Raw genomic sequence first — 230,686 nt, forward strand, 5'->3', positions numbered from 1 at the left:
CGCATAGTCCATCCGCGTCGGGCCGAGCACGCCCACGGTCCCGGCGACGCGGCCGTTCTCCATGTACGGCGCGGCGACGAGGCTGAGCTGGCCTCCACCGAGGTCGCCCGCCTCGCTGCCGACGAACACGGTGACCTCACCCGCGCCGGCGGCGAGCGTCCGGTCGAGCAGATCGACGAGCTCCTCGCGCTCCTCAAGCGCCTTCATCAGCTTCTTGAGCCGGTCGACATCGGCGTACTCAGGCAGATCGATCAGGCGGTTCTGCCCCTCGATGACGACCTCGCTCCGCGGGGTCACGTCGGCCATCGCCTTGCTGCCGAGCTCGAAGGCGCGGCGCCTCAGCGCGTCGATCTGGAGGCGCTCGTCGGCGAGGCGGCGGGCGAACAGGTCCCGGATCTCGCCCAGGGTGCGCCCCTCGATGACGTCGGTGAGCAGGTTGTGGATCCGGGTGAGCTCGCCCTCGTTGATCGCCTCGTCGGCCGAGATGAAGCGGTTCGCGACCGAGCCGTCGGCGAAGACGAGCACCGCGAGCAGCTGCCCGGGCTTGGTCGGGATGAAGCGCAGCTGAGCGAGGGCGCGGAGCTCCGCCCGCGGCGCCGCGACGACCGCCGCGGCGCCGGACAGCTCCGAGAGGTAGCGCCCCGTCTCGCGGAGCGGATCGTTCGCCCCCGCGTAGATCTCGGTGAACCTCGCGCTCAGCTCGGCCTGCTGCTCGGGGGACAGCGACCGGAGCTCGACGAGCGCGTCGATGAACAGCCGGAGCGCGCGATCGGTCGGGATCCGCCCGGCAGAGGTGTGCGGCTGGTGGAGGTACCCGGCCTCCTCGAGGTCGGCGAGCACGTTGCGGATCGAAGCAGCCGAGAGATCCAGCCCGTATTTCCGGGCGAGCGTCCTGCTGCCAACTGGGTCGCCCGTTGCGATGAACTCGGTGACCGCGGCGAAAAGGATCTTTCGAGCTCGATTGGAAAGATCACCCATGTCAGTTGCATGCCGCGCACAAGCGCGCCGCCGTGGCTACCTGGACCAGGGACCGCCCAGCCCGGGAAGCCATGCGGGCCGGACCTTCGCTCCCGTACGTCAAGCTGCGCGTGCGGGCGCTCGACCCACGGACGCGCATGCGACCCATTTTGAGGGGATCGCGCGGCCCGGTCAAATGTCGCGGTAGGATCGGGCAGGTGCCGCCCCGCGCACGGGGCCCCGCCCCACCGGATGGCGGCGCGACCGGCCACGCAGCCACGCGGCCACGCGGCCACGCGGCCACGCGGCCACGCGGTTACGTGATTACGTGATCGCTCGGCCCCCGAGAGGGTCGGCCTGCCTTGCTTCGCACGAGGGATGTACCGCAACGATGCCGCCCGCACGCCACGCCGCCGCTGCCTGCGCGCTCGCCCTAGCGCTCGGCCCCCTCGCCGCCGCGCCGAGCGCGCAGGGCAAGCCGAAGGTCAGGTACCACCAGGACTGGGCGAAGCACCCGTCGGCGCGCTACGCGGCCATGAGCGCGGAGCAATGCCGTGCGGCGCTCACGCAGCGGAAGATCGCGTTCCAGCCGGTGCAGCGCGCGCCGGGCGTGCTCGCTCCGGTGCGGCTGCCGCACGAGGTCGGCGGGGTCGTCTACCGGACGGCGCTGCCGGCCCATCAACGCGCTGGAAACCCGTACGACGTCTTCGACTGCCGCCTCGCGCTCGCGCTCTCGGACTTCAGCCGGATCCTCCGCGCGCACGACATCGACGAGGTGCTGATGTTCTCGGCCTGGCGGCCTCCGGCCAGGATGTGGCCCGAGGGCAAGCTCGCCACGAGGCACCCCGGCGGGCTCGCGATCGACCCCTACAGGTTCGTCAAGGAGCGCGTCGGCGGCGGGTTCGCGGAGGATTGGCTCGAGGTGGAGCGCGACTTCGTCGGCAGGCGCGGCGCGCCGGTCTGCGGCGAGAGCGCCGGCCCGACCGGGCGGCGCCGCGGGGCCGGCAAGGGGGCGGGCAGCGGCCCTCCGGCGGACGCGGCGGCGCGAGAGCTGCGATCCATCGTGTGCGAGGCGGTGGACCAGCACATCTTCACGTCGATCCTCACGCCCAACTACGACCGGGCGCACAAAAATCACCTGCATCTCGAGGTGACCCCCGGCGTCCAATGGCATCTCGTGCGCTGATCCGGGAGGGGCCGTCCCCCCGCGCGCAAACCCGCTCTCCCTCCGAGGTCGACCCGCTATGTTAGCCCGCGTGCCCGCACGAAGACCCCCGCTCTCCCGCGCGTCCGCCGCGCTGGCGCTCGCCGCTGTCGCGCTGTCGTTCACGTTCGTCGGCTGCCCCTGCGTCAGCGGCCCCGTGAACGCGAGCCCTGGCCTCCGCTGGTTCCTGTTCTCGAACTTCGGCGCCAGCAAGATCTGCCCCGAGATGCTGAAGAGCGGGGTCTCGCTGCGCCTTCAGGACAGATCGGCGTCCATCGGGCGGTTCTTCCCGATGCAGTGCTCGTACGACGTCAACGACGCGGCCCAGACGATCACCGTCCACATCGCCGGCACCGGCTACGGCTACATGCAGCCGGCCAAGCGGGTGGGCTTCTCGCTCACGACGTCCGTCGAGTACCGACCCGACTTCCAGCTCGCGGACGACAACGTCTACGTGTGGGGACGGCTGAACCGGATCGTGCAAGGCCCGAGCTTCCAGCTGGGCTACGTCGAGAACCCCGTCATCGACGTGATGGCCAACGTCCCGCCGTTCGGAGGGCTCGCCAACGTGCTCGGCAACCAGATCGTCGCGGGTGAGCTGACCCGCGGGTTCACCGTCCTCTACAACGAGGAGACCGGGAAAGACTTCACGCTGGGGATCCTCATGCCACCCCAGCGACCGCACCACCCGTTCGAGGCCGAGGACGAGGAGCGGTACACCTTCGCGAACGAGACCGTCGAGGTGCACGCGCACCAGCGCGACTACCTCGGGCCGTTCGAGATCGCCGACTCGGACCAGGCGCTCTACCTCAAGGTCAGCGCGCAGGGCGCGCCCGTGGACCTCATGATCGTCGACAAGCCCACCGGCGACGCGTGGCGCGAGGCGTACCAGACCGGCAAGCCGCTCGGCCCCCCGCCAGGCCCGGTGCAGGCAGGCGGCCCTCTCCAGCCCGGGATCATCGAGACCCGCCGCTACGCGCTGCGCCCGGGCCTCTACTACGTCGTCATCGACAACACGGCGGCGGCCGGCCTGGTCGCGCCTCCCATCACGCTGCTCAGCCCCCTCGGGGGTTCGGCGGCTCAGATCAGCTACATGGCGCAGGTCGGCGAGTAGCGCCGACGAGCGGGGCCACAGGCAGCATCGGCGAGGTCGCGCCACGTGGCCTCGGTCACCGGCCTTGACGCGGTTCGCCGCGAACGGGATAAACTTGCCATGGCCGTCATGGAGAGAGAGGGGAGCGGCGCCAGCCACGTGGACAAGATTGCCCTCGACCGGCTCCGCGCTCGCCTCCAGGCGTACATGGCGAAGAAGGGGCTGAGATCGACGGCGCAGCGCCGGCTGATCGTCGACACGTTCTTCTCCGGCGCCCCGCACATGACCATCGAGGACCTGCTCGCGGAGGTGCGCGCGCACGACCGAGGCATCGGGTACGCGACGGTGTACCGCACGCTCAAGCTGCTCGCGGAGTGCGGCGTGGCCTCCGAGCGCCGGTTCGGGGACGGCCTTAGCCGCTACGAGCTGGCGGACGACGCCAGCGCGCACCACGACCACCTGATCTGCGTCAACTGCGGGAAGATCATCGAGTTCGAGGAGCCGCGGATCGAGGCGCTCCAGGAAGAGATCGCCGCGAAGTACGGCTTCGAGGTGACCTGGCACAAGCACGAGATGTACGGCGTCTGCGCGGACTGCCACGACGCCAAGGGCACCACGCCCGACGTCTCGTAGCCCGCCCCGGCGCGGCGAGGAGCCCCGCGCCGGCGAGCGCGCCCGGCGCTCAGCTCTTCGCGTCGAGCGCGCGGGCGTGGAAGACGGCCATGACGCCGCCGAGCAGCGAGGCGATGGGCGCGTAGGCCGGCGGGAGCACGAACGCGGCGATGACCGCGGCGCCGACGAGCGCCGGGGCGACGCTGAGCGCGAGCCCGACGCGCGCCTCGAGGCGCGTGCGGTGCGCGAGCGCGAGGGAGAGCGCGGCGTCGCGGACGTCGTCCGACGCGAGGACCGTGGAGAAGTCGGCGGGCGCCGAGCCGGCGGCGCCGAGCGCCACGGAGACGTCCGCGGCGCCGAGCGCGGCGTCGTCGACGCCCGCGTGGCCGAGGACGGCGACGCTCGTGCCCGCGTCGATCAGGCGACGCACCTCCGTGCCGCGATCCGCGGGGAGGATCTCGGGGCGGATGTGATCGATGTCGAGCGAGCGGCCGATCGCCTCGCACGTCTCGCGCGCGTCGCCCGACATCAGCACGGGCTCGATCTGCGCGTCGAGCAGGTGCTGGATGGCGGCCCGCGCCCCGGGGCGCAGCCCGTCCTGCAGGCCGATGATGCCGACGAGGCGAGCGCCGACAGCGACGAGGACCACCGTGCGCCCCAGCGCCTCGAGCTCGGCGACGCGGCTCTCGGCCGCGGCGATCGAGATCCGCTGCTCGAGCATGAGCGCGCGGTTGCCGACGCAGAGCTCCTCGCCGGACGAGGTGACGGCCGTCACGCCGAGGCCGGGGTGGAAGTTGGGGTTGCGCACGCCGTCGGGCCGCAAGCCGCGGGCGCGCGCGGCGCGGACGATCGCCGTCGCGACGGGGTGCTCCTCGGTGCGCTCCGCCCCGGCCGCGAGCGCGAGCACGTCGCTCGGCTTGAGCTTCTGGCCGGTCGCCTCCAGCTCCGCGAGCTCGGGCTCGCCGAGCAGCAGCGTGCCGCGGGCGCAGAACACGGCGACCGAGGTCTTCCCTGCGCGATCCCAGGCGTCGGCGCTCTTGTAGACGATGCCCCGGCGGAGCCCGAGCAAGATGCCCCGCGCGACGTGCACCGAGGCGATGGACGCCGTGATCGCCGTGGACAGCGCGGCGAGCACGGCGGCCGCGGTCATCGCGATCTCGACCGGAGCGCGCCCGGCGACGAAGGCGGAGAGCGCGCCGATCGCCGCGGCGCCGATCGCCCAGCGCTCGGTCAAGGCGCGGGAGGCCTGCGCGATGGGCGCGAGGGCGTCCGCGCGCCGGCGGGCGTCGAGCAGGACGCGCGCGACCGCGCGATCGCCGCCGGAGAAGGTGCACGCGCCGACGAGGCGACCCCGGACCACGGTGGCCCCGGCGACGACCGGGTCGCCGTCGCGGCGGCGGGTCGGCGTGGTCGCGCCGATCCAGGGGAGCACCTCGACGTCGCCGCCCGTGACGACGAGATCGACGGGGACGATCTCCCCCGCGTCGACCTGGACGCGCTCGCCCGGTCGCAGCTCGTAGAGCTCATCCCCGGCGCCCTCGACAGGACCGCCGTCGCCGCCGCGCTGAGGGGCGCGGTCGGCGGGCGCCTGGCCCTGCGCCCACGCGCCAGGCGGCCGGCGCGCCGGGGTCGAGAGCACGGATCCGATCCACGCCCGCTCCGCGAACACGCGATGTCGGGCGCTCTCGATGAGCCACGCGCTGATCGCGCTGGCGGTGGCGATCACGCCGGCGAGCGACGCGGCCTCGGCCGCGAGGGCGCGGTCCTGACCGAAGAGGGCCCAGACGGCGGCGACGAGCCCGCCCAGGACGGGGGCGAGCATCGGCGCAGGGTGCGGATCGGTGGCGTCGCGCGCGGTCGTGGCGGCGCGGCCAAGGAGCATCCCTGCGCTCACCGTGGCGAGCACGATCCGCGCGCCGATGACGAGCTTCGCGTCCCCGGCGAGGGTGAGCGCGACGGCGAGCGTCCCCGCGATGATCGCGAGCACGAGCAGGAGCGCGCCGATGTCCCGCGCGTCGACCGCGTCGTAGCGCTGCGGCTCCTCGCTCAGGATGGTGTTCCCGATGGGCTCGAGCAGCGCGCGATCGTCGTCGAGGACGGGCAGCTCGGGGAGCTTCTCGTCGAGCGACACGGGGGGGAACGCGTTTACGATCGGCGCGTCGAGCTCGGCGACGCGCGCCGCGCCCTCGTCGGCGCTCGCCCGCGCGGGCTCCGCGCGCGGGGTGCGCGGGGTGGTGGAGGCGTGGTGCCCGCCGGCGCCCGGCGGCGCGCCCGGCGGGAGCCCCCGGGGAGGAGCGCCGGCGAAGGGCGCGCCCGACGCCGCGAGGCCCGCAGGCCGGCCGTCCCCCGGCGCAGGCGGCGCTTCACCGAGGAAGGCGTGGCGGCACCGCGCGTTGCAGAAATAATGGAAGCGCTGATCGAAGATCGCCACCTGCCCCGCGCGCAGCGGATCGATCAGCTTGCTGCAGCCCGAGCACGGGACGGGTGCGACGTCGGGACCCGCGGCGCGCGAGGCGACCACCTCAACCTGCAGCCGGCGTCTCGGAGAGCGCGGCCTCGACCTCGGCCAGCGCCTCGTCGATCTGCGCCTCGCTCACGATCAGGGGCGGCGTGAACCGGAGCACGCTGCTCCCCGCGATCGTGAGCAGCACGCCCCGATCGCGCGCGCGGCCGAGGGCGGCCCGCGCGTCGACGGTCGGCGCGAGGATGAGCCCGCGGAGCAACCCGCGACCGCGCTCGCCGAGGCACACGCCCGGCAGCCGCGCGGCGATCGCGGCGAGGCCGCGGCCGAGGTGCTCGCCGCGCTTCACGGCGGCCTCGCACAGCTTCTCTTCCTCGATGACCGCGAGCACCGTGCGCGCCGTGGCCGAGGCGAGCGCGTTGCCGCCGTAGGTCGAGCCGTGCGAGCCCGGGGGCAGCGCGCCGTTGAGCCGCTCCCGCAGCACCAGCGCGCCGACCGGGAACCCACCGCCGAGCCCCTTCGCGAGCGCCGCGGCGTCGCCCTGGACGCCGTCGTACGTCGCGCCGAGCCAGTGCCCCGTGCGCCCGATGCCGGTCTGCACCTCGTCGATGAGCAGCAGCGCGCCGTGCTCGTCGGCGATGCGCCGCAGCTCGGCGAGGAACCCGGCCGGGGCCGGCAGCACGCCGCCCTCCCCTTGCACCGGCTCCACGAGGATCCCCGCGACGTCCGGGTCCATGGCCGCGCGCACCGCCGCCGCGTCTCCGTACGGCACGTGCGTGACGCCGTCGAGCGGCGGGCCGAAGCCCTCGCGGTACTTCGGCGTCCCGGTCAGGGCGACCGCGCCGAGGGTGCGGCCGTGAAACGCGTTGTCGAACGCGATGATGCGGTAGCGCCCCACCTCGCCCCGGTTGAAGAAATGGCGGCGCGCGAGCTTGAGCATCGCCTCGTTCGCCTCCGTGCCCGAGTTGCAGAAGAAGGCGCGGTCGAAGCCGGTCTTCGCGCAGAGCTCCTCGGCGAGGCGGAGGTTCTCGGCGTTGAAGAAATAGTTGGAGACGTGCATCAGGCGGCCCGCCTGCTCGGAGATGGTCGCCACGAGCCGCGGGTGAGCGTGCCCGAGCGAAGCCACCGCCACCCCCGCGCACATGTCAAGGTACCGGCGCCCCTCCGTGTCGAAGAGCTCGCAACCCCTGCCGCGGTCGAGGACGAACGGCGGCTGGCGGTAGTTGCCGAGCAGGTGCTTCTGCGCCGCGAGGAGCGGCGAGCTGGGCGTCGAGGCGTCCGCCGGAGGAGGTTCGGCGGCGGGGCTTGTGGCGATGCTCATGGGGGGCGATCTAACGCCGGGGGGGGCGTCAGAGCAAACGGTCGATGCAGCGCCCGCAGCGGATCGTGGAGACCCGGGCAATCTGCGCCTCTGGAGCGCCTCCGGAGCGCCTCTGGAGCGCGTCCGGAGCGCCTCCGGAGCGTGCCCGGAGCGCCCAGGAGCCAGGCTCCGCGGGCGTCCTGGACCGGCGCGGCGGCGAGCACCGGCGCGCTCGGACGCCGGCGCTCGCCTCCGGCCGACCATGGGCGTGACGATTGCCAGCGGATCGCGGCTGGTTATAGTGCCGCCGTCCTATGAGCGATTCGGAACAAAATGGGTCGAACCAGAACACGGGGGAGACGGCAGAGGCGCAGGCGGAGCGCGCAGAGGCCGCGGAGCAGCAGGCCCCCACCCCCGAAGACAAGCTAGGCGAGGCGCAGGCCGAAGCCGCGCGGATGCGCGAGCAGCTGCTGCGCACCGCCGCGGATTTCGACAACTTCCGTAAGCGCTCCCGGCGCGAGGTCGAAGAGGCGCAGCGCCGCGGCCGCGAGGCGATCCTGAAGGATCTGCTCCCGGTCTTCGACAACCTCGAGCGCGCCGCCAGCCACGCCGAGAGCGCGCCGGACGTGAAGTCGGTCGCCGAGGGCATCCGGATCGTGACGAAGCAGTTCGTCGACACGCTGGAGCGCATGGGCATCAAGCGCATCGCCGCGGTCGGCAAGCCCTTCGATCCCAGCGTGCACGAGGCCATCCAGCAGCTCGACTCGACCGAGCACCCCGCTGGCGTCGTGATCGCGGAGGTCCAGCCGGGATACATGCTGGGCGATTACCTGATCCGCGCGGCCATGGTCGTCGTCTCGAAGGGCTCGCCCGCCGAGCCGGCCGCGGCGAACTGAGCCTCCGCGCGGCGTCGCGCCGGCTCCCTCGGCGCACACCCCCGGCACGGTGCGCATCCTGGCGGTGATGGTGTCCGGGATCTGCCGTGCCCCGCTACCTCGCCGCACGATCTCCTCAAATATCGCGGGCGCCCAGGTCGTCTCCCCACCCGGCGAGCATCCAGGCCTGTAGTATCTTTCGCCGCATATGGGGAAGGTGATCGGCATCGATCTCGGGACGACGAACTCGTGCGTGGCTGTCGTCGAAGGGGCAGGCGTCGCCTCGGCGAACGATGTTCGGGTGATCCCGAACGCCGAGGGCGCGCGCACCACGCCGTCCGTGGTCGGCTTTCCCGCGAGCGGTGAGCGCCTGGTCGGGCAGGTCGCGCGCCGCCAGGCGGTCACGAACCCGCAGAACACCATCTATGCGGTGAAGCGGCTGATGGGCCGCAAGTTCACCGCGCCCGAGGTCAGCAAGCAGATCAGCCTCGCCCCCTACAAGATCGTCGAGGCGCCGAACAGCGACGCGTGGGTCGAGGTCAAGGGGCGCAACTACTCGCCGCCCGAGATCTCCGCGGTGATCCTCGGCCAGATGAAGCAGGTCGCCGAGCGGTTCCTCGGCGAGCCCGTGACGGAGGCGGTGGTCACCGTCCCCGCTTACTTCGACGACGCGCAGCGGCAGGCGACGAAGGACGCAGGGCGGATCGCCGGGCTGGACGTGCGCCGGATCATCAACGAGCCGACCGCCGCTGCGCTCGCCTACGGCCTCGACAAGGTGAAGGCCGAGACGATCGCGGTCTACGATCTCGGCGGAGGCACGTTCGATATCTCGATCCTCGAGATCGCGAGCGGGGTCTTCAGCGTCAAGGCGACCGGCGGCGACACGCACCTCGGCGGCGAGGACTTCGACCAGCGGATCATCGACCTGCTCGCCGACGAGTTCGAGGGGAAGAGCCGCATCGATCTGCGCCGGGACCGCATGGCGCTGCAGCGGCTCAAGGAGGCGGCCGAGAAGGCGAAGCACGAGCTCTCGTCGTCGCTCGAGACCGAGATCAACATCCCCTTCATCGCCGTCGGCCCGGGCGGCGGGCCGCTCCACCTCGAGCGGACCATGCGGCGCAACGAGCTCGAGATGCTCTGCGAGGGCCTCATCCGGCGGACCATCGACGTCTGTCGCGCCACGCTCGGGGACGCCAAGCTCCCCGTCTCCGCGGTCAACACGGTGGTCCTCGTCGGCGGCATGACCCGGATGCCCGCGGTGCAGGCGGCGGTGCGCGAGTTCTTCGGCCGCGAGCCGAACAAGGGCGTGAACCCCGACGAGGTCGTCGCGGTCGGGGCCGCGCTGCAGGGCGCCGCGCTCTCCGGACAGGTCGACGAGGTGCTGCTCCTCGACGTGACGCCGCTGTCGCTCGGCGTCGAGACCGGCGGCGGCGTGAGCTTCAAGCTCATCCCGCGGAACACGACCATCCCCACCGAGCGGAGCGAGATCTTCACGACGAGCGTCGACAACCAGAGCTTCGTCCCCGTGCACGTGCTCCAGGGCGAGCGCGAGATGGCCGCGGACTGCCGGAGCCTCGCCCGGTTCGAGCTCACCGGCATCCCTCCCGCGCCGCGCGGGCTGCCCAAGATCCAGGTCACCTTCCGCATCGACGAGAACGGGATCGTCCGCGTCGAGGCGCGGGATCTCGGGACGGGGCGGGTGCAGGAGATCCGGGTGACCCCCACGAGCGGCCTCACGCCGGACGAGGTCGAGCGGCTCGTCTCGGAGGGCGAGCGGTTCAAGGAGACCGACGCGCTCCGGCGCGATCTCGCCGAGCTCCGCAACCAGGCCGAGACCCTCGTCTACACGACCGAGCAGGCCCTCGAAGGCTACGGCGATCTGCTCGACGCCGAGCTCCTCGGCGAGGTCCACGCCGAGTGCGCGGCGCTGCGGAAGCTGCTCGAAGCCGGCGGCGACCTCGACGCGCTCCGGGACGCCTACGCGCGTCTCGAGGGGGCGGCGTTCCGGATCGCGGAGTCGATGTATGGAGGGGACGATGACGCCGGCGCGAACAAGGCCGTCGAGACATGACGCGCGGCTAGGCGACGCGGCCGGCGCGGCGGCGCCGGCTCGCGCGCCGACCGCGGGCCGCCCCCTCCGGAGCGCCGCGCGCGCTCAAGGCGCGAGGCTGCGCGGGGCGCAGGCGGGGCGATGCTGAGCGAGACCTTCGGGCGGTATCGCTTGCTCGAGCGCCTGGGCGAGGGCGGCATGGCCGAGGTCTTCAAGGCGAAGAGCTTCGGCGTCGAGGGGTTCGAGAAGGTCCTCGTCATCAAGCGCATCCTCCCCAAGCTGGCCGAGCAGGGGCGCTTCGTGGACATGTTCGTGCACGAGGCCAAGCTCGCCGTGCGCCTCTCGCACGCGAACATCGTGCAGGTCTTCGATCTCGGCCGCGTCGACCATCCGAACGGCGATCCGACCAGCTACTTCATCGCGATGGAGTACGTCCCCGGGCTCGACCTGGCGACGCTCCTCGCCCGCTGCCGGAGGGCGAAGAAGCCGATCCCCCTCGCCATGGCCGTCTTCATGACGGCCGAGATCGCGAAGGCGCTCGATCACGCGCACCGGCGGCGCGACGAGCAGTCGCGCCCCCTCGGCATCGTCCATCGCGACATCTCTCCGCAGAACATCCTGCTCTCCTGGGAGGGCGAGGTGAAGGTCACCGACTTCGGCATCGCGAAGGCGACGCAATCGATGACCGACGAGGAGGTCGGCGAGAACCGCGCAGGGAGGATCCGCGGGAAGCTCGCCTACATGAGCCCCGAGCAGTCGCGCGCCGGCGCGATCGACGGCAGGAGCGATCTCTTCTCGCTCGGCACGGTGCTCTACGAGATGCTCGCCGGGTCGAACCCGTTCGCGGCGCCGACGGCGTTCGAGATCATGCGGCGCCTGCAGGCGAGCGAGTATCCGCCGCTCGCGCTCGTGCGCCCCGACGTGCCCCGGTCGCTCGTCGACGTCGTGAGCACGATGCTCGCGAAGGACCCCGAGGATCGGTTCCCCGACGCCGGGCGGCTGCACGAGGCGCTCCTCGGCTTCTTCTACGCGACGGCCGAGCGGTTCGGGGCGAACGACCTCGCCGATTTCCTCGAGCCGTTCCACGAGGAGAAGAGCGCCGAGATCCAGGCGAGCGCCGTGCTCCAGGAGGAGCCGAACGCGGCCAACGAGCGCACGCCGGTCGAGGTGCCGCACACGACGAGCACGCACAGCCGCTCGGCGTCCGGGCTCCTCCAGCTGCTCGAGAAGGCCGACAGCGGCCCGGCCGCGCGTGGGCTCGGCGAGCGGCGCGAGGTCACGGCGCTCGTGCTCATCTTCACGGGATCCGAGGACGACGCGGCGAGGCGCATGGCGCGGGCCCGCGACGTGCTGGCGCGCTACGGCGCGCTGCTGCTCGAAGAGGAGGCGTCGCAGCTCGTCGCCGTCTTCGGGCTCGGCGACGCCGACGGCCGGGACACGGAGGCCGCGGTGCGCGCCGCCCTCGTGATCCTGCGCCCGCGCGGCGGGGGCGCCGCGGTCTCCGCCGGCGTCCACCTCGCCCGCATCCTTGTCGACAGCGCCGGCGCCCCGATCCGCGACGAGCGGCTCACCTCGCTCATCGCCTCCGCCCAGGCGCTCGCCCGCGCGACCGAGTCCCAGGTCGCCGTGTCGAACCTCACCGGGCGCGTCCTCCGCAACGCGTTCGCGACCGAGGAGCTGCCCGGCGCGGGCCGGACAGCGCCCGAGGGGGGGCGCGTCGTCACGTCCGCGCAGCCCCCGGACGGCGCGTCCGGCCGCTTCATCGGCCGCCGCGACGAGCTCAAGCAGCTCGGCGACATCCTGGCCGCCGCCACGAGGAAGCGCGCGCAAATCGCCGTCATCCAGGGCGAGCGCGGCATCGGCAAGACGCGGCTGCTCGCCGAGATGGAGCGGCGGCTCTCGAAGGGCGACTACAACGTCGGCGTCTACGTCGCCTCGTGCCCGCACAACGGCGCCGACGTCCCGTGGAGCGGCCTCACCGCGATGCTCCAGGTGCTCTGCGGCATCCAGGAGGGCGACGACGAGGAGCGCATCCGCGCGGTGCTGCCGCGGCTGCGGGCGCTCGGCCTGCGCGACGACGAGTCCGCGGCCGTGCTCGGCCAGCTCGGCGCGGCGCTCGCCGAGAGGCGGGCGCCGCAGGGGACGACCGCGATCCTGCGCACGGCGTTCCCGCGCATGGTGCAGAGCCTGTGCGAGGATCGCCTCCACTGCTTCGCCTGGGACGACGCGCAGGCGATGGACCAGCTCACCGCCGAGACCCTGCTCGCCACCGCGGGCCGCGCCGGCGGGCTCCGCGCCGTGCTGATGCTGGCGACGCGCAGCGACCCGCCGCCGCTGCTCGAGGCGCACCCCCACTTCTACCGGCTCAAGGTCGGGGAGCTCTCGGACAGCGACAGCGCGCGCCTCATGTCGGCGCGCATCGGCGCGAGCTTCCTGCCGCCCGACGTGGTCGCCTTCTGCCGCGAGCGCGCCGGCGGCCACCCGCTCTTCCTCGAGGAGCTCATCAAGGAGCTCCTCGACTCCGGCGCGCTCAGCGTCGTCGGCGGCGTCGTGAAGGCGCGGCTCGACGGCGCGTCGGCGGTGCCGCGCTCGCTGCGCACGCTCATCGCGACCCGGGTGCGGCGGCTCGATCCGAGCGACCGCGCCGTGCTCCAGGCGGCGGCCATCCTCGGCGATCCGGTGCCGACCGAGGTCCTCGCGGCGCTCCTCCAGCAGAAGCTCCCGGCCGTGAACCGCGCGATCTCCGGGCTCGCGACCCGCGACCTCTTGCGGCTCAAGGGCCCCGCGCAGGCGAGCTTCGCGTCGCCGATGCACGGGGAGATCGTCCTCGACGCGATCCCGCCGGAGCTCCGCCGGGAGCTGCACGCCGCGGCCGCGGCGGCGTACGTCGCGGTCGTCGGCGAGGACGGCGCCGAGCACGCCGAGCGCATCGGGCAGCACTTCTACCAGGCCGGCGATCGCGACCGCGCCGCCACGTTCTACGCGCGCGCGGCGCTCCACAAGATCCGCGCGAGCCAGCTCGATCCGGCGCTCCGGCTCATCTTCCAGGCGCTCGATCTCGGCGACCACGCCCACCGCTCGCCGGCGGAGCTCTCCGCGTGGCTCGGCGCGCTCGCCGACGTCGTCGTGCGCGTGCGCTCCGCGCCCGATCTCGTCGACGTCGCCGCCCGCGCGCTGCGGCGCATCGACGAGGCCGGCACGCCGGAGCAGAAGCTCTCGGCCCGCGTCGACCTGGCGCGCGCCCTCGGCGCGGTGGATCTCTTCGCGGAAGCGTACGGGAGGCTCGAGGAGGCCTACGCCCTCGCCGGCGATCGGGAGGACCTCCGCCGCAAGGCGCTCGCGTGCGAGACGGAGATCGGCGTCCGGACGGGCGACTTCGCGCGCGCCGAGCGCGCCGTCGAGCAGCTCGAGGCGACGGGCGCGATCGACGATCCGAGGCTCTTGCTCGCGATTTCCCAGACGCGCGCGGCGACGGGCGACATCGCGGCGGCGCTCCGCGCCCTCGATCGGGCGGAGGCGCTCGGCGATCCGGGCGACCTCGCGGCGGCGAGCGAGCGCGAGAAGCAGCGCGTCCTCGTGCACGTGTTCCTGCGCGATTTCGACGCGGCGGTGCAGAGCTCCGCCCGCGCCGTCGACCTCGCCCGGTCCGCGGGCCTGCGCTTCGAGACGGCCGCCGCGCTGCACAACCTCGGCGACGCGAGCCGGCGGCTCGGCGATCTGCCGCGCGCCTACGCGTCGCTCACCGAGTCGAAGGAGCTCGCCGAGGAGAGCGGCCACGAGCGCCTCGCCTCCATCAACCGCGCGCACCTCGCCTACCTGGACGGGCTGAGCGGCGCGGCCGGCGCCGGCGAGCTCCTGCGCGAGCTCGCGCGCTACGCCGACGCGCGCTCCTACCGCACCGACGCCCTCGAGAGCCGGTACCTGCTCGGCGCGCTCCTGAAGCAGCGGGGCCTGGTCAAGGAGGCGCGGCGCGAGCTCGCCGAGGTGCTCGATCTCGCGTCCGCGTACGGCAACAAGCTCGTCGCGGACGACGCGCGCTCCGCGCTGTCCGAGCTCTGACCTCGCGCGCGCGTCGCGCGGCGATCCACGCGACGCGCGGCGATCCACGCGACGATCGGCCCGCTAGCGCACCGAGGGCCCGGTGGCCGGCAAGCCGCTCTCGTGCCGCGCGCGCGCGCGCGACTCACTCGTCGGCGAGCTTCTTCTCGAGCGCCTCGAGGTGGGCGCGGACCTGCGGATCCGAGTCGCGCTGCGCCTCGATCTTGCGGACGGCGCTCATCACCGTCGTGTGATCGCGGTTGCCGAAGGCCCGCCCGATCTCCGGGAAGCTGCACTTCAGCCGCTGCTTGCAGAGGTACATCGCGACGTGCCGCGCGAAGGCCACGCTCTTGTGGCGGTCCTTCGAGGTGAGGTCGATCGAGCGCAGGTGGAAGTGGTGGCACACCGCGCGCTGGATGTCCTCGACGCTCATCATCTGCGCGCGCGGCGGCGACGTGGCCGTGATCTCGGCGCGCGCGAACGGGAGGTCGACGGGGCGGCCCGTGAGCGAGCTCTTCGCCGCCAGCCGGATCAGCGTCCCCTCGAGCTCGCGGACGTTGGAGCGGACCATCTGCGCGAGGTAGAGCGCCACGTCGTCCGTGAGCGCGATGCCCTCGAGCGCCGCCTTGTTCCGCACGATCGCGACGCGCGTCTCGAGCTCCGGCACCTGGATGTCGGCGACGAGCCCCCAGGAGAACCGCGAGACGAGCCGCTCTTCCATGCGCTCGAGGTTCTGGGGGTACTTGTCGCTCGTCACCACGATCTGCCGGTCGAGCGTGTGGAGCGCGTTGAAGGTGTGGAAGAACTCCTCCTGCGTCTGCTCGCGCCCGGCCAGGAACTGGATGTCGTCGACCAGCAGCACGTCGCAGCTCGACCTGTAGCGCGTGCGGAACTCGTCCATCCGGTGGTGCTGGATGGCCGTGATGAAGTCGTTCGTGAACTTCTCGGCCGAGACGTAGATGATCCGCGCGTCCGGCCTGCCCTCGAAGACGCGGTGCGCGATCGCGTGCATGAGGTGGGTCTTGCCGAGCCCCGTGCCGCCGCAGATGAAGAGCGGGTTGTAGCGGCGTCCCCCGCCGCCCGCGGCCGCGATCGCCGCCGCGTGCGCCAGCTGGTTCGAGGGGCCCACGACGAAGCTCGCGAAGGTGTGCTTCGGGTTGAGGTCGTCCGGCATCGACGGGACGCGCCGGAGCGCCGGCTCGGGGCGAGGCGCCGGCGCCGGCGCCGCGCTGGTCGGACGCACCACGAGCGCCCGCGGACGCACCGGGGTGAGCTCCACGCGCTGCGCAATGGGCGCGTCGAGGTTCTGATCCACCGTCCACGCGACCTGGACCGACCAGCCGGTGAGCTCTCGGATCTTGTCCGTGAGCGATGGCAGGAAATTGTCCCTGACCCACTCGAGGACGAACTCGTTCTGGACACGCAGCGTCAGGACGCCGTCGGTCAGATCATCGAACTGAACTCCGCCGAACCACTGATCGAAAGTGGCCGGGGAAAGCGTCCGCGTATGCTCGATCGCCCGATCGAAGACCTCGCGCGGCTCGTGTTTCGGAATCGTCATCGCTGCTCTGAAGTCCGCTCCACGAAAATAGGTTTCGGGGGCGACCGAAAGAACCGTCGCCCCCAACTTATCCACAGGTCTCACAGCGAGGACTCGCCTCTAACTCCTGGAGATCTCTATGTTATTCTGAATGTAATCGAAGGGCGTGTCGACTTTTCAACAGTCCGCCCACGGCCGCTTCGTCCTCGGGGAATCGTCCGCATGCTCCCGCCAGCTGCGGGTGAACAGTACAGCCCTCCTGTACCTGGGCCCGGCCCGGCTGCAGCCGAGCACGCCGATCGAGGTGGGGGTACAGCCGTCGCGTCGAGGTCCATCGCATTGAAAGACAGATCGGCACAGCCGTCCCCCATACCGCCTCACAGAGCTCGGTAACCCGCAGCGCCCCTTTCGAGGCCACCCTTTGGAGGACCCGGTGCGGCACGGAACCGCCCCGAGGACGAATCGGAGGTAGCACCGGGTGAGTCCGGGCGTCTATCCCCAACTGCGAAACTTGGCTCAAGTATCCGATAGTATTGTTATAAATTCAGTCCCTGACACACTGCGAAGCCGGCTTCGCGTCGACCGAGCTCTGGCTGCCGGACACGAGGCGCCAAAACTCCCGACGCGGGGCGGTGATTTTTACGACGCGCTCACGATTGCAGAGCAAAACCCGCTCATCTCGTCGTCAAGAGGCTCGACGTGGCGGGTTTTCCAGCTTTTTGAGGAAGACGGAGTTCGTCCAGCGCAGAGCGATCGAGGTTCACCGGTTTTCAGGAGCCGAGAATTTGCCCCCCGGGTCCAGGTGTGCGGTATGGCGAGGCGATGTCGTCGGGGATCCGGTTGACAAGGGGGGCACTCCTGGCGCAGCGGCCTTCGGGGGCGTCGCGCCGGGCGGCGGCCGCGTGGCGGGCCAGGGCCCTCTCGGCGGCAGGCGCGCTCGTGGCGGCGTCGGCCGCGGGGCCGGCGGCGGCGGCCGACGAGCTGCCGCCCCAGCTCGCCTACGCCTATGGGGAGAACGAGACGCCCCGCGCCGCGGCCTTCGGGGGCGCGCTGCGCGCCCTCGGGAACGGGACGTCGGCTGTCTTCCTCAACCCGTCCGCCATGGTGGAGACCCGGGTCTACCACTTCCAGGCGCTCTTCCAGGGGAGCCCCGAGGCCGGCCGGCACGCTTACGGCGGCGCCGTCGTCGACTCGGTCACCGGCAAGCTCGCCGGGGCGCTCTCCTTCGTGGGCGGCTTCGTCGACATGGACGACGGCGGCATCAAGCGCTCCTACCTCGACGCGCGGGCAGGCCTCGCCTACCCCCTCACCGAGCGTGTCTTCGTCGGGCTCACCGGCCGCTACGCCAAGATCACGCAGGACGGGACCCTGCTCGAGGGCGGCCTCGGCGACAGCTCCGTCTCGGGCGGGCTGCGCGCGTGGGAGAACGGGAAGCTCGTCGGCCGGCACGCCTTCGTCGACGAGTTCACGTTCGACGCCGCGCTCACCGTCAAGGCGACCGACAGCCTTCACATCGCGGTCGTCGGACAGAACCTCACCTACCCGGACAACGGGCTGCTCCCCACGACGGTCGGCGGCGGCATCGGGCTCGGCACCGCCGACTTCTCGATCGAGGTCGACGGGCTCGCCGACCTCAACTCTTACCGCGACACCACCTTCCGCTTCATGGCCGGCGGCGAGTACCTCGTCGCCGATCACTTCCCGCTCCGCGCCGGCTACCGCTTCGACCAGGGCGCCGACCAGCACGCGCTGTCGTTCGGCCTCGCCTATGTGGGGACCCAGTTCGCGGTCGAGGGCACCGTGCGGCGGGCGCTCGCCGGCGGAGGACCCACCACGTTCGTGGTCGGGCTCGCGTACCACCTCGAGTCGAGCGGGCTGACCCGCGGCTCGTCCGACACCTTCTAGAGCGGCGCGTCCAGAGCGAGCTTCGACGGCCGATCGTCGCGCCCGCGCCGGCCTCGGGGCGCGGCTCCCCCTTCTCGCCGCGCCGCGCCTGCTCTAGGTCGGCCCTGCGTGCTGTGCCTGACCCTACCGACCGACCCGCGCTGGGCTGACGTGGCGCTCGCCGATCTGCCGGCGCTCCTGACCGATCACGCGCACTGCGAGATGAAGGCGGCGTCGAACGCCCTGTCACTCGCCGCGCGCTGGCCGTCGCTCCCGCGCCTCGCGCGGGCGCTCGTCGACCTCGCCGAGGAGGAGCTCCGGCACTTCCGCGCGCTGCTCGACGTGATCGAGCAGCGCGGCCTCGCGCTCGGCAAGCCGGAGACCGACGTCTACGCGAGCGAGCTGCGCAAGGCGGCCTCGAGCACCTGCGCGCGCAACGCGAGGGCCGCGCTCATCGATCGGCTGCTCGTCGGCGCGATCATCGAGGCCCGCTCCTGCGAGCGCTTCAGGCTGCTCGCCGACGGGCTCGCGGCGCGCGAGCACGAGCTCGCGCCGCTCTATGAGGAGCTCTTCGCGTCGGAGGCCCGGCACTACCGGACCCTCGTCGACCTCGCCGTCGAGGTCGCCGGCGACGAGGGCGCCACCCGGGGCCGGCTGGCCGAGCTCGCGCGCGCCGAGGGCGAGATCGCCGGGCGGCTCGGGACGGCACCCGCGGTGCACGGGTAATGCACGGGTAAATGGCGTCATGAGCATGGAAATCGATCTGTTCCGCCTCGACCGGGACGTCGCCCGCGCGGAGCGCGCGTGGCGCGCGGCGCACGGCGACCTCGCCCGACGCGGTCCGGCCCCGCCCGCCGCAGACGAGGACGGCCCGAGCGCCGCCGAGGCGAGGGCCAGGCTCGAGAACCCGCTCGATCCCTTCCGGCGCGTCAGCTCGCGGACGACCTACCTCGAGCTCACCGGCAAGACCCCGGGCCTCGGCGCGGAGCTCGGGCTCGCGAGCCCGACGCCGCCCGCCGCGCCGGACCCGACCGGCCTCGCGGCCCCGCTCGCCGACTGGGTCTACGCGCTCACGCTGGAGCGCGTCGTCTGGGCCGACCGCGTCCGGCTCGCCGCGGCCTGGCACGCGCCGCTGCTCACGATCGACCTGCCCGAGCCGGCGCGGATGTCGCCCCACGAGGCGCGGCTCCGGTTGCTCGCCGACCCGACGAGCGCCGGACGGCAGATCTTCGCCGAGGCCCTGGCCCGAGGCGCCGGCGCGGTCGCCGATGCCGCCCGCGTCCTCGTCGAGCGGAGGCACGAGGCGGCGCGGCGGCTCGCGGAGGAGGGCCTCCGCGCGATCGAGATCCCCTGCGCCCCTCCCGGCGCGGCGATCGGCGCCGCGGAGGCGCTGCTGCGCCGGACCGAGTCGGTGATCGAGCCCGAGCCGACCTGGCACGCCGCGCTCGGGCGCGCCGTCGGCCGCGACGCGGCGTCGGGGTGGCCAGCGCGGCTCGGCCCACGGTGGCTCGAGGAGCTGTTCCGCGCGACGAAGCTGACCGAGGGCGTCGCGATCGATCTCGGACCGCTGCCGCGGCCGCTCGGCGCCGCGTCGTTCGCGCGCGCGCTCGCCCGCTTCGGCGCAGCGCTCGCGCGTGGTGGGGCGCGCGGGCCGTTCGCGCTCTCCCACGCGCCGTTCGATCTCCGGCAGGCGCGCCGCGCCGCGCTCTTCGGCGGCCTCGTCGCCGACCCCGTCTTCTGCGCCCGCGCGCTCGGGCTCGGCCGGGGCCGCGCGCTCGATCAGGCGCGCGCCACCGCGCGCAGCCTCCTCCTCTCGCTGCGCCTCGACGCCGCGACCGTGGCGCTCGTGTTCGGCGCCGGCCAGGACGGAGGCGGGCACGTGCTGCTCCGGGCCTCGCGCGATCGGAGCGACCGCTTCGAGGAGACCACCGCGCGCGCGCTCGGCGCGCCGATCCCGGGAGCGCTCGCCGGGGTCGTCCCGGCGCTCGATCCCGGCGCGGCGGTCCGGCTCGCCGGGGCGCTCCTGGCCGCGCGCGATCGGCGCGGCCTGATCGAGCGCTTCGACGAGGACTGGTTCCGCAATCCGCGCGCCGCCGAGGCCATCCGCGACGAGGACGGCGCACGCGCGCCGGCGCCGCGCGCCAGCGAGGGCGATCTCGAGGCGGGCCTCGGAGAGATGACGCGCTCGCTCGCGAGCCTGTAGCGCGGGCGCGTCGCCAGGAGACGTGAGGTCAAAGAGGGGCTCGTCCGCTCTGCGAGAACCCTTCCAGCTTTGACTGACACGTGCTAGTGCCGGCTCGCGAAATCGCCCCCCCGCGGGGGCGTGGGGCAGCGAGCGGCTCGCGCTGCGCCGCCCTCGTCGCCGAACAAGCACCCGTGAACCCGAACGCAATGCACCCACTCCTCGCGTCCGGCGCCAGCCCCATCGCCGTCGACTTCGATCTGACGTTCCTGGCGCAGGTCGTCCTGTTCTCGACGTTCGTCGTCGTGCTCAAGCCGCTCCTGTTCGATCCGCTGCTCCGCGTCTTCGAGGAGCGCGAGCGGCGCACCGACGGCGCCAAGCGGGAGGCGCGCGAGATGGACGAGCGCGCCGGCGAGCTGCTCACCCGCTACGAGGCCGAGATCGAGAAGGTCCGGCGCGAGGCCGGGATCGAGCGAGAGCGGCTCCGCGCCGAGACGGCGAAGATCGAGGCGCAGATCATGGCCGAGGCCCGGGCCGAGACGGCGCGCATCCTCGAGGACAGCAAGGCGAAGATCGCGGCCGAGGTCGCCCGCATGCGCGGCGAGCTCTCCGCCGCCCAGCCCGCGCTCGCCGCGGAGATCGCCGCCAGCATGCTCGGCCGCGAGGTGCGCCAGTGAAGAAGCCGCTCCGCCGCTCCTCGCTCGCGCTCGGCCTGGCCGCGGCGCTCGCCGCCGGCACGGCGCTGGCTCAGACGCAGCCGCCGGGCTCCGACCCGGCGCTGCCCCCCGGGCACCCGCCCATCCCGTCGCCTGCCCAGGCGCAGCCGGGCTCGCCGCAGGCGCCGCAGCGCCTGCGCGACGCGCAGCCCGGCCGGCCGCTCGGGCCGGGCGGCCGCCAGCTCCCGCCGGGGCACGGTCTCCGGCCGCCGGGCATGCAGCCCGGCCGCGCGCGCCCCACGCCGCCGCCCGCGCAGCCCGAGCACGCCTCCCACGGGGAGGGGCACTGCCCCGGGCACGGCCCGACGGATCCGCCGCCGCACGTCAACTGGTGGCACGGCCTCATCGGCGTGAACAACGAGGCGGCCGCGAAGGGCGGCGTCAACGCGCTGCTCTGGCGCTACAACAACGAGCAGAACCCCTGCGATCCGAAGAACGAGCCGCCGCCGTTCCTCGCGTCGGTCCTGAACTTCGGGCTGCTCGCGCTCATCGTCGTCCGCTTCGGGAGGAAGCCCATCGCGGAGGCGCTCAAGAAGCGCAAGCAGACGATCACGCAGGAGCTGGATAACGCGTCGCGCCTCAAGAAGGAGGCCGAGCAGCGGCTCGAGGAGTACGAGGACAAGCTCACGCGGCTCGAGGAGACGCTCGCCGAGCTCAAGGCCGAGCACGCGGCGCAGGCGGAGGTCGAGAAGGCCCACGTGCTCGCCGAGGCGGAGCAGCGGCGCGTCCGGATGCGGCGCGACGCCGAGTTCCGCGCCGAGCAGGAGCTCAAGGCGGCGCGCGCCATGCTCCTCCAGGAGGCGGTGCAGAACGCCGTCGTCGCGGCCGAGGAGCTGCTCCGGCAGCGCATCGGCCAGCAGGACCTCGACCGGGTCAACGAAGAGTACCTGAAGGCCATCCCCGCGGCCGTCTCCGCCGGCGCGCGCCGCGGAGCCCAGACCACCGGAGCAGCGACATGAGCTACGAGTCCGTCGCCCGACGCTACGGGCGCGCGATCTTCGAGATCGGCAAGGAGACCGGGACCCTCGCGGCCCTCGCCAGGGAGATCGGGGACGCCAGCGCGATGTACTCGGCGAGCGAGGAGCTCCGCCTCGTCCTCGACAACCCGCTCATCCCGGAGGCCTCGCGCGAGGAGCTGCTCCGCGAGATCGGCGGCCGCGCCGCCTTCTCGGACGTGACGAAGAACACCCTCCTCCTGCTGGCGCGGCGCCGGCGGCTCGCGGCGCTGCCCGAGATCGCGCGCCAGCTCGCGCTCCTCGTCGATCAGGACCAGAACGTCGCCCGGGCCGTGGTGACGAGCGCGGGCCCGCTGAGCGACAGCTACCTCGACCGGCTCCGGGCCGAGCTCGAGAAGGCGACCGGCAGGAAGATCTCGGTCACCCACAAGCAGGATCCCTCGCTCATCGCGGGCGTGGTGACCCAGATCGACGATCAGGTGATCGACGGCAGCCTCCGGACCCGGCTGTCGAGCTTCCGCGACAACCTGCTCAGGACCTGAGGGGACGCGAGCAAGCCCCCCTGTTTCATGACGGGTCGTGGCCCGGCGCTCAGCGCCCCCTCGACCTTGACGACGTTGACTCCGCAGCCCCAAGCGTCTCCCGACAGAGGACTCCGCATGCAGCTCCGCGCCGAAGAGATCTCCCAGATCATCAAGAAGCAAATCCAGAATATCGACAAGGCCGCTCAGGTCACCGAGACGGGCACCGTGCTCACGGTGGGCGACGGCATCGCCCGCGTGCACGGCCTGAGCCGCGCGATGGCCGGCGAGCTCGTCGAGTTCACCGGCTCGGAGGGCGGCAGCCTGATGGGGCTCGTGCTGAACCTCGAGCAGGACAACGTGGGCGCCGCCATCTTCGGCGACACGAGCCTCATCAAGGAGGGCGACGCCGTCAAGCGGACCGGGCGCATCATGGAGGTGCCCGTCGGCGAGGCGACCCTCGGGCGCGTCGTGAACGCGCTCGGCATGCCGATCGACGGCAAGGGGCCGCTCGAGACGAAGGAGCGCCGCCGCGTCGAGGTGAAGGCGCCCGGCATCATCCAGCGCCAGCCGGTCACCGAGCCGATGCAGACCGGCATCAAGGCGATCGACGCGATGATCCCGGTCGGCCGCGGCCAGCGTGAGCTCATCATCGGCGACCGGCAGACGGGCAAGACCGCCGTCGCCGTCGACGCGATCATCAACCAGAAGGGCAAGGGCGTCATCTGCGTCTACGTCGCGATCGGCCAGAAGCTGTCGACGGTCCGCCAGGTCGTGGACAAGCTCGATGCGCACGGCGCGCTGGAGTACACGATCATCGTCGCCGCGACGGCGAGCGAGACCGCGCCGCTCCAGTTCATCGCGCCGTACACCGGCGTGACGATCGGCGAGTACTTCCGTGACAGCGGGCGCCACGCGCTGTGCATCTACGACGATCTGTCGAAGCAGGCGGTCGCGTACCGCCAGCTCTCGCTCCTGCTCCGCCGCCCGCCGGGCCGCGAGGCGTACCCGGGCGACGTCTTCTACCTCCACTCCCGGCTCCTCGAGCGCGCCGCGAAGATGGCCGACATCTTCTACGTCGTGTCGAAGGGGACGAAGATCGAGGGCGGCGACGCCTCGTACCGCGGCGTCGACGGCAAGGCGCACGTCGGGGCGCACGGGATGCACTCGGCGAAGGACTCGCTCTGGAAGACGATCGACGGGGCCCTCTTCGAGAAGCTCGAGCAGGCGCGCAAGGACGAGAAGAAGGACGAGATCAAGAAGCTCGAGCAGCAGCTCTCGGACAAGGCGAAGGCGAGCGACTACGAGATCGTCCGCGATCCGAAGTCGGGCGGCTCGCTCACGGCGCTGCCGGTCATCGAGACGCAGGCGGGTGACGTGTCGGCGTACATCCCGACGAACGTCATCAGCATCACGGACGGGCAGATCTTCCTCGAGGCCGACCTCTTCTACTCCGGCGTCCGCCCGGCCATCAACGTCGGCATCTCGGTCAGCCGGGTCGGCGGCAACGCGCAGATCAAGGCGATGAAGTCGATCGCCGGCACGCTCCGCCTCGACCTCGCGCAGTACCGCGCCATGGCCGCGTTCTCCCAGTTCGCCTCGGACCTCGACGCGAAGACCCGCGCGCAGCTCGAGCGCGGCGCGCGCCTCACCGAGATCCTGAAGCAGGGCCAGTACGTGCCGCTGGCGGTCGAGAAGCAGATCCTCATCATCTACGCCGGCACGCAGGGCCTGCTCGACAGCCTGCCGGTGAGCTCGCTCGGGCGCTTCGAGGAAGAGCTCTACAAGTTCATCGAGGCGAAGCACCCCCAGATCTTCGTGGACATCCGCGAGAAGAAGGTCCTCGACGACGACCTCAAGTCCCGGATGACGAAGGCGATCGACACCTTCAAGAAGCGGTTCGCGGTGGAAGCGGCCGGCGCCTCGACCGCGGCCGACGAGGACGGCGCGGGCGACGACGAGGAGGAGGCGCCTGCGCCGAAGGCCAAGTCGAAGAACGGGAAGAGCGCCTCGAAGGCAAAGGAAAAGTAGGCAGCCGTGCCCAGCCTCAAGTCCATTCGCAAGCGGATCTCCAGCGTCAAATCGACGCAGAAGATCACCCGCGCCATGAAGATGGTCGCGGGCGCCAAGCTCAACAAGGCGCAGCAGCGCATCACCGAGCTGCGGCCCTACGCCGTGAAGGTGCAGGAGGTGCTCTCGGCGATCACGCGCGACGCGGCTCCCGCGGCCGAGGCGCTCGCGGCGGAGGGGATCGGGGCGGAGGGCGAGGCGGGCGCGCTCGCCGCTGGCGAGAGCGCGCTGCACCCGCTGCTCGTGACCCGTCCGGAGCGGCGCGTGCTGCTCGTGGTGCTCACGAGCGACCGCGGACTTTGTGGCGCCTTCAACACCAACATCAACAAGCGCGCCGAGCGCGAGTGGAAGAGCCGGACGGAGGCGGGCCAGGAGGTCCAGCTCGCGATCATCGGCCGCAAGGGTCGGGACTACTTCAACCGCCGCGGCGCCCCGATCCTCGAGTACCTGGCCGGGGTCTGGGACAAGCTCAACCTCGAGACGGCCCAGGCCGTGGGCGCGAAGCTCCTCGCCCCGTTCAACAAGGGCGAGATCGACGCGATCTACCTCGTCTACAACGAGTTCAAGAGCGCGATCACGCAGACGGTCGTCGTCGAGCGGCTCCTGCCGCCCGCCGGCGGTCCGGTGAACGAGCAGGAGCAGGGGGACGAGGGCGGCCACGGCGCGCCCTCCGCGGCGCCGAAGTTCCTCTACGAGCCGGACAAGGGCGCGCTCCTGGAGCGGCTCGTGCCGATGTACGTGGACATCTCGATCCTGCGCGCGCTCTACGAGTCGATGGCGAGCGAGCTCGGCGCGAAGCTCACGGCGATGGACGCCGCGAACAAGAACGCCAAGGAAGTGATCGACAACCTGACGCTCGAGTACAACAAGGCGCGTCAGGCGGCGATCACCAAGGAGCTCATGGAGATCATCGGCGGCAGCGAGGCGCTCAAGGAGTAGCGAGCCGCGCTGCGCGCCGGGATCTCCGGTCGCCGCATCGGGCCGGTCGTGCGAGCGATCGGCTCGAGCCTCGGGGCTTCGCCCCGCCTCTCTTCACCCTCAGCGCCGTCCTCCGGCTGCCCCACGCTGGCCGCGCATCCGAGCAGCCAGCACTGGCGAAGCCGACCGGGCGGCCCCATGGTTGCGTTCCCGTGCTCCAGCCCATCAACCCCGATCACCCGGAACCCCGCAAGATCGCGCGAGCGATCGATCTCATTCAGAAGGGGGAGGTCATCGGCTACCCGACCGATACCGTGTACGGGTTCGGGTGCGACCTGATGAACAAGGCGGCCATCGAGCGGGTGTACCAGATCAAGGGGATGCGCCAGAACAAGAACCTGGCGTTCATCTGCCCGGATCTGAGCGACATCGCGCGCTACGCGATCGTCGAGAACCAGGCGTACCGCATCCTGAAGCGCTTCCTGCCCGGGCCGTACACCTTCATCCTCCCCGCCACGCGCGAGGTGCCGAAGTACGTGCACCTCAAGCAGAAGACGGTCGGCATCCGCGTGCCGAACCACCCGGTCGCGCTCGCGCTGGTCCGAGCGCTCGGGCGGCCGCTCATCAGCACGACCGCGGCGCCTCCTGGGGAGGATCCGATCATCGATCCTGGGGAGATCGATGACCGGTTCCCGGGGCTCGCGCTCGTCCTCGACGCGGGGACCGGCGGGGCCGTGCCGACGACCGTGATCGACCTGAGCCAGGGCGATGTGCAGATCGTCCGCGAGGGCGCGGGGCCGACGGACGATCTGGTCTGAGCTCCACGCCGGCCCTCTCCGCGCCGCGCGACGAACACGCCCTCCCCGGGCCTCCTCGCTATCCAGGCAACCCTGGGCGACTCAGTTGCAACGTTTGATGCAAGCCTTGAAACGGCCTTCTCGGGCGTCGAGTGAGCCATTTCAAGCGTTGAAGTGTGCCACTCGGCGGCCGAGTGAGCCATTTCAAGCGTTGAAATGGGCCACTCGTCGGCCGAGGAGGCCTTCTCAAGCGTTGAAATGGGCCACTCGACGACCGAGAAGGCCTTCTCAAGCCTTGAAGCCGGCGTCTGCGCTTCCCAGCACGGCCTTTCAAGCGCGATGTCGTGAGGCTCGTCCAGCGAGGCGCTGAGGTCCGTTGCATACGGAACGATAGGCCGTACTCAACGCAGCAGGTCGCGCAGATCGCACGTCCCCCTCTTCACGCTCTTGACGAGCAAGGGGACCGAGGTGACGCGCTCGAACTCCGCGCGAACGCGGCCGTGCTCCCGCGGGGACGCCACCCCTGAGCAGACGATCACGGCGCGGAGCTGCTCCGCGCGCGGAGCGCCGTCACGCAGCGCCGCAGCGAGCTACCGCCTCACGGCCAGCAGCGTCTCGCGGAGCTGGGTGGCGCCGTCCGCGATCTCCTTCCCCTTGAGCTCGACAAAGAGGAGCAGAGGCGGCGCCGGGGGTCGTTTGTAGAAGAAGATCGCGTCGCAGACGTGCACCACGCCGAACCGCCGTCGAAACTCCGGCGTGTCCGCGTGGAAGACGAGCACCGTCTCGCCGACCTCGCGCTGCAGGCTGACCCGCTTGCCGGCTTCACCGTGGCCGGTGTCGCTCGTTCGAAGCGCGTTCCAGAGGAGGAAGTTGAGCGGCACGGCGTCACTTCCGCTCGGCCGTGAGGATGTGGCTGTAGAGGTTGCCCGCCTCGTCGGTCACCGCGCTGAAGGTGCGCCAGTCGATGCTCCGCTCCGCTGCGTCGTAGATGGACAGGACAGCGCCGCGGTCGTCGAACAGGTAGGCCGCCACCCGCTCAGGATCGAGGAACGCCGCCGCCGACCCGAGCTTGAGGCGCGCCGCGATCTCGCCCCGGCGGTCGGCGCCGACGCGGCTCGCCTCGATCAGATTGTTCACGTGATCCAGGACGTAGGGGCTGTGCGTGGTGAAGACGACGCGGATGCCCTTGTTCACGAGCAACGCGAGCAGCTCGGTGATGGCGAGCTGGGCGGCCGGGTGAGCGTTCATCTCCGGCTCGTCAATCACGAGCAGGTCGCCCGGCGAGGCGAGGTGCTTCAAATACACGTCGAGGCCGGCGAGCGCGCGCACCAGCGACGACGCCGCGTGGATCGGGAGCTCCGTGTCGGGAGAACCGCCGAAGAGGAACGAGGGCCCGGCGCCGTGAGGAAAGAAGTGGAGCGGAGCTCCCAGGATGCGCTCCTCGAGCAGCCCCCAGGCCTGGCGTCGCTCCTCGACCTGCGCCTCGGTCGGAGCGAGCCGCTCCGGCCGGCGGAGCAGCTCCGTGAAGGCCACCACGGGGGACGCCATGACCTCCTCGAACTCGGGCCTCAGCAGCTTGTATGTCGCGACGAGTGCCTTCCGCTCGGCCGGCAAGACGGCCACGTGATCGTGCAAGCACAGCCCGAAGGCCGAGATCGCCGCGTTCAGCAGGAGGATCCTGTCCCGATCGTCGCGCACCTCGAAGCGCTTGGGTTGGCCGGGAGGCTCGCCGCGCTCCGGGCGCTTGAGCGGTGTGAACGAGATGAAGCGCGCGAGGTCCTCGACGTCGATCCGCAGCTCCTCGATGGGGCCGCCGCGGAGCTCCGACGGCGAGACGTCGAGCATCGCCTCGGTCTCCTTCGGGGGCTCACGGTGGAGCCGGAGGAGATTCATGATGTCGAGCGCGTCCATCCGGAGCCGGACGTCTCCCGGCAGGCCCCCCAGGAGCTCGGCACGCGTGACGCGCATGCTCACGTCGGGCGTTCTGTGCGCTTCGCCCCGGTGGAACGAGGCCGCCCCGACCCGCTCCGCCGCCGCTCGGACGCGCGCAGCGAGCTCGGCGTGCTCGAACTCCGCGACGCGGGGCGCCGCTCGCTCGTGCAGCGCGTTCCACGAGGCCGCGGGGTCGAAGGTGAGCCTGCGCGCGAGCCCGTAGAGGCAGTAAGCCGCCCAGGTCTTGTTCGTGTTGTTCGGCCCAACGAAGATCGTGAGCGGCCGGATGTCGAGCTCGGCATATGCGATGCGCCCGAGGTTGCGGATGCTGAGCTTCATGCGCTCGCAGGGTACGCGGCCCGATGTGGGAGGAGCAACCGGCGCTCTCGCGCCGCTCGCCCGTTCGCGGCGCAGCCAGGGCTTCAGCGATCGCGCCAAGGACCGTCGACACGCGGATCTACGGCTCAGCCCCGTCGCCCTGCGCCGGCGGGACCTCCAGCGCCGCGTACGCGATCCCCTCGCGGTCGAGCCGCTCCCGCGCCGTCGCGAACGCGAGCGGGCTCCGGTCGCCGCCGACGAAGCGGCGGCCGAGGCGCGCGGCCGCGACGAGGGTGGTGCCGCTGCCGCACATGAGGTCGGCGACGGTCGCGCCGGGCGCGGAGGACGCGCGGACGATGCGCTCCAGCAGCCGCTCCGGCTTCTGCGTGGGGTAGCCGGTGGCCTCGCGGCGCAGCGGGGTGTTGGCGACCATCCCGGGAATGTCGCTCCACACGCTCCCGAGCCGGCGGCCCTCGTCGGCATAGTACCGGTACGCCTTGCCGCCGAGGATCCGCTCGCGGTACAGGCGGCCTTCCTCGTCGCGGTGCTTGAAATGCATCGCGAGGCTGGTCTCGGCGTACGGCTCGCGGAGCATCGGATCCGCGACGTTGTAGACCACCTGGCCGCGCTCGCCCGCGGCGCGCGCGTAAAGGAGGATCGTCTGGTGCGTGACGGAGAAGCCGCGCGCGCCCCGGCCGCCGTTGCCGGGCGCCCAGATGATCTCGCCGAGGAAGGCGCCGCGGCCGAACAGGCGATCACACGCGATCTTCGCGTCGTGGACCGCGCGGTGATCGAGGTGCAGGTACAGCGTCGCGCCCTCGGTCATGCGATCGCGGATGGCCGCGAGGCGCGGCGCGAGCATCGCGACGAGCGCGTCGGCGCTCGCGCGATCGTCGTACGCGTCGGGCCCGCTCTCCGGCCTGCGCCGCCCGCGGGCCTGGCCGCGCGCCGCCCGCGCGGTCATCGTCGTCCCGACGCCGAACGGAGGATCGAGGTAGACGAGATCGAACCGCACGTCCGCGGGGAGCGCCGCGCAGACGTCGGCCGCGTCGCCGTGCGCCAGGAGGTGGCTCACAGCGCGCTGTCGGGAGCCGCCACGCGAGAACCCGCGGCGGCGCTTCCAGGCAGGAGGTCGTCGAGCAACGCAGCGGCGAGGTCGCCGTCCGACGGCGCGACGAGCTGCGGCACCGCCGGGAGCCACGGCCACTGCGGGCCGCCGCCGAGGCAGCCGGAGAGGGATTCGTCCGGCGTACACGCGACGCGGAGGTGGATGTGATCGGCGTGCGCCGTGCTGTCGCGCGGCTGGAGCAGCACGCTCTCGGCATACCAGATGAGCTCCGGATCCTCGCCGAGCGCGCGGGCGTACTCGATGAGCAGCGCCTCGAGCCAGCGGGCCAGGAAGAGCCACTGGACGTGCGCGTCGGGCGAGCGGACGAGCGACTTCACGAGCAGCCACTCCCGCTCGACGTCGAAGCGGACGTACTGCGGCGCGCCGGCGCGCGGCGACGCGGGCTCCTCGGCGCCATCGCTGATCCGCCCGAGCCCGTCCGGCCCGAAGGCGACGAAGCCCGGCGAGCGCACAGGGCGGCCGTCCGGGGTCAGCGCGTAGAGCAAGAGGTCGGCGTCGCGCCCGGTGCGGTGGGACCGGTGCCCCCGCGTGGCGCCGCCGTAGCGCGCGGAGAGGTCGCCGACGACGAGCGGCTCGCTACCCGGCCGCGCCAGCGCCACCTCCGCCGCGGCGCGCTGGACCGCGGCGACCAGCCCCGCCGTCCCCCACCGGATGCCGTTGCTGCGGAGCAGGCGGTAGCCCGGGCCCTGCTTCGGGAGCTCGACGGCGTCGGTGATGACGCCGTGGTGCGGGACGCCGATCGAGCCGCGGAGCGCAGGGGCGAGCGGCGTGGGCGAGGAGCCTACGCAGGCCGCGCAGCAGAGCGCGACGAGCCCGAGGAGGAAGGTGGCGAGGAGAGGACGGCTGGGCATCACGACGACAGAGGAGGGCCACGGCGCCAGGCACCGGACGGACGAAGCTGACAGCCGCTCGTTAGCCTCGCAGGCGGCGGAGGGGAAGTTCTCGGCTCACCCGGGCGCCCGAAGCGCGGCGCGCGCCGCGATCGTGGGTCCAGCCGGCAGCGCAGATGAGCTCGCTTGCGCGCGCGCTCTCCATGGTCGTTCACGTCGTCGACTATCCATGGAGGGACCGTGTCGGGAGGCCCGTCGTGGACACGATCGGCCTGGTTCAAACGCACACCGGGGTCGGGAACAAGATGGCTGTTTCGGTGATCGCTCGTCCTCCTGGCGGAGGTGAACTCGCAGGGCCCTGCGCCCCGAAATGGTCCCTCGATGGTTGATATCGAGCATCGATGGATATCCGCGCCACTCGGCGCGTGCGAACCGGCGTCGCGTCGGGCCACGCAGAGGGGGTCAAACGGCCACACGGATCTGGCGCCGCAACAAGGCCCCTGGAAACGCCGCGCTGCGCGGCTCACGCTCCCCCTGCCCTCGCGGAGCGATCAGCGCTAACACCCACGCCCCATGGATCCCGACCAGCGCGCCACCCAGCGGAACACCAGCCAGGGGAGCACGGGCGCAGCTCGACAGCCGCCGCCAGCGGAGGAGCCGGAGGGCGTCGCCTGGAAGGGCGCGCTGGCCGTCGCCCTCGTCGTCGGCGGCCTCGTGGTGTGGCGCGCCTGCTCCACGCCGGGAGGCGCCACGAGCGACGCGCCCGCGCCGCCCAGCGCGACCCCCGCGGCGTCCGCGCCGAGCGACGCCGACGCGGCGCCGCGGCCGACGCCCCCGCGCTGCACGCCCGCGAGCCCGCCGCCGTTCGTCATCGGCGACGCACCGCCGGCCGCGCGCGGGGCCGAGGAAGGCGCGGGGGGCGGCGGCGCGGACAGCGTTGAAGACATCGCGCCGTTCGCCGTCGAGGTCGGCCGCGGGACGACGTTCTCCGGCGGGTTCGCCGTGGGCGCCCAGAGAGCAGCCGAGGGCGGGACCGTCGCGATGGTGGCCACGCTCTCGGCCGACGGCGCCCAGGGGAAGCTCGTCCGCCTCGCGCGATCGCGCGGGGACATGGATCCTCCGGTCGTCGCGGGCGCCGGGGGCGCGATCCTCGCCGCGATGCTCGAGCCGAACGCAGGCGGGCGCGCGATCAAGGTCGCCAGGGTCGAAGGGGACCACGTGACGTGGGGGGCCGAGCTCGCCGAAGGGCGGGACGAGTCGCTCGCGCTCGACATCGCCGCGTCCGGCGAGCGCGCGGTCATCGTGTGGGACGACGTGACCCGCGACGGCAAGCGATCGCGGATCATGCTCGCCTCCGCCGACGTGGGCACGCTGCGCTCCGTGACGTCGGCCCGCCCGGTCTCCCAGCCGAGCACCGACGCCGAGATGCCGCGCGTGCTCGGCCGGCCGGGCGGCTACTGGCTCGCGTACATCGCGCGCGCCGAGGAGCCGGCGCGAAAGGCCGCGGCGAAGAAGGACGACGGCGACGAGGACACCGCCGCGGCAGGCGAGACGATCACCCACCAGTGGATCGAGGTGGTCCCCCTCGACGAGGCGGGCGCGCTCACCGCGACGCCCCGCGCGGTCACCCCCAAGAACGGACACGTGCTCGCGTACGACCTGACGCTCGGCGACGACGACGGGCTCATCCTCGCCTTCCGGGACGACGACACCCCGAGCGGCTCGATCGGAGGGCGCATCAGCGCCGTGCTGGTGCGGCTCGGCGGCGCCGCCGAGCCGCGCGTGCTCGTCGGCGGCGATCGCGAGCAGGACGCCCCGCCCGAGGCCGCGCTGGGCCTGAGCGCCGGGGTGCCGGCGCTCCTCCCCGGCGCTCGAGGCCCGGGCGGGCAGGATCCGGCGAAGGCCGCGGGCGCAGCGGCATGGCTCGCGATCGCGAACGCGTCCGGCCCGACGCAGCTCGCGGCGCTCACCGCGAGGGGCGAGCTCGAAGGCGGGCTGCAAGCCGAGCCGGCCCTCGGGCGCGGCGAGCCGATCGCCGCCTCCGCCGAGGCGCTGCTCGTGGCGCACCCGGCCGGAAAAGCGATGAAGCTCGCCTTGCTGCGCTGCGCATCGACAGCACCGTTCAACAAGTAGGTCGCCCCTGTATCGGTAAGCGCGCGACGCCAGCGAGCAGGCGCATCGACTGTAGATTGAAGGCGCGTGGATGTGTAGCATCCGCGGCGGTGGCCCACGGGGACGATCCGCAACACGAAGCGTCGCGCCGGCCTGGTTTGCCGAGCCTGTCCGGATCGCCGGACGAAGGTGGCTGGGAAGCCAACGCCGACAACGCTCAAATGACGCGCGCGAGCGCGCAACCTCAGCCCGGCGCGAAGACGCTGCTCGTCGGCACGAGCACGTCGAGGCTCGGCGCGCCGTCGAGCGCGAGCGCGCCGACAGGCGGCGAACCGCTGCCGGCGGCAGCGAGCGCACCGACAGACGGCGAGCCGCCGCCGGCGGCAGCGAGCGCGCCGACAGGCGGCGAACCGCTGCCGGTGGCAGCGAGCGCGCCGACAGGCGGCGAACCGCTGCCGGCGGCCGCGAGCGCACCGGCAGACGGCGAGCCGCCGCCGGCGGCCGCGAGCCCGCTGCCGCCGCCGAACCCGCCGCCGATGCCGAGCCCGCCGCTGACCTCGATCCCGCCGCCGCTGCCGAGCCCGCCGCTGGCCTCGAGCCCGCCGCCGCTGCCGAGCACGCCGCCGCCAGGGCCGAACAAGACGCCGGCCCCGAGCGTACCGCCGCCAGTACCGAGCAGACCGCCGCCGCTGATCCGCCGCAAAGACGGTAGCGTCGCGAGCGGGCCGCCGCCGGCGCCGCCGTCGCTGGCGCCGCCGTCGAGGCCGCCGCCGCCGATGCCTCCAGGAGCGTCCAACAAGAGGACGGCGCCCCCTGGATCCAGCCCGGCCCGCCCTCCGGCGCGCGGCCCAGGCCAGCGCCCGCCGAGCCCGAACCGCGCCGCAACGCAGCCCGCTCCAGGCTCCGCCGCGAGCGCGGGCAAGCCGGCGCCTGGCTCCCAGCCGGGCGGCGCGGCCCAGGCGATCGCCGCCTTCGACGCAAGCACGACGCCGATGCCCATCTCGGTCGAGCCGACCGCGACGCCGCTGCCCATCTCGGTCGAGCCGACCGCGACGCCGCTGCCCATCTCGGTCGAGCCGAGCTCGTCTCCGACGCCCATCTCGGTCGAGTCGCTCGAACCGGCGCCCGCACAGAGCGCCGCGGCGGCGCCCGCACAGAGCGCCGCGGCGGCGCCCGCACAGAGCGCTGCGCCGGCGCCCGCACAGAGCGCCGCGCCGGCGCCCGTACAGAGCGCGACGCGCACGCCGTTGCCGGGAGGCGCGCCCGCGCCAAGCGCCACGCGCACGCCGTTGCCAGGCGGCGCGCACGCACCGAGCGCCACGCGCACGCCGTTGCCGGGCGGCGCGCCCACGCCGGGCGCCCCACGCGCGCCGCTGGCGGGCGGCGCGCCTACCCCGAGCGCCACGCGCACGCCGGTACCGGGCGTCACGCCGAACGCCGCGCATGCGCCGGGCGCCACGCCCGCGCAGAGCGCCGCGGCGCCCGCGCAGAGCGCCGCGCATGCGGCGACCGTCCTGCACGCGCCGAACGCCGCGCATGCGGCGACCGTCCTGCACGCGCCGAGCGCCGCGCATGCGCCCGCGCCGAGCGCCGCGCACGCGCCCGCCCAGCCACCTCCGGCGCCCCGCTCGCAGCCGAACGCGCCCGAGACGCCCGAGCAGAGCCCGCAGCTCGCCGCTCCGGACCTCGCCACCGAGCTCCAGCAGCGCGCCGAGCGGCTCAAGGGCAGCGATCCTGTCGGCGCGGCGCGCGCCCTCGTCGAGCTCGGCATCCATGAAGAGCGGGTGCTCAAGAACCCCGCCGCCGCGCGCCGCTCGTACGAGCGCGCTCGACAGCTGTCCCGCGCGCTCGAGCCGGCGCTCTCGCGGGTCCACCGCGTGCTCGACGCGCGCACCGAGCTCGCCCTCGCGCTCGAGGTCGTCGAGGACAAGCTCCGCGTCGCCGAGACCGACGCGCTCCGGGCCGACCTCCTCGCCGAGCGGGCCCGCCTGCTCCAGGCGCTCGGGCGGACGCCCGAGAGCTGCGAGGCCTTCACCGAGGCGCTGCGGCTCGTCCCGCTCCACGCCGCGTCGCTGCGCGGGCTCGAGATCGCCCTCCGGCGCGAGAGCGCCCGCGGGGCCGAGCAGGCGGCCAAGGACCTCGCCGCGCACCTCGACCGGCTCTCCGCCGCCTACGCCCCAGGGCGCGGGCGGCCGGACGGCGACGGCCAGCTCACCGCCTGGGTCCACGTCGAGCGCGCCGCCGTGCTCGATCGGAAGCTCTACAAGCCGGAGCTCGCCCTCGCGTCCCTCGAGGGCGCGATCGCGTTCGATCCAGGGCCTGGGCCCGTGCGGGAGGCGCTCCGCCGCCACCTCGTGCACCACGACGGCATCGTCGGCCTCGTCAGCGCGCTCTCCCTGGAGGCCGATCACGAGAGCGACGACGACCGCGCGGCGCGGCTGCTCTACACGGCGGCGCGGCTGCTCATCGACAAGATCCGCTCCCCGGCGGACGCGGTGCCCCTCCTCCGGCGCGCGTCGACGCGGGCCCCGGCCGGCTCGCCGACCGCGCGGCGCGTGGTCGGCGAGCTGATCCGCCTGCTCGAGGCAAACGGCATGCTCGAGCTCGCCGCCAACGTGCGCCAGAAGGAGCTCGCGCTCCTCACCGACAAAGAGGCGATCATCCACGAGCACGTCCGCCTCGCGGAGATCTACGACACCCTCGGGGACGCAGAGCAGGCCGCGCTCCACGCGACGCGCGCGCTCGACCTCGATCCCGAGGACAGCTCGACGCGGGAGCGGCTCGACCGCGCCCTCCAGCGCCTCGGCCACCACGCCGAGCGCGTGGAGGTGTGGACCGCCGTCGCCAACGCCGACCGGCCCGCGCCCGTCCGGGTCGCGGCGCTGCTCCGCGCCGCGGACATCTCCGAGCGCCACCTGAAGCGGCGCGACGAGGCGCTCGCCATCCTGCGCGCCGCGTGGGCGATCGAGCCGGGCAACAGCTCGGTCTTCGACGCGCTCTCCGCCCTGCTCACGCCGGACGCCCTGGCCGTCGAGGAAGATCCGCGCGGCGTGCAGGCGCGGCTCGATCTGTACACGCAGGCCGCGAGCGCGACGGAGGACCCCACGCGCAAGATCGGGCTGCTCGAGAAGCTCGTCTCCATCTGGGAGGACGAGCTCGCCCAGCCCGCCCGCGCCGTGGAGGAGATCGAGAAGATCCTCGCGATCGACCCGGAGCGGCGCGCCGCGATCCTCGCGCTCCAGCGCAACGCCGCGCGCGCGGGCGACGCGCAGCGGCTCGCGCGCGCGCTCTGCGCCGAGGCCGAGCTCACGGGCAGCCCGCGCGAGCAGCGCAGGCTCCTCCTGCGCGCCGCCGACGTCACCGAGCTCAGGCTCGGCGATCGCGACCGGGCCTCGTCGCTGGTCGATCGCGCGCTCGCGATCGATCCGGCCGACCCCGACGCGCTGCGCGCGCGGATCCGCCTCGACGAGCGCGCCGGCCGGTACGAGGAGGCGCGGCGCGCGCTGCTCAAGCTCATCCAGCGCGACCCCGCGGGAGACGCGGCGTTCAGCCTCTGGCTCGAGGTCGCGGGGCTCGACGAGCGGCGCCTCAAGCGGCCGCACAGCGCCGTGGAGTCGTACCGCGAGGCGGCGCGGAAGCGGCCCGCTCACCCGCTGCCCCGGATCGAGATCGCGCGGCTCCTCCGCGAGACCGGCAACTACGAGAAGCTCGTCGAGGTGCTCAGCTCGCTCGCCGACGAGGCGCAGCGGCCCGACGACCACGCGCGGCTGCTCTTCCAGGCGGCCGAGGTGCAGGAGCTCGCCCTCGGGCGCGATCAGGACGCCCTCCGCCTCCTCGCCCGCGCCGACGCGGCGCTCGCCCCGGGCCAGCACGATCCGGCGATCCTCGACGCGATGGAGCGCATCTACGTCCGCGCCGGCGGCGCAGGCGTCGGCGTCGGCCTCGGCGCGCCCGTCGCGCAGCGGCCCGCGACCGGCGCCCGCGCGCCCAGCCTGCCGGGGATGTCCGCCTCGATGATCGCGAGCGAGCTCGCGGGGCTGTACGCGCGCTGGCTCGAGCGCAAGCCGCCGGCGCTCGTCGATCACGCGCTCCGGATCTCCCTCGCGCTGGTCCTCGCGGACAGCAGCCCGCGCCAGGCCGTCGAGATCCTGGAGGGGCTCGTCGGGGTGGTGCCGAACCACGTCCCGGCGCTCCGCATGCTGGAGCAGCTCTACCGGCACCTCGAGGCGCCGACGTCGCTCGCGACCGTCCTGCGCGCGGAGGCCGACGTGTTCACCTCCGCCACCGCGCGCGGCGGCGCCCTCTGGGAGATCGCGTCGCTCGAGGAGCAGCTCGGGCCGAGCGCCGCGCTCGAGGCGCTCGCGCGCATCGTGAAGGAGGCGCCCGACGACGCGGCCGCCCACATGGCGATCCTCCGCATCGCCTCGAAGGCGAGCCCCGCGGATCCGATCGCGCCGCGGGCGCAGGCCCTCTTCGCCAGCGCCATCCACGACAGCCGGGAGCTGACGCCCGATCCCATCGCGCGCGCCCTCTACAGCGTCGAGGAGGCGCTCCTCGCGGAGGCGCAGGCCGACGCGGACCCCGCCGCCGCCCGCGCGGCGCTCGCCGGCTTCCGCAACGCCCTCGGGCTGTGGCCGGAGAGCGTCATCGCGGCGCGCGGGCTCGATCGGCTCGCGCAGCGCCTCGGCGACCGCGCGAGCGTGATCGCGGCCCAGCTGGCGCTCGCCGACCTCGTCCTCGGAGCGCCCGCGCGCGCGATGCACCTCGTGCGCGCGGCGGAGCTCACCGCCGAGGACGCGTCCCCCGAGGGCCGCGCGCGCGCGCTCGAGCTGTACGAGAGCGCGCTCCGCGCGGATCCGAGCTGCGTGGGCGCGGCGCGCGCGCTCGCCAGGGAGCTCGCGGGCGACCCCCAGCGGCTCACCGACCGGCTCGGCGAGGCGCTCGGCAAGGCCGCGAGCCGCGAGGCGATCTCGCTGCTCGGCACGGAGATCGCCCGGTCGGTGCTGCAGCACCACGGGCGCCCGGGCGCGATCGACGCCGGCGTGGGCATCGCGGCCGTCCGGCGGGTCATCGAGGCGATCCCGAACGACGCGGCCGCGCTGCTCCTGCTCGCGCGGCTGCTCACCGCGCAGCGCGTCTGGCTCGAGGCGCGCGACGCCCTGAAGCGCGCCGTGGCCGCGGCGACGGACGCCGAGACCAAGATCGCGGCGCAGTTCCTGATCGCCGACCTGTACGAGGGGCCGCTCGCGAACCCGGTGCTCGCCCAGGACGCGCTCCAGGCGGTCCTGTCGCTCGACGCGCAGAACCGGCCCGCGCTCGAGCGGCTGCACAAGCTCGGCGTCATGCGCGGCGACCACGCGCTCGCGCTGCGCGCGCTGGGGCGCCTCGTCGAGCTGTCGCCCGACCCGGGCTCCCGCGTCGAGGCCGCCCTGCGCCTCGCGGACGCCTACCGCGACGCCGGCGACACGGCCGGCATGGTCCGCACGCTGTGCGACGCGATCGTGAGCGCGCCCGGCGGCGACACGCGCGGGTGGGTGGCGCTCGCCCGCCTGTACCGCGTCGACACGAGCGAGGGCGCCGCGGCCTACGCCAGGGCGCTCGCGCAGCTGCTCGAGGTCGCCGAGTCGCGCCGCATCCCGGCCGATCCGCGCTGGCTGACCACGCTCGGCCTGCTCGAGTCGACCCTGCTCGTGCGGCCTCGCGACGGGCTCGCGCGCCTCCAGCAGGCCGTCGCGCTCCCGGGCGCGCCGCCCGAGTCGCGCACCGCGCTCGGCCGCGGGCTCGAGGCCGCGGGGCGCAACGCGGAGGCGGTCCAGGTGCTGCGGGACGTCCTGACGCCCGATCCGGAGGTCTTCACGCGGCTCCCGGACCTCGGCCCGGCGCTCGCCGCGCTCGAGGCCGCGCTCGCCAAGGACGGGCGCGCGGAGGAGCGGATCACCGTGGAGGAGGTCCGCGCCTGCCTCGGCGAGGTGTCGCTGGACCGCATGGCCCGGCTCAGGGGCCGGCGCGTCCCCTCGGAGGCGCCGTACGTCGGGGCCTTCGCGGGCCCCGAGATGGGCCGGCTGCTCCTCCCGGAGGCCCGGAGCCCCTGGATCGACGTGGCGCTCGCGATCGCGCCGATCGCCGCGAAGGCGATCCGCTTCGAGCTGAGCAACTTCGGCATCAGCTCGCGCGAGCGGATCAGCCCGCGCGACAACCACCCGACGCGGCATCTCGCCGAGCGGGTGGGCCGCGCGCTCGGCGTCGAGGCGTTCGAGCTCTACCTCGTGCCCTCGTGGCAAGGAGCCGCCCGCGTCTTCCCGGGTGATCCCCCTGCCCTCGTCGCGCCGACGTCGTTCATGGAGCTCCCGGAGCTCGAGCAGACGTTCGCGCTCGCCCGCCTCTTCGCGCGCATCGCGGTCGGCTTCACGTTCCTCGACGAGATCCCGGCCGAGGCCACCGATGGCCTGCTGCTGGCGTCGATCCGCACGATCGATCCCGGCTTCGGGTCGGGCGCCATCTCGCCCCCGCGCGAGCACGCCGCGCAGCAGATGCTCCCCGGCGTGCAGCGGGCGATCGGGCGCCGCCAGCGCAAGATGCTCGAGGAGCTCGCGTCGAACGTCGCGGTGTCGTACGACGCGCGCGCCTTCGTCCTCGGCCTGCGCCGGAGCGAGCACCGCACCGGCTACCTGCTCTGCGGCGACGCGCTCGCCGCGATCGACTACCTCCGCCGGTACGATCGCGACATGGCCCGCTCGACCGAGGAGCCGCGCCTGCTCCTTCAACACCCGGTGTCGAACGAGCTGCTGCGCTACGCGCTCTCGGCCGAGGCCTTCGCCGAGCGCCGGCGCGCCGGCTCCATCTGGCCCGCCGTCTGAGCTGAGCGGCACGCGCCCGCTGCGGATACGGGCCCATCTCGACGTTTTCGGTGCTCGGCGTATGGGAATACGCCTGCGCGCCGAAAACGCCGATCTGGGCCCGTCTCCTGTGCGGGCGCGCGCCGCTCGGCGAGGCGCGTTCCGGGGCGGATGAGCTCGGCGAGGCGCGTTCCGGGGCGGATGAGCGCGGTGACGTGGGGGCTTCATTAGGGATGAGCTCGGCGGGGGGCGCGCCACGATGGATGAACGAGCGGTGGTGACGCGGCTTGGCATGGTGTGTTTCATGACCTGTGAAGTTCGATGTCGAGAAGATATCGGTGCTTCTGCGGTAACAGGGACGTACAGGGGGCCGGTGATGTTATGTGGCTCCCGGGGGTCGCGGTGGGCAGCCGAACATCCGTGTTGAAAAGATCACCGCGCTTTTGCGGCGACAGGGACGTACACACGAGCACCTATGTCGCATGACGCGCCGGGGTGAGCGGTACTGCGTCGAACACGTAATTGTCCGACCGGAGCGGTGTTTGGGCGTCTGAGGCGCGCGGAGAAGGTCGGGAGGACGGCGCGTGGTATCCTGATCTCGCGTGAGCAATCCGCTGATGCCGGGCGCCCTGGTGGCAAGTCGCTATCGGGTCGATCGCCAGCTGGCCGAGGGAGGCATGGGGGTCATCTGGGCCGCCACCCACCTCGCGAACGGCGAACGTGTGGCGCTGAAGCTGCTGCGCCCCGGCGCGGCGGAGGACGCGTCGACCCGGCGGCGCCTCGTCCGGGAAGCGCGCGCGGCGGCGGCGGTCGATCACCCGAACGTGCCATCCATCCACGACGTGCTCGAGCTCGACAACGGGACGCCGTTCCTCGTCATGGATCTGCTCGAGGGGGAGTCGCTCCGCGACAAGCTGCTGCGCGAGGCGCAGATCCCGCTCCCCGAGCTGTCGCGCATCCTGCTGCCGGTCATCTCGGCCGTCGGCACCGCGCACGCGCTGGGGATCGTCCACCGCGACCTCAAGCCCGACAACATCTTCCTGCTCACGCCCGACGCGGCCTCGCCACGAGGCGCGCCCGGCGCAGCCGCTCACGCCGCCGCGGAGCCCCCGAGCGGCGCGCCGGCGCCCGGCTCCGCGGACCCCGCGGATGCGCCGGAGGCCGCGCAGCACGACGCCCGCGTCAGGGTGCTCGACTTCGGCATCGCCAAGGTCACCGCGGCGCCCGGCGAGACCAGCTGGTCCTGGGGACGCACCGGGAGCGGCGAGATGCTCGGGACCCCGTACTACATGTCGCCCGAGCAGATCCTCGGCGAGCACGACGTGGATCACCGCGCCGACATCTGGTCGCTCGGCGTCATCCTCTACGAGTGCCTCACCTCGGTGCGGCCCACCGAGGCCGAGAACATGGGCAAGGTGATGAAGCGCATCCTGACCGGCTCCATCCAGCCGATCGGGGAGAGCGCGCCGACGCTGCCCGCCGACGTCGCGGCCATGATCGATCGCATGCTCAGCCCGGACCGCGCGCAGCGCCCGGCCGATCTCCGCGAGGTCGGCGCGCTCCTCGAGCGCTACGCGGCCGTCGCCCTCCGCCCCTTCGGCCCCCCGGCGGCGCCCAGGGTTCCGGAGAGCGACTCGCTCGTGCCCAGCGCCCGCGCCAGCGACCCGCTCGTGCCCAGCGCCCGCGTCAGCGGCTCGCTCGCGCCCGACGGCCGCATCAGCGACGCGTTCCCGGCCAGCACCGCCGATCTGGACGGGGAGGCGTCGACCGCGACGCTGCGCGCAGGCAGCCTCCTGCCGGCGCCCCCCTCGAGCAACCGGCTGCGCGCGCGCGGCGCCGGAGCGGCCTCCCTGGAAGCGCCGCCCGACGCCGCGGCGCTCTCCTCGCCGGAGACGGCCGGCGCCGCCGCCGCGCTCGCCGGAGCGGAAGCGGTCGCCTCGTCGGCGCGGGCGCGCCACGCGAAGGGCGCAGGGATCAAGCTCGTCGCCGCCGGCGTGCTCATCGCCGCCGGAGCAGGCTTCTCCCTGCTTCGCTGCTCCGCCTCGTCAGCGCAAGAGTCGCCCCGCCACCCCGTCATCGCGCCAGCGACGCGCGCTCCATCGAACGAGGAGTGATCTGGTCGACTCCGGATCTGCCGGAGAGCCATTGAGGGAGCTGCCTGAACGGGCCAGTGTCGAGCTCGCCGTGATCCGGTTGTGACGCGACACGCCGGCGTTCTGCCGGGTCGGATTCCTGTTGCGCCGGGATCTTGAACGCGGCGACGCTCCCTCACCTCAGGAGAGCGTCATGCCCAGCGATGTCATCGTCCGGATCCGTTCGCCCCGAGGGTTCGTCGACCTGCCTGGCACCGTGGATGCCGTCGGGCCAGCCGCGTCGTCCGCCTTCGAAGAGCGAAAGTCCGCGCCAGGCATTCACCTGCTCGCGGTCGCGGTGAGCGACAGCGATTATGCCATCTCGCTCTCGGCGCCTGTCCCCGGGGACAGCATTGCGGCGCTCCGGGAGGGCGAGGGCAGGTCGGTGCTCATCGTGTTTCCCGGCCACTCGCCCGTGCGCCGGCGGCTGCGCGCCCTCGCCGTCTCCAACGTCGAGGTCGTTCCGGAGCCGGGCGTGGCGTCGCAGGCGGCGCCGATCGACCTGAACGCGGGGCGCGAGGGCGCCGCGCCGCTCTGGCTCCTGCCCGCCGGGGTGTTCAGCGCGAGCCCGACGCTCGGCCCCGACGGGCCCGCCGCCCGCGACGCCCTCGTCACCGCGGCCCGGTGGATCTCGTCGCGCCGGACGAGCACCCTCACGCAGCTCTTCCCGCCGAGCGCGTTCCACCCGGAGGAGCCGGCGCGCAAGGAGCGGCTCTCGGCGCGCCGGGGCGCGGCGCTGCTGGATCAGGCGCGCGCGGCGCTCGATGTCGCGGCCGTGGGCGGCGACGAGGCGAGGCGCGATCCGACCGCCGCGGCGACCCTCCGCTCGGCGGCGACGACGATCCTCTCGCACCTCATCGCGACGTCGCTGGACGACCGCGGCTTCGCGCCGGTCGCGGAGCGCGCCGCCGAGGAGATCCTCGCGCTCATCGAGAGGGAGGCGGGCGACGAGACGGCCCGGCCGGCGCTGCGCGCGCACGCGATCCACCTGCTCCAGCTGCGCGCCCCGGGGCTCACGGCGGCCCAGCAGGAGCGAGCGCGGGGGCTCGTCCGCGGGCTGCTCCGCGAGGCGCCGCCGTACGACGAGCTCACGGGACCGTGGAACCTCGCGATGTGCGGCGCCTCGGAGTTCCACGAGGGCGAGTGCAACATCCTCGTGTCGACCCACGGCTTCAAGGAGATCGCCCTCCCGCCCGAGGCGCCCCCGCCGCCGAACGGCTGGAGCCCTTACCGCGCCTTCGAGGCCCCCTTCAAGACGCCCGCCGGCGAGCCCATCCGCGTCTTCGCCCGCGCCGCGACCCCGCGCGACGAGAACCTCGAGATGGGGATGGCGTTCTTCATCGGGCTGCTCATCAACCGGCACGCCCAGCTCGGCGCCTTCGACCTCCGCGCGGCCGCGGTGCAGGTGAAGCAGGAAGGATACAAGCTGATGATGAACTCGCAGTGCGCGGGGCTCACCACGCGCTTTGCCGTCTCCCAGATGTTCCCGGACGCGGACATCTACTCTTCGTGGGGCTCGACGTACTTCAGGACCGGATCGGACGGGGTGGTCACCTCGTCCGAGGGGGTCGACTGCTTCGTCGCCGCGCTGCGCGGGATGAGCAAGCGCGCGTCGCACGCCGAGCTCGACGCGCGCCTCCGGAAGGCGCAATGGCCCCACCCGCAGGCGCAGATCGCCGGGTTCTCGCAGTTCGTCGGGCCCTCGCACCCGCTCGTCGTCGCCCGCTACTCCGACGTGAACCGGGACGGGCGCGCGGATTACTACGACGGCTTCCTCGACTTCCAGCTCGCGGACATCGCCGAGGACATCGAGGCCTCGATGACGCCGCGCGACCCGGGGGTGAGCGCGTCGCAGATCGGCGGCGACGGCGCGGCGGGCCTCAACTGGGCGGCGGGCAGCCTCAATCGCGTCGCGCAGTACTCGGACATCTGGGCGGGGCTCGCGGGCCAGAGCGAGCTTTATTATGCTTTCCAGTCGGGGGGCTTCTTCAGCCACCGCGAGCCGCCCCACGACGTGCCCACGGGCGGCGCCGTGCAGCAGCATCTCGGGCGGCTCCCGGCCGTCACCCGCTTTCAGCAGAGCAAGGAGGCGCTCGGCGGCCTCTCGGTCGATGTCATGTTCCACAGCCACCTGAGCCACGCGGCCAAGGAGCTGAAGCGCCTGCTCTGCGCGGCCGACGCCATGCGCCGCGCCTTCGATCTCGGCCACCTCGCGGGCGAAGAGGCGCTGTCCACGCCGAGGGGACAGCGCTGCGCGATGCTGCTCACCATGGCTGGACTGCTGGAGTTCCCGGCGGACCAGAACTTCATCGACGGGCTGTGGTCGATGGCGCTCAAGGCGCTGCGGCTCCCGGAGGTCTCGCGCAGCGCGGTGCGCGCCTGCATCACCGAGGAGGACCACGAGATGTCGAACTACTACGGATCGCGGCGCGGGCTGGGGCAGCTCCTGGCGGCGCTCGAGAGGAGCGATCCGGGTGCGTTTCAGCAGCTCGGGAGCGAGGATCCGCTCGTCGGCAGGCTTTCGGAGATCGAGCTTTCGGCCGAGGGGAAGCCGGAGGGCTGAGCTTGAGAGCGCAGGTCGGGGGCTGAGGCGGTCGTCGCACGCGTCGTTCTGGCGCAGCTCGTGACGGCCGGACGGAGGCAGGGCGAGGGCGAGAGCGAGAGCGCAGCGCTACCGAGCGCGGGCGAGCAGCGCCTCGAGCTCCCGGATGCGCCGCTCGGCAGCCTCGCGGGCCGCGCGCTCGGCCTCGGCGTCCCGCTGCGCGGCTTCGGCCTTGCGCTGCGCGGCTTCAGCCGTGCGCTGGGCGCGCGCCGCCTCCCGGCGGGCAGCTTCCTTGGCGGAGCGCTCTGCCTCTTCCGGGGTCAACCAGCGCTCCGCGCCGGCCTCGTCGGTGCTGAGGTCGAACGACACGCCGGCCGGCGTCCGCGCGGCGTGAAGCCAGCCCCGGAGGAGCTCCGACCATGCAGGCCCCTCGCCGGCATGCACCTGCGCGAACATGGCGTCGTCCACGCGGCGCCAGATCTGGATTCGGAACGGGCCGCCGTGGGTGCGTGGGCCCTCATGGAACGGGTCGAGGATCCACAGCTCCTCGACGCCGCAGGCCGCATATTTCTGCGGCGCGATGACGTAGTCCTTCGTCGGGTGCTGCGCGCTGACGATCTCCACGGCGAGCCGCGGCGCGACATGGCCCGTCTTCCAGAGCCTCAGGCTGCGCACCGCGTCCCCCTCCGGGGGCGGCGGCTCGACGACGTAGACGTCCGGGTCGACCCCGAGCTGCGGGTGCTTGCGGTCCCAGCGGACGGCGAGGTTGCGGCCTATCTTCACGGTGCGCTCGGCACGGGCTGCCCAGCCGAGCAACAAGCCGCGGATGCGCTCGCTCAACAGATCGTGGGGGCTCGACTCGGGCACCGTCTCCTCCGTCAGCACCCAGCGCTCGAGGTCCGGGACGACCTCGGAGCGGCGGATCACGCGGAGAGACGGCGGCATCGGCCCAGAAGGTAGCACGGGGCTGGGGACGCGCTGCGCGGCGGGCAAGGTCGGTGGAATCCTGGGTGCGGTCATGGCAACACCTCCCCCCGGCGCGGAAGGGGCCGCGCTGCGGGGTGTCTCTGTTAAGGAGTTCCGGGCATGCGGGGCGGGTGATTTCGGAAAATGCGTCGCCGCGTCGTGAGCGCCCGACCGACGCCATCCGGTCAACCGGCGAGCTGCAGGCAGGCTGGCCGCAAACGGCTGGACGACCTGTTGCCCGACACGTGGGCGCGGGCGTCGCTCGCGGCTCCGGCCGCCGGCGGCGCTGGCGCGTCCTGAACGACGCAAAGCTCGCCGCCGGCACCGAGGGGGCAGGGAGAGCACCTCGCCGACCCTCCCGCGATGGCGTCGGCCTCGGTCCTGGTGATCCTGAGAGGGTGCCGGTCGAGGTAGAGCTCGGCGGTGACGGTCTTCTTCCCGAGGTAGGGGGTGAGCTTGCCGATGAGGACATCGGGCAGGCCCAGCGTGCGCAGATCGCCCAGGCCGCGGGCGCCGAGGTCGAAGCCGGTGGCGATGGTGACGCCGCTCTGGCTGCTGCTCATCACAGGAACATAGCCGTCAAGGCGCTGCCCTCATTCAAGCTTGGCGATGAAGCTGAAATCGATCTCGTGCATGCCGAAGCTCCTATACAGCGACGAGCAGGCAGTCGTACGAGCCAGGGATGACATACTGGATACCGCCGCCGCGCGCGGTGTAGTGGCGATACACGCCGACGGGGAGGAGCTCGCTCCAGGTATCGACGACGGGGGCGGCATAGGACTCGAGGACCTCGACGAGCGCGCGCACCCGGAAGCGCTGGAATCGGCGATCGTGGGGGTTGACGCCGAGCGAGTGCAGGTTGGCCCCGACCTTGGTGTAGAAGAGCTTGAAGGGGCTCTCGGTGCTTCGACGGAAGGCCGCGATCTCGGAGTTGGGCTGGAGCAGGACGCGTTTCACGGGCCTGTGGAGATCCATGCCGCGGAGGAACGCGAGCATCGTGCGGCGGTCGAGCCCGGGCATGCGCTGGTGGAAGAAATCGAGCGCCTCGACGAGGCCCCGGCGGGTGAGCGGGGCGTCGGTGATGCGTAGGTCCCTGAACCACTGCTCGTATGCCTTACCTTGGAAATGGGCGCTCATGAACATCCTCCCGAGCCGATGAAGGCTTCCGTGTGGCCAGGCGCTGGGATTCGACACTCCCAAGGCGAGTCAGGCATCACATGCCCAGGAAGGACACCGTTCCTCACGGCATGCTGGCGATGGCGACGGAGCTGAAGCCCGTGCCGGCACCGACCCCGACGGCGGAGGTCCAGCTGCTGCATGCGCCGGAGGTCATCGCGGTGCACCGCGTGTGGCGAATGGCACCGGATGTGCCGGTGCCGCCGCCGGTCGAGTCGAGCACGTAGGCGAGCTCCACGGAGGCCGCCGCCGAGGTGCCGGCGCCGACGCCGCGGGCCAGCGCCGGAGAGCCCACGACGCGGATGCCGCTGACAGGCTCCGTCGGCCCCGACCAGCTGCCGCTGCCGCTCGGGTCGAAGAAGCTCGTGAACAACCTTCCCGCTGTCCCGCTGGAGCTCGACCGATAGGCCGCCACGGCACGCCCCCCATCGAGAGCGGCGAGCGCGACCTGATGCCCCGTCGTGTGCGAGCCAATCCGTGTCGGCGTGCTCCACGTCGTCCCCGTGCGTCTCGTCCAGTGGATCTGCCCGCCCGAGTTCACGAAGACCACCAGCAGATCAGCCCCGCTCCCACCGTGCAAGGTTGTGATCGAGGCCGGCACATCTGGTGAGATGCTTGTGCTGGGCAAGATTTCAGCGGTCCATACATTGACCGAATCCCTCTCCCTGACACGTAGCTGGCGCGTCTCATCGGTCGCGCTACCAGTCGTATAGACCACCGCCGGATGGCCCGATGGTAGCACCGCGATGTCAGGCGCCAACACGGACGCGGTTCCAGACATTTCCTCCCCCTCAGCAGAATTCCAGGCACCGCCGGAGAAATAGTTGTACCGGTACTTAAGGCCCATATCTCCGCTCACCAGGAACGCTGCATTGATAGAGTGCGGTTCGGAGCTGAGCGCCGGCCAGGCCAGGATGTTGAGGTCCCCGCCAACCCCCGCTGCGAAGTCGGTCCAGCTCCCGTCCGCGTAATCCCATCGCGTGTACCGCAGCTTGTTGAGGCTCGGACCCGAGCTGCCACGAACCAGCCCGATCCCTCCCTCCAGGTTCAGCGCCACAGCCACGCGGCTCGCCGTCTGCGCATCGGCGATCGTCGCAGTCTGCCAGCCTTCGCCGGGATGGAAGTGGGCGCCGAGGATCCCGTTCGCGCCGCCGAGCAGCACCACGGTGTGCGCCTGGCATGTGCCGGGGATCATCAGGTTCCCCGTGCAGAAGGCCCCAGCGACGCATTGCGAGTCGTCCGTGCAGCTCATCAGACACGCGTCACCCGCACAGGCGTAGAGGCCGCATGGCTCAGTGTCCGCCGGGCAGGCAGCTGACGTGCCGGTGCACCGCTCGTCCACGTCGCACTCGCCCGCCGCCGCGCGGCACACCGTTCCGTTCGCCCTCATCGCGTCGTTCGGGCACGCAGCGGCCGACCCGTTGCAGGTCTCCACCACATCGCAATCGCCCGCCGACGCGCGGCACACCGTCCCGCTCGGCACACGCGCGTCGTCCGGGCACGCAGCGGCCGTCCCGTTGCAGGTCTCCGCCACGTCGCAATCGCCCGCCGCCGCGCGGCACACCGTTCCGTTCGCCCTCATCGCGTCGTTCGGGCACGCAGCGGCCGTCCCGTTGCAGGTCTCCGCCACGTCGCAATCGCCCGCCGCCGCGCGGCACACCGTCCCGCTCGGCACACGCGCGTCGTTCGGGCACGCAGCAGCCGTCCCGTTGCAGATCTCCGCCACATCGCAATCGCCCGCCGCCGCGCGGCACACCGTCCCGCTCGGCACACGCGCGTCGTTCGGGCACGCAGCGGCCGTCCCGTTGCAGGTCTCCGCCACGTCGCAATCGCCCGCCGACGCGCGGCACACCGTCCCGCTCGGCACACGCGCGTCGATCGGGCACGCAGCGGCCGACCCATTGCAGGTCTCCGCCACGTCGCAATCGCCCGCCGACGCGCGGCACACCGTTCCGTTCGCCCTCATCGCGTCGTTCGGGCACGATACGGCCGACCCGTTGCAGGTCTCCGCCACATCGCACTCGCCCGCCGACGCGCGGCACACCGTCCCGCTCGGCACACGCGCGTCGATCGGGCACGCAGCGGCCGTCCCGTTGCAGGCCTCCGCCACGTCGCAATCGCCCGCCGCCGCGCGGCACACCGTGCCGCTCTGCACCCACGCATCGCTCGGGCACGCAGCGGTCGCCCCATCACACGTCTCCGCCACATCGCAATCGCCCGCCACCACGCGGCACACCGTTCCGGTCGGCCTCACCACATCGACAGGGCACACGGCGGTCGCCCCATCACACGTCTCCGCCACATCGCAACCGCCCGCCACCGCCCGACACGTCGTACCGGTCGGCCTCACCACATCGCTCGGGCACGCGGCCGTTGCCCCATCGCAGGTCTCCACCACGTCGCAGTCGCCCGCGACCGCGCGGCACACCGTTCCGCCGACCCTCATCGCATCGGCCGGGCACACGGTGCTCGACCCGTCACAGATCTCCGCGACATCGCAGCCGCCCGCCGCCGCGCGGCACACCGTGCCGCTCGGCGCACGCGCATCGCCCGGGCACGCAGTCCCCGCCCCATCGCAGGTCTCCGCCACATCGCAGCCGCCCGCCGCGGCGCGGCACACGGTCCCGCTCGCCCTCACCGCGTCGCCCGGACACACGGCGCTCGATCCATCACAGGCCTCCGCGAGATCGCACGCCCCCGCCGACGCACGGCACACCGCGCCGGACGGCCTCACCGCATCGCCCGGGCACGCTGGGCTCGTCCCGTTGCACCGCTCCTCCACGTCACAGCCGCCCGGCCCCGCCTCACGGCACACCGTCCCGCTGGGCCTCCTCTGATCGCTCGGACAAACCGCGCTCGTACCGCTGCACGTCTCCGCGATGTCACACTCGCCCTCCGCCTCGCGGCACACGGTGCCGCTGGGCAACCGCGTGTCGCCCGGGCACGCCGGGCTCAGGCCGCTGCACATCTCCGGCACGTCACACGCGCCGGCGGACGCACGGCACACGGTCGTGCTCGATCGGAACACATCGTCCGGGCACACCGCCCCCGTACCGGTGCACGTTTCCGGCACGTCGCAGTCGCCCGCCGCACCGCGGCACACCGTTCCGCTCGGCTTGAATGCCTCGGCGGGGCACGCCTTCGTCAGCCCGTTGCACGCCTCGGCGACATCGCAGTCCCCCGTGCTCGAACGGCACACGACGCCCGCGTCACGCACGCCGTCCGCAGGGCACACCGTGCTGGCGCCGTCACACAGCTCGGCGACGTCGCAAACATCCGTGGCCCCGCGGCAGATCGCCCCGGCAGGGCTCGGAGAGCAGGTGCCCAGGTGGCCGGCGACGTTGCACGCCTGGCAGTCGCCCGGACTGCCGTTTCCGCACGCCGTCTGGCAGCACACGCCGTCCACGCAGTAGCCGTCCGCGCACTCGGATGCCGACGTGCACGGCTCCCCAGGGCGAAGCTGGTCGGTGCACGCGTCGCCTCTGCAGCTGAAAGGAGCGCAGCTCTGGTTGCCCCGGTCCACGCACGACCCGCTCCCATTGCACGTGTCCGCGAGCTCCAGCGTGATGCCGTCGGCGCTGCAGGTCGCCTCCCTGCACGCCGTCGTCGCCGGGTGCTGCTGGCAGGCGCCAGCACCGTTGCAGAAGCCCGTGTTGCCACACGTCGCCGGTGCCTGGGAGTTGCACTCTTCATCCGGGTCCCGATCGGACGCGATCGGTCCGCAGACACCGTCCTGTCCGATGCCTCGCAGTGACGTCGTGCACGCATAGCAGAGGGCCGAGCACTCGGCGTCGCAGCACACACCGTCGACGCAGTGAGTACTCTCGCACTTCACGTCCGCGTCGCAGGGCTCACCGAGCCCCTTCTTCGGCTGGCACCTCGTCCCCGCGCAGATGGAGGTCTTGCAGTCGACGTCATCCCGGCACATCTCGCCGACCTCGCACTTCTCGAGGCACGAGCCGCCGCAGTCGATGTCGCTCTCGTTGCCGTCCAGCGCGTTGTCCGGGCAGCAAAAGGGGCCCTCGTCGACTTGCCCGTCGCAGTTGTCGTCCTCTCCGTTGCACGCCTCGGCGTCGCTCGTCGCCTTGGGCAGGCATCGGATGCTGCCGTCCTCGGCGTCGCACTGGGTGGTACCTGCGCTGCACCGGGCAGAGAGCCCCGTCTCGCAAGGCAACCCGACGCCGGGCAGGTCGTCGGTCACGCCATCGCAGTCGTTGTCCAGGTTGTCGCAGCGCTCCAGGCTGGGGAGGACATCATCCTTGCACTCGCCCCAGCGCCCCTCGTTGCAGTGCTGCCGGCCATAGTTGCACGGATCATGGCCGAGCGTGCCTTCCGGCCCTCTGTAGCAGAACTGCTCATCACCGTCGTTGCAAGGGCACCCCTCGTCGACCTCGCCGTCACAGTCGTTGTCCAGCTGATCGCAGAGCTCGGGCGTCGGCATGATGGCCCCCACGCACTGCCCCCAGACGCCGTTCTGGCAGGCCTGGGTCCCCTCGCGGCAGAGACCTCTCCCCTGGCCCAGGGTGTCCTGCGACGCGGGGTAGCACAGCTTCTCCGCCCCGTTCTGGCAGGCGCAATCATCCTCATCGATGGCGCCGTCACAGTCGTTGTCGAAATTGTCGTTGCACGTATCGCTGGGCTTCGGTTCGAGCGGTGGACAGGTGGCGGGTAGCCCGAGATCGTCGCACGCGTCGAGCAGCACCCAGCAGATCCCTCGGCCCTCATGGCACGAGACGGGAGGGAGCTCATCCGCGTTGGGATCGTTGCACGGATTGTGCTCGCTCTCCGTGTCGACGCCCAGGAGGTCGGCGCAGCTGGCGACCGTCGCGAGCACCCAGAACGCGAACAGGACGAGGCCCGCCGGCATGTTCGGCCCCCTGCCCGTGCGGCGCCGTGCCCCACCCGAGCTCGCTCCCCACCCAGACCCGCGCATCACCATACCCACCTCATCCCGGCGACAGCCTCGCGCGCGCTGCCCCCTGCCCATGGCTCCGGGTCCGCCGCGGCCCCCAGGCGACGCCGTGGTGCCTGACCCACGCGTGCAGGCACCGGCTCCGTCAGAAGCAACACCACCGCCACCCCGAGCGCGCCCAGGCCGACCCCGAAGCTCGCGGTGCTTATTGGGCTCGCGACCGCCGCCGTGTGGATCGCTTCCTCCCCCGTCTTGTTGCAGAAGCTGTCGCGGCAGTTCTCCGCGATGGTCTCCTTCTGGCTCAACGTCACCCAGCCTGCGATGGATCCGGCGACGACCCCTGCCAATCCCACGCCCCCCGCGATGTACATGCCGAGCCGGCGTCCTGACATCCCGTCGTCGATGGATGGAGGGAGCAACACCGGCACAGGCTCGAGCGGCCGGCTATATCGCACCGTCTTCGCCTCATCGCCGGGCTGCGCCACCGTCAGATCGATCGTCTGGCGCTCTCTCCGGTTCACGAAGAACCGCCTGTCCCGCGGCGGCCCCCCGGGCGGCTCGGTCCTCACCCACTGCTCTCCCGGATCGACCGGCACCGGGACCCCGAGCACCACCGGCACCGGGCTCGCCTTCGACGACCGCGTCACCTTCGTCCCCTTCGGCGCCGTCTCCGGCAGCCGGAACGTCACCCGGGGGATGTCGGCGTCGAGCCGCTCCCGCCTCTCGAGCGCGAGCTTCTGCCGCGCCGCCTCGTCCTGCTGCTCCGGAGGGGACAGGCGCTCGAGCGCGTCGAGGTATTCATCGTAGTGCAGCGCCGCCGTGGCGATGCGCCCCGCCCGCTCCTCGCACTCGGCAAGATGAAACAGCGTCCGCGGCCGCTTCTCCAGCCGATAGCTCTTGCGAAGCAGAGGACACGCCGCGTCGTGACGACCGGCCTGAAGGTCTGCCATCCCTTTCTCGAAGAGCTGCTCTGGATCGCTCGCGCTGGCCGGCGCCGTCGACCCCAGCAGCGCGCACCCCAGCAGGACCGCCGCCGCCCAGCTGCCAGACCGACGGTCGAGAGGACGACGCGGCGAAGAGGAGAGTTGGTCGGACCCTGCGCAGGTCGAAGCGGGCATCTCAGGTGCTCCATCAAGGTGGCAAGAAGGTCGTGGCGCCTCCGCGCCCGTCCTGCGCAGCCGGCATCTCCTCCACAACCAAGTCCCCGCTGCATCTTACGTGGGTGCCTAGCGCGGGCCAACGGAATAGTGCGCGGTCACGAGCCCCATGGCCGCCGGCTCGCGCGGCGCGAGACCGAGCCCGTCTCCTCTCGTGCGAGGCCCTCCGAGGTCGTTCCTTCCTCGGATTCCTCAGACCACGGCACACCGCGCCGGCCCTGCACACATGAACATCTCGACACGAAGAGGTATTTCGTGTGTCGGACTCGTTGCCAGTGCGCCTGAAGCATTCCGCGCGCACAGCACCGAATCAGCCGGCGCCGTGCCGTTCGACGCGGCGCTCACGCCTCGTTGCAGCAACCGGGCGAGCGCCTCGCCCGCATCGGCCGCTTCACCGGCCTCTGCAGTTTTTTTCCATGCGCCGCGCGCCCCCAGTTACCATCGCTTCCATGCCGTACCCGACCGGCGTCCGGGGGCGCCGGCTATCGTTCCGCCGCCCCCTCGGGGCCCTGCTGGCGGCCTGCGCGCTCATGGGTTGCGGGGGCGGGGTGGTCGCTACTCGCCTTCTTCTCGAGATCCGCATCGCCGCGCTGGCGAACCAGAACTCCCCGATCCCTGTCACGCTCCTGGCTGTCTATGACACGAAACTGTTCGAGCGCCTCGCCGAGATGTCGGCGAAGCAGTGGTACGAGCAAAGGGATCAGCTCCGGCGTGATTTCCCTGGCGGAGACGCGTTCACGGAGTGGGAATGGGAGTTCGTGCCGGGCTACACGCCGCCTCCGGTCGTGGTGGAGATCCCCCGAAACGCGAAGCCGCTCGTGTTCGCGAATTACCGCGCGCCCGGATCCCACCGCATCCGCCTCGGCTCCCAGCAGCGGATCCGGATCGAGCTGCAGGACGGGGACTTCGCCGTGACCACCCTCGAAGCCCTGGAGCAAAACCGATGACCGCGGGCAAACTCCCGACGCGCCACGCCACGGGCAGCCACGCTGCCGGGCAGCCACGCCTCGCCAGGAGAGCTCACGCATGAGGCGCGCCGCCGAGGTGCCCGCCGCCGTCCAGTGGCACGACGGCATGCTGCTCTCGCCGCAGCACTTCCAGGAGGCCGCAAGGCGCTCGGAGCGCCTCCTCGATTACCACCTCGGGCAGCTCCACCCGTTCCATTACGGGGTCCACCACCTCGAGATCGACGCCGGGCTCCTCGCGAGCGGCACGCTGCGCCTCCTCGAGGTCGAGGCCGTGCTCCCCGATCACCTCGTCGTCCATCACACCGCGCGTGATCCCGAGCTCCAGGTCGACCTCAAGCCCCACGCCGCCGAGCTCGCGTCAGGCCCCCTCACCGCGTACCTCGCCGTCCCCAAGGAGCACCTCGGCGGCGCCGCGACCGGGGGCGATCTCGCCCGCTATCGCTCGATTGAAGGAGCGCCGGTCCCGGACGACAACACGGGAGAGGAGCCGCTCCCGATCCCGCGCCTCGTCCCGGTGGCGCGCCTGCTCGTCGCAGCGGCGCCGCCGGCCCGCTTCGTGTGCCTGCCCATCGCGGAGGTGCGGCGCGAAGGCGAGGCGTTCGTGCGCACCGAATACCTGCCGCCGAGCATGTCCGTCCCGCTCACCTCCCCGCTCGGCGCGATGTGCGGCCAGATCACCGCGCGGCTGCGTGAAAAGGCGCTGCGGCTCGCCGACAGGCTCAGCGCGCATTCTCGCAGCAAGGAGCGAGACGTGCTCGAGGAGCTGCGCCGGCAAATCCACGCCCTCGTCACCGCGTTGCCCCCCTTCGAGGTCGTGCTCGGCACGGGCAGATCTCACCCCTACGCCCTCTACCTCGCGCTCTCCTCCCTCGTCGGCCACCTCGCTGCCCTCGCCCGCATGCCGGTCCCGCCCGTCCTGCCCGCTTACCAGCACGACGATCTGCGGGTCACCTTCGGCACCGCGCGCGACCACGTCTTCCGCCTCGTCGACGAGGGCATCCTGGAGTCGTTCACGGCTCACCCCTTCGACTTCGGCGACGGGCGCTACCAGGTGGAGTTCCAGCGGCGCTTCGCCGGGCGGCCCGTGCTCGTCGCCGTGCGCGGCCGCCGCGGGGCGCAGGAAAAAGACGTCGTGAGCTGGGTCGAGGGCGCGCTCATCGGCTCGGCGCGCCGCGCGCGCGAGATGCAGCAGAGCCGCGTGCTCGGCGCCGGACGGCGGCGCGTCGATCGCCACGGGGATCTGATCGCGCCCGCAGGGACCGTGCTCTTCGAGCTCGAGCCGTCGAGCCCTTACCTCGATCTCGGCGAGCCGCTCCTCATCTTCAACACGGGAGATCCCTCGGCGGCCGCCGGGCCTGCAGAGCTCGTCCTGTACGTGAAAGCGACCGACGAGCGAGCATGACCGCAGGAGCTACAGCCACCGTGGAGACGCCACGACGGGAGGCCCCGGCCCCTCTCCAGGGCAGCCCCGTGCAGGCGCTCGCGGGGAGCACGCTCCTGCTCGACGCCTTCCATGCGTTCTACGCCGAGGTCGTGCGGCAGCGACAGCTCGTCACCCTCGCGCACGGAGGGCTCGCGCCAGGCATCGAGACGGTGCGGCAGCGCCTCGTCGACTTCCTGGAGACCCAGGCCGTCTCGCTCGGCCGCAAGCTCACCAAGCACGAGCTCCGGGCCTACGACGACGCCCAGTACGTGATGGCCGCCATGGCCGATGAGCTCCTCCTCCAGGCCGAATGGGACGGGCGGTACGCGTGGGCGGAGCGCCCGCTGGAGGCGCACATCTTCCACACCTACGTCTCCGGCGAGCGCATCTTCCGCAAGCTCGACGACGTGCTCTCCGGGCACGACGCGGCCCCCTCCGCGCTGCTGCTCGTCTACCTCGCCGCCCTCGCGCTCGGCTTCCAGGGCAAATACCGCGCGCTCGGCCTGCGCGACAAGCCCGAGCGGTACCGGCAGGACCTGGCGCTCCACCTCCAGCGCGTCGATCCCACCCTGGCCACCGGGCTCACCGAGCTCTGCCCCCAGGCCCACGCGCACACCCTCGGGGGCTCGTCGCGGAGCCGGCTGCCGTCGCTGCGCGCCGGCGTCGTCCCGCTCGCCGTCGTCGCGGGCTTGCTGGCGCTCGCCGCGCAGGGCGTCTGGCTGTACCGCGTCGATCGCGTGGTCGAGGAGCTCGACCGGATCGAGGGCGCGCCGTGACGTGGCCCCTCGCGATCGCCCTCGCGCTGCTCGTCGCCGCGCTCGTCGGTCTGGCGCTGCTTCTCCGCGCGCGGCGCCGGCGCCGCGCGGCAGGCGCCGCGCCGACCGACGATCTCGAGCGCGAGATGGCGGGGCTCTTCACCGCAGCGCGCGCGGCGCTCAGGGCGTCGCCCGACGAGATCCCGTGCTTCCTCGTGCTCGGCGCCGCCGGCGCCGGCAAATCCACGCTGCTCGCCGGCGCCGGGCTCACGCCGCGCTCCGGGACGACCGCGCGCTCGCTGGGCGATCCGTCGACCTGCCAGGTGTGGCTCTTCGAGCGGGCGATGTTCGTCGAGCCGGCGGGGCGGCTGCTCGAGAGCGAGCCGCAGGGCGGCGGGGCGCCTCACGGGTCCGGCTTCCGCGCCGTCCTCGAGGCGATGCGGCGCGCGCGCTCCGAGCGGCCCGTCGACGGGATCCTCGTCGCGCTCTCCGCCCGCGACCTGCTCGACAGCGACGGCGCGGCGCCGGCCCAGCAACGGGAGATCGCCCACCTGCGCCTGCGGCTCGACGAGGCGCAGCAGCACCTCGGGATGCAGGTCCCCGTCCACCTCGCGATCACGCAGAGCGACCGGCTCGCCGGGTTCGACCGCTTCGCGCACGAGCTCGACGCCGATCTCCGCCAGGCGACGCTCGGCTGGGCGCAGCCGGGCGCCGCCTGGGTCGAGAGCACCGCGGGCCTCGTCGACGAGGCGCTCGGCAGCGTCGGCGCAGCGCTCTCCGCGATGCAAGCGCGCCGCCTCGCGGCGGACCGGCCGTTTGCGGCGGGCGTCGAGGCGTACTTCCTCTTTCCGGACGCGCTCCTCGCGCTGCGCGAGCCCCTGAGGCGGTCGCTGGAGGACCTCCTCCGCCCGAACGATGGCGGCGAGCCCGTCGCGGTCCGGAGCCTGTCCTGGGTCGGCCTGGAGCCGCCGGCGCAGCCCGAGCCCGCGCAGCCCGCGACGCCATCGGAGAGGCCGGCCGGGCGACGGGCGCTCTTCGCGCGGGATCTCCTCGAGAGGAAGGTGATCGCCGAGGCCTGCCTGGCGCGCCCGACCCGCCTCACGCTGCAGCGCCGGCAGCGCGTCGTGCGGGCGCTGAGGATCGCCACCGTCGCGCTCGCGCTCCTCTACAGCGTCTTCCTCGGCCTCGAGAGCAACCGCCTGGAGCGCCACGTCGCGTCGCTGCTCCCCTTCCTGAGCGACCTGGCGGCGAGCCTGCGCCACATGAAGCTCGAGGACCCCAGCGCCGACCCCTCGGGCGCGGTGCGCGCGGAGCGCTCCGTCCGCCTGCTCCAGGGGCTGAGCGCGATCGAGGGCACGCGGCTCCGCTCCGCGCTCGTGCCCGGATCGTGGCTGAGCGGCATCGACGCGCGGATCGAGCAGGCGATCGCGAGCGCCTACGAGCGGGTGATCCTCGACGCCTTCCGCGTCGGCCTCCACGCGAGGACGGGCCCGCTGTTCGGGGAGCCCCCCGCGCTGCTCCCCGCGGGCGCGGAGATCGCCGCGGCCACCTTGGAGCGCACGCCGGAGTACGTCGCGCTCGAGGCCTGGCTGCGCGAGGTGGCCGCGTTCGAGGGGCAGGTGGCGCGCTTCGAGACGCTCGTGGCCGGACCGCCGAAGGATCCCACGACCGAGGCCGGCGACGCGCGCGTCCAGAGCGTGGCCGATCTGGCCGAATCCGTCCTCCAGCACAGGCTCCCGCCCGCGCGCACGACGGCCTACCAGCGGCGCGCGCTCCTCGCCATCCCGCCCCTCGCGGCCTTCGGCCTCGACGCGTACCGCGATCCGGCGCGCGCCCGGTCCGATCGCCTCTTCAGCCAGCTCTACCAGCGCATCTCGCGGACGCTCGACGAGGCCGCGCTGCGCGCGGACGTCGACGCGCTCGTCCGGGGGCTGAAGGAGCTCGAGCGCGGCGGCCCCGAGTACCGGTCCGCGAGCCTCGCCGCCCTGCACGACGCGATCGCGCGCACCGAGGCGCGGCTCGGCGCGCCCACCCTCTCCTGGGTCGCGGCCGACAGGCTCCCGCCGAACGCCGCGCTCGATCGCCTGCTCGCGGCGGTCCGCACCTTGAAGCTGCTCGGCGATCCGGCCTACGGCCTGGTGAAAGACGACGGCGAGGGGCGGCTCTTGCTCCTGAAGAGCTACCTGGGCGGCGCAGAGACAGCGCTCTCGGGGCCGCTGCTCGTGCGCAAGGAGGGCGAGGTGCAGCTCCAGCTCTCGCCCTTCGTCGCCGCCCTCAAGGAGCCCTCGACCGCGCTCCTGCGCCAGCGCTTCATGGAGCCCGTCGACAACGTCGATCCGCTGCCGGCGACCCTCGACGACGCGCGCCTGAGCTGGAACGTCGAGGAGCTCAAGGAGGGCGCGAAGCGCCTCAAGGAGTACGAGGCGTTCGCGCAGGAGGAGGGGCTCAAGCGGTTCCCGGAGAAGGTGCGGGGCACGCTCGGGGAGCTCGCCCTGCGCAACCTGCGGGACAACGTCCTCGCCGCGGTCGGCAAGGCCGCGCGCCGGGAGATGGCCCCGCCTCCGAGCGAGTCGCGCCGCGTCGAGACGGTGCGCGCCGACGTCGGCACGCTCGCGCTCGCGAGCGAGCCGCTGCGGGAGATCCTGGCGGCCGCGGGGCGCCTCGGGCTGGAGGAGGTGCGCGATCGCGTCCGCGCGCTCGTGCGCGGCCAGGGCGCGTACCTGCTCACCCTCGCCAGCCGGACGCTCGAGGCCGACGGGCTCTACGAGGTCAAGAACGGGACGTTCCTCTGGTGGAACGGCGAGCGCAGCCCGGCGTTCGAGGCGTTCGGCCTCGCCGACGGCGACGGGGCGCAGCTCGCGGAGTACGCGGTGGCGCAGCGGGGCCGGGCCGACGCCTTGACCCGCGCGCTCGCCGAGCCCGTCCTCGGCTTGCTGGAGAGCGCCGAGGTCGCGGCCGATGCCCGGTCCGTCAACGGCATGGCGCCGTGGCAACACATCGTCGGGGCGCTCCGCGATTACGAGGGGAAGAAGGCCGGCAACAGCGTCGCCGCCCTGGAGCGCTTCCTCCTCAACGACCTGCCCACGGTCACGTTCGAGAACTGCATCGCGCAGATCGAGCGCGTGCCGGTCGACGTGCGCTCCGACGACTACTTCGCCAGGCGGCGCCGGCGCATCCTCGTCCTGCTCCGCGATCGGTGCGCCACGCTCGCCACGGAGGAGATCCGCACGAAATACCCGAGCCTTCGCCGCTCGTTCCACCGCTCGCTCGCGGACCGCTTCCCCTTCGCGCGGCTCGATCCGGGCGTCGAACGGGAGGACGCGAACCCCGACGACGTCCGGCTCTTCCTTCAGAGCGCGAGCGACTTCCGCAAGCGCTTCCGGCCCGTGCTGTCGCTGCGCGGCGGCGCCGCCGCCCGCGACGTCGTGCGCTTCCTCGACCGCATGGAGAAGGTGCGCGAGTTCCTCGCGCCGATGTGGGCGCAGGGGGACGCGACGATGGACGGCTCCTTCGACGTCACGACCGCCTTCCGCGTCAACCAGGCGCGCGAGGTGGCGGGCAACCAGATCGCCGAGTGGAGCCTGCGGATCGCCGAGGAGCGGCTGTTCCTGGGCGGGCCGAAGCCGACCGCCACCTGGCGGCTCGGCGACCCGGTCCAGCTCACGCTCCGGTGGGCGAAGAACAGCCCCGACATCCCGTCGGTCGAGCAGAACGCCGGCGCGGTCGCGAAGGAGCGGACGGCGACCTTCGAGGCGAGCGGCCCCTGGGCGCTCCTCCGGCTCATCGCGATGCACACGCACGCCGCGGAGGAGGCGGAGCTGAAGAAGGAGGACGCCGTCGCCAACATCCTCCAGCTCGTCGTGTTCACGATCCCCGATCCCGCCGGCGGCTGGCTGGAGCGGGCCGGTACGACCGGCGGCTCGGCCCGGGTGTTCGTGCGGCTCGGCCTCGTCGGCAAGGAGAAGGACAAGCAGCTCAAGTACCCCGATTTCCCGACGACCGCTCCGGTGCTCGACAGCGAGTAGCGCGGCAGCAGCGACGAACGAGGCACGCATGGCAGAACGCACCATCGCAATCGACATCGAGCGCCTCCTCGCGCCCATCTCGCAGGCAGCGCCCGCCGGGGCGCCGCTGCGCTACGAGGGCACCTACGATCGCGTCCGCGAGGCCCGGCGCGAGGACGATCCGACGCTGCCGCAGGGCGTGTGGGCGACGCGCCTCAAGGCGGCGGACTGGAAGCTCGTGGCGGAGCTCTGCGCCGAGGCGCTCGCGCGGCGCTCCAAGGACCTGCAGATCGCCGCCTGGCTCACGGACGCGTGGGCGCAGATCGGCGGGATCGGCGCGGCGGCGCCGGGGCTCCGGCTGATCGCGGAGCTCTGCGATCGCTACTGGGACGCGATGTTCCCGGCGCTCGACGACGACGGCCTCGAGGCGCGCGGCGACCTCGTCGGCTGGCTGGACGAGGCGCTCGCGCGGCGGCTCCGGATGGTCCCGCTCCTCGAAGGCAGCGACGACCGCCCCCCCTGCACGCTCGCCGACTGGGAGAGCGGCCGGATGGACGGCGGCGGCCCGGCCGAGGGCGCGCGCTCGGCCGAGCCCCTCGCGGCGCGGCTCTCCCTCGTCGATCGCTCGCGATGGACAGCGCTCCAGCGCGACGCGCGCGCCGCCCTGTCCGCGGCCGAGGCGCTGGAGCGGAGCCTCGCGGCGAGGATGGACCGCCCCCCGGTCCTCCACCGGACCCGCGGCGCGCTCCGCCTGCTCGGCGCCGCGACGGCGTCCGCCCTCGGCGAGCCCGCTGACGCTGACGACGCACCGGCGCCCGCCGCGGGAGAGCCCCCAGCGCAGAGCGCGGAGGACCCGGCGCCCGCGCGGGGTCCGGGCCCGGTGATCCAGAGTCGGGTGGAGGCGTATCGCCGGCTCAACGAGGCGGCCGACTACCTCCTTCGCACGGAGCCGCACAGCCCCGTCCCGTACCTCGTGAAGCGCGCGATCTCCTGGGGGAACATGTCGCTCGCGGAGCTGCTCGGCGAGTTCGTGTCGAGCGCCGACGACCTCGTCGCGATCTACCGGCTGCTCGGCATGCGCGGCCGGGAGGAGGGCGACGCCGGATGATCTCATGAGACCGCCGGCGCCGGCCCGATCCGACGATCGGCCCCCGGCCCGGCCGCGCGAGGGTGGATTGGCCCCGGGGAGAGCGTCCGCGCGAGATGCACGCTCGACCGAGGCCGCGGGAGAAAGGAACGACCATGGCAGAGAGCAAGCAACAATGGCTGAGCAGGAACCGCCCGCCTCGGGTGCAGATCACCTACGACGTCGAGACCGGCGGCGCGATCGAGAAGAAGGAGATCCCGTTCGTCGTCGGGATCATGACGGACCTGTCGGGCACCTCCGAGGCGCCGCGGCCCAAGCTCAAGGACCGCAAGTTCGTGGAGATCGATCGCGACAACTTCAATGAGGTCCTCGCCGCGGTGGCGCCCGAGGCCACGTGCCTCGTCGACAACAAGCTCACGGACGAGGGCGGCAAGCTGAAGGTCAGCCTCTCCTTCAAGAGCATGGATGACTTCCGGCCCGAGCAGCTCGTGGAGCAGGTCGAGCCGCTGCGCGCGCTGCTCCGCGCGCGGGAGCGGCTGAACGATCTGCTCGCGAAGCTCGAGGGCAACGACGATCTGAGCGGGATGCTCAAGCAGGTCGTCGAGGACACGAAGAAGCTCGAGACGCTCAAGCAGGAGCTCGAGAAGGGCCGGGGCGGCTGAGCCGCGATCTTAGGACGGGAAGGGAGAGAGCCATGGCGGAAGAGAGCACCCAAGCGGTCGGCTCGGCGGCGGCAACGCCGGCCGAGGAGATGAGCCTCATCGACCAGATCCTCGCGCAGGGGATGGTCCGCGGCGCGGCGGAGCCGCAACGAAAGCACGCGCGCGATCTCATCGATGAGTTCGTGAACCAGGTCCTCGACGAGAAGGTGAAGGTCGGGAGCGACACGGTGGCGGCCATCGAGGCGCGCATCGCCGAGATCGACGCGCGCATCAGCGCGCAGCTCGACGCCATCCTGCACCACAAGGAGTTCCAGCGGGTGGAGGCGCGCTGGCGGGGGCTGAACTACCTCGTCATGAACACCGAGACCTCGACGCGGCTGAAGCTGCGCGTGCTCAACGTGAAGAAGGACGAGCTGCGCAAGGACTTCGAGGCCGCGGCGGACTTCGACCGGAGCGCGGTCTTCAAGAAGGTCTACGAGGAGGAGTACGGCACCTTCGGGGGCGCGCCGTATGGCATGCTCGTCGGCGACTACGAGTTCGATGGCACGAACCCCGACGTCTCCCTCCTCACGGAGCTCTCCAAGGTGGCGGCCGCGGCGCACGCGCCGTTCATCGCGGCGGCGTCGCCCGAGCTCTTCGACATGCCGAGCTTCACCCAGATCGGCGTCCCCGGCGACCTCGCGAAAATATTCGAGAGCACGCAGCTCATCAAGTGGCGCGAGTTCCGCGAGTCGGAGGACTCGCGCTATGTCGGGCTGGTCCTACCGCACGTCCTCATGCGCCTGCCGTACGGGCCGAAGGGCGTCCCGGTCGAGGGGTTCAATTACGAGGAGCAGGTCGGCGAGGGTGACGGGAACTTCCTCTGGGGGAACGCGGCGTACGCGCTCACGCAGCGGATCACGAACGCCTTCGCGCTCTACGGCTGGTGCGCCGCGATCCGCGGCGTCGAGGGCGGCGGCCTCGTCGAGAACCTCCCGCTGCACACCTTCAAGACGAGCGAGGGCGATATCGTCGCCAAGATCCCGACCGAGGTCGCCATCACCGACCGGCGCGAGAACGAGCTGTCGGAGCTCGGCTTCATCGGGCTCTGCTACAAGAAGGGGAGCGCGCAGGCGGCCTTCTTCGGCGGCAGCACCACGAACAAGCCGAAGGCGTACAACCTGCCGCAGGCGAACGCGAACGCCCGGCTGAGCGCGCAGCTCCCTTACATCCTCGCTGCATCCCGGTTCGCGCACTACGTCAAGGTGCTCATGCGCGACAAGATCGGGAGCTTCGGCTCGCAGGAAGGCGTCTCCAACTACCTCAACAACTGGATCGCCGACTACGTGCTCCTCAACGACGGCGCAGGCCAGGAGACCAAGGCGCGGCTGCCGCTGCGCGAGGCGCGGGTCGACGTCTCCGAGGTCCCCGGCAAGCCCGGCGCGTACCGCGCGGTGGTGTTCCTGAAGCCGCATTTCCAGCTGAACGAGCTCACGGTCTCGATGCGGCTCGTCGCGGAGCTGCCGCCGCCTGCGGCGTGACGAGGAGCGGCGCGCGCCGCGTACGTGCGTGCGTAGAAGATGGCCGCGCTCGCGGAGGCGCCTCGCGATGGGGCCCGGCCGCGCGCGGGCTGCGCAATCGTGGATAGAGGAGGGATGAACCATGCAGAACGTCTATTGGGAAATCGATGGCATCAAGGGCGAGAGCACGTCGGCGCAGGGCAAGGACATGATCGAGCTCCTGTCCTTCAATCACGGCGTGTCCATGCCGCTCACGGCCGGGCCCTCGAACACGAGCCGCGCGAGCGGCCGGTGCGTTCACAACGACTTCACCGTCTCCAAGTACCTCGACATCGCCTCGCCGACGCTCAACCTGAAGTGCTGCGGCGGCGAGGACATCAAGTCGATGAAGGTGCACATCTGGAAGGCCGACGCCGCCGGGGCGCCGCACAAGTACATGACGTACACCTTCGATAGCTGCATCATCACCTCCGTCTCGGTGACGGGCGGCGGGGATCAGCCGATCGAGACCATCACCTTCGGCTACAAGAAGATCACCTGGGACTACGCGCAGCAGAAGCAGGAGGCGCCGGGCGGGGCCAAGGGCAAGAGCTCGGCGAGCTTCAGCCTCGAAGAGAACAAGGGCAAGTGATCTCGCGGGGCCGAGGGCGCGCCGCCGCCCCGGCCTCGTGACGAGGACGCGAGATGGACGAGAGCTGGGGCGCGGCGGACGCGGGGCGTGTACCGCTCTTCGACCGCCTGGTCGACGACAACCCATCGCAGCGCAGCGAGGCGCGGCCGAAGCGCAGCCACGACCTCGACGCGCTGCGCGCCTCGGTTCTCCGCGAGCTCGAGCGGCTGCTCGGCACGCGCTGCCCCGTGCCCGGAGACGTGGCCCTCGCGCGCCAGCGCACCGTGATCGACTACGGCCTTCCCGACCTGGAGCTCGGCGGCCGCGACGTCGTCAAGGAAGACCGGTTCCGCGTCGCGCGGCTCGTCCAGCAGACGATCGAGGCGTACGAGCCCCGCCTCGCGCGGGTCGAGGTCGAGCTGCTCCCTCCCGCGGACGGCGACGCGCGGTACCGCGTCGCCGTCCGCGCGCTGCTCGTCACCGAGCGGGTGCGCGAGCCGCTCAGCTTCACCCTGCCGCTGCCGGAGGTCGGGTGACGACGACCGACCACGACGCCGAGCTGCTCGATCTCTACGCCCGCGAGCTCGCCTACCTGCGGGAGCGCGGCGCCGAGTTCGCCGCGGCGTACCCCAAGATCGCCGCGCGCCTCGGCCTGGAGGGGCGCCACTCGGCGGATCCGCACGTCGAGCGCCTGCTCGAGTCGTTCGCGTTCCTGACGGCGCGCCTCCAGCGCCGCCTCGACAGCGATCTCCCCGAGCTCACCACGTCGCTGCTCGGCGTCCTCTATCCGCCGCTGCTCTCGCCCATCCCGTCGATGGCGATCGCGGCCTTCGAGGTGAGCCCCAGGGACAGCAAGCTCACCTCGGGCCACGTGATCGAGCGGGGCACGCCGCTCTTCGCCGAGGCGCACGGGGGCCCGACCTGCCGTTTCCGGACGTGCGCCCCGGTCACGCTCTGGCCGATCGAGATCGAGGCCGCCGGCTTCGGCGCGCCCGAGGCGCTGGATTTGCCGCCGGGCTCCGGCGGCGTGATGGCGGCGCTCCGCATCCGCCTGCGGAGCGGCGGCCCTCCGCTGCGCGCGCTCGGGGTGCGGCGGCTGCGCTTCTTCCTGAGCGGCGGTGGCCTGAGCGGCTATCGCCTGTACGAGCTGCTCTTCGGCCACACGCTGCGCGTCCTCTGCGCCGGCGAGGGCGGCAGCCGGGATCTCGCCGAGGCGCGGCTCCACCCGGTCGGCTTCGGGCCCGACGAGGAGGCGCTCCCCTACCCCGTGCACGCGTCCCCCGGGCACCGGCTGGTCCAGGAGTACTTCGCCTTTCCCGAGAAGTTTCTCTTCTTCGACGTCGAGCTCACGCACCTCCCCGAGGGCACGGCGTGCAGCCTGCTGTTCCTGCTCGATCAGCGCCCGCCCGCGAGCCTCGTGGTGCGGGCCGACACCTTCCGGCTCGGCTGCGCGCCGATCGTCAACCTGTTCTCCCGCACGACCGAGCCGATCCGGGTCGATCACCGCTTTCCGGAGTACCGCCTGGTCGCGGACGCGCGCCGCGAGCGCACGACCGAGATCCACTCGATCCACAAGGTCACGGCGACTGCGCCGGGCGAGGCGGAGCAGGTGGAGTACGCGCCGTTCTTCTCCTTCACGCACCACGCCGAGGGCGCGGGCCCGCGGGCGTTCTGGCAGGCCCGCCGCGTCGCGACGTCGCGCGAGGACGTGCCCGGCACGGACGTGACGCTTTCGTTCGTCGATCTCGACCTCTCGCCTCGGCGGCCGCCATCCCGGGTCGTGTACGCCTCGGTGCTGTGCACCAACCGCGACCTCCCCGAGGAGCTGTCCGCCGGCGTGTCGCTGTCCCTCGAGCGTGGGGCCGCCATGGGCCGGATCACCTGCCTCACCAAGCCGACCCCGCAGCGCGATCCTCCGCTCGGCGGACAGGCGCTCTGGCGGCTCGTATCGAACTTATCGCAGAACCACCTCGCGATCTCTGGGCCGGGCGGCATGGACGCGCTGAAGGAGATCCTGCGCGTCTATCTCTTCGCGTCGATCCCCGAGGCGGAGCGCCAGATCCAGGGCATCGTCGGCGTGTCGGCGCGCACCGTGACGCGGCGGATCGGCGCGGACGCGTGGCGCGGGTTCTGCCGCGGGACGGAGGTGACGCTGACGCTCGACGAGGAGCAGTTCGTCGGATCGAGCCCGCTCTTGTTCGCGGAGGTGCTGAGCCGATATCTCTCGCTGCATGCGCACATCAACTCGTTCACGGAGCTCGTGCTGAGGAGCACGGGGCGCGCGGAGGTCTGGAAGCGATGGCAACCGATGGCAGGCGCGAAGGCGCTTCTGTAGGCGAGGAGGACTGGCTCTTCGCCGAGGGCCGCCGCTTCGACTTCTTCCAGGCGGTGGCGCTGCTGGAGGCGCGGGCGGAGGGCTGCCGGAGCGTGGGCGAGAGCTCCGAGCCCGCGGCCGAGGCCGTGCGGCTGCGCGGCGCGATCGACCTCGCGTTTTCCGAGACCGACGTGGCCGGGATCGAGCGCCCCGCGCGCGAGGGGGAGCCGCCGGTGCTGACGGCGAGCTTCATGAGCCTCGCGGGCGCGCTCGGGCCGCTGCCGCCGCCGTTCGCGGAGCTCGTGTACCAGCGCGCGGCGCGGCGCGACCTCGCGCTGCGCGATTTCCTGGACATCTTCAACCACCGCCTGCTCTCGCTGGTCTACCGCATCCGCAAGCGGCACCGGATCGGGCTCGGCGTGGCGTCTCCGGAGCAGGACGACGCCGCGCGGTACCTTTATGCGTTGATCGGCCTCGGGTTGCCGTCGCTGCGCGGGAGGTTACCGGTGAGCGACCGCGCGCTGCTGGAGCCGGCGGCGCTGGTGGCGCGGGAGGTGCGGCCGATCGGGGGGCTCACGGCGCTGCTGCGGCACCACCTGCGGGTGCCGGTCGAGGCGGCGCCGCTGACGGGGGCGTACCACCCGATCGAGGAGAGCGATCGGACCGCGATCGGGCCCTCGGGGCGCAACCGGGGGCTCGGGCGAGGGGCGCTCCTGGGGCGGCGGGCGTGGGACCAGGAGGCGGGGTTCGAGCTCGTCGTGGGGCCGCTCTCGCTCCGGGATTACGTGCGCTGCTTGCCCGGGGGGGACCTGCTCGAGCCGCTGTGCGCGCTGACGCGGTTCTATGCGGGTGATGCGCTGAGCTTCACGGTGCTCCTGCGCCTGCGCGCCGGGGAGGCGCCGGCGGCGCGCCTCGGGAGGCGGCACGGGGCGCGCCTCGGGACGACGGCGTGCCTCGGCGGGGGCGCGCGGAGGCGGGAGCCGATCGAGAAGCGGCTGCGGGGGGCGGCGCTCCGGGGTACTGGCGATCCGGATGCGGGCCTGGGCGCCGCGCCGCGGTCTGGTTGAGGAGCTCGGTCGACTGGCGCTCTGGCCTTCCGCTCGCCACACCGACGCTCGCCACACCGACCCGACCCGCTCGCTCTTCACGCCGAACTCCCATGCTCCAGCTCAGGAACAACACCGCGTTCGAGGCGAACATCGCGCTCTTCCCGGACGCTCGCGGGGTGGACACGCTCTACGTCGCGGTCCGCGCGACCTTCGCTCTCCGGGGCGGAGCGCTGCGCATCGCCGAGGCGCAGGAGCCGCTGAAGCTCGCGGACGAGTACTGGGGCGAGCCCGGGCAGACCAGCCTGAAGCACGCCGCCGATCTCCACCTCGGCAAGCCGGCGACCGACGTGGTGCTGCTCGGCGAGGCGTGGGCGCCGCGCGGGCGCCCGGCGCCTTCGGTCGATGTGTCCCTCGCGGTCGGCCCGGTCGCCAAGGTGATCCGCGTCTTCGGCGATCGGGAATGGCGCGGCCCGCTGGATCTTCGCATCTCCCCGCCGGTCCCGTTCGAGCGGTTGCCGCTCGTCTACGAGCGCGCCTTCGGCGGCGTGCTGAAGTACGATCCCGAGAAGGGTCCCCTGGAGATCGACCAGCGCAATCCAGTGGGTATCGGCTTCGGCCTTCGGAGCGCGCCGCCCGAGAAGGCGGTGCGGCGGCTGCCCAACCTGGAGGACCCGGCGCACCTCGTCTCGGGCACGCGCGACCGCCCGCCGCCCGCGGGCTTCGGCTTCATCGCGCCCTCGTGGGAGCCGCGCAAGCGGTATGCGGGGACCTACGACGAGGCCTGGCAGGAGACGCGGGCGCCGTACCTGCCGAAGGACTTCGACGCGCGCTTCTTCAACGCGGCCTCGCCGGGGCTCGTCTGTCCGGGCCACCTGCGCGGGGGCGAGCCGGTCAAGGTGCAGAACGCCTCGCCAGATCCCTGGGATGTGCGGCTGCCGCTGTGCGATCTCGACGTGAAGGTCACGATCGAACCCGGCGTGGAGCGGCCGCCCATGCGGCTTCAGACCGTGATGCTCGAGCCTGGCGAGGGGCGGCTCGGGATCGTGTGGCTGGGCGAGGTGGGTTGCGACAAGCGAGCGCTCAAGGTGAAGCTGGTGGAGATCGACGCGAAGCGGATCGAGCTGAGCGGACGGAGGTCGTGATGGCGGCGCCGGGCGCGGACATCCTGCGGGTCGGCATGGTGAGCTCTGTCGGGCTGAGCGCCGAGGTGACGAGCGCGGCGGTCCGGGCGGGGATCGATCGGTTCCAGCAGAGCTCGGTCCTGGATCGCCGCTTCAATCCGCTGGTCATGGCGCTCGTGGCGACTCCGGATCTGCCGCCGCTCGCGCCTGCGCTCGAGGGGATCGCCGGGCTGACCGCGCGGCAGATCCGGATGCTGCGGCTGGCCGGCCCGGCGCTGCGCGCATGCCTCGAGGACGCTCCGCCCGGACCGGCGGCGGTGCTGCTCGCGGGGCCCGAGGCGTTCCCGGGAGGCCGTCCCGCGCCGATCGAGCCGGTTTTCCTGGAGCACCTCGCTGCGCAGGCGGGGGTGAAGCTCGATCTGGCGCGCAGCCGGGTGTTCCCGGCGGGGCGGGCGGGGGTCTTCCTGGCGCTCGCCGCGGCGCTGGAAGGGCTGTCCGCACGCCGGTATGATCGCGTCGTGGTGGGCAGCGTGGATACGCTCCTCGACCTGTACCTGCTCGGGACGCTGGACCTCGAGGAGCGCCTGCGCGCGGCGGGGATCTTCGACGGCTTCATCCCGGGGGAGGGCGCGGCGTTCCTGATGCTCGCGCGGCCGGGCTCGGGGCGCGCGCCGCTGTCGCGGCTCGTCTCGGTGGGCACGGCGGAGGAGGAAGGGCACCGCTACACGACGGCGGCGCCGTACCGCGGTGAGGGGCTGGATGCCGCGCTCAAGACCGCGTTCGCGGCGGCGCCGGGGGGGCCTGTACGGACGGTGTACGCCGGCTTCAACGGCGAGAGCTTCTTTGCCAAGGAGTGGGGGGTGGCGGTGGCGCGGCACAAGAAGAGGATCGCCGAAGACTTCGTGATCGAGCACCCGGCGGACTGCGTGGGTGACGCGGGGGCGGCGCTCGGGGCGATGCTCGTGGGGCTGGCGGCGATGTCGCTGGCAGAGGGCCGCCGTCCGTCACGCTGTCTGGTGTGGGCGCCGTCGGATCTGGCGGCGCGCGGCGCGGCGATCCTGGACAGGGAATGATTCGGTAGCGGAAGGGACTGGAGGAGCGAGCGATGGGAACGAAGGTGTTCGCCAACATGCGCGGGGTGGTCCACAAGCAGAGCGGCGGCATGAGCATGGTGTTCCCCGACGTCTGCAAGACGCCGACCCCCGGCGGCCCGGTACCGATCCCCTATCCGAACATCGGGCAGGCGTCGGACACGTCGGACGGGCCGAAGAAGGTCACGTGCGACGGGAAGATGCCGATGGTGAAGGGGGCGAAGTACTCGAAATCGAGCGGCGACGAGGCGGGGACGGCCGGCGGCGTGATGAGCTCGTGCAACCGGGGGGAGTGCGAGTTCATGCTGTACTCGTTCGACGTGAAGTTCGAGGGGAAGAACGTGTGCCGGCTGGGGGACCCGCTGTTCCATAACAAGAAAAACATGATGGGGTAGGCGATGACGCAAGTGGGCGAAGCTGTCGGGGTACCAGAGCTCGTAACAGAAGACGACTGTCCATTCGATCACTCGACCCCAAAACCGCCCACCGTCGAGAACGCGCTCATAGGCAAGGGAGGGACGCTCAAATCCAAGATGGAGAGCGGGACCAGCACCCACAAGTATGCCTATAACCCTTCGATCAAAGTCGGCCCCAACCCCAAGGAGAAGGTCCTCTCTCCACGAGACCGCGCAGAGCACCCTTTCAAAGGCGGGAAGAAGGCGCTCAGCATCACAGACGCAGACGGGAGAAAGCACCAACTTGCCGTCTCCTGCGCAGCGCACCACTGCATCCCTGCACAAGAGTCGCTCAAACGCTCTCCACTTCTTCAGTTCATGGTAAAGAAGGGCGAAACGGCGAAGCTCAAGGACGCATCGTTCACAGATGGCGTCGTATGGTCCAACATCGGATATGACACCAACGGACGCGAAAATGGTGTTTTCCTTCCCGGCAGCTACGCCGTGAGCAGCCATTGGAAGACATGGAATGATGGCACAGACGACGAAGAAGACGACGGCGTGGTCTCGATAGACCCGAACGCATCCGTACTTCAGGGGGCAACCAAGATCGATGAAGCGAACCCTCGCTGGCAATACGTGCGCCAAGCAGTCAATCTCACGCCGGGACAGTTCCATGATCGGCACGTCTTCTACAGCGACTTCGTCCTGACCATACTGAACAAGATTCACGAGCTCTTCATGAATCACAAAAAGGCGACGTTCGACGACGATACCGGTTGCCCCAAATGCAAGGAGAACCGCGACAAGATCGCAAACGATGGCATTCCAACCCCATTCACGCTCGTCGCGAGACTAAATTTCATTTCTGGCAAACTGGGCAACTGGCTCGACGGGAAGACTTGGCGCAGCAACATATACACGTCACGATGGGGCAAATTCTATATAGCGCACCTAAAGAAGCAACAATCCTAACGAGAACCGGGCCTCACACTCTTTTGGAGCGACAATGTACTGGATCATGGATTGCCCAAGCCCCGACGATGGCGACCACGCGCTCCTCGAGTACAAACCAGACGGCCAGTTCCGGACGTGGATGTCCGGTGCGATCTTTGGGATCCCCCCACCCGAACCCGTCATCGCGACGGTGATGCCTGGCTATTCGGGCATCATGGCCGAGCTGTGGCAGGCTCCAGTCCCGCTGATGACCGAGCGACTACTCGCCATTCTTCGTCGGGCCGGCGTTGACAACCTCGACACGTATCGCGCCGAGGTGCGTGATGCCGCGACCAAGGAGGCGCGCAGAGATTACGTCGCCTTCAACGTCATCGGCCTCGTGACCGCGGCAGATCTCGGCCGCGCCGTGTTTGACACAGGCCAGCCCGACCGAAAGATCAGCATGATCTTCGACGCCCTCGCCATCGACAACACTGCAGCGATGCATCTTCTGCTGTTCCGGCTCGGCGAGGCAGTCAACGCGCTGGTCGTGCACGATCGGGTCAAGCAAGCTGTGGAGGATGCGGGACTCACCATGATCGAGTTCTTCGCGCCCGAGGAATGGGCCGGGTAATCTTGGCTTGTACGCTTGGCGTCACGCCACACCACCGGCGAGGACAAGAAGCGTGGACCTCGCCGTAAAGGGCACTTCTTCGACAGATGTTCTACACCTTTTCTCTAAGGGACGAGCACCCACCTCGAACACCCCCAGCCGCGGCCTTAAAAGCACCGCTCGATCACCACCGCCACCCCCGCCGGCTGGTTCCCGCGCCGCAGCTCCTCGTTCAGCCCTTCCACCCTGGCCCTGGCCCGTCGCCCCCCACCCCTCACGCCCAGAGAAGCGTCACCCGCCTCCCCGACGGCGTCTTCGCCTCCTCGAACCGCGTGCGTGCGTCGATCTCGCCCGCCTCCTCGCGCCGGTCGAAGATCACGAGCACCCCCTCGTCGAGCCCGATCTGCGCGAGGTACCCGTCGAGCTGCGCCAGCCCCTTCGGCAGCGGGCTCTTCTCCCCCTCGCGCCAGACCTTGAGCTCCAGCGCCACGCGCTGCACGGCGCGACGCCCCTCGGCGTCGCGGTAGGGCCAGCGCACGAGCAGGTCGATCCGCCCCCGGCCGAGCCCGTACTCGCGATCGATCGTCCCGCCGCCGTTCACCACCCGCTGCAGGAAGGCCATGAGCACGATCTGCGGCGCGACCTCGTGGTAGGCGAGGCGCCCGGCGAGCGCCTCACCGTGCTCCTGCCAGAACGCAGCGAACTCCTGGAGCAGCCGCGCCACGTCGAGCCGGCCGTCCGGGAGCACGAAGGACTTCGGCTCCGCCAGCACGACCGGCTCGACATCGCCGGCGAGCACCCGCGCGATCACCTCGCGGTAAATGGGGTTCGCGACGCGCGCGGGGTTGTCCGAGGCGAGCAGCCCCAGATCGCGAGCGTACTGGAGATCGTCCTGGTACGTGTCGCCGCCGGCCGACAGCGCGCCCGCGAGGAGCGGCTCAATCACGCGCCGGATGCGCGGCTCGTGCAGCCGCGCCACGAGCGAGTCGAGGTGCGTCGCGCGCGCGAGGATGAGCCGCTCCTTCGCCTCCTCGACATGAGCCACGGTGATCGGCTCGTCCGGCGAGACGGCGAGCTTTTCCACGACCTCCCGGGCGAGCGCGTTCACCAGCCAGGGCTGGCCGGACGTCAACGCGAACGCGCGCTCGATCGCCTCCTCCGTGAACACCTGGCCGGTCTCGGCGGTGTGCTGGCCGTACAGATCGCGCACCTCATCGCGATCGAAGTCGCCGATCCTGAGGGACTCAATTTTGACGTTGAATGGGCTCGCCGTGCCGAGCCGGCTCGGATCCCCCCCGCTCGCGGACTTGTACTCGCGCACGTCGCGCAGGCCGCACAGCGCCACCGAGGCGGGAAAATCGGCAGGTCGCTCGGCGAACCCGGCCCGGAGCTGGCGCAGCACGCTGATCAGGCTCTGGCCTCGGAGCGCGTCGATCTCGTCGAAGAACAGCACCAGCGGCCGCGGGCATGCGCGCGCCCACGCCGCCAGCTTGAGACCGAGGAGTCCCTCATCCCCCTGCTCAGGGACGGACGGTGGTCTCAGCTCCGGCGACAGCTCGATTTCGGCCCGCCAGTCGATCTGCCGCACGATCGCCCGCTGCGCCGCGCCGTAATCATCGCCGGCAGCCTCCCCCTCCTCGCACGAGAAGAGCAGCGCCGCGAAACGCCCGGACGCCGTCAACCGCTGCGCCAGCGCCCGCAGCGCCGTCGTCTTTCCCGTCTGCCGCGGCGCGCGCACCACGAAGTACCCCATCTGCTCCACGAGGCCGGGCGCCTCAGGCAGACGTCGCTCCGCCGGAATCATGTAGTGCCAATCCGGGCGGCAGGGCCCGGCCGTGTTGAAACGGCGCGCCATGCCCCGAGCTTGCGTCGCGCCCCCTCCCGGCCGCAAGGCCCGGATGGACGCCCCCCGCACGCGCGACTGCCCCGGCGCTCATCCCCTACCCTCCGAGCTCCGCCCGCTGCGCCTCTCCCCGCGCACGCACCTCGAACACCCCCAGCCGCGGCCTCAAGAGGCACCGCTCGATCGCCGCCGCCGCCCTCGCCGGCTGGCTTCCGCGCCGCAGCACCTCGTTCAGCCCCTCCAGATCGATCCCTCTCCCCCAGAGATGCCTTTTCCCCGCCGCGAAGTCCCCTCGCCGCCGCGCCCACCACCGCCCCACGGCCGCCGCATCAGGCCACGGCAGCCCGTCGTCCGGATCGGGCCCCACGTCCTCGTCCTCCGGGTCGTCGCTCGGCCCAGCCTCCTCGAGCGCGGACCCCTCGAGCTCCTCTCTCACCAACTCCACGCCCGTGATCAACGACAGCGCCCCGCCCGCCAGGCGAGCCAGCCTGGGCGCGCTCATCTGCTCGATGAGCCACGGCACGTGCGCCGGATCCCCGAGCGCCCCGACCCCCGCGATCGCCGCCCGCGCCATCCCCGGCGATTCACCGAGCCCCCTCAGCCATCTCGCCCCCGCGTGCGGACCGAGCCGCCGCAACGCCACGCCCGCAGCCCGCTCCGCGAGCGCCCCACCGCCGGCAGCGATCTCGATCAGCACATCCACCCCGCGCTCCTCCCCGAGCAGCGCCGCCGACCATGCCGCCCAGAACCGCACCGCCTCGTCCTCGGCGCCGAACGCCCGCCGCGCATCGTCGAGCCCCTCCACGAACCCCAGCTCCCCCAGCGCCTTGAGCGCCCTGGCCCGCAGCCGCGCGTCCTCTGCGGAGAGCGCCTCCTTGAGCGCCGGCCCCGGATCCCGCCGCCGCACCGCGCTCGCGGCGATACCGATGGTCCGGAGCGCCGGCTCTGCCTTTGCGCCGAGCAGCGCTGGCAGCACGTCCTTCACGAGCTCCGGCGCCGCCCACCCCAGCGCCGACACCACCCCGCGCGCGATCGCCGGCGCCTCCACGCCCCGCGCGATCAACGCCGCGATCACCTCCTGATCCCGCCGCACGAGCGCGAGCGAGAGCGCCGCGAACACCTCGCCCGCCCCCCCTTCCTCGGCCGCGGCCACGCAGCCGTCCCACGCCGCGCGCCCGCCTCGCGCGAGCAGATCGAGCTGCGCCGCGAGCCGCCCGTCGACCTCTGCCAGGCCCTTCAGATCGTACCGCGGATCGCGCGCCGCGCTGTCGCGCTGGCTCCACAGGAACCCAGCGTTGTCCACCGCCTGCGCGAAAACCTCGGCCTCAGTGATCGACAAGGTCGCTCCTTCCGCGTCGCGACGCGCTCGCCCACGCCCGGGCGGACGTCAGTTGTTCTTCACCTCGCTGCCCTTGATCGCGACCTTCCCGTCGCCCTTCAACGTGAGATCCCCGCCGGCCTCGCCCTTCAGCGCCTTCCCAGCCTTGAGCGTCATCGCCTGCTCGCTCTTGATGGTCACCGTCTTGGCCTCGATGACCAGGTTCCCCTTCACCTTGAGGACGTGATTGCCCTTCACCTCGTGGGTGAAGTTGGCCTTGTTGGTGTGGGTCTCGTGCCCCTCGACCGTCAGGTCCCGTGTCCCCTTGACCGCGTGCGACTCATTGCCCTTCGACACGTCGATCGTGCGGTTGCCCTTCCCCACCGTCAGCAGGTCGTCCCCCTTGTCGATCGTCACCGTGCGGCTCTTCTCCACGCTGATGGTCTGGTCTCCGCCCACCGCCAGCGTCTGATCGTTATCGATGGTGATCGACTGGTCGTGCTTGACGCCGATCGTCCAGTCGTTCTCCACGTCGACAGCCATGTCCTTCTGGGCGTGCATGTAGAGCTCCTCGCTGTCCTTCCTGTCCTCGAAGCGGAGCTCGTTGCCCGCGCTGCCCCCCTTCGACGACCGGGACAGGAGGGTGCTCTTCGTCTGCTCGCCGGGAAGCGCGTAGGGGACCGTCTGGTCCGCGTTGTACACCGACCCGGTGCAGAGCGGCCGGTCGGGATCGCCGCCGAGGAAGCTGACCACGACCTCCTGGCCGACGCGCGGCAAGTACCAGCTCCCCCACCCCTTGCCGGCCCAGGACTGGGCGACGCGGATCCAGCAGGAGCTGTTCTCGTCGCGCTTGCCGTACCGGTCCCAGTGAAACTGCACCTTGATGCGGCCGAACTCGTCAGTCCATATCTCCTCGCCGCTCTTGCCGACGACGACGGCCGTCTGAGCCCCCGCGATGATGGGCCTCGGCGTCACGCGCGCGGGGCGAAAGGGGCTCTGCATGGGCATCGCCTCGAAGGAGTTCTGGTACTCGTCGTTGTCGGCCGAGTGCGTGACGGCGAGCAGCAGGTACTCGCCGTTCACGTCGGAGCGCTCGTGCTGGACGAGCTGGAACGCATGGCCGGCCGTGAACGCGCGGCAGAACGAGCTGCCGACGAGGCGCCGGGCCACGCCCTCCTCCGCCTCGATGCGACGCGTGGCGATCGCGTCGCCGGCGCTCTTGTCGGCGTAGCCGCCGGGATACTCGAAGAGCGCGAGCTTCGCCCCGCCGCCGCTCGCCTGGCTGAGCAGCGAGGTGCTGGGCGCCTTGAAGTTGTAGTCGGTCGCCGCATACGACCCCGCGACGACCTCTCCGATGAGCTCGCAGACGGCCATCGCGTCCTCATCGCGCGTCGAGCTCTCGACGGCGCCCACGTAGCGCACGTCGCCGAGCTCGGGGCAGCGCGGGTTGCCCGCGCTGTCGTCGCCGAGGATGAGGGTGTGCTTTCCGTCCTCGTGCTGGAAATAGTAATAGATGCCCTCCTCCTCCAGCAGCCGCGAGACGAACTGAAACGCGGTCTCCTGGTACTGGACACACACCTCGCGAGGAGCGTACGCGCCGGTCAGCTCGTCCTTGTAATCGGAGAAGCCGAGGTCATCGAAGATCTGCTTCACGATGTCGGGCACCGATCTGTCCTGGAAGATGCGGGAGTCCGTGGTCCTCGTCAGAAACCAGAGCCAGGGGTGGATCTCGGCGCGATAGGCGGTCCTCGGCTGGCCGCCGTCGACGTAGACACGGCCGGCCTGACGGAAGCGCGTGACGACACCGTGGATCATGCGCTCGGCCCCGCTGGAGAGGCGGATGACCGCGGTGATGCCCTGGCCGACGATGGAAGAAAAATCGATGGCCCGCTCCTCGGACAGGAGGTCGAGCTCGAACCGAAAAAGGCCGGACAGCCGCTCCTCGCCATGGATCCTGACGAGGGCGAGGGCGTCGGGGCCGAGGGGGCTATGGAGGGCGAGGATCGTCTTCGCCTGGGAGTAGGGCATCGCGCATCCTCTCGGTTCAGGGCCGGCGGTCGGGCCGAGACTACCACAGGGGCCCGCGGAGCCGCAGCGCGGCGACAGGCCCAGAGGCCATTGGCGTCCAGCGAGCGGTGTGCGACAAGGACACCGCTGCCCTCGAGAGGCGGCGCTGATTGTCTTCGCTGGCGCGGGTGCGTTGTGACCCCTTACGACGAGCTCCCCTCCCGTTTCCGTGGGCACATGACCGCGGAGCATCGCGCGTTCTTGCTCGCGAATCGCGGACGCTTGCTGGCGGACCGATGACGGCGGGGCTGACACTCCTGGCGCTGGCGGCGCTGCTCGTGGCGGCGCTCGTCGCCGAGCGGGGGCGACGGCAGCTACGGAGGGCTCTCGAGGACACGCGGCGCGCGCTCGCTGCAGGAGAGGCGGCTCATGCCGAGTCGGCGCGGGAGCGCGAGGCCGAGGCCGTGCGCCGCGGGGCGGAGGCCGCTCGCCACGCGGAGGATACGGCGCAGCGCGAGACCGAAGCAGCTCGCCAGGCGCAACACATGGCCCAGCGCGACGCCGAGGCGGCGTTGCGCGACGCCGAAGCGGCTCGGCAGGCGCAAAGCGCGGCCCTGCGCGACGCCGAAGCGGCTCGGCAGGCGCAAAGCGCGGCCCTGCGCGACGCCGAAGCGGCTCGGCAGGCGCAACACGCAGCCCTGCGCGACGCCGAAGCAGCTCGGCAGGCGCAACACGCAGCCCTGCGCGACGCCGAGGCAGCCCAGCGTGAGGCCGAAGCGACCCTGCAGGCGCAGCACGCGGCGCACGCCGCCCTGGAGTGCGCGAAGGCTATCGCAGAAACAGAGCGCCAGGCAGCGCTGGAGGAGGCCCGGCAGGCGCGCGCCGAGCGGGACTCGTTCGCGCTGGAGGTGCGGGTGCTGCGAGCGGAGCTCTCGACGACGCGCAAGCCAGCCGAGAAAGCGGCGGAAAAGCTCGCGGGAACCTCCGTGAAGCCGAGGACGCCGAAGACATCGGAGCAGCCGGGCAAAACGAGTTGGTGGTGTCAGCAATGCGGGCGAGGAGGAACGCGGCCCGAGCGGTGCTGCAGATAGGTGGCAGATAGGTGGCCGACAGGTGGCCGACAGGTGGCCGATAGGTGCCGGAGAGTACTGCCGGACGAGCGCGGTGCCGCGCGCAGGAGATCCGTCACCGCGCCGCGCGCGCCTTCACGAGGCCGCCGCGCAAGGCCGCCGCGCACGTCGGATCTTGCAAAAAATGGCGGCGGAACGGCTATCCCCGAGGACGGGACCTCATGCCGTGCCCTCGCAGCGCACGCCGGAGCGACCGACCCCTGTCAGTGAGCCCACATCTACCAGTGAGCCCACATGTACACCTCGACGACATCGCGTCCCCGAATGCTTGACCGCGGCTTGAGGCCGCCCTGCTCAACGTCGTACAATCGACCAGAATGAAGTTTTTCCAGGCCATCGCTCGGATGGGGCTGAAGTCGGGCGACGATCCGAAGGTGCGCCAGCACAAGAAGATCCTCACGCTCACCGCGGCGCTCAAGGCGTGCGCGTGCCCCATCTGGGTGATCGCCTATGGGGCAGCCGGGGACCACCGCTCGGCGGCGATCCCGCTCGGCTACATCGTGTGTACCGGCCTGAGCCTGGCCCACTTCGCCAGGACGAAGGAGTTTGCCGGGTTCCGCTTCCGCCAGGCGCTGCTCATCTTCGCCCTGCCGTTTCTCATGCACGCGAGCCGGGGAGGGTTCGTCGGCTCGAGCGGCGTCGTCCTGTGGGCGCTCCTCGCGCCGCTGACGTTGCTGCTGTTCCACGGATCGCGGGCGTCCATCCCCTGGTTCATCGCGTACACGCTGCTCGTGATGGCCGCCGGCGTTGCCGACCCGCTCCTCTCCGGGGTCGCGCCGGAGGCGCCTCCGAGCCTCCTCGCCGGCTTCTTCGCGATGAACCTCCTCACGGTGTCGGCCATCGCGTACGCAGCGGTGCAGTATTTCGCGCGCCAGCTCGCGGAGGAGCAGGAGAAGCTCGCGGAGCTCGTCGTCTCCTCGGCGCAGGCGCTCGACGACATCGCGAGGTGGTCGTCCGCCGCGGCGGCGCAGATCGCGGAGGCGATCGGCGCCAGCGAGGTCGCGGTGTGGAAGGCCGAGGAGCAGGCGATGGTCAGCCTCACCGCGACCACCACCGAGGCGCCGCACATCGACGCTCTGCGCCACGCCGCGCTGACCCAACACTCCTCTCCGAGATCCGCGGATGTCGTGGTCCCCGTCCTCGGCATGTCGGGCGACGTCCACGGCGCGCTGGTCATCGTCGGCAGCGGCGTCGTGTGGAGCGATACGACCCGGCGGCTCGTCCGCTCGTTCGCGCACCACCTCGGCAGCGCGCTCGAGCTCTCGCGGCTGCGCAAGGATCTCGCGAGCGCGGCGGAGCGGCGGGCAGCGACGCTCGACGACATGGTGCGCCGCGGAATCGATATCCTGCAGATATGCCCGAGCTGCCAGCGCTGTTACGATCAGCGTGTGGAGCGATGCCTCGATGACGGCGCCGCGCTGAAGGGGCCGCGGCCGTTCCCCTATCGCGTGGCGGGGCGGTATCGCCTGACCCGGGCCGTCGCGGAGGGCGGCATGGGCAGGGTGTTCAAGGCCCACGACGAGCGGCTCGGGCGCGAGGTCGCGCTCAAGACCATCAGGACAGAGCACTTCAACAACGAGGATGTGCGCGAGCGGTTCGCGAGAGAGGCGCGCCTCGTCGCGCGAATCCATCATTCGTCCGTCGTCGAGGTGTACGACTCGGGCGAGCTCGAGGACGGGACGCTCTTCATCGTGATGGAGTGGCTGGAGGGCTTCACGCTCGCTCACGCCATGAAGTCGCACGGGCCCGGAACGCCAGCCCAGGTGGCGGTGCTGCTGCGCGAGGGCGCCTCGGCGCTCGGCGCTGCGCACGCGGCGGGGCTCGTGCACCGCGACGTCAAGCCGGAGAACATCTTCCTGATCCCGTCGACGGGGCCGGGCGACTTTCACGTCAAGATCCTCGACTTCGGGATCGCCAAGGAGCTCTCCGCCGACGTGAGCGCGACCTCGACGGGCATCTTCCTGGGGACTCCGCTCTACATGGCCCCGGAACAGGCGCGCGGAAGGTCGGTGGACACGCGCAGCGATCTCTACTCCTTCGCGGCCGTCGCTTACCAGGCGCTCACCGGACGGCGCATCGCCGCCGGAGAGGACCTCGCCACCATCCTGGCGAGCCTCTCGCGCGCCCCTCCGCCGCCCGTCTCGTCGCTGCTCCCGGGGACGCCGCCGGACGTCGACCGCGCCTTCGCGCGGGCGCTCGCGCTGTCGCCCGACGAGCGGCCTCGGGACGTCGAGGAGTGGGCGAGCTCGTTCGCCGGCCTGCTCGACAGCCTGCCCAAGCGGAGCCCGGGCTGGCGCATGTCAGGCGACGCGCCCGACATGGAGGAGCTCTCCAGCGCCGAGACGGTCCTGATCCACGAGCCCAGAGCGCGGATGCCGTCGGACATGTCCCGCGCGTCGTGATCGCGCCGCGCGCGCCTTCGCGAGGCGCCATCACGACGCGCACGTCGGGTCTTGCAAAAGGGGCGGCGGAAGGGCTATCCCCGAGGACGGGACCTCATGCTGTGCCCTCGTTGCCACCGGCGGTACGCGGATGACCACCGCTTCTGCCCGCACGACGGAGAGAAGCTGGTCGCGAGCCACGACATCCGGCGGATCCGGTCCCAGCCCACCGAGCACGTGGGCGCGATCATCGCCGAGCGGTACCGGGTGCGGGGCCTCATCGGCAGCGGCGCCATGGCGCAGGTGTTCCTGGCGGAGGACACGAAGAGCGGCGCGCCCGTCGCGCTGAAGCTCCTGGAGGCGAGGCTCCGCCGCGAGCCCAAGGTGAAGGCGCGGTTCCTCCTGGAGGCCAAGGCCGCGGCCACGGTCGTTCACCCGAACATCGTCGAGGTCCTCGATATCGGCCTCCACGATGGGTCGCCTTACCTCGTGCTGGAGTTCCTCTTCGGCGAGTCGCTGAGCTCGCTGCTCCTGCGCGAGAAGCGGCTGTCCCCGGAGGCCGGCGTGCCCTTCCTCCTGCAGGCCGCGGCCGGGCTCGGCGCGGCCCACCGCGCGGGGATCGTCCACCGCGACGTGAAGCCCGCCAACGTGTTCCTCGTGGGGGAGAAGGGCGACGCCTGGGCGGCCAAGGTCGTCGATTTCGGGTTCGCCAAGCTGTACGAGCACTCGGGGCTCACGCAGGCCGGGGTGACCGTCGGCACCCTGGAGTACATGGCGCCGGAGCAGACCGTCAGCGACCCTCCCGACGGGCGCACGGACGTCTACGGCTTCGGCATGCTCATGTACCGGATGTTCACCGGCCGGCTCCCCTTCAGCGTCGCGCGGAGCTCCTCCCCCGCCCTGGCGCCCGCCATGGACGAGGCCGTGGTGCTGGCCAACCAGCTCGTCACGCCGCCCCCGCCGCCCAACCTGGGTGAGAGCCCGGCGTCGCGGGCGCTCGAGGCGGTGATCATGAAGTGCCTGCGCAAGCGGCCGGAGAACCGATATCCCTCGATGGAGGCGCTCGGCGAGGATCTCGCCCGGCTCGGGCGCTCAGGCGCGCTGGCGGCGCACGCGCCGATCGCCTCGCCCGACGTGTACGCGGCGCAGACGCCCTATGGAGAGCACGCGGCGCGGTTCCTCTACAAGCAGCTCGGCAGGGTGTACGGCGACGCGCCGTAGCCGCGGCATGCCCGGAGCGCGCTCCCTCGCGCGACGCCGCGCTCCCGCGCTGGCCGCCTCCGTCACCGCGCTCGGCTGGCTGCTCTGGCCGCTCGCCGCGGGCGCGTCGTCCGAGGCGCCGCGGCAGGCGGCGCCGGCGGCCGCCGCCACGGAGCCCGACATCCGCCCCACGCTGGCGTGGCTCTTCGTCCAGCTCGTGCCGAGCCCCGAGCTGTGGCTCGAGCCGGGCGGGGCGCGCTTCGGGTTCCGCTGGCAGGTGACGCCGCTGCTCTACTCGTTCGGGATCAACCGCAAGCTCTCGCCGTGGCGCGCCTTCATCGCGGAGCCGCTCACGCGTCACGCCGGCTCGATCGAGCTCTTCGGCTCGCCCGGGTACGTCGCCCGTCCGGGCGCGTTCGCCGATCGCTGGCTGATCCGGGGCGGCGTCCGCGCCTATTTCCCGCTCCTCGACGGCGGCGACTACCTGTCCTGCTCGCTCGGCGGATCCGCGATCCATGCTCGAGGGCAGGTGGCGGCCTCGTACGAGGCGGGGGTCTATACCCTGTTCGGCGCCCTGGGCGCGCAGGTGGCGGCCACGCCGACGGCCGCCTTGCGATCGACCACGTTCACGCTCAGCATCCGCTACTTCTGACGCCGCGCATGGCCACGCGCTCCTCCTCGTCGCCAGCTCGCCTGTCCGCCGCGGCGCTCCTCGCGCTCGCGGGCCTGTCGTGCGGCGTGCCCGCGCGCATCCTGGAGAGCAACGTGGCGAGGCTGTTCGCGAGCCCGCTGCCCGTGCCGGACAAGGTGCGTGCGCCGTACCGCCCCGAGGCGAGGCTCGCAGCGCTCTGGGTCGGGCACGCGACCGTGCTCGTGCAGATCGACGACCGATGGATCCTGACCGACCCCGTCTTCACGTCGACGGTGGGCCTCATGGTGAAGCGGCTCGTCGAGCCGGGGCTCGCCCCGGAGGATCTGCCGCCCATCGACGCCGTGCTGATCTCGCACATGCACCTCGACCACCTCTCGCTCGGCTCGCTGTCGATGATCGAGCCGAAGGTCCGCGCGCTGCTCGTGCCTCGAGGCGGGCTCGTCTACGTGCCCAACCATAGCTTCGCGTCGTTCGAGGTCCCGACCTGGACGACATGGCGGCAGGGCGATCTCAAGATCACGGCCGTCCCGGTGCGGCACTCCGGCTATCGCTACGGGCTGGACCGGGACTGGATGACGGAGAGCTTCACGGGTTATGTCGTCGAGTACCATGGAATCACGGTCTACTTCGGCGGCGATACGGCCTACGACCGCGACGATTTCGTGAAGACGCGCGCGCGATTCCCCTCGATCGATCTGGCCCTCTTGCCGATCGCGCCGGTGGGGCCGCGCGAGTTCATGGAGAGCAAGCACGTCGATCCGGCGGAGGCGGTGCAGGCCTTCCTCGACCTCGGGGCGCGTCGGATGATGGCTATCCATTTCGACACCTTCATCAACAGCACCGATACGTTCGGAGAGGCGCCCCGCGAGCTCCGGCGCGTCATGGCCGCGCGCGGGCTGGGGCCGGATCGGGTCTTCCTGCCCAGGCATGGCGAGCAGCGGGTGCTCATCGCGAGGGGCGAGCCCGGGGGCGCGGCGGCGGCGAGCAAGCCAGCGGCGCGCGGCAAATAACGGCTCAGTCGAGCTCGCGCAGCGCCGCCGCGTACTCCTCGGGCGTGTTCAGGTTGCGCAGCGATCGCAGCGCCGGATCCGCAGCGCAGAGCCGCGGATCCGCGAGCAGGAGCTCCGGATCCGCGACAAGGGTGCGCGCCCGATCGAACAGGGTGGAGAGCCGCAGCGTGCCCTCGGCGAGCAAGGCCGCCACCTCGCCGCGCACCGAGCAGGCGTACACCGCGGCGAGCGGGTGATGGTGCCCCTCCGCCCGCGGCACCGCGATGGCGTGGCCGCCCGCCTGGAGCTCCGCGAGGCGCCGCACGAAGGCGGGGTGCAGGAAGGGCGCGTCGGTCGAGGCAACGTAGGCCCGCTCGGCGAGCGGCGCGACCGCATCGAGCCCGGCCGCGATGCCCTGCAGCGGCCCCCGGCCCTCCACCGGATCGCGCACGAGCAGCACCCCCTCCGGCAACGACGGCAGCTCTTGCCCCGGCGCCGCGACCACCACGATCGGCCAGGCCGCCTCGCCGAGGCGTTGCACCACCCGCTGGAGCAGCGCCTCGCCCCCGAACGGCAGCCATGCCTTGGGGCGCCCCATCCGGCGGCTCTGCCCGCCGCACAGCACGACGCCCGCGAGCCCGGCCACGCGGCCCGCCCCGCCGCCGTCCTCCGAGGGCGCCGTCATGAGCTGCACCGCCGTCCTGCATACCACCCCGCCTCGGAACATGCGCTCGCTGCGCGCGCCAAGCGCCCCGGGGGCCTCCGGCAGCAAGCGGAGGCGACGAGCGGCGCCCGGCGCGCGGAGACGGCGGCGCGGGAGGTCAAGCCTCAAGGCGCCGGCAGGAGGACCCGCGCGCCGCGGGCGAGCGTCACGCCGTCCACGTGGCCCATCAGCGGTCGCTCCGGCAGGACGACGTGAAAGTGCGTGTTCGACCCCATGTGCGTGAAGACGCCGTGGTGGCGCTTCGAGAAGAAGCCCACCAGCACCCCCTCGGCGGCAGGCAGCGCTCCGTTCACCGACGCCCGGACATGGTCCGCGTGACCGCCGCCGGGGGCGAGCTTTCTCCCGTCGACGACGTGCCAGCGGAGATCGCGGAAGCCGCCGCGCACCTGGACCGGGACAGCGCCCTCCGTGTCGAGCCCGCGCTCCCGCAGCAAGGCCTCGATGCGCGCGTCGATCTGCCCGTCAGGCACGTCGGCGTCGAGCGTCGCCTCCTGCCAGCCCGCGACGTTCGCCACCACGAAGAGCGTCGCCTGCTCCTCCGCCCCGGCGGGGCGCACGTCGAGCGTCCCGTCGTCGCGCGCATAGGAGGTCCAGATCGCGTCGTCGACGACCGTCACCTCCCCGCGCAGCGCGCTGAGCGCCCCGATCCCGAACGCGCGCGGGCCCGGCACCACATCGCCGATGCGCACGGCGGGCCCCGTCTGCCCCTCGTGCATGATCGCGCGCAGCGCGCCGAACGAGCGGACCTGCACCGCCGCCGGCGGGCCCGGCGCGGGTCCCGCAGCGGCCTCGCTGGCAGGCGTGCAGGAGGCGATCGGGGACATCAGGAGAGCTCCGAGGAGCCCGAGAAGAACGCTAGGGAGAGTCGCTCGCATCGCTCGCATGGGGTTGCTCCTCTGTCGCGCGCGTCACGCGCGAGAGCGCGCGATTCAGGACGTGCAGCGCGCGCACCACGGCGGCGCGCTCCTCGCAGGGGATGGCGTCCACGATCGACTGGAACCGCAGCAGGCTTTGCCCCTCGAGTCGCCCCGCCACGCGGCGCCCGGCCGAGGTGAGCCGCAGGCGGCGGACCCGCGCGTCTTCCTCGCTGACGTCCTGTTCGACCCGGCCATCCTCGCGAAGGCGCTGTATCAGCCGGGTGACATTGCTCTTGTCGATGCCGAGCGCCCGCCGCAGGTCGCTCTGGGAGAGCTGCACGCCCGCCCGCTCGGCGTCCGCCAGGACCGTCAGGGCGTGGGCCTCGCGCGGCGCCACCCGGACGCCGCACGGCGTGCGCTCCTCGTCCAGGAGACCGAAGCCGCGCACGAAAGCGCGGACCTCCGAGCGCAGCTCTCTCGTGGTCACCCTCCGAGGAGACCACAGATGGTTGCGATGCGCAACCAGTTGCGAGGCAGGGACGTTCCGCGCCGCGGCCACCTCCGGCTCACGGCCGGCGACCGCCGAATTGTGATGTTTCTGCGGCATGAGGTCGTGCCGCTCGGCGGCTCTGGATAGCCGACGAGGCGTTCAACCACGAGGATCGATGCCATGGCGCTGCCCTCGACGGGGAGCACGACGCAGGGATCTCAGCGGCTGGCGCGGCGCTTCCAGCAGCGCCGCGCACTGCCGGCGGCCGCGCCGCCCAGGGTCAAGGCGAGGGCGCTCGCCCCTGCTCCTCCGCGCTCGAGAGCGCGACCTCGCCGAGCACGCCGTGGTTCGCCGCGCCGAACAGGTTGTCCGGATCGACGGCCTGCTTCACCTGCTGCATGAAGGCGCGCGCGCCGTCCGAGTAGATATCCTTCACGAAATCCTGCCGGATCTTGCCGATCCCGTGGTGGTGGGACAGCGACCCTCCGGCGGCGAGGATCTCCTCTCGCGCGGCGTGCTCCATCTCGGCGTAATGGCGCACGGGATCGTCGACGCCCTTGGCGTAGAAGCCGAGATAGAAATAGATGCAGACCCCCGTGGGGTAGACCTGGGTGATGCGGCCGGTGAAGAACGGCTTGCCAGGCAGGCGCCGCTGCTCGTGCTCGCGCAGGATGCGCTGGCGCACCCGGTCGTAGAGCTCGAGCGCCCGGCTCCACGGGACGCTCGTCTCGAAGCTCTCCGCGATCGCCCAGTGCTCGAACGTGAGATCGCGGATGTACGCGATGCCGAAGGTGAGCTGATAGCCGCGCTCGCCGTTCGCCGCGCCCGCCTTCATCCCGCCGTGCTGCGCCGCGATGCGGTAGAGCGTCTTCTCCTGGAAGTCGACCTCCTCCTTCGTCCCCTCGAACACGAGGGTGGCGACGGCGAGCTGGTGCGGATCGAAGCCCTTGATCCGGGTCACCACGAGCTTCTCCGCCTGGCTCTTCACCCGGGCGAGCAGCCCGGACTTCTTCGGCTTGAGCGCCTGACCGAAATGGAACTGCGTGTTGTCCATGACGCGCACGCTCGCGGGCAGCGCGCCGGCGCCCTGCAGGTCGTAGAGGAACGCGAGCCCGCGCGCGAGGTCGGGGAAGATGACGCTGCCGTAGCGCTGGACCTCGGGCAGGGGGAACAGCTTGACGACAGCGCTGGTGACGATTCCATAGTTGCCCTCGCTGCCGAACATGCAGTTCTTCGGGTTGGCGCCGACGCTCTCGCGCGGGGCCACGTGCGGCCGCTCGACCACGCCGCGCGCGGTCACGACCTGCATGTCGAGGACGAGATCCTCGATGTTGCCATACCGGTTCTTCTTCATCCCGCTCGCGTTCGTCGCGATCCACCCCCCGAGGGTCGAGAACTCGAGGCTGTCGGGCTCGTGCCCCATGGTGAGCCCGTGCTTCTCGAGCTCCGCGACGATGTGCCGCCCGGTCGCGCCCGCCTCGATGCAGGCCATGCGGTTCACCGGATCGAGCCAGAGGATCCTGTTCATGCGCCGCATGTCGACCGCGATCACGGTCCGCTCCTCGTGGATCGACAGGCGCAGGGCGTCCGTGACGTTGGTGCCGCCGCCGAACGGGACGAGGCACGCGCCGTGTTGCTTGGCGACCTCGGTGAGGCGCACGACGTCGTCGTGCGACGCGGGGAACACGACGAGATCCGGGACGCGCTCGAGGCGCTCGTAGCGGATCGCCCAGATCTCGGCGCCGGTGTGGCCGTGGCCGCGCCGGAGGCGCACGAGGGGGTCCTGCGAGATCTGATCGTCCGCCAGGAAGCCGCGGAGCGCGGCGAGCAGCTCGCTCGCGACCCTGGCGTCGGGGATCCGGGGCGGGTAGTGCGGCTCGTTGCGGTTCTCGTAGGAGAGCGGCGCGGCGAGCGTGGCCGACATCCACGGGAGCAGCGACGGCAGCTCGACGTTGCTGATGCTGTACCGCGCGCCGGTCAGCACGACGCTGCCGCTCGGCTTGACGACGAACCGGGTGTCGGCGAAGCCCCAGCCGTCCTTGCGCTCCTCGTCGCGCGCCTCGTCGCGCGCCGCGGGGCCCGGCACGATGCGCGTGCTCGACGGCGTCGCGCCGCGCGAAGAGAGCAGCGTCGCGCCCGAGGGAGTCTCACGTCTTCGATTCACCATGGAGATAAGGCCTTCCAAGCAACCCGCGCACGAGCGCGCGTCCAGTCCCGAGTAGGTCGCGCTGGAGCGGGCCGGACGTCCATCGAGAGGACGCGGCCGCCGATCGACGCCGCGGCTCCTCTGGGCCCGCTCAACGCGCGGCGATGGTGGCACGAACGTCTGCGGGCGTACCACCGGATACTTGGGCGCGGCCGCGGGCCCGTGGATAATGCGCGCCGAGACGCCGCTCGCGATGCGCCCTGCCCCTTTCTTCCTCGCGATGTGCGCAGCCGCCGCGCAGATCGGCTGCGAGCGGCCCACCAACGTGGGCGCCGGGCTCGCGCCTCCGCCCGCCGTCGCGCCTGCCGCGCCGCGCGACGTCGCGGAAGCGACCCGGGAAGCCCGCGCCGCGCCGGCCGCCACCGCCGCGCCGGCCGCCGCCGCCGCGCCGGCCGCCACCGCCGCGCCGGCCGCCACCGCCGCGCCGACCGCCACCGTCGCGCCGGCTGCCACCGCCGCGCCGGCTGCCACCGCCGCAACCGCCGCGCCGGCCGACGCGATCACGTTCCTCGCCGGCGGCGACGTCTGCCTCGGCAAGGCGCTCGGCCAGGAGCTGCTCCGCGATCCGGCGTACGATCCGTTCGCCTCCGTCGCGGCGCTGTTCGCGTCCGCCGACGTGCGCTTCGTCAACCTCGAGAACCAGCTCAGCGACCAGGGCGGAGAGACCCAGCACCCGCGCCAGCCGCTCGTGTTCGTAGGCCCGCCGGCCGGCGCGGGTGCGCTCGCGCGCGCCCGCATCGGCGTGGTGTCGCTCGCGAACAACCACATGTGGGACTACGGCAAGGGCGCGTTCCTCGAGACGCTCGGCCACCTGGAGCGCGCGGGCGTCGCCTACGTGGGCGCCGGCCGGACGCGGCTCCAGGCGTACGCGCCGGCCGTCATCGAGCACCGCGGCTTCCGCGTGGCGCTGCTGGCCGTGACCGGCATCTGGAACCAGGGCTCGCTCTGGCAGCACCCGGCGCGGGAGTTCGTTGCCGCCGCGGAGCGGGACGGGCTCGCCGCCGCGGTGCGCGCCGCGCGCAAGCAGCCTGGCGTCGACGCCGTCGTGGTGAGCTACCACGGCGGCACCGAGTACCTGGACACCCCGCTCCCGCAGGCGCGCGCGCTCGCCGGCGCCGCCATCGACGCGGGCGCCGACGCCTTCCTCGGCCACCACCCGCACGTGCTCCAGGGCATCGAGCTCCGCCGCGGCCGGCCCATCTTCTACAGCCTCGGCAACTTCCTCATGAAGGTGAAGAGGACCGGCCCCGCGGTCGAGCTCGCGATGCTCGCGCGCCTGCGCCTGCGGCGAGGCGCGCCGCCCCTCGCGGAGATCTGCCCCGTGCGCAGCGAGGGCCTCGGGACCGTCCCGCTCGCGGCCGACCCGCGGCGGGCCGAGACCGAGGCGGCGTTCGCCGAGCGGATGCGCCGCGTCTCGGCGTTCGTCAAGGGCGAGCCGGCGATCGGCCCCTTCGCCGCCGACGGCTGCGCGCCGCTCGAGCCCGCCGCGGAGGCGGCCCCCGCGTCGCCGCCGAGGGTCGCCAGCCCGATCCGCTGAACGCGGCCTGCTCATCGTGGGCAGACAGGCCGCCCGCGGTGTTGCTCCCGGCCCGCCAGCACCCACCCGAGATGGCACGCATCGCGCGTCACCCCGTCCGCCCAGCAATCTGTAGAGCGCCGCGGCGTCCAGCGCCCGTCGGCTCCTGCGCCCTGCTGGGCCGCATGGGGGTAGAATAGACCCCTCACTCCGTGAGCTTCAGCACCACGTTGCCCGTCTTCTGCCCGGACGCGACGTAGGCATAGGCCTCCTGGACCGCATCGAGGGCAACGGTACGGTCGATGACGGGCCGGAAATGGCGCTCGGCGACGAGCCGGCCCAGCACCCCCAGGAACGCCTTCCGATCGACGGGTATCGGGAACACGACCCGCTGTCCGCCGAGCACGGGCGTGGCGAGCGCCAGGAATGGATTCTGCCAGCCAGTTCCGGGTTCCGAGGAAACGTACACGCCCCTGGGCGTCAACAAGCGCTTGCAGGCGCCGAACGTGCTCTTTCCGACCGCATCGAATACGTGGTCATAGACCTGGTCGTCCCGGGTAAAGTCCGATTGCTCGTAGTTGATGACCCTGCTGGCCCCGAGTGACCTCAACAGCTCCAGGTTCCTGGTGTTCCCCACCGCGGTCACGGTGGCGCCCAGGTGGACGCAGATCTGCAGAAGCGCGGATCCGATCGCCCCGGTAGCCCCGTTGATCAGCACGCGCCGATCCTTCTCGAGGCCCGCGCGCTGGGTGATGCTGTAAGCATACCAGGCGCCCTCGATGCAGGCTGCAGCCTCCTCGAAGCTCAGGCCGGCGGGCATGCATCCTGCGTGAGCGAAAAGCGGCCCCTACCCATCATCTAACGGGAGCGTCGACACCTTGGCGCCGCGCGCCGCGCGCCGACGCCGTCGAGGCCGCCCGCGCAGCGGGTCGGAGCGAAGCGGAGGGCCTCGATGGCGTCGAGCACGGCGCCATCGAGGCATTCGGCGGGCGTTCGCGCCGTACCCCACGAAACGCTCAGGAGTGCCACATTCTCATTCGATCAGGGCGTCGCGTTCCAGACGCGACCAGCGGCAGTTCCATTGCTACCGGGGTTGAACACCTCGACGGCCAGGACCTGATAGGTGGGGTCGTCGCTCGCATCCAGGTTGTTCATGTTCGGGAGAGTCCAGCCGTTGTCGGCCCATGCCTTCACGTGATCGGCGAAGATGATCTTGTGGTCCTGGTTGAGGGCCTGCGGTTGAGCAGGCTTGCTCCAGTATTGGTAGAAGGTGGAGCGACCATTGATGGAGGGCTGCTGATTCCGCGTCGAGCGGTAAGTGGAATACTGGACCCCATCGCTCGTGAAGGTCTTGCCAGCGGTGGCACCCGCGCTGGGATCATAGCTCCATCGCTGCAGGATGTAATACTCCACCAGGTGCGCCGCGTTCGACGTGGGCATGCTCTTGTCGTACCCCCAGCCGTACAGAGCGATATAGCTCGCGCCGCTGTCGCTATTGAGGCGGTAGCCGATCACCCTCTTCTCATCTCCGTAATGCCACCCTGGACCACCGACATAGTTATAGCCGCCGCCCTGCCAGGTCACGCTGAACTCGCCGTTCGGGTCCACGGTCATCGATGTCGAGCCGCCATCTTTCCAGTGAGTAAAGAAGAAGTCACCGACGTGGCCCGTCGCGTGATTCGAATTGATCACAGTCTTCTCAGTGTATTGCTTAGTGTATGCTGAGTACTTGGAGAAATCGGGAAGGGGCGCGGCCGTCGTATCCAGCTCTCCATCGTTGGAGAAAATAGCAAACCCTGCGATGGTGGGGTTATCTACACCCTTGATCAGCTCAATGGTGACGCTGCCGTCATTCACCGCGACATCCGCGAAGGTCTCCGTGTGGCCCACGTCATGACCAACCTCGGCATAGATATCCAGATCACTGATAACGGTGTTACCCTCGATCGCAACGCCAAATTTGCGCGATCCAGCGCTGGTTTTATTGATCTCCGCGAAATGCAATTTCACGGTATATTTGCCATTGGCGGTGACCGGAATTTCATATTTGAATGCGCCATACCGCTCTGTTTGATAAAGCTGCCCACCGACAACAGAGTCTTGCGTGCTGTTGGGCGTACCACCGTTAGAGTATTTGTCCGCCTGGTACTCTACACCATCGACCGTCGCACTCGAATTGCTACCGGAGTTGATGGCGACCACCAATGCGAGATCGCCACCAGACGAGCTGGAGCTGCTCGAAGACGAGCTGGAGCTGCTCGAAGACGAGCTGGAGCTGCTCGAAGACGAGCTGGAGCTGCTCGAAGATGAGCTGGAGCTGCTCGAAGACGAGCTGGAGCTGGAGCTGGAGGATGACGAGCTGCTAGAAGACGATGAGCTGCCCGAGGGCTCTGTGGGATTGGCATCATCGCCGCAGCCTGCCAGCGCGACTGACGCGAACGCCAGGAGGAACCAACGAGAGAATTGATTCTGCTTTGACTTTGTCATAGGTATTTCCAATGTTTCCCGAAGATGCACACGAAGCGACTCGCCTGTCATGGACTCTCTGTCGCGCATTGAGACCAGGGGGACAATGACATTCGAAGCTGATCACACAGGAACACGCAGCGCCATTCGCAGAGTCCGAGATCTCGTCCGGACACCCACGTTTTTTCTGAAAGATTACGTGGTCCTTCGACTAAATTTATACGCCATGGATCGGCCGCGACACAACGCCATTTTGCACGGTTTGCTTGCTCGCATTTCTCACCCGACGCTGGCACAGAGGGGGCGGAAAATGCCAGCAGGACTGAGCCGGGCCGGACGAGGATCCTATGAGTGGATCGCGCAGAGAGGCGCGTTCCGGCTCCTGCCAACGGTCATGCGACTCAACAGGTCGAGGACGACGTACAGGCAGTAGTAGACCCCAGGCAGCGGCCCGCGCAGCTCGGTGATGTCCCACGTCCAGATCGGGTTGGGGGCCGCGGCGGTGAGCGCCGCCTGGCGCGCTTCATCGGCGCACGCTGGGCGCGCCGCTCTCGCCGGAGGCGGCGAGCAGCCGGTACATCGCGCGGAGGGCGGCGAGGCGGAAATCCTTCCTCCTCAGGCCCCCCGGCGCCGCGCGCCGTGCACCTCGTCGACCGCCTCGAGCGCGCTCTCGATCTCGCGGACGAGCTCGTCCGCCGCCTGCTGCTCCCTGTCGGCGCGCGCCTCCACGGCCGACGCGTCGAGGCGCAGCTCCACCCGCCGCAGCACCTCCGCGACCCGCTTGCCCTCGGCCGAGGCGGCGTCCACGCGCCGCCGCTTCAGCGCGCCCAGCGCGGCCTCCACGGCCGGCACGAGCGGCGCGGCCACGACGGGGTCGGCGGCCTTCAGCTTGGCCCGCGCGCGGTTCGCCAGCCCGATCAGCTGGCCGAACGGCGATCGGGCGCGCCGGCGCTGCACGACCCACCCGACCGAGGCGAGCACGCCGAGGCCGAGGAGCACCGCGGCGCCCTGCACATACGGCGCGACCGACGGCGGCACGGGAGGCACCAGCGCGTCCGGCACCTCGACCGTGATGCCCCCGTGAAGGCAGCTGCCCAGCTCCTGCGCCGTCTGGAGCCGCGAGCGCGCGAGCGGCAGGAGCCGGAGCGGGAGGCACGGGGCTTCCACGCCCGCGAGCGCGCACGCGGGGGCCGGATCCCCGGTCGCGATGGCGTGGACCTCGTGGGTCGCGGGGTCGCGGCTCGTCATGTGAAAGCCGCCCTGCTCGAGGTCGACGAGCCCGCCGCTGTCGACCGACGCGCCGCCCGGCGCGCCCGCGGGCCAGGTCGTCGTCGCCGCGTCGATGACCGAGGCGTCGGTCGAGCAGACCAGCTTGCCGCGGAGGACGATCTCGCCGCCCGGCGCGACGTCGACGTGCTGCGCCGCCACATCGCGCCGGAGTGTGAATGTCTGGGTCATGTCCGCCCCTCGGCTCCGCCGGTGGATCGCCGCTGCGCCATCGTGCCCCGTGCCCCGCCCTCAGTGAAGATGCGTCCGCGAGGCCGTCTCGAGCAGCATCGCCAGCACGAGCGGATCCCCCAGGCCGCCCGCGGCCCCCGCGTGGCCGCGGAGGCGCGCGAGGCGGGCCGCGTCCTTCAGGAAGAGCGGCTCCCCGAGCGCCTCGGCCGCGGCATGCAGGATCCCCTCCCGCTCGGAGAGCAGCGCGGCGGCGCGGGCGCGATCGCCGAGCGCGATCTGGCGGGCGGCCTCGGCCAGCGTCTCGCCGGCGGCGAAGCCCTGGATCGTGCGGGCGACCGACGGATCGACGCTCGCCGCGCTGTCCGCGTCGCCGGTCGCGTACGCGACCCGGAGCGGCGCCTCGTCCACGACGTTCTTCTTGGCGACGCGGTCCTTGTACTTGAGCTCGATCGCCGCGATGGCCCGCGTGTCGGCGCCCGCCGGGAGGCCCAGCTTGAAGAGCATCGCGTGGCTGTCGTCGCGCGAGAACGCCGGGATGAAGAACCGCATCCCGCCCTCGGCGTCGTCCTGCCGGTCCCGCTCGATGCCGTCTCGCTTCGCGGACTGCGCGTCCGCCGCGACCTCGATCGTCCGCACGCGCGCCGCCTCCACGTCGTTCAGCCGGCGCGACCCGTAGACCTGGAGCAGCTTCACGTCCGGCTTCAGCCGCACCCGCAGCTCGACCGCGGTCGCGACCGGATCGAGCCGCCTGTCGAGCTCCGTCGCGAGGGCCGGGGCGATTTGATCCGGATCGCGCAGGTAGTAGTACCCGCCCGCGCCGTCGCTCGCGATGGCGCTCATCAGCGCGCCGTCGTAGTCGGCGCCGAGCCCGAACGTGCTCGTCTGGACGCCGCCCTGGAAGGCGTCCAGCGCGAGCCGCGAGAGCCGCTCCGAGCTCGTGATCCCGGCGTTCGCGCGCCCGTCGGAGAGCAGCAGCACGACCTTCACCGCGCCCTCGGGGATGCCCGGCCGGGCGGCCTGCGCGTAGCCGAGCGCGAGGCCCTGGCCGATGTTGGTGCCGCCGCCCTCGCGGATGCCGTCGATCGTGGCCTTGATCGCCGCCCGCCGCGGCCCGACGGGCCCATCGTCGATCCTGACGTCGGCGCCGCTCGAGAAGGTGACGAGGGAGAAGTCGTCGTTCGCGTCGAGCCTGTCGACGAGCGCCCGGGCCGCGTCGCGCGCCCGCGCCATCGGCTCGCCCTGCATGGATCCGCTCACGTCGAGCACGAGGTGCACCGACAGGTGCGGCCGCGCCGCGGGCGCCTGCGCCGTCGAGCGGAGCGCGACGCGCACGTGCACCGGGCCGCCGCCGGGCGGGACCCGCGTGCGCTCGAGGTCCGTGCGCAGGGCGAGCGCCGCGCCCTTCGGGACGTCGATCGACGGGGCGTAGCGGGCGCCGACGTCGCTGACCAGCTCGCGCCCGTCGGGCGGGACGATGCCGCGCGCGACCGCGGACTCGAACGCGGCGAGGTGGCCGCCGCCGGGGCGGTACGTGGTGGCGAAGCGGCCGTTCGGGTCGAGGCCCGCGGCCTCGGGCGCCACGGCGCGGGCCGCGCCCTCGCCCGGCGCTGCGGTGGCCGCCGGGGCGGGGGCCAAAAGGCCGCCGGCGCCCGCGCGCCCCTTCCCGCCCGCCATGTCGCGCGTGGGGGCGGCGAGCTCACGCGCCGTCAGGGGTTCGGCGGCCGACGCCACGGCCTCGCGCTTCGCCCCGGCGGCGTTCCCCACCGGCATCGACGCCGGGGACGCCTCCGACGTCGCGGGGGCTTCCTTCGTGCTGCACGCGATCCCCGCCCCCGAGAGCCCCAGCACGAGCGCGCCGCCGAGGAGCGCTCGCCTCACCCACACGATTCCGAGTTCGTTCATGGTCTTCCCCTCCCGCGGACAGAGCGGGTGCTCGGTCTGACGGGTGAGCGCCGCGTCTGTTCTGTCGCTCCGCTCCGGAGCGACGGCGCCGGCCGCCGCCGGGCGCTCCAGCCAGAGACAGCGGCGATCGCAGATTGTTCGGCAGGGGTCGTCCGTGCGCCGGCGGACGGCCGCCGCGCCAGCCGCCGCCCGGTCGCCGCCACCCGCAGGTGCGACAAGGCCGGGGGGCGCCCGGCGCCGCTCCTGCACGGAGCGCGGCTGCCGGCCGGGCCCGCCTCCTCGCCTCAGCGGATGTTGACCCTGAGCCTCGTCGGGCGGCCGTCGCGCTCGACGACGACGGAAAGGCTCTTGTCGGAGCGCATGCGCGAGTAGGCCAGCATGGCCTTCTGTGGGTCCGTCAGGTCGATGCCGTTGATCGATTTCACGATATCGCCGCTCTGCACCCCGAACGACTCGAGCACCGAGCCTGGCTTGACCATCATCTTCAGCCCGATCACCTTGTTGTCCCGCATCTCCGGTATCGCCGCCGAGGTCTGCGTCACGAGCTCGGGCTGCGCGAAGATCTTCTCGGCCGCCGAGCGGTCGATGTCGATCTCCGTGTCGCTCACCCGCTGCATCCGCGAGGCGATCTCGGGCGGGACATCGCTCCTGCTGCTCGGGCGGTACGTCGCGCGGGACGGAGCCGGCGCTGCCGCCTGCGGCTCGGGCTCCTTCTTGCCGCCCTCTCCGCCCTTCTTGCCGAGCTGCATCTGGCAGCGCGCGCCCCCCGAGGTCGAGGTCATCCACACCCGATCCCAGGCGATGTCCTCGACCTTGCGGCCGCCGATCTCTCCGCCTCGCCGCCCGAGCGCCGTGTGTCCGCCGTCGCTCTCGACGGCGGCGAACGACCATTCGGGGTCCTCGGACATGGCGATCAGCACGACGCGGCCCGTATCGCAGGGTGGAGCGAGGTAGGGGTCGAGCTGCGAGAGATCCGCCGGGGCGGCGGGCGCGGCGCTCGGCGGGGGTACGAGCGGCCCTGTCGTCGAGTCGAACGGATTGCGCTCGAGGATCGGCGCGGCGCTCGGCGGGGGATCCTCCTCGGAGAGCGGCGCCTCGACAGGATCTGTGACGAGGGGGGCGGACGTCTCGCCGTCCCGCGTGATCTGGTGGGCGATGAGCTGAGATACCCCGGAGGCCTGAAAATACGCGGAGACCGCGACCAACCCTCCCAGGATGAATGCGAATCGGCGCTTGACGAACGCGTCCGGGTTCATGAGTAACGCTCCTCCTGGCCGGAGCGCGCCGGGGCTCGCTGCGCGAGTGTCCCTTGCCGCCGCGGCGTTCGCGGCAGTGCACGCCCTCGCCACCGGCAAGACCGCGCCTCAGGGCGAGCACCGAGCGTGCCTGCGCGAGAGCGAGCGCGACGCGCGTCCCCATGGGCCAGGGACTGCCGCTCTGACTGGACCGCTCAGCGCCGGTCGCGGCTCGTCCGATACGGACGCGGAGCGCGCCCCGCGGGCATCACGCGCGTCGCCCGGAGGAACAACCGGAAGATCCGTCGATCAGGGGAGAGCTGGTGGGCAACGGGGACGGCGCCACGAGCGAGCTCGCGCGCTCGCCCGGGAGAACGGGGCCGTGAAGGGCGCGCTCGGGGACCGAGGAGCGCCCTTCGCGCGGCTCAGCGGAGCGTGTACTCCAGGCCCCAGATGTCCACGGAGCTCCGCGCTGGGTAGTACACGGTGAGCTCGTCCGAGGTCTCGAGCCGAGCAGCGTCGATCAGAGGATCGGAGAAGAACCGGCCCGAGTCGGCGGCGTCGAGGAGCGTCCAGGTCGCGTAGCCGTCGCTCGGGGAGGCGCCGGCGATGCGGAGATCGGGGAGGAGCGCATAGACGTTCTCGGTGGAGGAGATCGCGAGCTTGCCCCGGAAGTTCTGGACCACCTTCAAGCCGATGCCGTGGCGCGCCCAGGTCCCGTCGGTGTCGCGGAGATAATGGAAGAACTCGCTGCGCGTCCGGGCGCTGGTGAAGTTCGAATTGTCGGCCTCGGCGTCGGGGAGGTGCGAGAGCAGCACATGGACACGGCCGCTCGCGTCGACCGTCATGTGTTCCTGGTTGATGAGCCCTCGGTTCTGGCCGATGGGCCACACCGAGAGGCCCGTCGTGCTCCGTGTCACGAAGGAGCCGCCGGTCGTCGCGACCGTGGCGCCCGCGTTGTTCTTCCAGGTGCGCCCGTGATCGTCGCTGTAGACGTACAGGAGATCGTGGTTGGTCGTCGCGTCGGGCGTGTCCCGCCAGCACCACGCCGCGTGCAGGCGCGAGCCGCCGCGCGTGTACGACAGGCCGTGCAGGTAGGCGTTCATGCTGGCGTCGGTGCCCTCGATGTACTCGCCGAGCGCGGTCCAGGCGTGCGCCGTGGCGTCGTACTCCCACAGGTGCTCGTCGCCGCTGCCGCTCTCGCCGATCCGGGCGCTCAGGAGCATCCTGTCCCCGCCGGGCTCGGTGACGAACCGCGGGTACGTCACGAGGGACACGCGGGTCGATCCGACGAGCGCGCTCGAGACGGCGCCGAAGCTCGAAGCGGCCCAGGCCGCGCCTTCCGGGTCCGTCAGGAGACCCGTGACCGAGCGGCGGTAGTGCAGGTTGCTGCCGTGGTGATCGAACGCGAGGTGCAGCGTGCCGTCGCCCGGCGCGATCCCGAGAGAGATCGTGTTGTGGGCGTCGTCGGCGCTCAGCCGGTAATCCTTGAAGTCGAACTTCTCCCAGGCGCCTGCCGCTCCGCCGGGGCTCGCCGGCAGCCGCCGTCGCGCGAGGACGACGTTGCGGTTGGTGTTCCAGAAGGCGGTGTACTGGAAGCCGCCGAACGACACGATCGCGTCCTGCTGGAACGACTCGCCGTTCAGGTAGCCGCCGTAGGACACCACGGTGAGCCCCGACTCCGCGAGCTTCCCCTCGCCGAGCTTGACGATCCCCGGCGCGACGGGCTCCGCCCCGCCGCCGCCGGTCGTCGTGCTGCTGACGGTCGTGCTGCCGACCGTCGCGCCGCTGGTCGTCGTGCCGCCCCCCGCGCCGGTGGCTTCGGAGGTCGTCGCGACCGCGCCGCCGCCGCCCGGGTTCGCGCCGCCTGAGCCTGAGGAGGTCGACGACTCGGACGTCGAGGGGCGCTCGCCATCGCCGCAGCTCGTCAGCCAGACGACCGGCGCAAGGACGGGCAGGATGGAGAAGATACGTCGGAGGGTCATGCGTTTGCGCGAGGATACTCGCCGTGCCGCGGCGGTACCAAGCGAGGCAAGCGGTGATCGTTGAAGGATTCGCGGCAGGTAGCTCTCCAGCAATCGCATTGCGCTGTCATCGCCCGCCGACCAGAGCGGTCCGAAGAGGGCGCTCCCCAGGGAGACCTGGCAGCGCGGCGTGGTGTTCGAGCCGGTGAGGGAGAAGTGAGCGGTCGTTCGGCGTAGATCATGGCTGGAGCTGGCGGTCGACCTCCGGGACACCCCCGTCAGACGAGAGCGTTCCGATGCGACCGGTTCCCCGGGAAGCCCATCAAGACGCCGGCGCGAGCGCCGTTCACATGAAAATTATCATGATTTCGATTACTTGGCCGCCACGCTCTGCGGCGCATCGCCCCGCGCCGGTCCTCGCTGAGCGGCCCCTCCGCGGCGCGGCGATGCGCTTCCTCCGGCGATCCACGGCAGCCGCAGCGCTGCTCGCGAGCGCGCTCGCGCCGCGCCTCGCCGCCGCCGCGCCCGACACGCCGCTGCCCCACGCAAAGCCGCCTGCGGAGCCGTCCGGCGATGCGCCGCCCGCGGAGCCGTCCGGCGGTGCGCCGCCCGCGGAGCCGTCCGGCGGTGCGCCGCCCGCGGAGCCGTCCGGCGATGCGCCGCCCGCGAAGCCGTCCGGCGACGCGCCGACGGCGGCGCCGCCCCCCGATGCGCCGCCGGCGGCGCTCGTCCCACCAGCGCCGCTCACGCCGCTCGGCGCCGACTACCCAGCTGGGGCGCATGGTGACGCGACGGTCCGCCTCGTCCTCACGGTCAACGCGGACGGGACCGTCCGCTCCGCGGTCGCCGAGGATGGCGTGGAGCCGTTCGCATCGGCCGCCGTGGCCGCCGCAACGTCGTTCCGCTTTGCGCCGGCCACCAGGAGCGGCGCGCCGGTCGCCGCCAGGATCCGCGTCGAGGTCCGCTTCACCGAAGCCGCATCGCCCGCGCCGCCCGACGCCTCCGCAGCCGCGCCGCCCGGCGCCTCCGCGACCGCGCCGGAGCGCCCGGCCACGGCAGCCGGGCCGGCGCCGAGCGCGCCGCGCGCGATCGAGGTCACCGTGCACGGCGAGCAGCCGGCGCCCGGCGTCTCCAGCTTGAGCCGCGGCGAGGTCAGGATCATTCCCGGCGCGTTCGGCGACCCCTTCCGCGCCCTCGAGGTGCTCCCCGGGGTGACCCCCATCGTCTCGGGGCTGCCGTTCTTCTACGTTCGCGGCTCACCGCCGGGCAACGTCGGCTATTTCCTCGACGGCATCCGCGTCCCCTACCTCTATCACCTCGGGCTCGGGCCCTCCGTGGTCCATCCCGGCATCGTCGATCGCGTCGACCTCTACCCTGGCGGCTACCCCGCGCGTCACGGTCGGTACGCCGGCGGCATCGTCGCGGGCGAGACGACGCCGCCGCTCCCGTACTGGCACGGTGAGGGCATGCTGCGGCTCGTCGACGTGGGCGGGCTCGTCGAGGGCCCCTTCGCCGGAAACCGAGGGGCCGCGCTCGTGGGCGGCCGCTACTCGTACACGGCGTTGCTCCTCTCGCTCGCCGCCCCCGAGGTCGCGCTCGATTACTGGGATTACCAGGCCCGGCTGTCCTACGAGGTCGTCCCGGAAGGCCGGGTGAGCCTCTTCGCGTTCGGCGCCCACGACTTCCTCGCGAGCGAGGAAGACGGCGAGGAGACGACCCTCTTCGACACGACATTTCACCGGCTCGATCTCCGGTACGACCAGGCCTATGGCCAGGGCAGCGCGCTGCGCGGCGCGCTGACGCTCGGCCACGACGAGACGGGGATCGAGGACGGCCAGAAAGCGCTGACGCGGAGCCTCGGCGCGCGCCTCTCGCTCGCTCACCGGCTGCGCGACGAGACGATGATCCGCGCCGGCATCGACGCCGTGGTCGACGACAACGAGCTCGATCTCGGGACCGGCGTCGACGCCCCTCCGGGCGGCGTCGCGCCGGACGGTGACGACGACGTCCCCGCCGACGATTTCCTCTTTGGCCGCAGCCGCGTCGACCTCACGGTGGGCGGCTACATCGAGTCCGACATCGCGATCACCCCGCGCCTGCGCATCACTCCCGGGCTCCGGCTCGATCTCTACCACTCGGACGGCACGGTCGCGCTCGCCGTCGATCCGCGGCTCTCGGCGCGGCTCTCGCTCGGGCGGGGGGTGACGTTCGTGCAGGCGCACGGCATCGCCTCCCAGCTGCCGAGCTTCGTCGTCCCGATCCCCGGCGTCCGCCCGCGCCTCCAGGACGGCCTCCAGCGGAGCTTCCAGTCGAGCGCCGGCGTCGAGCTCGCGCTGCCGGAGGACATCACGGCCACGGTCTCGGTGTTCCACAACGCGTTCTTCAACATGACCGACGCGCTCGGCGCGCTGGGCCTCGAGTCGGCCGAGGACGCCTTCACGCTCCGCGCGCTCGGCGCCGCGACCGGCGTGGAGCTGTCGGCCCACCGGCGGCTCACGCGGCGCGTCGGCGGGTTCGCGTCGTACACGCTGTCGCGCTCCACGCGCAGCATCGGCCGAAGCCGGCAAGTGAGCTCGTTCGACAGGACCCACGTGGCGAACGTCGCGCTGACCTACGACCTCGGTCGCGGGTACAGGGCTGGCGGGCGCTTCGTGTTCTACTCCGGGCTCCCCCAGAGGATCGACGGCGCGACGCTCCCGCCGATCAGCGGCGTCCCCGGAGGCTCCGGATCCCTCGCCGGCGGAGCGGCGCGGTGGGAGCGGCTGCCGCCGTTCTTCCGCCTGGATGTCCGCCTGGAGAAGCGCTGGTCGATCGGGAAGTCGGGCTGGCTGGCGGTCGTCCTCGACGTGCTCAACACCACGTTATCGAAGGAGACCTTGCCGGGGAGGTGCGATGCGTTCTCGCCGTGCGAGCCGACGACGTTCGGGCCTGTCACCGTCCCGAACTTCGGCCTGGAGGGCGGGTTCTGACGCCCCGGAGGCGGGGCGCCCCAGGCTGGCGGCGGCCCGCGCCCGCTCCGGCGGGAGGAGAGGATGCCTCAGGTCACCACTTCAAGGCTTCGATCATCTTCTCACCATAACGCGTGCCCATGAGGACGACGGACGCATGATCGAAGTGGTACTGATCCATGACCTTGGTCCCCTCCTGAGAGACCCAGTATCCATCAGGCAGCATGTCGGCCGCCTGGCGCACGAGGTTGTTATGCGAGCTGCAACATCCGCCCGCAGGCAGCTCCCCGAGGATGAAGGGAACGTCGTAATCGACGCCCCAGGCTGCCTTCATCTCGTTATAGAGCTGAACGACCTTGCCGGGCCATGAGCTCTGGCCGGTGTCGGTCTCACCCTGGTGGAAGATGATGCCCGCGAAGCGCGCATTCTCGGCCGTCTTCGCCTTGGCGATCTTGTTCAAGATCGTCTGGTGATGTGAGCCACCGGAGATGAACGTGTTGATCGACTCACCGCTCTCAGCGGTACCGATCAACCCGATCGTATCCCCCTCACGCAGCTTTCCAAGCAGGGTCTTGCCGAACCAGATGCCTGGGTCGACCGACGTCGACAGGTTGATTCGCGATTCACCAGGGCAATCGCTGAGCGGCGGATTGGCCAAGTTCCACTGTCCGGCCGGCTGGTTGCACCCGCCGAGGACCTTGAGCCGCTGGTCGGAGTTCTGGTCGCTGGCCTGTTTGGGCGCAACGCCAGCCATGTTCGACTGGCCCATGAGCATGAAGATGTGGAACGTCGGAGTCGAGCTCGGCGCGCCGCCGGTGCCCGCCCCGCTGCTGTCCGATCCAGTCCCCGCGGTCGTGCTGCTCGTGGCGCCGCCGCCGGTCCCCGCGGTCGTGCTGCCCGCGGCGCCGCCCCCGGTCCCCGCGGTCGTGCTGCTCGCGGCGCCGCCTCCGGTCCCCGCGGTCGTGCTGCTCGCGGCGCCGCCTCCGGTCCCCGGACCGGTCCCTCCGGTGTTGTCGGTATCACCGGTCGCGCCGGGCGAAGAGGACTCGCCACAACCCGACGCAGCGAGCATGGCGAGCAATGGGAGGAGCAGGAATCTGGCAGTGCCTCGGAGTGTGCGGTTCATCTGGGTCATGGTCATTACCTCGTCGCGCCCGGTCGCGATCAGAACACAAGAGCGGAATTGGGGGGGGCCGGCCGTGCGATGCCAACAGGACGAACGTCGCCCGCAAAGCGCTCAGCGCCGAGGCCTACCCTATCGCATCTTGGGTGCCTGGCATCCAGGATTCGGCCCGGGATGGCGCGCGGAGGAGACCGCTGTCGATGGATTCTTTCATCATCGGCGGCGTTCGCTCTCCCTGCCCCTCGAGCGCGGACCGGCCCTCTCGGAACGAAGCGGTTTCATGGTCCCGGATCCCGGAATTTTGAAACGGACGCGCCGCGCTGGCAACGCAGGTGACTCATCACGAGGCAACCGCGTTGCCCTCGCACTTCCCCGCGATCGCGGGGAAGTGCGCCAAGTGCTCATCGACGTCGTTCGGACCACGCTCAGCACCTTGGTGAAGCACGCCAGCTCGACTTGCACGCGGCTCCGCCCGGCGGCAGACCCCGCCTCCCCTCGCCTCACGCGTCGTAGAGCAGCACCTCGACCTCGGCGCCCTCGCCGATCACCGCCTCCTCGGCCTGCACGATGACCACGCCGTCCGCGCGCGTCGTCGACGACAGGATGGACGCGCCGCTCGTCGCGATCGGAGACACCCGATCTCCCTCGACACGCACCCTCACGTAATCGACGCGCCCGGGCTGGGAGACGATCGCGCTCGCCACCACGCACCGCCGCCGCCGGTGCGGCCACGCGCGCGGCAGGCCGCCGAGGGCGCGGATCGACGGGCCGGCGAAGAACTCGTAGGCGCAGAGGCACGACACCGGGTTGCCCGGCAGCAGGAACACCGCCCGCCCCCCGGGCAAGAAGCCGAACCCGGCGGGCTTCGCGGGGCGCATCGCGACGCCGTGGACCACCACCTCACCCAGCTCCGCGAGGACGAGCGGCGCATGGTCCTCCGAGCCGACCGACGACCCGCCGGAGACCAGCACCACGTCCCCGCCCGCTGCATCGAGGGCGCTGCGCACCGCCTCGCGCCGGTCGGGGACGTACGTGACGGCCACGTCCGCCGCGCCGTCACGGCGCGCGAGCGCCGAGAGCACCAGGCTGTTCGTGTCGACGATGCACGCCCCGCTCGGCGCGCTCCCCGGCGGCAGGAGCTCGTCGCCCGTGATCAGGATCCGCACCGACGGCCTGCGCACCACGCGCACCTCGGCGACCCCGGTCGAGGCGAGCACGCCGACGTCCTGCGGGCGCAGCCGGCGCCCCGCCGGCACGACCTCGGCGCCCTCCAGCACGTCCTCGCCGATCGCCGCGACGTGCTTGCCGGACGGCACCGGCTCGCGCGCCCGCACGACCGCCGCCCCGTCGCGGCCCGCGCCCTCCTCCGCGCGCTCCGCCACCAGCACCGCGTCCGCCCCCTCCGGCACCGGCGCGCCGGTCGTGATCCGCACCGCCTCGCCCCGGCGGATCGCGCCCGCGTGCGGGCGCCCGGGGAGCGACGCGCCCACGAGCGCGAGCTCCACCGGCGCGGAAGCCGCCGCGCCGGCGGTCGCCTCGCCGAGCAGCGCATAGCCGTCCATCGCCGCGCGGACGAAGTGCGGCACGCTGATCCGCGCGCGCACGGGCTCCGCCGCCACCCGCCCGGCCGCCTCGCCGATCGGGGCCAGCTCGTCGGCGAGCCGCTGGATCCGCAGCTCCAGGATCTCGAGCGCGCGCTCGACCGCCGTGTGCTCGCGAAAACCCCGCATCCGGACGTCACGCATCGGCTCTCCGTGGAACGACGGCCGCTCAGACCGCCGCGGAGGCCTCGAGCGCGCCCCGGTACACCTCGTCCACATCGAGCAGGGCGTCGATCGACGCGAGCCGCGCGCGCTCGCCGGGCCCGGCCTCGTAGAGCGTCCACGTGCCGTCCTCGTTGCGCCGGAAGACCTCGATCCTCCGGTGCGCCTGGGAGACCAGGACGTACTCCCGCAGCGAGGGGATCCGGCGGTAGTGCGCGAACTTCTCTCCCCGATCGTACGCCTCCGAGGCGTCCGACAGCACCTCGACCAGCACCAGCGGGTTGACCACCGCGTCCTTGTCCTCGGGATCACGCGCGATCGGGCCGCAGACGACGCTCACGTCGGGGTAGGTGGCGAGGCCCGTGGCGCGCACGCGCACGCGGAGGTCGGACGAGAACACCTCGCAGGGGCGCCGGCCGAGCTGCGCGCCGAGCGCCACGGTCACCCGCGCCGCGAGCCGCGCGTGCTCCGGCGTGCCGCCGGCCATGTCGAAGACCTCGCCGCCGAGGAACTCGTGCTTGGTCGGGCTCGCCCGCTCCTGCTCGAGGTACTCGGCGTAGGTGAAGGAGAGCCGGCGGGCGGGCGCGTTCACGTCATGACCTCGCCCGGGAGTATGCCACGGGAACCGCCCCCCCGGTGCGCCCCCCTCCCGGAGCGCCGCCGCGCGGCCTACCGCCCGCCGCGCCCGCCGCCCTTCCGCGGCCGGCTCGCGCGCCGGAGGGGCGCGATCAGCGCGAACATCCCGAGCGCCATCACCGACAGCTTCGGCCCGCGCTTCTTCCGGGCGCTCGACTTCCGCTCGCCCGCGATCGAGCAGTCCTCCGACTCGGCGGAGTCGTCGGTGTCCCCGCTGCAGCCGTCGTCCTCCGCGTAGTACTCGTCCTCGGACTCGCTCGTGTCCCCGCTGCAGCCGTCGTCCTCCTCCGCGTAGTACTCGTCCTCGGACTCGCTCGTGTCTCCGCTGCAGCCGTCGTCCTCCGCGTAGTACTCGTCCTCGGACTCGCTCGTGTCCCCGCTGCAGCCGTCGTCCTCCGCGTAGTACTCGTCGTCGTCGGCGTCCTGCGGATCGACGTCGTCCACGACCACCGTATCGGCGGTGCCGGAGCAGCCGCAGCCCACGTCGGCGGCCGGCTCGTCGTAGTCATCGTCCGGCGGCGGGTTCCCGACGCCCGACGAGCCGCTGGCCGGGCCAAATCCGCCGCTGCCCGGCCCGCCGCCCAGGCCGTCGGGCCCGCCCACGCCCGACGAGCCGCCCGCGCCGCCCTCGCCGGAGCACTCGTCCACGAGGACGCGCCCGGCCCGCACGACGGGCGAGATCGCGGCGCCCTCCCCGAAGGTCAGCGGCCAGTCGGCCCCGGGCTGCCCGGCCGCGAGCCGGAGCGAGACGCGGGTCAGCCACACGGACGACGGCGCGAGCCCGGAGAGCCCCACCGCGAGGTCGTCGGCGGCCGGACCGCAGCGCAGGAGATCGGGATCGGTCTCGTCCCTCCGGGGCGCCTCCGCGCAGTCCAGCGCGCCGTCGACCACGCCGTGCGCGGCGCGCGGGCAGCTCGCGGCGACCTGGAGGCTCGACTCCAGCGCGGCCGCGGCGACCGCGGCGCACGTGCCCGGCGCATCGCCGATGTCGCCGTACGCGCTCGCGCGCGCGAAATACGCCTCGATCACGCTGTCCACGCTGTCGCTGCCCAGGGAGATGCGGCGGCTCAGCGCCTCGTGGCCCGCGCCCTCGACGAGCGCCCCGTGGAGCCCCGCCTGGCCGAGGGCCCCGGCGCGGAGCTCCGCATAATCGCTGCGCTGCGCGCTCGCGTCCCAGCGCAACGAGGCCGGCGGGAGCGTCACCGGCGTCACGCCCGAGAGCGCGCCCCGGCCGTCGCCGAGCAGCCACGCCGTCACCTGCACGTCGCCTGCGCCGGCCCCGGCCAGCGACAGCGGGAGGATCGGCTCGCCGCCGCCCATGGCGATGCGCAGCGTCCTCGTGACCGCCGCGCCGCCGGGAGCGTCGAAGCGGGCCGCCGCGAACCGCATCCCTTGCAGACCCCCGAGCTGCGCGGCCGCCTCGGAGGACAGCGCGAGCCCGGCCGACGCCGCCCAGCGCGCGACGGCGTCGGCGTCCTCGAGCACCGTCACCTCGATTGGCTCGAGCGTGGCCTCGTGGGCGAGCCGCCCGACCGTCTCGAAGGGGTTCGGCGCGCCCGCCTCCCCCGGGCAGTACGGGTCGACGCCCTGGGGCGGGAGCACCCGGGGCGCCGTCGCCGCCTCGAGCGCCTCGAACCACGCGTCCGAGCTCGTGTCGAGCGCGGCGAGCGGCGGCACCGGAACGACGACGGCCACCGGCCCGCTCGCGCCCTGGAACCGCAGGCTCGTCCAGAGCGTCGTGCGCTCCGGCCCGGCCGCGACGGCGACGCGCTGCTCGACCGACGCCTGTCCGGCGCCGGGCAGCCACGCCCCCGCGGCGAGGGCGTCGCCGGAGAGCGAGAGAAGGACCGAGGAAGAAAGAGCGACCGCAAGCGACCGTCGGGGCATGCAAGGCCGATTGGCAAGCAGCATGCCCTGCAGAGTACGCCTTGTTCGAGGCCGACTTCCACGCGGCCGCGTCCGGATGAGAACGGTGGTTCACGACGCCCCGGCGCCACAGGGGCGCGACGGCGGGCCGGCGAGGATCACCCCTCGTGGACGATCACGATGTCGTCGGGGTGGAGGTGGCAGAACACCCGGTCTCCGACGTGCAGCGCCGCCTGGCCGGAGCTCTCGTTGGCGACCACCGCCGTGAGCGCGAGGCCGGCGTCGGTCCGGAGGCGCAGCTGGTCGGTGGCGCCCTTGAACAGCTCGTCCTCGACGCGCGCCTCGAAGCGGTTCTCCGGCGCGCCCTGCGGCTCCCTGCGGAGCGCGATCTTCTCCGGCCGGATGGAGACAAGGGTGCTCCCGGCCCCGCCCGCCAGGTGCTCGGCGTTGACGAGGAGCTCGAGCCCCCCGTCGAGCTGGACCCGCGCCCGCTCGCCGCTCCGCGAGAGGACGGTCGCGCGGAGGATGTTGGCCTGGCCGATGAAGCTCGCGACGAACGTCGTCTTGGGGCGGTGGTAGATCTGCGATGCGTCGCCGAGCTGCTCGATCCGGCCCTTGTTGATCACGGCGATGCGGTCGCTCATGGTGAGCGCCTCTTCCTGGTCGTGGGTCACGAACACGAAGGTGATCCCCAGCTGCTTTTGCAGCGCCTTGAGCTCCACCTGCATGGCGTGCCGGAGCTTCGCGTCCAGCGCCGAGAGGGGCTCGTCGAGCAGCAGGACCTTCGGGCGGCACACGATGGCCCGCGCGAGCGCGACCCGCTGCCGCTGCCCGCCGGACAGCTGCGACGGCCTGCGCTGCTCCATGCCCCCGAGCGACACCAGCGCGACCGCGGCCCGGACCCGCTCGTCGATCTCCGCCCGGGGCACCTTCTTCATGCGCAGCCCGAAGCCGATGTTCTCCTGCACGGTCATGTGAGGGAACAGCGCGTAGCTCTGGAACACCTGGTTCACGTCCCGGCGGTACGGCGGCTCGTGCGTGACGTCCTTCCCCTCCAGCAAGACGGCGCCGCTCGACGGCGTCTCGAAGCCCGAGATCATCCGGAGCAGCGTCGTCTTGCCGCACCCCGAGGGGCCGAGGAGGGTGATGAACTCGCCCGCCCTGATCTGGAGATCGACCTCGCTCACGGCGTGGAAGGCGCCGAATCGCTTGGTGACCGCGCGGAGCTCGACCATCACATCCATCGATTCACCTCGGAGGGCCGGCAAAGCGCGCGGGGGAGGCGGAAGCGGCGGAAGCGGCGGAAGCGGCGTAGACGAGCGGCGCTGCGCCACCCCGCGCGACGGCGCCGCATCAGGCCTCCGGCTCCTTGCGCAGGCCGAGCAGGAAGAAGAGCGAGAACAGGAGCAGGAGCGCCATGCCGAGCGCGGCGCCGAAGGGCCAGTCGCGCGCCTGACCGAACTGGTTCTGGATGACGTTGCCGATCATCGGCACGCGCGATCCCCCCATGAGATCCGTGATCGCGAACATCCCGAGCGCCGGGATGAACACGAGCAGGACACCCGCGAGGATGCCCGGGCGGGTGAGCGGAATGATGACGTGCGAGAACGCGGACACGGGCCCCGCGCCGAGATCGAACGCCGCCTCGATCAGGGCGTTGTCGAGCTTCTCGACGCTCCCGTAGATGGGCAGGATCATGAACGGCAAATACGAGTAGACGAGGCCGATGACCACCGCCGTCGGCGTGTACATGATGTCGAGGGGGGTCGAGATGATCCGCAGGTAGAGGAGCAGCCCGTTGAGGAGCCCCTCCGACTTGAGGATCGACATCCACGCATAGGTCCGGATGAGGAAGCTCGTCCAGAACGGCACCATCACCAGCATGAGCAGCCGGTTCCGGACGCCCTCCCCCGCCCGCCCGATGAAGTACGCCACCGGATAGCCCGCGACGAGGCAGATCGCGGTGGTGATGGCGGCGTACTTGATCGAGCTCAGCAGGATCTTGAGGTAGGTCGGGTCGAAGACCCGGGCGTAGCTCGACAGCGAGAGCTCGAAGACCACCTGCCCGAGCTCGTCCCGCTCGCAGAAGCTGTAGACGAGCATGATCGCGGTGGGCGCCACGACGAAGGCGAAGAGCCAGAGCAGGAGCGGGGCGAGCAGCAGCCACCCGCGGACGCCCGGCCTCCGCCGGGCGCCCTGGAGCTCGACGACCTGCCCGGTGGCCGTGTTCATGACGCCCCGCCGCTCACTGCGACGCCTTGAGGTCGGTCACCAGCTTGTCCACGTCCGCGGCCACCTTGCCGATGTCGTGGAACGTCTCCATCCCCGCGAGCGGCGGGTAGCTCGCCGGGTTCGCGAGCTGCTCCGGCGTGAGCAGCTTGCGCGCCTCCGCGTTCGGGTTCGTGTAAGGGAACTTGTCCGAGATGAGCTTGCTGACCTCGGGGCGGAGGATGTAGTTCATGAACATCTCCGCGCCGATCTTGTTCTGGGCGCTGTCGGGGATCACCAGGCTGTCGATCGCCTTGTGCGTCCCCTCGAGCGGCAGGACGAACTGGAACTTGTCCTTGTCCTCCTGGTAGAGCAGGGCCGCCTCCCCGCTCCAGACGACGCCGATGTCGACGTCGCCGTTGAGCAGCGCCGTCTTCGGGCTGTCGGAGTCGAACACCTTCACGAGCTTGATCCACTCCGCCAGGGTCGGCTTGATCTTCGCGAGGCTCTCCGGCGTCACGTCGTTGACGTTCATCCCCATCGTCACCATGACCCAGGAGACCATCTCCCGGTTGTCGTTCAGGGCCACGATGCGCCCCTTGTACTTCGGCTGGAACACGTCCTTGAAGCCCTTCACGGGCTCCTTCACCTTCTGGGTGTTGACGACGATGCCCACGACGGTGGCCATCCACGGGACCGAGTACTTGAGCTCCGGGTCGTGCGGCTGGTTCCTGAACGCGGGCGCGATGTTCTTCAGGTTCGGGATGCGCGATGGATCGAGCAGCTGCAGCTTCTTCTGCCGGATGAGCGCCTCGACCGCGTACTCCGACGGCTGGATGAGGTCGTACCGGGTGCTCCCCGCGAGGAGCTTCGACAGCATCTCCTCGTTCGAGGCGAAGGTCTCGTAGTTGACCTTGATCCCCGTCTCCTTCGTGAAGCCGTCCAGGACCTCCTGCGGGACATACTCGGACCACCCGAAGAGGTTGAGCTCGTCGCCGGGCTTCGGCTCGGGCGCCGGGGCGCTCCCCGAGCCAGCCGCCTGCTGCGGCGCCGGGCTCTCCTTCTTCCCGCAGCCGAGGAGGCAGAGGAGCGGGACGAACATCAGTATCAAGAGCGCTGAGATGCGTTTCATTGGCCTTTTCCTTGTCTCGCCTGCGCCGGCGCAGGCCCCCGCGTTCGCGCCGCGCGCCGCTCCCCTTCAGCTTCAGCTCTCGTCGGGGAGCCGCCTCGCGGTGCCCTTCAGCGACTCGGCGATCACGACGAGCATCGCAGTCGCTACGATGAACACCGTCGAGATCGTGTTCAGCATCGGGTTCAGACCGACCTTCGCCATGCCGAACACCTTGATCGGCAAGGTCTCGGACTTGGGCCCGCGGGTGAAGTAGGTGACGATGAGCTCGTCCATCGACAGCGTGAACGACATCAGCGCACCGGAGATGATCGCGGGCAGAAGGTAAGGCACCATGATCAGGAAGAACGCCTTGAGCGGCGTCGCCCCGAGGTCCAGGGCGGCCTCCTCGAGCGACGGATCGAGCCCCGCGAGCCGCGCCTGGACGGCGATCAGCACGAACGGGAAACAGAAGGTGACGTGCGAGATGACGACCGTCGTGAAGCCGAGATCGAGCTCCACCGTCTTGAAGAAGATGAGCAGGCTGATCCCCATGATGATCTCCGGGATGATCATGGGAATGAAGATGAGCGTCGTGATCGACCGGAGCGCGGGGAACCTGTACCGGTAGAGCAGGAAGGCGCCCGCCGTGCCGAGGGCGACCGAGAACGCCGTCGTGATCGCGGCGATGATCACGCTGTTGCTCAGCGACTCGATGAGCGGCGACCGCCGCTCGTCGCCCAGGTGGGCGACGAGCTCATCGAAGAGCTGCCGATACCATTTGAAGGTGAACCCCTCCCACACCACGCTCATCCGCGAGTCGTTGAACGAGTAAGCGACGAGGAGCAGGATCGGCAGATACAGGTAGAGGAGGACGAGCCCGCTCCAGCCGCCAAGGAGCCAATTCGACAGCTTGATGCCCGACATCGTCCGGAGTCGCATGCGGCGGCCTCGCGATCCGACAGGATCGCCGCGCGAGCTTATCGCTTGCAGAACGCCGCGCGCAACACATTGCCGAGTGGAGAGGAAGGGCGCGACGCACGTGATCGCGGCCACGCTGGCTGTCGTTCGTGAGGACGCGCCGGCGCCGGCCGCACGCCCGCACGCAGACCCCACGCCCCACCGAGCGCGCCCTCGCCGCGCGCTGCATGCGGAGCGCGCGCTGCATGCGGCGGGCGCGGCGGCTCCTTCCGTAGAAGCCCTTGACACCGCACTCTCCTCCGCTTACCGGCCCTGCATGACCGGGTCGTCGCGCCGCCCTTCAGGTGAGGTCCCGTGAGCACTTCCCGCATCTGGACGATCGAAGAAGCAAACGCGCTCGTCCCGCGGCTCTCGTCGATGATCGGCCGGCAGCTCGCCCTGGCGAGCGACGTCGAGCGCTGCTGGCAGGAGCTCGTGCAGGCCGTGCAGCGCCCGGCCGCGACGCCGGATCAGCTCATCGAGATGGCGCGCAACGGCAACGAGCAGGCGCGGGCCCGCGAGCGCGAGCTCTCGGAGAAGATCGCCGCGTACGAGTCCGGGTGGCAGGAGATCGAGGAGCTCGGGGTCGTCGTGAAGGACCAGCGGATCGGCCTCTGCGACTTCTACGGGCGCCTCGACGGCGCCCTCGTCTGGCTCTGCTGGCGCTACGGCGAGCCGGCCGTGGAGCACTACCACGGGCTCGAGGCCGGCTACGCCGGGCGCAGGCCGATCAGCGCCGAGAGGCGCCGGCAGCTGCTCAACTGACGAGGCCCGCGGTGATCGATCGGAAGAGAGCGGCATGGGCGATCGAGGAGTTCCTCCGCGCCCTCGGGCGCGACGTCGAGGGGGACCTCGCGGGCACGGGCGAGCGGGTCGCCGACGCGTGGGCCGACGACCTCATCGAAGGCGAGGCCATCGACGCGGCCGCGGTGCTCCGCGAGGGCGCCATGGAGACAGGCCCCTTCGAGCGCGGCCTCGTCGTCGCCCGCGACCTCGCCGTGACCACGATGTGCCCGCACCACCTGCTGCCGGGGCACGGCACCGGCACCATCATCTACCTGCCGGGCGCGCGGGTCGCCGGCATCGGCACGCTCGCGCACGTCCTCGACGCGCTCGCGCGGCGGCTGACCCTGCAGGAGCGCATCGGCGGGCAGCTCGTCGAGCTCCTGGTCCGCGAGCTCGGCGCGCGCGGCGCGCTGTGCAAGCTCACGCTGACGCACACGTGCCTCATCGCCCGCGGCGAGCGCAAGGCGGGCGCCCTCATCGAGACCCTCGCCGTCGCCGGCGAGCTCGCCGAGCCGGGCCCCGAGCGCGATCTCGCCCTCGCCGCGCTCTCCGGGGGGAGGGCGTGACCGACGTCGCGGTCGTCACCGGGCCGGGCCGCGGCATCGGCCGGGCGACGGCGCTCGCGCTCGCGCGCCGCGGCCTCTCCATCGCGCTGCTCGGCCCGCCGAGCCCGCGCCTCGACGAGGTCACCGACGAGGTCCGCCGCCTCGACGTCGCCGCGCTCCCGGTCCCCTGCGACGTCGCCTCCGAGGAGCAGGTGGCGCGCGCCTCCGCCGAGGTGGTGGCGTGGCTCGGCGCGCCCCGCGTCGTCGTGAACAACGCCGGCATCGTGAGCCGCGGCGCGAAGGTCCACGAGACCGCGCCCGCCGCCTGGGACGAGGTGATCGCGGTCAACCTCCGCGGCCCCTTCCTCATCTCGCGCGCGTTCCTCCCGGCCATGCTGAAGCAGGGGCGCGGCCGCCTCGTCCACGTCGGCAGCATCTCCTCGACCCTCGCGTGCCCCGGCAACGCCTCGTACGCCGCGTCCAAGTGGGGCCTCATCGGCCTCTCGAAGAGCCTGGCCGAGGAGCTGCGCGGGACGGGGCTCCAGTCCGTCGCGGTGCTCCCCGGCTCGGTCGACACCGACATGCTCGTCGGGAGCGGGTTCCCCGCGCAGATGAGCGCCGACGAGGTCGCGCGGCTCCTCGTGTACGCCGCGCTCGACGCCCCCGACGCCGTCACCGGCTCGGCCATCGAGATGTTCGGCTGACGGCGCGCCGCGCGCGCCTCCGCGAAACGCGGGAACGCGCGAAGGGGACGGCGGACCGCCGAGCCCGAGTGCATGTGCGTGGCGCCGCCACACCCGACCCCCCCGCGTGCTACCCTGCGGCCCGTGGACACGACGCCTCCGCGCCCGGGCGACCTCAGTGCGGCCTTGCCCGAGCTGCCGCTGTTCCCGCTGCCGCAGACGGTGCTCTTCCCCGGCGCCCTGCTGCCGCTCCACATCTTCGAGCCGCGCTACCGGGCGCTCGTGCGCGACGCCCTCGGGACGCACCGCATCCTCTCCGTCGTCCTCATCACGGACCCCCGCGCGATCGACGCGCACGGCCACCCGGCCATCGCGCAGGTGGCCGGCGCCGGCGAGATCATCGATCACGCCGAGCTGCCCGGGGGCCGCTACAACATCATGCTGCGGGGCCGCGCCCGGGTCCGCCTGGCGGAGCGCCCGTTCGTGCCGCCGTACCGCACGGCCGCGGCGACGGTCCTCGAGGACGAGCCCGGGGAGGTCTCGGCCCAGGATCACGCCGCGCTCATCTCCACCGCGGCCTCGTTCGCGGCGCTCGTCCGGGATCGGGACAGCAATTTCGAGTTCCGGCTGCCGCGCGACGCGGCCACGTCGCTCGTCGCGGATCTCTGCGCCCACCACCTCATCCTCGACGCGCGGGAGCGGCAGGCGGCGCTGGAGACCCTCGACGTCGTCGCGCGGGTGCGCCGCGTGACCGAGGCGCTCGCGCTCCAGCAGCTCGCGCTCGCCTCGGCGACGCGCGACGTCAACTGAGACCCGAAGCGCCGGCCTGCCCGCATGGGCCGGCGCGGCGCACCTGAACACGGGTCCAGAAGAGGCTCCGGGGCGGATGCGGTCGTCCCAAGATCGAGTAGGCTGCGCCGCCTATGGCGACCTCTCGTTCAACGGAACCCTCGGCCCCGATCATCGTCAAGCACCCGGGGTGTCCCCAATGGGGACTCGGATACCTCGTCGAGGAGCGCGACGAAAAGCGCTTCTACGATTTCGAGGATGGCCTCAATCACTCCATCGCCAAGGCTTTCTGGTCGAAGCTCGAGCCGGTGCAGCTCGGCGACGACGAGGCGAGCGCGCTCGAGGCCAGGATCCGCGGTCTCCGTGACCGGCCGTCGGCCGCCGCCAAGAAGCAGCGCGCCCGCGTCGTCGCGCCGCCGGTCACGAGCTTCGACGAGCAGGTCGCGAGCTTCGAGTCGCAGTTCGAGGGGGGGTTCGGGGGTCCGCAGTTCATCGCCGAGGAACGAGGCGCCGCCGGGGGCGAGGGGGCCGAGGGCCCGGCGAGCGGGGCGAAGAAGAAGAGCAAGGCCTTCAAGCAGGGCGCCATCGAGACCGCGCGCGCGCTCCTCGCCAAGGGCGAGCTCGAGGCGCTGCTCGCGGCGGGCAACCTGAACGATTTCATGGAGCGGATCACCAAGGTCCACAAGGCAGCGACCGGCCTCCTGCACCCCCTCGGCGATCTCATCCCCTTCAACAAGATGCCGGCCGAGCACCACCGCGCCTACGCCGAGGCGGTCGTGGATCTCCTCTATGGCCCGGGCGACTACGCCGCGCGCTTCGACCGGCTGGCCGGCGTGCTCGCCGCGGCCAAGGTCGTCACGTGGCCGCTCGTGACGATCCTCGGCGCGCTCGTCTACCCGGGCGAGCACGTCTTCGTGAAGCCCTCCTTCTACGAGAAGCAGGCCGCCGTGCTCGGCTTCGATCTCGCCTACGATCGCGCGCCGAGCGCCGAGGGGTATGCCCGGATGCAATCGCTGGCGCGCGAGCTCGAGCGGCGCCTGCGCGAGCGCGGCCTCGCCCCGCGCGATCTGATGGACGTCTACGCGTTCCTCTGGCGCACGATTTCCCCGTCCAAGCCGGCCACGAAGTCCTGACATCCCGCGTCAGGCCGCCCTGCGCGACGTCGTGCGACGCTGCGCGGGCGGTCCCCTGCGCCGCGAGGCGGCGCGGGGGCGGCCGGCGGCCCTCGACCCTCGACGCGCGGCGCTGGCCCGCTTATGCGACCTTCCCAAGGAGGGTCTCGCATGAAGGCTGCCGTGCTCGAAGCCGTGAAGAAGATCGCCGTTCGCCACGACGTCGCCCCGCCTCGGATCGGCCCGCGCGACGTCCTCGTCCGCGCGAAGGCGTGCGGCATCTGCGGGACCGACGTGCACATCTGGGAGGGCGATTTCTTCCCGACCTTCCCGCTGATCCCCGGGCACGAGCTCGCCGGCGAGGTGGCGGCGGTGGGCGACGAGGTCGAGGGCCTCCGGCCCGGCGATCGGGTGATGGTCGACCCGACGGTGACCTGCGAAGAGTGCCACTTCTGCATGATCAACCGGCAGAACCACTGCCTGAAGTGGAACGCGGTGGGCGTGACGCGCGACGGCGGCTTCGCCGAGCTCGTCCGGGTCCCCGCGAAGAACTGTTATCGCTTCGAGCGCGTCTCGTTCAGCGAGGCCGCCTTCTGCGAGCCGCTCGCGTGCGTCGTCTTCGGGCAGGATCGCGCGCGCATCGAGATCGGCTCGGAGGTCCTCGTCCTCGGCGCCGGCCCGATCGGCCAGCTCCACCTCCAGGCGAGCCTCGCGAACGGCGCCGCCGCGGTCACCGTGGTCGACGTCGTCGAGTCGAAGCTCGACCTCGCCCGCCAGCACGGCGCGACCGAGGTGGTGCTCGCCGACAACGCGCTCCAGGCGAAGCTCAAGAAGATCGCGCCCTACGGCTTCGACGTCGTCATCGACGCGACGGGCATCGCCCGGGTGCTCGGCGACTCGGTCCAGTACGTCAAGAACGGCGGCCGGTACCTCGTGTTCGGCGTGTGTGGGCCGCAGGACAAGGTCGAGATCTCGCCGTTCGAGATCTACCGGCGCGATCTCGAGATCATCGGCAGCTTCGCGATCAGGCGGACGTACGACCGGGCATTCAAGCTGATGGAGCGCGGCGCGATCGACGTGAGGAAGCTCCTCTCGGAGGCGATGCCGGTCGAGGAGCTCCCGCGCGGCCTCGAGATGATGAAGAAGGGCACCGCGCCCATGAAGCTCCAGGTCGTGTTCTAGCCGCGCGGCCTGCGCGCTTACAAATCTTAGGATTTTCTCGATTAGTTAAGAGTCGTTACGAAGATCACCGAAGTAGACGAAACTGCAAAAAGGACGCTTTCCATGGCCATCGTGATCGGAATCGACGTCGGGACCAGCGGCCTCAAGGCCATCGCAGTCGAAACGGAGCGCGGCGCGGCGGTCGCGTCGGCGCACCGCGAATACCCGCTCTCCACGCCGCACGCCGGGTGGGCCGAGCAGGATCCCGAGGACTTCGCCGCGGCGGCGCTGAGCGCCCTCGGCGAGCTCGCCCGCGCCCTCGGCCCGCGCCGCGACGACGTGCGCGCGATCGGGCTGACGGGGCAGATGCACTCGGCGGTCTTGCTGGACGAGGCGCAGGCGGTCATCCGGCCTGCGATCCTGTGGTGCGACACGCGCACCACGGCCGAGTGCGAGGCCATCCGCGCGAACCCGAAGGTCGGCGACGCGGGGCTCGCGCGCCTGGTCGGCAACCGCGCGCTCGAGGGGTTCACGCTGCCGAAGCTGCTCTGGCTGCGGGCGAACGAGCCCGAGGCGTTCGCCCGCGTCCGCGCGGTGCTCATGCCGAAGGATTTCGTGGGCTTGAAGCTGACGGGCGAGCTCGGGACGGACGACAGCGACGCGAGCGGCACGCTGGCGTTCTCGCCCGGGGATCGCTCGTTCAGCGCCGAGCTCCTCTCGGCGGTCGGCGTCCCGCGCGCGGTGTTCCCGCGGTCTGCGCCCTCGAACGCGCCGCTCGGCCAGCTGACGGCCGAGGTCGCGGCCGCGACGGGGCTGCCGGCGGGCATCCCCGTCGTGCGGGGCGCCGCGGACAACGCGGCGGGCGCGGTGGGGCTCGGCATCGTGCGCCCCGGCCGGGCGATGGCCTCGGTCGGCACGAGCGGCGTGATCCTGGCGCACACCGACTCGTGGATCGTGGAGCCCGAGATGCGGCTCCACAGCTTCTGTCACGCGGTCCCGGGCCGCTTCTACCTGATGGGGGTGATGCTCGCCGCCGGCGGCGCGCTCCGCTGGTACCGCGACGTCCTCGGCGACGGGGAGCGCATGGCGGCGGAGCTCCGCAAGGTCGATCCGTACGAGATCATCTCGGACACGGCGTCGACGGCGCGCCCGGGCGCGGGCGGCGTCGTCTTCCTGCCGTACCTGATGGGCGAGCGCACGCCGCACAACGACGCGGCGGCGCGCGGCGCGTTCGTGGGGCTGAGCGCCCGGACGACGAAGGCCGATCTCTCGCGCGCGGTGCTGGAGGGCATCACGTTCGGGCTCGCGGACTCGCTGGACCTGATGCGCGGCGTGGGCCAGACGAACGGCGCGTCGGCGGTCTCGATCGACGAGATCCGCCTGACCGGCGGCGGGGCGCGCAGCCCGTTCTGGCGCCAGCTGATGGCCGACGTCTTCGAGGCGCCGGTGGCGATCACGACGTCGACCGAGGGCCCGGCCTACGGCGCGGCGCTGCTCGGCGCGGCGGGCGCGGGGCTGTTCGCGTCGGTCGAGGAGGCCGCGGACGCGTTCGTCCATGTCGTGTCCCGGGTCGCGCCGGACGCGGCGCGCTCGGCGCGGTACCGGGAGATCCACGCGGTGTACCGGGGGCTCTACAACGATCTGCGCGGGCGGTTCCGGGAGCTCGGGAAGCTGGCGTGATGAGGTGAAGGGGTTCTCTCCGGGCCGGCGCGGGGCGACGCTTGTGGTGGGTTGTTCCTGAAGCATCCCCTCGAATTTTCCGGGAGAATTGACAGGGAGACAGGGAGACGGGGAGTGAGATCCCATTCATCTCCCTGCCTCCTCGCCTCCCTGTTCAATTTCCCGCTAAACATACCAACCTACGCCGCCCGCACCCAGCCCCGCGCCGTCTCCTCGAAATGCTCCGCGCGGGCGATCCCGAAGACGCTGCTGTCCGGCTGCCAGAGGTTCCGCTCGATATCGATCCTCCGCCCGTCGACGCGGATCACGTTGAACGCGTTCCGCTCCCCACGCCCCCGCGTCGAGGTCGCGGTCCCGGCCTGGATGATGAGCGACGAGTGACCGCCCGCGTCGAAGCGCTCCGCGGAGTGCCCCGTGTGGCTCATGTGCAGGTGGCCGGACAGGATGACGTCGACGCCGCAACCCGCGATCGCCGCCATCGCCTGCCTCGCGCGCCCGACGATCGCATGCGGAGAGCTCTCCGGCCGATCGAACGGGTGATGCGTCACCACGATCTTCGTGATCTCGGGCCCTAGATCGCACATCCTCGCCTTGATCCCCTCGACCTGCCGCGCGTTGATGCGCCCCTCCTTGATGGTCAGCGAGCGCGCGGTGTTGATGCCCAGGATGGCGATCTCCGCGTCGATGTGGAACGGCGAGAGGTCGTCCGTGATGTGCCTCCGGTACCTGTCGAGCGGGCGGAAGAACCGGTCGAACAGGTTGTAGAGCGGGACATCGTGGTTGCCAGGCACCACGATCCGCGGCGAGGGCAGCGCGTCGAGGAAGGCGCGCGCCTCGGCGAACTCGGCGTCGCGCGCCCGCTGGGTCAGATCACCGGAGATCACGACCGCGTGCGGATCGAGCCCCCTTATCCTGTCGATCAGCGGGCGGAGGATGGCCTTGTCGACGCGGCCGAAGTGCAGATCCGACAGGTGCACGAGCGTGCGCACGGCGCCTCATCCCCCCAGAGCGGCGACACGGCCCGATCGATCCTCCTGCCGCCGCGAGCCCGCGCGGAGCTCGGACGACAGCGGCACGATGACGCGGAGCGCTGCAGGCCGCACGCGATAGCAGAGCGGCGGCGTCATCCTGAGGACCTCGCCGTCCGCGGCCACGTGGAGGCGGCGGTGGGGCGCCTCCACCCGGAGCTCCGTCGTTCGCAGGATGCTGAAATCGTTCGATTGATGAACGCGCCCGACGGCCGCGCTGGCGATGAGCTTGATCGTGGAGAGGCGGCTCTCCGCGTGCGCCACGCAGACGCCGAGCTCGCCCGAGCACGGCGGGCGCTGGCGGCCGATGTCCACGTCGCCAAGCTTGAAATCGTTGTTCGCGACGAACACGAACGGCGTCTCCAGCTCGACCTCCTGCCCATCCAGGATGAGCCGGAGACGGACGCGCTCGTGCCGCCGGATCCCGGAGACGGTCGACAGCGCCAGGGCTATCCACTTGTTGAGCCCACGCCGCTTCCGGAGCGCCTCGCGGGCGCGCACGATGCCCGGGTAGATGCCCAGCGTCGAGTTGTTCACGAAGACCCGGCCGTTGACCTCACCGACATCGACCCGGACGCGCCGCCCCTCGACGAGCGCGCGCACGGCGCCCTCGAGGGCCAGCGGAACGCCGAGGTGCTTGGCGAAATGGTTCACCGTGCCGAGCGGAAGGACGCCCATCGTCTTGTCCGTGCCGGCGATCGCGGCAGCGACGGTGTTCACCGTCCCGTCGCCGCCGCCGGCCACGATGAGGTCATAAGGCCCCCGCGCCACACGACGGGCGAGCTCCCCGAGCTGCTGCCCCTTCTCGGCGCACAGCACCTCCGCGGCGAGGCCGCTCTCTTTCAGGAGCTCCCCGAGCCGCGCGCGCTGCGCCGCCGCCCGGTTCGACCGGGAGGAGCAGTTCAGGAGGACCGCCATGGATCGATGCTTCACCGTCGCGCTCCCGGCATGGGGCAAGGGCCCATGCCCACCCGACAGCGAGAAAGCAGATCGCGCGCCACCGCCCCGCGGCGAGCGGCCGCGGTGCTCCGGCTCCGCCACGCAGCGCGGGGCGTGGCGGATTGCCACGCTCGCCCCAGCTTCTCCGCCCGCTCGGTGAAGACACCCCGCCCGGAGTGCCCGCAGAACAGCCCGCCGAGGACATGCCCCGAACGGGAGACCTCCGGCACGGCAAGGTCGCTGACGACAGGCAAGTGGCCCTTCGGCATCCCGTGGCAAGGGGCGTTGTTCCCGTGGCGCGGGTCCTTCGTGACATCAGCCAGCGCTGCGATGCGGGCTCAGCAGCCAAGCGCGGCCGGTCGCCGCGTACGACCGCATCCCGCTGCGCGCCGGCGGCCGCCGGCTACCCGCCAGCGACGACGGGCCGGGCGAGACGGAAGCCCACGGCGCTGAAGCGATCCTCCGGGCGCGCAGCGAAGCGACCTGCTGCGCGGCACACAGCGGGGGGCCCGGAGCTCCACGCGCCCCCGCGGATCGAGCGGAGCCCCGGAGCCGCCGCGTCCGCCGGCTCTATGCGCGCGATGCGGTCGACCACGGTGGGGCCGTCGGGCATCCACAGCTCGGCGCACCAGTCGCGGATGTTGCCCGCGAGGCCCCGGGCGCCGTGGGGGCCCTCGTCCGTCGGATGGTCGTCCACCGGCGCCGGGCTCGCGGGGCCGGGGCGGCCGCCCACCATGCAGGCCCACGTCGGCTCGGGCTCGTCTCCCCAGGGGAAGAAGCGCCCGTCGACGCCGCGCGCGGCCTTCTCGCGCTCGAGCTCGCCGACGAGGCGCCACGGCGCGCCGGTGCGCGCCTCCAGCCAGGACGCGTAGGCGACGGCGCTGCGCCAGTCCACCGAGGCGACCGGGTGCCGCGCCTGCTCCGCGCGCGCCTGCGGGCCGAGCACGAAGCGCCCGTCCCCGTCGCGCGCGAACAGCGGGATGTCCACGTTGCCGGCGATCGCGCGGGCCGCGCGCGGGCACGCCACCGTGGCCTCCGCCTCGCGCCCGCGCGCGAGCAGATCGTTCAGGAAGGCGAGGTACTCGGCCTGCGTCACCGGGTGCCGCCGCACCACGAAGCCGTCGACCCAGATCCGGCACGCCGGCAAGCCGTCGCCGGCCTGCGGGTCTCCGCCGGCCGAGAAGAAGCCCGCCGGCACGTAGACGTCCTCTTCGCCGAGCGTCTCCGAGGGCAGGAGGGGCACCACGAACGGCGCTGCGCCGCCCGGACGCACGCTGTCCCAGTGCTCGCCGCGGCCGATCTTCACGGGGTACGACGCCTCGCGGTACCCGGGCGCGCGGATCGAGAGCAGGTAGCTGCCGCGCGCGAGCGGGACCTCGCAGAGCGGCGTGTGACCGAGGAGGCCCTGGGGCTCTGCGCGAAGCCGGCGCTCCTTCTCGACATAGCGGAGCAGCCAGACCTGCGCCCCCTCGGGGTCGGTCCGCAGCGAGAGGGCCCCGGTGCCGCGGAGCAAGACCGCGTGCCGCTCGCGCGCGTGCGCCCTGAGGAACGCCTCGGCGCGCGCCGCGGCCTCGGCGTCGCGGGCCTCCTCGGCGGCCCGCAGATCGGCCAGGTGGGCGTCGGCGAGCGCCGCGTGCGCTTCGTCGAAGTCCGGGGCCTCGTTGAGCGCGGCGCGGAGCTTCTGGTGCCACGTCGCCTCGTCCAGGGCGGCGGCGCGGTCGAGCGCGCGCGCCTCGTCCTCGAGCGCCCAGCCCTGCGCCTTCTCGGCGGCGGGCGCGAACGAGTCGAGGCGCCCGAGCACCGCCTTCGCCTCGGCCCGGAGGGCCCGGGCGCGCGCGCGCAGGCCCTCGATCTGCGGCGCCAGCGCGCGCGACTCCTCGACCAGGGCGCGCGCCCGCTCGCGACGGCGGGCGCCGTCGAGGAAGCCGCGGATCTCGGCGGCGAGCACCTCGGCGCTCGCGTAACGCGAAGACGGCTCGCGCGCCATCGCCCGCTCGCAGATCGCGATGAGGTCCCGAGGGATGTGGTCGCAGCACCGGACGGCGAGCCGCTCGGGCGATCGCTGGACCACCTGCGCCAGGACGGCCAGCGCCGTCCCCCGGAACGGGGGCTCGCCGCAGAGCAGCTCGTACAGGACGGCCCCGAGGGCGTACACGTCGCTGAGGGGCCCGAGCTGCTCGGCCTCGCCGCGCGCCTGCTCCGGCGGCATGTAGACCGGCGTCCCCAGGACCAGGCCCACGTGCGTGTGATGGCCGCTGTCCGGGAGCGCGTCCGCCAGCGCGCCGCGCGCGGTCGCGCGGGCGATGCCCCAGTCCATCACGAGGACCTCGCCGAACTCGCCGATCATGACGTTGTCCGGCTTGAGATCCCGGTGGAGGACGCCCTGGCCATGCGCGTACGCGACCGCCTCGCAGACGCGGACGAAGACGTCGAGCCCACGGCGCAGCGCCTCGGGCGAGGGGCCCGCCTCGCCCGAGGCGTGGAGCGCGCGGATCAGCGCGCTCAGCGTGCGGCCGCGGACCTCCTTCATCGTGAACCAGAGCTGGCCGGTCGGGAGCATCCCGCAGTCGTGGACGGGGACGATCCCTGGGTGCTGAAGGCACGCCGTGAGGCGCGCCTCGTCGAGGAAGCGCGCCCGGCCGTCCGCGTCGTCTTGCCCCTCGACGCGCAGCAGCTTCATGGCGAGCACGCGGCCCATCACGCGATCGCGCACGCGCCGCACCTCGCCCATGCCCCCGCGGCCGATCAGCCCGAGATCCTCGTAACGGTCCCAGGGCCACGCCGCGACCGGCGCGTGGACCGCCGGAGGCGCGGCGCTCGGGCAGCGCTCGGCCGCCGCCGGCGCGTCCCCGGTCAGCCCGGGCGCGCCCCCGGCCGCCGCCGGCGCCTCCCCGTTGGGCCCCGGCGCGCCCCTCGGCGCCGGCGGCGCGTCCCGGACCACGGTCGCCGGCAGCTCCTCCGTGAGGCCGCGCGCGGCGTGCTCGGCGAGCGCCCGCTGGATCTCCGCGCATGCCGAGGGAGACAGGTGCAGCTCACCCGCCAGCTTCCTGAGGAGTGCCGCGGGATCGCTCATGGGGGCCTCGCCTTCGACGCCGTTGATGTGGTCGGCGGCAGCATCTTACGCTGCATCCATGGCGGTCTTGAAGCATGAAGCCGACGGCCTTCGCGTGACGCTCCCGGCGCGCGCGCGGGTCGGCCGAGCGCGCGACTGCGCCGTGCGCCTCCGGGACCGCGGCGCTTCCGGCGAGCACGCCGTCCTGTTCTGGGACGGGGCGCGCTGGTGGATCCGCGACCTCGGCAGCACGAACGGCACGCACGTCAGCGGCCGGCGGCTCACGTCCGCCGAGCGGGTCGCGCTCGACGCCGGGACGGAGCTCGTGTTCGGCGGCGACGCCGAGCGCTGGACCGTGGAGGAGGCCGGCGCGCCCGTCACGAGCGCGCGGGCCGAGCTCACCGGCGAGGTGCGCGCGGCGGAGGAGGGCCTGCTCGCGCTGCCGGACGCCGCCGACCCCCGGGTGACGCTCTTCGAGGATCAGCACGGCGCCTGGCAGATCGAGATCGACGGGAGCACGCGCCCGGCCGTGGATCAGGAGCGCATCGAGGCCGGCGGCGCCTGGGTCCTGCGCGTCCCGCCGCAGGCGCTCGACGCCGCCGTGCCGACGACCGCGTCGAGCGCGGCGAGCCCCAAGCTCCTCGGCCTCACCGTCCTGCGCTTCGAGGTGAGCCACGACGAGGAGCACATCGCCGTCGCCCTGGTGCAGGGGGAAAAGGTCATCCAGCTCGCCGCGCGCGCCCACCACGAGCTGCTCCTCATGCTGGCGCGCTCCCGGCTGCGCGACAGGGAGACCGGGCTGCCCCCGGCCGAGCGCGGGTGGCGCTACGTCGATGACCTGCTCGGCAAGCTGCGGCTCGACCTCCATCACCTCAACGTCAACGTCTTCCGCGCCCGCCAGCAGCTCGCGCGCGCGGGTGTGCTCGACGCCGGCTCGCTCGTCGAGCGCCGGACGACGTCGCGGCAGATCCGGCTCGGCACCGAGGCGGTCGAGGTGGTCCGGTACTGAACATCGGGCCGCGGCCGGAGCGCGCCGGCCCTCGCGCGTGACCGCCTGTCATCGACGCCGCGGCCGGGAGGATCCAGGTTTCCTCTCGTCGACGCCGGGTGAGGCCGCGCGGGTCGCGCGTCGTGAACACGCACGCGCGATCGCGCCGCCGCCGGAGCGCGGGCTGGGCAGGGCCTGCGCGCTGCGATCGATGCTGTCGTGATCGTCATCCCAGGAGAGAGCGCAACCATGAGCAACGATGCAGACTCAACGTTCGGTGCGCCCGCCGCCGGCGCTTCCATCTCGACGCGCGGCCCCTCGAAGGCCAAACCAGGCTCCGGTGTGACCGACCAGATCCCGCCGGACGTGAGGCTCAGGATCTTTTCGAACGCGGATCTCGTCCGGATCGTGGCCCTCGGGAGCAACGGTGTTTCCAATGGCCAGCTCAGCTTCCAGGCGCAGACGGAGTACTGGCGGTGGGCGAGCACGCTCACCTTCTCGAACACACTGACCTTCACGTCCGAGGTGATCCCGAGCTTCACGGCGCCGGCGCTCGACGCGTTCCTGGACGTCGTGAGCACGAGCAACCAGTTCACGGCCCCCCGGAACACGACCCAGGGCGACTGGACCCAGGGGACGCGCTCCGTCCCGGGGACCCGCACCGGGTACCTTTACCGGTTGCCGAGCCCCGACAACAGCCAGGTGAAGATGGGAGTCCTGTTCGAGAAGGACAACCAGACATCGGCCCTGATGGCGGTCGCCTGGTACGTGAAGACGCAGGCGCCGAGCAACGGCCTTGCGTTCAACAAGAAGATCTTCACGAGCACGCTGACCCGGGTGAGCGGGACGCACCCGAACGCCATCGAGGTGGGCACCTGGTATTATCTCCTGATGGGCACGCCCTGACCCAGCGCAGGGGCGAGAGGCGGCGCGGCGGGGTCGCCTCCGGGCCCTCTCGATCGCGCGCGCCGCCTCAGAGGAGCGGGGTAGAGCGCCGCTCCGGCTCGCGAAGGGGGATATGCAGCTCGCGCTGGGGCACCGGGACGACGATCCCCTCCGTGTCGAGCCGCTCCTTGAAGCGGCGCGTGAGCTCGAGCCGCGCCGGGAAGAAGTCGCCGGGGAGCGACCGCACGCTCCGCGCGGCCCAGGCCGCGGCCGTCCACCCGACGACCGCGATGAGCAGCGCGCTCGAGACGCCGGGCCCGTGGCTCTTCAGGAGCTCGTACGGCGTGTCCCACGTCGAAATCCCCTACTCCACGGCGCATCCTCCTCGGCTTCGGCGCAGCGCGCGACGCCGCGCGCGGCCCAGCGCCGGGCTGTCTCCGCGCGCGGCCGACGGGAGTCAACCGGCGAACGTGACGAGGCGGCGGAGCCGCTGCGCCGCGAGCTCCACGCCGTTCACGAGGCCCCGGAGGAGGTGGGCGACGACGTCGTCCTTCGCCGCCCGCGTGGCGCGCATCGGGCGCGCCGCGAACCACGCGAGCTCGTCGGCGACCGCCTCGACCAGAGGCCTGCGCATCGACAGCCAGCGCGCGCACCACGCGGCGAGGGGCGTGTCGCCCTCCACGGTCGCGACGTACTGGAGCAGCTCAACGAGGTCGACGCCGTGCCGCATCCCGAGGAGCGTGCCGCGGTAGGACCTCTCGGTGCTGAGCAGGTGATCGGCGAGGTGATCGCGCAAGGCCGAGAAGGCCTCGCCCACCATGCTGCCGCCCGCGCTGACGGGCAGCCCGCGCTCGCGGAGGAGCGGGCGGATCTCCGACAGCGCCGCCTCCGCGTGGGTCGAGACCGCCCGCATGGCGCGCGCCGGCGGCACATCGCCGAGGCGCTCCGCCTCGATCCGCGGATGGATCATCGCCGAGCGCTCCGTCTGAAACAGCTCCCGGACAAGGCTCGTGAGGAACGCGCGCCCTCTCCGGCTCTCTACCTGCGGCCCGGACTCGTCGCCCAGCAGGCCGCCCTCGCCATTCGTCGCTCCGTTGCTCTGAAGCTCCTGCATGGTCGCCCCCTCTCCTCTTCATCGCCGGGGCGTCAGGACCCGCTCGCGGCGCGCCGCGCTCCGGTCCTCGCCCCCGAGCTCGTCTTGCGCGAGGCCCCGCTCGCGGCGCGCCGCGCTCCGCTCTTCGCCCCCGAGCTCGTCTTGCGTGAGGCCCCCGCTCCGCCGCGGCGGGCCGTGCCCTGCGCGGCGCGGGGGCGGCCGCTCGTCGACGTGGCCGAGGAGCTGCGCGAGCGAGCGCTGGACGCGGCGCCCTTCTTCGCCCTTGCCGGCGCCTTCTTCGCGGCCGTGGTCCGTCCGGCGCTCGCCGCGGCGTTCCGCTTGCGGGTCGCCGCCGCCTTCTTCGCCGCCGCGCTCCTCGCGGCGGCCGGCCGCGCCCTGGACGCGGCGCCTCCCTTGCGGCCCCCCTTTTTCGCCGGCTCCTTGTTCACCGGCTTGCCCACCCCCGATCCCGACTTCTTCCCCCCGCCGGTCATCTTGTTGACGGTCGCCCAGGCCCGCCGCTCGGCCTCTTCCTCGGAGACCCCTCGCTTCTCGTACCCCTCTTCGATGTGCTCGGCCTGCCGCTTCTGCTTGGTCGTGTAGCTGGATTTGTCGCCTCTAGGCATGGTGCCCTCCTTGCGCCTGCTCCACCTCGCGGGTCGGCAGCTTCGTCGGAAACGCCGGCTTGCCCCGTCGTGAGAGCGTGAGAATCGCGAGATCGTGCGAACGTATGAACGTGCGGGAACGTGCGGAAACGTTCGGGAAAGACAGACCGTGCGTGTAGGCCGGGGCCATCGAGCCGCGATGTCTGTTGCGTCGGTTGCGTCGGTGTCGATGGACGAGCAACGGCTGTGCCGCCGGAGAGCGCGGCGCCAGCCGCTGGCGGCGCGCCCGGGCCGGGCGCCCCGTCACACGCGATTTCCCCGCTCCGCTGGAGGCCGGGTCATCCGGGCTCGCAGCGTGGCAATCGGCCCCGGATGTCGAGGAACGCCTCGGTCGTACCGCGCGAGGAGCGCGGCGCGCCGGAGGCTCAGAGGGACTCGAGGTAGGCGACCAGATCGTCCAGCTGCGTGGCGGTCAGGCCGGAGATGTCACCGTGCTTGTCACCTCCGCACAGCGGGTCGAAGCGATCGTGGAGCGTCGCCGCGCAGCCGTCGTGCATGAACGGGGCGCGCCCGGCGATGCCGAGGAGCGAGGGCACCTGCAGCCGCTCGCCCTTGCCCACGTCCTCGTTCCGGTTGTTGGTGAGCATCGGGCCACCGTGGCACTCCGCGCAGCCCACCTGCTTGTCATGGAAAAGCACCTCGCCCCGCGCCACGGCGGCGTCGTCCTCGGGCGGCGACGCCGGGAAGGCGGGCAGGCTGTCGATGTAACGGGCCATCAGGTCGAGCCGCCGGGCGCCGGGCTGCTGGCCGCCCATGCGGGAGACGAACACCTCTCCCATCAGGCCCGCGAGATCCTGCAGATCCCCGCTCCAGTGGAGGGGCGCCGTCTTCAGGATGCCGCCGCCCAGCGCCTGCGTCCGCCGCAGGCCCACGGGATCGAAGTTCCACGTCCGCCCGTCCTCGTGCCCTTCGGGGTGGCACGACGCGCACGCCACGGCGCTCACGCCGTTCGGCGGGCGGTGGAACATCTCGTGGCCGGTGTCTTTCACGCTCGCTCCCGGAAGCGCGATGGTGCGCCGGCCGACCAGCTCCAGGGCTGCCGGCTCGCGCAGCTGCACGACGATCCCGCCCTGGCCGTCGAAGGCCACGGCGACAGGCTGCCCGCTCAGCGCGTTCACGGTGACCTCCGGACTGCAGCCGTTCATCTCGGCGTCGCGCTCCAGGTTGTCGACGGTCGCGCTCACGACGCTGCGTCTGCCGGCCGCCACGATGGCCATCCGCGCGCCGTCGGGCGCGACAGCGATGTCGACAGGCAGCGAAACATTCGGGATCGCGGCCGCGGGCAGCGAGGGGATCGATGTGTCAGGGACGTCCGCCGAGTCGATCCTGCTGACCGCGGCGTGCACGATGTTCCCGTCGCAGTCGGCAGACTGGTAATAACCGCCCGGGCTGAGGGTGACCTTCGACGACATCGCGCGCTGGTGCACCATCAGCGCACCTCCGCCGGCGAGCGGCGCCATGCGCCAGGCCACGGACGGCGCATACTCCGAGTTGGCGAACCCGTTCGAGTAGAAGACGGGGAGCGTGCGGCGCGAGAGCACCGCGCCGTCGGGGCCCACGACCAGCGTCTCCGCGGACCTGAAGCGGCTGACGAGGAGCCTGTCGCCCTCGACCACGACGTCGCGCAGGTCGGGGGCGAGGCGGAGCCTCCGGACGGCGGGGCCGCCGGAGGCCGGGAGCGTCACGAGCTCGCCGCCGGCGCAGGCGACGTGGATGGCGTCGAGCGAGGCGTCGTAGGCGACCCCGCGCGGCGCGCGGCAGACCTCTCTGCGCGCGATGACCGACCGCGCCTCGACATCGAGGGTCACCACCGCGCCGGCGCGCCGGAGCGCCACGTGGACCCGGCCGCTCGCGTCCTCGACGAGGCGCCCGGGCTCGTCGCCCCGCTCCAGCAGGACCTCCGCCGGCTCGCCGCCCTCGAGATCGACGATCCAGACGCGATCGCGGTCGGCGTCCGCCGCCACCGCCGTGCGACCGTCGCCGGCGACGCTCAGCGTTCCGCCGCTGATGGCCGGCGGTGGCACCTCCGTCACCGTGATCTGCTGATCAGGGTCGTCGACAGGGGCCCCGGCCACCGGGGTTGGATCCCCCGGGCCGCACGCCGTGAGAGCTGACGAGAAAACGCCCGTGGACAAGAGCCCTACCACGACAAGAGAACGAGAAAGGCGCAGACGCATGGGTTCCTCCGTTCGCCGCGCGCGCGAGCTTAGCAAGGAGGATTCCAGCCAGATGTCGAGATTTGGACGGCGGCGATCCCGCGGGCGGCGCGCCGTCCGGAGGTGGGAGCGGGAACGCGTGTTCTCGGGCGAGGCGCGAAGGGCGTCACGCGCCGCGCACGCCGGGGCGGGCGCTCGACCCTGGGGTCGCGACGGCGCCACGGAGGGCGCCGAGCAGCCAGCTGGATGGAGGCCCGAGCTCGGGAGACCCGAGCCCGGGAGGAAGGCTGTCAGCGGTAGTCGCCGTATCCCAGCTCGTGCTCCAGCTTGACCAGCTTGTTGTACAGGCCGATCACGAGCAGGGAGGGCGCCCACTGGCCGATGAAGTTCGCGATCTGCTTCTTGCCGGCCAGCATGCAGCCGGCCGAGATCGCCATCGAGCCGATCGCCAGCCCGAGATAAGTGCCGGACGGAATCCTGCCGGTCCTCTCCTCGATCTTCGTCGTGATCCTGCCCTCTTCCTTCTGGACCATCTGCTTCTGCATTGGCTCGGTCGTGGTCATCGTGGATCTCCTTCCGCAGCGCCTGGCCGGCGCTGCCCTGGCCGGCGCTGCCGTGGCCGGCGGGAGCCGGTGCGACGACCGGGCCAGAAAAGAGGGCGTCCGGACGAGAACAAACCGCGCAGCGCTCTCTTCTACCGCCGACGCGGCGGCGCGCTGTGCCCTCCAGTCGACCGCCGCCGGAGCGAAGCGCAGGGCGGCCTCGACAGCGACGATGGCAGGGCTCGATCGCGCCCGACGCTCACTGCCACGTCGATGCACACGCCGGCTGGTCGACCGCTCGACCGCCGGCCTCCGGCGCCGGGCCTGCCCGGGCGCCCGCGCCGCTCAGATCCGCGCCGTCACCGCGCGCAGGATCTGCCGCTGGGCCGCCGCGAACACGAGGAGCACAGGCAGGCTCAGGATCACGTTGCCGGCCATCACGAGGTGCCAGCGGACCCCTGTCCCCTGCTCCCGCAAGAGCGCGATCGCGAGCGGGAGCGTGCGCACCTGGTCGTCGGTCGTCATGACGAGCGGCCAGAAATAATCGTTGTAGTGAAAGACGAAGCTGAACAGGAACAGCGCCGAGAGCGTCGGCCGCAGCATCGGGCCGAGGATCAGGTAGACAATCCTGAGCTCGCCGGCCCCATCCATCCTCGCCGCCTCGATGATCTCGTCAGGGACCGAGAGCAGCGCCTGGCGCACGAGGAACGTGCCGAGCGCGCTCACCCCGAAGGGCAGGATCAGCGCCCCGAACGTGTTCACGAGGCCGACCGAGCCGAGCATCGTGAACACCGGCACGAACGTCACCTGCGCCGGGATGAGAAGGCACGAGAGCACCAAAACGAACGCGGCGCTCCGCCCCACGAACCTGAGCTTCGCGAGCGCGTAACCGGCCGGGAGCGCGAGGGCGATCTGCAAGAGCGCGATGGCCGTCGCCATGAGCACGGTGTTGGCGAAATACCGCATCACCGGCACCGCCTGGAGCACCTCGCGGTACGCGCCGAGCTGGAAGGCCTGCGGCAAGGGGTAAGCCGGAGCGCGGGTGATCTCGGGCAGCGTCTTCAGCGAGGTGATCGTCATCCACGCATACGGCCCGAGCCACACGATGGCCACCACGACGAGCACGGCGTCCGAGACGAGGCGGCGCGAGCGCGAGCGCGAGTTGAAGCGCCCCGCGCGGGCGCCGCCGCTCTGCCCCGACGTCACGACGGCCGCCTCCCCTGGCGCGGCGCGCCCGCGCGGAGCGCCCAGAGCTGCAGGACCGTCAACAGGAGCAAAAAGACGAAGAAGATCACGATCATGGCGCTGGCCCGGCCGACCCGCAGGTTCACGAAGACGTGCTCGTAGATCGCGTAGACGAAGAGGGTCGTCGCTCTGACCGGCCCTCCCTGCGTCATCACGCGGATCACGTCGAACGCCTGAAAGGAGAGGATGAGGCTCGTCGTCGCCACGAAGGCGGCGCTCGGCCGGAGCAGCGGCCATGTCACGTGGCGGAACCGCCGCCACGGGCCGGCGCCGTCGAGCGCGGCCGCCTCGTGGAGCGCGCGGGGGATGTCCTGGAGGCCGGCCAGGAAGATGACCATGGCATAACCGGTGATCTTCCAGACGCTCACCGCGGCCAGCGCGAGCAGCGCCGAGCGGGGATCGCCGAGCCAGCTCATCGTCGGCAGGCCGAGCCAGCGGAGCGCGACGGTGAAGAGCCCCTCGGCGTCGAGGATCCACATCCAGAGCAGCGCCACCGCGACCCACGACACGACATAGGCGCTGAACACCGCGCCCCGCACGAAGGCATAGACAGGCCCAGGTCGATCGAGCGCCACCGCCAGCGCGAGCCCCAGCGCGCCGGAGAGCGCCACAACGACGGCGCTGTAGCCGAGCGTGCGGAGCAGCGTGCCGGCGAGCTCGCCGCTCTCGACGAGGACCTCGTAGTTCCGGAGCCCGACGTACCGCGGGGGCGTGAGCAGGTCCCACGCAAAGAAGCTGTTCTTGGCCGCGAGCAGGAGCGGGATCAGGAAGAACACCGCCAGGAAGGCCGCGGTGGGCAGGAGGAGCAGGTAGGGCGAGAGGGGGTGCTTGGGCTTCATCGCTCGCGCGCCGCGCGGACGGCCTCGGAGAGGGTCTCGGCGGCGTCGCGCGGGGCGAGCACCGCCTCTTCGAGCCGGGGCTGCACCGCCTCCCGCTGGACGCGGAACAGGTCCGGAGACCAGGGCCAGGGCGCGGCGTGCGCGAGCTGGTCCACGGCGACGCGGTCGTTCGGGTGCGCGGCGTAGTAGCCGCCCTGCCGGAGCACCTCGAGGCCGCGGCGCGAGACGGGGATGTAGCCCGTCCGCGTCGCGAACGAGTTCGCCTGCTCCGGCTGCATCATCCAGCGCAGGAACGCGAGCGCCGCCTCCTGCGCCGCCGGCGCGGCGCCGCGCGGCATCACGAACATCGTCCCGCCCGTGGGCACCGAGGCGCGCACGTCGCGCGGCAGCGGGGCGGCGCCGACCTCGAACCTCCCCGCGCCCGCCTGGCCCGCGTTGTCCTCCAGGTACCGGAGGAACGCGGTCGAGGTCCAGATCATCGCGACCCGGCCTGCCAGGAAGTCGGTGTTCGTCACCTGCCACGCGTTGTAATCGCGCCCGGGCGGCGGCTTCATCGTGCGGTCCTCGTGCACGAGGGTCTGCCAGAACCGGAGGGCGCGCACGCCCGCCTCCCCGCCGAGCGTGGGCGTGCCGTCCGGGGCCACGACGTCGCCGCCCGCTTGCCCGACGAGCGCGGCCCAGAACCACCAGTCGACCGGGCACTCGAAGCCCCACCGCCGCGTGCTCTCGCCGTCGCGCACGACGAGCCGCGCGGCCGTCGCGCGGAGCTCCTCCCAGGTCGTCGGCGGCGACAGCCCGAGCTCGCGAAACACATTCCGGTTGTAGTAGGCGATCGGCGTCGATCGGTTGAACGGCAGGCACACGAGCGGGCGCTCGCCGCCTCCCACGAACGTCCCCGACTGGCCGAGGGCCTCGACCACGTCGAGATCGCCGCCCGGGGCGCCGGCGAGGAGCCGATCGAGCGGCTCGAGCACGCCCGCCTCGGCCAGGTAGGGCACCACCTCGCCGACCACGTGCGTCAGGGCGGGCGCCGCGCCCGCGGCGAGCGCGGTCCGCAGCTTGGCGAGCGCCTCGAAGTAGTCGCCCTGGTACACGGCGTCGATGCGGTAGCGGCCCTGCTCGCGGTGGAACTGATCGACGAGCGACAGGAGCACCTCGCGGTTCTTGCCGCCGTACGCGAACCACAGCGAGGCCTCGGCGCCCGCGCCGGCGACGCGCGCGCGCCGCGCGCAGCCCATCGATCCCGCCGCGGCCGCGGCGAGCGACGCGGCGAGCGCCCGGAGCGCGTCGCGCCGCGAGCGCACGGCGCGGCCTCCCCCGCTCATGACGCCGCCCGCGGCGGGGCGATCCGCGCGCCGGAGCCCGCGTCGAACCAGAGCACGTCGCGCGGATCGAGCCGCGCGCGCACCGCCTCGCCCGGCGCGGGCGTCGCGAAGCCGTGCGCCCGCGCCCGCAGCCGCGTCCCGCCCGCGTCGAGGTACAGGAACGTCTCGGCGCCGAGCGGCTCGGCCACGACGACGCGCGCCTCGACCTCCACCTCGCCCTGCGCCCCCGCGCCGCCGTGCGATCCGCGCCCCGGCGCGACGCGCAGGTGCTCGGGCCGCACGCCGGCGATGGCCCGGTCGGGGAGCGCCACCCCCGGCGGGGCGGGCAGCGAGAGCGCCGCGCCCTCGTACCGCTCGCCGGAGCGCTCGAGCGGGAGGAGGTTGATCGCCGGCGTGCCCAGGAACCCGGCCACGAAGGTGTTCGCCGGCGCCTCGTAGATGGCGCGCGGCGGGCCGACCTGCTGGAGCTCTCCGGCGCGGAGCACGGCGATGCGGTCGCCCATGGTCATGGCCTCGACCTGATCGTGGGTCACGTAGACCGACGTCGTGCCGAGGCGGCGCACGAGCGCCGCGAGCTCGACCCGGAGCTCGGCGCGCAGCGCGGCGTCGAGGTTCGAGAGCGGCTCGTCGAAGAGGAACGCCGCGGGGGCGCGCACGATCGCGCGCCCCATGGCGACGCGCTGGCGCTCGCCTCCGGAGAGCTCGCCGGGGCGCCGCTCCAACAAGTGGCCGATGGCGAGCAGCGCCGCCGCCTCCTCGACGCGGCGCGCCCGCTCCTCCCGCGCGACCCCGCGCATCCTGAGCGGGAAGCCCATGATGTCGCGCGCGGTCATGTGCGGGTAGAGCGCGTAGCCCTGGAAGACCATGGCCACGTCGCGGTCCTCCGGCGCGACGCGGCTCACGTCGCGCCCGCCGATCGAGACCGTGCCGCCGTCGGGGCTGTCGAGGCCCGCGATCAGCCGGAGCGCCGTCGATTTGCCGCAGCCCGACGGGCCGACGAGGACGAGCAGCTCGCCGTCGTCGACGTCGAGATCCAGGCCGGCGAGCGCGGGGCGCTCGGCGCTCGGGAACCTTCGGGTCAGGCCTCGGAGCGAGAGGGTGGCCATGGCAGCGGCTCAGGTGGCGAGCAGGACGAGCCCGGGGATCGTACCGGCGACCGCGAGCAGCTTGGGGCTCGGGGAGACCGCGACGGGCACCCGGGCCGCCCGGAGCAGGGCGGCGTCGTAGGCGCTGTCGCCGAAGGCCGCGAGCACCGCGAGCTCGGGGAACATGCGCGCGAGGGCGCGGGTCTTCCCCTCGCCGTAGGTCGCGGGCGCGCCGAGCTCGGGGGCGAGCCGGCCCTCGCGGACGGCCGGGGTCATCGCGGCGATGCGCTCGGCCGGGACGCCGAGGCGCGCGACGGCGCGCTCGATCACGGCGCGCGGCGACGCCGAGACGACGACCACCGGGACGCCGCGCGAGCGCGCCCAGCCGAGGATCGGCAGCAGCGCCGGCCGGATCCGCCCGGCGTGGCCCTTCTCCTCGAGCACGCGGTCGACGAGCGCCGCGAGCTCGTCCTCGCGCCACCCCGCGAAGGCCCAGGCCATCATCGCGAAGGCCCTGTCCTCCGGGTAGCGCTCGGCGTTGAACGCCGCGTAGAGCGCGCTCGCGATCTCGTGCGCGCCGCCCTCCGCGGCGACGCCGAACGCCTCGGCCTCGCGGCGCAGCGCCGCCTCCGCCTCGGGCCGCGCGCAGCGCCCCGCGAGGAACGCCTCGAAGAGGTCGACGCCCACGTCCCCTTCCCAGAGGGTGCCGTCCGCGTCGAACGCGAGCGCGGGGCGCGTGGCGTACGTGCCGTGCGCGGCCTCGATCCGCCGCAGGATGTCCGTCGTGCTCTCGCGCGGGATCGTCGCGCCGCCGTCGAGGTGTGCCGCCGTCATGGTCTCCCCGGGGCCGGACGCCTGGTCCGACCGAGGCCTACGCCTACTGCGGCGCCCGCGTCGCGTCACGCCTGTCCACGTCGCGTCACCCGGAAGGAACGCCGATCACGCCGAGGATCCGGGAGAAAACAACAGGGAGACGGGGAGGCGAGGAGGAAGAGAAAGAAAAATGAACATCTCCCCGTCTCCTCGCCTCCCTGTGAAATCTCTCCTGTTTCTCGAGGTTCAGTCGGTCCGGCGCGCCACGAGGCGTCACCGCGCCTTCTCGAAGAGGGAGTGGTGCAGGACGCCGACCGCGGAGGCGACGTGCGCGTCCTCGATGACCATCGACAGGTTGACGCTGCCCATGGCGTAGCTGAGCATCTCGACGTTGACGCCGGCCTCGGCCATCGCGTCGAGCACCTGCGCGGCGACGCCCTTCTGCCTGGGCATGCCCTGGCCGACGATCACGAGGGTCGTCCGGTTGGGCAGGACCTCGCAGGCGCCGAACTGCTCGAGCTCGGGCAGCGCGCGGCTGAGCTTCCCGAGGTCGTCGGTGGTCATCGAGACCGAGACCTCCGACGTGGTGATCACGTCGATCACGACCTCGTGCCGGGCCAGCGCCGCGAGCACCTGCGCGAGGAAGCCGACCTCGCCGAACATCCGGGTCGAGCTGATCTTGAGCACGACCTGCCGCTCGCGGTAGGCGATGCAGGTCACGGCCGGGGACGCGGCGTCGGTGTCGAAGTCGATGACCGTGCCGGGGTGATCCGGCCGGTTCGTGTTGAGCACCCGCACCGGGATGCCCTTCTCCATGGCGGGCAGGAGCGTGGAGGGGTGCAGGACGCGGGAGCCGAAGAACGCGAGCTCCGCGGCCTCTTCGAAGCGCATCGTGGGGATGTTCCGGGCCGTCTTCACGACGCTCGGGTCGGCGGTCATCACGCCGTCGGTGTCGCTCCAGATCTGCGCCTCCTCGGCGCCGAGCCCCGCCGCGACCAGCGTGGCCGTGAGGTCGCTCCCGTTGCGGCCGACGGTCGTGATCTCGCCGGCCTCGTTGCGGCCGACGAAGCCGGTGACGATCGGCACGATCCCCTCGGGGACGCGCTCGGCGAACATGGCCTTGATCCGGGCGTCGAAGCCGGGCAGCGGGCGCGCGCGGCCGAAGCTCGCGTCGGTGATGAAGCCGAGGTCCCAGACGTCGTAGGCGCGGGCCGGCACGCCGCTCCTCGCGAAGAAGTCCGCGATGCAGCGCACGGCCATGCGCTCCCCGAAGCTCGCGATGTAGTCGAGGCTCCTCGGGCTGAGCTCCTTGACGAGGCTGATGCCGCGCAGAAGGTCGGCGATCTCCTCGTAGAAGGGCGCGAGGAGGTCGGGCGCGCAGCCGAGCGACTCGGCGACCGCGCGCTGCTTGTTCACCGGGACGGAGGGATCGAACCGCCCCGTGGCGGCGGCCTTGGCGGCGTTGATCAGCGCGTCGGTCATGCCCTTGTGCGCGGAGCTCACCACGACGGGGCGGCGGGCCAGGCGGGCTCTGACGATGTGAAGGACCTTCTCGATCTGCGCGCGGCTCTCGACCGAGCTGCCGCCGAACTTCATGACGATCATGCGCGTGCCTCCATGGGCCAGCTGGGCCCGGTGGGCGCGAGAATAGTCGCGGCCGGCGGTTAGGCGAGCCCGGCCTGACGTTGACGCGAGGTGCTAAGAACCAGTCTCGGTAGGCGACCCGACCAGGCGACGAGGGGCCTACGCCTCGGTCGCAAGGAGGGCCCGGAAGCTCTCGCGCTTCGTGAGCAGCAGCCAGCGCAGGTTCTTCATCAGCGTGCCTTGCTCCGAGAGGGCCGCGTGGCTCAGCAGGACGAGCTCGGCGACGCTGATGCCCTCCCGCACGTCCTCCAGGGACACCTTGACCCTGCCATCCGCCGCGGCGCGGCAGCGCGCGAAGCGGGAGATCACGACGGTGGCCAGCGAGAGGTCGAGCACGGCCGCCAGGAGGTGCCTCGGCGCCGAGAAGATGTGCCGGCGCTGGAGCACGAGGCGCAGGTAGTCCTTCACGGCGGCCCCCTCGTCGCCGGCGAGGAAGCGATCGACCGTCCTCACCCGCTGGAGCTTGAACGGCCTGGGGACGAACATCATGTCGACGGTGCCTCTCCCGAGCATCCAGGCGGCCTTGTTCCCGAAGCTGCGCAGCGCCTGGAGCTCCGTCCACGAGGCCTTCTCGACCCGGTGGGGCTCGCGGACCCGCGACGGATAGCAGAGGTTGCCGAGGAGATAGGCGAACAGCACCCGCGCATAGAAAGAGGGCTTCTTGCGGGGCGCGAGCGGCTCGGGCTCCTCCTTGCCGGCCTGCCCGAGGGCGGCGTCGACCGAGGCGTCCGTCGCGCGCCCTTGGCCCTGGGGGAGCGCGCGCTCGAACGCCGCCGTCCAGTCGTAGAGCCGCGCCAGCGTCGACGCCGGCGACGCGCCGGTCGCGAGCTGCTCTTCCCAGTGCCTCGCGGCGCGTAGATAAAGCGGCTGGGTGAGGATCACGCCGCTCAGCGTCGCCAGCGCCGTCGACATCCGCTCCGTGTCGCCTCGCTGCTGGAGCTTCGCCTTGAGCTGGCGGTCCGCGGGCTTGCCGTAGTTGTCGCGGATCGACGGGCACAGCTGGGAGAGCTGCGCGACGACGGCATCCTTCTCGTCGCGGACGAACCCGAACGGGAACGCCTGGCACGACTTCGGGATGTACTCGTGGCCGAACCGCTTCTGCATGCTGCAGAGCATGTCGTCGTCGAGGAAGACGCACTGGAGCTGGCGATCCCGCTCCCGCACGGGCAGCACGCCGCGCCCGATGACGAGGGCCCCCTCTTCGCCGACGCGCTCCCGCACCCAGGGCTCGGCGAGGTACCGCCTGGCCTCGTCGCCGCTGAAGCGGATGTTCCACGGCATCCGGCAGCACCGAGCTGGGCAGTCGCGGCACTCGAACTTCTGATTCGGGGGGTGGCTCGAGGGAACGATGAGCTTCGTCGCCATGGGGCGGCGGGACGATACAACGCCACGGCGATCTGCGCTCGATCCCCGCGTGCCGCGTGTCCATCGCGCCCGGCGCGGCGCAGCGAGCCAGTGGGCTCAGGCGTGGCGGCGGCGATCGGCGAGACGACGCGAAACGAGGACCGACAAAAAGACAGCGCCGCCGGGGCCTCAGGGGGGCGAAGGCCGCGCCGGCGGCGCTGCCTCCCACGAAGCACTGACCGTGCCATCCGGACGACCCCTAGGCAGCACCCCGAATTGCGGCGATGCGTCAGGGACATCCCCTACAAGGTTTCGTTTTTGAAACGTCACGGTCTCAGCATTGCACGATTGTAAGGGTTCTTTTATTACCACCGCATTTCGCTCCAGACGTAACAATTCCAGTCAATCCAGGATCTTTTTGCTGTTGTCGCAAGTTTTGCTGCGTTCCGTGGTCGAGCGCTGTACCTCTCTTCGAGGAGAACAACATGCGACTTGCTCTTCCCCTGTCAGCGGTCACGGCGATGTCTCTCGCGCTCGCCGCGTGCGGCGACGACGACGAGATCTCACCGTTGGGAGCGGCGTCCGGCGCAGGCGGGCAGGGCGGCCAGGGCGGCCAGGGCGGCGGCGGCGGCGACGGCGACGGCGAGGGCATCGCGCCGGACGGGAAGGCGGACGGCGAGGCCTGCGCGGTCAACGAGGACTGCCTCGGCGGGCTCTGCTTGACCGAGGAGGATTTCGGCTGGGCGGGCGGCTACTGCACGAGGCTCTGCGACACGGCGCTCTTGCCCTGCGGGGAGGGCTCCGAGTGCCTGCCGCAGGGCAGCTTCTCGCTCTGCCTCAAGTCCTGTGAAGAGACGTCCGACTGCGGGAGGGCGGGGCAAACGTGCGTCGACGTGACCGACGACGGGTGGACGATGTGCTTTGGCGGCTGCGACGACGACGCGCAGTGCAAGAGCGCCTGCGACGAGGACTCCGCGTTCTGCGTCTCGTCGGGTGAGATCTGCGACAGCGCCGAGGACGAGGACAAGGACGGCCTGCAGGACTGCGAGGAGCGCGACTGCTCGACGAACGCGGCCTGCGTCGAGGGCGTCGCCGCGGCGTGCGCGGAGGCCACCGACGTCTCGGAGGGCGGGAGTTTCACCGGCACGACGGAGGCCGGCACCAACCTGTTCGCGGCGCTCTGCCCAGGTATCATCACGTCCGTCGCGGGCACGGGCATGCGAGAGCGGGTCTTCCGGTTCGTCGCGCCGGCGAAGGGCGCGGTCCAGATCGCCGCGACGGCGACGGCGCCGGAGGCCGACTTCGACTGGTACATCCGGGAGAGCTGCGACGACGAGACGACGCTGCTCGGCTGCGTCCCCGCGTTCGCGCCGGAGGACGCCCCGCTGGAGCTCCTCACCGAGGCCGGTCAGACCTATTTCATCTTCATCGAGGGCAAGAACGGGATGGACGCGTCGTACACGCTCGACGTGTCCTTCGCGGCGGAGATCTGCGGGGACGGAGCGCGCGTCGGCACGGAGGAGTGCGACGACGGAAACGCCGTGGACGACGACGTGTGCAGCGGCCAATGCGAGGTGAACCTGGAGCCCCTGTGCGCGGCCGCGGCGACGCTCACGGAGGCAACGACGGTGGGCGACACCTCCGAGGGCACGCAGGGCGTCACGGCGTCGTGCGGCGGCGAAGGCGGGGAGCTCGTGTACCGGTATACCCCGGAGGCGAGCGGCGAGCTGACGATCACCGCGACGCCGGAGGGCCACGCCGATGTCGTCCTCTACGCGCGCAGCGACTGCGCAGACCCGAGCAGCGAGCTCTCCTGCGTGGATGATCCCTTCGACTCCGGGTGGCCCGAGTCGATCACGGTGACGGCGACTGCAGGCCAGCCGATCGACATCTTCGTCGACAGCTACAACGCCGCCTCCTCGGGGCCGTTCACGCTGACCATCGCCCCGGCGGAGTGACCTGAAAAACGCGGACCGGCCGTCCTGGAGGCTCCGCCTCCGGACAGCCGGGAGATCGCGCTGGCGCTGCGCTCGCTACCGCAGCGGGAGCGGGGCCTCCTTGCCCTTCATGCTGGGCAGGTCGGTCACCTGGAGATCCGCCGTCGTGACCTCGCCCGCATTCACGTGCACGCCGGTCCCGATGCTCGTCGACTCGACGTTGACGATGTAGCCGCCGGTCGGGAGCCCGGACGCGCGGAACGAGCCGTCCTCCGCGGTGACGGGGTAGAACATGCCGATCGCGCCGTCGTCCCCGATCTGGGTGGCCATCATGAGGCGAGCCCCCGGGAGCGGCTTGCCGCCCACCGTGACGCGGCCGCGGATCTCCCCGGTGCCCCGGGGCGCAAAGGAGATGTCATGCTGCGTGGTCTTCCCGTCCTCGATGCCGACCGACGCGAGCATCACCTCCTCGCCTCGCCGCATCATCACGCGGAGCTCGCCCGGAGGGATCTGGTCGAAGTGGAAGGCGCCATCCTCGTCGCTCACCGTGTTCACGAAGCCGATCGGGCGGTGCATGAGCGTGAGCCGGGCGCCAGCGACGGGCTTGCCCTCGGCGTCTCGCGCCACCCCGGAGAGGCTGCCGCCGGGCGACATCACGAGCTTCACCGGCTTCAGGCCGTCGCAGCCCGCGACCTCGATCTCGGTCGAGCTCACGGCGTTGCTGCCGTCATAGCCGCGGACGACGATCGTGCCCTTCGGGACGTGCGGCAGGCTGAAGGAGCCGTCGTCCTCGGTCTGCGCCTGCGCGGCGGCCTCCATGGACAGGCTGCTCAGCTCGCCGACGGCGAAGAGCGACTCGGCGTCCACGTACACCCCGGGCAGCGGGGCGCCGGACGAGTCCACCGCCTGCCCGCTCAAGGTACATCCCGTCGAGAGGGTCAGATCCATCTTCTCGACGTCTCCGGCGCGCACGTTGACGTTCGTCGAGAACGCGGGCGCGAACTCCGCCGCCGTCGCCCTGACGACGACGTCCCACGAGGGCAGCTGATCGACGCGGAACGAGCCGTCCGCGCTCTCGAACGTGCGAGAGAACAGGGGCGGCGTCGCCGGCGTCTCCGCCGTCACGGCCGAGAGGACGTCGATCGAGAAGCGGCGCACGGGCTCGCCCCGCTCGTCCAGCACGCGCCCCTCGATGACGCCGCTCTTCGGCAGCACGAGGCTCACCGCCTCGCCGGGGCGCGCCGTGGTCGACGTGGTCCCGTACCCATCGACGCTCGCGCTCAGCTGATAGGTGCCGTCCGGGAGCGTGAGCTCGAACCGCCCGCCGTCGTCGCTCTTCACGGAGCCCGCGGTCGAGAGCACGTTGCCGGCGACCTCGAAGGTCATGGCGACGACGGTCGCTCCGGCGAGGGTGTTCCCGTCCGTGCCATAAACGAGGCCGCTGATGGTGGGCCGCGCCTCCTCCTTCGCCGCCGGCGCCGGGCCGCGCACGAGCGCCCTGTTGCGGTAGCGGACGTGCTTCTCGGCCCCGGCGGCCGGGACCCTCGCCCCGGCGGTCTGCTCGTCCCCGGAGCGGAAGGCGAGGAAGAGGGCGACGCCGGCGAGGGCGGCCAGGAGCAATCCGGCGGCGATCCACGAGGGCCGGCGCGAAGGGTTCCGTTGCGACGAACTCGGTTGCATCATTGTTCCTCCAGACAAGTTGACCTGGCTAGAGCCCTCGAGCCGGGAGCTCGGCAGAGGCGGAGAAGAGAAAGGGGCCACCGGCGTTCCGCCGGCGCCCCCTCCTCAATCCGCACGACGCGATCGACGAGCGCCTCCCCGACCTGCCCGGGGCCGTTACTAAGGGCTTTCTGCAGGGAGGCTCTCGCCGATCGGTCGGACGCCGGGCGCCGTCTCAGAGCCCAGTGAAGACCGGTCTCAAAAGCACGCCGTCATCAGTAGCAGTGCGGGGCGTACGTGACCGGCACGGGCATCGACAGCGCGGAGTAGAACTGAATCGTGGCCTTGATCGTGCCGGTGAAGTCGTCCTCCATCCCGACGAAGTTGCAGATGGGCGCCTTCTGGAGCCGTGAGGTGATGCCGGAGCTGGGCGGGAACGCCACGGTGCTGGGCGGGATCGGCACAGAGGGCAGGAGCGAGATGCTCCCGTCCGTGAAATAGAAGGAGTTCCAGTCGCAGTCGTTGCTCCCGATCGTCGTCGCCTGGCGAAGGAACATGTTGGCGGCGACGGCGGCGCCCGGGGCCGCCACGACTCCCCACTTGCACACGTAGCCGCACTCATCGTTGAACGGGGTGCCCGCCTGCTCTGCCAGCTGGCAGACGGCCGTACCGACCGGCACCTTCCTCAGGCCGGTCTTCATCGAGACGTTGTAGATGCAGTCGTTCCGGATGGCGAAGGCGCTGCCCGAGATCGACGTGACGGTTGCGAAGGCGAGCACCCAACGAGCGAAATTCTTCATGAGAAATACCTCCGAGGAATCGAATCTGTGGTGAAGTTTGATGCAGATACCTATCCAGATCGTCACCCAAGGGATGCAATCCCCCGGGACCAGCGCCAGGAGAGCGGTGCCCCGACGGGAGCGACGCACGTCGTCGTCGTCCCGTCACGGTCACGCTCCCGGAGGAACCCGCCCCGAGGTCATGACGCGAACAACAGGAGACTATTCTCCCCGCGGTCTCACGCAAGCACTTTTGACTGGCATCTTTCCGGTCAAAAACAGGACGGAGTTAGAACCAGGGAGAATACCGGCACTCCTCGACAATAAACTCATGTCCTCTGCCTCGAACGCACCCCGCGGGCTCCTACATCCAGCCGAAGTATCACGCACCCGCGCCGAGAGAGGCGGTGTACGCCGGCGCCGCGAGGCGCGGCCGAAGGCGGGAATCGCCGGGCGGCGCCAGGGCGGGCGCGCGGGCGAGGCACAAGGCAGCTCCGGGCCGCCCCCGGCGCTCGATCCACCTACCGACGCTTGTGGGTATGGCCCCCCCATGCGGCTCCGATGAGCACCGCGGAGCCACACCGCGCGGCGGCGCGACGGAGCGCGGCAGTCTCGCGATGATGGGATATCGAGACATCGAATCAAATCATCGCGCGGCGGCGGGTGCGTCCCGGCCTCCCGGCGGCGCCTGGCGCGCGCCGCCGGGGGCGCGCCGTCCCGGCCGGACGGGGCCACCGGTGATCCCGGACGTCCGGCGGCGTCCGCGCTCGTCAGCGGAGCGTGACGGCCAGCCGGTACGCGAAGAGGGCCGCGGTGCCCGAGGCGCCGGACGCGGCGCGGACGCGGAGGAAGTACCGCCCCGCCGGTAGCGCGTGCGCCCCGGGGTGGCGCGGGGCGTCCCCGGTGCCGTCGAGGATCGAGCAGTTGCCCCGGCCGCCGTCGTCATCGTCCGCGATGAGCGAGCCCGCGGCGTCGAGCAGCGACAGCCGGCTGTCGATCTCGAGCGACTCGCACGCTTCCTCGCCGCCCTCGATGATCTCCGCGCGGATCGACCGGCCCTCCGGGACATCCACGGCGTAGAAGTCGAAATCGTCCGTCGTCCGCGCGCCGGCGATGAACCCGTCGGATCCGACGGATTTGCTCGCGGTGGCGATGGTGCCATTCGGCTCCTCCTCGGCGCCCGCCGGCGCGAGGATCTTGGCCTGGAGGAGGTAGAGCGGAAATTCCGCGCCGCCCTCGCGCGCCGCGACCTCGACGTCGTGGTCGCCGGAAGGCAACGCCACGACGAGCGCCGAGCATCCGCCGATGCCGCCCGCGTACGCGGTGTCGGAGAGCCCCTCGTCCGTCGCGACCGTCCCGCCCGCCGTGTCGAGCACGCGGAGCGTCGTGAGGAGGCCTCCCGCGCAGTCCGCCGCGGTGCCGTCGAAGACCTCGAGGCGCACGACCGAGGCGACAGGCAAGCTCAGGCGGAACACGTCCCTGTCGCCGCCCGCGGCGAGGCTCGCCGCGAGGAGCGCGTCGCCCGAGATCACGAGATCGCTCGCCCCGGCCTGCGCGGGGGTGTCGTTCGGCTCGATCTCGGCGGTCACCGCCTCGAGCTGGCAGGCGGGGCTGCACCCGTCGCCGCCCGCGGCGTTGCCGTCGTCGCACCCCTCCGGCGCGTCGAGCAGGCCGTCGCCGCAGACCGGGAGCCTCTCGCAGCGGGCGCTGCACCGCGCGCCGCCGTCGCACTCCTCCGCGCCCTCCCTCACGCCGTCGCCGCACGAGGCGTCGAGCGAGACCCGCAGCGTGTAGCGGGCCCCCGGCTGCTCCGGGAAGCCGCTGACCCGGACATGGTATGTCCCGGGCTCCAGGCGGCGCGCCGCGGCCCCGCCGGGGCTCCTCGAGTCGATGAGCGAGCAGGCGCCGATCCCGCCGTCGTCGTCGGAGGCCAGCACGGTCGCCCCGTCCGGCGAGAGGAGGGAGAGGACCGTGTCGACGCCCTCGGCGCACCGCGCGGGGCCGCTCGAGTCGAAGGTCTCGAGCCGGAGATCGGAGACGGTCGTGAGCCGCAGGGCGAAGAGATCGACATCGCTGTCCGGCTCGATCGCGCCGGACACCAGCGCTCCCGGCGCGACAGCCCCGTTCGCCTCGGCCTCGGCAGGGGTCGAGTTGGGCTCGATCTCGGCGATCGCCCCCTCGATCCGACATGCGGCGTCGCAGCCATCCCCACCTCCGGTGTTGCCGTCATCGCAGACCTCGGGCTCGTCGATGAAGCCGTCGCCGCACACCGGGACGCGCTGGCACGTCGCCCCGCACGCGGCGCCGCCGTCGCACTCCTCCAGGCCCTCGACCACGCCGTCGCCGCAGAGGGCCGTCGTCCGCGCGCGCACGGTATATGCAACGATGGAGTCTCCCCCATCGTCCTGGACGCGCACGTAGTAGACGCCCGGCGCGGTGACGGCGGCGCGGATCCGGGAGCACCTGGCCTCGCCGCCGTCGTTGTCCTCGGCGATCACGGCGCCGTCGGGCCCGAGGAGCTGCACGACGGTGTCGATGCCGCGGCACGAGGCCGGGCCGGTCGCGTCGAAGGTCTCCACCTCCAGCTCGGCCAGGCCGGGGACCTCGACGGCGAAGAAGTCGAGCTCTCCCGGCGGAGAGATCGACGCGGTGAACAGCGCCCCCGCCGCGGTCGCCCGACCCGCGGTGGCCTGGCCTCGCGCGTCGTTCGGCTCGATCTCCGGGAGGGTCCCCTCGAGCTGGCACGCGGCGCTGCAGCCATCTCCGCCCTCGGTCCCGCCGTCGTCGCACGCCTCGCCGCCGTCGATGGCTCCGTCGCCGCACACCGCGATCCGCGCGCACTCCGAGGAGCACCGCTCCCCACCGTCGCACGCCTCGCCTTCCTCGATCACCCCATTGCCGCAGAGCGAGGTGAAGGCGATGAGGAGGTCGTACCCGGGGATGGAGGCGTCGTTGTTGAACTCCTCGACGGTCACATAATACGTGCCCGGCTGGAGCCCTGTCGCCCTGTCGTCGACGCTCGAGTCGATGAGCGAGCAGGCCTCGGGGCCGCTGTCGTCGTCGCTCGCCAGCACCGTCGCGCCGTCCACGTCGAGCAGCTGGAGGAAGGTGTCGACGCCCTCGGCGCACGCGTTCAGCCGCCCGGGGCTGAACGTCGCGAGCTGGACGTCCGCGAGGCCCGGCACCTCGAAGGCGAAGACGTCGAGTTCGCCGAGGGGCTCGATCGCCGCCGAGACGAGCACGTTCGGCCGGAGCACGGCGCGCCCGCCCGCCTCCGCCGCGGTGTCGTTCGGCTCGACCTCGGGAGAGCGGAGCTCCAGCTCGCACGCGGCGCTGCAACCGTCACCGCCGGTCGTGTCGCCGTCGTCGCAGAGCTCCGGATCCTCCAGCACGCCGTCGCCGCACACCGAGGTATCCAGCGTGAGGGAGAGCGTGTAATCGAACGTCGCGGGCTCCGCTTCAGGGGAGATCTGCACCCGGACGAAGTACTCGCCAGGGCTCAGCTTGCGCAGCGCCAGGAAAGAACAATAATTGTCGTCGGCGACATCGTCGTTGTCCTCGATGCTCGCCAGGCTCGCGTCGAAGATCGTCACATGGGTGTCGACGCCGAGCGAGCTGCACGTCGTGCCCAGCGGGCCATCGAGCGTCTCTGCCTTGATGCGCCCGACCGACCCCTCGGGGACGGTCACCGAGAACACGTCCACGTCGGATCCGGGGTCGATGAACGCGCGGATCCGACCGCCGGGCGCGATGGCGAAGGCGTCGTTGGCCGAGGCGAATTCGTCGTTCGGCTCGACCTCGCAGCCGGACTCGACCTGACATGCGCGCGAGCAGCAATCGCCGTCCTTGTCGCCGCCGTCGTCGCAGGTCTCCGCGCCGCCCTCTCCGCCGCTGCCGCCTTCTCCGCCGTTACCGCTCTCTACGCTGCTGCCACCTTCGCCGCTGTTACCGCTCTCTACGCTGCTGCCGCCCTCTCCGCCGCTGCCGTCGACTGCGGGCGCATCGATCTTGCTGCGGTCCGCTGTGACGAGCAGCTCGCACCCGGTCAGGGCAATCGGCGCCAGACCGAGGAACCATGGGAGAGCCGTCCTGGGAAAGGAGATCATGTATTCTGAGGCCTCTGCTCGGCAGCGTCGCGAGGATCACGGCGATCGCGCCATTCGTGGCGATCACCGCAGGCGCGCCGCAGGCTGGCCACGACGGCGGGAGCGGCAGCAGACCGATGCTCCGCGGCTGCGTCAAGAGATGACGACCGCGCCGCGTCCTCAGTACGTCACGACGATCGCCTTGTGGAGGTACTCTTCGCTCTCCAGCTGGGAGAGCATGAAATACGCCAGGTCCTCGCGCGAGATCGTGGTGCCGCCGAAGAGGTAGCCCTCCGGGGGCGAGGGGTCGACTTCGGCGCGGCACTCCTTGGTGAGCCGCCCGTCGGTGAGCTTGGGGACGCGCACGACGGTCCAGGCCACATCGCTCCGGCGGAGGGCCTCTTCCATGCGCAGCATGTCGGAATACCTGTTGCGGAGCATCGGCTTGACCAGGAGCCGGAACCAGAGCGCAGGCTGCTGCTCCTCGCCGATGCCCGCGGCGGTGACGGCGATCAGGCGGCGGACGCCGTGCTCCTTCATCGCGCGCAGGACGTGGACGATGCCGTCCGAGTAGACGCGCGTCGGGCCCAGGCCGCGCGACCCCAGGGCCGAGAGGACGGCGTCGTGGCCGGACACGGCGCGCGACACCTGCTCGGCATCCATGATGTCGCCGCGGAGCGCGCGCAGCCGCTCATGGTGCGGGACAGGGATGGTGGCGGGCGTGCGCGCGAATGCCGAGACCTCGTGTCCAGCCTCCAGCGCCTGACGGATCAACGCGGCGCCGGTGCCGCCGGTCGCCCCCAGGATCAGCAGCCTGCTCATGTGCCGCCAGCCTACCCGGTCCGCCGCAGCGGGTACAATTTGCGCGCGAATGCCTCACCCATCGAGATCTGCTGGAGATCCGGGCGAGCGGGGCCCCGCCCTTCAGGCGCCGAGCCGCAGCCACGCGGCCACACCGTGGTGATCCGAGCCGGAGAACGGCGCCCGCTCGCAGCGCGTGATCGCCCACCCTTCGCCCGGTTGAACGAAGACATAATCGATGCGACGCAGCGGCAGGCCCGCGGGCCAGGTGCCGCCCGCCTTGCCGGGGTGCGCCTGTGTCCAGGCGTCGCGCCAGGAGCCGTTTCCGGCGCTCGCTTGGAGATAACAGACCGCCTCCTCGCTGGGGAGCGCGTTGAAGTCGCCCATCAGCACGGCGCCGTGGCTCCCCGACTTCTGGCGCTCGCGCGCGGCGAAGCCCACGAGCTCGCGCACGGTGCGCGCCCGCGCGCGCTTCGACAGCGAGAGGTGCGTGACGAGCACGTCGACCACCGCGCCGGCGTGGCGGATCGCGGCGCGCAAGACGACGCGCTGGCTGTCGCGCTCGAACGGATCGTCGCGATCGAGCGTGAGCGCCTCCACGGAGTGGTCGAGCACCTCGATGTCCTCCCGGCAGAGCAGCGCGACCCCCTCGCACTCGCCGCTCGCGGCGACCCTGCCCGGCGCGAACCAGGCCCGGTATCCGCCGGCGAGCCGCGAGAGCTCCCCGGCCTGGCCGAGGTCGCCGCTCGCCGCCGGCGCGTGCACCTCCTGGAGCCCGAGGAGGCAAGGGCGCAGATCGCCGATGAGCCTGGCAAGCATCGTCCGGCGCCGCTCCCAGAGGGCGACTCCCCCCCAGATGTTCTGCGTCAGGACGACGAGATCGCGATCGTGGCTCAAATGCCTCCTCCTCGGGCGTCGGTCCGGGGATGTCTCTTAACCAGCTCGTCGAGGAGGCTCAAGGTCCCGCGAGCGAGCCAGTCGGCGGCCTGGCGGGGAGCGGGGAGCGTGGAGCGGGATCCGGGCGTGTCGGCGCCGCGCGCGGCGGCGCCTTCGGGCGGGGAGCGCTCAGTTGAGCGAGAGCGGGCCCGCGCCGGGCTGGGCGCCGCCCTTCATCTCGTGCGAGTTGGGATCGTACTTCGAGGTGCACTTGGCCATCACGAGGCTCGCCTCGAAGTCGCCGCCCTGCGAGAGCGCGCCCTCGACGGTCACCTGGACGCCGCCGCTCGGGACGTCGCGGAAGGTGTCGGGGATGACGCACTGGGCGTAGCGCACGGGCAGCGCCGCCTGCGTGCCGTGGATCTGGAAGCGGTACTCGCAGGGCGAATCGCGCTTGACCAGCGTGCCGGGCACGAGCTCGCCCTCGACCCGGACCTTGCGGCCGGCGAGCTTGTCCTTCGACGCGAGCAGCTGGTCGACCGGCGTCGCGTAGACGGCCGCTTCCTTGAAGCCGACAAGGAACAGGGCGACGAGCGCGCCCACCATGACGAGCAGCGTCGCCAGCAGGCCGAGGCTGCGCGACGGGCGCGCCTTCGGCGCCGGGCTCGTCGCGGCCGGCTTCACCACCGCGGGCGTATCCTGCTGCTCTGCGAGAGACAGCGCCTGGGCCAACTCGTCGTCCAGCTTCTTGCTCATCGTGGATCCTTCTCGCACAGGCTAGCCCGCGCCCCACGGCCGGTCGAGCACCACCTGCACGACCTCGGGCCCGGCCGGCGGCGTCCTCGGGCCGCGGCGGACAGCCCGACCGGAGATCTCCCTCGCGAGCGGACCCGACGAACCCGTGCGCCCGCTCGCGGAGGGGCGAAGCGTCGGCCGTGTCGTCGGACGCGAAGGCCATGCGCAGGCCGCCCGGCCCCCCGACGCCCCTGCCGCGCGCGCCCAAGAGGACGCAGCGTGGGCTTCATGGGCTGTTCAATGCCGCCTCGATGGCGGGGAGAAACACGGCGTGAGGGAACGCCGCGCGGAACCGCTCGGCCAGCGCGCGGGCGTCGGCTCGCCGCCCGGCCTGGACGAGGGCCTGGATGGCCAGCGCCTCGCGCAGCTCGGCTCTCGGGCTGCGCGGGTAATTCCGCTCGTGCAAAGCCAGCACGTCGAGCGCCTCTGTCGCCTTCCCTTCGCTGAGCGCAAGGCCGGCGCTGCTGAGCAAGGCGCTCTCCCCGGTCGTGTCGTGTCCGCTGGGCGGAGCCGCCTTGCGAGAGGGGGCGCGCGACGGCGCCGCGGCCGTCATCGCCACGGCCGTCGGGGGTCCAGCGTTCACGAGGGTGTCGGCCACGGCGAGCCCGCCTGCGGCGCTCTCACCGCGCCCGGCCCCGGCGCGCTCGGCTCGCTCGGGCGCTGCGCCTTCGACCTCGGCGCGGACGGACACCACGGGCGCCACAGCAGGCGCCGGGAGCGTGGCATAGACCAGGCCGGCGCCCACCCCGGCTCCCCCGAGGAACAGCGCCGCGCATGCCTTGATGAGCCTCGATCGCGCGATCGTGATGACCGGCGGCGAGCGCCCCTCCCCGGTGGCGGCGGCGGCCTCCACCGCGTTCCCGGGACGGCGCCGGTGGGTCGAGGAATCGCCTGCATCGGGCTGTGTTGCAGGGCTGCCGGAGAGGCCGTCCGTGGCGCGGGCCAGCCCTCCGGTCGAGGCGAGCGACCGCTGGAGCCGCGCCCAGAGCGGCCCGGCGAGGTCCTGCGAAAGGCGAAGCCGGATCCCGCCTGCGTCGAGCAGCAGGGGTCTGTCGGCCAGGGCGAACGGCGCCAGGGCGAAGCGCAGGCGACGAAGGCCGAGCGCGTCCGGGTCCCGCGCGGAGAGTCGTTTGACCGCAGCCGTGAACTCGCTGCGAGCGCGTCTCAGCCGATCCCATGCTGTGTTCACCGGGATCTGGAGGGCCTGCGCGACGTCGCGCATGTCGCTTCCCTCGAGGTCGTAGAGCACGAACACCGCGCGTCGTTCTCTCTCGATGCGCTGGATGAGCTCGCGGACGATACGCTGGGTCTCGGCCTGTGCGACCCGGCGCTCCGCGTCGAGCCCGGGGTCCGCGAGCTCGATGGGCTCGGAATCGTCGAGCGCCAGCAGCTCCCGCTGGTTCCGGGCGAGCTGCAGGTGGCGAAGGGCGACATGCGCGCTGATACCCGCAACCCACGATTTGAGCGACAGGCGAGGATCCTGGTCCTCGAGGCGGCGGTGAACGACGAGAAACACCTCGTGAGCGACATCGTGGAGATCCCGAGACGCGACGCCGACCCGCCAGAGCACCGCGAGGACGTAGGGGAGCAAGGTCTGGTAGACCTCCTCGAACGAGGGTTGCGGGGACGAGCCGGTGGCGGGCGCAGGATCCCGATCGGGCGCGGCAGCGGGCTCTGGGTCGGGTGCAGGCGTCCTCTCCGGGGCGGGCGCGGGCGCCGCCTCCGGGGCGGGTGCAGGCGCAAGCGCCGGGTCGGGCGCAGGAGGGGGCGCTGGGCGTGCTCGGGGCTCTTTCATGGATAGGTAGTCCGGCGACGCCGCCCGGCTCGTTGCGAAATCGTACACGGGCCTGGCGCGACCGGCCGAGCGGGTGCCGACCGGAGGCCTCACCCCGGCAGCAGCGTCACCGAACGGCCCCCTCACCGAACGGCCGCCTCGGTGAGGCGAGCCTTTCAGCCAGCGCCCTCCTGGCGCGACGCAACCGGCTGGCGGCGGAATTGGGGTTCATGCGGCGTCTTCGTGCCCAGGCGACGAGGCTCAGGGGCCCAGCCCCTGCGAGGAGGACCTCGCGATGGCCGGCAGGGAGCGCGGCGATCTCGCGGAGCGCGGCGCGGGCGAGGAGCGCTCCCTCGATCTCCACAGGCGCCTGGCCGGCGGGCGAGAGGGGCGCGTCGAGCAGGATCTCGCAGCGGACGCAGGCGCTGTCCCGGTAATGGGACACATGGTGCCAGACGATGCCGCGCAACCACCCGCGCAGCGCCGCGCGCGGGTGCCGCCGTGGGTCCGGGCGGTACCTCCGCGCTCGGATGGCTTCCCAGGCGCCGAGGAGCACCGTCTGGAGGAGATCCTCCACGTCGCGAGCGGGAACGTGGAGGGAGCGGAGCAGCGGGGCGACGAACCGCCGCTCGGCCCAGAGGGCCTCGATCGAGGGCGAGACCGCCGGGTGGAGCGCCGCGTTCGGCGCGCTGCGCGCGCGGCGGCGCGTCCGGGGTCCCGGCGCATCGGAGGACAGGCGGCGGGCCTCCCGCCGGGGAGGGATCGGCAACGAGGTCTTCATGGGAGCGGTGTCCGGGACTGCCCCGCTCCTCGTTGCACAATCGACCGGCCCGCGTGACCTTGGTGCGCCAGAGCGCTCGTTCTGGCGGCTGGTGGGGGACGGGCGCTCGACGACGGGGACAGGTCGAGCCCTCATGAAGGGCGACGCGGGCTGTCCCCCCGGGCGAAAGATGAGAAAAGGTCCGCGCTCTTCGTAATGCGATCGAGCCGGAGGTGGTCTACCCCGGGGTTGGTCTGGCGGCGCCCTGGGGTCCTCTGATAGCGTGGCCGCGCTTACCGCGGCGCGCCCTCGACGACGCCGCAGATCATGAGGAGCGGCGATGGCGGTGCAGGCGCGACGTTGGCAGCGTGAGATCGTGGCGGTGTGCTGTGCGAGCACGCTCAGTCTCGGGGTCGGGGTCACTTCCGGCGGATGTGGATCGTCGACCGGATACATATGCCCCTGGGATGAGGACCAAGGACCCAAGGCAACCCCTTGTGAGGTGCTCGATCCCCCCGACGCCGGCGGAGCTGGCGGGTGCGGGGGTGGCGGCGACGGCGGCGATGACTGCGCGGCCGAGGACGACACGGACGTCGCCATCGCGCCCGATTTCGGCGATCTGATCCCGGCAGCAGAGGTCTGCGGAGGCCAGTGCGTACCGAAGGAGCCGCTCGGGTGGTCCGAGCCCGCGCTGCTCTGGATCGGCTCCCCCGACGGCGTGCCGAGCTGCCCCGCGACCGCGCCGATCGTCGGCTACGAGGGCTACGCTGATTTCGCGGCTCCGGCCCCGCACCAGTGCCCCGCCTGCGCGTGCGACCCACCGGAGGCGACGTGCGAGGTGCCGACGGAATGGAGGGCCTACGCCAGCTTCCCGTGCGGCGGCCCCGAGGCTCCCGCGACCTCGTTCGTTGCCCCGGATGGGTGGGACGGGACCTGCTCCTCGGCGAATGCCGTCGAGGCCGGACGGACATGCGATGGCGTCCCGTGCGTGCAGTCGCTCGCGATCCAGGCGCCTCACGTCGTCTCCGCAGGTTGCGCGCCGAGGGTCGCGGAGGCGCCGGAGAACCCCGACGAGCCCGCGACGGCGGGGAGCTTCGCGATCGTCGCCCGGGCGTGTACCGGCAACGCGTCCCCCCCGTGCGCGGATCCGGGCATGACCTGCACGCCGGCACCGCCGATCGGCGACGCAGCACCGCCGGAGGGGTTTCTCACGTGCATCCACCACGAGGGAGAGCAGGACTGCCCCGCCACGTACCCGGACCGGCACGTCTTCTACGCCGGCGTGGAGGACACACGCGGCTGCGCGCCTTGCGGCTGCAGCGAGCCCACCGGAGCGACGTGCAGCGTCCTGGCCTCCGCGTTCAGCGACGAAGGGTGCTCGCAGCTCGTCGCGGGCCAGGTGATCACGTCCGAGGCCTCCGACTGCGGGACCGTCGCTTCCGGCACGGCGCTCGGAAGCAAGTCGGTCCGCGTCGTCAGCCTCGATCCCGGACGATGCGAACCATTCGGCGGCGAGCCGGTAGGAAGCATCGCGCCGACCGCGGCGGCGACGTTCTGCTGTCACCGCACCAGCGCTGTACCGGCCTGAGTCGGCGGCTCGTTCCGGGCGCAACAGCCGCCTCTCCAGGGGGCGGCAGGCCACGAGGGGCGCGCCTATGCCCCCCGCGCTCCGCACGCGCTCGCAACCGCCTCGTGAGAATCGCTCCCGCAGGCGCGTCCGATGCTTCGTGAAACCGCACGGAGGCTCAGAAGAAAGCGACCAGGCGCAACGCCACCGTCTCCGAGACGGGCGCCACGGACCACCCTTCACCATGGATCGGTCGAATGTGCGTCCGATGTATGTTGATCGAGAGGTCGCCGCTGAGCTGCCCGGCGAGGCGGGCCGAAAGCGGCACCTCCAGCCCCGCACGAAACCCAAGCCCCGCGTAGGGCAGTGCGAGCTCCCTGCCGGTGCTGTCCCTGATGTTCCACAGCCCGCCTGCCGTGGCGAGGGCGCAGCCGAAGAACCAGTCCGCGTGACCGCACGGAACGAGCGAGCCGCTCAGCCCCGACACGCCGATGGTCCAGCCGCGGTAAGGCTCGCCGTCGATCGGGAGATCCCCTCGGGCCTCCAGCGAGAGCGAGAACCTCTCCCAGCGGGCGCCGGCGAACCCCGAGAACCCGACCGCCACAGAGGGCGCCACGCCGGCGCCGAGCAGCACCCCGGCGCCCAGCTGGAGGCGCGGGCGATCCGGTGGCGGCCTCGGCCGCGGAACGGGTCGGGCTGGCGCCGCGACCGGGTGGGGCGGCTTCGACGCCGGCGCCCTGGGCGGCGCTTCCGGCGAAACGGGTGAGGCGGCGCCCCCCGGTCCCGACGGGGGCGGCGGCCCTGGCAGCGGCGAGATGGGAACGCTCTCCGGTGCGGGCCCTGGTGGCAGCAACGGGCGCATGAAGGCGCTGAGGGAGAGGCCGATGTCCCCCACGAGCACGCCACAGATCGGGCTCGAATGCTCCTGACGGCCGAGCGCCCGGCCGTCGCGGTCGTGAAGCGCGATCTCTCCCTGGAACGCCGGCCCCTTACGCCGGATGACCACCTCGATTTGCCACGCGCCGTCGCGCACGAACGGGTCGACCCCGCCGAGCTGGCTCGCGACGATCTGCCGGAGGCTCGGCTCCTCGGGGCACCCCTCCGTGCCAGGCCCCCGCGTGTAGGACAGGCGCGCGCCGCGCGGCGCGACCTGCGCGAACGCCGAAGGCGCCGCCAGGACGAGCGCCGCGGCGAGCGACAGCGCGGCGCGTTTCATCCTCCGGACCCGGTGGCGGGCGAGGAGCGGGCCGGACATGAGCGGAGCTCCCTCATCCGTCGTCATCCGTACGATTTCCGGAAAGGTCCCCCGGATTGTTGCGAAATCGTGCGCCGGCGCCGAAATAAGAATGCACGAGGTTTACCGGCGACATTTCCCCCGAACCTGAGAGAGATGTCACCTGGGATCGGGACGGGAGCGGCGTTGCGAGGTGACCGGCGAACGGCGCCGTCCTCGCGCGATGGGTGGGATGGCCCGTCGCCTGCCGGCGGGCATGCGAGGAGCAGCGCTATGCGATCGGCTCAGGCTCGGCCTCGGTCTTCTTCCTGGCGCTGGCGGCGCGGGCCCGCTGGTCGGCGCGCCGCTCCTCTTCGGCCACGCCCTCGTACGGCGAGAGCAGCCGGTCGCGGAGGAGCGCGTGTGTCTCGTCCTTGTCGTCGTCGTACTCGGCGTAAGCCTGGACCAGGAGCGTGCCGTAGGCCTCGTGCCACGCCTCGAGCGCCTTGATGGCCGGATCCGCGGCTTTCGCCTCGGTGACGCCGAGCTTCTTGCCGTACAGCTCCGTCCAGCGCTGGAGGCGGCCTACCTCGGCCGAGAGGCCGAGACGTTCGACCGCCGCCTTCACCTCCTTGCCGTCGAGCGCCTTGATCATCGCGCTCATGCGCACCCACTGCTGGGAGTAGACGAGGCGGAGGAAGTCGGTGCCCGACGACAGCACCTCCGAGCGCACCAGCAGCGCATCGCGACGGCGCGCCGCCTCGTCATCGGTCAGCGGCAGGATGTCGTCGTGATCGAACGTGCGCTCGATGCTGGCGAGCTGGCTGCTGAACCCTCCGATGCACCGGTCGGTGCCGCGATCGATCTCCACCATCGTGGCGTCGAGGCTCCCCAGCGCCTCGAGGGCCTCGGTGGACGCGATGACGGACTGGACCGCTGCGTCGACCTTGGCAGCGAGCTTGATCTTCTTCGCCTTCAAGGCCTCTCGGTGAGCGGCGAGCTTCGTACCTGCAACAATACACCCGCTCGGCGTGAGCCGGCGGGCGAGAAATGCGGCTTTTCCCATCAGACCTGGCTATCGGGCGCGAGCTGACCCGGCAACGCGGCAGCACGGTATCGACGCGGCGCGGCACGCCGGCTGGCGTCCCCCCACGACCCGGCGCACGCCGGCTGGCGTCCCCCCACGCCCCGCCGCACGCCGGCCGGCGTCCCCCCACGCCCCGCCGCACGACGGCCGGCGTCCCCCCACGCCCCGCCGCACGCCGGCTGGCGTCCCCCCACGCCCCGCCGCACGCCGGCGGGGTCGCACTCCCCTCTCCACGGCCGCGAGGCGCCGGCGCGCCTGCTGCCGCGCCCTGGCGCAAGACGACCGCCTACCGGCTATTGCGTCCGCCCTCAGCGGCTCCGCAGGGCTCACGACGGGCCCGCGCGCCCCGAAGCGATCGGGACGATCGTCATGGCCGTATCCTGCACAACTCGCCCCATCACGTGATATCGAACGCGAGCATCGTGTAGCGGACGTCCGTGCTTTCCCTGAGCGACCGGACGGCCATGACGCACGGATTGCTTCTCAAGCAGATCCAGCCGAGCTTGTCCGATGCCTGCTCGATGCACAAGCCTGCGTATCAAGGGACTGGACGGCCATCGACCTTGACCGTCGAGTGGCGTCGCGGATCACCTGCAGCGCCAGGCCAGCGCGCAGCAGATCCTGCCGAGCCCCGTGCACGATCTTATGAATCGTTCGTTCGAGGCTCGCTGGAGATCCGACGGGATAGACCGCCCGAAAATGAGCGAAGATCGCCTCCAGCGAGGCCGTTTCAGGATGGAGGCTCGCGATGAACTGGATGAGCTCGCTGTGCAGCATGCTCTTGAACCGGTGCTCGAGCCCGTCGATCCAAAATACGACGTCACCGGCCACCAGACGGAGCTGCTGGGCACCATCAGGGCACGACAGCTTCACGACCCCACGCCGCAAGCTTCGGTCCGTCGAGCGGCTCACGCTCAGGAATCAGGGAGGTAGCGCGTCATAAGCGACGCGAACACGGTTCCCTTTCCTCTTGATGCTCAGGACTCGTATGGCGGAAATCTCGGACAGCGCTCGCACGTGGGTTCCACCGCAAGATATCGGTGGGAAGTCCCCGATCTGGATCGCTCGCGAGCTGTACGGATCCCCCGTCACCTTGACCTCGATGGGTTTCGAGAGGAGCTCTCCCAGGCGTGTCGAGAGCTCTGTGGCCACCCGGACGACGGGGCTCTCACCTGCGATGAGCTCGGTCACGACGACATTCCCTGTCGTATCGGCGCGCTCTAGATAGACCCTTTTTGTACCAGACTCCATCTCCCCTGCACCTCGCCCCCCTTGGCGTCCTCTCTGCCATTTCCGGACCAACCGCGAGCGTGCGGACGGCGTCCGCGCTAGGCTCGGCCGCCCCGGGCAGCCACGCGGACAAGGAGACCCGAGCGCGAGCGAAGGATGCGTCGTACCCGATACCCCCTCTCCCCCCGATCTGTGCTCTCTGTCCTGCTCGTACCGCTCGCCTGCGGCGCGGGTGCGTGCTCCGGCGGCTCCCTGCGGGACGCGCCCGCACAGGCCGGCACCGCGGCGCACGCGCCCGGGATCAGCCCGGCCCCGGCGCCGGCCTCGGAGAGCGCGCCGGCGACCAGCGCCGCCACGACCGCCCTGGCGAGCGAAGCTCCACCCGGCCGCACGCCGCTCGGCACCGCGACGGCGCAGCCGCTCGCGTTCACGATCGAGCCGTCGCTCGACCGCCGCTCGGTGCTGCTCCTCTCCAAGCTGTCGTCGGATCGCGCCGGCTGGGTCAGGCGGCTCGACGCTGCCACCGGCGAGCTCGGACCGCCGCACCTGCTCCTCGACGAGGACCTCGCCGGCGCCCACGCTTCCCCGGACGGGACCACCACGCTGCTCACCTCGCAGGACGGCGAGCTCTGCGTGACGGCCATCCTCCCCGGCGAGGCCTCGGCCGCGTCGCGCACGTGCGCCCCGATCCGCGCGCACGCGATGGCCGCCGTGGGCGAGCGCGTCGCGCTGCTCGAGCTCGCCGAGACCGCGCCGCGCGGCAGCGCCACGACGCCGGCCCAGCGCGCCGCGCGCGAGCGCTCCGCCGCGGCGAAGCCCGCGCGCAAGGCCCCCGGCCGCAAGGCGACGGTGGCGAAGCCGAAGCAGCCGGCAAAGACCTCCGGCGCGAGCGGCAAGGCCGCGCGGAAGAAGCGCGGCGAGCACCGCGGGCGCGACGGTCGGCCCGCGAAGACCGCGCGCCCCGCGCCCCGGCCGAAGCGGCCGGACCCGCTGCCCGAGGTCGAGGTGCGGCTCCGCTGGGTCTCGCCGTCCGGAGGGATCGCGGCCACGTCGTCCCCCACCGGGCTGCGCTTCCGGCCGCCGCTCCACGGCATGGGGCTGATCGACGCAGGCGGGCGGCCAGGCGCGATCGACCTCCTGTTTTACGCGGCGAGCTCGAAGAAGACGAGCACGTCGTGGCTCGGGAGCGCGCAGATCGCCTTCGCCTCGCTCGGCGAGGACGGCAAGCTCGATCCGGGCCGGCGCGCCGTCGTGGTCGAGGGCGACCTCGAGTACGGCGCGCTGCGCGGACACCAGGATCCGCGCCTCGTGACGGCGAGCGCAGGCGCCGTGGTCGTCGACGTCACCGGCCGCAACGGGGCCTGCCAGGCGACGCGCGTCGCGCCCTCGCTCCAGCGGCTGGTCGCCGGCGCCGCGCCCAGGGCGGTCTGCGCCGTGGATCCGGCGCGCCTCGCGGACGCGACCCCGGTCACGCCGGCCGAGATCGGCGCGCTCGAGCGCATCGCCACGAGCGGCGCCCGGCGCGCCCCGGGGCAGCCGGGGTACGATCCGGGGCTCGCCGCGTGGGCGGGAGATCGCGCGTACTTCCAGACGATCTCCGGCGGGCTCTTCTCGGCCTCGCGCGCCGACGGGCAGCCGCGCCGCGAGCCGGACCCGTTCCCGGCGCGGCGCGCGCGCATCGCGTGGGGCGCGCTCGCGACGGACGGCGAGGGGCTCGCCTTCGCCGCGGGGCAGCTCCACCGGCTCGACGCGCGCGCCCTGGTCACCGCGGCGGCGGCGCCGGAGAGCCTCGGCGCAGCGCCGGCAGGCGCCGCCGGCGGCGCGCCGGCCACGCCGATCGGCGAGCCGGAGCGCCCCACCGACAGGCGGCGCGCCGCGCGCATCGGGTCGTCCTGGTGGCTCGCGAGGACCGACGTGGCGCGGCTCCTGCCCGAGCCGCTCGTGGTGCCCGCGCTGCAGGGGCGCGCGCACGAGGACAGCACGGCGCTCGTCGGCGGGCACGAGCGCGGGCTCTTCCTCGAGGTGCTCGGCGACAGGCTCCAGATCACCGGGATCGACGCCTCGGGCGCGCTCACCGGGCTCGGCGCTCAGGGCGGGCTCGCGCCCGGCGTGGCCGGCGCGCCCGACCTCGACGCCGCAGGCCGCGCGCCGCCCGCCCTCGCCGTCGCGTCGCCGGTGCGCGCGGGGTTCGACGCGTGCGAGCGCCGCGGCGGCGGGGCCATCGTCGCCGGCGTGAGCGCCGCGGATCCGCGCAAGGTCGTGGCGCTCTCGATCGACGCGCTCGGCCGGCCCGGCGCGGCGCGCGCGACCTCGCTGCCGATCGCCGAGGGCGAGCTCGCGGTGCGGCTCGTCGCCCTGCCCGAGGGGGGCGCGCTGCTCAGCGACGCGGCCCGGCGCCACGTGGTGTGGCTGGACGACGAAGGCGCCGAGCTCGCGTCGCGGCCCTGGCCGGCCGACGACACCGGCGCGCTCTGCGTCGACGGGCAGCCCGCGCGGCGCGCGGTCCCGGCCCCGGCGCCGGGCGCCTTCGTGACCGTCCCGGAGCTCGCGGCGCCCGGCGCCTGCGTGGTGGGCGATGCGGTCTGGGCCTCCGACGGCAGCCTGCGGTGGTTCGGGAGCGCAGTGAGCGGCCTCGACGCGCAGGCCGAGGCCGGCGTCGCTCGCCCCGCGCTGCCCGCGAGCGCGGGCGCGGCGCGCCCGGCCGCAGGAGAGCCCGCGGAGGCGCCCGCCGCCGCGCTGCCGAGCGCGCCCGCGTGCCCGGCGGACATGGTGGCCGTCGACGGCGGCCGGTTCTGCGTCGATCGCTTCGAGGCGATGCTCGTCGACGGCGCCACCGGACAGGCGCTCTCGCCCGACTACCCGTCGACCCCGAACCTTCTCGAGCTCACCCTCGCCGACTGGTCGACCGGCCTGCGGCGGATCGGCGACGTCCACGCGCGCGCCTTCCCCCTGCCGCTGCTCGCCGCCTGGCAGCGCGGCCGGGCGATCGCCGCCCTTGCCCGCTCGCGGTCCGGGGTGCGGCCGAGCGGCTACGTGACCGGCCTCGTGGCCGAGAGCGCCTGCGCCGCGGCGGGCAAGCGGCTCTGCTCGGTCGAGGAGTTCGTCACGGCGTGCCGCGGCGAGGACGACACGCTGTACCCGTACGGCGACACGTTCGAGGAGGGCGCGTGCAATGTCTACCGGCCGGCGCACCCCGCCGCGCTGCTCCACGGCAACGCGTCGATTGGCCACCTGGATCCCCGGCTGAACCGCGTGCGCAGCGCCCGGGAGCCGCTGCTCCGGGAGACGGGCGGGAGCCCGCGGTGCAGGAGCCGCTGGGGCAGCGACGCGGTCTACGATCTCGTGGGCAACCTCGATGAGTGGGTGAACGAGCCGGGCGGAGCGTTCGCCGGCGGCTTCTACGCGCGCTCGACCCGCGCAGGCTGCGAGGCCCTCATCACGGCCCACCCGAGGAGCTACCTCGATTACTCGACCGGCGTCCGGTGCTGCCAGGACGGGCCCTCGCCGCCGGCGACCGCGACGGACGCGCCGCCGGGCTCCCCGGTCGCTCCCGACGGCTCAGAGCCGCGGCCGCCCGGGCATCTGCCGTAGCATCCCGGTCACGGCGAAGGCGGCGGCGATCACGAGGAGCACGGGGGTCCACGGGTGCACGGCCAGCACACCGACCACGGCGAGCAGCCAGGTCAGCAGCGTGACCAGCACCACGCTCCAGAGCACCACATCGGTCCAGCTTCTCATTCGTGCCCCTTTCGATGAAGGTCCGTCCGGGGACGAGGCGAACGGCGTGCCACCCCATCGCTGATGCGCTGCCGCGCGTGCTACGTTGGGCCGCGATGAGCGCGTCGTCCCCCGCAATGGCAAGCGATCTGGAAAACCCGACGGAAGAGCACCGGATGCTGCGGCAGATGGTGCGGGATTTCACCCGTGAGGTCGTCGAGCCGCAGGCCGACGAGCACGACCGGAGCGCCACCCTGAACGTTCCCCTGATGCGGCGGCTCGGCGAGCTCGGCCTGCTCGGCGTGACCGTGCCCTCGGAGCACGGGGGCGCGGGCATGGACGCGGTCGCCGCGGTGATCGTCCACCACGAGCTCGCGAAGAGCGATCCCGGGTTCACGCTCGCGTATCTCGCCCACGCGATGTTGTTCGTGAACAACTTCTTTCACGCCGGCAATGACGAGCAGCGCGCGCGGTACCTGCCGAAGGTGCTCTCCGGCGAGTGGATCGGCGCGATGGGCATGACCGAGCCGACGAGCGGGACAGACGTCCTCGGCATGAAGACGTTCGCCCGGCGCGACGGGGATCGGTACATCCTGAAGGGGCGCAAAGCGCTCATCACGAACGCCCCGGAGGCCCAGATCTTCCTGGTCTATGCGACCATCGAGGGCCGGGTCACGACCTTCGTGGTGGAGCGGGGGTTCCCCGGGTTCTCGACCGACGAGAAGACCCCGAAGATGGGAATGCGGGGGAGCACGATGAGCGAGCTCCTCTTCGACGACTGCGTCGTGCCCGCCTGGAACGTCCTGGGCCAGGAGGGCGGCGGCATCCGCAACATGATGAGGAACCTGGAGCTGGAGCGCCTCACGCTCGCGGCGATGAGCCTGGGTATCGCGGACCGCTGTCTGGAGATCATGATCCAGTACGCCGGAGAGCGGAGGAGCTTCGGCAAGCCCATCGCCGAGCACGGGCAGATCCAGCGCTACATCGCGGAGAGCTACGCCAAGACCGAGGCGGCGCGCGCCCTCATCTACGCGGTGGCGCGCAACGTCACCCCCGAGCGGAGAAACCGGCTCGGGACCGACGCGGCGAAGCTCTTCGCCGCGCCGGTGGGCAAGGAGGTGGCCGACAACGCCATGCAGGTGCTCGGCGGCTGGGGCTACTGCACCGAGTACAAGGTGGAGCGGTTCTTCCGTGACGCCAAGCTGCTCGAGATCGGCGGCGGCACGCTCGAGTCGCACCAGAAGAACATCACCCGCGAGCTGATCGGCCGCATCAGCTGACGCTGCCCGGCAGCGCCGATGGGCTCGCGTGGCCTCGGCGCGCGTGTGTCGGCGACGGATCTCACGTAACACCTCGAGTTCGTGCCGGCCATCGCGGTGTGTCGTGGCGATGAGGGGCTGTCACGCCTCGGTCGCGAAAAGTCAGCGCTGGGTTTGCGGTCCGGCCATCGAGACGCCACGCGGTTCGATCAGCATGGCCATCCATGGATTGGGGAGATCTGGCGACGGTCGCGCCGACGGCGCTGTCATCCATCATCTACGCGACGATCCAAACCTCCTTCCTCTGGAGGATGGCGCGGCACCGGCTCGTGGCGCCGGTCCAAGCGTCGCGGCCGTGCGGGGCGACCCCGTTCGTCAGCATCCTCAAGCCCGTCGCGGGCGTCGACGACGGGCTCGCCGACAACCTCGAATCCTTCGCCCGGCTCGATTACCCCTGTTACGAGATCGTCTTCGGCGTGGCCTCGCGAGAAGACCGCGCGGTGCCGGTGATCCAGGCCTTCATCGCGGCGCACCCCGAGCTGAAGGCGCGGCTCTGCCTGACGGATCCGAGCGCGGCGTTGAACCCGAAGGTGGCGCAGCTCCTCGAGCTCGAGCGCAGGGCCGAGGGCAGCGTCCTCGTCATCTCGGACGCGAACGTGTGTGTCCGCCCGGACTACCTCCGCTCGCTGCTGTCGATCTTGATGCGGCCGGGCGTGGGGCTCGTCTCGAGCGTCGTCGTGGGCACGGGGGAGCGGACGCTCGGCGCGGCGGTCGAGAACGCGCAGCTCGGGGCGTTCATCGCGCCCGGGGTCGTCGCCGCCGCCGAGCTCGCGGGGCGGTCCATCAGCGTGGGCAAATCGATGGCGATGCGGCGGGTCGATCTCGCGCGGGTGGGAGGGTTCGAGAGCGTGGCCCAGGTGCTGGCGGAGGACGACATGCTCGGACAGCGCTTCAGCGCGTGCGGGTTCGTGGTCGATCTCTGCCTGGATCCGATCGAGAACCGCAACACGAGCTGCTCTCTCACGCGCATGCTGGATCGACACACCCGCTGGGCGAAGATGCGGCGCACGCTCGTTCCGCGCTGCTTCGCGGCAGAGCCGTTCAACTCGCCGCTGCTCATCGCGTGGCTCACGTTGCTGCTCAACCCGACGGGCCTCGCGCTGGAGATGTGGCTGTTCGCCTGGACGCTCCAGAGCCTGGGGACGTTCCTGGCCCTGAAGATGCTGCGCCCGGCGCGCTCCAACCTGGCGCTGGTGGCGGTGGAGCCGCTCCGGACGCTGTGCTGGTTCTTCTGCTGGCTGAACGCGTATTCGAACCGGCGGGTCTCCTGGCGAGGCAACGCGTTCCACATCGGGCCCGGGACGGCGCTGGTGGCCGCGGAGGAGCCGTCTTCCTTGCGATCGCCCGCCAGGTAGCGGGGGCGAGGGATCCCGGGCTGCTCCCCGGGCGCGGGCGCGGCGAGGAGGGGCCGGAGCAGCGCTCGCCGGGCCTCCAGGGAGCCGCGAGCGCCGGAGGCTCATCAGTCGATGGGGGGCACCGGGATCTCCGGCGGGACGAGGAAGAAGACCTTGCGGGTGCTGAGCGTGGTCACGCTGTCGCCGGTGACGACGATGTTCGCCGTGAACACCTGCGGCTCCGTCGTCGGAGGCACCGAGACGTTGGTCTTCGGAATCACGTCGAAGCAGACCGTGGGCCCGGGGAACACGTTGGTATAGGTATCCGCGACGCCGTCGACGTTCTTGTCGATGACCCTGAAGCCGGCGGTGCAGGGCTCAGGAGCGCTGTTGTTCGCGATGATCCTGTCGATGAACGCGCTCGCGGCGTCGACCGCGTCGGTCTCGTCCGCCACCGCCGCCGCCGAGATGTCGAGCGTGACATAGGTCGTGAGCACCTTGATCGCCCGCACGACGGCCAGGTTCAGCCCGTCGCCGCTGCTGGCGACCCGGAACACGAGCGGGCACTTGCCGCTCTCCACCGTCACGCCGCTCCCGTTCTCGCCGACGCAGCACTGTCCCACCGCGCACCGCGGCGGGCGCGTGCCCTCCGGCCCCCACGCCGCCGGCGGGACCACCGAGCCCGTCGCCACCACGCCGGCCGTCAGGTCGGCTTGCGCCTCGACCGAGCTGGAGGCGACCATGCCGATGAGCCGGCCTCCCACGCGGGTCACCGCCTGCAGCGCCTGCGAATAGGTCGGCGACTCCACCTTGGACTTGGCGTAGTTGTGCTGCACGAACGTCCCGTTGTGGCTCGGCGTGTCGGTGATCATCACCACGATGGGCAGCGAGCCGAAGCGGAAGCCCACGCCACCGATGGTCCCGACCGTCTCGCCCGCCGGGGTCATGCCCGGCGGAGCGCTCAGCGGATTGAACATGGGCACGTCGGCGCCGCCCTTGCTCGTGCCCGCCCCGGTGGCGATCTGATAAAGCGCCTCCCAGCCGCTCTCCGGGAGATCGCCGCCGGCCTCGGCCTTGAGGTAGTTCACCGCGTCCTGCACCGACTCGCGCCCTGCCGGCGTGAGGACGCTCATCACCCGGTGCTCCAGGTAGAACGGCTGGTCGTTGCGGCCCCCGTAGGAGTCGATCGGGAAGTCCTTGTACTGAGTCACCCCGATGCCGATGTTCGGGATCTCCTCGGCGAGCTGATCGATCATCTCCTGGAGCGCGCCCTTCAGATGATTGATCTGGCCGCCCATGGTCGCGGTGGTATCCATCGCGAACACCACGTCGGCCTGCGAGATGCTGGTCGAGAAATCCAGCGTGTCCTGCGCGGGATCCGGGCGGCTCTGATAAGGCACGATGAACACGAAATCCCCGCTGGCCCGCGGGTTGTCCAGGTCGTCGTTCGGGTCCGTGCCGGCGGCCTGCTCGATGAGGTCGTTCACGCCGTCCTCGTCCGTGTCCTCGCTCGCGGTGCTGGACTCGCCCGGGTCGAGCACGCCGTCGCAATTGAGGTCCTCGAGCTCGTCGAGCAGGCTGTCGTTGTCGCTGTCCAGGTCGAGGAAATCGGCCCCGCCGTCCATGTCGCTGTCCCTGGGCGGCCGCTCGGGATCGCCGTCGCCGCGCTCGATCGAGTCGGGCCGGCAGTCGCCGTCCGAGTCGAGATCTCGAAACGCCGGGATCCCGTCGCCGTCGGCGTCGAACTCTCTCTCGAACCGATCCAGGATACCGTCGTCGTCGGAGTCCCTGTCACGGAAATCAGGCCACATGTCGCCGTCGGTGTTCACCGGATCGAGCGGGTCCGGCCCGAGCTCGACCACGTCCAGGAGGCCGTCGCCGTCATCGTCGGGATCCACGTAATTGGCGGTTCCATCGCGGTCGCGGTCGCCGTCGCCTTCGTCCTCGTCGGGTAGCCCGTTGTTGTCGGAGTCCTCGTCGCGGTAATCCGGCACCCCGTCGCCGTCGCTGTCACGCGGCTCCGCTTCCCCGGGGAAAGGAACGCCCTCGAGCTTGTCGGACAGCCCGTCGCCATCGGAGTCGGTGTCCTCGAAATCCGGCTGACCGTCGCGATCCGTGTCGACCGCCTCGTCGCGCCCTTCCACCGCATCGCTGATCCCATCGCCATCCGTGTCCACGCTCGGCTGCTCCGCCGGCGTATCGTGGGACGGCGGTCTGTTCGCCGACGTGGCGTCGCAGCCGATCGGCACGGAGAGCAAGAGGCAGCAGAGCAGAGGGGGAAGACTGCGACGCATAGGAGCTCCCGCGCGGATGTGGGCGCGAAATCCTAGACGCTCCACGCAATCCGGATCAACCGGCATTCCATGGCGCGCCGGGGCTCTCCGCCCGTCATCGACCGCAGACGGATTGCCGCCACAGGCCGCCGCGGGACGCCGGCGCGCGCGTGCGCAGCGGCTTCCGCGATACCGTCACAGCGGCACGTCGCATGGCGCCGCTCGCCGCGATCCGCCGCGGAGGCTCGGCCGCTGCGCCGGCGTCACCGGCGTCAGGGGAGCTTCAGCCGAGGCAGCGCGACGGAGATCGACTCTGCCGGCGCCCTCTCCCGGTAAGGGCAATGGCGGCACTTGGAGTTACAGCAGTATCCCCGCTTCAGGTGATACGCCTCTGTGAAAACCACCCGGCCTCCCTCGAGGTAATAGTCTTCGCCTTCGACGGCCCTGGGAGGCTTCGGCCCGCTCATCTACCCTCGATCAAGCTACTCCGAAAGGCGCACCGGCGCCATCCGGCGCGCGGGCGGCTGGATGGCGCGCCGGCCCCACGACGCCCGCCCGCCGCCCGTGCTACGCCTGCGCCGCCCGCCGCACACCGGTGCGCCTGCGGATCCGCCCGCGATGCCCGATCGATCCTGCTCGAAGCTCCTCCGCGCCCTGCTCCCGCTCCTCGCCGCCGCCGGCTGCGATGGCTGCCCGAGCTCCAGGCCCTACACGCCCTACACGCTCGGCTCGGCGGCGCCCTCCGGCTCCCCGCCCCCGCTGAGCGGCGTCGGCCCCGGCGCGGCGACCGCCGGCCCGGAGGCCGACGCCGGCGCACCGGACGCCGCCGCGCCTCGGTTCGCGGTCGTGCCGAGCGTCCCGGCGCCAGAGGGCGGCAAGCGATGGCCCCTCGAGGGCGGCCCCGTGGCCGCGGCGCCGACCGGGCGCACGTTCGAGACCGGGCTCCTGCTCGACGTCGATGGGGACGGCGCGCGCGATCTCGTCGCCTGGGCGCGGTCGCCCGACGGCCTGCGCGGCGAGCTCCTGCTCGCGCCCGCCGCGCGGCCGCAGGCGCTACGCACGCTCGCCGCGCTCCCCGGCGATCTCGACGCGCAGGGGTGCACCCCGCGCGTCGGCCTCAGCCAGATCGGCCCCTCCGCGCTCGCCTTCGATTTCGCCCCGCAGTGCGGCGGCGCTCGCCGCGGCGCCGCGGGCACCGGCGCCACGCGCTGGATCGCCGTGATCCGCCTCCCCGGGCCCGCCGCGGGCGCGGGCGCGCCGCCGGAGCTCGCCCTGGAGCTCCGCCTCCGCGCGCCGCCTGCGGAGGAAGCGCTCTCCGCCTCCCTCGAGGTCGCCGACCGCGACGCGGACGGCCGCGACGACCTCATCGTCTCGGTCGGAATCGAAGGCGCCCTGCGCCCGTTCCCTGCCCCGGCGGGCGCCGCGTCCGAGGTCCGCGCCCCGCTCGTCTTCCTGGATCGCCCCGCCGGCCTCTCGCGCGACGCGGCCCAGCCCGGCGAGGCGCTGCGCGCCCTCGCCGCCTCCCTGCTCCGGGACGCGCGCGGCAAGTCGACGGCGCCGGCCGTGCCCGCCGCCGCCCAGCGGCTGCGCCGGTTCCACGCCGCCCTCTGCGCCGACGCCGAAAGCGGCGCCGGAGCGACCACCGGCCGCGACGCCGCGCGCGCCGGCGAGGCGCTCGTCTGGACGGGCGCTGGGCCGGTGCGCTGCGGCGAGCCGGGGCTCGCGGCCGCCATCGACCACGCGGAGGCGGTCGCGGCGTCCACGCGGGGCGCGCCGATCGCGGCCATCGCGGCGCTCGACCGGGGCGGCGCCGAGGGGCGCACCAAGGAGGACGGCAAGCTCGTCGCGAAGCTCGCGCCGCCGGCGACCGCCGCCGCCGTGTACCGCACCGCCGCCGCCCCGCAGCCGACCAGGACCGGCGCCTTCGGCCCGCTCGCGTTCGAGGCGAGCGGCGCCCTGCTCGTCCGGACCGCGCAGGGTGTCGTCCGCGTCGACACGGCGACCTCCACCGAGTCCGCGACGGACATCCCTCCGTGGCCCGCCGCCGTCCACGCCGGGCCCGCGGAGCTCGTCGCCGTCGAGCGGCGCTGCGACGCGCCCACCTTGCTCGCGCTCTTCCGCAGCTCGCCCGATGCCGTCGGCGAGATGGAGGTCCCGCTCCCGCTGCTCCGCGGCCAGGGGCCTCGCGCACGGCCCGGCGCCGCCGCGCCCGAGCGCTGCGCCGGGACGGAGCGCCTGCCCTTCGTCCCGCTCGCCGCGTCCGAGCGCGGCTTCGACATCGCCCTCGGCGCCGCGCTGATCTCGATCGACCTGCGCGCGGCCGCGCCGGCCTCGTCCGCGCTGTCGTTCCCGCTCACGACGCCCGCGCCTCAGGGCGCGGCGCGGTCGCCGGACGGCGCCACGCTGGCGATCCCCGCCGCCGGCGGGCTGCTCGTGGCGACCGCGGGCGGCGCCGCGCGCCTCTGGACGGGCGGCGACCTCGCGCAGGCGACGGCGTGCGCGCCGGCCAACGGAGGCGCCCGCGTCGCGTGCGTCGCCGGCGCGGCCGCCGTGATCTTCGAGGCGAAGTGACCTCCGTCGGCGCTCGGGCCCCGGAGGTCAGCCGGGGATCACCTGTTGACGCGCTCCAGGTACTTGCCGTCGGTCGTGTCGATCTTGATCCACTCGCCCTCCTTCACGAAGAGCGGGACGTTGACGGTCGCGCCGGTCGACACCGTGGCGGGCTTGGTGGCGCCGCTCGCCGTGTCGCCCTTGATGCCCGGCTCGCTGCTCACGATCTGGAGCACCACGTGCGGGGGCATGCTGACGCCGATCGGCAGCCCGTTGAACAGGGTCACGTCGATCGACATCCCGTCGCTCAGCCACTTGGAGTCATCGCCGATCTTGTCGCCCGGGACCGTGAGCTGCTCGCCGGTCGCCGGGTCCATGAAAACGAAGTCGGTGCCCTCCGGATAGATGTACTGGAGGCTGCGCTCCTCCACGTCCGCTGGCTCCAGCTTCTCGCCCGATTTGTACGTGCGCTCGAGCACCGCGCCCGTCGCCATGTTCCGGATCTTGACGCGGGTGAACGCCTGCCCCTTTCCCGGCTTGACGAACTGGAAGTCGATGACCGAGTAGGGCTGGCCGTCGACCATAAACTTGAGGCCTTTTCGGATGTCGCTTGTGTCCATGGGGAGAGCTTCCTGGTAGCGTAAGGGCGGCCTGTCGGCGAGGCCGGGGATCCGCGTCCGCGGCACCCTGGCGCGGCGCGGGGGTCCGCGTTCGCGGCCCCCTTAGCACGAGCACAGCCTCCTGCACAGGCCACGGTTTCAGGACCTGAAAATGCACGACTTCGACGACGAGCTCAGGGAGATCAAGCGTGAGATCGTGGAATCCCGTGGGCTCATCATCAAGACGAACAACCTCACGAACGCCCTCGCCGCGGATCTGAAGAGCATTTCCAAGCGCCAGATGGCGTACGAGCGGCGCGCCTTCTGGAACAGCGCGAGCGCGAACCTGCTCTTCGTGATCGTGGTGATCGGCGTGGTCAAGCTCGCCTGGGACGCACGCGTGGACGCCGTCCAGGCCGAGACCAAGGGCGCGCGCGACCGCATCGCGAAGCACGAGGCCGATCTCAAGGAGATGCAGCAGCGGAGCGACGCGCGCGCCAAGGCCGAGAGCGACGCCGCGGCGTTCTACGAGCTCATCCGGGCCGAGCGGCGACAGGAGGTGATCGAGGGCTTCGAGGCGCTGCGCAAGGCGCCGCTCACCCGGGCCGAGCTCGCGTTCTTCACGGACTCGGTCGACAAGTCGCGCTCCGAGCTCTCGATCAAATCGTACCAGACGGGCCTCGATCACATGCGGACGGGCCGCTGGCACGAGGCCGCGGTCGCCTTCGAGGACGCCATCCGGCAGAAGGAGACGGCGTCGCACACCCCCTCGGCCCGCCTCAACCTGGCGCGCGCCTACCGCAGGCTGAACCGGCAGCGCGACGCGATTCCGCTGCTCATGACGCTCTCCGAGGCGTCGCCCGACCGGGAGGTCATGGATGACGCGACCTTCCTCCTCGCCGAGTGCCTGCTCGACATCCAGGCCTGGAACGACGCGAAGACGACGTTGCGGTCGTTCATCCGCCGCTTCCCGGACAGCGCGTACGTCAACGACGCGCGCCTCGCGCTGGCCAACGTCTCGCTCCGGCACTGACGCGCGCGCCGCCACGACCGGCCGGCGCCCTCCCCTACGGCGCCGGCGCCGCGGCTGCGGGACGACGTCAGGACCCGCGCCGCACGTCGATCCGGCGCGGCTCGTCCTTCTTCTTGAACCAGCTGGATCGGAGCTGCCGGCGGAGGCCCGACGCGAACAGGCAGTCGCGGAACGCGTTCTGCTCGAAGGTCACCGCGCTGTGCGCGAGCGGGACCTGGATGAAGATGGCGCGGCCGTCGAGGAGCTGCTTGCGCGTGAGCTCGCCCGGGCGCCGCTCGTGCAGGCAGGCGACGCCCTGCGCCTCGAGCGCGCGCGCGAGCTCGAGGTTGAGCCGCCGCACGTCGCCCGCGACGAAGTGGCTGATGAGCTTGTGCCTTTCCCGCCCCGTTCGGCCCTTCCGCTCGAGCACCCAGTCGCGGAACGCGTCGACCTCGCCGTACAGCGCGTCGAACAGGTACACCTCGTTCACCTCGCAGCCGCCGTGGCGCAGGCACGCGGCCGCGACGCGGTATCCGCCCGAGTGCGCCGACAGGCAGAGCGTCCCGAGCCTCGCCTGCCGCGGGATGGCGCGATCGCCGAGCGCCCGCCGCGCCGAGGGGCTCGCGAGCACCGACGCGAGCTCGCCGCACAGCCGCCGGAGGCCGCCCTTCTGCCCCAGCTTGCCCGGGGGCGACTCCGCCGCGTTCACCGCGCACTGCGGCACCACGAGCACCGCGTTCTGCTTGCTCTCGTGGAGCTGCTCGCGGAGCTTGTGCGCCGCGATGGCCCGCTCCGCGGTCGTGACGTGGCCGTGGAAGTGGATCACGAGGTCGAGCGCATCGCTCTCCGGCGCGCGGTAATGGGCCGGCACGAAGACCATCGCCGTGGCGTCCTGGTAGGGAGCCCCGTCGCAGGGAAACGGCGCGTTCGACAGCTCGATCTTCAGCGTCACGCCGATGTCCGACGCCTCGACGGCCTTCACCCTGGAGGCCGCCCTGGCGAGCGCCGGCGCCGGCGCCCAGAGCCCCGGCGCGGCCAGGGCGCCGCCCGCCGCGCCGAGCGCTCGGAGAAAGGCCCGGCGGCCGAGCGCCGGCGTTGCGGTTCGGGACATCTGGCGACCTCGTCCCGCGCCTATCACCGCCGCCCGGCGCCGGCCAAGAAACTCCACCACGCCGAGCGGCGGTCACCCGCTGCTCAGCTTTGACTGACAGCCGCGGAGCTCACCTGCGCGAGCAGGTCCTGGATGCGCCGGACGAGCTTCGCCGGCTCCTGCACCACGCCCTCGACGAGGAGGGCCTGGTCGAGGAGGAGCTCGGACCACTGCTTCACCCGCTCCGAGCCGGGCTCTCGCCCCGCCAGGATGTTGAGGTTCTTCACCACCGGGTGGCCCGGGTTGAGCTCCAGGATCCGCTTGGATTCCCCGGTATTCTGGTCGATGAGCTTCATGATCCGCTCGAAGTTCGCCCCTGGGTCCCCCTCGGCGGCGACGAGGCAGCTCGCGCTGTCGGTCAGGCGCCGCGAGACGCGCACGTCCTTCACCCGGTCGCCCAGCGCCGCCTTGACCGCCGCCACGGCCGCGTCCACCGACGCCTCCGGCTCGTCCTTCTTCTCCGGCTCGGCGCCGAGGTCGACGTCGCCGTGCATCACGCTCTTGAGGCGGCGCTTGTCGAACTCGTTCAGCGACTGCACGAACCACTCGTCGACCGGATCCACGAGGAACAGCACGTCGTAGCCGCGCTTCCGGAACGCCTCGAGGTGCGGGCTCTGCTCGACCGCGTGGCGGCCGAGCCCCGTCACGTAATAGATCTCCTTCTGCGCCTCCGGCATCTTCGCCACGTAGTCGCGGAGCGAGATGACCTTGCCGGCCTCCGTGTTCATCGACTCGAACCGGCAGAGCTCGGCGATCGCGTCCTTGTTCTTCCAGTCGTTGGTGACCCCCTCCTTGATGACCCGGCCGAACTCCTTCCAGAAGGCCGCGTAGCGCTCGGGCTCCGACTCGGAGAGGTCCTTGAGCGACTTGAGCACCTGCTTGACGATCTGCTGCTCGATCTGGGAGAGCGTGCGGTTCTCCTGGAGCATCTCGCGAGAGACGTTCAGCGAGAGGTCCTCGGAGTCGACGACGCCGCGCAGGAAGCGCAGGTACATCGGCGTCAGCTTGTCGCAGTCCTCGACGATGAGGACCCGCTTCGCGTAGAGGCGCACGCCCCTGCGGTCCTTGTGGAACATGTCCGCCGGCGCCTTCTCGGGCACGTAGAGCAGGGCGTGGAACTGCACGGGCGCGTCGATCGACAGGTGCACGGTGAGCAGCGGCTTCTCCCCCTCGTAGCCGCCGGTCACGTGCCGGAAGAACTCCGCGTGCTGCTCCTCGGTGATCTGCGACTTGGGCAGCGTCCAGAGCGCGGCCGAGCGGTTCGCGACCTCGTCGTTCACCTTGATGGGGAAATGAACGAAATCCGAGTACTTGCGGATGATCTCCTTGACCCGCCACACCTTCGTGTACTCGCGCGCGTCCTCCTTGAGGTGGAGGACGATCTTCGTGCCCGGGTGCTCGCGATCGCCGGGGGCCACGGTGAAGGAGCCCGCGCCGGACGAGCGCCACAGGACGGGCTCCGCGCCCGGCAGCATCGAGCGGGTCTGCACGTCGACGCGCGAGGCGACCATGAACGCGGCGTAGAAGCCGACGCCGAACTGGCCGATGAGCTGGAGCTTGCCGCCGTCCTTCTTCTGTTTTGCGGCCTCGGCGTTGGCCTTCAGGAACTCCAGCGACCCCGAGCGGGCGATGGTGCCGAGGTTCTGCACCACCTCGTCCCGGGTCATCCCGATGCCGTTGTCCTCGATGGTGAGGGTGTGGGCGGCGTCGTCGAGCGTGATGAGGATCGCGGGCTCGCCGGCTTGTTCAGCGGCGCCCTCGCGCGTGAGGGCCAGGAAGCGGGCCTTGTCGAGCGCGTCCGACGCGTTCGAGATGAGCTCGCGGAGGAAGACCTCCTGGTTTGCGTAGAGCGAGTTGATGACCAGCGCGAGGACCTGCTGCACCTCGGCCTGGAAGGGGAGCTCGACCGCGCCGGCGGCCTTGGCCTCCTCGGACGGGGTCGACGCGGGCGTCTCCGGGCCCGGGGCCGCACCCGAAGGCTCGGCAGAGGGCGTGGAACTGCTGGTTTCGGGGTTCGGGCTTTCCGTGTTCATGTCGGCGACCAAATGGATCCGATTTTCGAAAGGGCAATCCCCCCGGCGCGCCGCGGTGCGTCCCCAAGACGCGCCGCGGTGTGCCGCCTCGCTCCGAGCGCGCTCCGCGGCCAGCTCGCGGCCCCGCCGCCGTCGCGCCCCCGGCCCCGGTGAGGGGCTCACCAGGCCGCGGGCCGACGTCTGCGTCGAGGTCGGGATCTGCGCGCCGGGTCGTCACGTTCAGGTCGCTGTGCGCGATCCCCGCATCCTTGCCCGGCTTTTCCGGTGGGTAAGGGTTTCTTCATCAGGTCGCCGGAGCTAGATTCACCGGCGTTGTACCCTCGCCGTCGTGGAGATCTGTTGTGGTAGCACTTCTCCGTGCAGTACTCCGTGTTCTCCCGGCAACCGGCGTGCTGGCCGGGGTGCTGGCGCTCGCGGGGTGCGGCGATCGGGGCAAGACGGCCGATCGGGACGTGAAGCGTCCGCCCGCCGTGCTCCAGTTCGACGGCTATGTCTACGTCCCGACCGGGACGAGCGATTTCAAGATCCTCGAGCGCGTGCGGACGCAGACGCGTTCGGTGTTCACGGGGCTGCGGAGGTCCCGGGTGATGGTGAGCCGGCGCGAGGTCCAGGGCGCGACCACGGACAGCTTCGCCAAGGAGGCCGTGACCGTCGTCGACGCCGCGGGGCACCGCACCCTCGCGCTCCGCGTGCGGTACCGCTTCGTGGCCCGGCCGGAGGTCGCGAACGGCATCGACGATCGCAAGGAGATCCCGCTCGCGCTCCTGCACCGGGAGGACGACGAGGTCGCGGAGCGCATCCACGAGGAGTGCACGCCGCCCCGGGAGCGGAGGAAGGGGGGCGCCAGCGCCGTCGGCCTCGACTTCGATCCGTCCCTTCCGAGCTGCAAGGCCGCGATGGCCGCGGAGCAGGCGGCGATCGACGCGGCGCGCGCGAAGGTGCCCGAGCTCGCGGGCGGGCCGCCGGCCTCCGCCAACGACACCGTGGTCCCGATCGAGGAGGCGCAGCGCCTGTACATCCCGACCCGGGTGACCGTCGAGCTCCGCGCTCGGAAGCCGCGCGAGGTCGCGCCGCGCTTCGTCCCGGTGGATCGACCGGAGAAAGAGGACGCGCGGGTCGCGACAGCGGAGCCGGGCGGCGCCGAGCGCCCCGAGGGGCTCGAGCCGGCGGCGGTGCTCATCGACCCGGATCTCAGGATGGAGCGGACGCCCGAGGAGAAGGCGATCGCCGAGGGGACCCTGCTGCCGAAGATGCCCGCGGCCGGCGGCACGGGCGCCGTGAGCGGCGGGAGGCGGATCGAGGTCGTGAGCCCCGCGGTGGCGCAGGCGCAGCAGCGCAAGGTGGAGGCCGCGGCCGCGAGCGAGCGCTTCGAGATCCCGTTCGAGACGCTGACCGACCCGAAGTTCCTGGTGGTCTGGCTGAGCCTGCTGATGGCGTATCCCATCCTCCGTGGCGATCCGCGGAAGAAGCGCTGACGCGCGCCGCAAGCGCTGACGCGGGCCGCGGCGCACCTCGCCGAGAGGGGCGACGGCGCGGCGCTCGGACCGGCGCGGGCACAGGCCGCCGCGATCGCGGGAGGCGTCCGCTACGATGGCCGGCATGAAGCTTCGCCTGCTGAAGATGTTCGGCCTCGCGTTCGTGGAGACCACGACCGAACGCGCCCGCCGGGGGCCCGCGCGCCCGAGCTGGGGCTTGGCAACCTCGCGCTCGTCACGCAGCTCGCGCTGCGCGACCGCGGCGCACAGGCGCGCTGCGCCGCGCTCATCTCCCCCTGGCTCGACCTCACCTCGAGCAGCGCCTCGGCGCGCGCGAACGACGCGACCGATTACGGCACCCGGGAGGGCCTCCTGCGCCAGGCGCGCGATTTCGCGGGCGCGACCCCGCTGGACGATCCCCGGCTGTCGCCGCTCCACGCGCGCCTCGACGGGCTCGCCTCGCTGTTCATCCAGGTCGGCGGCGCCGAGCGCCTCCACGACGAGGGCCAGGAGCTCGCGCGGCGCGCCCGCGAGGCGGGCGTCGACGTGACGCTCGACGTGCTGGGGGACATGCCCCACAACGGGCCGGTGCTGGCCGACTTCCACCCGGAGGGCGCGCGGGGCACGGACACGCTGGGCGCGTATCTCCGAGCGAGCCTGTCGCCGGGCGCCCGCGTGGGCGACGCGGCCTGATGCGGCCCGATGCGGAGCTCGCTCCGGGGCGCTGCGAGGCGACGTGGTTGCCGTGAGCGGGCGGCGCGCGTAGGGGATCGCGCGGTGAGGCTCGCCTCGAGGGCCCACGGAGGAGACGATGACCCCTTCCCAGGACCTGGTCGAGCTGGCAGAGCGGCTCGCGGACGCCAGCGGCGCCGTGATCCGGCGCTATTTTCGCAAGGGCATCGAGGCCGACGACAAGGCGGACGCGAGCCCTGTCACGGTCGCCGACCGCGAGGCCGAGGCGGCGATACGCGAGCTCCTCGCCGCGCGCGCCCCGGGCCACGGGATCGTGGGAGAGGAGTTCGGCCGCCAGGACGAGGGGGCGGAGCTCGTGTGGGTGCTCGATCCCATCGACGGGACGAAGGCGTTCATCACGGGCAAGCCGCTCTTCGGCACGCTCATCGCGCTGCTGCACCGGGGCCGGCCGGTGCTCGGCGTCATCGACCAGCCCGTCCTCGGCGATCGCTGGCTCGGCGTGCTGGGCCGGCCGACGCTCTGGAACGGCGAGCCGGCGCGCGTCCGCGCGTGCGCGGGGCTTTCGCTCGCGCGCCTCTCCACCACGGGCCCGCAGTACTTCCCCCCGGCGAAGACCCGCGCCTTCGGGGAGGTCGCGTCCCAGGCCAAGCTCGTGAGCTACGGCGGCGATTGTTACCAGTATGGCCTCGTGGCGAGCGGCAGCATCGACGTGGTCGTCGAGTACGGCCTCAAGCTCCACGATTTCGCGGCGCTCGTCCCGGTGATCACCGGCGCCGGCGGGGTCATGACGGACTGGGAAGGGCGCCCGCTCGACGCCGCGAGCGCCGGTGACGTCGTGGCCGCCGGTGACCCGCGCGTCCACGCCGAGGTGCTCGCCGCGCTCCGCGCCGGCGACCCCCGGTACGGCGCACGCTGACGCGCGCTGACGTTGGACCGCCGGCGCCTCACGCCCGGAGCCCTCGGAGCTGGAGGGCGAGGGAGCTCTTCAGCACGGGATCCAGCGCCGCGCCGAGCGTCACGAAGCCGCTGAGCCAGGACAGGAGCGCCGCGAAGTAGAGGGCGAAGATGTTGTGCGCCGCGGCGAGCGGGTCGATGTCGCCCGCGACCTCGCCGCGCGCCTGCGCGTCGCGAACGAGGCCCGCGATGCGGTGCAGGAACGCGAACGTGAGCGCGTTCAGCCGCTCTCCGTTCGGCCCCGACGCGCCGGGGAACGCCTTCACGAACGCCTGCGAGACGAGCGGCTGCTCGCCGTACATCGCGAACAGCCGCTGGAACACGTGGAGCAGCTGAGGGAGCAGGGGCTCTTTGCGCGGCAGCGCCTCGAACGCCGCGTCGACCGCGGCCGCGAGCCGGTCGTGCATCACCATCATGAGCAGGTCGGGCTTGTCGCGCGCGTGCACGAACACCGTCCCCGTCGCGACCTCCGCGCGCTCGGCCACCGCCTTGGTCGTCGTGCCGTCGTACCCGAGCTCGGTGAAGAGCGCCCACGCGGCGTCCCGGATCCGCCGCCGGGTGTCGAGCTTCTGCTGGGCGCGCCCGCCGCGCTCCGGCGCCGGCGCGATCGGCGCCGATGCGACCGGCGCCGACACGACCGGCGCTCGCGGCGCCGTGGCTCGCTTCCGGCGTTTCGTCGCGCCTGGAATGATGACCTTGCTCATCGACCGGGCAATCTGTTGCCGCGGATGCCTCCACGTCAAGCGGAGATCTCCTTGACATAACGAGCGCGAAGAATGACCATGGTCAGTGACTGAAGTCATCGAACGAGGGTGGTGCCATGGCTCTGGTGCATTACGACGAAGGCCTCACGATGCGGGAGGCGCGGGCGCTCTACTTCGAGGTGAACCGCTTCGGCGCGGACGGCGGGTACGGCGACGCGTGGGTCGACTTCAAGCTCGGTCCGCTCCCCGTTCCGTTCCCGAACACCCGGGCGCGCGTGCGCGCGGTGCGTTACCACGACCTGCACCACGTGCTGACGGGCTACGACACGAACGCGATCGGCGAGTTCGAGATCTCGGCCTGGGAGCTCGGCGCCGGCTGCAAGGGCTTCGTGGCGGCCTGGCAGCTCAACCTGGGCGGCCTCTTCGCGGGGCTGCTCTCGGCCCCGCGCCGGACGGTCCGCGCGTTCTTCCGCGGCCGCCGCAGCGAGAGCCTGTACGGCCGGCCGTTCGAGGAGCTGCTCGATCGAGAGGTCGGCGAGCTGCGCAGGGAGATGCGCGTCGACGAGCGCTCTTCGTCTGGTTCCAGCCCGGCGGCGCTCGACGTGCTCTGGCTCGCGCTCGCGAGCCTCGCGGGGCTCGCGATGGCGGCATTCGGTCTGGCGGTGGCGCTCGTCGTGGCGCCGATCGGGATCGTGACCCTGGCGCGCCGCCGGCAGCGCGCGCAGCACGCGCAGGGCGCCGCCGCGACCTGAGGGCCGAGACGGCCCAGCTTGCGCCGACGTCGGAGGCCGAGAGGTGGGCCGCGAGGCAGCCCCACCGAGCGCGACCCATCGACGTGAGCGGATGAGCTCGATGAGCCGCGCAGGCCGGCAGGTCGCGGCGAGAGCTCAGGGTGAACACAACGAAAACGGCTGCCTCGGGCGAGCCGTTCGGACCGTTGCGACGAGTCCGGAAAGACCGTAGCGTGGCAGGCTGCATGATCGGTGCGCTCATCGAGGGGGAGTATCGGCTCGAGCGCCGTCTCGCGCCGCATGAGCACGGCGTGGGTCTTCCCCGAGGTCGTTCGCCTGAGACGTGAGCACACGCCACGTGATCCCCGGCAAGCCCATGACCATCTCTGAATCAATCAGATGTCACGCAAGCTCGTCTACCTAGCGCTGCCGCTCGTCCTCGCCGCGACCGTGCTTGTCCTCCTGAAAGGGATCGGCGCGCTCGAGGGGATGGCGGCCAGCCCGTATGCCGCGGACGACATCTGCTTCGTCGAGGAGCGGCTGGGCGCGGCGCAGCGCTTCACCGCGTTCACCCCCGTCCGATGCTCCGACGAATCCGTCAAGATCGGCGACAGCTTTGGCGCCGACTACGCGAGCCTGGACTTCGAGGACGTCGACGACGATGGGCGCCCAGAGGCGATCATCTCTTCCTCGTCGTTTCGGTGCAAGTACGGTCCTGGCCCGTGTTACGACGCGTGGCGCATCGTGGTGCGGGTCCACCCCGGCTCGGACACGGTGTTTACCGTCATCGAGCGGCGCTACCTCAAAGAGCTCACCCCGGGAGTATGAGAAACGCCGTGGAGGACGGCCGGCGCTACCTCTCGTAGAAGTAGAGCGGCTCAATACCCGTGGACGCGTTCTCGAAGCGCTTCATCGCGTCCTGTCCGTACTTCTGGGCCAGCGGGCCGGATCCGTTGTACGCAGCCGCGACCGCCTCCACCTCCTGTGGCGTCAAGGCACCTCGATGACACAGCCTCCCAGTAACCCTGTCGATGAGCTGCCGCAGATGACCCGTCATGTAGTACAAGTCGGCCTTGACGTCATCTCCGGCGATCCTCGAGTCCTGATTCCAGCCCAGCAGTCGCCTCCTCGCAGATTCGGGGATGATCGGGCGGCAGTAGGTGGTCTCTATATACCTGACCGCGTCCCGCAGCGTTGCTCTGGAGAGGTTGGCGATCCCCGACGAGCTCCCAGCCACTTTATCGGGGACGACGTCGAACAGCACCTCGTCGACGATCGCCGAGAAGGTGGTCAGCGAGCGCTCCCCGAACTGGAGCACCTTCTGGACACCCGTCGCGTTCGGGCCGTTCTCCTGCTGCAAGATGACGGCGGCGAGCTCGTGAGGAACTCCGTTGTACGCCGACGCCTCACGAACCCAGCTTCTGAGCCTTGTATTGGTGATGACGAATATTTCCTCCACGTCCGAAGGAGCCGCCCAGACGACCCCGAACGGAGAGGGGATCTCCCCGGAGTACGACGGGATCGCCCCGAGGCCCTCGATGTGTGAAGTGTAGCTCCCTGCGCACGGACACTCTCTGCACGCGCTGGTCGGCTCGTTCACGCCGTCGCTGTTACACATAGGGTTCACCTTTTTTGCTACGGCCCTCGATTCGATCGACCAGCATCCTCAGAGCGATCAGCTTGTGATCACGATCGAGATCAGCGGCGCCTGCCACCCTCTGCAGCTTGACGACATCGAACCCGCGGCGCTCCAGCCTCAGGCAGCAATCGACGTACATTCGCACGGACTCCTCGTCGACGAGCCCGAACGACATGGCTTCTTCCGTTCGGATCCGCGCGTTCTCCTCGTCGATGAAGCACCCATCGCGCGCGAGATCCTCGATCATCCTGGACAGGAATTGCCGAAGCATCGCCTCACGCATCATCGCTACCTGCTGCGAGCTGATCTTCATGGCTGGCATCCCAATCCAGGTCGGGTGGTCTGATCCCTCGAGACGGGGGAGACTGGTCCTAGGGTTCATCGGAGTCCACCCCCACCGGCTCCTCCGGCGCCCCCGGGTGCGCTCCCCCACCCTTCCCGGGTGAGCCGCTCACGTTGATCTTGACGAGCGTCCCCTTGATGGTGACCCCCGCCGTATCCAGCCGGATGAACCCGCCCGGCCCGCGGATCGTCACGTCGTCCGCGCCTTCACCCACGAAGTCCTCGCCGACGACGTGGATCTTCTTCGCCGCGCGCAGCGCATGGCGGCCGCCAACGCGCTCCTGTTGACCTTGATCAACGGTGCACGACTGCGTTCCTCGAACCTCCTCCCGGTAGCTCGCGCGCACTTCCAGGTGGCAGCTCCCCTCGATCCGCTCCCGCCTGTCGCCCCCCGTGACGGCATCCACGTCCTTGCTCACCGCTCGCTTGGCGTGGCCGTCGACCCGCTCGGACTCATCGTTCTTGACGAGCTTCTGCCGGTCATGACCCACCGTGCCCTGCTCGTCGTTCTTGACCAGCCGCTTCCGGTCTCTCTGCGCCTGCTGCCAGACGAGCTCCTTGCCCTTCAGGTCCTCGAGCATCACCTCGTTGAACCCTCCCGCTCCCGGCGAGGAGTCGCTCTTCCATGTGCTCCGGGTGCGGTGCTCGGGCAGCGCGTACGGGGCGCTCTGGACCGCGTTGTAGGTGCGGCCGATGACGACGGGCTGATCGGGGTCGCCCTGAAGGAACGTGACGAGGACCTCCTGTCCAACGCGCGGAAGCGCGATCATGCCCCAGCCGGCGCCGCCCCATCCTTGATGCACGCGCATCCAGCAGGAGCTGTGCTCGTCCTTCTGCCCTTCGCGGTCCCACGCGAGCTGCACGCGGACGCGGCCGAACTCGTCCGTGTGGATCTCCTGGCCACGCGGCCCCACGACCACGGCGCTCTGGAAGCCATGGACGACCGGCTTCGGAGCGCGCCGCGGCGGGCGATACGGTGAATCGGCGAAGACCGCCTGGCCGCAGAGCGTCCACTCGCCGTCAGGTGTGCCCTCGAAAGCGCTCTCGACGACGAGGAGCCGGCGGGCCGCGGGCAGCTCGGGATGCGGGTGGCCGTCGACCGAGAAGACGACGCCGGGGATGATGTCGAAGGCGTTCGTTTCATAGCCGATACCGTGGACGCCCACGCGCTCGCCGTGGAGCTCGCGCTCTACGAGCTCGTCTCCAACTCCGGCGTCATGGCGGGCGAACCCCTGGTCGTCGGCGACCGGGCTGCCAGCCGGCTTGCCGGTCTCCACGAGAAACGCGCCGGGCCGGTACCGGTATTGCTCGTAGCGATCTTCAGCAGAGGCCGTCCTGGCGCTCGCCGCCAGCGAGAACATCGGACGCCGGAAATCATGGTCTCGTACACTCACGGCACCAGGACGGACCTCGCGGCTGAGACGCACGCCGGTGACGAACTCCCGTCCGGCGCCCTCGCTCACGTCGCCAAGATAGAGGATCGGGGGCGCCGACCGGGGTGGGTTCGCTTCCAGGCGGTCGCTGAAGATCGGCGCGGCGGCATGCCCCTGGTCGTCCGCGAACGTGAAGGCGATCCCCGCTTCCTCGAGCAGGCGGCTCAGGAACAGGTAATCGGTCTCGGCGTACTGAACCTTGATTTCAAGCTTCGGATAGCGCCCGCGATCGATCCTCCACACCGCTTGGATACGCCACTCGCCGAGGAGGCGGTCGATGATGTCGGGAATGGAAAGGTGCTGGTAAATGCGCTGGTTGCGCCGCTGCGTGAGCTGCCAGAGGGCCGGGACCAGGCGGAAATGGTACGTGGAGACGTTCTGCTGGCCGGCCGCGGTCTTGACGGCGTGGACCTGCTCGGCGCGGCTTACCAGGCCGCTCCACGTGCGGCCGCCCGGCCGGTGCGCGAAGCCGTAGCCGGCGTCGGCGTGGAAGGTCCCCGGACGGCCGACGATGCCCCCGAGGTCCACGGCTGGATCCGGCGAGCGGGCCCAGACCGAGATCGAGAACGGCATCGAGACGGCCTCGTGGACCGCAAACCGATGCACGACCAGCGAGTCTTCTCGGGAAGAGAGGGTCAGCTTGAGGGTGGGCATCTGGTCATCCCTCGGGCGGCGCATCCGCCGTCTCCGCCGCCCTGGCGGACCGCTTGGCCGTCGCGAGCTCGGCGTCGATGCTCGCGAGGCCGTGATCGGGGACCTCGTAGAGGATGCGCTCGCTCTCGCCCAGCATCTCCTCGATCTGCAGCGGCGTGCACGTGGGCGCGAAGACGCCCATCACGCCGGGATCGTAAAACCTGAAGTACACGCGCTCGCCCGACGTCTCCAGCTCCACCATCAGGAACCGGCGGAAGTGCCGTCGGACCTCGCGAAAGGGCGCTCGGCTCGTGCAGTAGATCCCCCAGCGCCTCCCCCAGCCCTCGAGCACCAGCCGCGACAGCAGCGTCGAGCTCGAATCCATGGGGCCGGCCAGGTACGGCGCAACGTCCTCCAGAGGCTCGCCGGGGGTCCCCTCGTAGAGCGACTGGTGGCGCTCCACCGACTCTCGCAAGAGCTCCAGGATCCGGTCGTCACGGGCGGCGTCGAGGACCGCGTACAGAGGGACACGCGAGGACTCGTCCCGCAGCCTCTCCAGCGCTCGCTCCGCGAGCCCCCGGCGCCTCGCTCGACGGCGCCGCTCGTCCTCGTCGACCGCGTCTTCTTCCTCGTCGGGCGGCGGCGTGTGCGCCTCGAAATGGACCATGAAATCGGCTTCGCCAGCGCGGATCCAGGCCCCGTGCTCCACCTCGGCTTCGGCCACCGGCTCGCCGTTGAGCTGCGTGCCCGTCGCGCTCCGCAGGTCCCGGAGCGCGCAGCGCGCGCCGTCCCAGGCCAGCTCGAAGTGCACCGCCGAGAGCCTGGGATCGTGCCGCACCGCGAGCTGCGCCATGTCCCCGCGCCCGACCCGGAGCGTATCGCCGGGGTCGATGGGAACCTTCGTGCCCGCGAGCTTCCCCCACCGGACCTCGACGATGCAGCGCGGCGCCGGCATCAGCGTTTCCCCCGCTTGCGGCGGGCCTCGCGCTCCTTGCGCTTGCGCTCGCAGTCCTCGCAGAACGGCTTGTCGGTCCTCAATGTCTCCGCCTGAGGGCTCGAGCCGATGAGCACCGTCGGACACCCCTTCACGATCACCCCGCCGTGCGACGTGGGATCCCCCATCCGCGCCGCATCCTTGTGGCCGATGAGCACCGTGGGCTCGCCCGACGAGATGCTGTCGATCGCAGGGACGCACTTGACGCTGTCGCCGACACGCGCGGCGGGCTGGAAGCCGATCAGGACGGTCCCCTCCCCCCTCAGGACCGGGCCGCCGACGTGCGGGACCGGTCCGGGCTCGACCATCGGGCAAGTGTGCATGTCGGTGATCCGTGCTGCCGGAGGCATCTCTCCCCTCCTCTCCTCTCGTCTCGCGAACGTTCGATCGTGGACCATCCAGCGCCGATCACTGCCCTATCAACGTCCGGCTCACGTCGTCCGTGATGGCATCCGTCGCCTCGGCCGGCTCCTCGGGGCTCGCGCCCTTGCCGCTGCCGGGCGAGCCGCCGCTGTTGATGCGCACGACGGTGCCCCGGATGGTGATGCCGCTCGCGTCGATGCGGATGAACCCGCCCGGGCCCTTGAGCGTCAGGTCCCTCGACGCCTCGATGACCAGCGCCGTACCGGCGGCGACGTGGATCTCCTCGGCCGCCGCGAGGGCGTGGCTCTTGCCCACCACCTCGTGGCGATCTCCGCCCACGATCAGCGAGTGCGATCCGTCGATCTTCTGGTTGCGCTTCCCCCGGACGCGAAGGTGGCTGTTGCCCTCCACGCGCTCGCGCTTCTCCTGCTTGATGACGATGTCTTGATCCTTGCCGACATGGACCTTCAGGTTGCCGAGCGTGCGCGCGTGCTCGTCGTTCTTCACCAGCAGCTGGCGATCGTGACCGATGGTGATCGTCTCGTCGTTCTTGACGAGCCGGCGGCGATTCTTCTCGGCCTGCTCCCAGACGAGCTCCTGCCCCTTCTGGTCCTCGAACATGATCTCGTTGAATCCGCCGCCGCCCTGCGACGAGTCGCTCTTCCATGTGCTCCTCGTCCTGTGCTCCGGGAGCTTGTAAGGGACCTGCTGGGTGGCGTTGAAGACGCGCCCGACGACGATCGGCTGATCGGGATCCCCCTCCAGGAAGCCGACGAGGACCTCCTGGCCGACGCGGGGGATGACGATCATCCCGTAGCCCGTGCCGGCCCAGCCCTGGCTCACGCGGATCCAGCACGAGCTCGCGTCGTCGTGACGCCCCTCGCGGTCCCAGGGAAATTGGACGCGGACCCGACCGAACTCGTCGGTGTGTATCTCCTGCCCCGCGCGGCCCACGACCGTGGCGCACTGCGCGCCTTCGACGCGAGGCCTGGGGGTGCGGAACGGAGGCAGGTAGGGTGCATCCGTGAAGAGGGCGCGGCCCGACATCGACCACTCCTCGCCAGGGGTGCCGTCGAGCGAGAATTCGGTGACGAGCAGCCGCGTACCGTCGGCGATCTCGGGGTGCGGATGGCCATCGACGCTGAAGACGACGCCGGGCCAGAGGTCGATCGTGTTCGTCTCGAAGGAGATCGCGCGGCGATCGACGCGCTCGGCGCCGAGCGCCCGCTCGGCCAGCCGCGCGCCGTAGGCCTGCTCGTGACGCGTGGCCCCCTTGTCGTCCGCGGCCGGCGTGCCGCCGCCCTTGTCCGCGTGGATCAAGAAGGCGCCCGGCTGGTAGTGGTACTGCTCGTACTTGTCCTCGGGCGCGGGCGCGCTCTGAGCCTCGCCGAGGAGGGGAAACGCCGGGCGGCGAAGATCATGGTCGCGGATCGTGTAAGCCCCCGGGCGGACCTCGTGCGAGAGCTGAACGTTGGCGACGAACTGCTGGTCGAGGGGTTGGCTGGGGTTGTCCGCGTAGGTCAGCGGCGCCCCCTCGCGCAGCGGATTCTGGTGCAGGTGATCGCTCAGCGTGAGCCGAGAGCCTGCGCCCTCGTCATCGGGGAAGGTGAACGCTATCCCGGCCTCCTCCCAGAGGCGGCACAGGAAGGCGTAGTCGCTCTCGCCGTACTGGACCCTGTACTCGAGCTTGGGATAGCGGCCTCGATCGATCTGCCAGACGGGCGAAAGCTTCCACTCTGCGAGCAGCCTGTCGGAGATGTCCGGGATCGTGAGGTGCTGGTAAATACGATAGTTGCGGCGCTGGGTGAGCAGCCAGAGATCCGGAACGATGCGCACGTGGTAGCTGGATATGGCCGTCTGACCGCTGGTCGGCTGTACCGCGTGGACCTGCTCGACATAGCTGCATATGCCTGTCCAGAGGCGGGTACCTGCGCCAGCATGAGACACGCCGCCGATCACGCGCAAGCGCGCCGGCCTGCCGATGAGCGCCTCCAGGTCGATGGCGGGGTTCTCGGATCCTGCGAGGACCGAGACGGTGAACAGGCTCGATACCGCCTCCTGCACCGAGAAACGGCGCACGGAGAGCGGGCCCTCGCCACACGCAAAGGTCACCTCGAGGCTCATCGGCGGGCTCTCCTTCGTTCAGCTGGCGAGGACCTCCCTCACCCCGTGCCAGGCTCACCGGCGCGATCGAATGGTATGCGATCCGCCGCCGCCATCGAAACAAGAAAACGGGTGTGCGCAACGAGAAACGATGCAGCAGCCGCCCCGATTTCCATGAGGGAATCATCGCCCGCGGCTCGGTGGATGGAACAGCACGGGCAGGCCGAGCCCGGATCGGCTCCCTGTCGAGGTGACGCAGCGCTCTGCGGCCGGCCGCGCGGTGACGCGATTAGCTCCTGGGCAGCCGCAGGAGCTCCGCGGCCGCCGTCCTGAAGATGCGTTCGCAGGCTCCCCACGCCGACTCCAGCCGCGCGCGGACGGCGTGGACCGCCGCCTCCACCCTCGCCCGCTCTCGCGCGTTTCCCTGGGTCTGATCGAGCAACCTCCGGAGCGCGCCAGGGTCCTCCGCCGCGCGTGTCATATGAAAGAACGCCCTCCGGATGCGCGTGATGTCGGGCGTGAGGTCGCCCTCGCTGGCATAGGATCGAGTGCGCGCGATCTTCGCGAACAGGCGGACCACGGCGTCCTGGAACTCCTGCGCGTACATCGAGTAGGTGTCGTTGTTGGCGTCTCCGCCGAGATAGGTCGCCGTCTGAAGCGATTCTCTCAAGTCCCTCAGGGCCGCATCCTCGAGGAACGCCGTCAGGAGGCTCGAAGTCCGCCGCATGTGTCGGCGCATCCAATCGTCCCGCGCCGCTCTGCTATGGATGAGGGCGCCGAGCTGAGCCGTGCCAGCCGAGCCGCTGGCGAGCTTGTCGCGCGCATAGACGATGAACCCGGCCTCGAACGCGCCGTTCATCTTGGAAACGATGTTGTTGAAGACATGATCCCCCTTCGACATACCGGCCTCCACCTCGCTACGGCTGCACGCCCGCCCGTCACGCTCGCGGCGCCGCCATCAACCTCCCCAGCGCCGTCACCCTCAGCGCCGCCGGGTGCATCTCGTACTGATCCTCCTGCAGCTCGAGCGTCGCGATCAGCTTTGCCCTGAACCGCGCCTGCATCGGCAGCTTCTTCGCCAGATCCTCGGGCAGGTACGCGGGCACGGGTCTCGACGAGCCGTCCACCTGCAGCAGCGCGCGGAGATGCACCGCCCCGAACACCGCGCGCTGCTGGTAGCATCGCCTCTCCAGGAGCACCCGCTCTGCCTGCTCCCCGAGGTATCCCTGCGGCACCGAGCGCTTCACCCGCGCGAAGGCGTCCTCGATCCGCTTGGTGAACCCCTCGGTCACCGCCGACGGGCTCAGCAGGTGCGGCATGCTGAGGAAGCCCCTCGCCTCCTCGACGGCGGCGCTCAGCACCTCGTCCCCGGCCGCGAACGTGGCCGCCGTCGTCATCGTCGCCTTCAGCCGCTCGAGCTCGTCGAACGGGAAGTGCAGCTCGCCAGCGAGCAAGGCCAGCGGCGGCACGAACTTCCCGTCCTCGCGGACCGCCCGCTCCAGCGCTCTGCTCAGCTCCGCCTCTTCCGCCGCCTCCCCGCGCGTGAGCACCTCGAAGACCTCGCGCCGGTCCTCGACCGCCATCGGATCCCTGACGATCGCCGGATCGTCGACCTCCGCATCGAGCGGCTTGTCCTCGAGCCCGCGCAGGATCTGCTGAAACGCAGGCTTCCGCCGTATCCGCGGCACCTCCTCGGGGTCGTACCAGATGAACTGCAGCGCTGTGCCCACCTCGAGGCGCGACATCGCTGCCGGCGCGGAGCGCGCAGCCGACGCTGGCTCGACCTTGCTGACCTCGGGGCTCACCACGTGCGCTGCGAGCTGCCCTACCGTCATGGGGGGAGCCGGGTGGCCGCTGCGCTGCTCGGCCGCCCATGGGTTGCTCTCGCGCGCCGGAGGGATCGCGTCCACCGGCACAGGAGCCACGACCCTCGGTGGCGGTGGTGGCGTCGGAGCAAAGAAGACGTCCGAATCCTCGCTGCCCGTGCGCGTTCGGCGGGACGGAGGCGGCGGCGGGGCGGGCGGAGCTCCCATCACCCATGACGGCGACGACTGGCTGAGCGACGGCGCGGAACCCGGCGGCACGGAGCCCGGCGGCACGGAGCCCGGCGGCACGGAGCCCGGCGGCGCGGACACGGCAGGCGGCGCAGCGCCGCCCCAGCCGGACGAGGACTGGGATGGCGGCCGCGGCGAGCTCTGCGCCGGAGGTGCGCCGAAGCTCGGCGCATGCGGCGCATGACCTGATGGCGCAAACGGGAGCACCATGTCGGCCGGCGGGACAATTCCCGGAGCCATCGTCCCCACGACGCTCTCCGCCTCGGGCGACGGCGCCAGCGGAACGGCCGTCTCGGCGACCTCGCCCCCCCGCGGCTGCGACGCCACCGGTGCGCGCCCCATCGCTCCCCCGGGCCAGCCGGCGCCCGCCCCCTCCGGCGCGAGCTCGACGAGCACTCGCCCCCGCTCCTGCGGGTGCTCGATCGGGACCTGTGCGCGCCACGTCAACATGCACACGGACCTATCCGTGTCGATCCACAGCGTGTCGCAGCGAAACGTGAGCGGCTGCGCCGCCCCCATGGCGCGCTCGAGCACCGCGCGCGGCCGGACGCCGGGCAGGCTCGTGACGAGGCGCGGGTGCTCTGCGTGGAGGTTCTCGAGCGCGATCCGCGCGTCCTCGCGCAGCTCCTTGATCTGCTGGTCCTGCGGCGCGTGATTGAAGCACGAGAAGTCGACGTCTTCCGGAAGCGGCTGCTTGTACCAGTCTCGCAGCGATCCCGGTGCCCCCTTGCGGCCCAGCTTCTCGCGCCTCGACGGCCACGTCGGCGCCAGCGGACCAAAGCCGATCGGAGCAATGAAATCAGAACGGGATGTGACCTTCACGCCGGGGGGCTGGAGGTTCGGAACCATGAACCTTCCCTGCGCGTCCTGCATCCCAGGGCGCAACCCGACAGGATTGACCGTATCTGGCCCTCCCGCGGCGCGCTCGTAGAGCAGCGGCATCCTCGAGAATTTTTGCCCCTCATAGATCGTGCCGTCATGACCAAACGCGCGATCACAGAACACCGCGATCGACTTGTCCACCTCGCCCACGCTGAGCCGGGCGATCAGCGAACGCATGGGTTCCCCACCGGGCGCGAACGCGTGCCCGACCAGCACGACGTCGGCCCAGGGCTTGACGGGGATGAGATCGCAGGCGGCACGAAGGCTCCGGCGAGCATCGTTGTGCCAGTGCTGATCGTCCTCGTGCGGCGGCTCCTGCTCTCTTGCCAGCGCAGCCTCGCCCGGGCGCAGCAGGAACGTCGCTTTGCAGACGACGGTGAGCATCCACATGGCGGGGCGTGGCTGCCAGACGACCGAAGCAACCGGCAACGCGCAGTTTGAGACGACATCCATGGCGACGGTCACCATATACGCTGCGGTCTGCGCCGCACACATCCGCCCAATCGCCGCGCTGCCGCCGAGAAACGCGATGTTCCCGCGGCACACAGCATTCCGAACCGCTCCCGCCGCCCTCCGCCGCGGGCGAATCGCGTCCGGAGCCGTCCGAACCTCCCCCGCAGCCGCATCACCGCCTTCCGGTGCGCTCCCCGGCGCTGTTGCCGCCGGAGCATGGCCTTCCGAGGGCCTCGTCGCGCCCCGTGCATCTCCAGAGCAGCCTCGCGGCTCGCTCCCCTCCCTCGCCTCGCCCTCCTCGCCTCCCCCTCCCCCTCCCCCGCCTCCCCCTCCCCAGCTTGACCTGGCCCCCGCGACGCACGAGGATCCGCCTCGTGCCCCAGCGAAAGCGCTACCTCTTCGTCTGCGTCAACCGCCGCCCGGACGGCATTCCCAAGGGCTCCTGCGCTCAGCGCGGCGCCGAGGGCATCCACGTGCAGCTCAAGGCCGCGCTCGCCGAGCGGGGCCTCGCGAAGGTCGAGGCGCGCGCCTGCTCCGCGAGCTGCCTCGACGTCTGCTGGGCGGGCCCCGTCATCGCCGTGGAGCCGGACGGCTACTTCTACGGCCGCGTGACCCCCGCCGACGTCCCGGAGATCGTCGACGCCCTCGCCTCGGGCCGCCGGGTCGAGCGGCTCGTGCTCCCGCCGGAGGACTTCACCGAGGCGACCGCCGCCCCGCCGCTGCCGGCGCCGCCCCGCGGCGCGCCCCCGGAGGCGTGATGCGCGGCTTCGAGTTCTGCGAGACCATGGCCGGGAGCTTCCACCTGGTCGACTCGCCCTCCGACGAGCGGCCCATGTCGTTCACGATCCGCGCGCGCTCGCGCGGCCTCCTCGCCTTCCTGCGCAAGCCCGAGGTCGAGATCGAGGGCGAGATCGACGCCGAGGGCTTCGCCGACCACCGCTACCTCTCGGGGCGGCTCGGCCTCGACGTCGCGCGCACCGGCACCCTGCCCTACTCCTTCGAGTTCACCGCCAACGACGGCCGCCGCTGCGCGTTCGCCGGCCGGAAGACCGTGCGCCCCGGCAATCTCATGGCGTCGATGACCGTCCTGCCCGGCGTGCTCGTCGGAGACGGCGGCGCGCTGATCGGCGAGGCGCTCCTCCGCTTCGACCTGCGGAGCGACCTGCTCCGGTTCCTCCGGAGCTTCCGGGCCACGAGGTAGCCGCCATGCAAAGGATCGAGCCCGCAGACAGCGCGGTCATCGTCGTCGACGTGCAAGAGAAGCTCGCCGCCGCGATGCCGGCGCCCCAGATGGACGCGCTCACCCGCGCGGCCACGGTGCTGATCGAGGCGGCGCGGCGGCTCGGCGCGGCGGTCATCGCCACCGAGCAGTACCCCGCGGGCCTCGGCCCGACCATCGCGCCCATCGCCGAGCGGCTCGCCCAGGCGGGCGCGCCCGTCGTCCCCAAGATGGAGTTCTCCGCGTGCGGCTCCCCCGAGTTCGAGCGCGTGCTGCGCACGTCGACCGGGCGCGCGCCCCGCGCCGCCATCGTCGTCGGCGTGGAGGCGCACGTCTGCGTCTTCCAGACCGTGCGCGACCTCGCCGCGCGCGGCGTCCTCGTCCAGGTGCCGCTCGACGGCGTCGCCTCCCGCCGCGACGACCACCGGCTCGCCGGCCTCGACCTCTGCCGCGCCGCAGGCGCCACCATCACCACCGCGGAGACCGTCGTCTTCGACTGGCTCAGGATCGCCGGGACGGACGACTTCAAGCAGCTGTCGAAGCTCATCCGCTGACCGATCCCGCGATCTTCGCGGGCGGCGCGCGGGGACCACGGCGGCGTGTCAGTTTGTCAGGCGCCGGATCGGACTTTGTCAGACCCGTGCTCTCCTGGACATGCCGCTGGCGCCTGTGACACAGTGGCGCATGGCTGACGATCTGGCACAAGTCCCTCCGAGCGCGCCGCCCGCTGGCCCCGCCGCGCCGCCGCCCGGCGCGCCGACGGTCCTCGTGGTCGACGACGAGCCGTCGAACGTCGCCTCCATCGAGAAGATCTTCCAGCGCGACGGCATGCGCGTCATCACGGCGGACAGCGCGAAGGCGGCGCTGGAGATCGTGCGCAGCCGCCGCGTCGAGGTCGTCCTGACCGACCTGATGATGCCGGGCGTCAGCGGCCTCGAGCTGCTCCGCGCGCTGAAGCAGCTCGCGCCCGACACCGAGGTCGTGATGATGACGGCCTACGGGACCGTCGAGACCGCGGTCCAGGCCATGCGCGAGGGCGCCTACGACTTCGTGGAGAAGCCGCTCAAGCGGATGACGATCATCAAGAGCGTGCGCAAGGCGGCCGAGCGCCAGTCGCTCGTCGCCGAGAACCGCTCGCTCCGGCAGGAGATCAAGCTGCTCACGAAGCGCGAGATCGTCGGATCGAGCCCGACGCTCCGCCGCGTGCTCGACATCGCGACCCAGGCGGCGCCCTCGAGCGCCACGGTGCTCGTGCTCGGCGAGAGCGGCACCGGCAAGGAGCTGCTCGCGCGCTTCATCCACGAGCGCAGCGCGCGATCGCGCGGGCCGTTCGTCGCGGTCAACTGCGCGGCCATCCCGGAGACCATCCTCGAGGCCGAGCTCTTCGGCCACGAGCGCGGCGCGTTCACCGGCGCCCTGGCGAAGCGCGACGGCCGCTTCGCCAAGGCGGCCGGCGGCACGCTGTTCCTCGACGAGATCGGCGAGCTCTCGCCCGCCGTGCAGGTGAAGCTCCTCCGCGTGCTGCAGGAGGGCGAGTACGAGCCCGTCGGCGGCGACACGGTGCGCGCCGACGTGCGCGTGGTCGCGGCCACCAACAAGGACCTCCGCGCCGAGGTCGCCGCCGGACGCTTCCGCGAGGACCTGTTCTACCGGCTCAACGTGATCGCGATCACGGCACCCCCGCTCCGGACCCGCCGCGAGGACATCCCGCTCCTCGTCGACCACTTCCTCGGCGTCTACTGCACGAAGAACAACCGCCCCCGCCTGGAGGCGCCGCGCGACGTGCTCGCGCGCCTGACCGACTACACGTGGCCGGGCAACGTCCGCGAGCTCGAGAACGTGATCGAGCGCGCCGTGGTCCTCTGCCGCGGCGACCAGCTCTCCGTCGACGACCTGCCCGACTTCATCCGCGAGGCGGCCCCCGCCGAGCCGAGCTCGCTCACCTTCTCGGTCGGCACGCCCCTCGACGAGGTCGAGCGCAGGCTCATCCGCGAGACGCTCCGCCACGCCCGCGGGGACAAATCCGTGGCCGCGCAGTTGCTCGGCATCTCCACGCGCACCATCTACCGAAAGCTCGGCGAGCTGGAGTGACGCCGCGCGCGCCGTCCCGCGGACACGGCGCGCTCCCGTGCGCCGGCGCCCCGCGAAGATCCATTTGTCACTTTGGCAACGAAGGCCGTCCGACGCGGCTGGGGCGCGTCACCTTGGCGGGACAGCTCCCGAAATTTCGTGAAGACGCGGGAAACCACCGGCGGTTGACCGCTGGCATGAAACTCGCCTAGAGGAGGATGGGCGCATGGGCATCGACGCGATCCTGAAGCGGTATTTTCCCTGGGTGCTGGGCGCGCTGATCGCGCTCGCCGCCTACTTCCAGGCGTCGGGCATGGGCCAGCTCGTGCTCTCGAGCGTCGCGATCGACGCGCCGCCGGCGCCGCCCAGCCCTCCGACGCGCCCGGCGTCGTTCGGGTCGACCGCGAGCAGCACGGACCACACGACGAGCGCCGCGGCGATCCTCTCGCGCAACCCGTTCGACTCGGTGACGGGGCCGCTCGACGGCAAGCCGGTCGAGATCCCGAGCGTCCCGCACGAGCTGCCCAACAACAAGGATCCGTACGCGGACCCCTCCTGCGACGGCGCCCGCGTCCTGCTCATCACGCAGGCCGACGATCCCGAGTGGTCGTTCGCGGCCATGGCCGGCTCGGACGGCAAGGCGATCTTGCGCCGGCAAGGGGATGAGATCAGCGGGCAGACCGTTTACTACGTGGGGTGGGATCGGGTCTGGCTGACGTCCGGCAGCTCGCGCTGCCAGGCCGTCGTGGGCCGCAACAGCACCGTCGCCCGCGCCGCGCCGGCGCCGGCGCCCCCGACGACGTCGACGAGCGCGGCGCCGAAGCCCGCCGCCCGCGGCGGCAAGAAGATCCCGCCGGAGCTCGCCTCGAAGATCCAGCGCGTGAGCGAGAACGAGTTCAACGTGGAGCGCAGCGCCGTCGACCACATCCTGGAGAACCAGGGCGAGCTGATGCGCTCCGCGCGTATCGTCCCCGAGAAGGAGGGAGACAAGGTGGTGGGCATCCGTCTCTTCGGGATTCGCCCGGACTCTCTGCTGGGGACGCTCGGGCTGGAGAACGGAGATCGGCTGTCCAGCATCAACGGGTTTGAGATGAGCGATCCGCAGAAGGCCCTCGAGGCCTACGCGCGGCTCCGGACGGCGGACCGGCTCACGGTGAGCATCAACCGCAAGGGCAAGCCGATGAACATCGACTTCAACATCAAGTGAGCGCTCCGGACTGAATCCAGGGACGAAAGCAGGGTAGCGGCATGGCGCGATGGATACGGACGCTGAACGAGGGGAGCCTGCTCCGGCGGACGCTGATGGTGATCGGCACGTTCGTCCTCGGCTCGCTCACGTTCGTCGGAGTCATGAGCCTCGTCCTCGTGTCGGTCGCCAAGGCCGTCCTGCCGCCCCACGACAAAGAGTCCGCGACGGACGCGACGGAGGAGGCCGACAGCGAGGCCGCCGCCGGCGCGAGCAAGACCGCCCTGGGCAAGACCCCTCGCTCGAAGCGGCCGCGGCCCCCCTCGCCGGCCGCGCGCGAAAGCGCGCCGAACGCCGACTGAACGCCGACTGAACGCCGACTGAACGGCGCCGCCTCCCCTACCCACCAACGCAGAGAATATCGAGTCGACTGATGGTGATGACGACCCTCGAGCGATCCTGCTGCCTCCGGAGGAGGCTCCTCGCCGCGCCGGTGGCGGCGCTCGTGCTCGCCGCCGCGGCGCCGCCCGCCGCAGCGCAGCCCGCGAACCGCGGCGCCCCCGTGCTGCGGACCCCCGGCCAGGTCCCGCCGCCCGCCCGCCCCGCGCCGGGCGCGCCGGCCGCAGGCGCTCCGCCGGCCGGCGCGCCGGGCGCAGCCGCGCCAGGCGACGCCGGGGACGACCCGCTCGCCGCGGTCAAGCAGGGGGTCCAGGAGATCGAGTTCAAGCCGAAGCCCGGCGGCTACAAGGTCAGCTTCAACCTCGACGAGGCCGACCTCCCCGAGCTCGTGAAGGCCATCAGCAACATCACGGGGCGCCGCTTCATCTACGGCGGCAAGCTCCGGCAGATCAAGGCCACGGTGTACGCGCCGGAGAAGGTGACCGTCGCCGAGGCGTACAGCGCGTTCCTGTCGATCCTCGCGTCGAACGATCTCACCGTCATCCCCCACGGCCGCTTCCTCAAGATCGTGGAGACGCCGGGCTCGGTGTCGGAGACGACGCCCGTGTACGGGACCGCCGCGCCCGTGCCCGCGGAGGACCGGTTCGTCACCCGCATGTACCGGCTGTCCCATATCGACGCCAACGAGGCGGGCGGCGTCCTGAGCAAGTTCAAATCGAAGGACGGCGACGTCACCGTCTACCCGCCCGGCAACCTGCTCATCATCACGGACACCGGATCGAACATCCAGCGCATGCTCCGGATCGTCGAGGAGATCGACGTCGGCGGCGCCGGCGATCAGCTCTGGGTGCAGCCCGTTCATTACGGCTCCGCGGCGGAGGTCGCGACCAAGCTGAACGAGATCGTCGACCCGAGCAGGGGCGCGGCGGGCGGCGGCAGGCCCGGCAGGGGCGGCGCCGGCGGCACCGGCGCCCGCATCATCGCGGACGACAGGACCAACTCCCTCGTCATCACCGCCACCGAGCCGGACTACCTGCGCGTCCTCGGCATCCTGAAGCGCCTCGACGTGCCGCAGACGGGCGAGGGGCAGGTCCACGTGCTCTCGCTCCAGCACGCCGGCTGCAAGGAGCTGTCGGCGACGCTGAACCAGATCCTCGGCGGCGGGACCGGCGGCGGCGCGCCCGTGGGCGGCAGGCCGGGCGCGCGCGCCGCCCCCCCGGTGCCGGGCTCGACCGACGACATCTTCGAGGGGCAGGTCAAGGTCACCTGCGACGAGGCGAGCAACAAGCTCCTCATCACGTCGTCGCCCCACGATTACGCCCAGCTGCGCACCGTGATCGACCAGCTCGACGAGCCGCGGCGGCAGGTGTTCATCGAGGCCGTGATCATGGACGTGAACGTCAGCCGCTCGCTCGATTTCGGCATCGGCTACCACGCCGGCGCGCCGTTCAACGGCCTCAACCCGGACGACAGCGTCGTCTACGGCGGCAACAACATCCGCCAGTCCGTCATCGGCCTGCCGGCGCAGCTCGGCGCGCTCGCGCTGGGCATCAAGGGCCCCGCGATCACGGGCTCGAACAACATCCTCGGGACGGGCATCTCGATCCCCGCGTTCGGCGTCGTCCTCCACGCGCTGGCCCAGGACGGCGACTCCAACGTCCTCGCGACGCCGCACATCCTCGCGACCGACAACGTGCCGGCCGAGATCTCGATCGGCCAGAACATCCCGCTCCAGACCAACGTGGGCGGCGGCGGGCTCAACCAGCTCGCGAGCCTGGCGGGCGGCGCGGGCGCGGCGGGCGGGCTCGGCGCGCTCGGCGGCCTGCTCGGCGGCCTCGGCGGCCTCGGCGGCGGCGCCGCCGCGCGCCAGGACGTCGGCACGAAGATCAAGGTCGTCCCCCACGTCAACGACTCGGACCAGGTGCGGCTGGAGCTCTCCGAGGAGATCTCCGACGCCGGCGCCCCCCTCGAGGGCGCGCTCGGGGCGATCCCCATCAACAAGCGCACCGCGAGCACCACGCTCGTCGTCCGGGACCAGCAGACCGTCGTGATCGGCGGCCTCATGCGCGACGGGATGACCACCTCGGAGACGAAGATCCCCGTGCTGGGCGACATCCCGGTGCTCGGGTTCCTCTTCCGGCAGCGGGTCAAGACCAAGACGAAGACGAACCTCCTCCTCGTGCTGACGCCCTACGTGATCCGCGATCAGGACGACCTCCGGACCATCTTCGAGCGCAAGATGCAGGAGCGGCAGGAGTTCATCGACCGCTACTTCGTCTTCAGCGAGAGCGCCGCGTGGGAGCCGCCGCGCGACTTCGGCCGCGCGAACGGGCTCCTCGAGGACATCCGCCAGTCGATGCTGGCCGAGGAGGAGCGGGCGCGCCTCGAGGAGGAGGCGCGCCCGAAGGGGCCGCGCGAGCACGCGCCGGTGGATCCGGTCGGCCTGCCGACGTTCGGCGGCAGGCCGACCGGCGCCGCGTCGATGCAGCCCGGCGCGGCCGACATGGAGGGCGAGCCGGCCCAGCTGCCGCCGCCGCCGAACGGCGCCCCGCCGTCGCGGCCCACGCGGCGGCCGCCGGGCGGACGGCAGATGGAGCGCGTGGAATGAGCCTGCAGCAGCAGTACCTCGGCGAGATCCTGGTCCGGCGGGGCGTCGTCCCCGCGGAGCGGCTCGTGCCGCTCTACGACACCGTCCGCGAGCGCGGTCAGTCGCTCGTGGAGCTCATCGTCTCGTCCAACATCGCCGACGAGGCGAGCATCGCCAAGGCGCTCGCGGAGGAGTGCGAGCTCGGCCTCCTCCCGCGCATCGACATCGACGCGGTGCCGCTCGAGCTCGCGAGCCGGGTGCCGATCACCTACGCCAAGCAGCACAAGATCCTGCCGCTCGCCGAGCACGACGGGGTCGTCTACTGCGCCGTCGCCGACCCCCTCGACACGACGGCGATCGACGACGTGCGGGCGCTGTTCGGCAAGCCCGTCGAGATCGCGGTCGCCACGACCGACGCGGTGCTGAACGCGATCAACCGCATCTGGGAGCGCAAGGAGGACGGCGGCGCGAAGCTCGAGGGCGACACGGCGCTCGAGGAGGACAACCTCGTCGACATCATCGACTCGGACGACGACGCCCCGATCATCGCCTGGGTCAACGGCCTCTTCGCGCAGGCGGTCCGCGAGCGGGCGAGCGACATCCACATCGAGCCCGAGGAGCGCGACGTCGTCGTCCGCTACCGGATCGACGGCGAGCTCTACGTCGCGAAGCGCGCCTCGAAGCAGTTCATGGCGCCGATCATCGCCCGCGTGAAGATCATGGCGGCGCTCAACATCGCCGAGAAGCGGCTCCCGCAGGACGGCCGCATCACGCTGAAGATCGCCGGCAAGAGCGTCGACATCCGCGTCTCGACCGTGCCGACGAGCCGCGGCTTCGAGCGGATCGTGATGCGCATCCTGCACAAGGCGTCGGTCCTGCTCGGGCTCGACGACCTCGGCTTCGCGCCGCGCGAGTACGCCATCATGGACGCGCTCATCCAGCGGCCGGACGGCATCATCCTCGTCACGGGCCCGACCGGCAGCGGCAAGACGACGACGCTCTACGCCTGCCTCAACCGGATCAACGAGCCCAGCCGGAACATCCTCACGGCCGAGGACCCGGTCGAGTACGAGATCGGCGGCATCCACCAGATCCACGTCCACCCCGGGATCGGGCTCACCTTCGCCTCGGCGCTCCGCGCGTTCCTCCGCCAGGATCCGGACGTGATCATGGTCGGCGAGATCCGCGACAAGGAGACCGCCGAGATCGCCATCCACGCGTCGCTGACCGGCCACCTGGTGCTCTCGACCCTCCACACGAACGACGCGGCCGCCGCCGTGACCCGCCTCGTCGAGATGGAGATCGAGCCGTTCCTCGTGCGGAGCAGCGTGATCGGCATCCTCGCCCAGCGCCTCGTGCGCCTGCTGTGCCCGGCGTGCAAGGTCGCCTACCGCCCCTCCGATTACGAGCTCCAGCAGCTCGGCCTCGACGAGGACCGGCTCGCCTGGAAGGCGCGGCGGAAGGTCTCGGTCCGCTACAGCGTGCACGGACAGAAATACGACTACATCGGTCAGGACATCGACCGGGCCGTGTTCTACAAGCCCGGGGGCTGCGACGCCTGCAACCAGAAGGGCTTCATCGGCCGGCGGGGCATCTACGAGCTGATGGTCGTCGACGACGCCGTGGGTCCGCACATCCTGAAGAGCGCGGACGCGCAGACCATCAAGCGGGTCGCCATCTCCCAGGGGATGGATACGCTCCGGGATGACGGGGCGCGCAAGGTGCTCAAGGGCATCACCACCGTCGAGGAGGTCCTCGCGGCGACGCAGGAAGACGTCATCGTCGACGAGTAGGGAAGGCCGTGGCGGTATTCGAATACAGAGGCATCCTCGTCGGCACCGGCAAGCCGGTCAAAGGGGTCCGCGACGCGGAGAACGCGAAGGCCCTCCGGGCCGCCCTGCGCAAGGACGGCATCATGCTCACCGGCGCGACCGAGGAGCAGGCCGCGAAGGCGAAGGCGAAGCGCGATCTCAAGATCTTCGCCTTCGCGGGCCGCCCCTCGACGTCGGACGTCGCCGTGACGACCCGCCAGCTCGCGACGCTCATCGGCGCCGGCATCCCGCTCTTCGAGTCGCTCAACGCGCTCATCGAGCAGGTCGAGAAGGAGTCGCTGAAGAGGGTGCTCACGCAGGTGCGCGAGCAGGTGCGCGAAGGCACGAGCTTCGCCAAGGCCCTCGAGGCGCACCCCTCGGTCTTCCCGCCGCTCTACGTGAGCATGGTGCGCGCCGGCGAGGCGTCCGGCACGCTCGAGGGCGTGCTGACCCGCCTGACCGTCTTCATGGAGAACCAGGCGAAGCTCGTCGGCAAGGTGACCGCCGCCCTCGCCTACCCCGCGCTGATGGCGCTCATCGGCATCGGGCTCATCTCGGTCCTCATGGTCGCGGTCGTGCCGAACGTGACCGGCATCTTCGCGTCCATGGACCAGGCGCTGCCCTGGTACACGGCGGCGCTCATCGGCACGTCGGCGTTCGCCTCGAGCTACTGGTGGCTCGTCCTCCTCGCGCTCGTGGGCGCGGTGTACGGGTTCCGCCGCTGGGTGCGGACGCCGAAGGGCCGCCTCGCGTGGGACACGTTCGTGCTGCAGGCGCCCATCTTCGGCAAGCTCATCCAGATGCTGTCCATCGCGCGCTTCGCGCGGACCCTCGCGACCCTGCTGTCGTCGGGCGTCGCGCTCCTCAGCGCGATGGACATCGTTCGGAGCGTGCTCGGCAACGCCGCCCTGGAGAAGGTCATCATCGACGCCATCGCGTCGATCCGCGAGGGCCAGAGCATCGCCGAGCCGCTGAAGCGGAGCGGCCGGTTCCCGCCGATCGTCACCCACATGATCGCCATCGGCGAGAGGAGCGGGCAGCTGGAGGCGATGCTGGAGAACGTCGCCAATGCCTACGACTCCGCCGTGGAGACCCGCGTCCAGGTGCTCACGAGCCTGCTCGAGCCGCTGATGATCGTCATCATGGGCGGCGCGGTCGCGTTCATCGCGATATCCATCCTCATGCCGCTCATCCAGATGTCGAGCTTCGTCGGGTAGGCGGCTATGGGGCGGCGCAGGAAGCGAGAGAGCACGATCTTCTTCCCCTGGGAGCGCGGCGGCGGGCTCTTCCGGCGGACCGGCATGGCGCGGGTGAGGCCCTTCGCCGCGGGCCTCGCGATGGTGGTCCTCCTGCTGCTCCTCGGCGCGCGCGAGCGGCGCCTCGTGGGAATTCGGTCGACCCGCGCTACGTTGTCCGTCGTCCACGGGGCGATCACCCTGTACCGCGCCGATCACGAGCGGCGGTGCCCGGGTTCCCTGGAAGAGCTGAAGCGCGAGGGATACCTCGCGATCGACCCGGTCGACGCGTGGGGCAGGCCGCTCCGGCTCACCTGTCCCGGAAGGAAGGATCCGGACGGATACGATCTCCTGAGCGACGGACCGGACGGCGAAATAGGTGGCCTTGACAGGGTGGAGTGAGAGATGGAGACGAACAGAGCAAGCAGCGCAAGAAGGATTCGACGGCTGAGCCGGAAGCTCTCGCGGGGCGTGACCCTGGTCGAGGTGCTCATCGTCGTGACGATCATGGCGATCATCGCCGGCGGCGCCACGCTCGTGGTGTGGCCGAAGCTGAAGCAGTCGCGCGTCAAGAGCGCCTATACCGGGGCGACGATCATCAAGAGCGCCGCCGAGCAGTACCAGCAGCTCGGGGCGGGCGGCGAAGGGTGCCCGACGATCCAGGCGCTGGTCAGCGCGAAGCAGATCGACGGCAACAAGACGGACGATCCCTGGGGCCAGCCCTACAAGATCAAGTGTGACGAGAACAACGACGTCCATGTCGTCTCGTCCGGCGACGACAGGAAAGAGAACACCCCGGACGACATCCGGGATGACATGAAACAGTCGGATCTCAACAAGATCGCGGAGATGTAGCGCCGCGCGGGGAGCAGGAGCGCCCATGACACGCCGTCGCACGAGGGGACTCACGCTGGTCGAGGTGCTGATCACCGTCACGGTGATCGCGCTCATCAGCGGCTCGGTCATGCTCGGCATGGGCGCGGTCACGAGCGCGCGGCTGAAGCGCAGCGCGGCGCTGCTCGCGGGCGCCGTCCGGGTCGCCTACGCCCACGCGAACGCGAAGTCGAAGCCGGTGCGGCTGGTCTTCGATTTCGAGGAGCGGATGATCGTGCTCGAGGAGTCCGCGGGTGAGCTGCTCGTCGAGCGGAACGATCGGGCCGGCGGCGCCGCCGCGGCGACGGAGGCCGAGAAGGCGGCCACGGCGGAGGCCGAGGCGATCCTGAAGGGGCCGCGCGCGCCGCGGCCCTCGTTCGAGCCGGCGAAGGCGTACGGCTTCAACCCCGAGAAGGACAGGCCCGGCAAGGAGCTGTCGAGCGGCGTGCGCTTCCTCCAGGTGGAGACCGGACACCAGGACGAGCCCGTGACGGAGGGGCGGGCCTATCTCTACTTCTGGCCCGGAGGCCAGACCGAGCACGCCGCGATCCAGCTCAGCCTGGGCAGCGGGGAGACCGCGGACGCGGTGATGACGGTGCTCGTCTCGCCGCTGACCGGCAAGACGGACATCAGGAAGGGCAAGGCGAGCATGCCCAGGCCGCGCGACGACGCCGAGGCGTCGGAGCGCGAGGACACGGGGCCCTGATGCGCGCCCGCGGCTTCACCCTGCTCGAGGTGATGGTGGCGGTCGCCATCCTCGGCCTCGGGCTGACGGCGATCCTCTCCGCGCAGGCGGGCGCCTTCTCGGCCGCGGCGCACGCGCGGAACCTCAGCCTCGCGAACGGGCTCGCGCGCTGCAAGATGACCGAGCTCGAGGAGCGGCTCGCCAAGGACGGCCTGCCGGCGCTCGACGAGGCCGACAGCGGGCCGTGCTGCGAGGGCGACGAGTCGCCGAACATCAAGTGCAGCTGGCGCATCGAGAAGCCCGAGATGCCCGAGCCCAAGTACGGCGATCTGGACCTCGACACCAACCTCGAGGGGCTCGGGGCGCTCGGCAGGCCGGGCGAGTCGAGCGGCACCGCGGCCCCGAGCGGCGACATCAACGATCTCGCGCAGTCGCTGGTCGGCGGCGGCGCGGGGGGCGGCGAGTCGGGCGGCGGGATCTCGGGGATCCTGCAGCCGTTCGTCGACATGCTCGCGCCGACGCTCCAGCCCATCTTCGAGGCGAGCGCGCGGCGGGTGACGGTCAAGCTGACCTGGAAGCAAGGGTCCCGGGAGCACGCGTTCGAGCTCGTGCAGTGGGTGACGATCCCCCAGATGGGCCAGCCCGACGAGGGCGCGGGCGGTCAGGGAGGAGGGAGTTGACCGTGGCGACGCGAAGTCCAAGCTCTCCCTGCAGGCGCCGCGGCCGCTCGCGCGCGGTGACCCTCCTCGAGGTCCTCGTCTCGGTCGGCATCCTGGCGCTCATCGGGACGCTCATCTACGGCGCGTTCGACGGCATGAGCCGCGCGCGCTCGGGCATCGCGCGGATGGGCGACCGCTACCACCAGGGCCGCGCGGCGATCGCCCGCATCTCGCGCGAGCTCCAGACGGCCTTCCTGTCCAGGCACCAGCCGGCCGACAAGAACATCGTCGTGCGGCTCACCGCCTTCGCGGGGGACGACTCGTCCCCCGCCGACCGCGTCGATTTCACCGCGTTCGCGCACCGGAGGCTCCTCCGGAACGCGCACGAGTCCGATCAGTGCGAGATCGGCTATTTCGGCGCGCGCGACCCGGAGCGCGACAGGCTCGATCTCGTGCGGCGAGAAGCGAGGACCATCGACACCGAGCCGACGAGGGGCGGAGTCGTCAACGTGCTCGCCGAGGACATCGAGAGCTTCAATCTGCAGTACCTCGACCCGATCACCGGGGAGTGGGTCGACTCGTGGGACTCGACGCAGCCGGCGGCGCAGCTCGACCGGCTCCCCTCGCAGGTGTGGGTGACGCTGGTCCTGAAGGGCGGGCCGGGCGGGGAGCCGATCAAGTTCGAGTCGAAGGTGCCACTCCCGATGCAGGTCCCCATCGCCTTCGGGAACTCGACGCCATGAGCCGGCCGAGGCGCCGCAGCGAGAGGGAGCGCGCGTCCCCCGCCATGCAGGGCGGGCGCGGCCTCCGCCGCCTCCGGAGGCGGCGCGAGCGGCGCGGCGTGGCGCTGGTCATGGTGCTCGGCGCGATCACGGTGCTCACCGTGTTCCTGACCGAGCTCCAGGAGGAGACCTCGACCGAGCTCTCCGCGGCGCTCGCCGATCGCGACGCGCTGCGGGCCGAGTACTACGCGAAGAGCGCCGTGAACCTGTCGCGGATGCTCATCGCCTCCGAGCGGAGCGTCAGCACGGCGATCGGGCCGATGCTCGCGATCGTCGGGATCAGGGGGAATTTCCAGGTGCCGGTCTGGAAATTCACCGACATGTTCCTCGGCCCCTTCAACGCGCAGCTCGCCGGGGCCGCGGGCGAGGGCAGCGCGGCGCCGCCCCCCGAGGCCGCGGGCGAGGGCAGCGCGACGGGCAAGAACCTGGGGCTCACCGGCGGCGGCCGCTTCGAGCTCAAGATCGTCGACGAGGACTCGAAGATCAACGTCAACCGCGCCGCCGACGACGTGGGCGGCATCTCCGATCAGATCGCCATAGGGAACCAGCTGCTCAGCCTGATGAGCGACGCGCAGTACAACGCGCTCTTCGAGGAGCGCGACGGCGACGGCCAGTTCTCCGACCGCGCGACCATCTGCAGCGCGCTCATCGACTGGGCCGACCCCGGCGACCAGACGTTCGCCTGCGACGCGACGCCGAACGCCCCGAGCTCCACCGGCGCCGAGGACAGCTTCTACCAGACGGTCGGCCTCCCGTATCAGCGCAAGAACGCCCCGTACGACTCGCTCGACGAGCTGCGGCTGATCCGGGGCATGAACGACGACTTCTGGGCGACGTTCGTCGACCCGGATCCGAGCAACCCGGACAAGCGGGTCCTGACCGTCTGGGGCAACCGGAGGCAGAGGGTGAACGTCTCGTCGGCGAACGCGCTGACGCTGCTCAGGCTGACGTGCACCGCCGATTTCGTGGATATCGCGACGACGACGCTCTGCACCGACGTGAACCAGCAGACGGCGTTCCTCACCGTGGCGTCGCTCGTGCAGAGCATGACCGGGGGGCTGCTCTTCCCCACCCCGAGAGATTATGTCGATGCGATGACCCAGAGGGCGGGCAGCTCGCTCGGGGGGATGCTCGGGCAGCAGTTCAGGGCGATGGGGGTCGAACCGGTGCGGTTCAGGCCGAACGTCACGAGGTCCCTCGGCAACAGGACCAACTTCCTGAGCATCTACGCCGATGGCGTCGTCCCGGGGAACAAGCGTGAGACGCGCGTGCGCGTCCATGCCGTGGTCGATCTCACGGGGGCGACGCCGCTCGGCCAGGGCGGCAGCGGCGGAAGTGGCGGCAGCGGCGGAAGTGGCGGCAGCGGTGGCCAGGGCGGCAATGGCGGCGGCAGCGGTGGCGTCCCTCCGACGCCGGAAACGTACGAAACACAGGTACGATCGAACCCTGCCGGGACGATCATCTACTATCGCATCGAATAGAACACCCCTCCGGGAAGAAGCGCGCAAATGCACAGGCTGCTCGGGATAGATGCTGGAAAATCCGTGGTGCGGGCGGCGCTCATCCGCACCACGTACAGGAGGGTCTTCGTCGAGGCCCTCGGCGAGGCGGCCGTCACGGACGCCGTCTCCGAGGCCGAGGCCATCCGCGCCGCCGTGGGGCTCCACCGCCCCGACGCCGCGGCGATCGCGCTCTCCGGGGAGAAATCGTTCTACCGCCGCCTCGACCTGCCGGCGGCCGCGCAGAAGGAGGTCGAGAACATCCTCGGCTTCGAGCTCGAGGCCACGGTGCCGTTCGAGATGGAAGACGCGGTCTTCGACCACCGCCTGCTGAAGCGGCCGCCCGGCGTGGAGACGCTGCCGGTCTTCGCCGCCGTCGCGCGCGCGGACGACGTGCGCGAGCGCATCGCCGTCGTGAAGGAGGCGCTCGGCTTCGAGCCGGAGCGGGTCGCGCTGGGCGCGGTGGCGCTCGCCAACCTCGAGGCGGTGATGCCGGAGCTCGCCGCGCCGTCGCCCGCCAGCGCGCCGATCGCCCTGCTCGACCTCGACTATCTCACGTCCGAGATCGTGATCGTCTCCGGCGGCGAGCCGGTCTTCGCCCGGACGCTGTCGCGCGGGACGGCCGGCCTCCCCGGCACCGCGCCGGCGCTCGCGCGCGAGCTCCGCCAGACGCTCGCGGCGTGGCGCAACCTCGGCGGCGAGCCGCTCGCGGGGCTCTACCTGGTCGGCGGCGGCGCCGCCGCGCAGGGCGCGGAGATGTTCCTGTCGACGCAGCTCGGCCTCACGATCCTGCCGCTGCCGCCCCCTCGCATCGAGGGGCTCACGCCCGAGCAGGCCGCGGCGCTGCCCCGCTTCGCCAAGGCGCTCGGGCTCGCGCTCGGGCTGACGCCGAAGACCAAGGGGTTCAACCTCCGGAAGGGCGCGCTCGAGGCCGAGCGCAGCTACCCGTTCCTGCGCGAGAAGATCCCGATCCTCGCCGGACTCGGCACCGTCATCGCGCTGAGCTTCGGGTTCTCCATCGTCGCGGAGCTGCGCACCCTCGACGCGGAGCGGGAGCTGCTCGCCGCCTCGCTCGCGACCGCCTCCCACGACGTGCTCGGCGAGGAGACGAGCGACCCGCAGAAGGCCCGGGAGCTGCTCGAGCAGGGCCCCGGTGCGGCCGACGAGGACCCGATGCCCCGCGTCGACGCCTTCGACGTCATGGTGCAGCTCTCGAAGGCCGTGCCGAAGGAGATCACGCACGACGTGCTCGAGCTCGACGTGAACCGCGGCCACGTGACCCTCCAGGGCGTCGTCCCGTCGGTGTCGGACGCGCAGATCATCGCCGATCACATGAAGGAGCACCGCTGCTTCCGCGACGTGAAGGTCGGCCGGACGAGCCAGTTCACGGAGGGCAGGCACAAGTACGTCCTCGAGCTGGATCTCAAGTGCGAGGACAAGACGAAGAAGAAGAAGACCGGCGCCGCCGACGCGGCGGAGAGCGCCTCGGCCGGCGCGCCGGAGAAGCCGGAGGGATCGCGATGACGCTCCGCGAGCGACTCGACAAGCTGGAGCCGCGCGAGCGCCGGCTCCTCACCATCCTCCTCGGCTTCCTCGCGGCGATCGTCCTCTTGCTCGTGCCGATCGGGCTCGCGAGCGTCGCGTCCAGCAAGCGCGCCGAGAACCAGGAGATCCGCGACCTGCTCCAGTCGATCTACGAGGCCTCGGGGAAGGTCAGCGAGCGCAAGGCGCTGAAGGACGCGCTGCTCGCGCGCTACGCGCGGCCGGCGCCCGCGCTCGCCGGCTTCATCGAGGACGCGGCGAAGCAGCAGCAGCTCACCGCCGCCGAGTCGCAGGATCGCCCCGACGTCCCGCACGGCAAGAAGTACACCGAGCGGATCACGGTGGTGAAGATGCACAGGATCGGGATGCTCGGGCTCGCCAAGATGCTCGAGCACATCGAGAGCTCGGGCCACCCGGTCGCGGTGACGAAGCTGAACCTCAAGCCGCGCGCCGGGGAGCCGGACTCCTACGAGGTCGAGCTCGGCGTCTCCGCGTTCGACCGGAAGGGCGAGCCCCAGCCGGCGACCCCCGCGCCGTCCGCGCCCGCCGCCGACGACGAGGAGCAGGAGCCATGAAGGCGCGGCTCATCAAGATCGCGAGATGGGCGGTATACCCGCTCTTTTACCTCTTCTGCCTGGGGCTCTTCGGCTACCTCACGTTCCCCTACGACCGGCTCAAGGACCGGCTGATCGCCGAGTTCGACCGCACGCAGCAGAAGCGGGGCCCGAGCCAGGCGCAGCGCCTCGAGATCGACGAGCTCGACTCGTACTGGTTCACGGGGGTCGAGATGAAGGGCGTGCGGCTCATCCTGCCGCCGGGCGAGCTCGGTACGAGCAGCAGGCCGAGCAGCGCCGCGGCCTTCGCGTCGGGCGACGCCGCCAAGGACAGCGCGCCGAAGCCGAGCGTCATCGAGATCGACGAGGCGCACGCGCGGATGAAGATCCTGCCCCTCCTGGTCGGGCGGATGCGGATCTCGTTCTGGGCCAGCGTGTTCGGCGGCGAGATCGAGGGCGTGGTCCCGTGGGGCCGATCGAGCGGCGACGTCCACGTCGAGGTCTCGGACGTGGAGCTCGCCAAGGTGGGTCCGCTCGGGGACATCCTTGGCCTGCCGATCGCCGGCACGCTGAGCGCGAACCTCGATCTCAGCGCGCCCGAGGGCAAGTTCAACAAGGCGAACGGCGCGCTCGAGGTCTCGGCCAAGGAGGTCTCGGTCGGCGACGGCAAGACGAAGATCCAGGGGCTCATCGCGCTCCCGGAGGCCAAGCTGGGGGAGCTGCTCCTGTCGGCGGAGGCGAAGGACGGCGTCCTCAAGGTCACGAAGATGAGCGCGAACGGCCAGGATCTCGAGCTCGACGGCGACGGCAAGGTCACCATGCGCGAGCCGTGGAACAACTCGACGGCGGATCTCTACGTGCGCTTCAAGTTCACCGACGCGTACCGATCGAAGAGCGATCTCACGAAATCGCTGCTCGGCGCGCCGGGGTCGAGCGTGCCCGGGCTGATCGAGATGCAGCAGCCCAAGATGAAGCGGTCGAAGCGAGCGGACGGCTTCTACGGCTGGCACGTCCACGGCCCGCTGAAGAGGCCCCGGTTCGACCCGCACGCGGCCGAGTCGCCCGCCGCGCGGGGCCGCGGCACGCCGGGCGCGAGCCCGGCCACGACCACGAGGAAGCCCGGCGGCGTGAACATGCCCCTCGGCGCCTCCGAGGCCGGCGAGGAGCACGAGCCCCCCGGGATGCCCCCGCCTCCGCCCCCGCCCTCCACCGAGGACGAGTCCCCCACACGGCCCCCGACGCCTCCGCCCGTAGACGGCGAGGGCACGCCTCCCGTTGAATAGAGCGGGGCGCGGCTTCGTGTGACGAAGACGCGCCACGATCCAGGCCCCGGACTCACGCTCCAAGGACTCGGTGATGGGGGATCCCAGCTGGCAGCAGAACCGGCGCATTTTACTGATCGACGACGACGAGGCCATCCACGAGGATTTCCGCAGGATCCTCCGATCCGAGGCGGGGGGCTCGACCTTCGCGGGCCCCCAGCCGACGCTGTTCCGCGAGCCGTCCGCCCGGCGGCCGGTGAGGTTCGAGCTCACGTCGGCGACCCGCGGGGAGGAGGGGCTGGCGAAGGTCCGCGAGGCGCTGCAGAGCGGCGCGCCGTACGCGCTCGTGTTCGTGGACGCGCGCATGCCGGGGTGGGACGGCGTCGAGACGCTCTCGCGCGTCTGGAAGGAGGACGGCGCCATCCAGGCGGTCCTCTGCGCGGCGGACTCGGAGGACTCGTGGGAGGAGATCGCCGCCCGGTTCGGGCAGACCGACAACCTCCTCATCCTCGCCAAGCCGTTCGACCCGAGCGAGGTTCGCCAGATGGCCTTCGCGCTCACCGAGAAGTGGAACCAGCGCCGCGCCCTCGCCGAGGCCAATTACAAGGTGTCGGCGCAGTACACCGTGACCAGGATCATGGTCGAGTCGACGACGCTCTCCGAGGGCGTCCCGGCGCTGCTCGGCGCGCTCGGGGAGATGCTCGGCTTCCGGTTCGCCGCCCTGTGGCTCGGCGACGACGAGAGCGACGGGCTGCGCTGCGAGCACACCTGGAGCGCCGCGCCCGACGACTCGAAGGCGCTCGAGGCGGCGACCCGGGGCGCGCGGTTCGCCCGCGACGCCGGGCTGCCCGGCCGCGCGCTCGCCCAGGGGGAGCCGACCTGGTTCAGCGACCTCGACGCCGAGGCGGACGACCCGCGCGCGCAGGCGGCGCGCGGCGCCGGCCTCCGCTTCGCGGTCGAGCTCCCCATCGCGGTCCGCGCCGACGCGCAGGTCGCGGCCGTGCTCGAGCTCATGGACGCCGAGCCGCGCGCGCCCGATCCGGGGCTGCTCGACGTCCTGCTCGCCGTCGCCGCCAAGGCCGGCCACTTCATCGGCAGCAAGCGCGTGGAGGCGGCCCTGCGCCGGAGCGAGGCGAACAACCGCGCGCTGCTCTACGCCATCCCCGACACGATCCTCCGGCTCAGCAGCGACGGCATCTGCCTGGACGTCAAGGCCTCCCGGGATCCGAGGCCGCCGCTCCGCGCCGAGGATCTCCTGCACAGGCACGTCACCAGCGTGTTCCCCGCCCACGTGGCCGAGCAGATCACCGGCCTCGTGGCGCGAGCGCTCGCCGACGAGGCGACGCACGTCTTCGAGTACCAGGAGCCGCTGGCGGGCGGCGCGCGCGACTACGAGGTCCGGATCGCCGGCAGCGATCGGGCCGAGGCGGTGGTCATCGTGCGGGACATCACGGAGCGAAAGCGCGCCGACGCGGAGACCGAGGCGCGGCGCGCCCGGGAAGAGGCCCTCCGAGCGCAGAACGAGATCCTCGCGGCGCTGTCGACCCCGCTCATCCCGATCAGCGACGACATCGTCGTGATGCCGCTCGTCGGCGCCCTCGACAGCCAGCGGACGCGCCGCGTGCAGGAGACGCTGGTCCGCGGCGTCGCCTCCCGCCGCGCGCGCGTCGCGATCCTCGACATCACCGGCGTGCCGCGGATCGACGGCCCATGCGCCGACGCGCTCCTTGGCGCCGCGACGGCGGTGCGCCTGCTCGGCTCGGAGGTGATCATCACCGGCCTGCGCCCCGACGTGGCCAGGACGCTCGTCGAGATCGGCGTCGACATGAGCGGCATCGTCACGCACAACACCCTGCAGAACGGCATCGCCTCCGCGATGACCTCCGCGAATGCGCGCGGACGTCGCCGGCGGCGCCGCGCGAGAGCGCGCGGGTAGCGGCCGGCGACGCGATCTCGTCGGCGTGTCAGCGCTTGCCGGTCTGCGCGGCGTGCCTGTCGAGGGCGGCGAGGACGCGGTCGTAGTCGGGCGGCAGCTCGACCGGCGGGTTGGCGAGCCGGCTCGTCACGTCCGCGAGCGCGCGCTCGTGGTATTTCACCTTGAACTCCGTGAACTTGAGGCCGTTCGCGGTCGAGACCACGACGACCCGCTGGCGCTTGCCCACGTGGCCCTTCTTCACGAGCTTCTCCAGCGCGGCGAGGGCGACCGCCGTGTGCGGGCAGGTGTACATCCCGGTGCGATCGGCGCGGGCCGCCGCGTCGCAGAGCTCGTCCTCGGTCACCTCCTCCGCGACGCCGTCCATCGCCTTGAGGGCCAGCATCGCCCTCGGCGCGCTCACCGGGTTGCCGATCTGGATCGCGCTCGCCAGGGTCTCCCCCGCCTTCATCGGCACGACCTCGCTCTTCCCTTCGGACCACGCCTTGAAGAGCGGGTTGGCCCGCGCCGCCTGCGCCACGCAGAGGCGCGGGAACCGCGTCGTCAGGCCGAGGTCCTTCAGCATCTTGAAGCCCGCGTAGAGGGCGTAGGCGTTGCCGAGGTTGCCGCTCGGGAGGATGACCCAGTCGGGCAGCGTCCAGTCGAACTGCTGCACGATCTCGATGGCCACGGTCTTCTGGCCCTCGAGCCGCAGGGCGTTCATCGAGTTCGCCAGGTAGACGATGCCGTCGGCCGAGAGGCGCTGCACGATGGCCATGCAGCCGTCGAAGTCGGTGTCCAGCGAGAGGACCAGCGCCCCCGACGCGATCGGCTGGACGAGCTGCGCCGTCGACACCTTGCCCCGCGGCAGCAGCACGACCACGGGCAAACCGGCCGCCGCCCCGTACGCCGCGAGCGACGCCGAGGTGTCCCCCGTCGACGCGCACGCGATCGCGCGCACCTCGAGGCCCTCGCGGATCGCCTTGTTCACCACCGAGACGAGCACCGTCATGCCGAGGTCCTTGAACGACCCCGTGTGGCTGTTGCCGCAGAGCTTCACCCAGACGTCATCGAGCCCGAGCGTGCGGCCGTAGCGGTCTGCCCAGAACAGGTTCGAGCCCCCCTCGTCCATCGACACGATGGCCTCGTCCGGGACCTCGGGCGCGACCCACTCCCGCTTGCCCCAGACCCCGGAGCCGTAGGGCCACACCGTGCGCTTGTAGCGCTCGTCGAAGAGCTTCATCCACGTCGCGGGGCTCCGATCGCGGAGCGCGTCGATGTTGTGGGCGACGTCGAGCAGGCCGCCGCAGGTGGGGCAGCGGTAGAGGGGCTGCGTCAGCGGGTAGCTGCCGGGGCAACCGGTCAGGCATCGGAATGCAGCAGAGTAGGCCATGGCAATCGGATCTCCTGGGTGGCGGGAAGCGCCCGCGGGAGGTGGTGTCGGTTCAGTCGAAGCGTGGGGCTTCCATGCCGAGCCGCCTATAGAAGTAGATCGCCGCGTTCCTGGCAAACGATCCCTGCGGGAGATAGACGTCGCCGGGCTCCCGCAGCGGCTCGTCGGCCGAGAGCGGCCCGTCCCGGTCGCCGGCCAGCCGCTCGAGATCCTCGAGGAACGCTTCCATCGAGGGATAGCGGTTGTTCGGGCTCTTCCGGATCGCCTTCAGGATCACGGACTCGAGCAGCGGATCGAGGCTCCGTCGCTTCTCCGAGGGGCGGGGCGGCGGGGTCACGAGCTGCCGGGCGAGGAGCTCCGACTGCTCCGAGCGCGGGAACGGGAGCTCCCCGGTGAAGGCCCGGAACATGACGACGCCGAGCCCGTAGACGTCGGTGCGGGCGTCGGGCAGGTCGCTCACGACCTGCTCGGGCGCCATGTACTCGAGGGTGCCCACGGCGGTGCCGGTCGCCGTGATGAGGTCGGCCGCCTGGATCTTCGCCAGGCCGAAATCGAGCACCTTGACCGCGTACGGATCGCCCTGCGGGCCCACGAGGTAGATGTTGTCCGGCTTCACGTCGCGGTGGATGATCCCGGCCCGGTGCGCGGCGGCGAGCCCGGACGCGGCCTGGGAGAGCACCGGGATGGCGAGGTCCGCGTCCATGCGGCGCTCGCGCCGGAGCCAGTCGCCGAGCGACTCGCCGAAGAGGTACTCCATCACGAGGTAGGGCGCGCCGTCTTCCGAGCGCGTGCCGGCGTCGAGCACCCGGACGATGTTCGGGTGCCCGATCGTCGCGGCGCTCTGCGCCTCGCGCACGAACCGCTCGCGCGTCCGCTCCGCCCGCGCGGCGAACTCCTCGAGGACCTTGATCGCGACCGGCTGGCCCGTCTCGATCTCGACCGCGAGGTAGACGCGCGCCATCGCCCCTTTGCCGAGGTAGCCGCGCACCTCGTAGCGCTCGCCGAGCAGGGTCCCGCGCAGCCGGGTCGGCTTGTACCGGAACAGGTCGACGCGCCGGCCCTCGGTGAGCTCCGCGCCGTCGTAGGGGCAGAACCGATGGCCCGCGTCGTACTCCCGGTGGCAGCGCGCGCAGAACATGGCCCCGCATCGAATAGCGCCCCGCGCTCCGGCCACGCAAGCCCGCTCGGCTGGCCCCCCTGCGCTACACCGCCTGGCGCGGCGAGCGCCCCGTCAGCTTGGTGTACGCGTGATAGCCGAGCCAGCGGAGCGGCTCGGGCGGGACGCCCCGGAGGGGGGCCATGTAGAACGGCAAATCCCGCCACCGCGCGTCGTCGCCCGCGTAGATGTCGCAGAGCACGCGGCCCGCGAGGTTGGCGAGCGTCACGCCGTGGCCGCTGTAACCGAGGGCGTAATACACGTTCCGGTGCTCGCCGCGCACCCCCATGCTGCAGAGCCGGCTCATCGTGATGCCGAGGGTGCCCGTCCAGCGGTGCGCGATCCGCAGCCGCTCGGCCGCAGGGAAGTAGCCGGTGAGCCGGCGCCGGATGGCCTCGAACGACGGCCCGGCCGACCCGGGTGTGCCCGGGTAGGAGGTCTTGTTCCCATAGAGGTAGGCATACGCCGCGTTGCTGCCCCCGCCGAACACGAGCTCACCGGCCGGCGTCATGCTGGCGTACGCGATCCGGTCGCGGTCGTCGCTGAAGCCGGCGACCTGCCCCCAGCCGAGCGCGGCGCGCGCCGCGGCGTCGAGCGGCTCGGTCGCGATCACGTGCGAGTGCAGCGGGAAGATGCCGGTCTTGAAGTAGCCGAGGCGCGGCGTGTAGCCGTTGGTGGCGAGCACGATGGCCGCGGCCCGGACGACGCCGCCCGGCGTGGTCAGCTCGATCGTGCGCCCCTCCCGGATCCCGAGCACCGGCGTGTCCTCGTGGAGGGCGACCCCCCACGCGAGCAGCAGCGGGCGCAGGCCGCGCAGCAGGTCGATCCCGTTGAGCTGCCCCTCGGTCGCGTCCAGCACGGCCCCGGCCGCGCCCTGGACCGCGAGCCGCTTCGAGAGCGCCGCGCTGTCCAGGTACTGTAGCGAAATGCCCCAGCTGGCCAGCTGCTCCACCCGCGCGTGCGCCGCCTCGGCCCGGCGCGCGTCGGTGAGCACTTCCATGCATCCGTCGCGGCGGTGGCGCACGGGGAGGTCGTGCTCCCGGATCATCCCGACGATGCCGTCGATCCCCGCGCGCGTCGTCTCGTACACGCGGCGCGTGAGCTCCGGATCACGAGAGCCAACCCCGTTGATCCAGTTCAGCATCATCCCCCCGTTGCGCCCGCTCGCCCCGTTCGCGAGGTGGCGCGCCTCGAGGATCATGACGCGGAGGCTCGGAAATCGGCGGATTAGATGGTATGCGGTGGAGATCCCGGTGAAACCTCCTCCGATGATGGCCACGTCGGCCGTCGCGTCCGCGCGCAGCGGAGGGACGGGCTCATAGACCGGGCCCGCCTCGCTCCACACGGAGCGCGCGGAATCGATGTATGCGTGCGTGTGCGTGTGCGTGTACGTGTCAACGAGCGCCGCGCGAGCCACGATGATCACCTATCAGAGGGATGCGCCTCTGGCACCATGAACCCCGGGAGCCCTGCTTGAAGCGACGTGTCCGGCTCTGCATGAAGGATCTCTTCCACCAGGACGTGGTGGAGATGATCGAGCGCGAAACCCGCAAATACCAGATCTGGTCCGTCGAGGATCCTTCCGACCCGGACTTCGACGCGGGGTATCAGATCCTCTGGGACTGCTTCGGTCCTCATGGAGAGATGGAGCGCAGGGAGGCGATCGAGGCGTTCCTCCGCGACGACCCGTACACGCCCGAGCCGTCGGGCACGTACATGCGCTACTTCCTGCTCGTGGCGCGAGACGCGGACGGAAAGGTGCGCGGCGTCCGCGACGGCACCGTGCTCATCAATCCGGCGTACGCTCCGGACCTCTGCGTCATCTACCTCGCTCATATCTTCATGATCCCCGAGGCGCGCGGGACGGTGCTGTCGTACTGGCTGCGCATCTCGCCGGTCGAGCTCGCCATGCAGTACCTCACCGACCTCCACGCGATGGGGAAGATCACGCTCCCCGCGCCGTCGGCCCCGGGCAAGTACTTCGGGATGAACGTCGATCTCGCGGCCGAGGTCGAGTACTTCACGCCGGAAGAGCGCCTGTCGTGGCAGCGCATCCTGTTCTACGGCCGAGGCGGGTTCGACGCGATCAACCCGCGCCACTTCCCCTACCGCCAGCCCGACTTCCGCGATCCCGAGGTGATCCGCGCGACCGGCAACCAGCCGTCTCCCTTCATGGTCCTCGTGCGGCGCATGGGCCGCGAGCGGCAGGCGCAGCTGCCGATCGACGAGGCGAGGGCGCTCATGCGGCTCCTGTACGACGACTTCGCGGATCACTGCGCGCCGCACCTGCTCGAGAACAGCCTCCAGCTCGTCCTCGACCGGCTGGAGGAGCGGGCGAAGCGGAAGAGCTTCGTCGAGCTCCTGCCGCTCCCGACCGGGCCCAGGGATCTGCACCGGCTGAAGCCGCTCTTCCGGTACAACGTGTTCACGAAGTACTATCCGGACAGCCCTGACATCCGCGGTTACCTGAAGAACAGCGGCATCCGCGAGAAGCTGCTCGCGAACCCGCGCCACCTCGACGAGGAGCTCGCCCGCATCGCCCGGGAGCTGGAGACCCGTCCGCCGTTCGTCTACGGGAGCCGGGACAAGGCCGCGACCTGGGAGGGCACGCCGCTCGCTCCGGGCTCGGAGCCGCTCGCTGACGGGCCCGACGCGGGCGAGATCACCCGCGAGGTGCCGGCGCCGCCGTCGACCCTGCCGCCGCGGTGATCCCCCGCGGCGCCGCGCCGATCACGCCGCCCCGGGCGGAGCGGCGCCGTCGCGCCCGGGGCCGGCCGTCGCGGCCCGCGCGCGCAGGGCGCCCGCGCGGAGCTTTTGCACCGCGGCGGAGGCGGCCTCGTGGGCGTCGAGCGCGCCGCGCAGCACGAGCGCCCGCCCCCTGGCCGCGGCGGCCTCTCCCAGCGTCCCGTCGAGCACGCCCTCGGCGAGCCGGACGAGCGGGCCGATCTCGGCGAGGTTCCGCGCGAGCGCCCGGGCCTCCGTGGCCAGCCCGGACGCCGCCTCGCAGGGCGAGGCGCTCGCGATGGCCGCGGCCTCCTCGCAGAGCTCGTCCGCGACGGGGCCCATGTCGCGCCAGCACGACACGGCCGCGCGCAGGCTGGCCGGCGTGACGTGTGTCGCGCGCGACGCGTGCGGTGCGTCGACCGCGCGCGACGCGTCGACCCGCGGCCCCGCCGTCGCCGCCTGCGCCGCAGCGATGACGGGCGAGAGGGCGAGGAGCGCGCGCTCCAGCGCCCGCGTGGCCTGCTCGACGCGGACGAGGCGCTCCTGCACGTCGGCGCTGGCCAGCGGGGCGTCGCCCAGCGCGAGCGCCGAGAGCCGGCCGGAGACGTCGATGGCGAGCTGCTCGAGGGCGCCGACGATGCGCTGGTCGAAGCGGCGCGGGACGACGTCGAGCACGCAGAGCGCTCCGAGCACGTGCCCGTGCGCGCGCACCGGCACGCCCGCGTACGCGCGGATGCCGTAGCTCTCGACGAGCTCCTTCGGGACGCGCTCGTCGCGCAGCGCGTCGTCGACGATGAGCGGCACCTCGTCGAGCACGACGAGCTGGCAGAAGGAGTTGCTCCTCGACGTCGCGCAGCTCACGGCGAGCTCGAGGGGGAGCCCGTGCTGCGCGCGCAGGAGCTGGACATGGCGCACGAGCAGGCTGACCACGGCGATGGGCGACCGGGCCAGCTTGGCGGCCCGCGCCACGCAGGCGTCGAGGAGGGCGTCCGCGTCGGCGCGGAGCAGGGCGCCGCGCAGCTCGGCCAGGCGTGCGGCGTCGTTCAGGTCGGCCATCGCGCGATGCTACCTTGCCTGGCAGGGCGCGGGTCGGCCGAGGTCACCGGTCACCCCGCGCGCGCCGCCGCTTCCCTCGCCCGCACCGCCGCGATGAAGGTGCGGAGGTGCACCTCGACCACCCGGCTCACGTCGGGCGTGTACCCACCCGCGAGCACCCACGCGATCGGGACGCCCCGCTCGAGCGCGGCCCGGAACACGATCTCGTCGCGCGCGCAGAGATCGTCGTGCGTCAGGTCGAGCGGCGAGTACGGGTCCTCGCGGTACGGGTCCGCGCCGGCCTGGTACAGGATCAGGTCGGGCGCGGCGCGGTCGAGCGCCGGGCCGAGGTGCCGCTCCAGGATCTCGAGGTAGGCGGCGCCGCCGCTCCCGTTCGGGACCGGGACGGACCAGCAGTTCTCGGTGTCCGGGGCGCGCTCGCCCTCGACGTCCCGGTGCGCTCTGTTCTGCTTGTACCAGCTGCCGTAGATGGAGAGCTGGAACGCCCAGGGGCGCGACGCGAGCAGCGAGGCGGTGCCGTTGCCGTAGTGGAGGTCCATGTCGACCACCAGGCCGCGGCGGATGCGCCCCTCGGCGCGCGCGCGCTCCAGCGCGACGACGAGGCCGTTGAAGGTGCAGAAGCCCTCGCCGTGGCCCTCGTGCGCGTGGTGGAAGCCGCTCGCGAGGTTGCCCGCGACGCCGTCCTCGAGCGCCGCGAAGGCCGCGGCGACGCAGCCGCCGTTCGTGAAGCGCACCGCCCCGGCGAGCGCCGGCGACCACGGGAGCTTCTGCGACTCGGCCAGCGCCCGGGGCTCACCTGTCGCGATCGCCTGGACGTACCCGGGCGCGTGGACGCGCAGGAGGTCCTCGTCGCCGGCCGCCTCCGGCTCCTCGATGCGCGCGGGCAGGCCGCTCCGCTCGATCGCCTCGCGCACGAGGGCGAACTTGCGCATCGGCATCACGTGCTCGCCGATGTCCGCGAAGTAGCGCGGCGTGTGGAACACCCGGATCGGGGGCGAGGCGGCGGCGTCAGAGGTCACTTGCAGACCGACTCGAGGTGGTCGAGCGCCTCGCCGACGTGGCGCGGGGCGAAGATCAGCGCCGGCCGGAAGCGGAGCGTGCGGTCGCCCGAGCCGCCCACCTCGAGGCCGCGGTTGCGGAGCGCGGTGAGCGCCGCGTCGCGCCGGGCGGCGTGGGGGAAGTCGACCGCGGCGAAGGTGCCGCTGCCCCGGGCGCCCGAGAGCACCGCGGGGTAGCGCCGGCAGAGGTCCTCGAGGCCGGCGACCAGACGCTCGCCGGTCGCCCGCGTGTTCTCGAGGAGCCGGTCGCGCTCGATGACCTCGAGGATCACCTCGAGCTGCGCGCCGCGGAGCGGGTCGCCGAGCCAGGTGCTGAAGACGCGCAGCGGCTCGATCGGCGCGAGCTCCTCGCGGCAATAGAAGCCGCCGAGCTGCATCTTCTTGGAGAACGTGACCATGTCCGGCGGCTCGGGCAGGTCCCACGCCTCGTGCGCCCAGAGCGCGCCGGTCCCGCCGCCGCAGGTCTGCACCTCGTCGATGATGAGCGCGACGCCGCGCTCCGCGGTGAGGCGGCGGAGCGCCTGGAAGAAGGCCGGGCTCGCGTGCCGGTCGCCGCCCTCGCCCTGGATCGGCTCGATGATGACCGCGGCGACCTCGTCCGGGTGGGCGTCGAGCGCCGCCTCGACCGCCTCGAGCGAGCGCGCCTCGGCGGCGCGGTTCTGCTCGGCGTGCGCGGCGAGGGGGAAATGGCTCGCGGGGAACGGCGCGACGGGCCAGTCGAACGCGGGGATGTCGAGCTTGTGGATCGGCTTGCTCCGCGTCGCGGAGAGGGCGCCCATGCTGCGGCCGTGGAAGCCGCCATCGAAGGAGAGCACCTTGAAGGCGTTCACGCCGGGCTGCCGGTTGAGCATGACGGCGGCGAGGTCGCCGTCGCTCGGCTGCGCGCCGCCGCGCCGGCGCCGGGCGAGCCGGATGAACGCGGCCTTGAGCGCGTTCTCGACCGCCTCCGCGCCGGTCGTGAACGTGAAGACGCGCGTGTGCCCCTTCGGCGCGACGCGCATCAGCGTCTTCTCGACGAGGTCGACCCACTCCGGCGCGGGCGCGACGCCGAGCGCGGAGCGGTAGCCGGCGCACCAGTCGAAGCGGCCGCTGCGCCACGCGGCGAGCAGGTCCGGGTGGTTGTAGCCGATGGGCACGGCGGCGATGTGACCGTACACGTCGAGCAGCACGTTGCCGTCCACGTCGACCATGTAGTTGCCCAGGCTCTTGCGCGCGTCCTGGTAGAAGTGGATCGGCCGCGCGTCCTGGTAGCGATGGTGGCGGGCGCGGAGCGCCTCGGACGCAGGCCCCGGGATGGCGGTGCGCATCGAGGCGCGCTCGGGCTCGCCGGGGATGGGCGGGGGGATGTGGGTCGGGGCGTTCATGGTCGGACTCCAATGCAACGGGGGCGGCGGAGCGTCACGCGGATCCGTCGGCCGCGACGGCCGCCCGGACGCGCACCACGATCGATTTCGACGCGGGCGTGTGGCTCTTCTCGGCGATGCTGCCGAGCGGTACGAGCACGTTCGCCTCGGGGAAGTAGGCCGCGACGTTGCCGCGGGGGATCGTGTACAGCACGACGCGGAACGCGCGCGCGACGCGCTCCCCGTCGGAGAAGCGGCTCGTGACGTCGACGAGGTCCCCCTGGGCGAGCCCGCGCTCGGCCGCGTCCTCGGCGTTCATGAACACGACGCGGCGCCCGCCCCGGACGCCGCGGTAGCGGTCGTCGAGCCCGTAGATGGTCGTGTTGTACTGGTCGTGGCTGCGGATCGTCATCATCAGGAGCTCGCCCGGCTCGAGATCGTGCCGCGGGAGCGGGTGGATCACGAAGTTCGCCTTGCCGGTCGCCGTGCGGAACTCGCGCCGCGCCGCCGCGTTCGGCAGGGCGAAGCCGCGCGGGTCCCGGACGCGCGCGTTGAAGCCGTCGAACCCGTCGATCGTGCGCTCGATGAGATCACGGATCCTGTCGTAATCGGCCGTGAGCTCCTCCCACGGCACGCGCGAGCGCGCGCCCAGCGCCGCGCGCGCGAGGCCCGCGACGATGGCCACCTCGCTGCGCAGCAGCTCCGAGGCCGGCGGGAGGTTGCCGCGCGAGCTCGAGACGACGCCCATCGAGTTCTCGACGGTGACGAACTGCGGCCCGCCCGCCTGCACGTCGCGCTCGGTGCGGCCGAGGCAAGGCAGGATGAGCGCGCGCCTGCCCGTCACGAGGTGCGCCCGGTTCAGCTTGGTCGACACGTGCGCGGTGAGATCGCACCGGGCGAGGGCGCGGGCGGTCAGGGCCGTGTCCGGCGTGGCCGAGAGGAAGTTGCCGCCCAGCGCGAAGAAGACGCGGGCGCGCCCCTCGGCCATCGCCGCGATCGCGGCGACGGTGTCGAGCCCGTGGCGACGCGGCGGCGAGAAGCCGAAGTTCTGCTCGATCCGATCGAGGAGCTCCGCGGGCGGGCGCTCCCAGATGCCCATCGTCCGGTCGCCCTGCACGTTGCTGTGGCCGCGCACCGGGCACGCGCCCGCGCCGGGCCGCCCGATGTTGCCGCGGAGGAGCAGGAAGCTCATCACCTGCTGCACGTTGGCCACGCCGTTCTGGTGCTGCGTGAGGCCCATGGCCCAGCACGCGATCGTGCGCTCGGAGCGCATCGCGATCTCGGCCGCCGCCCGGATCCGGTCGCGCGGGACCCCGCTCTGCGCGACGATGTCGTCCCAGGGCGCGCCGCGCACGGCGCCCGCGAACGCCTCGAAGCCGTGGGTGTGGCTCGCGATGAACGCGCGATCGAGCACGGCGCCCGGCCTCCGCGCCTCCTCCTCGAGCATCTCCTTGATGATCCCGGTGAAGAGCGCGACGTCGCCGTTGATGCGCACCTGGAGGAAGAGCGTCGAGAGCGGCACCCCCGAGCCGACGAGATCGAGCGGGTGCTGCGGGTGCTGGAAGCGCTCGTTGCCGGCCTCGGGGAGCGGGTTCACCGTCACGATCTCGCACCCGCGCAGCCGCGCCTCGCGCAGCGCCGAGAGCATGCGCGGGTGGTTCGTCCCCGGGTTCTGCCCGACGACGAAGATCGCGTCGGCCAGCTCGAAATCGTGGAGGGATACGGTCCCTTTGCCCACGCCGATGGCCTCGCGCAGGCCGACGCCGCTCGACTCGTGGCACATGTTCGAGCAGTCGGGCAGGTTGTTCGTCCCGAGCTCGCGCACGAAGAGCTGGTAGAGGAACGCCGCCTCGTTGCTCGTGCGCCCCGACGTGTAGAAGACCGCCTCGTCCGGCGAGCCGAGCGCGCGCAGCGACGAGGCGACGACGTCGAGCGCCTCGTCCCACGACACAGGGCGGTAGTGCGACGCGCCCTCGTCGAGCAGCATCGGGTGGACGAGCCGCCCCTGCTTGCCGAGCCAGTGGTCGGACTGCCGCGAGAGCGCCTCGACGCTGTGCTCCCGGAAGAACTCGGGGGTGACGCGGCGGAGCGTCGCCTCCTCGGCGACCGCCTTGGCGCCGTTCTCGCAAAACTCCGCGACCGAGCGCTTCTCCTCGGGCTCGGGCCACGCGCAGCCGGGGCAGTCGAAGCCCTCGCCCTGGTTCACGCGGAGGAGCGTGCGCACGGCGCGCGCGACCCCCATCTCGCCGACCGCGTGCCGGAGCGTCGCGCCGACCGCCGGGAGCCCGCCGGCCGCCGCGCTGCGCTCGCCGATCCTGGGCGCGTCAGGCTCGAGCGGCGGCTCCGCCTGCACGTCGCGCACTACGTCGCGGGCCGTCACGACGCGGCCTCCGCCGCAACCGCGACCGGGACCTCGATGCGCTCCCGGCCCGCGTACACGTTGAACCGCCCGTCGCGCGCGAAGCCGACGAGCGTCATCCCGTGCGCCGCCGCGAGCTCGGCGGCCAGGCTCGAGGGCGCGCCCACCGCGACCATCACCGGGATCGAGGCCCGGAGCGCCTTCTGCACGAGCTCGAACCCGGCGCGCCCGCTGACCATGAGCACCGCGCCCGGGTCGGGCAGCCGCCCGGCGAGCAGCGCGGCGCCGATCAGCTTGTCGACGGCGTTGTGGCGCCCGACGTCCTCGCGGAGATCGGCGAGCGCGCCGCCCGCGTCGAAGAGGGCCGCCGCATGCAGCCCCCCGGTCCGCCCGAACACCGGCTGCGCGCCGCGGAGCCGCGCGGCGAGCCCGTGCACGACGTGCGGCGCGATCTGCGGGACGCTCCGCGCGAGCGGCGCGGGCGGCGCGAGCGCCGCGACGTCGATCGACGCCTTGCCGCAGACGCCGCAGCTCGCGTTCGCGACCGCGAGGGCCCGCTCGGTGCGCCCGAGATCGACGGTCACGTCGTCGCCGAGCGTGACGCGCACGAGGTCGCCCGAGGGGCCGAGGGCCTCCTCGACGGCGACCGCGTCGGCCGCGCGGGAGATGACGCCCTCGGCGAACAGGAGGCCGACCGCGAGCTCGCGATCGTTGCCAGGCGTGCGCATCGTGATGCCGAGGCGGCGCGGGGCGCGGCGCGCGTCCCCGGGGGCGCGCGCGACGACGACGATCTCGAGCGGCTCCTCGACGGCGAGCAGATCTTCGGCGTCCGAGGCGCTCTCGTCCGTGATCCTGCGGATCGAAACGGTGGTGGTGCTTGACGTCATGGCGGCGTGTCCGGCGCTCTCAATCGTAGCCCGCGGCGACCCGCCGAGCAGGATTCGCGTGGAGCCGCCCGCCTGGCCGCCGCCGACCGCGCTCCGACGCGCCCCGGGCGGAGCCCTCGCAGGGATCTCCGCCGAACAGCCGGCGCCTGCGACGGGTCGCGGAGCCCCAGGGACTCCTGGCTCCGGCTATCCCGAGGACCACGCCGCGCAGAGCCTCTCGAGCTCCCGCTCGGGTACGTCGAGCGGCGCCTTGCCGCGCCACGCCGGCGGGAACAGCGGCATCACCGCGCTCCGGAGCACCGGCGCGAACCCCGCGATCTCCGCCGGCCCCCACGGGATCCGGATCAGGGGCACGCGCTCGCCCGGGAACGCCGCCAGGCGCGCGAGCGCGTTCTCGCGGATCGGCGCGAGCTCGCCCTGGCTCACCTCGCGCGCGTGGACGGCTTGGTAATGGCGCAGGAACGACTCGGCCCGGGCGCGCGGGATCTCGTCGCGCTCCTCCTCGCCGACCTGGCGCACCACCGCGAGCAGCGGCAGCGGCACCGGCGTGACGCCGAGCGCCGCGGTGTCGCGAAAATCCGGCTGCGCGTACGGGAGCACGTCCGGCGGGACGATCGCGAACCCCGCGCGCCCGTACGCGATGAGCCGCACCACCGTGTCGCGGTCGTCCGGATCGACGGCCTCCATCTCGGCGGCGAGCAGGATCTCGGCCTGCTCTGCCGCGATCCCCGCACGCTCGATCGCGCTGCGCGCGAGCGCGACGGGCGCCGCGCGCAGCAGGGCGGCGAGCCCGCTGCGGCGGAACGCCGGCAGGACGAGCGCGTGCGACAGGAGCGCCACGCAGCGCCGCGCCGCGCGGTCCAGCGTGACGTAGCAGTCGCGCACGCCGGCGAGGCGCCCGTCGTCCGCGCTGCGCGCCAGCAGCATGTGGTACGTCGCCGTGATCGGCGCCCCCGCGTCCGTGTGCGCCCCGGTGAGCCACGCCCAGAGCACCTCCCGGCGCTCGAGCTCGCCCTTCGGCCCGAAGACCGCGTCGAGCGCCCGGTAGCCCTCGTCGAACGCCGCGCCGTCCTGCGCCTCGTCCACGGAGAACTGCGCGAGCGCCCGCGCGACCTTCTCCGGCCCCTCCCCCGGGCAGACGTCGCGCGGATCGACGATCATCCGGCCATCTCGCGCAGCACCGCGTCGAAGACAGAGGTCGCCTCGTCGGCGTCCGAGATCGTCGTGATGAGGTGCGGCCGCAGCCGCACCGAGCGCGTCCCCGTGTAGCTCGCGAACACCCCGCGGCGGAGCGCGCGCGAGAGGAAATCGTCGCGCGCCGCGGTCGTCGGCAGGTCGAACGCGAGCAGGAAGCCGCGGCCGCGCGGCTCGCTCGCGAGCGCGGGGTGGCGCTCGCAGAGCTCCTCGAGCCGCGAGAGGAAGTGGCGGCCCGTCGCGCGCACGTTGCCGAGCAGGTCCTCGGACTCGATCGCGCGGAGCGTCGCCAGCGCGATCGCGGACCGCGCGCGGTCGCCGTTGCGCGTCTGGTACATGCGCCCGAACTGCGCGACGTCGTACGCGCTCGTCGCGAAGAACCCGCCCATCTGCATCTTCTTCCCGAAGCACATGAGATCGGGCGGGCGCGGGAGCTCGAGCTGCTCGTGCGCCCACAGCGTGCCGGTGATCCCCATGCCCGTCTGCACCTCGTCCAGGATGAGCGCCGCGCCCGCCTTCCCGGCGAGCTCCTGCACGCGGCGGAAGAAGGCCGGGCTCGCGTGCCGGTCGCCCCCCTCGGACTGCACGGGCTCGACGATCACGGCGGCCACCCGGCCGTCGTGCGCGTCGAGGATCCGCTCGAGCGCGGCGAGCGCCTCCGCCTCGGCGCGGTCGTTCTCGTCGGCGAAGCGCGCCAGCGGGAAGCGGCTCGCGGGGAAGGGCGCCGTCGGCCAGGGGAACGCGGGCAGGTCGGCCTTGTGGATCACCTTCGAGTGCGTGGCGGACATCGGCCCGAGGCCCCGGCCGTGGAACGCGCCGGCGAACGACACGACCACCGCGTCGGTGCCCGCGTTGTCGAGGATGCTCTTCTGCACCTCCTCCGGCAGCTCGAGCGGGTTCCTCGGCAGCCCGGCGGCCTCCCGCCGGCGCTCGCCGTGCCGGATGAACGCCGCCTTGATCGCGGACTCGACGCCCTCGCCCCCCGCGTCCACGCAGAAGACGCGCGCCATGCCGCGCGGCGCGAACCGCTGCTCGAGCGCCTCCACGAACTCGAACCAGGCCGGCGTCGTCACGAACGGCGTCGACGTCGGGTTCGCGACGGCGCGGATGAACGCCTCGCGGTGCGCCGCCTCGACCAGCGCGGGGTGGTTGTAGCCGAGCGCCCCGAGCGCGAAGTTCGCGAACAGGTCCAGGAACACGTTGCCGTCCACGTCGACCAGCGAGCACCCGCGGCTCGCCACGTCGTCCATCACGACCGCGCGGTACCTCGACTGCATGTCGAAGCCGCCGCGCGCCATCCAGGCGCGCGCCTTCGGCCCGGGCAGCTCGGTGACGACTCTTCGCGGAGGGACGGACGGGAGCGTGGGGCGATCGGAGAAATCCATAGGCAGCGCGAGTATCCCGCACGCAGGGGCGCGTGTCATCGCCGCTTGCCGCGCCCGGGTGCGCGGGTCTACGACGAAGGCATGGGTGATACGCGCGAGACGGTGAAGAGTCTCTGGATCGACAACGCCGAGCGGGGGGCGCTCTCGGGCGAGACGTTCGAGACCGCGAACCCCGCGACGGGCGGGGCGCTCGCGCGGCTCGCCCGTGGCCGCCTCGAGGACGTGGACGCCGCCGTAACGTCCGCGCGTGCGGCGTTTCCGCGCTGGGCGGCGCTGGATCCGAACGAGCGCGCGCGCATCCTGTGGAAGGCGGGGGAGCTGATCCTCGCGCGGTGCGAGGAGCTGGCGCGGCTCGAGGCGCTCGACACGGGCAAGCCGATCACGGCCGCGCGGACGATCGACGTGCCGCGCACGGCGGACACGTTCTTCTACTTCTCCGGGTGGGCGACGAAGCTCGGCGGCGAGACGATCCCGGTCCGGGGTCCGTTCCTGAACTACACCGTGCGCGAGCCGCTCGGCGTCATCGGCGCGATCATCCCCTGGAACTTCCCGCTCCTGCTCGCGGCGCGGAAGGTGGCGCCCGCGCTCGCGGTGGGCAACGTGGTGGTCGTCAAGCCGCCGGAGGAGGCGAGCCTCACGACGCTGGAGCTGGCGCGCATCCTCGCGGAGGCGGGGGTGCCGCCGGGGGTCGTCAACGTCGTCACGGGGTACGGCGAGGAGGCCGGGGCTGCGCTCGTCGAGCACCCGGGCGTCGCGAAGATCTCGTTCACGGGCGGCACGGAGACGGGCAGGACGATCATGCGCGCGGCGGCGGGCACGCTGAAGAAGCTGTCGCTGGAGCTGGGCGGCAAGAGCCCCAACATCGTCTTCGCGGACGCGGACGTGGAGAGCGCCGCGAAGGCGGCGGTGACGGCCATCTTCTACAACCAGGGCGAGCTCTGCACGGCGGGGAGCCGGCTCCTCGTGGAGCGCTCGGTGCACGACCGCGTGCTGGAGGTGGTCACGAGCGGCGCGCGCCGGCTGGTCCCTGGCGATCCGCTCGATCCGTCGACGCAGGTGGGCCCCCTCGTCTCGGAGGCGCACTTCACGAAGGTGCTCGGCCACATCGACCGCGGCGCGGCCGAGGGGGCGCGCCGCGAGACCGGCGGGCGCCGCGAGGGCCCGGGGTTCTTCGTCGAGCCGACGGTGTTCTCGGCGGTCTCCCCGTCGATGAGCCTCGCCCGCGAGGAGATCTTCGGCCCCGTGCTGGCGGTCCTCCCCTTCGACGACGTGGAGGAGGCCGCGCGCGTCGCGAACGCGACCGAGTTCGGCCTCGCGGCGGGCATCTGGACGCGCGACGTCGGCAAGGCGCACGCGCTGGCCGCGCGCCTCTCGGCGGGCACGGTCTGGATCAACACGTACAACCGCTTCGACGCGGCGAGCCCGTATGGCGGAACCAAGCAGTCCGGCTTCGGGCGGGAGAACGGCCGCGCGGTGCTCGACGAGCTGACGCAGCTCAAATCGGTCTGGGTCTCTCTCAGCTGAGCGGGGCGCATCGGCGCTGGCGACGCGCCCCGCGCTCGTCTCCCTCTTCCGTGCTTCGCCTGCAGCCGACTACTTCGGCGGGGGCGGGGCCTCCTTCGTGCCGGGGGCCGGGGGCTGCGCGCCGCCCTGGGTGCCTGTCGCGCCCGCCGGGCCGAGCTTCTGCGAGAGCGCCTCCGCGTCCTTCAGGTGCTTCTCGATCGTCGGCCGGAGGTCCTTCTCGACCAGCGCCTTCAGATCGGCGTTCTTCGCGTTCGGCAGCGCCTTCCTGTCGAGGAAGTCGAGCGTGTTCTGGTGATCCTTGATCATGGTGGCCACGAACTGCTGATCGAAATCGGCCCCTTGCAGCGCCTTCAGCTGCTCGAGCGCGCTTTGCGTCTCCTCGGTGAGCTGCTCGCTCTTGTCCGAGCCCGCGGCCGTGATACCGAGCTTCTTGGCCAGCTTGGCCTGCTTCGCCTTGGCCTCGGTGTGGTGCTGGGCGATGACCTTGGCATAGGCCTTCACGTCCTTGCTCTTGGCCTTCGTCTGCGCGAGCTGGGCCTCGTCGATCTCCTTCTTGTTCGAGGCGTCGAGCACGGCGAGGATCTGCTCGTCGGTCAGCGGGGCCTCGGCCGGGGCGCTCGGCGTCGTGGCCGTCCCCGGCTGCGCCGCCCCCGCCTGCGGCTCGGCGCCGGGCGGCGGGGCCGGCGGCGTCGCGGGAGGGGCCTCCTCCGGCAGCGGCGGGGCGGCGGCCGGGGCCGGCTGCGGTGGTGCTTCGTTCGTGCTCGGGCTGCTCGCCGTGGGCGGGTTGGAGCAGCCGACGCCGACCGCGAGACCGATCGTCAGGACGAGAGCGTTGCGCGATGCGACCATGGGCAAAGACCTCCTCACGTGGATTCGAGTGCCGGCCCCGTGCAAGATCCGGTGCACGGGCACGGGTGTCCCCTTTTCTCCCGAATCCACGCGACTGCCCCTCTCCCCGCTGTGGCGAGCTGCCACGGGAGCGGGCGAATCTGCCTCATCCGTCCGCTTGCGGTCAGGAGGATGCCTGTGGCGGACGCGGCGGTTGCGCGGCAGCGCTGTCGCGGGACAGCCCCGGTAGGGCCGCGCGGCACGGCGCGATGACCTCGGCGAGCACCTCGCGGCGCAGCGCCCCGAGCGCGCGCGCCGGGAGCAGGCCGAGCGCCTCGTGCACGGCGGGCCCCGGGGCCGGGTCGGCGGCGTAGCGGGCGGCGGCGCGGGAGAACGCCCGCTCCGCCGCGGAGCGCGCCGGCTCGCCGAACGTCGCGAGCATCCACGAGAGCGCCTTCCAGGAGAGCGCCGCGTGCCGCTCCTCGTCGGCGGCGACGCGCGCGAGCGTGGCCGCGAGCGCCGGATCCCCCGCGCGCTGCGCGATCTCACGGCCCTCCGCCGCGCCCAGCGCCTCGCCCACGCAGCCCTCCTCGACGAGCGCCTCCACCACCTCGGCGACCCCCGCGCCGAGCGGCGCCGTGGCCGCCTCGAGCAGCGGCCCGGGGCCGATGGCCCGACCGGCGAGGCGGGAGGCGACGCCGTAGGCGAGGCGCGCGTGCTCCACCTCGTCGAGCGCGGCGCGGTGTGCCTCGCCGACGAGGGCGGCCGGGGCGCCGAGCGCGAGGAGCTGGAGGGAGAAGCGGGCGAAGCTCGCGATGGACGCGTGCTCGAGCGCGGCGACGGCGGCGTAGTGCGCCGCGGCGAGCTCGCGCAGCTCGGGCGAGAGGGACGCGACATCGAGCTCGGCGGGAGCGCGCCAGTCGACGCGCGCGGCGCCCTGCGCGGCGCGCGGCCGGCCGTCGACGACGAGCGGGCGGCCGATGGCGCAGGAGATCCCGGCGCACTCCCAGCGCACGCTCTCTCCCTCCGGGTCGGAGACGACGCAGGCGGCGCCGCGGTTCTCGTCAGAAGATCGGCAGTCCGCGTCGCTCTGACAGGTATCTTCCTTGGTGCGGCAGGCGAGCGTGACCTGCTCCCAGCACCCGTTGAAGTACGCCGACAGGCCGCAGGTGCTTCCGGGGCAATCGGCGTCGACCGAGCAGAGGGCCTTTGCGCAGACCGAGTGCTGCTCCCGGAGGGCGCCTGTCCCCTTGCACACGCAGGCCTCGGACGCGCCGCACTCCGCGTCGCTCTCGCAGGCGTACTCGCAGCCGCAATACGCGCCTATCTGCCCGAACGAGCTCACGCACTTTCCGCGGGGTCCCTCGGTGCAATCGGCGTCCGTCTTGCACTGGAACGTTCGCTCCGTGCCGCTGCACGCGCGCTGGCTGACGGTCGCGTCGCACCGGACCCGCGTGGCGCGGTGCACGGTGCCGTCCCGCTCCGTCACCCAGCCCACGCCGCGCGGCGGCCGGGGCGCGGACTGGCCCGGCTCTTCCGGGACGCCGGCGTCTCGGGGCGTGGCCTGCGGCTCGCCGAGCGTGACGACCGCGATCTCGGGGCTCTTCGCGTTGGAGCAGCCGGCGGCGCCAGCGGCGAGGAGGAGGGTCATGCGGAGCGAGCGGTGGCGTTCCATTCGCGGAAGGGTAGCAGAGGGGCGCGCGAGGCCGGATCGATGGGCTCGGGGACGCTGCGCGCCGGCGTCGGCGCCGGCGCCGACGCAGCGCGGGCGGAGCGTGTGGAGGAAGGAGCTCGCTGTCGATCCGGGACAAGGCGGAGCGCGTGGAGCAGGAGCTCGCTGTCGATCCGGGACAGGGCGGAGCGCGGCGCTGGCGAGCTCGCCGAGGTGGCGAGGCGTGAAGGGCAGATGACGACATACCGGCGCGGCGATCGAGCGCGGAAGGAGCACATCGAGTGGGTCCGTCGATGCCGCCCAAGAGCCAGCGGTGCCCGTGCCCTCGGTCGGGCGCGCTGGTTGGAGCCGCTGCTGTCCCTCACAGGCGAGCGAGCCGACCGTCTTCGAGCAGCACCCACGGGGCTGAGGCTGAGTACGCCTCTGTCCCGGCAATGGGCAGGCTTGGCGCATCCGTCAGCTGGTCGAGCCCCTCGTCTCGGAGCCGCGTCCCACGCTCGGTGAGGCGGTAGACGCTCGAAAGCATCGGGTAGCCAGCGCCAGGCGGCTTTGGGCCAGGCCCGCGCTCCACAGCCGCACTCGAGTCGTGGTCTGCCCAGTGCTCCAGCCGGCGCGGCAGGAACAGGTCGCCCGTACAGAAGAGCAAATGCCACATGTCCACGAGCGTCTCCGACTTCTGGGCTGCCACGCCCGCCGGCGTCTGCCACTCAGGCAACAGGCGAGAAAGCGTGATCTCGTCGAATCGACTCAGGCGCAAGGCTGCTTCCGTGGTCCTTCTTGGAAAGAAGGAAGAGAGGAACGCCCACAGGGGAGCGAGCTCTGGAAAGCTTTTGTCACCGGCAGAGCAGCTCTCCACGAACGGCAAGGGGTCCTCGTCGACGTAGCTGTTCCAGAGGCGAACAGCGCGAGCGTAGCGTTCAGGCGGCCAGGGTCTCGCCTTCTCGATTCGCGCGAGAAGGACTTCGTCAGGGTGGTCGGACACCGAATGACTGCAATCAAACGGCCGCTTCGACCCCTCGTGACTTCTTGCCCTTGAACGGACGACGGGCTCAAGCTCGAGGATGAGGATGTCGTCGCAGGCGAGCCCCAGGTCGCGCAACCAGCTACAGGTCCGCCAGAGGTTCACCCGCTCGTGGAGGCTCGATGATACCCACGTTACGACAGGCAACTCCCACCGGGTCTCCGACGAATAGAGGCTATCCCACAGCTCGTCCGAGCTCCACCAAATCTGACGCTGCCGGACATGCTCAAGAGGACTCGGGCGGCTCGGTCCGGTAAGAAGGCGGTCGGAAGCGAGCACGACACGGGTCGCGCCGATGCGAAGCAATTGCTCTGCGGTCGGCGCGTCGAAGGCAACGTGCGTCGCCGTGCGAATGTCAACGAGGGGTGTCATGCTCAACGAAACCCACAGCCATAGCACTCTCTGTACTTGTAATCATGCTCCTGCCAGCAATTGTCCTGGCAGATGGCGCAGAGCGTGTAGCCTGTGGTGACGTAGCGGTTGCATGGATAGCCCTTTGCGACGCAGGCGTCGTACATCTCGGTACATTTGTTGATTGGTGAGCACCCTGCCATCAGCTCGAACGATTCGCTGCCTACGTCTTCGGCTGCGCCTTCGTCACCTGGTCCGAGATAATCTCCCGCCCCTACGGATTCTGTCGGGTATCCAGCACCCGCACTTCCCGGCTCCACGGTGTCGCAAGTATAGGACAGGTCGCATGCAGACGTGAGCACCATTCCAAGGACGCCGCACAGCACGAGCGCGCTCGCCTTCTTCAGGCCCCCTCCCATGTTTCCTCTCTTTCCGGACGCGCGCACCGTCCTCCCACCGGAAGGCGACGTCAATGGTGATCCGAGCGACAATACATTCGCGCGAGCCTGCCACCGGCGGACCAAGCGCAAGCGCGACCGGTCGCGGCGGTGGACCGGAGCGCGCGTCAGCGACGCTTGGCACTGTCTCGTCCACCGGTGGCTCGCTACGTTCAAAACGGATCGCTCGACAGCTCGCCATCCGCTATGAGCGTCGGCCTGGCCCGTCCGTCTCCGTGTGACGTCCGTGTGCCCCGACGTCAGGGCAGGGCACGAGGCTCCACGGCCGAGCGTCGGCCGGGCCGTCGCGCGCAGATGACGAAGCGAATGGCGTCCATGTCCCGGCGCCGGCGGTTGCTGACAAGTGGACCTCCACTGGGCCGACGTGCGGCCCCCCGCGTGTCGGCTCACGTCCTGGTGAACGGCCAGAAGGCTCGGAGGTGGTGCTCCGGGCCTTCGCTCTTTGGGCTGCCGGCAGGGAGATCGTCGGCGATGAGGGCGGCGGACGGCCACTTCTCGGCGGTCGAAGCGCTGGCCTACGCCCCCGGGACCGGCGAGGTCCCGCCGGCTCGCGCCGCCTCGGGTCCGGGGAGCCAGGTGGGTCGGCCTGTCCAAATCCACGCGGTTTCCGAGGAGCATCGACAGGATCACGGCGACGACAGCGTGAAGCTCGCCCACGAGCTTGGGGTGCTCAACGGCATCACGGCGGGGGATCACGCGCCTTGGCGTTCGTCCCGCCCGTGTTCTGGTGCGCTCAACGCCTTCCGGCATCACGGCGGGGAGCGCCTCTCGCGAGACCCCGCGCTCCTCGGCTCCGTGGTTGGAGTGCTCAACGCCTTCCGGCATCACAGCGAGGAGCGCTGCATCCGATCGCGCACGCGGGCCTCGGCGGCCATGTGCTCAACGCCTTCCGGCATCACGGCGGGGAGCGGATCTACGCGGTCCCCACCACCGCGGCGAACAGCACGTGCTCAACGCCTTCCGGCATCACGGTGGAGTTCGAGCCGGTCGAGAGTGCACAACGCCTTCCGGCATCACGGCGGGGAGCGGCAGAGGGCCGCGACCTACTACTTCGGGACGATGAAGTGCTCAACGCCTTCCGGCATCACGGCGGGGAGCGGGAGGTGAGGGTCCCCGCCGGCGTTCAGGACCGCGGCGTGCTCAACGCCTTCCGGCATCACGGCGGGGAGCGGCTCCGCCCAGGTCGATGACGAAGCCGAGGTCGGGATGTGCTCAACGCCTTCCGGCATCACGGCGGGGAGCGCGTGGTTGTCACCGGCTGCACCGCGGTCCCGTCGCAGTGCTCAACGCCTTCCGGCATCACGGCGGGGAGCGCCACCTCCCGCGGCCGGTGGCGCTCACGATGGTCGGGTGCTCAACGCCTTCCGGCATTACGGCGGGGAGCGCTCACGTACAGCTACGACGAGGCCTCGAATACGCCGTGCTCAACGCCTTCCGGCATCACGGCGGGGAGCGCGACCTTGCGATTGTGACGATCTGATTGGGCGTTACGTGCTCAACGCCTTCCGGCATCACGGCGGGGAGCGCACGATCGGATGGGGCTGCCTGGAGATCCTGCGCGAGTGCTCAACGCCTTCCGGCTTCACGGCGGGGAGCGCATCTCCGTCGAGAATCGCGAGGGCGGGGTCTGGGAGTGCTCAACGCCTTCCGGCATCACGGCGGGGATCGCCATCCGCTCGGCGCGCATCGGGCGACACGTACCCCTGTGCTCAACGCCTTCCGGCATCACGGCGGCGATCGCCTCGGTAGGATGATCCCCTGAGTCACAGTGCTGACGTGCTCAACGCCTTCCGGCATCACGGCGGCGATCGCTCGCGACCGTGTGCACCGTCCTCTCGCCGCTCTTGTGCTCAACGCCTTCCGGCATCACGGCGGCGATCGCAGCAGCGCGCAGATGTCCAACCAGGTCTGCTCGGGCAGATGCTCAACGCCTTCCGGAATCACGGCGGCGATCGCGCGCGTGAACCGGCACGTAGGTCATCGTCGGCCCGTGCTCAACGCCTTCCGGCATCACGGCGGCGATCGCCGGGTGCTGGGCGCTGGGACGAGGTTGGCTCGGAGTGCTCAACACCTTCCGGCATCACGGCGGGGAGCGCCCGACTCGTCGCGCTGGTCGCCACGCTCTGAGGTGGTGCTCAACGCCTTCCGGCATCACGGCAGGGAGCGCACGGTGAGCGCGGGCGCCGATGATGGCGACGCGGGTGTGCTCAACGCCTTCCGGCATCACGGCGGGGAGCGCATGTTCCAGGACCACCGGCTATGGTGGTCGATGTTCTGGTGCTCAACGCCTTCCGGCTTCACGGCGAGGATCGCCGCCCTCTGTGCCAACGTCGGGTGAGACAGGCTCCCCCTGGAAATCTGTGGTGAGAGGGCGGAGAATGGACCTGACCCGTGCCGAAGCCTTCCCATCTCCGATCCGTCGATCCTACCCCCGCCCCAGCGGCGCAGGGCGCTGCTCCACGCCCGAGTGGCGTCGCCGTCGAGACTGTGCCGAAGCCGGGTAAGAGGCGGAAGTTCTCGGCGGCGGAGAAGCTGCGCATCGTTCGCGAGGCGGCCGCATGCACCCAGCGCGGCGACATCGAGGCGCTGCTGCGCCGCGAGGGCATCTACAGCTCCCTGCTGACGGCGTGGCGCAAGCAGCTCGCCCTCCACGGCAGCGAGGCTCTCGCGGGGCGTAAGCCCGGCCGCAAGCCGAAGCAGGACGCGAAGGATCGGCGCATCGCCGAGCTCGAGAAGCGCTCGGCCCGGCTCGAGGAGAAGCTCGCGCTCGCTGAGAAGCTCATAGATCTCCAAAAAAAAGTCTCTGCCATTCTGGGCATCAACCTCACGAACGACGAAGAGCGCTGATGGACGTCATCGAAGAGCTCGATGACCCGCACGTCCCCATCGCGCAGGCGTGTGCGGCACTCGGCATCAGCCGCGCCACGCTCTACCGGCAGACCCAGCCCGCGATGCCGCGTGCGCTGCACGGGAGCGCTCCGAGCCCACGCCGGCTCAGTGACCCCGAGCGGCAAGCCGTGCTCGATGTGTTGCACAGCGACGAGTTCGTCGACCAGCCCCCGCCGGAGGTCTACGCGACGCTGCTGTCGCGCGGCGTCTATCTCGCCTCCATCCGCACGATGTACCGCCTGCTCGCGGCGTCGGGCGAGAGCGGCGAGCGACGCGCGCAGCGTGGGCCGATGAAGCATGCCAAGCCGACGCTCACCGCCACGGCCCCCAACCAGATCTGGACGTGGGATATCACCAAGCTGCGCGGGCCGCTGCCTGGGGTCTTCTACTGCCTGTACGTCGTCCTCGACCTGTTCAGTCGCATGACCGTTGGCTGGCTGCTCGCCGAGCACGAGAGCGCCGAACTCGCCGAGCAACTCTTCGCAGAGACGGTCGCCCGCCACGGCGTCGAGCCCGGCTCGCTCACGGTGCACGCCGACCGCGGCTCCGCGATGAGGTCGGAGGGGCTCGCTCAGCTCCTCGGCTCGCTCGGCGTCGTTCGAAGCTTCAGCCGGCCTCACGTCAGCGATGACAACGCCTTCTCCGAGTCGCAGTTCAAGACGCTCAAGTACCAGCCCGACTATCCGGACCGCTTCGCCTCGCCGGCTCATGCACGAGCGTGGTGCCAGGAGTTCTTCGGCTGGTATAACGACCTTCATCAGCATTCTGGCCTTGCGCTCTTCACACCTGCTGATGTATTCTACGGCCGAGTCGAAGATGTCGCGGCTCGGCGCCAAGTCGCCCTCGACACAGCGTACGCCGCGCACCCGGAACGCTTCCCGAACGGTCCGCCCGTTGTGCGTCGGCCGCCCGCTTCGGTAGCCATCAATCCGCTGTCCGTTGACGACGCTGCCGACGAGGCCGCGGGGCCGCACACGGGCACGACCAGCGCCGCGGCCGAACCTGGCGCAACGCCCGC

At 71.8% G+C, this 230,686-nt stretch carries 176 protein-coding genes, 3 pseudogenes and 1 CRISPR repeat array (1 of these 180 only partly in view); of the genes and pseudogenes, 87 read left to right on the plus strand and 92 right to left on the minus strand.

Annotation, left to right across the window (positions count from 1 at the left end; all coding sequences use genetic code 11):
• A protein-coding gene (hrcA, locus tag ACSRUE_RS01635; protein ID WP_437762319.1) for a heat-inducible transcriptional repressor HrcA crosses the window boundary here: on the minus strand, positions 1-978 show its 5' portion. The gene continues 66 nt to the left of window position 1, outside the view; the window shows 978 of its 1,044 coding nt (coding positions 1-978); it begins with the start codon at positions 976-978; its stop codon lies off the left edge, out of view.
• A 370-nt stretch (positions 979-1,348) separates the two neighbouring features.
• Between hrcA and ACSRUE_RS01640 the strand changes: the two genes are divergently transcribed.
• From ACSRUE_RS01640 to ACSRUE_RS01650, 3 genes are all read left to right on the plus strand, one after another.
• Positions 1,349-2,143, plus strand: a complete 795-nt coding sequence (locus ACSRUE_RS01640; RefSeq protein WP_441289484.1) for a hypothetical protein — start codon at positions 1,349-1,351, stop codon at positions 2,141-2,143.
• 70 nt (positions 2,144-2,213) lie between these two features.
• Entirely contained in the window at positions 2,214-3,275 is a 1,062-nt protein-coding gene (locus ACSRUE_RS01645; protein ID WP_437762321.1) for a hypothetical protein, read from the plus strand.
• Between the two features lie 99 nt (positions 3,276-3,374).
• A complete protein-coding gene (locus tag ACSRUE_RS01650; RefSeq protein WP_441289485.1) occupies positions 3,375-3,887 on the plus strand; it encodes a Fur family transcriptional regulator in 513 nt (170 codons plus the stop codon).
• 49 nt (positions 3,888-3,936) lie between these two features.
• Here the strand turns inward: ACSRUE_RS01650 and ACSRUE_RS01655 are convergent, their stop codons facing one another.
• Together ACSRUE_RS01655 and ACSRUE_RS01660 are read right to left on the minus strand one after the other, a co-directional pair.
• The gene (locus tag ACSRUE_RS01655) at positions 3,937-6,387 is read right to left on the minus strand and encodes an HAD family hydrolase (RefSeq protein ID WP_441289486.1); all 2,451 of its coding nucleotides are present in this window, start codon (positions 6,385-6,387) and stop codon (positions 3,937-3,939) included.
• A 1-nt stretch (position 6,388) separates the two neighbouring features.
• Positions 6,389-7,648 carry an aspartate aminotransferase family protein gene (locus tag ACSRUE_RS01660; protein ID WP_441289487.1) on the minus strand — a complete coding sequence of 420 codons (1,260 nt, stop codon included), beginning with the start codon at positions 7,646-7,648 and terminating at the stop codon, positions 6,389-6,391.
• A 293-nt stretch (positions 7,649-7,941) separates the two neighbouring features.
• Between ACSRUE_RS01660 and grpE the strand changes: the two genes are divergently transcribed.
• The 3 genes from grpE (at position 7,942) to ACSRUE_RS01675 (ending at position 14,611) form a co-directional block, all read left to right on the plus strand.
• Positions 7,942-8,523, plus strand: coding sequence for a nucleotide exchange factor GrpE (gene grpE / locus ACSRUE_RS01665; RefSeq protein WP_441289488.1), 582 nt, complete (start codon positions 7,942-7,944; stop codon positions 8,521-8,523).
• A gap of 187 nt (positions 8,524-8,710) precedes the next feature.
• Entirely contained in the window at positions 8,711-10,573 is a 1,863-nt protein-coding gene (dnaK, locus tag ACSRUE_RS01670) for a molecular chaperone DnaK (protein ID WP_012232637.1), read from the plus strand.
• Between the two features lie 120 nt (positions 10,574-10,693).
• Entirely contained in the window at positions 10,694-14,611 is a 3,918-nt protein-coding gene (locus tag ACSRUE_RS01675; RefSeq protein WP_441289489.1) for a serine/threonine-protein kinase, read from the plus strand.
• 124 nt (positions 14,612-14,735) lie between these two features.
• Here ACSRUE_RS01675 and dnaA read toward each other — a convergent pair whose 3' ends face one another.
• The gene (gene dnaA, locus ACSRUE_RS01680; RefSeq protein WP_437762328.1) at positions 14,736-16,151 is read right to left on the minus strand and encodes a chromosomal replication initiator protein DnaA; all 1,416 of its coding nucleotides are present in this window, start codon (positions 16,149-16,151) and stop codon (positions 14,736-14,738) included.
• An 819-nt stretch (positions 16,152-16,970) separates the two neighbouring features.
• On the opposite strand from dnaA, the gene ACSRUE_RS01685 reads away from it, so the two are divergent.
• From ACSRUE_RS01685 to ACSRUE_RS01725, 9 genes are all read left to right on the plus strand, one after another.
• Positions 16,971-18,035 (plus strand): hypothetical protein, encoded by a 1,065-nt coding sequence (locus ACSRUE_RS01685; protein WP_441289490.1) that lies wholly within the window; start codon positions 16,971-16,973, stop codon positions 18,033-18,035.
• A 108-nt stretch (positions 18,036-18,143) separates the two neighbouring features.
• Positions 18,144-18,740, plus strand: coding sequence for a tRNA isopentenyl-2-thiomethyl-A-37 hydroxylase MiaE (miaE, locus tag ACSRUE_RS01690; RefSeq protein WP_437762331.1), 597 nt, complete (start codon positions 18,144-18,146; stop codon positions 18,738-18,740).
• Positions 18,741-18,759: 19 nt separating this feature from the next.
• Positions 18,760-20,217 carry a hypothetical protein gene (locus tag ACSRUE_RS01695; protein ID WP_441289491.1) on the plus strand — a complete coding sequence of 486 codons (1,458 nt, stop codon included), beginning with the start codon at positions 18,760-18,762 and terminating at the stop codon, positions 20,215-20,217.
• Positions 20,218-20,390: 173 nt separating this feature from the next.
• Positions 20,391-20,873: an ATP synthase F0 subunit B gene (locus ACSRUE_RS01700; protein WP_437714918.1), complete on the plus strand. Its 483-nt coding sequence runs from the start codon at positions 20,391-20,393 to the stop codon at positions 20,871-20,873.
• Entirely contained in the window at positions 20,870-21,871 is a 1,002-nt protein-coding gene (locus ACSRUE_RS01705; RefSeq protein ID WP_441289492.1) for a F0F1 ATP synthase subunit B family protein, read from the plus strand. Before ACSRUE_RS01700 ends, ACSRUE_RS01705 begins: the two co-directional genes overlap by 4 nt.
• Positions 21,868-22,410: an ATP synthase F1 subunit delta gene (gene atpH, locus ACSRUE_RS01710; protein ID WP_441289493.1), complete on the plus strand. Its 543-nt coding sequence runs from the start codon at positions 21,868-21,870 to the stop codon at positions 22,408-22,410. Before ACSRUE_RS01705 ends, atpH begins: the two co-directional genes overlap by 4 nt.
• Positions 22,411-22,527: 117 nt before the next feature.
• A complete protein-coding gene (gene atpA / locus ACSRUE_RS01715; protein WP_441289494.1) occupies positions 22,528-24,420 on the plus strand; it encodes a F0F1 ATP synthase subunit alpha in 1,893 nt (630 codons plus the stop codon).
• 6 nt (positions 24,421-24,426) lie between these two features.
• Positions 24,427-25,398, plus strand: a complete 972-nt coding sequence (gene atpG, locus ACSRUE_RS01720; RefSeq protein ID WP_441289495.1) for an ATP synthase F1 subunit gamma — start codon at positions 24,427-24,429, stop codon at positions 25,396-25,398.
• 191 nt (positions 25,399-25,589) lie between these two features.
• On the plus strand, positions 25,590-26,195 hold the full coding sequence (locus ACSRUE_RS01725; RefSeq protein ID WP_441289496.1) for an L-threonylcarbamoyladenylate synthase: 606 nt from the start codon (positions 25,590-25,592) through the stop codon (positions 26,193-26,195).
• A gap of 380 nt (positions 26,196-26,575) precedes the next feature.
• Here the strand turns inward: ACSRUE_RS01725 and ACSRUE_RS01730 are convergent, their stop codons facing one another.
• The 5 genes from ACSRUE_RS01730 to ACSRUE_RS01750 form a co-directional block, all read right to left on the minus strand.
• On the minus strand, positions 26,576-26,713 hold the full coding sequence (locus ACSRUE_RS01730; protein WP_441289497.1) for a hypothetical protein: 138 nt from the start codon (positions 26,711-26,713) through the stop codon (positions 26,576-26,578).
• 51 nt (positions 26,714-26,764) lie between these two features.
• Positions 26,765-27,055 carry a hypothetical protein gene (locus ACSRUE_RS01735; protein ID WP_441289498.1) on the minus strand — a complete coding sequence of 97 codons (291 nt, stop codon included), beginning with the start codon at positions 27,053-27,055 and terminating at the stop codon, positions 26,765-26,767.
• Between the two features lie 4 nt (positions 27,056-27,059).
• Positions 27,060-28,445, minus strand: a complete 1,386-nt coding sequence (locus ACSRUE_RS01740) for an AAA family ATPase (RefSeq protein WP_441289499.1) — start codon at positions 28,443-28,445, stop codon at positions 27,060-27,062.
• Positions 28,446-28,563: 118 nt separating this feature from the next.
• Positions 28,564-29,499: a DNA-methyltransferase gene (locus tag ACSRUE_RS01745; RefSeq protein WP_441289500.1), complete on the minus strand. Its 936-nt coding sequence runs from the start codon at positions 29,497-29,499 to the stop codon at positions 28,564-28,566.
• On the minus strand, positions 29,496-30,404 hold the full coding sequence (locus ACSRUE_RS01750) for a penicillin-insensitive murein endopeptidase (protein ID WP_441289501.1): 909 nt from the start codon (positions 30,402-30,404) through the stop codon (positions 29,496-29,498). The genes ACSRUE_RS01745 and ACSRUE_RS01750 overlap by 4 nt, the downstream gene beginning before the upstream one ends.
• Positions 30,405-30,956: 552 nt before the next feature.
• On the opposite strand from ACSRUE_RS01750, the gene ACSRUE_RS01755 reads away from it, so the two are divergent.
• Positions 30,957-32,516: a hypothetical protein gene (locus ACSRUE_RS01755; protein ID WP_441289502.1), complete on the plus strand. Its 1,560-nt coding sequence runs from the start codon at positions 30,957-30,959 to the stop codon at positions 32,514-32,516.
• Positions 32,517-32,739: 223 nt separating this feature from the next.
• On the opposite strand, the gene ACSRUE_RS01760 is transcribed toward ACSRUE_RS01755, so the two are convergent.
• Entirely contained in the window at positions 32,740-33,846 is a 1,107-nt protein-coding gene (locus tag ACSRUE_RS01760) for a hypothetical protein (protein WP_441289503.1), read from the minus strand.
• On the opposite strand from ACSRUE_RS01760, the gene ACSRUE_RS01765 reads away from it, so the two are divergent.
• The 3 genes from ACSRUE_RS01765 (at position 33,827) to ACSRUE_RS01775 (ending at position 44,026) form a co-directional block, all read left to right on the plus strand.
• On the plus strand, positions 33,827-39,352 hold the full coding sequence (locus tag ACSRUE_RS01765; RefSeq protein ID WP_441289504.1) for a cellulose synthase: 5,526 nt from the start codon (positions 33,827-33,829) through the stop codon (positions 39,350-39,352). The genes ACSRUE_RS01760 and ACSRUE_RS01765 overlap by 20 nt on opposite strands.
• A 581-nt stretch (positions 39,353-39,933) precedes the next feature.
• Positions 39,934-41,445 carry a protein kinase domain-containing protein gene (locus ACSRUE_RS01770; protein ID WP_441289505.1) on the plus strand — a complete coding sequence of 504 codons (1,512 nt, stop codon included), beginning with the start codon at positions 39,934-39,936 and terminating at the stop codon, positions 41,443-41,445.
• A gap of 172 nt (positions 41,446-41,617) precedes the next feature.
• Positions 41,618-44,026 carry a hypothetical protein gene (locus ACSRUE_RS01775; protein WP_441289506.1) on the plus strand — a complete coding sequence of 803 codons (2,409 nt, stop codon included), beginning with the start codon at positions 41,618-41,620 and terminating at the stop codon, positions 44,024-44,026.
• 108 nt (positions 44,027-44,134) lie between these two features.
• Here the strand turns inward: ACSRUE_RS01775 and ACSRUE_RS01780 are convergent, their stop codons facing one another.
• The 5 genes from ACSRUE_RS01780 to ACSRUE_RS01800 all read right to left on the minus strand — a co-directional run bounded on the left by ACSRUE_RS01780 (position 44,135) and on the right by ACSRUE_RS01800 (position 52,009).
• Positions 44,135-45,025 carry a Uma2 family endonuclease gene (locus ACSRUE_RS01780; protein WP_441289507.1) on the minus strand — a complete coding sequence of 297 codons (891 nt, stop codon included), beginning with the start codon at positions 45,023-45,025 and terminating at the stop codon, positions 44,135-44,137.
• A gap of 131 nt (positions 45,026-45,156) precedes the next feature.
• On the minus strand, positions 45,157-45,534 hold the full coding sequence (locus ACSRUE_RS01785) for a pesticin C-terminus-like muramidase (RefSeq protein ID WP_441289508.1): 378 nt from the start codon (positions 45,532-45,534) through the stop codon (positions 45,157-45,159).
• Positions 45,535-45,616: 82 nt separating this feature from the next.
• Complete coding sequence (locus ACSRUE_RS01790) at positions 45,617-46,108, minus strand: hypothetical protein (RefSeq protein WP_441289509.1); 492 nt, start codon at positions 46,106-46,108, stop codon at positions 45,617-45,619.
• 103 nt (positions 46,109-46,211) lie between these two features.
• Complete coding sequence (locus tag ACSRUE_RS01795) at positions 46,212-51,014, minus strand: hypothetical protein (protein ID WP_441289510.1); 4,803 nt, start codon at positions 51,012-51,014, stop codon at positions 46,212-46,214.
• A gap of 65 nt (positions 51,015-51,079) precedes the next feature.
• Entirely contained in the window at positions 51,080-52,009 is a 930-nt protein-coding gene (locus ACSRUE_RS01800; protein ID WP_441289511.1) for a hypothetical protein, read from the minus strand.
• A gap of 656 nt (positions 52,010-52,665) precedes the next feature.
• On the opposite strand from ACSRUE_RS01800, the gene ACSRUE_RS01805 reads away from it, so the two are divergent.
• The 16 genes from ACSRUE_RS01805 to ACSRUE_RS01880 all read left to right on the plus strand — a co-directional run bounded on the left by ACSRUE_RS01805 (position 52,666) and on the right by ACSRUE_RS01880 (position 70,764).
• Complete coding sequence (locus tag ACSRUE_RS01805) at positions 52,666-53,163, plus strand: type VI secretion protein (protein WP_441289512.1); 498 nt, start codon at positions 52,666-52,668, stop codon at positions 53,161-53,163.
• A 79-nt stretch (positions 53,164-53,242) separates the two neighbouring features.
• Positions 53,243-54,586: a type VI secretion system baseplate subunit TssK gene (gene tssK / locus ACSRUE_RS01810; RefSeq protein ID WP_437762350.1), complete on the plus strand. Its 1,344-nt coding sequence runs from the start codon at positions 53,243-53,245 to the stop codon at positions 54,584-54,586.
• Positions 54,583-55,383 (plus strand): DotU family type IV/VI secretion system protein, encoded by an 801-nt coding sequence (locus tag ACSRUE_RS01815; RefSeq protein WP_080599230.1) that lies wholly within the window; start codon positions 54,583-54,585, stop codon positions 55,381-55,383. The genes tssK and ACSRUE_RS01815 overlap by 4 nt, the downstream gene beginning before the upstream one ends.
• Positions 55,380-59,387: a type VI secretion system protein gene (locus ACSRUE_RS01820; RefSeq protein ID WP_441289513.1), complete on the plus strand. Its 4,008-nt coding sequence runs from the start codon at positions 55,380-55,382 to the stop codon at positions 59,385-59,387. Before ACSRUE_RS01815 ends, ACSRUE_RS01820 begins: the two co-directional genes overlap by 4 nt.
• A 28-nt stretch (positions 59,388-59,415) precedes the next feature.
• Positions 59,416-60,474, plus strand: a complete 1,059-nt coding sequence (gene tssA / locus ACSRUE_RS01825) for a type VI secretion system protein TssA (protein ID WP_437762353.1) — start codon at positions 59,416-59,418, stop codon at positions 60,472-60,474.
• Between the two features lie 134 nt (positions 60,475-60,608).
• Positions 60,609-61,115: a type VI secretion system contractile sheath small subunit gene (gene tssB, locus ACSRUE_RS01830; RefSeq protein WP_437762354.1), complete on the plus strand. Its 507-nt coding sequence runs from the start codon at positions 60,609-60,611 to the stop codon at positions 61,113-61,115.
• Positions 61,116-61,147: 32 nt separating this feature from the next.
• The gene (gene tssC / locus ACSRUE_RS01835) at positions 61,148-62,635 is read left to right on the plus strand and encodes a type VI secretion system contractile sheath large subunit (RefSeq protein ID WP_441289514.1); all 1,488 of its coding nucleotides are present in this window, start codon (positions 61,148-61,150) and stop codon (positions 62,633-62,635) included.
• 121 nt (positions 62,636-62,756) lie between these two features.
• Positions 62,757-63,245 (plus strand): Hcp family type VI secretion system effector, encoded by a 489-nt coding sequence (locus ACSRUE_RS01840; RefSeq protein WP_441289515.1) that lies wholly within the window; start codon positions 62,757-62,759, stop codon positions 63,243-63,245.
• A 53-nt stretch (positions 63,246-63,298) separates the two neighbouring features.
• Positions 63,299-63,760: a type VI secretion system baseplate subunit TssE gene (gene tssE / locus ACSRUE_RS01845; protein ID WP_437762357.1), complete on the plus strand. Its 462-nt coding sequence runs from the start codon at positions 63,299-63,301 to the stop codon at positions 63,758-63,760.
• The gene (tssF, locus tag ACSRUE_RS01850) at positions 63,757-65,559 is read left to right on the plus strand and encodes a type VI secretion system baseplate subunit TssF (RefSeq protein WP_441289516.1); all 1,803 of its coding nucleotides are present in this window, start codon (positions 63,757-63,759) and stop codon (positions 65,557-65,559) included. The genes tssE and tssF overlap by 4 nt, the downstream gene beginning before the upstream one ends.
• On the plus strand, positions 65,523-66,605 hold the full coding sequence (gene tssG, locus ACSRUE_RS01855) for a type VI secretion system baseplate subunit TssG (RefSeq protein ID WP_441289517.1): 1,083 nt from the start codon (positions 65,523-65,525) through the stop codon (positions 66,603-66,605). The genes tssF and tssG overlap by 37 nt, the downstream gene beginning before the upstream one ends.
• A gap of 92 nt (positions 66,606-66,697) precedes the next feature.
• Positions 66,698-67,729: a DUF2169 family type VI secretion system accessory protein gene (locus tag ACSRUE_RS01860; RefSeq protein WP_441289518.1), complete on the plus strand. Its 1,032-nt coding sequence runs from the start codon at positions 66,698-66,700 to the stop codon at positions 67,727-67,729.
• Positions 67,729-68,781: a hypothetical protein gene (locus ACSRUE_RS01865; RefSeq protein ID WP_441289519.1), complete on the plus strand. Its 1,053-nt coding sequence runs from the start codon at positions 67,729-67,731 to the stop codon at positions 68,779-68,781. The genes ACSRUE_RS01860 and ACSRUE_RS01865 overlap by 1 nt, the downstream gene beginning before the upstream one ends.
• A 32-nt stretch (positions 68,782-68,813) precedes the next feature.
• Positions 68,814-69,194, plus strand: a complete 381-nt coding sequence (locus tag ACSRUE_RS01870; protein ID WP_012241942.1) for a DUF4150 domain-containing protein — start codon at positions 68,814-68,816, stop codon at positions 69,192-69,194.
• 12 nt (positions 69,195-69,206) lie between these two features.
• Complete coding sequence (locus tag ACSRUE_RS01875; RefSeq protein WP_441289520.1) at positions 69,207-70,169, plus strand: hypothetical protein; 963 nt, start codon at positions 69,207-69,209, stop codon at positions 70,167-70,169.
• A gap of 34 nt (positions 70,170-70,203) precedes the next feature.
• Positions 70,204-70,764, plus strand: a complete 561-nt coding sequence (locus ACSRUE_RS01880) for a hypothetical protein (RefSeq protein ID WP_441289521.1) — start codon at positions 70,204-70,206, stop codon at positions 70,762-70,764.
• A 253-nt stretch (positions 70,765-71,017) separates the two neighbouring features.
• Here the strand turns inward: ACSRUE_RS01880 and ACSRUE_RS01885 are convergent, their stop codons facing one another.
• The 3 genes from ACSRUE_RS01885 to ACSRUE_RS01895 form a co-directional block, all read right to left on the minus strand.
• Positions 71,018-72,598, minus strand: a complete 1,581-nt coding sequence (locus tag ACSRUE_RS01885; RefSeq protein WP_441289522.1) for an ATP-binding protein — start codon at positions 72,596-72,598, stop codon at positions 71,018-71,020.
• Positions 72,599-72,683: 85 nt separating this feature from the next.
• A complete protein-coding gene (locus ACSRUE_RS01890; RefSeq protein WP_441289523.1) occupies positions 72,684-73,925 on the minus strand; it encodes a TIGR02270 family protein in 1,242 nt (413 codons plus the stop codon).
• Between the two features lie 48 nt (positions 73,926-73,973).
• Complete coding sequence (locus ACSRUE_RS01895) at positions 73,974-75,932, minus strand: type VI secretion system Vgr family protein (RefSeq protein WP_441289524.1); 1,959 nt, start codon at positions 75,930-75,932, stop codon at positions 73,974-73,976.
• A 275-nt stretch (positions 75,933-76,207) separates the two neighbouring features.
• Here ACSRUE_RS01895 and ACSRUE_RS01900 point away from each other — a divergent pair, with 275 nt between their 5' ends.
• From ACSRUE_RS01900 to ACSRUE_RS01920, 5 genes are all read left to right on the plus strand, one after another.
• Positions 76,208-77,002 carry a hypothetical protein gene (locus tag ACSRUE_RS01900; RefSeq protein ID WP_441289525.1) on the plus strand — a complete coding sequence of 265 codons (795 nt, stop codon included), beginning with the start codon at positions 76,208-76,210 and terminating at the stop codon, positions 77,000-77,002.
• Positions 77,003-77,358: 356 nt separating this feature from the next.
• Positions 77,359-79,443: a serine/threonine-protein kinase gene (locus ACSRUE_RS01905; protein ID WP_441289526.1), complete on the plus strand. Its 2,085-nt coding sequence runs from the start codon at positions 77,359-77,361 to the stop codon at positions 79,441-79,443.
• A 96-nt stretch (positions 79,444-79,539) separates the two neighbouring features.
• Positions 79,540-80,643 carry a serine/threonine-protein kinase gene (locus ACSRUE_RS01910; RefSeq protein WP_441289527.1) on the plus strand — a complete coding sequence of 368 codons (1,104 nt, stop codon included), beginning with the start codon at positions 79,540-79,542 and terminating at the stop codon, positions 80,641-80,643.
• 7 nt (positions 80,644-80,650) lie between these two features.
• Positions 80,651-81,274 (plus strand): hypothetical protein, encoded by a 624-nt coding sequence (locus tag ACSRUE_RS01915; RefSeq protein ID WP_441289528.1) that lies wholly within the window; start codon positions 80,651-80,653, stop codon positions 81,272-81,274.
• 8 nt (positions 81,275-81,282) lie between these two features.
• Positions 81,283-82,284 (plus strand): MBL fold metallo-hydrolase, encoded by a 1,002-nt coding sequence (locus tag ACSRUE_RS01920; RefSeq protein WP_441289529.1) that lies wholly within the window; start codon positions 81,283-81,285, stop codon positions 82,282-82,284.
• Positions 82,285-82,288: 4 nt separating this feature from the next.
• On the opposite strand, the gene mobA is transcribed toward ACSRUE_RS01920, so the two are convergent.
• The 4 genes from mobA to ACSRUE_RS01940 form a co-directional block, all read right to left on the minus strand.
• Positions 82,289-82,948, minus strand: coding sequence for a molybdenum cofactor guanylyltransferase (mobA, locus tag ACSRUE_RS01925; RefSeq protein ID WP_441289530.1), 660 nt, complete (start codon positions 82,946-82,948; stop codon positions 82,289-82,291).
• A gap of 143 nt (positions 82,949-83,091) precedes the next feature.
• Positions 83,092-83,811 carry an acetolactate decarboxylase gene (locus ACSRUE_RS01930; RefSeq protein ID WP_441289531.1) on the minus strand — a complete coding sequence of 240 codons (720 nt, stop codon included), beginning with the start codon at positions 83,809-83,811 and terminating at the stop codon, positions 83,092-83,094.
• Between the two features lie 31 nt (positions 83,812-83,842).
• Positions 83,843-84,403, minus strand: a complete 561-nt coding sequence (locus ACSRUE_RS01935; protein ID WP_441289532.1) for a MarR family winged helix-turn-helix transcriptional regulator — start codon at positions 84,401-84,403, stop codon at positions 83,843-83,845.
• A gap of 211 nt (positions 84,404-84,614) precedes the next feature.
• Positions 84,615-86,501: an FAD-binding oxidoreductase gene (locus ACSRUE_RS01940; RefSeq protein WP_441289533.1), complete on the minus strand. Its 1,887-nt coding sequence runs from the start codon at positions 86,499-86,501 to the stop codon at positions 84,615-84,617.
• Between the two features lie 232 nt (positions 86,502-86,733).
• Between ACSRUE_RS01940 and ACSRUE_RS01945 the strand changes: the two genes are divergently transcribed.
• Positions 86,734-88,077: a CapA family protein gene (locus tag ACSRUE_RS01945; protein WP_441289534.1), complete on the plus strand. Its 1,344-nt coding sequence runs from the start codon at positions 86,734-86,736 to the stop codon at positions 88,075-88,077.
• 184 nt (positions 88,078-88,261) lie between these two features.
• Here ACSRUE_RS01945 and ACSRUE_RS01950 read toward each other — a convergent pair whose 3' ends face one another.
• Together ACSRUE_RS01950 and ACSRUE_RS01955 are read right to left on the minus strand one after the other, a co-directional pair.
• Positions 88,262-88,876, minus strand: coding sequence for an NAD(P)-dependent alcohol dehydrogenase (locus ACSRUE_RS01950; protein WP_441289535.1), 615 nt, complete (start codon positions 88,874-88,876; stop codon positions 88,262-88,264).
• 221 nt (positions 88,877-89,097) lie between these two features.
• Positions 89,098-90,258 (minus strand): glycoside hydrolase family 11 protein, encoded by a 1,161-nt coding sequence (locus tag ACSRUE_RS01955; protein ID WP_441289536.1) that lies wholly within the window; start codon positions 90,256-90,258, stop codon positions 89,098-89,100.
• Here ACSRUE_RS01955 and ACSRUE_RS01960 point away from each other — a divergent pair.
• Positions 90,248-90,523, plus strand: a complete 276-nt coding sequence (locus ACSRUE_RS01960; RefSeq protein WP_441289537.1) for a hypothetical protein — start codon at positions 90,248-90,250, stop codon at positions 90,521-90,523. The two genes, ACSRUE_RS01955 and ACSRUE_RS01960, sit on opposite strands and share 11 nt — an antisense overlap.
• 614 nt (positions 90,524-91,137) lie before the next feature.
• Here the strand turns inward: ACSRUE_RS01960 and ACSRUE_RS01965 are convergent.
• The 4 genes from ACSRUE_RS01965 to ACSRUE_RS01980 all read right to left on the minus strand — a co-directional run bounded on the left by ACSRUE_RS01965 (position 91,138) and on the right by ACSRUE_RS01980 (position 97,102).
• A complete protein-coding gene (locus tag ACSRUE_RS01965) occupies positions 91,138-91,980 on the minus strand; it encodes a hypothetical protein (protein WP_441289538.1) in 843 nt (280 codons plus the stop codon).
• Positions 91,981-92,040: 60 nt separating this feature from the next.
• Positions 92,041-93,882, minus strand: coding sequence for a vWA domain-containing protein (locus tag ACSRUE_RS01970; protein ID WP_441289539.1), 1,842 nt, complete (start codon positions 93,880-93,882; stop codon positions 92,041-92,043).
• A gap of 284 nt (positions 93,883-94,166) precedes the next feature.
• Positions 94,167-95,138: a type II secretion system protein GspC gene (gene gspC / locus ACSRUE_RS01975; RefSeq protein WP_441289540.1), complete on the minus strand. Its 972-nt coding sequence runs from the start codon at positions 95,136-95,138 to the stop codon at positions 94,167-94,169.
• Between the two features lie 404 nt (positions 95,139-95,542).
• Positions 95,543-97,102: a BNR repeat-containing protein gene (locus ACSRUE_RS01980; RefSeq protein WP_441289541.1), complete on the minus strand. Its 1,560-nt coding sequence runs from the start codon at positions 97,100-97,102 to the stop codon at positions 95,543-95,545.
• Between the two features lie 425 nt (positions 97,103-97,527).
• Here ACSRUE_RS01980 and ACSRUE_RS01985 point away from each other — a divergent pair, with 425 nt between their 5' ends.
• Positions 97,528-100,050, plus strand: a complete 2,523-nt coding sequence (locus ACSRUE_RS01985; protein WP_441289542.1) for a TonB-dependent receptor domain-containing protein — start codon at positions 97,528-97,530, stop codon at positions 100,048-100,050.
• A gap of 73 nt (positions 100,051-100,123) precedes the next feature.
• Here the strand turns inward: ACSRUE_RS01985 and ACSRUE_RS01990 are convergent, their stop codons facing one another.
• From ACSRUE_RS01990 to ACSRUE_RS02025, 8 genes are all read right to left on the minus strand, one after another.
• A complete protein-coding gene (locus ACSRUE_RS01990) occupies positions 100,124-101,155 on the minus strand; it encodes a sialate O-acetylesterase (RefSeq protein WP_441289543.1) in 1,032 nt (343 codons plus the stop codon).
• 497 nt (positions 101,156-101,652) lie between these two features.
• Positions 101,653-102,897 (minus strand): molybdopterin molybdotransferase MoeA, encoded by a 1,245-nt coding sequence (locus ACSRUE_RS01995; RefSeq protein ID WP_441289544.1) that lies wholly within the window; start codon positions 102,895-102,897, stop codon positions 101,653-101,655.
• Positions 102,898-102,922: 25 nt separating this feature from the next.
• On the minus strand, positions 102,923-103,507 hold the full coding sequence (locus tag ACSRUE_RS02000) for a Uma2 family endonuclease (protein WP_441289545.1): 585 nt from the start codon (positions 103,505-103,507) through the stop codon (positions 102,923-102,925).
• Positions 103,508-103,584: 77 nt separating this feature from the next.
• Complete coding sequence (locus tag ACSRUE_RS02005; RefSeq protein WP_441289546.1) at positions 103,585-105,438, minus strand: DUF2330 domain-containing protein; 1,854 nt, start codon at positions 105,436-105,438, stop codon at positions 103,585-103,587.
• 137 nt (positions 105,439-105,575) lie between these two features.
• Positions 105,576-106,661, minus strand: a complete 1,086-nt coding sequence (locus ACSRUE_RS02010) for an ABC transporter ATP-binding protein (protein WP_441289547.1) — start codon at positions 106,659-106,661, stop codon at positions 105,576-105,578.
• A gap of 109 nt (positions 106,662-106,770) precedes the next feature.
• Positions 106,771-107,649 (minus strand): ABC transporter permease, encoded by an 879-nt coding sequence (locus ACSRUE_RS02015; protein ID WP_437762392.1) that lies wholly within the window; start codon positions 107,647-107,649, stop codon positions 106,771-106,773.
• Positions 107,650-107,662: 13 nt separating this feature from the next.
• A complete protein-coding gene (locus ACSRUE_RS02020; protein ID WP_441289548.1) occupies positions 107,663-108,757 on the minus strand; it encodes a polyamine ABC transporter substrate-binding protein in 1,095 nt (364 codons plus the stop codon).
• Positions 108,758-108,829: 72 nt separating this feature from the next.
• Positions 108,830-109,675: an ABC transporter permease gene (locus ACSRUE_RS02025; protein ID WP_437762394.1), complete on the minus strand. Its 846-nt coding sequence runs from the start codon at positions 109,673-109,675 to the stop codon at positions 108,830-108,832.
• Positions 109,676-110,008: 333 nt separating this feature from the next.
• Here ACSRUE_RS02025 and ACSRUE_RS02030 point away from each other — a divergent pair, with 333 nt between their 5' ends.
• The 7 genes from ACSRUE_RS02030 to xylB all read left to right on the plus strand — a co-directional run bounded on the left by ACSRUE_RS02030 (position 110,009) and on the right by xylB (position 116,449).
• Positions 110,009-110,458, plus strand: a complete 450-nt coding sequence (locus tag ACSRUE_RS02030; RefSeq protein ID WP_441289549.1) for a DUF2203 domain-containing protein — start codon at positions 110,009-110,011, stop codon at positions 110,456-110,458.
• A gap of 11 nt (positions 110,459-110,469) precedes the next feature.
• Positions 110,470-111,045, plus strand: coding sequence for a GTP cyclohydrolase I (gene folE / locus ACSRUE_RS02035; RefSeq protein WP_437762396.1), 576 nt, complete (start codon positions 110,470-110,472; stop codon positions 111,043-111,045).
• Entirely contained in the window at positions 111,042-111,728 is a 687-nt protein-coding gene (locus ACSRUE_RS02040; protein WP_441289550.1) for an SDR family NAD(P)-dependent oxidoreductase, read from the plus strand. Before folE ends, ACSRUE_RS02040 begins: the two co-directional genes overlap by 4 nt.
• 123 nt (positions 111,729-111,851) lie before the next feature.
• Complete coding sequence (locus ACSRUE_RS02045; protein WP_437762398.1) at positions 111,852-112,517, plus strand: LON peptidase substrate-binding domain-containing protein; 666 nt, start codon at positions 111,852-111,854, stop codon at positions 112,515-112,517.
• Positions 112,518-112,630: 113 nt separating this feature from the next.
• Complete coding sequence (locus ACSRUE_RS02050; RefSeq protein WP_441289551.1) at positions 112,631-113,629, plus strand: hypothetical protein; 999 nt, start codon at positions 112,631-112,633, stop codon at positions 113,627-113,629.
• Between the two features lie 150 nt (positions 113,630-113,779).
• Positions 113,780-114,790, plus strand: coding sequence for a zinc-dependent alcohol dehydrogenase family protein (locus tag ACSRUE_RS02055; RefSeq protein WP_437762400.1), 1,011 nt, complete (start codon positions 113,780-113,782; stop codon positions 114,788-114,790).
• 102 nt (positions 114,791-114,892) lie between these two features.
• On the plus strand, positions 114,893-116,449 hold the full coding sequence (xylB, locus tag ACSRUE_RS02060; RefSeq protein WP_441289552.1) for a xylulokinase: 1,557 nt from the start codon (positions 114,893-114,895) through the stop codon (positions 116,447-116,449).
• 179 nt (positions 116,450-116,628) lie between these two features.
• Here xylB and ACSRUE_RS02065 read toward each other — a convergent pair whose 3' ends face one another.
• The 3 genes from ACSRUE_RS02065 to ACSRUE_RS02075 all read right to left on the minus strand — a co-directional run bounded on the left by ACSRUE_RS02065 (position 116,629) and on the right by ACSRUE_RS02075 (position 121,489).
• Complete coding sequence (locus tag ACSRUE_RS02065) at positions 116,629-117,438, minus strand: metallophosphoesterase family protein (protein ID WP_441289553.1); 810 nt, start codon at positions 117,436-117,438, stop codon at positions 116,629-116,631.
• 6 nt (positions 117,439-117,444) lie between these two features.
• Positions 117,445-118,395 carry a diacylglycerol/lipid kinase family protein gene (locus tag ACSRUE_RS02070; protein WP_441289554.1) on the minus strand — a complete coding sequence of 317 codons (951 nt, stop codon included), beginning with the start codon at positions 118,393-118,395 and terminating at the stop codon, positions 117,445-117,447.
• 424 nt (positions 118,396-118,819) lie between these two features.
• Entirely contained in the window at positions 118,820-121,489 is a 2,670-nt protein-coding gene (locus ACSRUE_RS02075; protein ID WP_441289555.1) for a protein kinase domain-containing protein, read from the minus strand.
• Between the two features lie 58 nt (positions 121,490-121,547).
• On the opposite strand from ACSRUE_RS02075, the gene ACSRUE_RS02080 reads away from it, so the two are divergent.
• Positions 121,548-122,477 (plus strand): FHA domain-containing protein, encoded by a 930-nt coding sequence (locus tag ACSRUE_RS02080; RefSeq protein WP_441289556.1) that lies wholly within the window; start codon positions 121,548-121,550, stop codon positions 122,475-122,477.
• Positions 122,478-122,705: 228 nt separating this feature from the next.
• Positions 122,706-123,362, plus strand: a complete 657-nt coding sequence (locus ACSRUE_RS02085) for a hypothetical protein (RefSeq protein WP_437762407.1) — start codon at positions 122,706-122,708, stop codon at positions 123,360-123,362.
• A gap of 67 nt (positions 123,363-123,429) precedes the next feature.
• Here ACSRUE_RS02085 and ACSRUE_RS02090 read toward each other — a convergent pair whose 3' ends face one another.
• The 12 genes and pseudogenes from ACSRUE_RS02090 to ACSRUE_RS02145 all read right to left on the minus strand — a co-directional run bounded on the left by ACSRUE_RS02090 (position 123,430) and on the right by ACSRUE_RS02145 (position 136,029).
• The gene (locus tag ACSRUE_RS02090) at positions 123,430-123,588 is read right to left on the minus strand and encodes a hypothetical protein (protein WP_441289557.1); all 159 of its coding nucleotides are present in this window, start codon (positions 123,586-123,588) and stop codon (positions 123,430-123,432) included.
• Between the two features lie 210 nt (positions 123,589-123,798).
• Positions 123,799-124,455, minus strand: coding sequence for a hypothetical protein (locus tag ACSRUE_RS02095; protein WP_437762409.1), 657 nt, complete (start codon positions 124,453-124,455; stop codon positions 123,799-123,801).
• Positions 124,456-124,757: 302 nt separating this feature from the next.
• Positions 124,758-125,060: pseudogene (locus tag ACSRUE_RS02100) on the minus strand (hypothetical protein); the annotation flags it as partial.
• 404 nt (positions 125,061-125,464) lie between these two features.
• Complete coding sequence (locus ACSRUE_RS02105; RefSeq protein ID WP_441289558.1) at positions 125,465-127,174, minus strand: cytochrome-c peroxidase; 1,710 nt, start codon at positions 127,172-127,174, stop codon at positions 125,465-125,467.
• A 371-nt stretch (positions 127,175-127,545) separates the two neighbouring features.
• Complete coding sequence (locus tag ACSRUE_RS02110; RefSeq protein ID WP_441289559.1) at positions 127,546-127,818, minus strand: hypothetical protein; 273 nt, start codon at positions 127,816-127,818, stop codon at positions 127,546-127,548.
• A gap of 324 nt (positions 127,819-128,142) precedes the next feature.
• A complete protein-coding gene (locus ACSRUE_RS02115) occupies positions 128,143-129,003 on the minus strand; it encodes a carbohydrate ABC transporter permease (RefSeq protein WP_441289560.1) in 861 nt (286 codons plus the stop codon).
• Positions 129,000-129,881 carry a carbohydrate ABC transporter permease gene (locus tag ACSRUE_RS02120; RefSeq protein WP_437762413.1) on the minus strand — a complete coding sequence of 294 codons (882 nt, stop codon included), beginning with the start codon at positions 129,879-129,881 and terminating at the stop codon, positions 129,000-129,002. Before ACSRUE_RS02120 ends, ACSRUE_RS02115 begins: the two co-directional genes overlap by 4 nt.
• Positions 129,878-131,206, minus strand: coding sequence for an ABC transporter substrate-binding protein (locus ACSRUE_RS02125; RefSeq protein WP_441289561.1), 1,329 nt, complete (start codon positions 131,204-131,206; stop codon positions 129,878-129,880). The genes ACSRUE_RS02120 and ACSRUE_RS02125 overlap by 4 nt, the downstream gene beginning before the upstream one ends.
• Entirely contained in the window at positions 131,203-132,312 is a 1,110-nt protein-coding gene (locus ACSRUE_RS02130) for an ABC transporter ATP-binding protein (RefSeq protein WP_441289562.1), read from the minus strand. Before ACSRUE_RS02130 ends, ACSRUE_RS02125 begins: the two co-directional genes overlap by 4 nt.
• A gap of 9 nt (positions 132,313-132,321) precedes the next feature.
• Positions 132,322-133,125: an HAD family hydrolase gene (locus ACSRUE_RS02135; RefSeq protein WP_441289563.1), complete on the minus strand. Its 804-nt coding sequence runs from the start codon at positions 133,123-133,125 to the stop codon at positions 132,322-132,324.
• 252 nt (positions 133,126-133,377) lie between these two features.
• A complete protein-coding gene (locus ACSRUE_RS02140) occupies positions 133,378-134,709 on the minus strand; it encodes an aspartate kinase (protein ID WP_441289564.1) in 1,332 nt (443 codons plus the stop codon).
• Positions 134,710-134,847: 138 nt separating this feature from the next.
• Positions 134,848-136,029, minus strand: coding sequence for a YkgJ family cysteine cluster protein (locus ACSRUE_RS02145; RefSeq protein WP_441289565.1), 1,182 nt, complete (start codon positions 136,027-136,029; stop codon positions 134,848-134,850).
• A 548-nt stretch (positions 136,030-136,577) separates the two neighbouring features.
• Between ACSRUE_RS02145 and ACSRUE_RS02150 the strand changes: the two genes are divergently transcribed.
• Complete coding sequence (locus ACSRUE_RS02150) at positions 136,578-138,050, plus strand: DUF4215 domain-containing protein (RefSeq protein WP_441289566.1); 1,473 nt, start codon at positions 136,578-136,580, stop codon at positions 138,048-138,050.
• Between the two features lie 75 nt (positions 138,051-138,125).
• Here ACSRUE_RS02150 and ACSRUE_RS02155 read toward each other — a convergent pair whose 3' ends face one another.
• The 8 genes from ACSRUE_RS02155 to ACSRUE_RS02190 all read right to left on the minus strand — a co-directional run bounded on the left by ACSRUE_RS02155 (position 138,126) and on the right by ACSRUE_RS02190 (position 149,579).
• The gene (locus ACSRUE_RS02155; RefSeq protein ID WP_441289567.1) at positions 138,126-139,649 is read right to left on the minus strand and encodes an MSCRAMM family protein; all 1,524 of its coding nucleotides are present in this window, start codon (positions 139,647-139,649) and stop codon (positions 138,126-138,128) included.
• Between the two features lie 314 nt (positions 139,650-139,963).
• Complete coding sequence (locus tag ACSRUE_RS02160) at positions 139,964-140,488, minus strand: hypothetical protein (RefSeq protein ID WP_441289568.1); 525 nt, start codon at positions 140,486-140,488, stop codon at positions 139,964-139,966.
• A 749-nt stretch (positions 140,489-141,237) separates the two neighbouring features.
• Positions 141,238-144,573 (minus strand): DVUA0089 family protein, encoded by a 3,336-nt coding sequence (locus tag ACSRUE_RS02165; protein ID WP_441289569.1) that lies wholly within the window; start codon positions 144,571-144,573, stop codon positions 141,238-141,240.
• Positions 144,574-144,732: 159 nt separating this feature from the next.
• Positions 144,733-145,374, minus strand: a complete 642-nt coding sequence (locus ACSRUE_RS02170) for an NAD(P)-dependent oxidoreductase (RefSeq protein ID WP_441289570.1) — start codon at positions 145,372-145,374, stop codon at positions 144,733-144,735.
• 102 nt (positions 145,375-145,476) lie between these two features.
• Entirely contained in the window at positions 145,477-146,250 is a 774-nt protein-coding gene (locus ACSRUE_RS02175) for an endonuclease/exonuclease/phosphatase family protein (RefSeq protein ID WP_441289571.1), read from the minus strand.
• Between the two features lie 168 nt (positions 146,251-146,418).
• Entirely contained in the window at positions 146,419-146,985 is a 567-nt protein-coding gene (locus ACSRUE_RS02180) for a cytochrome c maturation protein CcmE (RefSeq protein ID WP_437762425.1), read from the minus strand.
• 265 nt (positions 146,986-147,250) lie between these two features.
• Entirely contained in the window at positions 147,251-148,819 is a 1,569-nt protein-coding gene (locus tag ACSRUE_RS02185; protein WP_441289572.1) for a sigma-70 family RNA polymerase sigma factor, read from the minus strand.
• Positions 148,820-148,925: 106 nt separating this feature from the next.
• Entirely contained in the window at positions 148,926-149,579 is a 654-nt protein-coding gene (locus ACSRUE_RS02190; protein ID WP_437762427.1) for a sigma-70 family RNA polymerase sigma factor, read from the minus strand.
• Positions 149,580-150,060: 481 nt separating this feature from the next.
• On the opposite strand from ACSRUE_RS02190, the gene ACSRUE_RS02195 reads away from it, so the two are divergent.
• Complete coding sequence (locus ACSRUE_RS02195; protein ID WP_441289573.1) at positions 150,061-151,146, plus strand: hypothetical protein; 1,086 nt, start codon at positions 150,061-150,063, stop codon at positions 151,144-151,146.
• Positions 151,147-151,303: 157 nt separating this feature from the next.
• On the opposite strand, the gene ACSRUE_RS02200 is transcribed toward ACSRUE_RS02195, so the two are convergent.
• The 4 genes from ACSRUE_RS02200 to ACSRUE_RS02215 form a co-directional block, all read right to left on the minus strand.
• Entirely contained in the window at positions 151,304-152,380 is a 1,077-nt protein-coding gene (locus ACSRUE_RS02200; protein ID WP_441289574.1) for a hypothetical protein, read from the minus strand.
• Positions 152,381-152,630: 250 nt separating this feature from the next.
• Entirely contained in the window at positions 152,631-153,317 is a 687-nt protein-coding gene (locus tag ACSRUE_RS02205) for a phosphoenolpyruvate--protein phosphotransferase (protein ID WP_441289575.1), read from the minus strand.
• A 591-nt stretch (positions 153,318-153,908) separates the two neighbouring features.
• On the minus strand, positions 153,909-154,298 hold the full coding sequence (locus ACSRUE_RS02210; RefSeq protein WP_441289576.1) for a hypothetical protein: 390 nt from the start codon (positions 154,296-154,298) through the stop codon (positions 153,909-153,911).
• Positions 154,299-154,346: 48 nt separating this feature from the next.
• Entirely contained in the window at positions 154,347-154,676 is a 330-nt protein-coding gene (locus ACSRUE_RS02215; protein ID WP_441289577.1) for a hypothetical protein, read from the minus strand.
• Positions 154,677-154,847: 171 nt separating this feature from the next.
• On the opposite strand from ACSRUE_RS02215, the gene ACSRUE_RS02220 reads away from it, so the two are divergent.
• Positions 154,848-158,246 carry a hypothetical protein gene (locus ACSRUE_RS02220; protein ID WP_441289578.1) on the plus strand — a complete coding sequence of 1,133 codons (3,399 nt, stop codon included), beginning with the start codon at positions 154,848-154,850 and terminating at the stop codon, positions 158,244-158,246.
• Here ACSRUE_RS02220 and ACSRUE_RS02225 read toward each other — a convergent pair.
• Positions 158,214-158,393, minus strand: coding sequence for a hypothetical protein (locus tag ACSRUE_RS02225; RefSeq protein ID WP_437762435.1), 180 nt, complete (start codon positions 158,391-158,393; stop codon positions 158,214-158,216). The two genes, ACSRUE_RS02220 and ACSRUE_RS02225, sit on opposite strands and share 33 nt — an antisense overlap.
• A gap of 95 nt (positions 158,394-158,488) precedes the next feature.
• On the opposite strand from ACSRUE_RS02225, the gene ACSRUE_RS02230 reads away from it, so the two are divergent.
• The gene (locus ACSRUE_RS02230; protein WP_441289579.1) at positions 158,489-159,652 is read left to right on the plus strand and encodes an acyl-CoA dehydrogenase family protein; all 1,164 of its coding nucleotides are present in this window, start codon (positions 158,489-158,491) and stop codon (positions 159,650-159,652) included.
• 203 nt (positions 159,653-159,855) lie between these two features.
• Positions 159,856-161,046, plus strand: a complete 1,191-nt coding sequence (locus ACSRUE_RS02235; RefSeq protein ID WP_441289580.1) for a glycosyltransferase — start codon at positions 159,856-159,858, stop codon at positions 161,044-161,046.
• A gap of 104 nt (positions 161,047-161,150) precedes the next feature.
• On the opposite strand, the gene ACSRUE_RS02240 is transcribed toward ACSRUE_RS02235, so the two are convergent.
• Both ACSRUE_RS02240 and ACSRUE_RS02245 read right to left on the minus strand, forming a co-directional pair.
• Complete coding sequence (locus ACSRUE_RS02240; protein WP_441289581.1) at positions 161,151-163,202, minus strand: VWA domain-containing protein; 2,052 nt, start codon at positions 163,200-163,202, stop codon at positions 161,151-161,153.
• Between the two features lie 368 nt (positions 163,203-163,570).
• Entirely contained in the window at positions 163,571-163,765 is a 195-nt protein-coding gene (locus ACSRUE_RS02245; protein WP_437762439.1) for a DUF5522 domain-containing protein, read from the minus strand.
• 151 nt (positions 163,766-163,916) lie between these two features.
• On the opposite strand from ACSRUE_RS02245, the gene ACSRUE_RS02250 reads away from it, so the two are divergent.
• Positions 163,917-165,869 carry a hypothetical protein gene (locus tag ACSRUE_RS02250; RefSeq protein ID WP_441289582.1) on the plus strand — a complete coding sequence of 651 codons (1,953 nt, stop codon included), beginning with the start codon at positions 163,917-163,919 and terminating at the stop codon, positions 165,867-165,869.
• Between the two features lie 38 nt (positions 165,870-165,907).
• Here ACSRUE_RS02250 and efp read toward each other — a convergent pair whose 3' ends face one another.
• Positions 165,908-166,468, minus strand: a complete 561-nt coding sequence (efp, locus tag ACSRUE_RS02255) for an elongation factor P (protein WP_437762441.1) — start codon at positions 166,466-166,468, stop codon at positions 165,908-165,910.
• A gap of 151 nt (positions 166,469-166,619) precedes the next feature.
• Here efp and ACSRUE_RS02260 point away from each other — a divergent pair, with 151 nt between their 5' ends.
• Complete coding sequence (locus tag ACSRUE_RS02260) at positions 166,620-167,480, plus strand: tetratricopeptide repeat protein (RefSeq protein ID WP_441289583.1); 861 nt, start codon at positions 166,620-166,622, stop codon at positions 167,478-167,480.
• Between the two features lie 67 nt (positions 167,481-167,547).
• Here ACSRUE_RS02260 and ACSRUE_RS02265 read toward each other — a convergent pair whose 3' ends face one another.
• Entirely contained in the window at positions 167,548-168,570 is a 1,023-nt protein-coding gene (locus ACSRUE_RS02265) for a hypothetical protein (RefSeq protein ID WP_437762443.1), read from the minus strand.
• An 83-nt stretch (positions 168,571-168,653) separates the two neighbouring features.
• Complete coding sequence (htpG, locus tag ACSRUE_RS02270) at positions 168,654-170,642, minus strand: molecular chaperone HtpG (RefSeq protein WP_441289584.1); 1,989 nt, start codon at positions 170,640-170,642, stop codon at positions 168,654-168,656.
• Between the two features lie 389 nt (positions 170,643-171,031).
• Between htpG and ACSRUE_RS02275 the strand changes: the two genes are divergently transcribed.
• The 4 genes and pseudogenes from ACSRUE_RS02275 to hisN all read left to right on the plus strand — a co-directional run bounded on the left by ACSRUE_RS02275 (position 171,032) and on the right by hisN (position 173,726).
• On the plus strand, positions 171,032-172,117 hold the full coding sequence (locus ACSRUE_RS02275) for a hypothetical protein (protein WP_441289585.1): 1,086 nt from the start codon (positions 171,032-171,034) through the stop codon (positions 172,115-172,117).
• Between the two features lie 249 nt (positions 172,118-172,366).
• Positions 172,367-172,639, plus strand: a pseudogene (locus ACSRUE_RS02280) (alpha/beta hydrolase fold domain-containing protein); the annotation flags it as partial.
• 24 nt (positions 172,640-172,663) lie between these two features.
• A complete protein-coding gene (locus ACSRUE_RS02285) occupies positions 172,664-172,810 on the plus strand; it encodes a hypothetical protein (RefSeq protein ID WP_441289586.1) in 147 nt (48 codons plus the stop codon).
• 118 nt (positions 172,811-172,928) lie between these two features.
• Positions 172,929-173,726, plus strand: a complete 798-nt coding sequence (gene hisN / locus ACSRUE_RS02290) for a histidinol-phosphatase (RefSeq protein WP_437762447.1) — start codon at positions 172,929-172,931, stop codon at positions 173,724-173,726.
• A 28-nt stretch (positions 173,727-173,754) separates the two neighbouring features.
• Here hisN and ACSRUE_RS02295 read toward each other — a convergent pair whose 3' ends face one another.
• A complete protein-coding gene (locus tag ACSRUE_RS02295) occupies positions 173,755-174,468 on the minus strand; it encodes a TetR/AcrR family transcriptional regulator (protein ID WP_441289587.1) in 714 nt (237 codons plus the stop codon).
• 116 nt (positions 174,469-174,584) lie between these two features.
• On the opposite strand from ACSRUE_RS02295, the gene ACSRUE_RS02300 reads away from it, so the two are divergent.
• Entirely contained in the window at positions 174,585-175,220 is a 636-nt protein-coding gene (locus tag ACSRUE_RS02300; protein WP_441289588.1) for a hypothetical protein, read from the plus strand.
• A gap of 378 nt (positions 175,221-175,598) precedes the next feature.
• Entirely contained in the window at positions 175,599-176,027 is a 429-nt protein-coding gene (locus ACSRUE_RS02305; protein WP_437762450.1) for a hypothetical protein, read from the plus strand.
• A 25-nt stretch (positions 176,028-176,052) separates the two neighbouring features.
• Here the strand turns inward: ACSRUE_RS02305 and ACSRUE_RS02310 are convergent, their stop codons facing one another.
• The 8 genes from ACSRUE_RS02310 to ACSRUE_RS02345 form a co-directional block, all read right to left on the minus strand.
• The gene (locus ACSRUE_RS02310) at positions 176,053-176,799 is read right to left on the minus strand and encodes a hypothetical protein (protein WP_437943690.1); all 747 of its coding nucleotides are present in this window, start codon (positions 176,797-176,799) and stop codon (positions 176,053-176,055) included.
• A gap of 10 nt (positions 176,800-176,809) precedes the next feature.
• Positions 176,810-177,151 carry a hypothetical protein gene (locus ACSRUE_RS02315; protein WP_437762452.1) on the minus strand — a complete coding sequence of 114 codons (342 nt, stop codon included), beginning with the start codon at positions 177,149-177,151 and terminating at the stop codon, positions 176,810-176,812.
• 58 nt (positions 177,152-177,209) lie between these two features.
• A complete protein-coding gene (locus tag ACSRUE_RS02320; protein WP_441289589.1) occupies positions 177,210-179,267 on the minus strand; it encodes a type VI secretion system Vgr family protein in 2,058 nt (685 codons plus the stop codon).
• A gap of 4 nt (positions 179,268-179,271) precedes the next feature.
• Positions 179,272-180,201, minus strand: coding sequence for a DUF4123 domain-containing protein (locus ACSRUE_RS02325; RefSeq protein ID WP_441289590.1), 930 nt, complete (start codon positions 180,199-180,201; stop codon positions 179,272-179,274).
• Complete coding sequence (locus tag ACSRUE_RS02330; protein WP_437762455.1) at positions 180,201-180,590, minus strand: PAAR domain-containing protein; 390 nt, start codon at positions 180,588-180,590, stop codon at positions 180,201-180,203. Before ACSRUE_RS02330 ends, ACSRUE_RS02325 begins: the two co-directional genes overlap by 1 nt.
• 58 nt (positions 180,591-180,648) lie before the next feature.
• On the minus strand, positions 180,649-182,727 hold the full coding sequence (locus tag ACSRUE_RS02335; protein WP_441289591.1) for a type VI secretion system Vgr family protein: 2,079 nt from the start codon (positions 182,725-182,727) through the stop codon (positions 180,649-180,651).
• A gap of 268 nt (positions 182,728-182,995) precedes the next feature.
• On the minus strand, positions 182,996-183,607 hold the full coding sequence (locus ACSRUE_RS02340) for a hypothetical protein (protein ID WP_441289592.1): 612 nt from the start codon (positions 183,605-183,607) through the stop codon (positions 182,996-182,998).
• Between the two features lie 37 nt (positions 183,608-183,644).
• Positions 183,645-186,095, minus strand: coding sequence for a DUF2169 domain-containing protein (locus tag ACSRUE_RS02345; RefSeq protein WP_441289593.1), 2,451 nt, complete (start codon positions 186,093-186,095; stop codon positions 183,645-183,647).
• 374 nt (positions 186,096-186,469) lie between these two features.
• Between ACSRUE_RS02345 and ACSRUE_RS02350 the strand changes: the two genes are divergently transcribed.
• The 19 genes from ACSRUE_RS02350 (at position 186,470) to ACSRUE_RS02440 (ending at position 206,394) form a co-directional block, all read left to right on the plus strand.
• Positions 186,470-186,853, plus strand: a complete 384-nt coding sequence (locus ACSRUE_RS02350) for a (2Fe-2S) ferredoxin domain-containing protein (protein ID WP_441289594.1) — start codon at positions 186,470-186,472, stop codon at positions 186,851-186,853.
• Positions 186,853-187,296: a hypothetical protein gene (locus ACSRUE_RS02355; protein WP_441289595.1), complete on the plus strand. Its 444-nt coding sequence runs from the start codon at positions 186,853-186,855 to the stop codon at positions 187,294-187,296. The genes ACSRUE_RS02350 and ACSRUE_RS02355 overlap by 1 nt, the downstream gene beginning before the upstream one ends.
• A gap of 5 nt (positions 187,297-187,301) precedes the next feature.
• Positions 187,302-187,868, plus strand: coding sequence for an isochorismatase family protein (locus ACSRUE_RS02360; RefSeq protein ID WP_441289596.1), 567 nt, complete (start codon positions 187,302-187,304; stop codon positions 187,866-187,868).
• 130 nt (positions 187,869-187,998) lie between these two features.
• Positions 187,999-189,405 (plus strand): sigma-54-dependent transcriptional regulator, encoded by a 1,407-nt coding sequence (locus tag ACSRUE_RS02365; RefSeq protein WP_437762462.1) that lies wholly within the window; start codon positions 187,999-188,001, stop codon positions 189,403-189,405.
• A 205-nt stretch (positions 189,406-189,610) separates the two neighbouring features.
• Positions 189,611-190,591 carry a type II secretion system protein GspC gene (gene gspC / locus ACSRUE_RS02370; protein ID WP_441289597.1) on the plus strand — a complete coding sequence of 327 codons (981 nt, stop codon included), beginning with the start codon at positions 189,611-189,613 and terminating at the stop codon, positions 190,589-190,591.
• Between the two features lie 41 nt (positions 190,592-190,632).
• The gene (locus ACSRUE_RS02375) at positions 190,633-190,932 is read left to right on the plus strand and encodes a hypothetical protein (protein ID WP_437762464.1); all 300 of its coding nucleotides are present in this window, start codon (positions 190,633-190,635) and stop codon (positions 190,930-190,932) included.
• A 71-nt stretch (positions 190,933-191,003) separates the two neighbouring features.
• Positions 191,004-193,577 (plus strand): type II secretion system secretin GspD, encoded by a 2,574-nt coding sequence (gene gspD / locus ACSRUE_RS02380; RefSeq protein ID WP_441289598.1) that lies wholly within the window; start codon positions 191,004-191,006, stop codon positions 193,575-193,577.
• Entirely contained in the window at positions 193,574-195,349 is a 1,776-nt protein-coding gene (gene gspE / locus ACSRUE_RS02385; protein ID WP_441289599.1) for a type II secretion system ATPase GspE, read from the plus strand. The genes gspD and gspE overlap by 4 nt, the downstream gene beginning before the upstream one ends.
• Before the next feature lie 8 nt (positions 195,350-195,357).
• Positions 195,358-196,584 carry a type II secretion system inner membrane protein GspF gene (gene gspF, locus ACSRUE_RS02390; RefSeq protein ID WP_437762467.1) on the plus strand — a complete coding sequence of 409 codons (1,227 nt, stop codon included), beginning with the start codon at positions 195,358-195,360 and terminating at the stop codon, positions 196,582-196,584.
• Between the two features lie 6 nt (positions 196,585-196,590).
• Positions 196,591-197,004 (plus strand): type II secretion system protein GspG, encoded by a 414-nt coding sequence (locus ACSRUE_RS02395; RefSeq protein ID WP_437762468.1) that lies wholly within the window; start codon positions 196,591-196,593, stop codon positions 197,002-197,004.
• Between the two features lie 3 nt (positions 197,005-197,007).
• A complete protein-coding gene (locus ACSRUE_RS02400; protein WP_441289600.1) occupies positions 197,008-197,457 on the plus strand; it encodes a type II secretion system protein in 450 nt (149 codons plus the stop codon).
• 25 nt (positions 197,458-197,482) lie between these two features.
• Complete coding sequence (locus ACSRUE_RS02405; RefSeq protein ID WP_441289601.1) at positions 197,483-198,181, plus strand: pilus assembly FimT family protein; 699 nt, start codon at positions 197,483-197,485, stop codon at positions 198,179-198,181.
• Entirely contained in the window at positions 198,181-198,840 is a 660-nt protein-coding gene (locus ACSRUE_RS02410; protein ID WP_437762471.1) for a type IV pilus modification PilV family protein, read from the plus strand. Before ACSRUE_RS02405 ends, ACSRUE_RS02410 begins: the two co-directional genes overlap by 1 nt.
• Positions 198,841-198,896: 56 nt before the next feature.
• A complete protein-coding gene (locus ACSRUE_RS02415; RefSeq protein WP_437762472.1) occupies positions 198,897-199,562 on the plus strand; it encodes a type II secretion system protein GspJ in 666 nt (221 codons plus the stop codon).
• Entirely contained in the window at positions 199,559-201,082 is a 1,524-nt protein-coding gene (locus ACSRUE_RS02420) for a general secretion pathway protein GspK (RefSeq protein WP_441289602.1), read from the plus strand. Before ACSRUE_RS02415 ends, ACSRUE_RS02420 begins: the two co-directional genes overlap by 4 nt.
• 27 nt (positions 201,083-201,109) lie before the next feature.
• Positions 201,110-202,624 (plus strand): type IV pilus biogenesis protein PilM, encoded by a 1,515-nt coding sequence (gene pilM, locus ACSRUE_RS02425; RefSeq protein ID WP_437762474.1) that lies wholly within the window; start codon positions 201,110-201,112, stop codon positions 202,622-202,624.
• The gene (locus tag ACSRUE_RS02430; protein WP_441289603.1) at positions 202,621-203,217 is read left to right on the plus strand and encodes a hypothetical protein; all 597 of its coding nucleotides are present in this window, start codon (positions 202,621-202,623) and stop codon (positions 203,215-203,217) included. Before pilM ends, ACSRUE_RS02430 begins: the two co-directional genes overlap by 4 nt.
• Positions 203,214-204,479 (plus strand): type II secretion system protein GspN, encoded by a 1,266-nt coding sequence (gene gspN / locus ACSRUE_RS02435; protein WP_441289604.1) that lies wholly within the window; start codon positions 203,214-203,216, stop codon positions 204,477-204,479. Before ACSRUE_RS02430 ends, gspN begins: the two co-directional genes overlap by 4 nt.
• 73 nt (positions 204,480-204,552) lie before the next feature.
• Entirely contained in the window at positions 204,553-206,394 is a 1,842-nt protein-coding gene (locus ACSRUE_RS02440; protein WP_441289605.1) for an STAS domain-containing protein, read from the plus strand.
• A gap of 28 nt (positions 206,395-206,422) precedes the next feature.
• Here the strand turns inward: ACSRUE_RS02440 and thrC are convergent, their stop codons facing one another.
• The 3 genes from thrC to ACSRUE_RS02455 form a co-directional block, all read right to left on the minus strand.
• On the minus strand, positions 206,423-207,763 hold the full coding sequence (gene thrC / locus ACSRUE_RS02445) for a threonine synthase (protein WP_437762478.1): 1,341 nt from the start codon (positions 207,761-207,763) through the stop codon (positions 206,423-206,425).
• Positions 207,764-207,815: 52 nt separating this feature from the next.
• Positions 207,816-208,901, minus strand: a complete 1,086-nt coding sequence (locus tag ACSRUE_RS02450; protein WP_437975908.1) for a serine/threonine-protein kinase — start codon at positions 208,899-208,901, stop codon at positions 207,816-207,818.
• 64 nt (positions 208,902-208,965) lie between these two features.
• Entirely contained in the window at positions 208,966-210,336 is a 1,371-nt protein-coding gene (locus ACSRUE_RS02455) for an NAD(P)/FAD-dependent oxidoreductase (protein ID WP_441289606.1), read from the minus strand.
• Positions 210,337-210,392: 56 nt separating this feature from the next.
• Here ACSRUE_RS02455 and ACSRUE_RS02460 point away from each other — a divergent pair, with 56 nt between their 5' ends.
• Positions 210,393-211,628, plus strand: coding sequence for a hypothetical protein (locus ACSRUE_RS02460; protein WP_441289607.1), 1,236 nt, complete (start codon positions 210,393-210,395; stop codon positions 211,626-211,628).
• 21 nt (positions 211,629-211,649) lie between these two features.
• On the opposite strand, the gene ACSRUE_RS02465 is transcribed toward ACSRUE_RS02460, so the two are convergent.
• The 7 genes from ACSRUE_RS02465 to ACSRUE_RS02495 form a co-directional block, all read right to left on the minus strand.
• Positions 211,650-212,699 (minus strand): GAF domain-containing protein, encoded by a 1,050-nt coding sequence (locus ACSRUE_RS02465; RefSeq protein ID WP_441289608.1) that lies wholly within the window; start codon positions 212,697-212,699, stop codon positions 211,650-211,652.
• A gap of 50 nt (positions 212,700-212,749) precedes the next feature.
• Positions 212,750-213,718 (minus strand): histone deacetylase family protein, encoded by a 969-nt coding sequence (locus ACSRUE_RS02470; RefSeq protein ID WP_441289609.1) that lies wholly within the window; start codon positions 213,716-213,718, stop codon positions 212,750-212,752.
• Positions 213,715-215,121: an aminotransferase class III-fold pyridoxal phosphate-dependent enzyme gene (locus ACSRUE_RS02475; protein ID WP_441289610.1), complete on the minus strand. Its 1,407-nt coding sequence runs from the start codon at positions 215,119-215,121 to the stop codon at positions 213,715-213,717. The genes ACSRUE_RS02470 and ACSRUE_RS02475 overlap by 4 nt, the downstream gene beginning before the upstream one ends.
• 34 nt (positions 215,122-215,155) lie before the next feature.
• Positions 215,156-217,480 carry an FdhF/YdeP family oxidoreductase gene (locus ACSRUE_RS02480; RefSeq protein WP_441289611.1) on the minus strand — a complete coding sequence of 775 codons (2,325 nt, stop codon included), beginning with the start codon at positions 217,478-217,480 and terminating at the stop codon, positions 215,156-215,158.
• On the minus strand, positions 217,477-218,346 hold the full coding sequence (locus ACSRUE_RS02485) for a formate dehydrogenase accessory sulfurtransferase FdhD (RefSeq protein ID WP_441289612.1): 870 nt from the start codon (positions 218,344-218,346) through the stop codon (positions 217,477-217,479). The genes ACSRUE_RS02480 and ACSRUE_RS02485 overlap by 4 nt, the downstream gene beginning before the upstream one ends.
• A 186-nt stretch (positions 218,347-218,532) precedes the next feature.
• Positions 218,533-219,507 carry a hypothetical protein gene (locus ACSRUE_RS02490; protein WP_441289613.1) on the minus strand — a complete coding sequence of 325 codons (975 nt, stop codon included), beginning with the start codon at positions 219,505-219,507 and terminating at the stop codon, positions 218,533-218,535.
• Entirely contained in the window at positions 219,504-220,925 is a 1,422-nt protein-coding gene (locus tag ACSRUE_RS02495; RefSeq protein ID WP_441289614.1) for an aminotransferase class III-fold pyridoxal phosphate-dependent enzyme, read from the minus strand. Before ACSRUE_RS02495 ends, ACSRUE_RS02490 begins: the two co-directional genes overlap by 4 nt.
• Before the next feature lie 81 nt (positions 220,926-221,006).
• Here ACSRUE_RS02495 and ACSRUE_RS02500 point away from each other — a divergent pair, with 81 nt between their 5' ends.
• The gene (locus tag ACSRUE_RS02500; RefSeq protein ID WP_441289615.1) at positions 221,007-222,449 is read left to right on the plus strand and encodes an aldehyde dehydrogenase family protein; all 1,443 of its coding nucleotides are present in this window, start codon (positions 221,007-221,009) and stop codon (positions 222,447-222,449) included.
• Positions 222,450-222,518: 69 nt separating this feature from the next.
• On the opposite strand, the gene ACSRUE_RS02505 is transcribed toward ACSRUE_RS02500, so the two are convergent.
• The 4 genes from ACSRUE_RS02505 to ACSRUE_RS02520 form a co-directional block, all read right to left on the minus strand.
• On the minus strand, positions 222,519-223,298 hold the full coding sequence (locus tag ACSRUE_RS02505; protein ID WP_441289616.1) for a DUF4142 domain-containing protein: 780 nt from the start codon (positions 223,296-223,298) through the stop codon (positions 222,519-222,521).
• A gap of 163 nt (positions 223,299-223,461) precedes the next feature.
• Positions 223,462-224,952, minus strand: coding sequence for a ferritin-like domain-containing protein (locus ACSRUE_RS02510; RefSeq protein WP_441289617.1), 1,491 nt, complete (start codon positions 224,950-224,952; stop codon positions 223,462-223,464).
• 358 nt (positions 224,953-225,310) lie between these two features.
• Complete coding sequence (locus ACSRUE_RS02515) at positions 225,311-226,342, minus strand: hypothetical protein (RefSeq protein ID WP_441289618.1); 1,032 nt, start codon at positions 226,340-226,342, stop codon at positions 225,311-225,313.
• A 2-nt stretch (positions 226,343-226,344) separates the two neighbouring features.
• Positions 226,345-226,740: a hypothetical protein gene (locus tag ACSRUE_RS02520; RefSeq protein ID WP_441289619.1), complete on the minus strand. Its 396-nt coding sequence runs from the start codon at positions 226,738-226,740 to the stop codon at positions 226,345-226,347.
• Between the two features lie 768 nt (positions 226,741-227,508).
• A CRISPR array of direct repeats spans positions 227,509-229,080; the repeat unit is 24 nt; unit sequence GTGCTCAACGCCTTCCGGCATCAC.
• Positions 229,081-229,260: 180 nt separating this feature from the next.
• Between ACSRUE_RS02520 and ACSRUE_RS02525 the strand changes: the two are divergent.
• Positions 229,261-230,600, plus strand: a pseudogene (locus tag ACSRUE_RS02525) (IS3 family transposase); the annotation flags it as partial.
• Positions 230,601-230,686: the final 86 nt, after the last annotated feature.

This window comes from Sorangium sp. KYC3313 (assembly GCF_052075895.1).
GTDB classification, from domain to species: domain Bacteria; phylum Myxococcota_A; class Polyangia; order Polyangiales; family Polyangiaceae; genus Sorangium; species Sorangium cellulosum_B.

Excerpts from the sequence above, each read along its gene's own strand:
- dnaA (WP_437762328.1), bottom strand. The coding sequence starts at position 16,151 with ATGACGATTCCGAAACACGAGCCGCGCGAGGTCTTCGATCGGGCGATC.
- ACSRUE_RS01740 (WP_441289499.1), bottom strand. The coding sequence starts at position 28,445 with ATGAAGCTCAGCATCCGCAACCTCGGGCGCATCGCATATGCCGAGCTC.
- efp (WP_437762441.1), bottom strand. The coding sequence starts at position 166,468 with ATGGACACAAGCGACATCCGAAAAGGCCTCAAGTTTATGGTCGACGGC.
- ACSRUE_RS02010 (WP_441289547.1), bottom strand. The coding sequence starts at position 106,661 with ATGGATGTGATGGTCGAGCTCCGCGCGGTCACCAAGCGATTCGGCGCC.
- ACSRUE_RS02085 (WP_437762407.1), top strand. The coding sequence starts at position 122,706 with ATGAGCAACGATGCAGACTCAACGTTCGGTGCGCCCGCCGCCGGCGCT.
- ACSRUE_RS02430 (WP_441289603.1), top strand. The coding sequence starts at position 202,621 with ATGACGCTCCGCGAGCGACTCGACAAGCTGGAGCCGCGCGAGCGCCGG.
- ACSRUE_RS01660 (WP_441289487.1), bottom strand. The coding sequence starts at position 7,648 with ATGAGCATCGCCACAAGCCCCGCCGCCGAACCTCCTCCGGCGGACGCC.
- ACSRUE_RS01815 (WP_080599230.1), top strand. The coding sequence starts at position 54,583 with ATGACCGCAGGAGCTACAGCCACCGTGGAGACGCCACGACGGGAGGCC.
- ACSRUE_RS01675 (WP_441289489.1), top strand. The coding sequence starts at position 10,694 with ATGCTGAGCGAGACCTTCGGGCGGTATCGCTTGCTCGAGCGCCTGGGC.
- ACSRUE_RS02490 (WP_441289613.1), bottom strand. The coding sequence starts at position 219,507 with ATGATCGTCGATCCGCGCGACGTCTGCCCGGGGGAGGGGCCGGAGAAG.
- ACSRUE_RS02400 (WP_441289600.1), top strand. The coding sequence starts at position 197,008 with ATGGAGACGAACAGAGCAAGCAGCGCAAGAAGGATTCGACGGCTGAGC.
- ACSRUE_RS02510 (WP_441289617.1), bottom strand. The coding sequence starts at position 224,952 with ATGGAACGCCACCGCTCGCTCCGCATGACCCTCCTCCTCGCCGCTGGC.
- ACSRUE_RS02005 (WP_441289546.1), bottom strand. The coding sequence starts at position 105,438 with ATGCCCCGACGGTCGCTTGCGGTCGCTCTTTCTTCCTCGGTCCTTCTC.
- ACSRUE_RS02235 (WP_441289580.1), top strand. The coding sequence starts at position 159,856 with ATGGATTGGGGAGATCTGGCGACGGTCGCGCCGACGGCGCTGTCATCC.
- htpG (WP_441289584.1), bottom strand. The coding sequence starts at position 170,642 with ATGAACACGGAAAGCCCGAACCCCGAAACCAGCAGTTCCACGCCCTCT.
- ACSRUE_RS01790 (WP_441289509.1), bottom strand. The coding sequence starts at position 46,108 with ATGAGCGCCCATTTCCAAGGTAAGGCATACGAGCAGTGGTTCAGGGAC.
- ACSRUE_RS02020 (WP_441289548.1), bottom strand. The coding sequence starts at position 108,757 with ATGAAACGCATCTCAGCGCTCTTGATACTGATGTTCGTCCCGCTCCTC.
- ACSRUE_RS02485 (WP_441289612.1), bottom strand. The coding sequence starts at position 218,346 with ATGACGTCAAGCACCACCACCGTTTCGATCCGCAGGATCACGGACGAG.
- ACSRUE_RS01940 (WP_441289533.1), bottom strand. The coding sequence starts at position 86,501 with ATGGTGAATCGAAGACGTGAGACTCCCTCGGGCGCGACGCTGCTCTCT.
- ACSRUE_RS02345 (WP_441289593.1), bottom strand. The coding sequence starts at position 186,095 with ATGGATGTCGTCTCAAACTGCGCGTTGCCGGTTGCTTCGGTCGTCTGG.
- gspD (WP_441289598.1), top strand. The coding sequence starts at position 191,004 with ATGGTGATGACGACCCTCGAGCGATCCTGCTGCCTCCGGAGGAGGCTC.
- ACSRUE_RS02135 (WP_441289563.1), bottom strand. The coding sequence starts at position 133,125 with ATGACGGCGGCACACCTCGACGGCGGCGCGACGATCCCGCGCGAGAGC.
- ACSRUE_RS02215 (WP_441289577.1), bottom strand. The coding sequence starts at position 154,676 with ATGGAGTCTGGTACAAAAAGGGTCTATCTAGAGCGCGCCGATACGACA.
- ACSRUE_RS01915 (WP_441289528.1), top strand. The coding sequence starts at position 80,651 with ATGCCCGGAGCGCGCTCCCTCGCGCGACGCCGCGCTCCCGCGCTGGCC.
- gspC (WP_441289597.1), top strand. The coding sequence starts at position 189,611 with ATGGGCATCGACGCGATCCTGAAGCGGTATTTTCCCTGGGTGCTGGGC.
- ACSRUE_RS02300 (WP_441289588.1), top strand. The coding sequence starts at position 174,585 with ATGGCTCTGGTGCATTACGACGAAGGCCTCACGATGCGGGAGGCGCGG.
- ACSRUE_RS01865 (WP_441289519.1), top strand. The coding sequence starts at position 67,729 with ATGGCGGCGCCGGGCGCGGACATCCTGCGGGTCGGCATGGTGAGCTCT.
- ACSRUE_RS02150 (WP_441289566.1), top strand. The coding sequence starts at position 136,578 with ATGCGACTTGCTCTTCCCCTGTCAGCGGTCACGGCGATGTCTCTCGCG.
- ACSRUE_RS01930 (WP_441289531.1), bottom strand. The coding sequence starts at position 83,811 with ATGTCCCCGATCGCCTCCTGCACGCCTGCCAGCGAGGCCGCTGCGGGA.
- ACSRUE_RS01995 (WP_441289544.1), bottom strand. The coding sequence starts at position 102,897 with ATGCGTGACGTCCGGATGCGGGGTTTTCGCGAGCACACGGCGGTCGAG.
- ACSRUE_RS02180 (WP_437762425.1), bottom strand. The coding sequence starts at position 146,985 with ATGAGCAAGAAGCTGGACGACGAGTTGGCCCAGGCGCTGTCTCTCGCA.
- ACSRUE_RS01900 (WP_441289525.1), top strand. The coding sequence starts at position 76,208 with ATGACGGCGGGGCTGACACTCCTGGCGCTGGCGGCGCTGCTCGTGGCG.
- ACSRUE_RS01785 (WP_441289508.1), bottom strand. The coding sequence starts at position 45,534 with ATGAGCAGCAGCCAGAGCGGCGTCACCATCGCCACCGGCTTCGACCTC.
- mobA (WP_441289530.1), bottom strand. The coding sequence starts at position 82,948 with ATGACGGCGCCCTCGGAGGACGGCGGCGGGGCGGGCCGCGTGGCCGGG.
- gspC (WP_441289540.1), bottom strand. The coding sequence starts at position 95,138 with ATGAACCCGGACGCGTTCGTCAAGCGCCGATTCGCATTCATCCTGGGA.
- ACSRUE_RS02315 (WP_437762452.1), bottom strand. The coding sequence starts at position 177,151 with ATGAAGATCAGCTCGCAGCAGGTAGCGATGATGCGTGAGGCGATGCTT.
- ACSRUE_RS02505 (WP_441289616.1), bottom strand. The coding sequence starts at position 223,298 with ATGGTCGCATCGCGCAACGCTCTCGTCCTGACGATCGGTCTCGCGGTC.
- ACSRUE_RS01755 (WP_441289502.1), top strand. The coding sequence starts at position 30,957 with ATGGATCCCGACCAGCGCGCCACCCAGCGGAACACCAGCCAGGGGAGC.
- ACSRUE_RS02330 (WP_437762455.1), bottom strand. The coding sequence starts at position 180,590 with ATGCCTCCGGCAGCACGGATCACCGACATGCACACTTGCCCGATGGTC.
- ACSRUE_RS02080 (WP_441289556.1), top strand. The coding sequence starts at position 121,548 with ATGGCGGTCTTGAAGCATGAAGCCGACGGCCTTCGCGTGACGCTCCCG.
- ACSRUE_RS02190 (WP_437762427.1), bottom strand. The coding sequence starts at position 149,579 with ATGAAGACCTCGTTGCCGATCCCTCCCCGGCGGGAGGCCCGCCGCCTG.
- ACSRUE_RS02500 (WP_441289615.1), top strand. The coding sequence starts at position 221,007 with ATGGGTGATACGCGCGAGACGGTGAAGAGTCTCTGGATCGACAACGCC.
- ACSRUE_RS01895 (WP_441289524.1), bottom strand. The coding sequence starts at position 75,932 with ATGCCCTACTCCCAGGCGAAGACGATCCTCGCCCTCCATAGCCCCCTC.
- ACSRUE_RS02375 (WP_437762464.1), top strand. The coding sequence starts at position 190,633 with ATGGCGCGATGGATACGGACGCTGAACGAGGGGAGCCTGCTCCGGCGG.
- ACSRUE_RS02075 (WP_441289555.1), bottom strand. The coding sequence starts at position 121,489 with ATGAGCGATCCCGCGGCACTCCTCAGGAAGCTGGCGGGTGAGCTGCAC.
- ACSRUE_RS02260 (WP_441289583.1), top strand. The coding sequence starts at position 166,620 with ATGCACGACTTCGACGACGAGCTCAGGGAGATCAAGCGTGAGATCGTG.
- ACSRUE_RS01905 (WP_441289526.1), top strand. The coding sequence starts at position 77,359 with ATGAAGTTTTTCCAGGCCATCGCTCGGATGGGGCTGAAGTCGGGCGAC.
- ACSRUE_RS02145 (WP_441289565.1), bottom strand. The coding sequence starts at position 136,029 with ATGCCGTGGAACATCCGCTTCAGCGGCGACGAGGCCAGGCGGTACCTC.
- atpA (WP_441289494.1), top strand. The coding sequence starts at position 22,528 with ATGCAGCTCCGCGCCGAAGAGATCTCCCAGATCATCAAGAAGCAAATC.
- tssC (WP_441289514.1), top strand. The coding sequence starts at position 61,148 with ATGGCGGAAGAGAGCACCCAAGCGGTCGGCTCGGCGGCGGCAACGCCG.
- ACSRUE_RS02025 (WP_437762394.1), bottom strand. The coding sequence starts at position 109,675 with ATGCGACTCCGGACGATGTCGGGCATCAAGCTGTCGAATTGGCTCCTT.
- ACSRUE_RS02295 (WP_441289587.1), bottom strand. The coding sequence starts at position 174,468 with ATGAGCAAGGTCATCATTCCAGGCGCGACGAAACGCCGGAAGCGAGCC.
- ACSRUE_RS02110 (WP_441289559.1), bottom strand. The coding sequence starts at position 127,818 with ATGACCACGACCGAGCCAATGCAGAAGCAGATGGTCCAGAAGGAAGAG.
- grpE (WP_441289488.1), top strand. The coding sequence starts at position 7,942 with ATGAGCGATTCGGAACAAAATGGGTCGAACCAGAACACGGGGGAGACG.
- ACSRUE_RS01860 (WP_441289518.1), top strand. The coding sequence starts at position 66,698 with ATGCTCCAGCTCAGGAACAACACCGCGTTCGAGGCGAACATCGCGCTC.
- ACSRUE_RS02125 (WP_441289561.1), bottom strand. The coding sequence starts at position 131,206 with ATGAGCGGGGGAGGCCGCGCCGTGCGCTCGCGGCGCGACGCGCTCCGG.
- ACSRUE_RS02200 (WP_441289574.1), bottom strand. The coding sequence starts at position 152,380 with ATGTCCGGCCCGCTCCTCGCCCGCCACCGGGTCCGGAGGATGAAACGC.
- ACSRUE_RS02495 (WP_441289614.1), bottom strand. The coding sequence starts at position 220,925 with ATGGATTTCTCCGATCGCCCCACGCTCCCGTCCGTCCCTCCGCGAAGA.
- ACSRUE_RS02140 (WP_441289564.1), bottom strand. The coding sequence starts at position 134,709 with ATGATCGTCATGAAGTTCGGCGGCAGCTCGGTCGAGAGCCGCGCGCAG.
- ACSRUE_RS01775 (WP_441289506.1), top strand. The coding sequence starts at position 41,618 with ATGCCCAGCGATGTCATCGTCCGGATCCGTTCGCCCCGAGGGTTCGTC.
- ACSRUE_RS02320 (WP_441289589.1), bottom strand. The coding sequence starts at position 179,267 with ATGCCCACCCTCAAGCTGACCCTCTCTTCCCGAGAAGACTCGCTGGTC.
- ACSRUE_RS02520 (WP_441289619.1), bottom strand. The coding sequence starts at position 226,740 with ATGGGAGGGGGCCTGAAGAAGGCGAGCGCGCTCGTGCTGTGCGGCGTC.
- hisN (WP_437762447.1), top strand. The coding sequence starts at position 172,929 with ATGACCCCTTCCCAGGACCTGGTCGAGCTGGCAGAGCGGCTCGCGGAC.
- ACSRUE_RS02245 (WP_437762439.1), bottom strand. The coding sequence starts at position 163,765 with ATGAGCGGGCCGAAGCCTCCCAGGGCCGTCGAAGGCGAAGACTATTAC.
- ACSRUE_RS01795 (WP_441289510.1), bottom strand. The coding sequence starts at position 51,014 with ATGCCGGCGGGCCTCGTCCTGTTCGCGTTCTGGGTGCTCGCGACGGTC.
- pilM (WP_437762474.1), top strand. The coding sequence starts at position 201,110 with ATGCACAGGCTGCTCGGGATAGATGCTGGAAAATCCGTGGTGCGGGCG.
- ACSRUE_RS02015 (WP_437762392.1), bottom strand. The coding sequence starts at position 107,649 with ATGAACACGGCCACCGGGCAGGTCGTCGAGCTCCAGGGCGCCCGGCGG.
- tssE (WP_437762357.1), top strand. The coding sequence starts at position 63,299 with ATGGACGAGAGCTGGGGCGCGGCGGACGCGGGGCGTGTACCGCTCTTC.
- ACSRUE_RS02050 (WP_441289551.1), top strand. The coding sequence starts at position 112,631 with ATGGCGACCTCTCGTTCAACGGAACCCTCGGCCCCGATCATCGTCAAG.
- ACSRUE_RS01980 (WP_441289541.1), bottom strand. The coding sequence starts at position 97,102 with ATGACCCTCCGACGTATCTTCTCCATCCTGCCCGTCCTTGCGCCGGTC.
- dnaK (WP_012232637.1), top strand. The coding sequence starts at position 8,711 with ATGGGGAAGGTGATCGGCATCGATCTCGGGACGACGAACTCGTGCGTG.
- ACSRUE_RS01920 (WP_441289529.1), top strand. The coding sequence starts at position 81,283 with ATGGCCACGCGCTCCTCCTCGTCGCCAGCTCGCCTGTCCGCCGCGGCG.
- ACSRUE_RS02450 (WP_437975908.1), bottom strand. The coding sequence starts at position 208,901 with ATGTTCTGCGCGCGCTGCCACCGGGAGTACGACGCGGGCCATCGGTTC.
- ACSRUE_RS02405 (WP_441289601.1), top strand. The coding sequence starts at position 197,483 with ATGACACGCCGTCGCACGAGGGGACTCACGCTGGTCGAGGTGCTGATC.
- ACSRUE_RS01870 (WP_012241942.1), top strand. The coding sequence starts at position 68,814 with ATGGGAACGAAGGTGTTCGCCAACATGCGCGGGGTGGTCCACAAGCAG.
- ACSRUE_RS02340 (WP_441289592.1), bottom strand. The coding sequence starts at position 183,607 with ATGTCGAAGGGGGATCATGTCTTCAACAACATCGTTTCCAAGATGAAC.
- ACSRUE_RS02170 (WP_441289570.1), bottom strand. The coding sequence starts at position 145,374 with ATGAGCAGGCTGCTGATCCTGGGGGCGACCGGCGGCACCGGCGCCGCG.
- ACSRUE_RS01960 (WP_441289537.1), top strand. The coding sequence starts at position 90,248 with ATGGCGACCACCAATGCGAGATCGCCACCAGACGAGCTGGAGCTGCTC.
- gspE (WP_441289599.1), top strand. The coding sequence starts at position 193,574 with ATGAGCCTGCAGCAGCAGTACCTCGGCGAGATCCTGGTCCGGCGGGGC.
- ACSRUE_RS02185 (WP_441289572.1), bottom strand. The coding sequence starts at position 148,819 with ATGAAAGAGCCCCGAGCACGCCCAGCGCCCCCTCCTGCGCCCGACCCG.
- ACSRUE_RS01945 (WP_441289534.1), top strand. The coding sequence starts at position 86,734 with ATGCGCCCTGCCCCTTTCTTCCTCGCGATGTGCGCAGCCGCCGCGCAG.
- ACSRUE_RS01910 (WP_441289527.1), top strand. The coding sequence starts at position 79,540 with ATGCTGTGCCCTCGTTGCCACCGGCGGTACGCGGATGACCACCGCTTC.
- ACSRUE_RS02475 (WP_441289610.1), bottom strand. The coding sequence starts at position 215,121 with ATGAACGCCCCGACCCACATCCCCCCGCCCATCCCCGGCGAGCCCGAG.
- ACSRUE_RS01650 (WP_441289485.1), top strand. The coding sequence starts at position 3,375 with ATGGCCGTCATGGAGAGAGAGGGGAGCGGCGCCAGCCACGTGGACAAG.
- ACSRUE_RS01885 (WP_441289522.1), bottom strand. The coding sequence starts at position 72,598 with ATGGCGCGCCGTTTCAACACGGCCGGGCCCTGCCGCCCGGATTGGCAC.
- ACSRUE_RS01780 (WP_441289507.1), bottom strand. The coding sequence starts at position 45,025 with ATGACCGCACCCAGGATTCCACCGACCTTGCCCGCCGCGCAGCGCGTC.
- ACSRUE_RS02325 (WP_441289590.1), bottom strand. The coding sequence starts at position 180,201 with ATGCCGGCGCCGCGCTGCATCGTCGAGGTCCGGTGGGGGAAGCTCGCG.
- ACSRUE_RS02335 (WP_441289591.1), bottom strand. The coding sequence starts at position 182,727 with ATGAGCCTCGAGGTGACCTTTGCGTGTGGCGAGGGCCCGCTCTCCGTG.
- ACSRUE_RS01840 (WP_441289515.1), top strand. The coding sequence starts at position 62,757 with ATGCAGAACGTCTATTGGGAAATCGATGGCATCAAGGGCGAGAGCACG.
- ACSRUE_RS02515 (WP_441289618.1), bottom strand. The coding sequence starts at position 226,342 with ATGACACCCCTCGTTGACATTCGCACGGCGACGCACGTTGCCTTCGAC.
- atpH (WP_441289493.1), top strand. The coding sequence starts at position 21,868 with ATGAGCTACGAGTCCGTCGCCCGACGCTACGGGCGCGCGATCTTCGAG.
- tssB (WP_437762354.1), top strand. The coding sequence starts at position 60,609 with ATGGCAGAGAGCAAGCAACAATGGCTGAGCAGGAACCGCCCGCCTCGG.
- ACSRUE_RS01640 (WP_441289484.1), top strand. The coding sequence starts at position 1,349 with ATGCCGCCCGCACGCCACGCCGCCGCTGCCTGCGCGCTCGCCCTAGCG.
- ACSRUE_RS01965 (WP_441289538.1), bottom strand. The coding sequence starts at position 91,980 with ATGACCCAGACATTCACACTCCGGCGCGATGTGGCGGCGCAGCACGTC.
- gspN (WP_441289604.1), top strand. The coding sequence starts at position 203,214 with ATGAAGGCGCGGCTCATCAAGATCGCGAGATGGGCGGTATACCCGCTC.
- ACSRUE_RS02440 (WP_441289605.1), top strand. The coding sequence starts at position 204,553 with ATGGGGGATCCCAGCTGGCAGCAGAACCGGCGCATTTTACTGATCGAC.
- ACSRUE_RS02070 (WP_441289554.1), bottom strand. The coding sequence starts at position 118,395 with ATGGCGGTCCTCCTGAACTGCTCCTCCCGGTCGAACCGGGCGGCGGCG.
- ACSRUE_RS02365 (WP_437762462.1), top strand. The coding sequence starts at position 187,999 with ATGGCTGACGATCTGGCACAAGTCCCTCCGAGCGCGCCGCCCGCTGGC.
- tssG (WP_441289517.1), top strand. The coding sequence starts at position 65,523 with ATGGCAACCGATGGCAGGCGCGAAGGCGCTTCTGTAGGCGAGGAGGAC.
- ACSRUE_RS02130 (WP_441289562.1), bottom strand. The coding sequence starts at position 132,312 with ATGGCCACCCTCTCGCTCCGAGGCCTGACCCGAAGGTTCCCGAGCGCC.
- ACSRUE_RS02165 (WP_441289569.1), bottom strand. The coding sequence starts at position 144,573 with ATGATCTCCTTTCCCAGGACGGCTCTCCCATGGTTCCTCGGTCTGGCG.
- ACSRUE_RS01695 (WP_441289491.1), top strand. The coding sequence starts at position 18,760 with ATGAGCATGGAAATCGATCTGTTCCGCCTCGACCGGGACGTCGCCCGC.
- tssA (WP_437762353.1), top strand. The coding sequence starts at position 59,416 with ATGGCAGAACGCACCATCGCAATCGACATCGAGCGCCTCCTCGCGCCC.
- ACSRUE_RS02265 (WP_437762443.1), bottom strand. The coding sequence starts at position 168,570 with ATGTCCCGAACCGCAACGCCGGCGCTCGGCCGCCGGGCCTTTCTCCGA.
- thrC (WP_437762478.1), bottom strand. The coding sequence starts at position 207,763 with ATGGCCTACTCTGCTGCATTCCGATGCCTGACCGGTTGCCCCGGCAGC.
- ACSRUE_RS01970 (WP_441289539.1), bottom strand. The coding sequence starts at position 93,882 with ATGAACGAACTCGGAATCGTGTGGGTGAGGCGAGCGCTCCTCGGCGGC.
- ACSRUE_RS02230 (WP_441289579.1), top strand. The coding sequence starts at position 158,489 with ATGAGCGCGTCGTCCCCCGCAATGGCAAGCGATCTGGAAAACCCGACG.
- ACSRUE_RS01985 (WP_441289542.1), top strand. The coding sequence starts at position 97,528 with ATGCGCTTCCTCCGGCGATCCACGGCAGCCGCAGCGCTGCTCGCGAGC.
- ACSRUE_RS02465 (WP_441289608.1), bottom strand. The coding sequence starts at position 212,699 with ATGGCCGACCTGAACGACGCCGCACGCCTGGCCGAGCTGCGCGGCGCC.
- tssK (WP_437762350.1), top strand. The coding sequence starts at position 53,243 with ATGAGGCGCGCCGCCGAGGTGCCCGCCGCCGTCCAGTGGCACGACGGC.
- ACSRUE_RS02095 (WP_437762409.1), bottom strand. The coding sequence starts at position 124,455 with ATGCAGGAGCTTCAGAGCAACGGAGCGACGAATGGCGAGGGCGGCCTG.
- ACSRUE_RS01750 (WP_441289501.1), bottom strand. The coding sequence starts at position 30,404 with ATGCCCAGCCGTCCTCTCCTCGCCACCTTCCTCCTCGGGCTCGTCGCG.
- ACSRUE_RS01805 (WP_441289512.1), top strand. The coding sequence starts at position 52,666 with ATGCCGTACCCGACCGGCGTCCGGGGGCGCCGGCTATCGTTCCGCCGC.
- ACSRUE_RS02250 (WP_441289582.1), top strand. The coding sequence starts at position 163,917 with ATGCCCGATCGATCCTGCTCGAAGCTCCTCCGCGCCCTGCTCCCGCTC.
- ACSRUE_RS01880 (WP_441289521.1), top strand. The coding sequence starts at position 70,204 with ATGTACTGGATCATGGATTGCCCAAGCCCCGACGATGGCGACCACGCG.
- ACSRUE_RS02225 (WP_437762435.1), bottom strand. The coding sequence starts at position 158,393 with ATGAGAAGCTGGACCGATGTGGTGCTCTGGAGCGTGGTGCTGGTCACG.
- xylB (WP_441289552.1), top strand. The coding sequence starts at position 114,893 with ATGGCCATCGTGATCGGAATCGACGTCGGGACCAGCGGCCTCAAGGCC.
- ACSRUE_RS01990 (WP_441289543.1), bottom strand. The coding sequence starts at position 101,155 with ATGAACCGCACACTCCGAGGCACTGCCAGATTCCTGCTCCTCCCATTG.
- ACSRUE_RS02420 (WP_441289602.1), top strand. The coding sequence starts at position 199,559 with ATGAGCCGGCCGAGGCGCCGCAGCGAGAGGGAGCGCGCGTCCCCCGCC.
- ACSRUE_RS02355 (WP_441289595.1), top strand. The coding sequence starts at position 186,853 with ATGCGCGGCTTCGAGTTCTGCGAGACCATGGCCGGGAGCTTCCACCTG.
- ACSRUE_RS02395 (WP_437762468.1), top strand. The coding sequence starts at position 196,591 with ATGGGGCGGCGCAGGAAGCGAGAGAGCACGATCTTCTTCCCCTGGGAG.
- ACSRUE_RS02160 (WP_441289568.1), bottom strand. The coding sequence starts at position 140,488 with ATGAAGAATTTCGCTCGTTGGGTGCTCGCCTTCGCAACCGTCACGTCG.
- ACSRUE_RS02410 (WP_437762471.1), top strand. The coding sequence starts at position 198,181 with ATGCGCGCCCGCGGCTTCACCCTGCTCGAGGTGATGGTGGCGGTCGCC.
- ACSRUE_RS02055 (WP_437762400.1), top strand. The coding sequence starts at position 113,780 with ATGAAGGCTGCCGTGCTCGAAGCCGTGAAGAAGATCGCCGTTCGCCAC.
- ACSRUE_RS02120 (WP_437762413.1), bottom strand. The coding sequence starts at position 129,881 with ATGAAGCCCAAGCACCCCCTCTCGCCCTACCTGCTCCTCCTGCCCACC.
- ACSRUE_RS01950 (WP_441289535.1), bottom strand. The coding sequence starts at position 88,876 with ATGCCCGCCGGCCTGAGCTTCGAGGAGGCTGCAGCCTGCATCGAGGGC.
- ACSRUE_RS02360 (WP_441289596.1), top strand. The coding sequence starts at position 187,302 with ATGCAAAGGATCGAGCCCGCAGACAGCGCGGTCATCGTCGTCGACGTG.
- ACSRUE_RS01800 (WP_441289511.1), bottom strand. The coding sequence starts at position 52,009 with ATGGCAGACCTTCAGGCCGGTCGTCACGACGCGGCGTGTCCTCTGCTT.
- ACSRUE_RS02305 (WP_437762450.1), top strand. The coding sequence starts at position 175,599 with ATGTCACGCAAGCTCGTCTACCTAGCGCTGCCGCTCGTCCTCGCCGCG.